Annotated in this window: 222 protein-coding genes, 4 tRNA genes, 1 other RNA gene, 1 pseudogene and 1 riboswitch (2 of these 229 only partly in view); of the genes and pseudogenes, 106 read left to right on the forward strand and 122 right to left on the reverse strand. The window is 63.6% G+C overall.

Annotated features, from left to right (window positions below; genetic code table 11):
- Positions 1-303: the start of an adenosylcobalamin-dependent ribonucleoside-diphosphate reductase gene (locus tag BMI88_RS08145; protein WP_078547695.1), read on the reverse strand. It extends 1,962 nt beyond the left edge of the window; the window shows 303 of its 2,265 coding nt (coding positions 1-303); its start codon is at positions 301-303; the stop codon falls past the left edge of the window.
- A 159-nt stretch (positions 304-462) separates the two neighbouring features.
- Between BMI88_RS08145 and BMI88_RS08150 the strand changes: the two genes are divergently transcribed.
- Positions 463-888 (forward strand): DUF1489 domain-containing protein, encoded by a 426-nt coding sequence (locus BMI88_RS08150; RefSeq protein WP_078547697.1) that lies wholly within the window; start codon positions 463-465, stop codon positions 886-888.
- On the opposite strand, the gene BMI88_RS08155 is transcribed toward BMI88_RS08150, so the two are convergent.
- From BMI88_RS08155 to BMI88_RS08185, 7 genes are all read right to left on the reverse strand, one after another.
- Positions 885-1,205, reverse strand: a complete 321-nt coding sequence (locus BMI88_RS08155; RefSeq protein WP_078547699.1) for a hypothetical protein — start codon at positions 1,203-1,205, stop codon at positions 885-887. The genes BMI88_RS08150 and BMI88_RS08155 overlap by 4 nt on opposite strands.
- Positions 1,206-1,334: 129 nt before the next feature.
- The gene (gene pgi, locus BMI88_RS08160) at positions 1,335-2,942 is read right to left on the reverse strand and encodes a glucose-6-phosphate isomerase (RefSeq protein ID WP_078547701.1); all 1,608 of its coding nucleotides are present in this window, start codon (positions 2,940-2,942) and stop codon (positions 1,335-1,337) included.
- A gap of 16 nt (positions 2,943-2,958) precedes the next feature.
- Positions 2,959-3,630 carry a 6-phosphogluconolactonase gene (gene pgl, locus BMI88_RS08165; protein ID WP_078547703.1) on the reverse strand — a complete coding sequence of 224 codons (672 nt, stop codon included), beginning with the start codon at positions 3,628-3,630 and terminating at the stop codon, positions 2,959-2,961.
- Positions 3,627-5,081, reverse strand: coding sequence for a glucose-6-phosphate dehydrogenase (zwf, locus tag BMI88_RS08170; RefSeq protein WP_078547705.1), 1,455 nt, complete (start codon positions 5,079-5,081; stop codon positions 3,627-3,629). Before zwf ends, pgl begins: the two co-directional genes overlap by 4 nt.
- 106 nt (positions 5,082-5,187) lie before the next feature.
- Positions 5,188-5,688, reverse strand: a complete 501-nt coding sequence (locus BMI88_RS08175) for a DUF2478 domain-containing protein (RefSeq protein ID WP_078547707.1) — start codon at positions 5,686-5,688, stop codon at positions 5,188-5,190.
- Positions 5,689-5,752: 64 nt separating this feature from the next.
- The gene (locus BMI88_RS08180) at positions 5,753-6,295 is read right to left on the reverse strand and encodes a PIN domain-containing protein (RefSeq protein ID WP_078547709.1); all 543 of its coding nucleotides are present in this window, start codon (positions 6,293-6,295) and stop codon (positions 5,753-5,755) included.
- A complete protein-coding gene (locus BMI88_RS08185; RefSeq protein WP_078547712.1) occupies positions 6,295-7,503 on the reverse strand; it encodes a class I SAM-dependent rRNA methyltransferase in 1,209 nt (402 codons plus the stop codon). Before BMI88_RS08185 ends, BMI88_RS08180 begins: the two co-directional genes overlap by 1 nt.
- A 240-nt stretch (positions 7,504-7,743) precedes the next feature.
- On the opposite strand from BMI88_RS08185, the gene edd reads away from it, so the two are divergent.
- Both edd and eda read left to right on the forward strand, forming a co-directional pair.
- A complete protein-coding gene (edd, locus tag BMI88_RS08190; protein ID WP_078547714.1) occupies positions 7,744-9,549 on the forward strand; it encodes a phosphogluconate dehydratase in 1,806 nt (601 codons plus the stop codon).
- A 133-nt stretch (positions 9,550-9,682) separates the two neighbouring features.
- Positions 9,683-10,324 carry a bifunctional 4-hydroxy-2-oxoglutarate aldolase/2-dehydro-3-deoxy-phosphogluconate aldolase gene (gene eda, locus BMI88_RS08195; RefSeq protein WP_075775624.1) on the forward strand — a complete coding sequence of 214 codons (642 nt, stop codon included), beginning with the start codon at positions 9,683-9,685 and terminating at the stop codon, positions 10,322-10,324.
- A gap of 8 nt (positions 10,325-10,332) precedes the next feature.
- Here eda and BMI88_RS08200 read toward each other — a convergent pair whose 3' ends face one another.
- Together BMI88_RS08200 and BMI88_RS08205 are read right to left on the reverse strand one after the other, a co-directional pair.
- The gene (locus BMI88_RS08200; RefSeq protein ID WP_078549710.1) at positions 10,333-10,599 is read right to left on the reverse strand and encodes a hypothetical protein; all 267 of its coding nucleotides are present in this window, start codon (positions 10,597-10,599) and stop codon (positions 10,333-10,335) included.
- 15 nt (positions 10,600-10,614) lie between these two features.
- The gene (locus BMI88_RS08205) at positions 10,615-13,389 is read right to left on the reverse strand and encodes a glutamine-synthetase adenylyltransferase (protein ID WP_078547716.1); all 2,775 of its coding nucleotides are present in this window, start codon (positions 13,387-13,389) and stop codon (positions 10,615-10,617) included.
- Between the two features lie 122 nt (positions 13,390-13,511).
- Here BMI88_RS08205 and BMI88_RS08210 point away from each other — a divergent pair, with 122 nt between their 5' ends.
- The 5 genes from BMI88_RS08210 (at position 13,512) to BMI88_RS08230 (ending at position 18,269) form a co-directional block, all read left to right on the forward strand.
- Positions 13,512-13,979 carry a YbaK/EbsC family protein gene (locus tag BMI88_RS08210; RefSeq protein ID WP_078547718.1) on the forward strand — a complete coding sequence of 156 codons (468 nt, stop codon included), beginning with the start codon at positions 13,512-13,514 and terminating at the stop codon, positions 13,977-13,979.
- Between the two features lie 127 nt (positions 13,980-14,106).
- Positions 14,107-14,562, forward strand: coding sequence for a DUF2852 domain-containing protein (locus BMI88_RS08215; RefSeq protein ID WP_078520098.1), 456 nt, complete (start codon positions 14,107-14,109; stop codon positions 14,560-14,562).
- A 139-nt stretch (positions 14,563-14,701) separates the two neighbouring features.
- Positions 14,702-15,532 (forward strand): arginyltransferase, encoded by an 831-nt coding sequence (locus tag BMI88_RS08220; protein WP_078520099.1) that lies wholly within the window; start codon positions 14,702-14,704, stop codon positions 15,530-15,532.
- A gap of 234 nt (positions 15,533-15,766) precedes the next feature.
- Positions 15,767-16,864, forward strand: a complete 1,098-nt coding sequence (locus BMI88_RS08225) for a TRAP transporter substrate-binding protein (RefSeq protein ID WP_078520100.1) — start codon at positions 15,767-15,769, stop codon at positions 16,862-16,864.
- Between the two features lie 292 nt (positions 16,865-17,156).
- A complete protein-coding gene (locus BMI88_RS08230; RefSeq protein WP_078547720.1) occupies positions 17,157-18,269 on the forward strand; it encodes a TRAP transporter substrate-binding protein in 1,113 nt (370 codons plus the stop codon).
- 75 nt (positions 18,270-18,344) lie between these two features.
- Here the strand turns inward: BMI88_RS08230 and BMI88_RS19730 are convergent, their stop codons facing one another.
- The 5 genes from BMI88_RS19730 to BMI88_RS19520 all read right to left on the reverse strand — a co-directional run bounded on the left by BMI88_RS19730 (position 18,345) and on the right by BMI88_RS19520 (position 21,631).
- Complete coding sequence (locus BMI88_RS19730) at positions 18,345-18,512, reverse strand: hypothetical protein (protein ID WP_158522199.1); 168 nt, start codon at positions 18,510-18,512, stop codon at positions 18,345-18,347.
- 99 nt (positions 18,513-18,611) lie between these two features.
- Entirely contained in the window at positions 18,612-18,782 is a 171-nt protein-coding gene (locus tag BMI88_RS19735; protein WP_098411498.1) for a hypothetical protein, read from the reverse strand.
- A gap of 76 nt (positions 18,783-18,858) precedes the next feature.
- Positions 18,859-20,610: a TRAP transporter large permease subunit gene (locus tag BMI88_RS08235; RefSeq protein WP_078542859.1), complete on the reverse strand. Its 1,752-nt coding sequence runs from the start codon at positions 20,608-20,610 to the stop codon at positions 18,859-18,861.
- Positions 20,610-21,182 carry a TRAP transporter small permease subunit gene (locus tag BMI88_RS08240; RefSeq protein ID WP_078547722.1) on the reverse strand — a complete coding sequence of 191 codons (573 nt, stop codon included), beginning with the start codon at positions 21,180-21,182 and terminating at the stop codon, positions 20,610-20,612. The genes BMI88_RS08235 and BMI88_RS08240 overlap by 1 nt, the downstream gene beginning before the upstream one ends.
- Positions 21,183-21,412: 230 nt before the next feature.
- Entirely contained in the window at positions 21,413-21,631 is a 219-nt protein-coding gene (locus BMI88_RS19520) for a hypothetical protein (protein ID WP_146673525.1), read from the reverse strand.
- A 99-nt stretch (positions 21,632-21,730) separates the two neighbouring features.
- On the opposite strand from BMI88_RS19520, the gene BMI88_RS08245 reads away from it, so the two are divergent.
- From BMI88_RS08245 to BMI88_RS08255, 3 genes are all read left to right on the forward strand, one after another.
- Entirely contained in the window at positions 21,731-23,476 is a 1,746-nt protein-coding gene (locus tag BMI88_RS08245; protein ID WP_078547724.1) for an acetolactate synthase 3 large subunit, read from the forward strand.
- A gap of 86 nt (positions 23,477-23,562) precedes the next feature.
- Positions 23,563-24,123 carry an acetolactate synthase small subunit gene (ilvN, locus tag BMI88_RS08250; RefSeq protein WP_075775634.1) on the forward strand — a complete coding sequence of 187 codons (561 nt, stop codon included), beginning with the start codon at positions 23,563-23,565 and terminating at the stop codon, positions 24,121-24,123.
- An 11-nt stretch (positions 24,124-24,134) separates the two neighbouring features.
- The gene (locus tag BMI88_RS08255) at positions 24,135-25,118 is read left to right on the forward strand and encodes a glycosyltransferase family 2 protein (protein WP_078547726.1); all 984 of its coding nucleotides are present in this window, start codon (positions 24,135-24,137) and stop codon (positions 25,116-25,118) included.
- On the opposite strand, the gene BMI88_RS08260 is transcribed toward BMI88_RS08255, so the two are convergent.
- From BMI88_RS08260 to BMI88_RS08280, 5 genes are all read right to left on the reverse strand, one after another.
- Positions 25,115-26,518, reverse strand: coding sequence for an O-antigen ligase family protein (locus tag BMI88_RS08260; RefSeq protein ID WP_078547728.1), 1,404 nt, complete (start codon positions 26,516-26,518; stop codon positions 25,115-25,117). The genes BMI88_RS08255 and BMI88_RS08260 overlap by 4 nt on opposite strands.
- Complete coding sequence (locus BMI88_RS08265) at positions 26,518-28,659, reverse strand: right-handed parallel beta-helix repeat-containing protein (RefSeq protein WP_078547730.1); 2,142 nt, start codon at positions 28,657-28,659, stop codon at positions 26,518-26,520. The genes BMI88_RS08260 and BMI88_RS08265 overlap by 1 nt, the downstream gene beginning before the upstream one ends.
- Before the next feature lie 133 nt (positions 28,660-28,792).
- Entirely contained in the window at positions 28,793-29,653 is an 861-nt protein-coding gene (locus BMI88_RS08270; protein WP_078547732.1) for a glycosyltransferase family 2 protein, read from the reverse strand.
- On the reverse strand, positions 29,653-30,816 hold the full coding sequence (locus BMI88_RS08275; RefSeq protein WP_078547740.1) for a polysaccharide pyruvyl transferase family protein: 1,164 nt from the start codon (positions 30,814-30,816) through the stop codon (positions 29,653-29,655). The genes BMI88_RS08270 and BMI88_RS08275 overlap by 1 nt, the downstream gene beginning before the upstream one ends.
- On the reverse strand, positions 30,813-32,051 hold the full coding sequence (locus tag BMI88_RS08280) for a Coenzyme F420 hydrogenase/dehydrogenase, beta subunit C-terminal domain (RefSeq protein WP_078547742.1): 1,239 nt from the start codon (positions 32,049-32,051) through the stop codon (positions 30,813-30,815). The genes BMI88_RS08275 and BMI88_RS08280 overlap by 4 nt, the downstream gene beginning before the upstream one ends.
- Before the next feature lie 198 nt (positions 32,052-32,249).
- Between BMI88_RS08280 and BMI88_RS08285 the strand changes: the two genes are divergently transcribed.
- The 3 genes from BMI88_RS08285 to BMI88_RS08295 all read left to right on the forward strand — a co-directional run bounded on the left by BMI88_RS08285 (position 32,250) and on the right by BMI88_RS08295 (position 35,194).
- Positions 32,250-33,641: an oligosaccharide flippase family protein gene (locus tag BMI88_RS08285; RefSeq protein ID WP_078547744.1), complete on the forward strand. Its 1,392-nt coding sequence runs from the start codon at positions 32,250-32,252 to the stop codon at positions 33,639-33,641.
- 74 nt (positions 33,642-33,715) lie between these two features.
- A complete protein-coding gene (locus BMI88_RS08290; RefSeq protein WP_168173964.1) occupies positions 33,716-34,741 on the forward strand; it encodes an SH3 domain-containing protein in 1,026 nt (341 codons plus the stop codon).
- A gap of 33 nt (positions 34,742-34,774) precedes the next feature.
- Positions 34,775-35,194: a hypothetical protein gene (locus tag BMI88_RS08295; RefSeq protein ID WP_078547748.1), complete on the forward strand. Its 420-nt coding sequence runs from the start codon at positions 34,775-34,777 to the stop codon at positions 35,192-35,194.
- A gap of 6 nt (positions 35,195-35,200) precedes the next feature.
- Here the strand turns inward: BMI88_RS08295 and BMI88_RS08300 are convergent, their stop codons facing one another.
- The 8 genes from BMI88_RS08300 to pdxH all read right to left on the reverse strand — a co-directional run bounded on the left by BMI88_RS08300 (position 35,201) and on the right by pdxH (position 42,971).
- On the reverse strand, positions 35,201-35,542 hold the full coding sequence (locus BMI88_RS08300; RefSeq protein WP_075775641.1) for a zinc ribbon domain-containing protein YjdM: 342 nt from the start codon (positions 35,540-35,542) through the stop codon (positions 35,201-35,203).
- A 94-nt stretch (positions 35,543-35,636) separates the two neighbouring features.
- The gene (locus tag BMI88_RS08305) at positions 35,637-36,251 is read right to left on the reverse strand and encodes an HD domain-containing protein (RefSeq protein WP_246831849.1); all 615 of its coding nucleotides are present in this window, start codon (positions 36,249-36,251) and stop codon (positions 35,637-35,639) included.
- A gap of 265 nt (positions 36,252-36,516) precedes the next feature.
- Positions 36,517-36,762 (reverse strand): hypothetical protein, encoded by a 246-nt coding sequence (locus tag BMI88_RS08310; protein ID WP_078520114.1) that lies wholly within the window; start codon positions 36,760-36,762, stop codon positions 36,517-36,519.
- Between the two features lie 148 nt (positions 36,763-36,910).
- Positions 36,911-40,570, reverse strand: a complete 3,660-nt coding sequence (locus tag BMI88_RS08315) for a vitamin B12-dependent ribonucleotide reductase (protein ID WP_078547751.1) — start codon at positions 40,568-40,570, stop codon at positions 36,911-36,913.
- A gap of 525 nt (positions 40,571-41,095) precedes the next feature.
- A tRNA-Pro gene (locus BMI88_RS08320) sits at positions 41,096-41,172 on the reverse strand.
- A 40-nt stretch (positions 41,173-41,212) separates the two neighbouring features.
- A complete protein-coding gene (locus BMI88_RS08325) occupies positions 41,213-41,704 on the reverse strand; it encodes a DUF192 domain-containing protein (RefSeq protein ID WP_078547753.1) in 492 nt (163 codons plus the stop codon).
- On the reverse strand, positions 41,674-42,210 hold the full coding sequence (locus BMI88_RS08330; RefSeq protein ID WP_078520559.1) for a cold shock domain-containing protein: 537 nt from the start codon (positions 42,208-42,210) through the stop codon (positions 41,674-41,676). Before BMI88_RS08330 ends, BMI88_RS08325 begins: the two co-directional genes overlap by 31 nt.
- 137 nt (positions 42,211-42,347) lie before the next feature.
- On the reverse strand, positions 42,348-42,971 hold the full coding sequence (gene pdxH, locus BMI88_RS08335) for a pyridoxamine 5'-phosphate oxidase (protein ID WP_078542894.1): 624 nt from the start codon (positions 42,969-42,971) through the stop codon (positions 42,348-42,350).
- 164 nt (positions 42,972-43,135) lie between these two features.
- Between pdxH and fabI the strand changes: the two genes are divergently transcribed.
- The 7 genes from fabI to trpE all read left to right on the forward strand — a co-directional run bounded on the left by fabI (position 43,136) and on the right by trpE (position 50,371).
- Positions 43,136-43,957 (forward strand): enoyl-ACP reductase FabI, encoded by an 822-nt coding sequence (gene fabI / locus BMI88_RS08340; RefSeq protein ID WP_078520117.1) that lies wholly within the window; start codon positions 43,136-43,138, stop codon positions 43,955-43,957.
- 1 nt (position 43,958) lies between these two features.
- On the forward strand, positions 43,959-44,576 hold the full coding sequence (locus tag BMI88_RS08345; protein WP_078547756.1) for a LysE family translocator: 618 nt from the start codon (positions 43,959-43,961) through the stop codon (positions 44,574-44,576).
- Between the two features lie 11 nt (positions 44,577-44,587).
- The gene (gene gpt / locus BMI88_RS08350; protein ID WP_075775650.1) at positions 44,588-45,094 is read left to right on the forward strand and encodes a xanthine phosphoribosyltransferase; all 507 of its coding nucleotides are present in this window, start codon (positions 44,588-44,590) and stop codon (positions 45,092-45,094) included.
- A 3-nt stretch (positions 45,095-45,097) separates the two neighbouring features.
- The gene (locus BMI88_RS08355) at positions 45,098-45,616 is read left to right on the forward strand and encodes a DUF2127 domain-containing protein (RefSeq protein WP_078547759.1); all 519 of its coding nucleotides are present in this window, start codon (positions 45,098-45,100) and stop codon (positions 45,614-45,616) included.
- A gap of 143 nt (positions 45,617-45,759) precedes the next feature.
- The gene (locus BMI88_RS08360) at positions 45,760-46,941 is read left to right on the forward strand and encodes an aminotransferase (RefSeq protein ID WP_078547761.1); all 1,182 of its coding nucleotides are present in this window, start codon (positions 45,760-45,762) and stop codon (positions 46,939-46,941) included.
- A gap of 65 nt (positions 46,942-47,006) precedes the next feature.
- The gene (locus tag BMI88_RS08365; RefSeq protein WP_078547763.1) at positions 47,007-48,848 is read left to right on the forward strand and encodes a SurA N-terminal domain-containing protein; all 1,842 of its coding nucleotides are present in this window, start codon (positions 47,007-47,009) and stop codon (positions 48,846-48,848) included.
- Between the two features lie 11 nt (positions 48,849-48,859).
- The gene (gene trpE / locus BMI88_RS08370; protein WP_078547765.1) at positions 48,860-50,371 is read left to right on the forward strand and encodes an anthranilate synthase component I; all 1,512 of its coding nucleotides are present in this window, start codon (positions 48,860-48,862) and stop codon (positions 50,369-50,371) included.
- Positions 50,372-50,407: 36 nt separating this feature from the next.
- Here the strand turns inward: trpE and BMI88_RS08375 are convergent, their stop codons facing one another.
- The gene (locus BMI88_RS08375) at positions 50,408-52,195 is read right to left on the reverse strand and encodes a divergent polysaccharide deacetylase family protein (RefSeq protein ID WP_078547767.1); all 1,788 of its coding nucleotides are present in this window, start codon (positions 52,193-52,195) and stop codon (positions 50,408-50,410) included.
- 181 nt (positions 52,196-52,376) lie between these two features.
- Between BMI88_RS08375 and BMI88_RS08380 the strand changes: the two genes are divergently transcribed.
- The 6 genes from BMI88_RS08380 to lexA all read left to right on the forward strand — a co-directional run bounded on the left by BMI88_RS08380 (position 52,377) and on the right by lexA (position 57,272).
- Positions 52,377-52,970 carry an aminodeoxychorismate/anthranilate synthase component II gene (locus BMI88_RS08380; protein ID WP_078520124.1) on the forward strand — a complete coding sequence of 198 codons (594 nt, stop codon included), beginning with the start codon at positions 52,377-52,379 and terminating at the stop codon, positions 52,968-52,970.
- A gap of 8 nt (positions 52,971-52,978) precedes the next feature.
- Positions 52,979-54,001 carry an anthranilate phosphoribosyltransferase gene (gene trpD / locus BMI88_RS08385; protein ID WP_078549714.1) on the forward strand — a complete coding sequence of 341 codons (1,023 nt, stop codon included), beginning with the start codon at positions 52,979-52,981 and terminating at the stop codon, positions 53,999-54,001.
- Positions 53,998-54,795 (forward strand): indole-3-glycerol phosphate synthase TrpC, encoded by a 798-nt coding sequence (gene trpC, locus BMI88_RS08390; RefSeq protein ID WP_078547770.1) that lies wholly within the window; start codon positions 53,998-54,000, stop codon positions 54,793-54,795. The genes trpD and trpC overlap by 4 nt, the downstream gene beginning before the upstream one ends.
- On the forward strand, positions 54,792-55,277 hold the full coding sequence (moaC, locus tag BMI88_RS08395; protein ID WP_078547772.1) for a cyclic pyranopterin monophosphate synthase MoaC: 486 nt from the start codon (positions 54,792-54,794) through the stop codon (positions 55,275-55,277). Before trpC ends, moaC begins: the two co-directional genes overlap by 4 nt.
- A 2-nt stretch (positions 55,278-55,279) precedes the next feature.
- The gene (gene glp / locus BMI88_RS08400) at positions 55,280-56,464 is read left to right on the forward strand and encodes a gephyrin-like molybdotransferase Glp (protein WP_078549716.1); all 1,185 of its coding nucleotides are present in this window, start codon (positions 55,280-55,282) and stop codon (positions 56,462-56,464) included.
- 91 nt (positions 56,465-56,555) lie between these two features.
- On the forward strand, positions 56,556-57,272 hold the full coding sequence (gene lexA, locus BMI88_RS08405) for a transcriptional repressor LexA (protein WP_078547774.1): 717 nt from the start codon (positions 56,556-56,558) through the stop codon (positions 57,270-57,272).
- 109 nt (positions 57,273-57,381) lie between these two features.
- On the opposite strand, the gene BMI88_RS08410 is transcribed toward lexA, so the two are convergent.
- On the reverse strand, positions 57,382-59,505 hold the full coding sequence (locus BMI88_RS08410) for a ComEC/Rec2 family competence protein (RefSeq protein WP_078547776.1): 2,124 nt from the start codon (positions 59,503-59,505) through the stop codon (positions 57,382-57,384).
- Between the two features lie 113 nt (positions 59,506-59,618).
- On the opposite strand from BMI88_RS08410, the gene gltX reads away from it, so the two are divergent.
- From gltX to BMI88_RS08445, 7 genes are all read left to right on the forward strand, one after another.
- Positions 59,619-61,013 (forward strand): glutamate--tRNA ligase, encoded by a 1,395-nt coding sequence (gltX, locus tag BMI88_RS08415; RefSeq protein ID WP_078547779.1) that lies wholly within the window; start codon positions 59,619-59,621, stop codon positions 61,011-61,013.
- Between the two features lie 79 nt (positions 61,014-61,092).
- Positions 61,093-62,388 (forward strand): citrate synthase, encoded by a 1,296-nt coding sequence (gene gltA / locus BMI88_RS08420; protein WP_078520131.1) that lies wholly within the window; start codon positions 61,093-61,095, stop codon positions 62,386-62,388.
- Between the two features lie 134 nt (positions 62,389-62,522).
- Positions 62,523-62,939, forward strand: coding sequence for a DUF1284 domain-containing protein (locus tag BMI88_RS08425; RefSeq protein ID WP_078547781.1), 417 nt, complete (start codon positions 62,523-62,525; stop codon positions 62,937-62,939).
- A gap of 137 nt (positions 62,940-63,076) precedes the next feature.
- Positions 63,077-63,751, forward strand: coding sequence for an SDR family oxidoreductase (locus tag BMI88_RS08430; protein WP_078547783.1), 675 nt, complete (start codon positions 63,077-63,079; stop codon positions 63,749-63,751).
- A gap of 137 nt (positions 63,752-63,888) precedes the next feature.
- Positions 63,889-64,674, forward strand: coding sequence for a 5'/3'-nucleotidase SurE (surE, locus tag BMI88_RS08435; protein WP_078542835.1), 786 nt, complete (start codon positions 63,889-63,891; stop codon positions 64,672-64,674).
- Positions 64,671-65,327 (forward strand): protein-L-isoaspartate(D-aspartate) O-methyltransferase, encoded by a 657-nt coding sequence (locus BMI88_RS08440; RefSeq protein ID WP_078520134.1) that lies wholly within the window; start codon positions 64,671-64,673, stop codon positions 65,325-65,327. The genes surE and BMI88_RS08440 overlap by 4 nt, the downstream gene beginning before the upstream one ends.
- Before the next feature lie 54 nt (positions 65,328-65,381).
- Positions 65,382-66,575: a LysM peptidoglycan-binding domain-containing protein gene (locus BMI88_RS08445; RefSeq protein WP_078547785.1), complete on the forward strand. Its 1,194-nt coding sequence runs from the start codon at positions 65,382-65,384 to the stop codon at positions 66,573-66,575.
- Positions 66,576-66,626: 51 nt separating this feature from the next.
- Here BMI88_RS08445 and BMI88_RS08450 read toward each other — a convergent pair whose 3' ends face one another.
- On the reverse strand, positions 66,627-67,052 hold the full coding sequence (locus tag BMI88_RS08450; protein WP_078520136.1) for an Lrp/AsnC family transcriptional regulator: 426 nt from the start codon (positions 67,050-67,052) through the stop codon (positions 66,627-66,629).
- A gap of 121 nt (positions 67,053-67,173) precedes the next feature.
- On the opposite strand from BMI88_RS08450, the gene rocF reads away from it, so the two are divergent.
- The 3 genes from rocF (at position 67,174) to BMI88_RS08465 (ending at position 70,535) form a co-directional block, all read left to right on the forward strand.
- Positions 67,174-68,100 (forward strand): arginase, encoded by a 927-nt coding sequence (gene rocF, locus BMI88_RS08455; RefSeq protein ID WP_078547787.1) that lies wholly within the window; start codon positions 67,174-67,176, stop codon positions 68,098-68,100.
- A 5-nt stretch (positions 68,101-68,105) separates the two neighbouring features.
- Entirely contained in the window at positions 68,106-69,155 is a 1,050-nt protein-coding gene (locus BMI88_RS08460) for an ornithine cyclodeaminase (RefSeq protein WP_078549719.1), read from the forward strand.
- Between the two features lie 69 nt (positions 69,156-69,224).
- On the forward strand, positions 69,225-70,535 hold the full coding sequence (locus BMI88_RS08465) for an FAD-binding oxidoreductase (protein WP_078547789.1): 1,311 nt from the start codon (positions 69,225-69,227) through the stop codon (positions 70,533-70,535).
- 39 nt (positions 70,536-70,574) lie between these two features.
- On the opposite strand, the gene BMI88_RS08470 is transcribed toward BMI88_RS08465, so the two are convergent.
- The 4 genes from BMI88_RS08470 to BMI88_RS08485 all read right to left on the reverse strand — a co-directional run bounded on the left by BMI88_RS08470 (position 70,575) and on the right by BMI88_RS08485 (position 73,208).
- Positions 70,575-71,417 carry an ATP-binding protein gene (locus BMI88_RS08470; protein ID WP_078547791.1) on the reverse strand — a complete coding sequence of 281 codons (843 nt, stop codon included), beginning with the start codon at positions 71,415-71,417 and terminating at the stop codon, positions 70,575-70,577.
- Positions 71,414-72,286 carry a twin-arginine translocase subunit TatC gene (gene tatC / locus BMI88_RS08475; RefSeq protein WP_078542830.1) on the reverse strand — a complete coding sequence of 291 codons (873 nt, stop codon included), beginning with the start codon at positions 72,284-72,286 and terminating at the stop codon, positions 71,414-71,416. Before tatC ends, BMI88_RS08470 begins: the two co-directional genes overlap by 4 nt.
- Entirely contained in the window at positions 72,283-72,903 is a 621-nt protein-coding gene (gene tatB / locus BMI88_RS08480; RefSeq protein WP_078547793.1) for a Sec-independent protein translocase protein TatB, read from the reverse strand. Before tatB ends, tatC begins: the two co-directional genes overlap by 4 nt.
- A 77-nt stretch (positions 72,904-72,980) precedes the next feature.
- Positions 72,981-73,208: a twin-arginine translocase TatA/TatE family subunit gene (locus BMI88_RS08485; RefSeq protein WP_078520142.1), complete on the reverse strand. Its 228-nt coding sequence runs from the start codon at positions 73,206-73,208 to the stop codon at positions 72,981-72,983.
- A 187-nt stretch (positions 73,209-73,395) separates the two neighbouring features.
- On the opposite strand from BMI88_RS08485, the gene BMI88_RS08490 reads away from it, so the two are divergent.
- From BMI88_RS08490 to BMI88_RS08500, 3 genes are all read left to right on the forward strand, one after another.
- Complete coding sequence (locus BMI88_RS08490) at positions 73,396-73,788, forward strand: HTH domain-containing protein (protein ID WP_078547795.1); 393 nt, start codon at positions 73,396-73,398, stop codon at positions 73,786-73,788.
- 40 nt (positions 73,789-73,828) lie between these two features.
- Complete coding sequence (locus BMI88_RS08495; RefSeq protein ID WP_078547797.1) at positions 73,829-74,473, forward strand: MarC family protein; 645 nt, start codon at positions 73,829-73,831, stop codon at positions 74,471-74,473.
- A 74-nt stretch (positions 74,474-74,547) separates the two neighbouring features.
- Positions 74,548-75,138, forward strand: a complete 591-nt coding sequence (locus BMI88_RS08500) for a TIGR02281 family clan AA aspartic protease (RefSeq protein ID WP_348638892.1) — start codon at positions 74,548-74,550, stop codon at positions 75,136-75,138.
- Positions 75,139-75,370: 232 nt separating this feature from the next.
- On the opposite strand, the gene BMI88_RS08505 is transcribed toward BMI88_RS08500, so the two are convergent.
- The 10 genes from BMI88_RS08505 to BMI88_RS08550 all read right to left on the reverse strand — a co-directional run bounded on the left by BMI88_RS08505 (position 75,371) and on the right by BMI88_RS08550 (position 84,935).
- A complete protein-coding gene (locus tag BMI88_RS08505) occupies positions 75,371-76,606 on the reverse strand; it encodes a DUF4147 domain-containing protein (RefSeq protein ID WP_078547802.1) in 1,236 nt (411 codons plus the stop codon).
- 193 nt (positions 76,607-76,799) lie between these two features.
- Positions 76,800-77,921, reverse strand: a complete 1,122-nt coding sequence (locus BMI88_RS08510) for a c-type cytochrome (protein ID WP_078547804.1) — start codon at positions 77,919-77,921, stop codon at positions 76,800-76,802.
- Positions 77,902-79,212, reverse strand: a complete 1,311-nt coding sequence (gene soxC / locus BMI88_RS08515) for a sulfite dehydrogenase (RefSeq protein WP_078520148.1) — start codon at positions 79,210-79,212, stop codon at positions 77,902-77,904. Before soxC ends, BMI88_RS08510 begins: the two co-directional genes overlap by 20 nt.
- Before the next feature lie 59 nt (positions 79,213-79,271).
- Positions 79,272-80,963, reverse strand: a complete 1,692-nt coding sequence (gene soxB, locus BMI88_RS08520; protein ID WP_078547806.1) for a thiosulfohydrolase SoxB — start codon at positions 80,961-80,963, stop codon at positions 79,272-79,274.
- A gap of 156 nt (positions 80,964-81,119) precedes the next feature.
- A complete protein-coding gene (gene soxA, locus BMI88_RS08525) occupies positions 81,120-81,980 on the reverse strand; it encodes a sulfur oxidation c-type cytochrome SoxA (protein WP_078520150.1) in 861 nt (286 codons plus the stop codon).
- A gap of 114 nt (positions 81,981-82,094) precedes the next feature.
- Positions 82,095-82,421, reverse strand: coding sequence for a thiosulfate oxidation carrier complex protein SoxZ (soxZ, locus tag BMI88_RS08530; protein WP_078520151.1), 327 nt, complete (start codon positions 82,419-82,421; stop codon positions 82,095-82,097).
- Positions 82,422-82,446: 25 nt separating this feature from the next.
- Complete coding sequence (gene soxY / locus BMI88_RS08535; RefSeq protein ID WP_078520152.1) at positions 82,447-82,869, reverse strand: thiosulfate oxidation carrier protein SoxY; 423 nt, start codon at positions 82,867-82,869, stop codon at positions 82,447-82,449.
- Between the two features lie 37 nt (positions 82,870-82,906).
- Positions 82,907-83,383 (reverse strand): sulfur oxidation c-type cytochrome SoxX, encoded by a 477-nt coding sequence (gene soxX / locus BMI88_RS08540; RefSeq protein ID WP_078520153.1) that lies wholly within the window; start codon positions 83,381-83,383, stop codon positions 82,907-82,909.
- Between the two features lie 234 nt (positions 83,384-83,617).
- Positions 83,618-84,172 (reverse strand): thioredoxin family protein, encoded by a 555-nt coding sequence (locus BMI88_RS08545; RefSeq protein WP_078547808.1) that lies wholly within the window; start codon positions 84,170-84,172, stop codon positions 83,618-83,620.
- 25 nt (positions 84,173-84,197) lie between these two features.
- Positions 84,198-84,935: a cytochrome c biogenesis protein CcdA gene (locus BMI88_RS08550; RefSeq protein ID WP_232621622.1), complete on the reverse strand. Its 738-nt coding sequence runs from the start codon at positions 84,933-84,935 to the stop codon at positions 84,198-84,200.
- A 111-nt stretch (positions 84,936-85,046) separates the two neighbouring features.
- Between BMI88_RS08550 and BMI88_RS19865 the strand changes: the two genes are divergently transcribed.
- The 14 genes from BMI88_RS19865 to BMI88_RS08620 all read left to right on the forward strand — a co-directional run bounded on the left by BMI88_RS19865 (position 85,047) and on the right by BMI88_RS08620 (position 96,664).
- Positions 85,047-85,523 carry a hypothetical protein gene (locus BMI88_RS19865; RefSeq protein WP_246831850.1) on the forward strand — a complete coding sequence of 159 codons (477 nt, stop codon included), beginning with the start codon at positions 85,047-85,049 and terminating at the stop codon, positions 85,521-85,523.
- A 213-nt stretch (positions 85,524-85,736) separates the two neighbouring features.
- Positions 85,737-86,036, forward strand: a complete 300-nt coding sequence (locus BMI88_RS08560) for a metalloregulator ArsR/SmtB family transcription factor (RefSeq protein WP_078520155.1) — start codon at positions 85,737-85,739, stop codon at positions 86,034-86,036.
- Positions 86,037-86,088: 52 nt separating this feature from the next.
- Positions 86,089-87,135: a YeeE/YedE family protein gene (locus tag BMI88_RS08565; protein ID WP_078520156.1), complete on the forward strand. Its 1,047-nt coding sequence runs from the start codon at positions 86,089-86,091 to the stop codon at positions 87,133-87,135.
- A gap of 151 nt (positions 87,136-87,286) precedes the next feature.
- Positions 87,287-87,383, forward strand: an RNA gene (ffs, locus tag BMI88_RS08570) — signal recognition particle sRNA small type.
- 102 nt (positions 87,384-87,485) lie between these two features.
- The gene (locus BMI88_RS08575) at positions 87,486-88,397 is read left to right on the forward strand and encodes an MBL fold metallo-hydrolase (protein ID WP_078547810.1); all 912 of its coding nucleotides are present in this window, start codon (positions 87,486-87,488) and stop codon (positions 88,395-88,397) included.
- Positions 88,398-88,430: 33 nt separating this feature from the next.
- A complete protein-coding gene (locus tag BMI88_RS08580; protein ID WP_348638896.1) occupies positions 88,431-90,191 on the forward strand; it encodes a DNA polymerase III subunit gamma/tau in 1,761 nt (586 codons plus the stop codon).
- Positions 90,192-90,319: 128 nt separating this feature from the next.
- Complete coding sequence (locus tag BMI88_RS08585; RefSeq protein ID WP_078520159.1) at positions 90,320-90,664, forward strand: YbaB/EbfC family nucleoid-associated protein; 345 nt, start codon at positions 90,320-90,322, stop codon at positions 90,662-90,664.
- A 4-nt stretch (positions 90,665-90,668) separates the two neighbouring features.
- Positions 90,669-91,268, forward strand: a complete 600-nt coding sequence (recR, locus tag BMI88_RS08590) for a recombination mediator RecR (RefSeq protein WP_078547815.1) — start codon at positions 90,669-90,671, stop codon at positions 91,266-91,268.
- Positions 91,268-91,612, forward strand: a complete 345-nt coding sequence (locus tag BMI88_RS08595; protein ID WP_078547817.1) for a TfoX/Sxy family protein — start codon at positions 91,268-91,270, stop codon at positions 91,610-91,612. The genes recR and BMI88_RS08595 overlap by 1 nt, the downstream gene beginning before the upstream one ends.
- A 176-nt stretch (positions 91,613-91,788) precedes the next feature.
- Positions 91,789-92,454: a glutathione S-transferase family protein gene (locus BMI88_RS08600; protein WP_078542813.1), complete on the forward strand. Its 666-nt coding sequence runs from the start codon at positions 91,789-91,791 to the stop codon at positions 92,452-92,454.
- 214 nt (positions 92,455-92,668) lie between these two features.
- The gene (locus tag BMI88_RS08605) at positions 92,669-94,195 is read left to right on the forward strand and encodes an FAD-dependent oxidoreductase (RefSeq protein WP_078547819.1); all 1,527 of its coding nucleotides are present in this window, start codon (positions 92,669-92,671) and stop codon (positions 94,193-94,195) included.
- Positions 94,196-94,345: 150 nt separating this feature from the next.
- A complete protein-coding gene (queG, locus tag BMI88_RS08610) occupies positions 94,346-95,389 on the forward strand; it encodes a tRNA epoxyqueuosine(34) reductase QueG (RefSeq protein WP_078547821.1) in 1,044 nt (347 codons plus the stop codon).
- A gap of 43 nt (positions 95,390-95,432) precedes the next feature.
- On the forward strand, positions 95,433-96,374 hold the full coding sequence (locus BMI88_RS08615) for a DMT family transporter (protein ID WP_078549724.1): 942 nt from the start codon (positions 95,433-95,435) through the stop codon (positions 96,372-96,374).
- 104 nt (positions 96,375-96,478) lie between these two features.
- The gene (locus BMI88_RS08620) at positions 96,479-96,664 is read left to right on the forward strand and encodes a hypothetical protein (protein ID WP_078520166.1); all 186 of its coding nucleotides are present in this window, start codon (positions 96,479-96,481) and stop codon (positions 96,662-96,664) included.
- Between the two features lie 85 nt (positions 96,665-96,749).
- Here the strand turns inward: BMI88_RS08620 and BMI88_RS08625 are convergent, their stop codons facing one another.
- A complete protein-coding gene (locus tag BMI88_RS08625) occupies positions 96,750-97,619 on the reverse strand; it encodes a branched-chain amino acid aminotransferase (protein WP_078547823.1) in 870 nt (289 codons plus the stop codon).
- Positions 97,620-97,771: 152 nt separating this feature from the next.
- Between BMI88_RS08625 and BMI88_RS08630 the strand changes: the two genes are divergently transcribed.
- The 7 genes from BMI88_RS08630 (at position 97,772) to BMI88_RS08660 (ending at position 103,378) form a co-directional block, all read left to right on the forward strand.
- On the forward strand, positions 97,772-98,269 hold the full coding sequence (locus BMI88_RS08630) for a MarR family transcriptional regulator (RefSeq protein ID WP_075775697.1): 498 nt from the start codon (positions 97,772-97,774) through the stop codon (positions 98,267-98,269).
- The gene (locus BMI88_RS08635) at positions 98,269-98,982 is read left to right on the forward strand and encodes a response regulator transcription factor (protein WP_078542808.1); all 714 of its coding nucleotides are present in this window, start codon (positions 98,269-98,271) and stop codon (positions 98,980-98,982) included. Before BMI88_RS08630 ends, BMI88_RS08635 begins: the two co-directional genes overlap by 1 nt.
- A gap of 377 nt (positions 98,983-99,359) precedes the next feature.
- Complete coding sequence (gene petA, locus BMI88_RS08640) at positions 99,360-99,920, forward strand: ubiquinol-cytochrome c reductase iron-sulfur subunit (protein WP_078520169.1); 561 nt, start codon at positions 99,360-99,362, stop codon at positions 99,918-99,920.
- A gap of 12 nt (positions 99,921-99,932) precedes the next feature.
- Positions 99,933-101,249 carry a cytochrome b gene (gene petB / locus BMI88_RS08645; RefSeq protein ID WP_078542807.1) on the forward strand — a complete coding sequence of 439 codons (1,317 nt, stop codon included), beginning with the start codon at positions 99,933-99,935 and terminating at the stop codon, positions 101,247-101,249.
- Positions 101,250-101,338: 89 nt separating this feature from the next.
- On the forward strand, positions 101,339-102,076 hold the full coding sequence (locus BMI88_RS08650) for a cytochrome c1 (protein ID WP_269780201.1): 738 nt from the start codon (positions 101,339-101,341) through the stop codon (positions 102,074-102,076).
- Positions 102,077-102,153: 77 nt separating this feature from the next.
- Positions 102,154-102,501, forward strand: coding sequence for an antibiotic biosynthesis monooxygenase (locus BMI88_RS08655; protein WP_078547825.1), 348 nt, complete (start codon positions 102,154-102,156; stop codon positions 102,499-102,501).
- A gap of 91 nt (positions 102,502-102,592) precedes the next feature.
- Positions 102,593-103,378, forward strand: coding sequence for an NYN domain-containing protein (locus tag BMI88_RS08660; RefSeq protein WP_078547827.1), 786 nt, complete (start codon positions 102,593-102,595; stop codon positions 103,376-103,378).
- Here BMI88_RS08660 and BMI88_RS08665 read toward each other — a convergent pair whose 3' ends face one another.
- From BMI88_RS08665 to BMI88_RS08685, 5 genes are all read right to left on the reverse strand, one after another.
- Positions 103,379-103,999: a TetR/AcrR family transcriptional regulator gene (locus BMI88_RS08665; protein WP_078547829.1), complete on the reverse strand. Its 621-nt coding sequence runs from the start codon at positions 103,997-103,999 to the stop codon at positions 103,379-103,381.
- 225 nt (positions 104,000-104,224) lie between these two features.
- On the reverse strand, positions 104,225-105,325 hold the full coding sequence (aroC, locus tag BMI88_RS08670; protein WP_078547831.1) for a chorismate synthase: 1,101 nt from the start codon (positions 105,323-105,325) through the stop codon (positions 104,225-104,227).
- Positions 105,326-105,444: 119 nt separating this feature from the next.
- Complete coding sequence (locus BMI88_RS08675) at positions 105,445-105,792, reverse strand: DUF2794 domain-containing protein (RefSeq protein WP_078547833.1); 348 nt, start codon at positions 105,790-105,792, stop codon at positions 105,445-105,447.
- A gap of 286 nt (positions 105,793-106,078) precedes the next feature.
- Positions 106,079-106,297 (reverse strand): I78 family peptidase inhibitor, encoded by a 219-nt coding sequence (locus BMI88_RS08680; RefSeq protein WP_078549726.1) that lies wholly within the window; start codon positions 106,295-106,297, stop codon positions 106,079-106,081.
- An 89-nt stretch (positions 106,298-106,386) separates the two neighbouring features.
- The gene (locus BMI88_RS08685; protein ID WP_078547835.1) at positions 106,387-106,755 is read right to left on the reverse strand and encodes an I78 family peptidase inhibitor; all 369 of its coding nucleotides are present in this window, start codon (positions 106,753-106,755) and stop codon (positions 106,387-106,389) included.
- A 73-nt stretch (positions 106,756-106,828) separates the two neighbouring features.
- On the opposite strand from BMI88_RS08685, the gene BMI88_RS08690 reads away from it, so the two are divergent.
- Positions 106,829-107,959: an S-(hydroxymethyl)glutathione dehydrogenase/class III alcohol dehydrogenase gene (locus tag BMI88_RS08690; protein WP_078547837.1), complete on the forward strand. Its 1,131-nt coding sequence runs from the start codon at positions 106,829-106,831 to the stop codon at positions 107,957-107,959.
- 133 nt (positions 107,960-108,092) lie between these two features.
- Here BMI88_RS08690 and BMI88_RS08695 read toward each other — a convergent pair whose 3' ends face one another.
- The 3 genes from BMI88_RS08695 to thiB are packed head-to-tail and all read right to left on the reverse strand — an operon-like array spanning position 108,093 to position 111,302.
- Entirely contained in the window at positions 108,093-108,788 is a 696-nt protein-coding gene (locus tag BMI88_RS08695) for an ATP-binding cassette domain-containing protein (RefSeq protein ID WP_078547839.1), read from the reverse strand.
- Entirely contained in the window at positions 108,772-110,334 is a 1,563-nt protein-coding gene (locus BMI88_RS08700; RefSeq protein WP_078547841.1) for a thiamine/thiamine pyrophosphate ABC transporter permease ThiP, read from the reverse strand. Before BMI88_RS08700 ends, BMI88_RS08695 begins: the two co-directional genes overlap by 17 nt.
- Positions 110,310-111,302: a thiamine ABC transporter substrate binding subunit gene (thiB, locus tag BMI88_RS08705; protein ID WP_078547843.1), complete on the reverse strand. Its 993-nt coding sequence runs from the start codon at positions 111,300-111,302 to the stop codon at positions 110,310-110,312. The genes BMI88_RS08700 and thiB overlap by 25 nt, the downstream gene beginning before the upstream one ends.
- A 36-nt stretch (positions 111,303-111,338) precedes the next feature.
- Positions 111,339-111,443, reverse strand: a riboswitch (TPP riboswitch).
- A 174-nt stretch (positions 111,444-111,617) separates the two neighbouring features.
- Between thiB and BMI88_RS08710 the strand changes: the two genes are divergently transcribed.
- A complete protein-coding gene (locus BMI88_RS08710) occupies positions 111,618-113,222 on the forward strand; it encodes a DUF4139 domain-containing protein (RefSeq protein ID WP_078547845.1) in 1,605 nt (534 codons plus the stop codon).
- Between the two features lie 29 nt (positions 113,223-113,251).
- Here the strand turns inward: BMI88_RS08710 and BMI88_RS08715 are convergent, their stop codons facing one another.
- Positions 113,252-113,944: a hypothetical protein gene (locus BMI88_RS08715; RefSeq protein WP_078547847.1), complete on the reverse strand. Its 693-nt coding sequence runs from the start codon at positions 113,942-113,944 to the stop codon at positions 113,252-113,254.
- 138 nt (positions 113,945-114,082) lie between these two features.
- Positions 114,083-114,733, reverse strand: coding sequence for a carbonic anhydrase (locus BMI88_RS08720; protein ID WP_078547849.1), 651 nt, complete (start codon positions 114,731-114,733; stop codon positions 114,083-114,085).
- 191 nt (positions 114,734-114,924) lie between these two features.
- Here BMI88_RS08720 and BMI88_RS08725 point away from each other — a divergent pair, with 191 nt between their 5' ends.
- The 3 genes from BMI88_RS08725 to BMI88_RS08735 all read left to right on the forward strand — a co-directional run bounded on the left by BMI88_RS08725 (position 114,925) and on the right by BMI88_RS08735 (position 117,620).
- A complete protein-coding gene (locus tag BMI88_RS08725; RefSeq protein ID WP_078547851.1) occupies positions 114,925-115,269 on the forward strand; it encodes a hypothetical protein in 345 nt (114 codons plus the stop codon).
- 87 nt (positions 115,270-115,356) lie between these two features.
- A complete protein-coding gene (locus tag BMI88_RS08730; RefSeq protein WP_246831851.1) occupies positions 115,357-116,793 on the forward strand; it encodes a leucyl aminopeptidase family protein in 1,437 nt (478 codons plus the stop codon).
- A complete protein-coding gene (locus BMI88_RS08735) occupies positions 116,790-117,620 on the forward strand; it encodes an NlpC/P60 family protein (protein WP_078547852.1) in 831 nt (276 codons plus the stop codon). The genes BMI88_RS08730 and BMI88_RS08735 overlap by 4 nt, the downstream gene beginning before the upstream one ends.
- Before the next feature lie 237 nt (positions 117,621-117,857).
- Here BMI88_RS08735 and BMI88_RS08740 read toward each other — a convergent pair whose 3' ends face one another.
- From BMI88_RS08740 to BMI88_RS08750, 3 genes are all read right to left on the reverse strand, one after another.
- Positions 117,858-118,880: an aspartate-semialdehyde dehydrogenase gene (locus tag BMI88_RS08740; protein ID WP_078547854.1), complete on the reverse strand. Its 1,023-nt coding sequence runs from the start codon at positions 118,878-118,880 to the stop codon at positions 117,858-117,860.
- Between the two features lie 75 nt (positions 118,881-118,955).
- Entirely contained in the window at positions 118,956-119,570 is a 615-nt protein-coding gene (locus BMI88_RS08745) for a glycosyltransferase family 29 protein (RefSeq protein ID WP_078547856.1), read from the reverse strand.
- A 9-nt stretch (positions 119,571-119,579) separates the two neighbouring features.
- Positions 119,580-120,770, reverse strand: coding sequence for an MFS transporter (locus tag BMI88_RS08750; RefSeq protein WP_078547858.1), 1,191 nt, complete (start codon positions 120,768-120,770; stop codon positions 119,580-119,582).
- Positions 120,771-120,922: 152 nt separating this feature from the next.
- Between BMI88_RS08750 and BMI88_RS08755 the strand changes: the two genes are divergently transcribed.
- Positions 120,923-121,264, forward strand: a complete 342-nt coding sequence (locus BMI88_RS08755) for a LysR family transcriptional regulator (protein ID WP_246831852.1) — start codon at positions 120,923-120,925, stop codon at positions 121,262-121,264.
- Positions 121,265-121,351: 87 nt separating this feature from the next.
- A complete protein-coding gene (locus tag BMI88_RS08760) occupies positions 121,352-121,816 on the forward strand; it encodes a hypothetical protein (RefSeq protein ID WP_078547859.1) in 465 nt (154 codons plus the stop codon).
- 67 nt (positions 121,817-121,883) lie between these two features.
- Here BMI88_RS08760 and BMI88_RS08765 read toward each other — a convergent pair whose 3' ends face one another.
- From BMI88_RS08765 to BMI88_RS08790, 6 genes are all read right to left on the reverse strand, one after another.
- Positions 121,884-122,348 (reverse strand): Hsp20 family protein, encoded by a 465-nt coding sequence (locus BMI88_RS08765; protein ID WP_078547861.1) that lies wholly within the window; start codon positions 122,346-122,348, stop codon positions 121,884-121,886.
- A gap of 153 nt (positions 122,349-122,501) precedes the next feature.
- The gene (locus tag BMI88_RS08770; protein ID WP_078547862.1) at positions 122,502-123,383 is read right to left on the reverse strand and encodes a serine protease; all 882 of its coding nucleotides are present in this window, start codon (positions 123,381-123,383) and stop codon (positions 122,502-122,504) included.
- A gap of 5 nt (positions 123,384-123,388) precedes the next feature.
- The gene (locus tag BMI88_RS08775) at positions 123,389-124,186 is read right to left on the reverse strand and encodes a S1 family peptidase (protein ID WP_078547864.1); all 798 of its coding nucleotides are present in this window, start codon (positions 124,184-124,186) and stop codon (positions 123,389-123,391) included.
- A 69-nt stretch (positions 124,187-124,255) separates the two neighbouring features.
- The gene (gene glcF, locus BMI88_RS08780; RefSeq protein ID WP_078547866.1) at positions 124,256-125,533 is read right to left on the reverse strand and encodes a glycolate oxidase subunit GlcF; all 1,278 of its coding nucleotides are present in this window, start codon (positions 125,531-125,533) and stop codon (positions 124,256-124,258) included.
- Entirely contained in the window at positions 125,533-126,612 is a 1,080-nt protein-coding gene (locus BMI88_RS08785) for an FAD-binding protein (protein WP_078547867.1), read from the reverse strand. The genes glcF and BMI88_RS08785 overlap by 1 nt, the downstream gene beginning before the upstream one ends.
- An 87-nt stretch (positions 126,613-126,699) precedes the next feature.
- Positions 126,700-128,133 carry an FAD-linked oxidase C-terminal domain-containing protein gene (locus tag BMI88_RS08790; RefSeq protein ID WP_078520196.1) on the reverse strand — a complete coding sequence of 478 codons (1,434 nt, stop codon included), beginning with the start codon at positions 128,131-128,133 and terminating at the stop codon, positions 126,700-126,702.
- An 81-nt stretch (positions 128,134-128,214) separates the two neighbouring features.
- Here BMI88_RS08790 and BMI88_RS08795 point away from each other — a divergent pair, with 81 nt between their 5' ends.
- The 4 genes from BMI88_RS08795 (at position 128,215) to BMI88_RS08810 (ending at position 131,085) form a co-directional block, all read left to right on the forward strand.
- A complete protein-coding gene (locus BMI88_RS08795) occupies positions 128,215-128,916 on the forward strand; it encodes a DUF599 domain-containing protein (RefSeq protein ID WP_078547869.1) in 702 nt (233 codons plus the stop codon).
- A gap of 78 nt (positions 128,917-128,994) precedes the next feature.
- Positions 128,995-130,737, forward strand: coding sequence for a single-stranded-DNA-specific exonuclease RecJ (gene recJ, locus BMI88_RS08800; RefSeq protein ID WP_078547871.1), 1,743 nt, complete (start codon positions 128,995-128,997; stop codon positions 130,735-130,737).
- Positions 130,738-130,908: 171 nt separating this feature from the next.
- Positions 130,909-130,983 (forward strand) — tRNA-Glu (locus tag BMI88_RS08805).
- Positions 130,984-131,010: 27 nt separating this feature from the next.
- Positions 131,011-131,085, forward strand: a tRNA-Glu gene (locus tag BMI88_RS08810).
- A gap of 269 nt (positions 131,086-131,354) precedes the next feature.
- On the opposite strand, the gene BMI88_RS08815 is transcribed toward BMI88_RS08810, so the two are convergent.
- The 11 genes from BMI88_RS08815 to BMI88_RS08865 all read right to left on the reverse strand — a co-directional run bounded on the left by BMI88_RS08815 (position 131,355) and on the right by BMI88_RS08865 (position 144,885).
- Positions 131,355-131,885: a GNAT family N-acetyltransferase gene (locus tag BMI88_RS08815; protein ID WP_168173965.1), complete on the reverse strand. Its 531-nt coding sequence runs from the start codon at positions 131,883-131,885 to the stop codon at positions 131,355-131,357.
- A 204-nt stretch (positions 131,886-132,089) separates the two neighbouring features.
- Positions 132,090-134,450: an aldehyde dehydrogenase family protein gene (locus BMI88_RS08820; protein ID WP_210402021.1), complete on the reverse strand. Its 2,361-nt coding sequence runs from the start codon at positions 134,448-134,450 to the stop codon at positions 132,090-132,092.
- 12 nt (positions 134,451-134,462) lie between these two features.
- Positions 134,463-135,392 (reverse strand): deoxyribose-phosphate aldolase, encoded by a 930-nt coding sequence (deoC, locus tag BMI88_RS08825; protein ID WP_093477036.1) that lies wholly within the window; start codon positions 135,390-135,392, stop codon positions 134,463-134,465.
- Positions 135,393-135,574: 182 nt separating this feature from the next.
- Positions 135,575-136,507, reverse strand: a complete 933-nt coding sequence (gene rbsK / locus BMI88_RS08830; protein WP_078547875.1) for a ribokinase — start codon at positions 136,505-136,507, stop codon at positions 135,575-135,577.
- Positions 136,500-137,594, reverse strand: coding sequence for a DUF4432 family protein (locus BMI88_RS08835; protein ID WP_078547878.1), 1,095 nt, complete (start codon positions 137,592-137,594; stop codon positions 136,500-136,502). The genes rbsK and BMI88_RS08835 overlap by 8 nt, the downstream gene beginning before the upstream one ends.
- A 1-nt stretch (position 137,595) precedes the next feature.
- Positions 137,596-138,618: an ABC transporter permease gene (locus tag BMI88_RS08840; protein ID WP_078549734.1), complete on the reverse strand. Its 1,023-nt coding sequence runs from the start codon at positions 138,616-138,618 to the stop codon at positions 137,596-137,598.
- A 16-nt stretch (positions 138,619-138,634) separates the two neighbouring features.
- On the reverse strand, positions 138,635-139,612 hold the full coding sequence (locus tag BMI88_RS08845; RefSeq protein ID WP_078520201.1) for an ABC transporter permease: 978 nt from the start codon (positions 139,610-139,612) through the stop codon (positions 138,635-138,637).
- Complete coding sequence (locus BMI88_RS08850) at positions 139,609-141,123, reverse strand: sugar ABC transporter ATP-binding protein (RefSeq protein WP_078547880.1); 1,515 nt, start codon at positions 141,121-141,123, stop codon at positions 139,609-139,611. The genes BMI88_RS08845 and BMI88_RS08850 overlap by 4 nt, the downstream gene beginning before the upstream one ends.
- A 76-nt stretch (positions 141,124-141,199) precedes the next feature.
- Complete coding sequence (locus BMI88_RS08855) at positions 141,200-142,255, reverse strand: autoinducer 2 ABC transporter substrate-binding protein (protein ID WP_078547883.1); 1,056 nt, start codon at positions 142,253-142,255, stop codon at positions 141,200-141,202.
- 132 nt (positions 142,256-142,387) lie between these two features.
- Positions 142,388-143,122 carry a DeoR/GlpR family DNA-binding transcription regulator gene (locus BMI88_RS08860; protein WP_078547886.1) on the reverse strand — a complete coding sequence of 245 codons (735 nt, stop codon included), beginning with the start codon at positions 143,120-143,122 and terminating at the stop codon, positions 142,388-142,390.
- Between the two features lie 134 nt (positions 143,123-143,256).
- The gene (locus BMI88_RS08865; RefSeq protein WP_078547888.1) at positions 143,257-144,885 is read right to left on the reverse strand and encodes an FGGY-family carbohydrate kinase; all 1,629 of its coding nucleotides are present in this window, start codon (positions 144,883-144,885) and stop codon (positions 143,257-143,259) included.
- Between the two features lie 350 nt (positions 144,886-145,235).
- On the opposite strand from BMI88_RS08865, the gene BMI88_RS08870 reads away from it, so the two are divergent.
- The 4 genes from BMI88_RS08870 to BMI88_RS08880 all read left to right on the forward strand — a co-directional run bounded on the left by BMI88_RS08870 (position 145,236) and on the right by BMI88_RS08880 (position 148,517).
- Entirely contained in the window at positions 145,236-146,177 is a 942-nt protein-coding gene (locus BMI88_RS08870; protein ID WP_078547891.1) for a rhodanese-like domain-containing protein, read from the forward strand.
- Between the two features lie 2 nt (positions 146,178-146,179).
- Positions 146,180-147,310 carry a YeeE/YedE family protein gene (locus BMI88_RS08875; RefSeq protein ID WP_246831853.1) on the forward strand — a complete coding sequence of 377 codons (1,131 nt, stop codon included), beginning with the start codon at positions 146,180-146,182 and terminating at the stop codon, positions 147,308-147,310.
- The gene (locus BMI88_RS19740) at positions 147,307-147,471 is read left to right on the forward strand and encodes a hypothetical protein (protein WP_168173966.1); all 165 of its coding nucleotides are present in this window, start codon (positions 147,307-147,309) and stop codon (positions 147,469-147,471) included. The genes BMI88_RS08875 and BMI88_RS19740 overlap by 4 nt, the downstream gene beginning before the upstream one ends.
- A gap of 134 nt (positions 147,472-147,605) precedes the next feature.
- On the forward strand, positions 147,606-148,517 hold the full coding sequence (locus BMI88_RS08880) for a DMT family transporter (RefSeq protein WP_078547894.1): 912 nt from the start codon (positions 147,606-147,608) through the stop codon (positions 148,515-148,517).
- Positions 148,518-148,523: 6 nt separating this feature from the next.
- Here BMI88_RS08880 and minE read toward each other — a convergent pair whose 3' ends face one another.
- The 7 genes from minE to BMI88_RS08915 all read right to left on the reverse strand — a co-directional run bounded on the left by minE (position 148,524) and on the right by BMI88_RS08915 (position 154,480).
- Entirely contained in the window at positions 148,524-148,844 is a 321-nt protein-coding gene (gene minE, locus BMI88_RS08885) for a cell division topological specificity factor MinE (protein ID WP_210402022.1), read from the reverse strand.
- Complete coding sequence (minD, locus tag BMI88_RS08890) at positions 148,841-149,683, reverse strand: septum site-determining protein MinD (RefSeq protein ID WP_078520208.1); 843 nt, start codon at positions 149,681-149,683, stop codon at positions 148,841-148,843. Before minD ends, minE begins: the two co-directional genes overlap by 4 nt.
- A complete protein-coding gene (gene minC, locus BMI88_RS08895) occupies positions 149,680-150,444 on the reverse strand; it encodes a septum site-determining protein MinC (protein WP_078547897.1) in 765 nt (254 codons plus the stop codon). The genes minD and minC overlap by 4 nt, the downstream gene beginning before the upstream one ends.
- A 229-nt stretch (positions 150,445-150,673) precedes the next feature.
- Positions 150,674-151,483, reverse strand: coding sequence for a hypothetical protein (locus BMI88_RS08900; RefSeq protein ID WP_078547899.1), 810 nt, complete (start codon positions 151,481-151,483; stop codon positions 150,674-150,676).
- Positions 151,484-151,486: 3 nt separating this feature from the next.
- The gene (locus BMI88_RS08905; RefSeq protein ID WP_078547901.1) at positions 151,487-152,803 is read right to left on the reverse strand and encodes a hypothetical protein; all 1,317 of its coding nucleotides are present in this window, start codon (positions 152,801-152,803) and stop codon (positions 151,487-151,489) included.
- 220 nt (positions 152,804-153,023) lie between these two features.
- Positions 153,024-153,803, reverse strand: a complete 780-nt coding sequence (locus tag BMI88_RS08910; RefSeq protein ID WP_143595086.1) for a DUF4394 domain-containing protein — start codon at positions 153,801-153,803, stop codon at positions 153,024-153,026.
- Between the two features lie 179 nt (positions 153,804-153,982).
- Complete coding sequence (locus BMI88_RS08915) at positions 153,983-154,480, reverse strand: lactoylglutathione lyase family protein (RefSeq protein ID WP_078547905.1); 498 nt, start codon at positions 154,478-154,480, stop codon at positions 153,983-153,985.
- Between the two features lie 102 nt (positions 154,481-154,582).
- On the opposite strand from BMI88_RS08915, the gene BMI88_RS08920 reads away from it, so the two are divergent.
- From BMI88_RS08920 to BMI88_RS08940, 5 genes are all read left to right on the forward strand, one after another.
- Entirely contained in the window at positions 154,583-155,470 is an 888-nt protein-coding gene (locus tag BMI88_RS08920; protein WP_078547907.1) for a LysR family transcriptional regulator, read from the forward strand.
- A gap of 143 nt (positions 155,471-155,613) precedes the next feature.
- Complete coding sequence (locus BMI88_RS08925; protein ID WP_078547910.1) at positions 155,614-156,168, forward strand: sigma-70 family RNA polymerase sigma factor; 555 nt, start codon at positions 155,614-155,616, stop codon at positions 156,166-156,168.
- Complete coding sequence (locus tag BMI88_RS08930; RefSeq protein WP_078547912.1) at positions 156,165-156,896, forward strand: anti-sigma factor; 732 nt, start codon at positions 156,165-156,167, stop codon at positions 156,894-156,896. The genes BMI88_RS08925 and BMI88_RS08930 overlap by 4 nt, the downstream gene beginning before the upstream one ends.
- Positions 156,897-157,026: 130 nt before the next feature.
- Positions 157,027-159,321 carry an arginine/lysine/ornithine decarboxylase gene (locus tag BMI88_RS08935; RefSeq protein ID WP_078541789.1) on the forward strand — a complete coding sequence of 765 codons (2,295 nt, stop codon included), beginning with the start codon at positions 157,027-157,029 and terminating at the stop codon, positions 159,319-159,321.
- A 107-nt stretch (positions 159,322-159,428) separates the two neighbouring features.
- Positions 159,429-160,505, forward strand: a complete 1,077-nt coding sequence (locus tag BMI88_RS08940; RefSeq protein WP_246831854.1) for an alcohol dehydrogenase family protein — start codon at positions 159,429-159,431, stop codon at positions 160,503-160,505.
- A gap of 75 nt (positions 160,506-160,580) precedes the next feature.
- Here BMI88_RS08940 and BMI88_RS08945 read toward each other — a convergent pair whose 3' ends face one another.
- From BMI88_RS08945 to BMI88_RS09020, 17 genes are all read right to left on the reverse strand, one after another.
- The gene (locus tag BMI88_RS08945; RefSeq protein ID WP_078547915.1) at positions 160,581-160,886 is read right to left on the reverse strand and encodes a DUF4342 domain-containing protein; all 306 of its coding nucleotides are present in this window, start codon (positions 160,884-160,886) and stop codon (positions 160,581-160,583) included.
- A gap of 229 nt (positions 160,887-161,115) precedes the next feature.
- Positions 161,116-162,654: an amidase gene (locus BMI88_RS08950; protein WP_078547917.1), complete on the reverse strand. Its 1,539-nt coding sequence runs from the start codon at positions 162,652-162,654 to the stop codon at positions 161,116-161,118.
- Between the two features lie 228 nt (positions 162,655-162,882).
- Complete coding sequence (locus tag BMI88_RS08955; RefSeq protein ID WP_078541792.1) at positions 162,883-163,881, reverse strand: acetamidase/formamidase family protein; 999 nt, start codon at positions 163,879-163,881, stop codon at positions 162,883-162,885.
- Positions 163,882-163,926: 45 nt separating this feature from the next.
- On the reverse strand, positions 163,927-164,640 hold the full coding sequence (locus BMI88_RS08960) for an ABC transporter ATP-binding protein (protein ID WP_078520223.1): 714 nt from the start codon (positions 164,638-164,640) through the stop codon (positions 163,927-163,929).
- Complete coding sequence (locus tag BMI88_RS08965; RefSeq protein WP_078520224.1) at positions 164,633-165,349, reverse strand: ABC transporter ATP-binding protein; 717 nt, start codon at positions 165,347-165,349, stop codon at positions 164,633-164,635. Before BMI88_RS08965 ends, BMI88_RS08960 begins: the two co-directional genes overlap by 8 nt.
- Positions 165,349-166,419, reverse strand: a complete 1,071-nt coding sequence (locus BMI88_RS08970; protein ID WP_078520225.1) for an ABC transporter permease — start codon at positions 166,417-166,419, stop codon at positions 165,349-165,351. The genes BMI88_RS08965 and BMI88_RS08970 overlap by 1 nt, the downstream gene beginning before the upstream one ends.
- A gap of 1 nt (position 166,420) precedes the next feature.
- Positions 166,421-167,293: a branched-chain amino acid ABC transporter permease gene (locus tag BMI88_RS08975; RefSeq protein WP_078520226.1), complete on the reverse strand. Its 873-nt coding sequence runs from the start codon at positions 167,291-167,293 to the stop codon at positions 166,421-166,423.
- Between the two features lie 105 nt (positions 167,294-167,398).
- Positions 167,399-168,634 carry an urea ABC transporter substrate-binding protein gene (locus BMI88_RS08980; RefSeq protein ID WP_078520575.1) on the reverse strand — a complete coding sequence of 412 codons (1,236 nt, stop codon included), beginning with the start codon at positions 168,632-168,634 and terminating at the stop codon, positions 167,399-167,401.
- Positions 168,635-168,675: 41 nt separating this feature from the next.
- Complete coding sequence (locus BMI88_RS08985; RefSeq protein WP_078547920.1) at positions 168,676-169,332, reverse strand: ANTAR domain-containing protein; 657 nt, start codon at positions 169,330-169,332, stop codon at positions 168,676-168,678.
- Complete coding sequence (locus BMI88_RS08990) at positions 169,329-170,489, reverse strand: transporter substrate-binding domain-containing protein (RefSeq protein ID WP_078547922.1); 1,161 nt, start codon at positions 170,487-170,489, stop codon at positions 169,329-169,331. Before BMI88_RS08990 ends, BMI88_RS08985 begins: the two co-directional genes overlap by 4 nt.
- Positions 170,490-171,025: 536 nt before the next feature.
- Positions 171,026-173,989 carry a DEAD/DEAH box helicase family protein gene (locus tag BMI88_RS08995; protein ID WP_078547924.1) on the reverse strand — a complete coding sequence of 988 codons (2,964 nt, stop codon included), beginning with the start codon at positions 173,987-173,989 and terminating at the stop codon, positions 171,026-171,028.
- Between the two features lie 7 nt (positions 173,990-173,996).
- Positions 173,997-174,605 carry a hypothetical protein gene (locus tag BMI88_RS19525; RefSeq protein ID WP_146673528.1) on the reverse strand — a complete coding sequence of 203 codons (609 nt, stop codon included), beginning with the start codon at positions 174,603-174,605 and terminating at the stop codon, positions 173,997-173,999.
- Positions 174,606-174,607: 2 nt separating this feature from the next.
- Positions 174,608-175,663, reverse strand: a complete 1,056-nt coding sequence (locus BMI88_RS09000) for a restriction endonuclease (protein ID WP_078547926.1) — start codon at positions 175,661-175,663, stop codon at positions 174,608-174,610.
- Positions 175,660-176,043, reverse strand: coding sequence for a DUF4160 domain-containing protein (locus BMI88_RS09005; protein ID WP_078547928.1), 384 nt, complete (start codon positions 176,041-176,043; stop codon positions 175,660-175,662). Before BMI88_RS09005 ends, BMI88_RS09000 begins: the two co-directional genes overlap by 4 nt.
- Positions 176,040-177,395, reverse strand: coding sequence for a restriction endonuclease subunit S (locus BMI88_RS09010; RefSeq protein ID WP_078547930.1), 1,356 nt, complete (start codon positions 177,393-177,395; stop codon positions 176,040-176,042). Before BMI88_RS09010 ends, BMI88_RS09005 begins: the two co-directional genes overlap by 4 nt.
- On the reverse strand, positions 177,392-179,413 hold the full coding sequence (locus BMI88_RS09015) for a class I SAM-dependent DNA methyltransferase (protein WP_078547932.1): 2,022 nt from the start codon (positions 179,411-179,413) through the stop codon (positions 177,392-177,394). The genes BMI88_RS09010 and BMI88_RS09015 overlap by 4 nt, the downstream gene beginning before the upstream one ends.
- Before the next feature lie 101 nt (positions 179,414-179,514).
- A complete protein-coding gene (locus BMI88_RS09020) occupies positions 179,515-180,795 on the reverse strand; it encodes a serine protease (RefSeq protein ID WP_246831889.1) in 1,281 nt (426 codons plus the stop codon).
- Positions 180,796-181,164: 369 nt separating this feature from the next.
- Here BMI88_RS09020 and BMI88_RS19530 point away from each other — a divergent pair, with 369 nt between their 5' ends.
- Positions 181,165-181,614 carry a hypothetical protein gene (locus tag BMI88_RS19530; RefSeq protein ID WP_146673529.1) on the forward strand — a complete coding sequence of 150 codons (450 nt, stop codon included), beginning with the start codon at positions 181,165-181,167 and terminating at the stop codon, positions 181,612-181,614.
- 77 nt (positions 181,615-181,691) lie between these two features.
- On the opposite strand, the gene BMI88_RS09025 is transcribed toward BMI88_RS19530, so the two are convergent.
- From BMI88_RS09025 to BMI88_RS09040, 4 genes are all read right to left on the reverse strand, one after another.
- On the reverse strand, positions 181,692-183,677 hold the full coding sequence (locus tag BMI88_RS09025) for a DUF927 domain-containing protein (protein WP_078547936.1): 1,986 nt from the start codon (positions 183,675-183,677) through the stop codon (positions 181,692-181,694).
- Between the two features lie 111 nt (positions 183,678-183,788).
- A complete protein-coding gene (locus BMI88_RS09030) occupies positions 183,789-184,403 on the reverse strand; it encodes a hypothetical protein (protein ID WP_078547938.1) in 615 nt (204 codons plus the stop codon).
- Positions 184,404-184,789: 386 nt separating this feature from the next.
- On the reverse strand, positions 184,790-185,326 hold the full coding sequence (locus BMI88_RS09035; protein ID WP_078547940.1) for a hypothetical protein: 537 nt from the start codon (positions 185,324-185,326) through the stop codon (positions 184,790-184,792).
- A gap of 76 nt (positions 185,327-185,402) precedes the next feature.
- Entirely contained in the window at positions 185,403-185,678 is a 276-nt protein-coding gene (locus tag BMI88_RS09040; RefSeq protein WP_078547942.1) for a hypothetical protein, read from the reverse strand.
- A 998-nt stretch (positions 185,679-186,676) separates the two neighbouring features.
- On the opposite strand from BMI88_RS09040, the gene BMI88_RS09045 reads away from it, so the two are divergent.
- From BMI88_RS09045 to BMI88_RS09060, 4 genes are all read left to right on the forward strand, one after another.
- Complete coding sequence (locus BMI88_RS09045; protein WP_078547944.1) at positions 186,677-187,381, forward strand: hypothetical protein; 705 nt, start codon at positions 186,677-186,679, stop codon at positions 187,379-187,381.
- Positions 187,381-188,403, forward strand: a complete 1,023-nt coding sequence (locus tag BMI88_RS09050) for a hypothetical protein (protein ID WP_078547946.1) — start codon at positions 187,381-187,383, stop codon at positions 188,401-188,403. The genes BMI88_RS09045 and BMI88_RS09050 overlap by 1 nt, the downstream gene beginning before the upstream one ends.
- A gap of 665 nt (positions 188,404-189,068) precedes the next feature.
- Positions 189,069-189,413, forward strand: a complete 345-nt coding sequence (locus tag BMI88_RS09055; RefSeq protein ID WP_078547948.1) for a hypothetical protein — start codon at positions 189,069-189,071, stop codon at positions 189,411-189,413.
- A gap of 421 nt (positions 189,414-189,834) precedes the next feature.
- Positions 189,835-191,250, forward strand: coding sequence for a site-specific integrase (locus BMI88_RS09060; RefSeq protein ID WP_078547950.1), 1,416 nt, complete (start codon positions 189,835-189,837; stop codon positions 191,248-191,250).
- Positions 191,251-191,271: 21 nt separating this feature from the next.
- Here BMI88_RS09060 and BMI88_RS09065 read toward each other — a convergent pair whose 3' ends face one another.
- Complete coding sequence (locus BMI88_RS09065) at positions 191,272-191,745, reverse strand: thermonuclease family protein (protein WP_078547952.1); 474 nt, start codon at positions 191,743-191,745, stop codon at positions 191,272-191,274.
- A 276-nt stretch (positions 191,746-192,021) separates the two neighbouring features.
- Here BMI88_RS09065 and BMI88_RS19540 point away from each other — a divergent pair, with 276 nt between their 5' ends.
- A complete protein-coding gene (locus tag BMI88_RS19540) occupies positions 192,022-194,046 on the forward strand; it encodes a GIY-YIG nuclease family protein (RefSeq protein WP_146673531.1) in 2,025 nt (674 codons plus the stop codon).
- 344 nt (positions 194,047-194,390) lie between these two features.
- Here the strand turns inward: BMI88_RS19540 and BMI88_RS09080 are convergent, their stop codons facing one another.
- The 6 genes and pseudogenes from BMI88_RS09080 to BMI88_RS19550 all read right to left on the reverse strand — a co-directional run bounded on the left by BMI88_RS09080 (position 194,391) and on the right by BMI88_RS19550 (position 201,847).
- Positions 194,391-196,166 (reverse strand): hypothetical protein, encoded by a 1,776-nt coding sequence (locus BMI88_RS09080; protein WP_078547958.1) that lies wholly within the window; start codon positions 196,164-196,166, stop codon positions 194,391-194,393.
- Positions 196,163-197,812, reverse strand: coding sequence for a hypothetical protein (locus BMI88_RS09085; RefSeq protein ID WP_146673532.1), 1,650 nt, complete (start codon positions 197,810-197,812; stop codon positions 196,163-196,165). The genes BMI88_RS09080 and BMI88_RS09085 overlap by 4 nt, the downstream gene beginning before the upstream one ends.
- Before the next feature lie 209 nt (positions 197,813-198,021).
- A complete protein-coding gene (locus tag BMI88_RS19545; RefSeq protein ID WP_146673533.1) occupies positions 198,022-198,267 on the reverse strand; it encodes a hypothetical protein in 246 nt (81 codons plus the stop codon).
- Between the two features lie 174 nt (positions 198,268-198,441).
- Positions 198,442-198,791 (reverse strand): annotated as a pseudogene (locus BMI88_RS09090) (transposase); the annotation flags it as partial.
- 789 nt (positions 198,792-199,580) lie between these two features.
- Positions 199,581-200,504: a hypothetical protein gene (locus tag BMI88_RS09095; protein ID WP_078547962.1), complete on the reverse strand. Its 924-nt coding sequence runs from the start codon at positions 200,502-200,504 to the stop codon at positions 199,581-199,583.
- 638 nt (positions 200,505-201,142) lie between these two features.
- On the reverse strand, positions 201,143-201,847 hold the full coding sequence (locus BMI88_RS19550; protein ID WP_146673534.1) for a hypothetical protein: 705 nt from the start codon (positions 201,845-201,847) through the stop codon (positions 201,143-201,145).
- 239 nt (positions 201,848-202,086) lie between these two features.
- Here BMI88_RS19550 and BMI88_RS09100 point away from each other — a divergent pair, with 239 nt between their 5' ends.
- Complete coding sequence (locus BMI88_RS09100) at positions 202,087-202,485, forward strand: transcriptional regulator (protein WP_078547964.1); 399 nt, start codon at positions 202,087-202,089, stop codon at positions 202,483-202,485.
- A gap of 281 nt (positions 202,486-202,766) precedes the next feature.
- Positions 202,767-203,288 carry a hypothetical protein gene (locus BMI88_RS09105; RefSeq protein ID WP_078547966.1) on the forward strand — a complete coding sequence of 174 codons (522 nt, stop codon included), beginning with the start codon at positions 202,767-202,769 and terminating at the stop codon, positions 203,286-203,288.
- A gap of 203 nt (positions 203,289-203,491) precedes the next feature.
- Here the strand turns inward: BMI88_RS09105 and BMI88_RS09115 are convergent, their stop codons facing one another.
- Both BMI88_RS09115 and BMI88_RS09120 read right to left on the reverse strand, forming a co-directional pair.
- Entirely contained in the window at positions 203,492-204,766 is a 1,275-nt protein-coding gene (locus BMI88_RS09115; protein ID WP_078547970.1) for a tyrosine-type recombinase/integrase, read from the reverse strand.
- A 162-nt stretch (positions 204,767-204,928) separates the two neighbouring features.
- A tRNA-Ser gene (locus tag BMI88_RS09120) sits at positions 204,929-205,018 on the reverse strand.
- 182 nt (positions 205,019-205,200) lie between these two features.
- Between BMI88_RS09120 and BMI88_RS09125 the strand changes: the two genes are divergently transcribed.
- From BMI88_RS09125 to BMI88_RS09155, 7 genes are all read left to right on the forward strand, one after another.
- Complete coding sequence (locus BMI88_RS09125; RefSeq protein WP_078547972.1) at positions 205,201-206,166, forward strand: SPOR domain-containing protein; 966 nt, start codon at positions 205,201-205,203, stop codon at positions 206,164-206,166.
- Positions 206,167-206,181: 15 nt separating this feature from the next.
- A complete protein-coding gene (locus BMI88_RS09130; protein ID WP_078520229.1) occupies positions 206,182-207,357 on the forward strand; it encodes a D-alanyl-D-alanine carboxypeptidase family protein in 1,176 nt (391 codons plus the stop codon).
- 6 nt (positions 207,358-207,363) lie between these two features.
- Complete coding sequence (gene tmk / locus BMI88_RS09135) at positions 207,364-207,978, forward strand: dTMP kinase (RefSeq protein ID WP_078547974.1); 615 nt, start codon at positions 207,364-207,366, stop codon at positions 207,976-207,978.
- A gap of 112 nt (positions 207,979-208,090) precedes the next feature.
- Positions 208,091-209,215 (forward strand): DNA polymerase III subunit delta', encoded by a 1,125-nt coding sequence (locus BMI88_RS09140; RefSeq protein ID WP_078547976.1) that lies wholly within the window; start codon positions 208,091-208,093, stop codon positions 209,213-209,215.
- 22 nt (positions 209,216-209,237) lie between these two features.
- Positions 209,238-210,056: a TatD family hydrolase gene (locus BMI88_RS09145; protein WP_078547978.1), complete on the forward strand. Its 819-nt coding sequence runs from the start codon at positions 209,238-209,240 to the stop codon at positions 210,054-210,056.
- Positions 210,053-210,856: an MBL fold metallo-hydrolase gene (locus tag BMI88_RS09150; RefSeq protein ID WP_078547980.1), complete on the forward strand. Its 804-nt coding sequence runs from the start codon at positions 210,053-210,055 to the stop codon at positions 210,854-210,856. The genes BMI88_RS09145 and BMI88_RS09150 overlap by 4 nt, the downstream gene beginning before the upstream one ends.
- Positions 210,856-211,803 carry an AEC family transporter gene (locus BMI88_RS09155; RefSeq protein WP_078547982.1) on the forward strand — a complete coding sequence of 316 codons (948 nt, stop codon included), beginning with the start codon at positions 210,856-210,858 and terminating at the stop codon, positions 211,801-211,803. Before BMI88_RS09150 ends, BMI88_RS09155 begins: the two co-directional genes overlap by 1 nt.
- Positions 211,804-211,874: 71 nt before the next feature.
- Here BMI88_RS09155 and irrA read toward each other — a convergent pair whose 3' ends face one another.
- The gene (irrA, locus tag BMI88_RS09160; RefSeq protein WP_078520235.1) at positions 211,875-212,300 is read right to left on the reverse strand and encodes an iron response transcriptional regulator IrrA; all 426 of its coding nucleotides are present in this window, start codon (positions 212,298-212,300) and stop codon (positions 211,875-211,877) included.
- Between the two features lie 151 nt (positions 212,301-212,451).
- Between irrA and fabA the strand changes: the two genes are divergently transcribed.
- The 5 genes from fabA (at position 212,452) to BMI88_RS09185 (ending at position 216,821) form a co-directional block, all read left to right on the forward strand.
- Positions 212,452-212,961, forward strand: a complete 510-nt coding sequence (gene fabA / locus BMI88_RS09165; RefSeq protein ID WP_078520236.1) for a bifunctional 3-hydroxydecanoyl-ACP dehydratase/trans-2-decenoyl-ACP isomerase — start codon at positions 212,452-212,454, stop codon at positions 212,959-212,961.
- 31 nt (positions 212,962-212,992) lie between these two features.
- Complete coding sequence (fabB, locus tag BMI88_RS09170) at positions 212,993-214,222, forward strand: beta-ketoacyl-ACP synthase I (RefSeq protein ID WP_078547984.1); 1,230 nt, start codon at positions 212,993-212,995, stop codon at positions 214,220-214,222.
- A 42-nt stretch (positions 214,223-214,264) separates the two neighbouring features.
- Complete coding sequence (locus tag BMI88_RS09175; protein ID WP_078547986.1) at positions 214,265-215,053, forward strand: SDR family oxidoreductase; 789 nt, start codon at positions 214,265-214,267, stop codon at positions 215,051-215,053.
- A 265-nt stretch (positions 215,054-215,318) separates the two neighbouring features.
- Complete coding sequence (locus BMI88_RS09180; RefSeq protein WP_078547988.1) at positions 215,319-216,098, forward strand: pyrroline-5-carboxylate reductase dimerization domain-containing protein; 780 nt, start codon at positions 215,319-215,321, stop codon at positions 216,096-216,098.
- Positions 216,099-216,149: 51 nt separating this feature from the next.
- Positions 216,150-216,821, forward strand: a complete 672-nt coding sequence (locus BMI88_RS09185; protein ID WP_078547989.1) for a haloacid dehalogenase type II — start codon at positions 216,150-216,152, stop codon at positions 216,819-216,821.
- 7 nt (positions 216,822-216,828) lie between these two features.
- Here BMI88_RS09185 and BMI88_RS09190 read toward each other — a convergent pair whose 3' ends face one another.
- Positions 216,829-217,419: a hypothetical protein gene (locus tag BMI88_RS09190; protein WP_078547991.1), complete on the reverse strand. Its 591-nt coding sequence runs from the start codon at positions 217,417-217,419 to the stop codon at positions 216,829-216,831.
- Positions 217,420-217,482: 63 nt separating this feature from the next.
- Here BMI88_RS09190 and BMI88_RS09195 point away from each other — a divergent pair, with 63 nt between their 5' ends.
- A complete protein-coding gene (locus tag BMI88_RS09195) occupies positions 217,483-218,307 on the forward strand; it encodes an alpha/beta hydrolase (RefSeq protein WP_078547992.1) in 825 nt (274 codons plus the stop codon).
- Positions 218,304-219,194 carry a DMT family transporter gene (locus BMI88_RS09200; RefSeq protein WP_078547994.1) on the forward strand — a complete coding sequence of 297 codons (891 nt, stop codon included), beginning with the start codon at positions 218,304-218,306 and terminating at the stop codon, positions 219,192-219,194. The genes BMI88_RS09195 and BMI88_RS09200 overlap by 4 nt, the downstream gene beginning before the upstream one ends.
- A gap of 67 nt (positions 219,195-219,261) precedes the next feature.
- On the opposite strand, the gene efp is transcribed toward BMI88_RS09200, so the two are convergent.
- A complete protein-coding gene (gene efp / locus BMI88_RS09205; protein ID WP_078520244.1) occupies positions 219,262-219,831 on the reverse strand; it encodes an elongation factor P in 570 nt (189 codons plus the stop codon).
- Between the two features lie 99 nt (positions 219,832-219,930).
- On the opposite strand from efp, the gene epmA reads away from it, so the two are divergent.
- On the forward strand, positions 219,931-220,971 hold the full coding sequence (epmA, locus tag BMI88_RS09210; RefSeq protein WP_078547996.1) for an EF-P lysine aminoacylase EpmA: 1,041 nt from the start codon (positions 219,931-219,933) through the stop codon (positions 220,969-220,971).
- A 3-nt stretch (positions 220,972-220,974) separates the two neighbouring features.
- Here epmA and BMI88_RS09215 read toward each other — a convergent pair whose 3' ends face one another.
- The 5 genes from BMI88_RS09215 to BMI88_RS09235 form a co-directional block, all read right to left on the reverse strand.
- Positions 220,975-221,364: a DUF2237 domain-containing protein gene (locus BMI88_RS09215; RefSeq protein WP_078547997.1), complete on the reverse strand. Its 390-nt coding sequence runs from the start codon at positions 221,362-221,364 to the stop codon at positions 220,975-220,977.
- A gap of 16 nt (positions 221,365-221,380) precedes the next feature.
- Positions 221,381-222,553: a serine hydrolase gene (locus BMI88_RS09220; RefSeq protein WP_146673535.1), complete on the reverse strand. Its 1,173-nt coding sequence runs from the start codon at positions 222,551-222,553 to the stop codon at positions 221,381-221,383.
- 102 nt (positions 222,554-222,655) lie between these two features.
- Positions 222,656-223,138: a winged helix DNA-binding protein gene (locus tag BMI88_RS09225; protein WP_146673580.1), complete on the reverse strand. Its 483-nt coding sequence runs from the start codon at positions 223,136-223,138 to the stop codon at positions 222,656-222,658.
- Between the two features lie 158 nt (positions 223,139-223,296).
- Positions 223,297-223,572 carry a succinate dehydrogenase assembly factor 2 gene (locus BMI88_RS09230; protein WP_078541835.1) on the reverse strand — a complete coding sequence of 92 codons (276 nt, stop codon included), beginning with the start codon at positions 223,570-223,572 and terminating at the stop codon, positions 223,297-223,299.
- Positions 223,572-223,949 carry a helix-turn-helix transcriptional regulator gene (locus tag BMI88_RS09235; RefSeq protein WP_078541836.1) on the reverse strand — a complete coding sequence of 126 codons (378 nt, stop codon included), beginning with the start codon at positions 223,947-223,949 and terminating at the stop codon, positions 223,572-223,574. Before BMI88_RS09235 ends, BMI88_RS09230 begins: the two co-directional genes overlap by 1 nt.
- 82 nt (positions 223,950-224,031) lie before the next feature.
- On the opposite strand from BMI88_RS09235, the gene BMI88_RS09240 reads away from it, so the two are divergent.
- Together BMI88_RS09240 and BMI88_RS09245 are read left to right on the forward strand one after the other, a co-directional pair.
- The gene (locus BMI88_RS09240) at positions 224,032-225,234 is read left to right on the forward strand and encodes a pyridoxal phosphate-dependent aminotransferase (RefSeq protein WP_078548002.1); all 1,203 of its coding nucleotides are present in this window, start codon (positions 224,032-224,034) and stop codon (positions 225,232-225,234) included.
- Positions 225,235-225,261: 27 nt separating this feature from the next.
- Entirely contained in the window at positions 225,262-225,663 is a 402-nt protein-coding gene (locus BMI88_RS09245; RefSeq protein WP_078520251.1) for a hypothetical protein, read from the forward strand.
- A 20-nt stretch (positions 225,664-225,683) separates the two neighbouring features.
- Here BMI88_RS09245 and BMI88_RS09250 read toward each other — a convergent pair whose 3' ends face one another.
- Positions 225,684-225,936 carry the end of a CHAP domain-containing protein gene (locus BMI88_RS09250; RefSeq protein ID WP_078541839.1) on the reverse strand. 311 nt of this gene lie beyond the right edge of the window, so only the last 253 of its 564 coding nucleotides appear in the window; the start codon falls outside the window, past its right edge; it ends in the stop codon at positions 225,684-225,686.

Genomic DNA, 225,936 nt, shown 5'->3' on the forward strand with positions numbered 1-225,936 from the left:
GTCGAAGATGCCGCCCATGTTGTCGGGGATCGTGCCCATGACGAAGCAGTTGAACAGCGTCACCGCGCGGCCGGTGCCGGCGCCTGCGGCGATCCGGCCTGCGGGGAGATATTTGAAATCTTCCAGCGCGCCGTAGAATTTCTCTTCCCATTTCGCGGGCTTATCCTCGACCTCGGCCAAGGCGCGCGCGATCCGGCGCCAGCTATCCTCAACGGTCGCGTCGATCGGGGTCCCGTCCTGTTCCTTCAGACGGTATTTCATGTCCCAGATCTGTTCGGCAATCGGGGCGGCAAAACGGCTCATGAGGTCCTCGCTGGCAGCAGTTCGAGTGAGGTAAAAATCGAAAGCCCCCTCCGCATATCGTGCGTCGGGGGCGGGCTGACACTATACCTAAGGCCTCTTCGCATGACCAGACGCAAATCGGACATTGCCGTCGCGGGAGCGAAAACCTAATTAAGGGGCATGGGTGACAAAGTGGTGAATCTGATCAAACTGTGCGTCGGCGCCGAGAAGGTCGAAGACCTGATCGCGTGGCAGGCCAGCCGTTACGGCAAGGGCCCGGCCATGCATGTCACGCGCATGTGGCCGAAGCGCGCGGACGAGATCCTGAATGGCGGGTCGCTATACTGGGTCTTCAAGGGCGCGGTGCTGGCACGTCAACGCATTCTGGAACTGTCAGAAGTGATGGGCGCGGACGGGATCGCGCGCTGTGCGATCGTGCTCGACCGCGAGGTTGTCCGCACCGAGGCCCTGTCGCGTCGCCCGTTTCAGGGCTGGCGCTATCTGAGCCCCGACGACGCGCCCCGCGATCTGCCGAAAGGTCGCGACCGCGAAGAAGCGCTGCCCCGCGAGCTCGCCGTGGCACTGTCCGAGATCGGCCTGCGTTAAGAGGCGAGCCAGCTTTCCGCCACTCCTTGCGCGGTGAAGATGCGAAATGCGCCGCCCTCGCCCTGCATGCTCGCCTCGGAGCGCATATCCTCCGGCACGACCAGCGCACAGCGCCCGGCCTGACCGTCTTCGCAGCTTTGACGCAGCCCGCCGATCAGTTCCGCCATGTAGCCATCGAAGCGCGGCGCGACGACGACCATCATCCGATCCGCAGACCCGACGAGGCGCATCGCCTCGGTCACATCATGTTTAAGAACAGTGCCGGAGGCGATCAGACCGACCACACCTTCGGGGCTTCTCTCCATCGACTCGATCATCGTGGAATTCCTTTGTTCGAACACCAGACGGCGAGGCGCTACGCCCCGCCTATAAGCTGAACGGAAGGATGATCGGCGCGGTTCCGTCCACAGGCGGCACCGTTACCACACCGTTACCACGTGGCAGGCTCAGCTGCGCAGCGATTGCACCCGCGCGACAAGCTGCCGGGTGGAGCCGTCCTTGCCCTCGCCCGCATCCTCGCCCTTCAGCACCGGAGCCAGCGCAAGCGCCAGTTCCTTGCCCAGCTCCACGCCCCATTGGTCGAAGCTGTTGATGCCGAGGATCACGCCCTCGACGAACACGCGGTGCTCATAAAGCGCGACGATCCCGCCGAAGACCTCGGGGGTCAGTTTCGGATAAAGCAGCGTGGTCGACGGTCGCGAACCCGGGAAGACGCGGTGGCGCGCCTGACGGTCCAGCTCGTCTCCCTCGAAGCCTTTCTTGCGCATGATCTCGGTCGCCTCGGCCAGCGAGCGCCCGCGCATCAGCGCCTCGGATTGCGCCAGACAGTTGGCCACGAGCAGCAGATGCTGATGCGCCAGATCGGGCTCGTGCCCCTCGGCGGCGACCATGAATTCGCACGGAATGACCCGCGTGCCCTGGTGGATCAGCTGATAGAACGCGTGCTGGCCATTGGTGCCCGGCTCGCCCCAGACGACGGGGCCGGAATTGTAGGGCAGATCCTTGCCATCCATGCTGACGCGCTTGCCGTTGCTCTCCATCTCCAGCTGCTGGAGATAGGCCGGAAGCCGCGCAAGCCGTTGATCGTAGGGCAGAACCGCTCGGGTCGCGTAGTCGCAGAACTGGTTGTGCCAGATACCGACCAGCGCCAGCAGCACCGGCAGGTTGTCCTTGAATTCGGCCTTGCGGAAATGCGCGTCCATCGTGGCGGCGCCCTTGAGGAAACCCGCGAAACCCTCCGGCCCGATCGCGATCATCAGCGACAGCCCGATCGGCCCCCACATCGAATAGCGCCCGCCGACCCAATCGGCGAAGCCGAAGACGCGAGCCTGATCGATCCCGAAGGCGGCGGTCTTCTCAGCCGAGGTCGAGAGCGCCGCGAATTGCTGCGCCGGATCCGCGACCTTCGCGGCCATCCAGCGCTTCGCGGTCTCCGCATTGGTCATCGTCTCGATCGTGGTGAAGGTCTTGGAGGCGACGATCACCAGCGTCGTTTCCGGGTTCAGACCGGCCAGCGTGTCATGGATATGCGCCCCGTCCACGTTGGAGACGAAATGGCAGCGCGGCCCGTCGTGATAGGGCGCAAGCGCCAGCGTCGCCATCGCCGGGCCCAGATCCGAGCCGCCGATGCCGATATTCACCACATCGGTAATCGCACCGCCCTGCCCCGTGAACTTGCCCTCACGGACATCGCGCGCGAACGCTTCCATCCGGGCAAAGGTCGCGCGGACCTCGGGCATGACGTTCTCGCCATCGACGAACACGTCCGTGTCGAGATTGCGCAGCGCGGTATGCAGCACCGCGCGACCCTCGGTGTCGTTGATCTTCTCACCGGTGAACATCGCCTCGGCACGCGCCGCGACATCCTTCTCCTCGGCCAGCTTCACCAGCAGATCGAGCGTCTCCGCATCGATATTGGTCTTGGAGAAATCGAACAGAAACGGCCCGGTTTCGCGGCTGAATCCGCCTGCGCGATTGTCCTTTTCGAACAATTCTCCGATTCCGCGGGATTGTACGGATTGCGCCTTGTCGAGGAGGTCTTGCCAGATGGTCATCGCTTGCTCTGCCCAGTTATTCAGCCCAGTGAACGGTCGCGTCCTTGAGAACGGCGCGCACCGGCGCCTGTTCCACGGGGAGCTTCTCGGCCGCTTCGATCGCCGCGCGCTTCTCCGCGCCGGTGATCAGGATATGCGTATACATCGCGTCGCGCAGCACGGGTGCGGACAGTGTGATACGCGGCTCGCCCGCAGCTTCGGCCCGCATCGGCAGCAAGATCGGCGCATCGTTCGACAGCGCCTCTTTCAGCCGGTCGGCACCCGGGAACAGGCTCGCCGTGTGCATATCCGCACCCATGCCCAGAAGCAGGACGGAGATCGGCAGATGCGGCGCGATGCCCTCGGCCAGTTCTTCCATCTTGTCCTCGGGGCGCTCCGCCTCGGCATAAAGGGGCACCAATGTCGCCGCCGCCGCGCGGCCCTTCAGGAGCCGCGCACGGATCAGGCGCGTGTTCGACCGCTCCGAGGTCTCGGGCACCCAACGCTCGTCATTGAGGAGCACCGCGACCTTGGACCAGTCCAGATCAATGTCGGAAAGAATGTCGAAGATCGGACCGGGTGTGGAGCCGCCGGGCACCGACAAGGTCGCGCGGCCCTCGTTGTTGATCGACGCGCGCAACTGGCTCGCGATGCGGTCCGCAAGCCCCATCATCAGGATCTCGCGATCGGGATAACTCTCAAAATTCATTCACGAATCTCCCGCCAGCGGCGTCCGTCGCGATGCATCAGCATCAGCGCGTCATCCGGCCCCGACGCGCCGCTGTCATAGGTTTGAGGTTTGTCGCCACGCGCCTCCCAACCCTCGATGATCGGGTCGGTCCAGGCCCAGGCCGCCTCGACCTCGTCGCCGCGCATGAACAGCGTCTGGTTGCCCCGGATCACGTCCATGATCAGGCGTTCATAGGCGTCGGTGATGTCGGCCTCGTCGCCCAGAGCTTCCGCGAAGGACATGTCGAGCGGCACCTGCACGAGGCGCATCCCGCCCGGCCCCGGCTCCTTGATCATCATCTTCAGGTTCATGCCCTCATTGGGCTGCAGCCGGATCACCAGCACGTTCTCGCGCCACTCGCCTTCGGCTTCGTCGAAGATCTGGTGCGGCGGCTCTTTGAAGGTGATCGCGATCTCGGAGGTGCGGGCACGCAGCCGCTTGCCGGTGCGCAGATAGAAGGGCGTATTCACCCAGCGCCAGTTCGCGACATGGCATTTCATCGCGATATAGCTCTCGGTCGTCGACTCCGGATCCTCGGCATCTTCGAGATAGCCGGGCGCATCCTTGCTGGCCGCGTACTGACCGCGCACGATATCGGCAGGCTGGACGGGCTGGAGTGCGCGGATCACCTTGAGCTTTTCGTCGCGCACCGCATCGGGATCGAAGTGGTAGGGCGGCTCCATCGCGATCAGGCACAGAAGCTGCATCATGTGGTTCTGCACCATGTCGCGCATCGCGCCCGACTTGTCATAATACGACCCACGACCGCCCACACCGACCGTTTCAGCCACGGTAATTTGCACATGATCAACAAATTGGCTGTTCCAGAGCGGCTCGAACAGGATGTTGGCGAAGCGCACCGCCATCAGGTTCTGCACGGTCTCTTTGCCGAGGTAATGGTCGATCCGGTAGATCTGCGTTTCGTCGAAATACTCCGCCAGCGCCGCGTTGAGCGCCTTGGCCGAGGCGAGGTCGCGCCCGAACGGTTTCTCGACCACGATCCGCGCCTCCGGCCCCGCGATGCCGCGCGTGTGAAGGCGCTCGGCCAGATCGCCGAACAGCGCCGGTGCCACCGAGAAGTAGAACGCATTGACGGTGTCGTCGCGCACTTTCGACTTCAGATCGTCCCAGCCGCCATCGCCTTTCGCGTCGATCGCGACATAGTCGAGCATCGGCAGGAAGCCGTCCAGCGCGCCTTCGTCGTCGCATTTACTGCCGCCGAATTCGGCGATCGCGGCGCGGGTCTGGTCGCGGAACTCCTCGGGGGTCATCTCCGAGCGCGCGGCCCCGATAATGGTGGATCCTTCGGGAATTTGACCGGCGCAATAGCGACGAAACAGGCCGGGGAGAATTTTGCGATTGGCGAGGTCGCCAGTGGCGCCGAAAATCACCAAGTCGAAACGATCGACGGGAATGACGCGCGAAACCATGGGCTGCTCCGTGTTTGGGGTCCGTTAGCGCTAACGACCCCCTTTTACTCACCTTACCTGAACAAGTCTAGCATGGGAGCGACATGAGACAACGCGAGGGCGCGGATTAAGCGCTCTCACGCGAAAGAAACGCCTCAAGCGCCTGAATTTCCGGCACGATTTCTTCGGCCATACCATCTGCGAAAGTCGCAAAATCGGCGCGCGTTTCGGGCGGAACGGACAGAAGGACCGGAAAATCGGAGGCCATCGCCTGCGCGATCAGGTCGCGACACCCGCGCCCTGCGGCCTCCTGTTTGCCGAATTTGTTGAGGATCACGATGGCGCCCGGCTGCGCCTTCTCAAGCGCATGACCAACCTGCGCGACGACCTCTTCGAGCGCGCGCGCATCGAGCGAACAGGCCCCCGCGCCCTGCCCCAGATCCTGCGAGATCGTGCGGGTTTCGCCCTCGGGCAAAAGGCGCAGATGCATCTCGCATTCGAAGCGCTGCGGCACCTCGGCGCGCACCATGCCGATCACGTCGCGCCCTTGCGACAGCAGCCTTTCGGCGAGCTGGGCAAGGAGCTTGTCGGCCGCGCCGCGCTCTTGGCATGTGATGAACCCGATCATTGCGCCTGTTTGGCGAGGCTTTCGCGGGCGGTCAAGGGGCGACACCCGGACACGCAGCGCGAGATTACGTCGCCAGCGCCTTGCCGAAGCGCGGCAGACGCGCGCGTTTCATCAGCGCCCGGATCGGCTGCGGCTCGCCCGACAGGCGCTCGGCTTCGGAACGGACGGCCTCGGTGATGGCGCGCATCTGCTCGGGATGCTCGGACAGAAGCTGCCAGAGGAAGCCGTCCGGATCGCGCCGCTCCAGCCCCTCGCCCGCCAAGGTCCCGCGCGGAAAATCCTGCGCGTTGAATGTGAGGATCGCATCGGCACTGCCCGCAATCGCCACCGCCAGCACATGAAGGTCATTCTCGTCGGGCAGCACCAGCCGCGCCTCGATCCCCGGCTGGGCGGAAATCTCGGCTTTCGGGAACCCCGCCCGCAGCAGCGCGATCTCGCCGCGCGCGATGGCCTCGTCGGCAGGCGCGCGGCGGGCCGCCGCACGCGCCCATTCCTCGAGGATGCGCGCCGACCAGAGCGGACGGTAGAGCCCCGCCTTCGCCGCCCCGATCAAGATCTCGCGCAGCACCGTCGGGTAGAGCACGCAGGCATCGAGCACGACCCGCATCAGTCGAGCCGGAAGAACAGGGATTTCAGATAGCCCGATTCCGCTAGCTGCGGCAGCATCGGGTGATCGGGCCCGGCATAGCCGGTATGGATGAGCTGCGCCGACCGCCCCGCCTTGCCGATTCCGCGGGTGCAGGCTGCGCGGAATTGCGACAGATCGGCAGCATGCGAGCAAGAGCACAGCACCAGATAGCCGCCCGGCTCGACCAGCGGCGCGGCCATGCGCGCGATCCGCTCATAGGCGCGCAGCCCCGCCTGCAGCGCGGGCTTGGCGGGCGCGAAGGCGGGCGGATCGCAGACCACCAGATCAAAGCGCTCCCCTTCCCGGCCCAAAGCGTCGAGCGTGTCGAACGCATCGCCCTGGCGCGTGGCAAACCGGTCCGCCATACCCATCGCGGCCGCGCCCTTGGTCGCAAGTTCCAACGCCGGGGCCGAGGCATCGACCGATAGCGCCGAAGTCGCACCACCTGCCAGCGCGGCCAGCGCAAAGCCACCCACATGGGAGAACACATCGAGGACCCGAGCATCCTTTGCCAGCCGCGCGGCGAAAGCATGGTTCGGGCGCTGATCATAGAACAGCCCCGTCTTCTGCCCGCCCAGCAGATCGGCGAGGTAGATCGCGCCATTCATCGGCACCTCGACCGGCGCCTCGATCCCGCCGCGCAGGGTGAGCATTTCCTCGTCCAGCCCTTCCAGGGTACGGGCGCGCCCTGCTGCGTTCTTGATAATCGTGGTGACGCCCGTGACCTCGGCCAGCGCGGCCTCGAGATCGGAGATCATGACCTCCGACCATGCCGCATTCGGCTGGATAACCGCCGCGTCGCCGAAGCGGTCGATGATGACGCCGGGCAGCCCGTCCGCCTCGGCATGCACGAGCCGGTAGAACGGCGCATCGAACAACCGCGCACGCATCTCCAGCGCGCGGGTCAGCTTCGCGGCGATCCAGTCGCGGTCGATCACTGCCTCGGCGTCGCGGCTCATCACCCGACCGATGATCTTCGAGTTCGGATTGACCGTCACCGTCGCGAGCGGACGGCGCTCGCCATCCTCCAGCGTCGCGATCGTGCCGGGCGCCAGCGCCTTGGTGCGCCGGTCGGTCACCAGCTCATCGGCATAGACCCAAGGAAAGCCGTGGCGGATCGCGCGGGCCTCGGCCTTCGGGCGCAGCCGAACGGTCGGGCGGGTGGCGGTGTCTTCGGACTGGCTCATCGGATGCTCCTTGCGCGCACTGTCTCAAGCGCCGCCTTCCTAGCGCCAAGCGACGGGGCGCGAAAGCCCTCGCGCTTGCCGCATCCCCGCTCTGCCCCAGATAATCGACAAAGGGAACGGGTTGCGGCGTTAGCGCTAACATGATAGCGAAGAGGCGACCGCGATCCGCGCCCGCTGCGCGAGCGGCCCGCTAGGGCTGCATGTTCCGCATCAGATGCATAGCAAGGAAAGGCCCCGCCGATGACCCTCGATGCCACAATCGCCCGTGTGACCGACCGAATCCGCGCCCGCTCCGAAGGCCCGCGCGGCGACTATCTTGCCCGGATGCAGGCGGCTGCCGATGCAGGCCCCGCCCGCGCGCATCTCAGCTGCGGCAATCAGGCCCACGCCTATGCCGCGATGGGCGAGGACAAGGACACGTTAGCAGGCGATCGCGCCCCCAACGTGGGCATCGTGACGGCCTATAACGACATGCTCTCGGCGCACCAACCTTTCGAGACCTTCCCGCAGACGATCAAGGCCGCGCTGCGCGAAGTCGGCGCCACCGCACAGGTCGCGGGCGGCGTTCCTGCGATGTGCGACGGGGTCACGCAGGGCCAGCCGGGGATGGACCTGTCGCTCTTCTCGCGTGACGTGATCGCGATGGCGGCGGCGGTTTCTCTGAGCCACAACACCTTCGACGCGGCCCTCTACATGGGCGTCTGCGACAAGATCGTGCCCGGCCTGATCATGGCGGCGGCGACCTTCGGGCATATCCCGGCGATCTTCATTCCCGCGGGGCCGATGACCACCGGGCTGCCCAACGACGAGAAAGCCAAGGTCCGCCAGCAATTCGCCGCGGGCGAAGTTGGCCGCGATGCGCTCATGGCAGCCGAGATGGCCTCCTATCACGGCCCGGGCACCTGCACCTTCTACGGCACCGCAAATACCAACCAGATGCTGATGGAGTTTATGGGTCTGCACCTTCCGGGCGCGTCCTTCGTGAACCCGAACACGCCGCTGCGCGAGGCGCTGACGGTCGCAGGCGCGAAACGCGCCGCCGAGATCACCGCGCTTGGCAACGACTACCGCCCGGCCTCGGAAGTGCTCGACGAGAAAGCCTTCGTGAACGGCATGGTCGGTCTGATGGCGACGGGTGGGTCGACCAACCACGTCCTGCACCTGCCCGCAATGGCGCGCGCCGCCGGTATCGTGCTCGATCTCGAAGATTTCGACGAGATTTCCTCGGCCGTGCCGCTGATGGCGAAGGTCTATCCGAACGGTCTTGCCGACGTGAACCACTTCCACGCGGCGGGCGGGCTGCAATTCATGATCCGTCACCTACTGGAAGCAGGCCTGCTGCATGAGGACGCCAAGACCGTCGCGGGCGACGGGCTCACCCGCTACACGCAGGAGCCGAAGATCACCGAGGGCGGTCTGATCTGGGAAGAGTCCGATCCGGAGAGCCAGAACGAGAAAATCCTGCGCAAGCCCGCCGATCCGTTCCAGAAAACGGGCGGCCTGAAACAGCTCGAGGGCAATCTCGGGCGCGGCGTGATCAAGGTCTCCGCCGTCAAGCCCGAGCGCCATGTGATCGAAGCGCCGGTCCGCGTCTTCAAGGAACAGCACGAGGTGAAGGACGCCTTCAAGAACGGTGAGTTCATCTCCGACACGATCGTCGTCGTGCGCTTCCAGGGGCCGAAAGCGAACGGGATGCCGGAGCTGCACTCGCTGACCCCGACCCTCGCCGTTCTGCAGGATCGCGGGCTGAAAGTGGCGCTGGTCACCGATGGCCGGATGTCGGGCGCCTCGGGCAAGGTCCCGGCGGCGATCCATGTCTCGCCGGAGGCCGCCGATGGCGGACCGCTTGCGAAGCTGCAGGACGGCGATATGGTGCGGCTCGACGCGACGACGGGCGAGCTGACCTGCCTGACCGAAGGTTTCGAGAGCCGCACGCCGGTCGTGCCCGACCTCAGCGGCAACCAGTTCGGCCTCGGCCGCGAGCTGTTCGGCGCCTTCCGCACCCATGTCGGCCCGTCCACCAAAGGCGCCTCCGTGGTGCTGTGAGTTTTCTTGCCTCCGGCGGGGATATTTGTACCAAGGCGAAGACAGGGTTCTGCTTTCGGCTTGGCGATAAATATCCCCCGCGGAGCGTCCTGCCCTCTCCGCCCGCGCGGGCGGCCCAGACTGGAGTGATCCGATGACCCCTAGCGAACAATCCGCATCCGCCCGCAAGATCTGCGAACTGGCCCCGATCGTGCCGGTGATCGTGGTGAAGGATGTGGCCCATGCCGCCCCTCTGGCCAAGGCGCTCGTCGCGGGCGGCCTGCCTGCGCTGGAAGTGACGCTGCGCACGCCCTGCGCGCTCGACGCGATCCGCGCGATGGCCGATGTCGAAGGCGGCGTGGTCGGCGCGGGCACGCTGCTGACCCCGGCCGACGTGAAAGCCGCGAAAGCCGCGGGCGCGAAATTCGGCGTCTCGCCCGGCGCGACCGAGACGCTGGTAAAAGCCTGCGAAGATGAAGGCCTGCCGCTTCTGCCCGGGGCTGCCACCGCGTCGGAAGTGATGAAGCTCCTGGAGATGGGTTACGACGTGCTGAAGTTCTTCCCGGCGGAGGCCTCGGGCGGCGCGCCCGCGCTGAAGGCGATCGGCGCGCCGATCCCGCAGGTCAGCTTCTGCCCGACGGGCGGCGTGAGCATGAAAAACGCCAATGATTACCTGAGCCTGCCGAACGTTCTTTGCGCGGGCGGCTCCTGGGTCGCACCAGATGCGATGGTGCAATCGGGCGACTGGGCCGGGATCGAGGCGCTTGCGCGCGAGGCGGCGGCGCTGCCGCGCTAATCTCCCTGCTAGGGACGACGCGCCCGCCAGCCGCCGCGCCGCATCGGCGGGCCGCTTTCGCGGGTCAGACCTTCTTCGAGCACCCGGGTCATCGGGTGCTCGGGCGGCGCTTGATAGGCCGCAAGCACGGTGCGCATCGCTTCGTTCGCGTCCATCCCCGGCCCGAGGCTCAGCGCCCAATCTATGAAGATCGAGCGGCACTCTTCCGTGCTGATCCCGTCGATCTTGAAGCTCTCGCGGATCAATCCTTTCGGGTCCGCCTCGCTCAATTCCATCAGTTTGCGCGCCATTCAGCCCTCCAGAGCCCTGTCCACGATGGCGGCCGTCTCGGTCGTGACCTCGTTCAGACGCGCCGCCAGAGCATCGAGATCATCCAGCCCCGTCTCGCGCAACAGGAAAGCGCGGCCGCCCTCTCCGATCGCCGCCATATCCAGACGTTTTTCGCTCAGCAAGCGCCCGCCTGCCTGTAGCCGCCAGAGGAAGCGATAGGCGGTGGCGAGCTGCTCGCCCTCCTCGCGCGTCACGAAGCCGCCACGCGGCCCCGCGCGCAGCTGTGCCTCGACCTTGCGCGCCGGGACGCCCGCACGAAGCGCGAAACTTTGCGCAAGAAGCTCGATATCCTGCAGCCGTCCGGGGCCGACCTTCGCCTCCCAATCGCCATCGGGGGCCTTGGCCGCGAAGATCCGGGCGCGCATCTGCGCCAGCTCGTGGAGCACCGCGTCTCCGCCGCCTTTCGCCTCCAGAACCTTCAGGCGGATCGCCTCGACCCGGTCGGCCAGATCGGCGCATCCCGCGACGGGCCGCGCCCGGGTCAGCGCCAGATGTTCCCAGGTCCAGGCCTCTTCCATCTGATAGCTCTCGAAGCTTTGCGCGGAGGTCGCGACGGGGCCTTGCCGCCCCGACGGCCGCAGCCGCATATCGACCTCGTAGAGCATCCCCTCCGGCATCGGCGCGCTGAGCGCGGTGATCAGGGCCTGCGTGAGCTTCGCGTAATAAGCCCTTGAGGCAATGGGCTTCTTCCCTTCGGAAAACTCTTGCCCGTCCGCGTCGTAGATCACGATCAGATCGAGATCGGATTGCGCGTTCAGGCGTTGCGCGCCAAGACTGCCCATCCCCAGAACCACCGCGCCCTTGCCGGGGCACGGCCCGTAGCGACGCGCGAATTCGCCCTGCACAATCGGCCAGAGCGCGCCCAGAACCGCGCCCGCCACATCGGCATATTGGCCCGCGGCCTCGGACGCATCGACGAGGCCGCGCAGGTGGTGCACGCCCACGCGGAATTTCCATTCCTTCGCCCAGCGTCGCGCCGCGATCAAGGCGGCCTCGTAGTCGCCCGCCCGCTCCAGCAGCCGCGCAAGATCGGCCTCCAGCGCGGACTTGCCCGGCCATGGCGCGAAGAACGAGCCGCCCAGAACCGCGTCCAACACCCCGGCATTGCGCGACAGGTAGCTCGCCAGCCCCGGCGCCGTGGCGCAGATATCGACGATCAGATCGACGAGCTGGGGATTGGCCTCGAAGAGAGAGAACAACTGCACCCCGGCGGGCAACCCCTTGAGGAAGCCGTCGAACTGGGTCAGCGCCTCCTCCATATTCGCCGCCCGGCGCATCCGGTCGAGCAGTTCCGGCTCCAGCCGCTTGAAGATCGCGCGCGCCCGTTCGGATCGCAGCGCCGGATAGCCCGTCCAGCCCTCGACGATCTCGCGCGCGGCTTCGCTCAGCTCGGGACGCTCGGCGGCGGCATCGGGGGCGAAGAACTCATTCGTCAGCCCTTCCACCCGCTCCAGCCGGTCGCGCAGCCGGTCACGCCAGCGCGCCACATCCCCCTCGCCCATCATCGCCGCGATCCGCGCGAGCCCCTCTTCGTTGCCGGGCAGGATCTGGGTCTGGGCGTCATTCACCATCTGCAAACGGTGCTCGATCTCGCGATGCTCGCGGTAATGATCGATCAACTCCTCTGCCACGTCCTCGGGCACCCAAGTCTTCGCCGCGAGCGCGCGCAGCCCGCCCACGGTGGTCCGGTCGCGCAGGCTCTCGTCGCGCCCGCCTGCGATCAGTTGCCGGGTCTGGGTGAAGAACTCGATCTCGCGGATGCCGCCTTGGCCGAGCTTGATATTGTGGCCCGCCACCTCGATCGGGCCGTGCAGCCCCTTATGCTCGCGGATGCGCAGGCGCATGTCGTGGGCGTCCTGAATGGCCGCGAAATCAAGGTGCTTGCGCCAGACGAAGGGCCGCAGCCGTTCGAGGAATTGCTCTCCCGCGGCGATGTCGCCCGCGCAGGGACGCGCCTTGATATAGGCCGCGCGCTCCCATGTCCGGCCCTCGGCCTCGTAATAGAGCTCCGCCGCACCCATCGAGATACAGACCGGCGTGACGGCGGCATCGGGGCGCAGACGCAGATCGGTGCGAAAGACATAGCCCTCGGCGGTGCGGTCGTTGAGCATCGCCGCCATCTTGCGCGTCGCCCGGATCAGCGCGCTGCGCGCCTCCATCGCATCGTCGGGATCATAGCGGCTTTCATCGAAAAGGCAGATCAGGTCGATATCGGAGGAGTAGTTCAGCTCCCCCGCCCCCATCTTGCCCATCGCGAGCGCGACCATCCCGGCGGCACTCTCTATATCCTCATTGGTCGCACCGGGGATTTTGCCGCGGCGGATTTCCTCGGCCACCAGCCGCTTCATCGCCAGATCGACCGCAATATCGGCAAGCCGGGTCAAGGCGCCGGTCACTTCTTCGAGACACCAGACACCGCCCAGATCGGCAAGCCCGGCCAGCAACGCGACGCGACGCTTCGCCCGACGCAGCTCTGACGGCAGATCGGCGAGGCTGACGGGCGTGATCCGCGCGAATTCCTCGGCCAGCGCGGCTTCGGGATTGCCCGAAATCGCGGGGCGCAGCCACTCGGCCTCTTTCTCCATCAGGCCTTTAAGATAAGGACTGCACCCTGCCGTCCCCCCGAGCAATTCGCGCAACTCCGGCGCGAGATCGGAGAACAGCTCTTCGGCTTCGGCGGCGCGGTCGCGCTCGAAAGGCAGGGGCGAACGGGTGAGACGCGAGGCAAACGGCATGGCGCCATGCTTACGCCGCCACGCGAGCCGGTCAATGGGGATTGCTGTCGCGCGACATCTGGCCATAACTACACCCGCCCCGGCGCACCCGCGCCCGACCTCAGATCCTCCGGAGCCTCGCCATGAGCAAATCCCTCAAACGCGTCCGTGCCGCCCTCGAAGCCGCAGATGCGAAATTCGAGATCACCGAGCCGGGAGAGGCCCGCACCGCCGAGATGGCCGCACAGGCGGTAGGCTGCGAGGTCGACCAGATCGCCAAATCCATCATCTTTCGCGGCGAAGACAGCGGCCATGTCGTGCTGTTCATCACCGCAGGCGGCAACCGGGTGAGCGCGGAGAAGGCAAACGCGGTCGCGGGCCAGCCCTTGGGCAAGGCCGATGCGGCGCTGATCCGGGCGGAGACGGGCTTCGCGATCGGCGGCGTCGCGCCCCTTGGCCATGTCGGCCCGGTGACGGCTTTCCTCGACCCCCGGCTGTTCGATTTCGACACCGTTTGGGCTGCAGCAGGCACACCACGGCATGTTTTCGCCATCTCTCCGGCCGATCTGGAGCGGATCAGCGGCGCGAAACAAGCCGATTTCACCGAATAAAATCAAGCGAATCCGGTGATTTGCGAGAAAAATGTAAAAATCATTTACATACCCTCTTGCAAGAACCGCCCTGACTTCCGATCTTGGGTATGTGAAAGGAATTCACATGCTCAACCCGGAGGTTCAAATGTCCGCCTATTCCACCAACTCCATGCCCGTCGCGGTTGGTAACTGGTTTACCCGCGCCGTTAACTGGATGGATGGGAACGGCCCCGGCGCCTGGATCGCGCTGATGGTGGCCGGTTTCATTTTCGCAGGCCCCCTCGGCCTCGTCATTCTCGCTTTCATCCTGTTCACCGGCCGCTTCGGGCGTCGCTGGCGCACGGGACAGGCGGTTCAAAAACGCAGCTTCGGTTGCTCCGGCGTCGGTGGCGTCCATGTCTCGCGTTCGACCGGAAACGCGGCGTTCGACGCCTACAAGGCCGACACGCTCGACCGACTGCAGCGCGAACAGCAGGAATTCGAAGAGTTCCTCGGCCGTCTGCGCGAAGCCCGCGACAAGGCAGAGTTCGACCAGTACATGGAAGAGCGCGCTAAGGAAGCGGCTCAGTCGGAGGACACCTCCGAGGACGCGAAAGCCTAACCATATAGACAGTTCGCAATGCGATTTCGGCGCCCCGGTTGACGTAACCGGGGCGCTTTCTATGTCATCAACATGAAACACTTGGCGGGTGCGCGCTCCTTTGCTAGCCTGCCGCGACCCCTCCCCGACGAGGCTACTAATGCGCCATTCGCTTCCGCTTGCACCGCAGTTCTACGTAACCGCGCCGCAGCCCTGCCCCTATCTGGACGGCAGGTCGGAGCGGAAATTGTTTACCGCGCTGCAGGGGGAGTCGGCCGAAAAACTCAACAATGCGCTGTCGCGGCAAGGCTTTCGGCGCTCGCAGAATGTGCTCTATCGGCCCTCCTGCGCAGATTGCACCGCCTGCCTGTCGGCCCGCATCCGGGTCGCAGATTTCAAACTGTCGAAATCGCAGCGCCGGGTGCTGAAGAAAAACGGCGACCTAAAGCGTACCGCGACCTCGCCCTGGGCGACGGAAGAGCAATTCGCACTGTTCCGCCGCTATCTCGATGCGCGCCACGCCGATGGCGGCATGGCTGACATGGACATCTTCGAATTCGCCGCGATGATCGAGGAGACGCCCGTGAAGTCGCGCGTGATCGAATATCGCGAGACCGCCGCCACGCCAGACAGCATGCGCGCCCTGATCGCGACCTGCCTGACCGATGTGCTCGATGACGGGCTGTCGATGGTCTATTCCTTCTACGAGCCCGAGCGGATCCGCGACTCCCTCGGCACCTACCTGATCCTCGACCATGTCGAGATCGCGCAACGCGTGGGCCTGCCCTACGTCTATCTCGGCTATTGGGTGCCCGGCTCGCCGAAGATGAACTACAAGGCGAACTTCTCCGCGCTCGAAATCTACAAGGGCGGTCAATGGACCGATCTTGGCGATCCGGCCACGCACGAGACGGAGACTCATCCGCTTTCCGTGCCGCCCATCGCGGAACAGGTCGCCCGGATTCAACTCCCCGATACACGCAATAGTTGAGCAACACCCAGCAACGGACGTCACTCTCGCAGGCAATTGCTCAACCGTTCGGCAGACACCATCTGTCAACTCATTTTTTCAAAACTATTCCGTGACTTCCGACGATTACGGGCCCGTGATCTCTGGACACTCCCGGCCCGTGGTGAAACGGTCCCGACAGACCCGCCGCGGAGGATACGAGGCGGGCGGCGAGGCCACGCCTCGCGAACCGGAGTAAACATGGGAGGATCCTTAATGGACCGTCGTTCCTTTCTGACGAAAGCCGCGCTGGGTAGCGCGGCCGCGAGCACGCTGGCAGCCCCCGCGATCGCGCAGAGCAACCCGCAAATCACCTGGCGTCTCGCCTCGTCCTTCCCGAAATCGCTCGACACGATCTATGGCGGCGCGGAAGTGATGTCGAAGATGGTCGAGGAGGCCTCGGACGGCAACTTCAAGATTCAGGTCTTCGCCGCTGGCGAGATCGTTCCCGGCCTTCAGGTCGCCGACGCCGTGATGAACGGCACGGTCGAAGCCTGTCACACCGTCGGCTACTACTTCTGGGGCAAGGATCCGACCTGGGCGCTTGGCGCGGCCGTCCCCTTCTCGCTCAACGCACGCGGCATGAACGCGTGGCACTACCACGGCGGCGGCATCGAGCTCTATAACGAGTTCCTCGGCAAGCAGGGCCTCTACGGTCTGCCGGGCGGCAACACCGGCGCACAGATGGGCGGCTGGTTCCGTAAGGAGATCTCGACGGTCGAAGACCTCAAGGGCCTCAAGATGCGCGTCGGCGGCTTCGCGGGCAAGGTGATGGAAAAGCTCGGCCTCGTGCCGCAGCAGATCGCAGGCGGCGACATCTACCCGGCGCTCGAAAAAGGCACGATCGACGCGACCGAATGGGTCGGCCCCTATGACGACGAGAAGCTCGGCTTCTACAAAGTCGCGCCCTACTACTACTACCCCGGCTGGTGGGAAGGTGGCCCGACGGTCCACTTCATGTTCTCGAAAGAGAAGATGGAAAGCCTGCCGAAACAGTACCAGCAGCTCCTGCACACCGCATCGCAAGCGGCCGATGCGGACATGCTGCAGAAATACGACATGAAGAACCCGAAGGCGCTCAAGACGCTGGTCGCCAACGGCACCCAGCTGCGCGCTTTCTCCCCCGAGATCATGCAGGCCTGCTTCAAGGCAGCCAACGAGGTCTATTCGGAGATGGAGGCGAACAACGCCGAATTCGCGAAGATCTGGGGTTCGATCAAGGACTTCCGCAAGGACTGGTTCACCTGGGAACAGCTGGCCGAGTTCAACTACGACTACTTCATGATGAGCGAAGCCAACAAAGGCGAGCTGTAAGCCGCCCAAACTGGTCAAGCCAGATAACCGAAGCCCCGGCGCAACCTGCGCCGGGGCTTTTTCTATGCCCTGACGACCGAAGATACCCAACGGATATTCTGCGCCTGCATTGCCACACTGCAGCAAGCTTTCGAAACTGTGACCATATGCGACATAAAATTACTTGCAGGTCGGTTTACACGCGGAACCGGTCAAGTATTGTGACCGCAATGCCCACACCGGAGGGAACGCTAATAATGGAGCGGTGTGGTCAGAAAAATTGACAGACATCCACGACTTGGGAGGAAACCATATGGATCGTCGTTCTTTCCTGCGCAAAGGTGCGCTTGGCGGGGCAGCCGCAGCTGCAGGTAGCGCGCTCGCCGCACCGGCTATTGCGCAAGAAACCCCTACTGTGACGTGGCGCATGACCTCGTCTTTCCCGAAATCGCTCGACACGATCTACGGCGCCGCCGAGACGATGGCGAATTACGTCAAGGGCATGACCGACGGGAAATTCAACATTCAGGTCTTCGCGGCGGGCGAAATCGTCCCCGGCCTGCAGGCAATGGACTCGGTGTCGAACGGCACCGTCGAGGCCTGCCACACCGCCTCCTACTACTACTGGGGTAAAGATCCGACCTTCGCTTTCGCGACCGCAGTGCCGTTCGGCCTGAACATGCGCATGCAGAACGCCTGGTTCTACTATGGCGGCGGCAACGACCTGATGAACGAGTTCTATTCGAACTACAACATCACGGCTTTCCCGTGCGGCAACACCGGCGCCCAGATGGGCGGTTGGTTCCGCAAGGAAATCAACACCGTCGAAGACATGAAGGGCGTAAAAATGCGCATCGGTGGCTTCGGCGGCAAGGTCGTCGAGAAGCTCGGTGTGGTGCCGCAGCAGATCGCGGGTGGCGACATCTACCCGTCGCTCGAGAAAGGCACGATCGACGCCACCGAATGGGTCGGCCCGTACGATGACGAGAAGCTCGGCTTCTACAAAGTCGCGCCCTACTACTACTACCCCGGCTGGTGGGAAGGCGGCGCCTGTCTGCACGCCATGTTCAACAAGAACGCCTATGAGCAACTGCCCGAGGCCTACAAGATCGCGCTGACGGCGGCGACGCAGGCGGCGAACTCGGACATGATGGCGTCCTATGACTACAAAAACCCGAGCGCGCTGAAGAAGCTGCTGGGCCAAGGCGCGCAGCTGCGTCCGTTCAGCCAGGAAATCCTGGAAGCCTGCTTCAACGCGGCGAACGAGGTCTATGCCGAGATCAACAGCTCGAACGCAGCGTTCAAGAAGATCTACGACAGCCAGTTCGGCTTCCGCAACGACGCCTATGGCTGGTGGCAGCTGTCGGAGTTCAACTCTGACTACTTCATGATGCGCCAGCAGGCTGCGGGCAATCTGAAGGTCTGAGCCGCGTCTAGCGTGAATTGAGAAGGCCCCGAGGTTCGCGCCCCGGGGCCTTTTCTATTGGTCTGGATACAAATCTTACTTCGTCGTGGCGGCGCCAACCGTGGCACCCGCCACGGCGCCAACCGGCCCTGCAACCACAAGGCCGCCGACACCGCCGGTGGCTGCACGTTCGGTCGCGTTGTCACCACATGCCGCGAGCGAAACCAGCAGGCCGCCCGCCATCAAGATCGTCGCAATTCGCATCTTCTCGTCCTTTCGATAGCAGCCACAATGCGCGGCTTCCTCAAGGACAAGACGCCGAAACGCCCGCCGCGGTTCCCAAGTACCGCGATTAGCTGGCCGTCAATTCTTGCGCGTCACGACGCCCAGCCCGGCTCCGACGACAGCTCCGACAGGTCCCGCCACCACGAGACCGGCCACGCCGCCCGTCGCCGCGCGCTGTTCCTTGGTCTCGCCGCAGCCCGCCAGCGCAAGCAACGAAACCCCGACAATAACGAAAAGAGGATACCGCATCCCTCGCCCTCCACTCTCTCTCTATAAAAAAGGGGCGGCCCCTGAAGGCCGCCCCGATCTTTCATTTTCCGGTCGATCAGTTGCTGCCCGGTGTGGGAAGCGGGGGCAGCCCGCCCGGAGCCGCGCTTCCCGAGCCCGACCCGCCAGAGGTCGAGCCCCCCAGAGGCGCCAGCGACGGCAGGCCACCGAGGCCGCCCCCATCGCCCATGCCCGGCATCTGCGGCAGCTTGATCTCGACATCCTTCAGATCCACCTGCGGCCCCTTGTAGTGCATCACCATGGCCGGGAAGGCGATCACGATGGCAATCATCGCAACCTGAATGAACACGAAGGGAATGGCGCCCCAGTAGATCTGCGAGGTCTTCACCGGCTCCATCTTCTTGCCGGTGACCTTGTCGATATAGGGCACCTTGGCCGCGACCGAGCGCAGGTAGAACAGCGCGAAGCCGAATGGCGGGTGCATGAACGAGGTCTGCATGTTCACGCCCAGGATCACCCCGAACCAGATCAGGTCGATCCCCAGAGCCTGCGCGGCAGGCGCCAGAAGCGGCACGATGATGAAGGCCAGTTCGAAGAAATCGAGGAAGAAGGCGAGGAAGAACACCAAGAACGACACCACGATCAGGAAGCCCAATTGGCCACCCGGAAGCGAGGTCAGCAGATGCTCGACCCAGACCTGCCCGTTCACCCCGTAGAAGGTGAGCGAGAAGACCCGCGCGCCCAGCAGGATGAACAGCACGAAGGCCGACAGGCGCGTCGTCGCCGCCAGCGCGTCACGCACGACGGGGAAGGTCAGACGCTTCTTCACCGCCGACAGCACCAGCGCACCGACCGCACCCATTGCGCCGCCTTCGGTGGGCGTCGCGACGCCGAGGAAGATCGTGCCCAGCACGAGGAAGATCAGCGCCAGCGGCGGGATCAGCACGATCACCACCTGCTGGGCCAGACGGCTCATCAGGTTGGTTTTCAGCGCCTTGTCCAGCAACGCCACGATATAGATCGCGATCACGGCCACACCGGCTGCGAGGATCTCGGAGTTGTTGACGCTCGACCCGCTCGCCTCGAAATACTTCTCGGCGAAGATGAAGATCGCGACGGCACCGGCCAGCGCCACCAAAAGCGACATCACGCCAGAGCCCAGCGTGCGCGCCTCTTTCGGCAGAGCGGGCATCGACTTCGGCTTGATGATCGACATCACGAGCACATAGCCGAGGTAGATGCCGGTCAGCACCATACCGGGGATCAGCGCGCCCTTGTACATGTCGCCCACCGAAACGCCCAGCTGGTCAGCCAGAACGATCAGCACGAGCGACGGCGGGATGATCTGCGCCAGTGTCCCTGACGCCGCAATGACACCTGTGGCCACCTTCCGATCATAGCCATAGCGCAACATGATCGGCAGCGAGATCAGGCCCATCGCGATCACCGAGGCCGCAACGACGCCTGTGGTCGCCGCCAGAAGCGCGCCCACGATGATCACCGCATAGGCGAGACCGCCGCGCACCGGGCCGAACAGCTGACCGATCGTGTCGAGGAGATCTTCGGCCATGCCCGATTTTTCGAGCACGATGCCCATGAATGTGAAGAATGGAATCGCAAGTAAGGTCTCGTTCGACAAGACCCCGTAGAACCGTTGCGGCATCGCATTCAACAACGGCCAGTCAAGATTGATCGTCCCGCCGGAGTAACCCGACAGTTCAACGCCGATGACGAAGAACAAAAGACCGTTGGCCGCAAGCGCGAAGGCCGCAGGATAGCCGATCAGCAGGAAGACGATCAGCGAGATGAACATGATCGGGGCCATGTTCTGAGCGATAAGCTCGAGCATTACAGACCCTCCTCTTCGGCGATGGGATCATGGCCGTGATGGCCCGCGCTGTCGGCATGGGGATCCTCGATCAACCCACGCATCACGCCGATCTTCTTGATGATCTCGGACACGCCTTGGAAGAACAGCTGCCAGAAGCCGATCAGCAGCAGGAGCTTGGCCGGCCACAGGATCAGACCGCCAGAATTCGTCGACATCTCGCCCGAATGGATGGAGATCATCACGAAGGGCGTCAGCTTGAACAGCATCAGCACGACGAATGGCATCAGGAAGAAGATATGCCCGAGCAGATCGATCCAGTGCTGCACTTTCCGCGAGAACGCGCCATAGACGATGTCGATGCGGATATGCTCGTTTTGCTTGAGCGTGTAAGCGGCAGCGCCCAGAAACGCCGCGCCGAAAAGATACCATTGCAGTTCCAGCCAAGCGTTCGACGACATGTCGAAGGCTTTGCGTACAATGGCGTTGGTCGCACTCACGAGGACCGACACCAGAATAAGCCACGACACCGCCTTGCCGATGGTCTCGTTTATCCGGTCGATCGCGCGTGAAAGGGCCAGCAAAGCGCCCATCTCACTTCCTCCCTAAATTTGTCCCGAAAGCCTGCGCGAGGCTTTGCCCGTGATTGGCCGAGTGGGGGAGAAAGGTCAAGCAATTAAGGCTCCATCTGGTCTGTTCACTTGACCAGATCGCCCTTAAAGCCCCGCCTCTGAGCCCGATATCGCGACTGACCAAGCGTCAACGAGATCAATTCACCGCGACTGCCCCCGCGGCACCCGGCTCGGGAGCCCCTTCCGGTTTCTCAAAGTTGCGACTCGCAGGTCGCGGCGCGCAATAATCGGGAAGGAAATTCCGCCGCCCGCGACATTTTATTCAGCGTTTGGGCATTGACGCCCCCAACGCTCGATCCTAATGTCCGCGCAAAGCAGTCCGAAAGGGATCCGCAATGGATGCGATTCTTCTTGTCGTCGTAGGAGCCAAGCGCATGGGCCGGTAACGGTACAACCATGAAGGTTCCCATGCGCCCCCGCCTCAAAGCCGGGGGCTTTTTCTTGGACAGGTGGATGCTTGAGAGTTAGCGGTGGGCGGCGTGGCCCTCGCGCAAGGATGGAGTGAGCATATGGCACGGCAGATGACCGGCGCGAAGATGGTGGTTCAGGCGCTGAAGGATCACGGGGTCGAGGTAATTTTCGGCTATCCGGGCGGCGCGGTCCTTCCGATCTATGACGAGATTTTCCAGCAAAACGACATCCGTCACATCCTCGTACGCCACGAGCAGGCCGCGATCCACATGGCCGAAGGCTATGCGCGCTCGACCGGCAAGCCGGGCGTGGCGCTGGTGACCTCGGGTCCGGGCGCGACCAATGCGGTGACCGGGCTGACCGACGCGTTGATGGACTCGATCCCGCTGATCGTGCTGTCGGGTCAGGTGCCGACCTTCCTGGTGGGCACCGACGGTTTCCAGGAGGCCGACACGGTGGGCATCACCCGCCCCTGCACCAAGCATAACTGGCTGGTGAAGGACCCCGCGAAACTCTCCGAGACGATCCATCAGGCTTTCCACGTGGCGACCTCGGGCCGCCCCGGCCCGGTGCTGATCGACATGCCCAAGGATGTGCAATTCGCGGTGGCCACCTATACCGAGCCGAAAGCCGCGAAGGTCGACCATTACCAGCCGCAAGTGAAGGGCGATCTCGACGCGATCACCAAGCTGGTCGAGCTGATCGAAACCGCCGAGAAGCCGGTCTTCTATACCGGCGGCGGCGTGATCAATTCGGGCCCCGCCGCAAGCCAGCTGATGCGCGAACTGGTCGATGCGACCGGATTCCCGATCACCTCGACCCTGATGGGGCTGGGCGCCTACCCTGCCTCGGGCAAGAATTGGCTCGGCATGCTCGGGATGCACGGGCTTTATGAAGCCAACCTCGCGATGCATGGCTGCGACCTGATGATCAACCTCGGCGCGCGCTTCGACGACCGGATCACCGGCCGCGTGGCGGACTTCTCGCCGAAATCGACCAAGGTGCATGTCGATATCGACGCCTCCTCGATCAACAAGATCATCGCCGTCGACCTGCCGATCCTTGGCGATATCGGCCATGTACTCGAAGACGTACTCAAGGTCTGGAAGTCGCGCGGGCGCAAGGTGAACAAGCCCGCGCTCGAGAAGTGGTGGAAGAAGATCGACGAGTGGAAGAAGGTGAACTGCCTCGCCTACACCAACTCGGAAAAGACGATCAAACCGCAATATGCGCTGCAGCGTCTCGAAGAGCTGACCAAGGGCATGGATCGCTACATCACCACCGAGGTGGGCCAGCACCAGATGTGGGCCGCGCAGTTCCTCGGGTTTGAGGATCCGAACCGCTGGATGACCTCCGGGGGTCTGGGCACGATGGGCTATGGCTTCCCGGCTTCGATCGGCGTGCAGATCGCCCATCCCGAGAGCCTCGTGATCAACGTGGCGGGCGAGGCGAGCTGGCTGATGAACATGCAGGAGATGGGCACCGCGACCCAGTTCCGCGTGCCGGTCAAGCAGTTCATCCTCAACAACGAGCGTCTGGGCATGGTCCGCCAGTGGCAGGAACTGCTGCATGGCGAGCGCTACTCGCATAGCTGGTCCGAAAGCCTGCCCGATTTCGTGAAGCTCGCCGAGAGCTTCGGCTGGAAGGGGATGCAGGTCTCCGACCCCGCCGATCTCGACGATGCGATCATGGAGATGATCAAGCATGACGGCCCGGTGCTGTTCGACTGCCTCGTGGAGAAGCACGAGAATTGCTTCCCGATGATCCCGTCCGGCAAGCCGCATAACGAGATGCTGCTGGCGGCCGATGCCGATGTCTTCAAGGAAGGCGCGGCGCTGGTGTGAGCGACGCCGGGGGCGCTGCCCCCGGACCCCCGGGATATTTGGACCAAGCCGAAGATCGGGTCCAAACTAGGAAAAGGAGAGAGGCAATGGCCGCTCTGAAAATCAAGAAAGGCTCCTCGAGCCATTCCGCTTACGACCTGCGCGACAGCCACGACCAGATTGAGCGCAGCCACACGCTCGCCGTGATCGTCGACAACGAGGCGGGCGTTCTGGCCCGCGTGATCGGGCTGTTCTCGGGCCGCGGCTACAACATCGACAGCCTGACCGTGGCCGAGGTGGATCATAAGGGCCATCGCAGCCGGATCACCGTCGTCACCCGCGGCACCGAGAACGTGATCGATCAGATCAAGGCGCAGCTGGGCCGCATCGTGCCGGTCCACGAAGTGAAGGACCTCACCGTCGAGGGCTACCCGGTCGAGCGCGAACTGGCGCTGATCAAGGTTGCGGGCACGGGAGACAAGCGCATCGAGGCGCTGCGTCTGGCCGAGATTTTCCGCGCCAATGTGGTCGACTCGACGCTGGAGAGTTTTGTCTTCGAGATCACCGGCACGCCCGAGAAGATCGACGCTTTCGCCGATCTGATGCGCCCGCTGGGTCTGGCCGAGGTGGCCCGCACCGGGGTCGCAGCCCTCTCGCGCGGGGCCTGAGCCCGAGCGACATGGCAGAGCCGCACCCCGCCACCGGTCCTGCTCTGGGTGTCGTTATCGTCACCTATCGGTCCTCGGACGTGATCGCGGCCTGCCTCGCCTCGCTGCGGGCGGCGACCGGCGTGGCGCTGCATGTGGTGTTGGTCGACAATGCCTCGCCCGACGACACGGTCGAGGTGATCCGCGCAGCCGTTCCCGATCTGATGGGGGCAGCGGAGGCGGGTCAGGAAGGCATCGCGTTGATCGAGGCGGGGAGCAATGGCGGGTTTGCTGCGGGCGTCAATCTGGGGCTCGCGCGGCTGGCGGCCAATCCCGCGCTCGACCGGTTCTGGCTACTCAACCCCGATTGCGTGGTGCCGCCCGAGACGCCTGCCCTTCTCGCCTCGCATGATACTAGACCGCGAGGTGCCGCGATGATCGCGCATCGGGTGGTCTATGGCGACGCGCCCGACAAGATCCAGATCGACGGTGGGGTGATCGACCGGCGCACCGGGATCACCCATAACCTCAACCAGTTCGCTCCCGCCGACAGCCCTGCCCCGGACCCGGAGCACATCGACTTCGTCACCGGCGCGAGCCTTGTCGCCACCCGCGCCCATCTCGAGCGCGCGGGGCCGATGACGGAAGACTATTTCCTTTATTACGAAGAGGTCGACTGGGCGCTACGCCGGGGCGATCTGCCGATCTCCTATTGCGCAGGCGCGGTCGTCCATCACGTCGCGGGCACGGCGATCGGCTCGCAGCGGATGGGCTCGGTCGCCTCGCCGTTCTCGCAATATTTCAAGCATCGCGCACGAGCGATGTTCCTGCGCCGCCATTTCCCCGCCGGGCTGATCGGCGGTGCGGCTTGGTCGCTGGCGAAAGCGGCGCAATTGCGGGCGCAGGGGCATGGGGCGGAAGCCGCAGCGCTCTTGCGGGGCTTCTTCGGGATGGCACCGCCCGGAGCGGTGCTGGCCGCGCTCAGCCCCGATGCGCGAGCGAAGATCGGGCGTTAATCCCCTCGCCGATGCGTCTGCGCAAACCGTGTGTAGCTGGTGCCACGCGCCTCAGGCCGTGCCGCATCCTCGGGTTCATCGGCCCGTTCCGTCACCGCCTCGGTCAGCATCCACATGCCCGCCCCGAACAGGAAGAAGGTGAAGGCGTAAATCGACTCCCAGACATAGACGGTGCAGAGCGTGAAGGTCATCCCCGCGAAGGTGAAGACCCAGGAGCGGCGGAAATTCTGCATCCGCGTATCGCCGCTGAAATCGCGGAACATCACCTTGAACAGCCCCCAGACATAGCCGCTCGTGACCAGCAGGAAGCCCGGGATGCCATAGCGCACCGCCATCACCAGCCAGAAATTATCCATCGAGCCGGAATACATGTACCACGGCCGCACCCAGTCATTCAGGCCGATGCCGAAGATCGGGTTGGCCGAGACATTCTTCAGCCCCCAGTCGAAGATGATCGTGCGCCAATAGGCGGTATGGGCCGAGAAGGTCGCGTAGCTGAGAAACACCATGATCGGTGAGCGGTTCGACAGCAGGTCGACCGTGACATAGGCGAAGGCGAAGAGCCCTGTCAGCAGCCACCAGCGCCATTCGATCCGCACGAAACTGATGTACCAGCCGATCAGCCCCAGCTGCAGCAGCAGCGACAGAAGCGCCCCCGAGGAGAGCGCAAGAAAGCCGTTGAGCAGGATCAGTCCGCTCGCCACCACCCGCCAGCCCAGCGACTTGATCCCGTCGAAGGCCACGAAGGCGAAGGCGAAGACGACCGAGCAATAGAGCCCGAAATGGATCGGATGCGCGAAGGGGCCTTGCACCCGCTCCAGCCCCAGGCGCGGCTCCTGAAAGTTGTAGGTGATCGTGCCCATCCCCGGCAGCTTGTCGATCAGCGTCGGGATCAGGGTCGTACCGGTCTTCGTCTCGTAAAGCGAAAACGGCGTCAGGATCAGCACCGACCAGATCAGCACCTTGCCCAGCGCCGCGAAATCCTCGCGCGAGCGGATATAGGCGCGCCCGATCAGGTAGCCGCCCAGAACCTCCAGTCCGACAGAGCCCGCTTGCTGGATCACCCGGTCCGGGTTGTTGACCGCCAGCGCGACCGACAGCCACAGCGCATGGAACAGGAACAGCCAATCGACCGGCAGCATCCGCCCTGCCCGCCCGCTGAAGACCCGCGCGAAGGCGGGCAGGATGAAGGCCATCAGCACAAGGCGGCTCCCGGTGATCGCAAGCGGGCCGAGGTTGAACTTGAAGGGCAGCAGGATCGACAGCACGAACAGCAGCACCGGCCACGGCAGTTTCGCGGTCGCGAGCGCGGCGGTCTCGGCGATACGGGATCGCCCGCCCGCGCGGCTTGTCGGGCGCGCACGTTGCGGAGTGGCACGGCCAATCGCTCCGGCGCGCATCAGCGCATCGCCCCGCTCACCGCCGGGCGGCTCGCGGTCAGATCAAGCGCCTCGATCTCGCCGTGGAAGCTGCCCTTGCCGAAGGGATTGCCGAACGCGAGGCCCCAATATTCCATCGGCTTGAGCCGCCCCGACACGGAGCCCTTGCCGATCACCTCCTCGCCCGAAAGCACCTCGAACAGGCTATCCTCGGAGGAATAGCGGAAGGTGATGTCGTGCCACTTGCCGTCATAGATCGGCACGCGCTTGGTGCGCAGGAACAGCCGCTGCCCGCTCTCGGGCCAGAACTCAACCTCGAACGTGCCGCGCCCGGTCACCCGCACGATCAGCGACTGATGCAGCCGCAACAGCTCTCCGGCGGATTTGTAATCGCCTACCGCGCGCAGCTTCATATGCAGCGCGAAGCGGTCCGCCCCGTAGAGCGGCGCGACCATCTCGCGCGGGATCACCACGGCCCCGCCGCCCAACCCGAATTCCAGCGCGCCGGGGCTGAGCGGGATCGCGTCGAGCGCCTCCGGCTGCGCCCCGGCATGCGAGATCACACGGCCCAGCTCGGGGTCATAACTGAGGATGCGGTCGTCGCGGACCATGACATAACCGCTGCTCTGCGCGCTCCGCCCGTCGGGCAGCGTCAGCGACAGCGTCACCTTGTGCCGCCCCGGCATGCGAAAGCCCACCGGCACCTGCGCGCCGTCGAGGCTGGTCTGCCCGTCGATCTGCCAGCGATAGGCGACCTCGGCTGGGGCCACCCCTTCGGGCAGCACACTCTCGCTCGCGTCGAATTGCAGCGTGGTGCCGCCGCCCTCGCTGCGCGCGAACCGCATGACCGGCTGGAGCGCCTCCGGACCGCCGAGAATATCGAGCATCGGCGCACCGATCCCGCTCCCGGCCAAGGCCCCACCCGGAAGATAGGCGTAATTCATGATCTCTCGCGGGGCACCGGTGCGCGCGGCGACGAAGAGCTGGTCGTAATAGCTCGCCCGCTGCGGCGTGATGTCCTGAATCAGCAGGTTGTCGCGGAGCTTCCAGTCGGGCTGCCCCGCCGGGCCTGCGATCTCGCTCACCGCATTGCGGGCGATCTCCACGGCGCGGGCGTCGCGCGCCACGCGGATCTGCGGGATCCAAAGAACCGGATCGCGTTTCTCGCCCTCGGAATAGATGTCATGGATGAGCGTGTTGTTGGCGATCTTAACGCCTTCCGCCTCACCCACCGTGATCCCGTGCAGATGAGCGTTGATGATGACGTTCCCGCTGATCTCGATATTGCGGTAGAACATCTCGGCGCCCGCCTTGCCGCGATCGACCAGCTCGTTGCGCATCAGGATCGACTGAGTGAACCCGCCCTCGCCGGAATTGAGCAGGTTGTTCGTGATCGCGATGTCGCGGCTGGGCCGTTCGGTGCCGGCGGTCCAGAACTGGATCATGTCGGCATGATCGCCCGAGGCGACGGCACGGCGAAAATCGTGAATGTGGTTGTTTGCGATCTCTGCGCGTTCGATCTGGGCGAAGTTCAGCCCGTCCATCCGCATGTCATGGATGTCGTTGGCGACCACCACCAGATCGGTGCAGTCAGTGAAGATCGCGCCGCGATAAAAGCGACGAAACTCGGAGCGTTCGACCGTTATCCCGGTCGAGGCGCGCACGGCCAACCCGAAAGCGGTGGGCAACGGCCCCTGCTCGATCAGATCCGGATCGGCGGGAGCGAGGTCTCCATCGAACAGCGCGTTGCGGATCGTCAGATCGCGGGTGGTGAAGACCTGAAAGGGGCGGATATTGGACCGGTCGCCCTCGGTGTAACGGTAATCGAAGGTCACGGCCTCGATCACGACATGGCTGACTTCCCGCAGGTTCATCTGCGCGATCACCGCCCGGTTGTCCGGATCGGCAGAGCGGAAGGTGATCGGCGCATCCTCGCGCCCCGTCAGCCCCCGCAGATCGAGCGCGTCATAGTCGCCCGGCGCGATCAGAACCGTGTCGCCCGGCGCCAGCTTCGTCCCGATCCGCGCCAGCCCGGCCGTATCCGAGACCTGCCAGTCGCGCGCCAGTGCGGGCCACGCCCCGAGCACGAGAAGACCAACGGCCAGAATCCCACGCCGTCCGACGCGGGCTGCATGCCTCGTGGTGAATGCGATCTGCTCCATCGCTGCCTGCCTGTTCCGGGCCGCTTTTTGCGGCTCTGATATCTTGCCGTCACGCTAGCGTGAGGAAGATCGACGCAGCAAGCGCTTTAACCCAGATTAAACTTTGCACATTGCCATTGTGGCCTTCGCGCCGCTAAAGCCGGCCGAAAATCGCCTGCCGCAGCATCCAGCCCATCCGCGCGAGCCGCAGCCTCGCAAGCGTCGCCACGGCGCGCCACCGCTCGGTCGCGTCGCGCAGCTCTGGATGGCGCAGCACCTTCGGCAGATGAGCGAGGATCGAGACGGGCATCAAGAGCGCCTTTGCCCCCCAACGCAACCGCGCGGGCAGGCTTGATCCATTCACGCCAAAACCTTCCTCGGTCAGCCGCCGCCATTTGCGCGACAGCGCCGCCCAGTCCTGCCGCGACGGATGGCCCACGCGCAGCCCGTCGGCATAGATCAGCGAATAGCCCTTCGCGGTCGCCCGACGGCACCAGTCGAGATCCTCCGACAGCCCCGCGATGAAGGGGCCGGTGGCCTCGTAGACATCGCGCCGGGTCAGCAGGTTGCCGGTGCCGGAGAACCCTTTTTCCTCAATATAGCGGCGGAAATCGAATGCGAAGACGGTCTCGAAGGCCTCCGCGCCGGAACGCGGCGGCGGAGTCTCGTCGAACACGAAGACATGCCCGCCAACCAGATCGCCCTGCCCGGCCACGGCGAACGCGGTCGCGATCCAATCGGGATCGGCCACGCAGTCGCTGTCGATGAAAAACAGCCGCGCCCCCGTCGTCTCCGCCACGCCGCGATTGCGGGCCTCTGCCGCGCCCTTCTTGGTCTCGGTCACGATCCGCAGGTCGGGATAGGCGGCGCGGACGGGGCCCAGATCATCGGTCGAGCCATTGTCGACCACCAGTAGCTCGCAACGCGTATCCAGCTGCGGCGCAAGCGTCTCGAGGCAGCGCAAGAGCCGCGTGACGTCGTTGTAATGCGGAATGATGATCGCGGCCTCGGCCATCACAGCGCCTCCATCAACTCGAGCAGCGCCGCGTCATAAGCCCCAAGCCGGTCGATCCCGCGCACCAGCGCCGCCTTCGCCTCTGCCGCAAGCCTGCCGCGATTGGTGAAGCCCTGCTCCAGCGCCGCCATCACCGCATCCGCATCCGCCGAGGTCGCATCGACCGTGTGGTCATATCCCAGCGCGCCGAACAGCCCCGCGAATTTGCGGCTATAGGCGAGCGGCACCACAGCGACACCGGACGAGAACGCCGCGATACAGGCATGCATCCGTGCGCCGGTGAAGAAATCGAGCCCCGCGATATAGCTCTTCGCCTCGGACGGGCTTGCGAAGGCGGGCGCGCAGATCACCTCATGCGCGGCCGCCAGCGTCTTACAGGCGCGCAGGTCATCCTCGATCACCATCGGGCCTTCGGGCACGATCACATGCGGGACCAGATGGACCTCGGCCCCCTGCCCCTTGAACCAGTCGATCGCGCGCGCGATCAGCGCGGGATAATCCAGCGCCATCCCGAAATCATTGCCCCCGTGATAACCCCCCGCCATCAGCAGCCCCGAGACGTTGATACCCACGCGCACCGGACCACCGTCACGCGGCGCGGGCGGGTCATAGGGCAGCCGCAGCGCCAGATCGGAGGCCAGAACCGGCGCGCCGCGATAGCCCAGATCGTCCAGCGCCGCGCGCGAGCGTTCGTCGCGCACCGCCACCAAGCCCGAGCGGTTGAGGCTCAACCGCGCCAGCCGCTTCGACCAGCCCTTGGTAAACGGCCCCACGGTCTGCGGCGCGACCACCAAAGGCGTGCCCGCGAGATGGGTGGCGAATTTCATCCAGAACATCTTCACCAGTCGCGAGGCCCCGTAGATGTCCGCGAAACTGTCGCCGCCGCCAATGTCGATCACCAGATCGGCCGCCTTAACTTCGGCCCACAACCCTTTGGAAGATTTCAGGAAAGCGCCATCCACCTCGATCAGCCGCAAGTCGTCGCCCGCCACATAAGGCGCGCGCCGGTCCTTCCAGTCGAGCACGGTGATCGCGATCTCGCGCCCTGCCTTGGCAGCAAGATCGCGCAGCAGGGCGATCTCCGACACGGTCAGCGCGCCGACGCCAAGATTGTCCGAACGCGTCGAGTGGAAGATCAGGCAGACGCGCAGCGTGCGGCTCATTTTCGGCCCCGCAACACACGTCGGACCGTGCCTGCGAAATTGCGCAGGTTCCGCGTGACCGGGTTTTGCAGCGCGCAGGCGCGCAGGTTCATCCCCTCGTAGCGCGGGATCGGGCGGGCCATCAGTTTGAGCGCGGCGAGACGCGCAAAAAGGGCGCGGCGGCGTTCGCGCTGGCCGGGCTGGATCGCGGCCAGCTCCGCCACATCGAACAGCGTGGTTTCCACGGCTCCTGCCGTTTCGGCTTCGGCCAATATCTCGGCCCCCAAGCGCGTGCGCGCCACGATCAGGCTGCGTCCCGGCGCCTCCTCGAACAGCGGATAGCCCGCATCGTCGGCCTCCCACGCATCGGCGCAGACCAGATCGGCGGCCACGCCGGTACCATCGGCGCAAATCTTGCAGCGGTGCTGGACGTGGCGCGAGAGCACCCCGCCCCAGGCCGCGTGATAGCTCGTCTCACGGGTGGAGCCATCATGCAGCTCGGCCACCGTCTTGCCCGGCCAGCCATTGCCGCGATAGCGCAGGCCCGCGAGCTGATCCTCGGGCGCGCCCATCTCCGCCAGCAACTCCCGCGCGCCCTCTGCACTGGGAACGCCAGCGCAGAAGAAGGACAGGATCACCGGGAAACTCCGCGCAAGTTTCGGATCGCGCGCGACCAGCGCCCGCAAAGCCACCGCATCGCAAGGCTTTCCGATCACCGCGAAGCGCCGCCCATCCGCGATCAGCGTCGACAGGTCCGCCAGCGGCGCCGAGGGCGCATAGCGCGAGCCCGCCGCCCCCAGAACCTCGTCGCGCGTGGTGCTGAGCCGCATCCGGTTGCCGATCGGGTTGTCTGGATCGGGCTCGATCTGGGCGATGGCATCGACGCGGCCCGATTGCAGCAGATGCAGCGCCAGCGCCGAGAGCGCCCCGCCTGAGGCTCCCGCATGGCGCAGGTCCGCGTCGGTGGCATGGCCCGCTTTCATCTCCATGAACCGCCCCCAGAGCGGTTCCTCTCCGGGCGCCACGCGCTGCGCGCTCTGGCCCAGGCCCGGGCAGCACGCGGCGATGGCAGTCTCTGCCCGTGCGCTGATCTCGGCGCTTTGCACCGGGCGCAGGAAGCCGCGCGCATCGGGCGCCATCGCGATCTCATCCGGCGCCACCCCGGCGCACAGCCCGCAGCCCGCGCAGAGATCGCCCGCCGCGACATGGGCGAGCGCCTCGCTCGAAGGCGTCGAAATGGGGCTGTGATGGGTCATGCTCGGCCGATCTGGTTTTTCAAGGAGTTGAACAGCAAAGCCGTGAATCTGGCAAGGCTTGGCTGGGTCGGTCGGCGCGCGTGACGTGGCCGTCAAGCCACAGCCGCCACAGCGCGCTTGACCCGACGGCCCCTCGGGCGGGATTATGGGCGCAAAACATGCGCGGGCGGCCAAACCCCGCGCCATATCGGACAGTACATGCTTCGCACCGCGATCCTCATTCTCAGCGGGAACGCCGCCACCTCGGCGCTGATGCTCGCGCGCAACCTCGCGATCGCGCGGCTGATCCCGGTGGCCGATTACGGCGTGGCCGCGACTTTCGCGATGGTGATGGCGGTGATCGAGATGGGCTCGACGCTGGGGCTGCAGCAGCAGATCGTGCAGTCGAAGCGCGGCGACGACCCGGCGTTTCAGGCGGCACTGCAAGGTTTCCAACTGCTGCGCGGCGTCATCGCGGCGGCGGCGCTGTTCGTACTGGCCGGGCCGATCGCAGGCTTCCTCGCGATCCCAGAGGCCGCATCTGCCTATCGCTGGCTCGCGCTTGTGCCGCTCCTGACGGCGGCGCAGCATTTCGACATCCACCGCGCCCAGCGCAGGGGCCACTACCGCCCGATGCTACTGACAGGCGCCCTGCCCGCACTGGCCGCGCTGATCGCGATCTGGCCGCTCTCGCGCCTCTTCGACGACTGGCAGGTAGCGCTTTGGGCGATCCTGCTGCACGCGGCCCTCGGCGTTCTGGTCTCGCACCTGATGGCCGAGCGCCGCTACCGCCCGCGCCTCGACCGTGCCGAGATGCGCGCGAACCTGCGTTTCGGCGCACCGCTTCTGGCCAATGCTGCCCTGATGTATCTGGTCTTTCAGGGCGACAAGATCATCGTCGGGCGGCTGGCGGGGATGGAAGCGCTGGCGATCTTCGCGATGGGCATGACGCTGACGCTGACGCCCACGCTGATTGGCGCGAAATCGGTGCAGAACCTCTTTCTGCCGAAACTCTCGGCCGCGCATGGCCGTGCGGACGCCCTCGCGCATCGCCGGCTTGCCGGGGCGACCTTCGAGGGGATGTTCCTCACCGGATCGATCCTGCTGCTGGGCACGGTCCTGATCGGACCGCTCGTCGTCACGGCCCTTCTGGGGGCGAAATATGCAAACCTCCTGCCGCTCCTGATCCCCTTCGCGCTGATGAACGCGATCCGCGCGATCAAGAACGGGCCGAGCACGGTCGCGCTCTCGGCGGGGCAGACCGATAACGGCTTTTGGGGGAACCTGCCCCGGATCGCGGTTCTCCCGCTGAGCTATTGGGCGCTGATTGAGACCGCCTCGGTCGTGCCGGTGATCTGGCTCGGGGTCGCGGGCGAGGCGATCGGTCTTGGCGTGGCGCTCTGGCGGCTGTCGCGGATCATGGCGCTGCCTCAGGTCGGCCGCGCCGCGCTGACGACCGCACTCGTGCTGGTCGCGATCCCGCTGATCACACTCGCCGCGCCCGGCACGCTGGTGATCTGGCCGGTCGCGCTGATCCTGATCGCGGTGCAACTTGCCGCCCTGCCCCATCTGCGGGCCTATTTCGGACGCCCGCAGATCGGCACTGCCTGACCCCGCGCCTCTGTACGATTTTCGTGCTACACTCCCCGATGACGCGCGCCATAAACCAAAGAGGGAGGATCGGTATGAACCGGTTTCTGGGTTATGTCTTCGTCGCGGCTTTGTCATTCACCACACCTGTCCTTGCCGAGGAGATGCGTGAGGTTCCGGTCTATTTCTCAGCCGGAGCGGATAACGCGGTTCTGAGCGACCGCATCAAGGGCTATGACAGCGTGATCTACACGATCGGCGCCGAGGCCGGACAGACGATCGATATCAAGCTGTCCACAAAGCACACCGCCACGTATTTCAACCTCTACGGTCCCGGGAGCGGCCCGGGCGATCAGGCGATCATGACCAGCCAGTTAACGCCCGAGCTGAACCACTACACAGGCACGCTGCCCAGCTCGGGAACCTACAAGATATCGGTCTACATGATGCGCTCGGCGGCGCGGCGCGACGAGGTTGCGAATTTCGACATCCGGATCGGGATCACCGGGAAGACCGGCGCGATCGTGCAGGGCGATTATGCCGACGGGCTGCAGGGCGGGCCCGATTTCTGGGAGGTCCAGACCGGCGATATCAACGATCCGCTGAACCTGCGCGCGGGGCCCTCGACCGGGGCGGCGATCCTCGGGCGGTTCCCCGAGGGGGCGATCCTGCGCAACATGGGTTGTCGGATGGCCGAGGGACAGCGCTGGTGTCAGGTCGCGGCGACCGAAGGGTCTCTGACCGGCTGGGTTGCCGGGCGCTACCTTCGTGAAGGCTCCGCTCCGCCGCCACGCGTGGCCGAACCCGAGACCCGCGATCAGCAGGTCCAGTTCACACCCGGCACGAGCGGCGCGGTGCTGAGATCGACCCTCGCCCCCGGAGCTGCGGTCAATTACCGGCTCGGCGCGCGGGAAAAACAGTTCCTGACGGCGCAGCTCCAGACCGACTCGCCTGCGGTGCATTTCAACATCTTCACCCCGGACGGCGAACTTCTTTACGAGAGCCGCGGCGGCAGGCGCGACTATCGCGGCCAGCTCTGGCTGAACGGCGAGAACCGGATCACGGTCTACAATATCGGCGACGCCCCGGCCCCCTTCACGATGATCGTCGGGATCGAGTGAGCGCAGGCTGCGCCAATCGGGGAGGACAGCTAGATGACGAGGATGACGACACTCACACGCAGGGCCGCCACCGCGATCCTCGCGGGCGTGACCCTGATCGCGCTCGCAGCCTGCGTTCCAGAGCCACCCGACGGTCGGCCAAGCCCGCTCGATGGGCACTGGGTCGGAAGGTACCCCCCCCAGACCATGCATGTGATGGATCGCCCCTGCACGCCGGGCTATGGCGGGATACTCATCCAGGACGGCCGGCTTTCGGGCCAGGCCACCAACACCTACGGAGCCTCCTACAGGATTTCCGGGCATGTCGTCGGAGCCGACCGGATCGTCGGGAATTTCTACTTCCGAACGCGCTCTGTCGGCTCGCTCAAGGGGCACCTCGTCAAAGGGCGCCTCGTGGGGAATTATGAAAACGTCGACGGGTGCAGGGGCAGCTGGGTCGCCACGCGTCAGTGAGCAGGCTTACTCGGAAACCTTTTTCACGAATTGCGACTTCAGCCCCATCTGGCCGATGCCGGGCACCTTGCAGTCGATGTCGTGATCGCCATCCACGAGACGAATGCCGCGCACCTTGGTGCCGACCTTCACGACCGAGGAGGAGCCCTTCACCTTGAGGTCCTTAATCACGGTCACCGTGTCGCCGTCGTTCAGCACGTTGCCGACCGCATCGCGCACCTCGGCGGGCGCGTCCGCGTCACCCGAGGCCGACCATTCATGGCCGCATTCGGGACAGATCAGGAGGGCGTCCATCTCGTAGGTGAAGGACGAATTGCATTCGGGGCACGGGGGCAAGGTATCGCTCATGGGTCATGCCCTTAGTCTCACGCGCCTGTTATCGCCAGAAAAATCGTTCACCTGCGACAAAAAGCGGGAGAGGACCGGTGCGGTCCCAGCCCGCTCAGGCGGGATCGGGCAGACCGTGAACCTCGCCCGCACGCAGCACCTCGGGCGCATAGGCCTTGCGGGAAAACACCTCGCGGACATCCTCGACGAAGCTCTCCAGCGGGTCCATCGGATAGGCCGGATCGAAGCTCGACTGATCCCAGCGCTCGCAGAATTGCTCGCAGCTGTTGTAGCAGGGATGATCCTTGAACTTCTGCCGTTCTTCCGGGTCCCAGCCGTAGTGATGGCCGTAATAGGCCATCTGGAAGATGCCGTGATGCTCCACCACCCACGAGACCTCTTCGCGGACATAGGGGCGCAGGATTTCGGCGGCCATCCGGTCGTGGTTCTGCGGGGCGAGCCGGTCGCCGATATCGTGCAGCAGCGCCGCTACGACCCAGTCGAGATCCGCCCCGTCGCGCCGCGCCCGCGTCGCCGCCTGCAACCCGTGTTCGAGCCGAGTGATCTGGTAGCCCGACAGCGTCTCCTCCGCCTGCGCGGCCAATTCGCGCAACAACCGGTCCGCCGTGCCTGCAAGGAAGGGCTTTTCCAGCTCTTCAAGCAGCTCGTAATCCTCGCGGGTGCCGTCTTTCATCTGGGTGAAGGAGACTGTCGGTCCGGATGCGGTCATCTGCGGTCCTTCCGGTTGCGGGTTTCAATCCTCGGCCCCCTCGGGCCACTGCGCATATCGTGACGCGCGGGGGCGCAAATGACCAGAACCCGCCCCTGCGCTCTTCCCCAAGAAATAATGCGGCCCTCTCCGGGGGGTTGGAGAGGGCCAGTTTCGCCGATCAGGCTCATTAGTTTACCGCCCGAGCTTATCGTCGTTTTGCCTGGGCCTTCTCAGCGTCTGGGGCGAGCGCACCCGCCCCGGATCTCGTTTTCGCGCGCGGCGCTCAGTGCAGCGCCATCTCCCGCGCGGTCATCAGGGTGACGGTGGTCGCACCGCCGCCCATGCGGATATCGGTCACGTCGAGCGCGTGGTGATCGAGGTCGCCGCCGAGGCAGGCGATCTCGATGCCCGTGAAGGTTGCGTCGATCAGCGAGGTCAGTTCCTCGCCCACCAGCTCGGCCTCGATGCCACCGGGAATCCGGCGCGTGGCTTTCGGGGTCACCTTCTTATTGCCGACGATCAGATCCAATTTCCGCTCCTTTTGCCGCCTTTGGCGGTCGTTCTGTCCCTCGGCCCGCCATGCGAATGGGCCCCAGTCGTCACGTCCCAGTCCCCGCCACGCGGATCGCGTGTGGTCGTCGTCGGGGCCCCGGCCGCCAGACCGAGACCCCTGTCCCTCAAGAGCAACCGCTGGTCGCCCCGCAGGTGTTGCACTTCATGCAGGTGCCGTTGCGCACGAGCGTGTAGTTGCCGCAATCGCCGCAGGCCTCGCCCTCGTAGCCCTGCATCTTCGCCTTGGCGCGCGCATCCATCTGGACACCCCCAGAGGAGACCGCCGTGGAGCTGGACGCACGGGCCTGCGCGCTTTGCGCGGGCATCTGCGAGGTCACGACGTCCACACCGCCCTGCAGCACCATCAGCTCTTGCGGCAGGCGCTTGCGCAGGTAACCGGTCGAGGAAATCTGACGCAGCACTTCGAGCGATTTCGACGCGTTCTCGGACATCGGCTCGACATTGCCATCGGCGCGCTTGCCCTCGTTTTCGCCGCCGCCCAGATCGTCGAAGCTGGTGCCCTGCGGCTTGATATGCGCAAGGTCGGTGCGGTCGAGATAGGACACGGCCAGTTCGCGGAACACGTAATCGAGGATCGAGGTCGCGTTCTTGATCGAGTCGTTCCCCTGAACCATGCCGGCGGGTTCGAACTTGGTAAAGGTGAAGGCGTCCACGAACTCCTCCAGCGGCACGCCATATTGCAGGCCGACCGACACGGCGATCGCGAAGTTGTTCATCATCGCCCGGAAGCCAGCGCCTTCCTTGTGCATGTCGATGAAGATCTCGCCCAGCGTGCCGTCGTGGTATTCGCCGGTGCGCAGATAGACCTTGTGGCCGCCCACGACCGCCTTCTGCGTATAGCCCTTACGACGCTCGGGGAGCTTCTCGCGGTGGCTGCGCACGATCTCCTTGACCAGCACCTTCTCGACGATCTTCTCGGCGAGCACGGCGGCTTTTTCCTGGGTCGAACCGGTGGCGAGGATTTCCTCGGCCTCCTCGTCATCCTCGACCAGGGCTGCGGCCAGCGGCTGCGACAGTTTCGATCCGTCACGATAGAGCGCGTTGGCCTTGATGCCGAGCGACCAGCTCAGCTCGTAAGCCGCTTTCACGTCTTCGATCGAGGCGTGGTTCGCCATGTTGATCGTCTTCGAGATCGCGCCCGAGATGAAGCTCTGCGCGGCGGCCATCATGTAGATGTGGCTGTCGACGCTGAGGTAGCGCTTGCCCTTCTTGCCGCAGGGGTTGGCGCAGTCGAACACGCTCAGATGCTCGTCCTTCAGGTGCGGCGCACCTTCCAGCGTCATCGTCCCGCAGACATGGTCGTTTGCGGCGTCGATCTGCTTCTTGGTGAAGCCGAGGTGACGCAGCATGTCGAAGGTCGGATCGTTCAGCTTCTCGGCCGGGATGCCCAGCGTCTGGGTGCAGAACTCCTCGCCCAGTGTCCACTGGTTGAAGACGAAACGGATATCGAAGGCGGTCGGCAGCGCGGCCTCGACCTTCTCGATCTCGCGCGGGCCGAAGCCGTGGCCGATCAGCGCCGTGGTGTTGATGTCGGGGCAGTTGCCGAGGCTCGCGTGACCCACGGCATAGGCGATGATCTCTTCGATCTGCGCCGAGCCATAGCCCAGCGTCTCGAGCGCGCCCGGCACCGAGCGGTTGATGATCTTGAAGTAGCCGCCGCCTGCGAGCTTCTTGAACTTCACCAGCGCGAAGTCCGGCTCGATCCCGGTGGTGTCGCAATCCATCACGAGACCGATCGTCCCGGTCGGCGCGATCACCGACACTTGGGCGTTGCGGTAGCCGTGCTTCTCGCCCAGCGCCAGCGCCTCGTCCCAGGCTTGGGTGGCGAGCGCGATCAGGTCCTGATCGGGGCAGCCCTTGTGGTCGAGCGCGACCGGCTTGGTCTCGAGGTTCTCGTAGCCGTCGGTCTTGCCGTAAGCCGCGTTGCGGTGGTTACGGATGACGCGCAGCATGTGCTTGGAGTTCTTCTCGTAGCCCGGGAAGGCGCCCAGCTCGCCCGCCATCTCTGCCGAAGTGGCGTAGGACACACCGGTCATCACGGCAGTCAGCGCGCCACAGAGCGCCCGGCCCTCTTTGCTGTCGTAGCCCAGACCCATGTTCATCAGCAGGCCGCCGATATTGGCATAGCCGAGGCCCAGCGTGCGGAAGTCGTAGCTGCGCTGCGCGATTTCCTTCGAGGGGAACTGCGCCATCAGCACCGAGATTTCCAGCGTCACGGTCCACAGGCGGGTGGCGTGCATGTAGCTTTCCGCGTCGAACTTGCCGTCCTTGTAGAAGGTCAGCAGGTTCATCGAAGCGAGGTTGCAGGCCGTGTCGTCGAGGAACATGTATTCTGAGCACGGGTTCGAGCCGCGGATCGCACCGTCTTCGGGGCAGGTATGCCATTCGTTGACCGTGTCGTGGAACTGGATGCCCGGATCGGCGCAGGCCCAGGCGGCATGGCCGACCTGCTCCCACAGATCGCGCGCCTTCACGGTCTTCGCGACCTTGCCGTCGGTGCGGCGCACCAGCTCCCAATCGGCATCGTCCTTCACCGCTTTCAGGAAAGCGTTGGTGACGCGCACCGAGTTGTTCGAGTTCTGGCCCGAGACCGAGACATAGGCTTCCGAGTCCCAGTCGGTGTCGTAGGTCGGGAATTCGATGCTGGCATAACCCTGCCGCGCATATTGCAGCACGCGGTTGATGTAGGTCTCCGGGATCATCACGCGCTTGGCGGATTTGATCGCGTCTTTCAACGCCTCGTTCTGGGTCGGATCGACCGAGGTTTCCGTCGAGCCGTCGAATTCGCGAATGGCGGTGAAGATGCCGTTCAGCTCACGCTCATGCAGCTTGGAGCCCGCGACCAGCGAGGCCACTTTCTGCTCTTCGATGACCTTCCAGTTGACGAATTCCTCGATATCGGGGTGATCCATGTCGCAGATCACCATCTTCGCCGCGCGGCGCGTGGTGCCGCCCGACTTGATCGCACCCGCTGCGCGGTCGCCGATCTTCAGAAAGCCCATCAGGCCCGAGGATTTGCCGCCGCCCGAGAGGCTCTCGCCCTCGGCGCGCAGACTCGAGAAATTGGTGCCGGTGCCCGAGCCGTATTTGAACAGGCGCGCCTCACGGACCCAGAGGTCCATGATCCCGCCCTCTTTCACCAGATCGTCCGAGACCGACTGGATGAAGCAGGCATGGGGCTGCGGATGCTCGTAGGCCGAGGTCGAGGAGGTCAGCTTGCCCGACTTGTGATCGACATAGAAGTGACCCTGACCGGGGCCGTCGATGCCATAGGCCCAATGCAGGCCTGTGTTGAACCATTGCGGCGAGTTCGGCGCGGCCATCTGTTCGGCCAGCATGAAGCGCATCTCGTCATAGTAAGCCTGCGCATCAGCTTCCGTGGAGAAGTAGCCGCCCTTCCAGCCCCAATAGCACCAGGCACCGGCGAGACGGTCGAACACTTGCTTGGCTGAGTTTTCACCGGTGTAGCGCGCCTCTTCGGGGAGCTGAGCAAGCGCCTCTTCATCGGGGACCGAGCGCCACAGGAATTCCGGCACGCCCTTCTCTTTGACCTTCTTCAGCGCCGCCGGAACGCCGGCCTTGCGGAAGTATTTCTGCGCGAGCACGTCGGACGCCACCTGGCTCCAGCGGCCGGGCACTTCGACCGACTCATTTCGGAACACCACTTTCCCGTCGGGGTTGCGAATCTCAGACGTGGTCGTCGTGAATTCCAGCGCGCCGTAAGCGCCGGTTTCGTCGGTGGTGAACTTCCGTTCGATCTTCATTGCCCTGTCCCCGTTTGCAGTCAGTCCAATCCGGTGCCGGCGGGAGCCGCAGAAGACAAAGAAGCCCGGGCCTCGCAGTCGACACCGCGAGGGCTGCGCGCCCCGGATTCGGGGGTGCAATGTCCGAAATCTGTCCCTTGGCCCTAGGCTCCACTACATCTGGTGGGTTAGCCTCCGACACCACACAACCTGCCGTAGGCGCACCGAGCCGTCAACGAAACTTTCACCTTGAGTCAGTCCATTTTTCAGTTGACCGACCCCAAGGGAAGCGCGCTGCACGATTCCTCCACATTTGGTTAACGCATGGGCGCTGCACTGCGGCACCAATAAGGGCCAAATTTCATTGAAGATTCGGGGGCTTTAGCCGCTCATCTGGCAATTTCAATCCACAGAACGCAATATCTTGTGGATAGCCTCGCCGGGGTTGCGCAAAAATTGGGCAAAGCCGAAGAGCGTGTCGCTAGTGTCACAATCAAGAGCCTACCACTAGATATAGCGGGCCCGATTCCGGCGATTTCGAGGGGATGGTCGGGGCGGCGAGATTCGAACTCACGACCTTCTGTACCCAAAACAGACGCGCTACCAGGCTGCGCTACGCCCCGACGCCCTCTCCTTACAAAGAGGCTCGTCCCAAGGAAAGGGTCATTCGCAGGGAAATGCGGCCTGCGCGGGATCGACGCTGGGATGCGCCAGTTGCGTGCCCGGCGCGATGCCGTGGCGCGCCGCCATCCCGGCATTGATCTCGAGCACGTAGCGCACCGGTGCGCCGGAGGGAATCGGGGTGTCGTCATTGGGCGTCATATTGGCCGCGACCTTCACGACCTCGCCCGTCGGATCGATGAACACCATGTCGAGCGACAGCGGCGTGTCATGCATCCAGAAGGCGACCTCCCGCGCATGCTCGTAGATGAAGAGCATCCCTGCCCCTTCGTCCATCTCGCGCCGCCCCATCAGGCCCTGCGCGCGCTCGGCGCTGCTATCGGCAATCTCGACGGTGAAGCTGACCGGCTGGTCCCCGGCGCGCAGAATGGCGAGGTCATCGCGGCACTGCGCCCCCTCCGCCGCGGCGAGGCCCGGCGTTACGGCAAGGAAAAGCGCGGCGCTCAGCGCCCGGATTTCAAGCCTGCATCCCATGCGAGAACCTGAGCCGCCATCCGGCCGCGCTTGCCTTCGATCACGCGCAGGCACACCGCTTCGCCGGGGGTAAGATCGGCAAAACCCGACCGGCGCAGAACTTCCATATGGATGAAGATGTCCTCGTCATTCTCGAAGACATTGGCAAAGCCGAAGCCCTTGGATTTTTCGAACCACTTCACCCGAGCAGGCTCAAGCGGCAGCGCCGCGATATCGTCGAACGTGTTGTCACCCAAATCCTCGATCGGAGCGACGGGCTCGCCTTCCGGAGGAAGAATCTCCAAAACCTCGACCGCCTGCGCGCCGCGCGGGGTCAGCTGCATCTGGACCCGAATCCGTGCGTGGTCGGCAATCGAGCCCTGACCGAAATTGCGCAGAACATTCGCATGAAGAAGGATGTCCGGCCCCCCTTCACCATCGACGATGAAGCCGAACCCTTTGACAGGGTCGAACCATTTGACGGTGCCGGTCACCTCACGAAGCTCTGCCTCGGACTCCCCCAGCATATTCCATCCCGTTTGCATTCGCGGGCTTTCCTGTTCGCATTTCCTCCGCACGTCCTTCTGGAAATGCGGTGTTTAGGGGACACTTCAAGAGATTGCCCAAAGTTTCAAGACCCTATGCAATTCACGAAGCGCGAGTTTCAGGGGTTCAGGCGGGTTACAACCCACTGATCGGCAAGGGTTTGCCGGCTCCAGCGGAAGCGATCATGAAGGCGAAAAGAACCGTCCGCCCAGAATTCCAACTCCAACGGTTTGATTCTGAACCCTCCCCAAAACGGCGGCCGATCGGGATTCGCACCGTGGCTCGCGGTCACCTTCGCGACCTCCGCCATCAAGGCGCTGCGTGAACTCAGTGGCTCACTTTGTCGCGAGGCCCAGGCGCCGAGACGCGATTTCAGCGAGCGCGACTTGTAGTAGGCGTCGGCCTGCGGCCCCTCCTCGCGCTCAACCATACCGCGAACCCGAATCTGCCGGCGCAGCGATTTCCAATGCATCACGAAGGCGGCTTTCCCGGCGCTTTCGATCTCCTGCGCCTTCACCGATCCGTAGTTGGTGTAGAAGACGAAAGCCCCGCCGGAGGGCATGTCGCGCCCTTCGATTTCCTTGAGAAGAACCATACGCGCATTGGGCAACCCGTCCGGATCGACCGTCGCCAGGGCAATCGCATTGGGATCGTTGATCTCGGTGTCCGCGGCCTCATCCAGCCATGTCTGCGCGATGGCAAAAGGATCGTCGCCTGCGAAAATTCCGGTTCTGTCACTCATACTCGCCTCCAGTCTCGCCGCCGCTTCGCACATCAGGCGCAACGCCCCGATCTGCAACACGATCCACACGATCATGCTTGACCGGAGGTCAGTAGCCTTGATGCGTCTCCACCTTTCGCCTAAAGCATTCGGACTTACCAGAGCGAAGCGGGGGAAAACCTGACATGTCAAACAACCTGATGGCAGGCAAACGCGGGCTGATTATGGGCCTTGCGAATGACAAATCCATCGCCTGGGGCATCGCCAAAGCCCTCGCGGATGCCGGTGCGGAGCTGGCCTTCTCGTTCCAGGGCGAGGCGCTCAAGAAGCGCGTGGGGCCGCTGGCAGAACAGCTCGGCTCCGATATCCTCGTGGAATGCGACGTCGCCAGCGGCGACTCGATCCAGACGCTCTTCGAGACGCTGCGCACCCATTGGGACAGCATCGATTTCGTCGTCCATGCGATCGGCTTCTCCGACAAGTCGGAGCTGCGCGGACGCTACGTCGACACGTCGCGCGACAATTTCAAAACCACGATGGACATCTCGGTCTATTCCTTCACCGCCGTGTGCAAAGAAGCCGCCGCGATGATGAACGAGGGCGGCTCGCTGCTCACGCTCACCTATTACGGTGCCGAGCAGGTCATGCCCCATTACAACGTGATGGGCGTGGCGAAAGCGGCGCTGGAAGCCAGCGTGATGTATATCGCCGAGGATCTCGGCAAGGACGGCATCCGCTGCAACGCGATCTCCGCCGGCCCGATCAAGACCCTCGCGGCTTCGGGCATCGGTGATTTCCGCTACATCATGAAGTGGAACGAGCTGAACTCGCCGCTGCGCCGCAACGTGACTCAGGAAGAAGTCGGCAAGGCCGCGCTCTACCTGCTCTCCGATCTCGGTTCCGGCACCACCGGCGAGACGCTGCATGTCGACGCTGGCTATCACGTGGTGGGCATGAAAGCGGTCGACGCGCCCGATATCGACGTGGTCACCAAGCGGAAGGAATGAGATGACCCTCGCGGCCCTCACCGCGATCTATTTCGTGCATCTGGCCGCGGCGATGTCGCCGGGGCCAGCGGTGCTTCTGGCTGCGCGCACGGGTCTGCGTGAAGGCTTCGGACGCGGCATCTGGCTCGCGCTCGGCATCGGCCTGGGCGCGGTGATCTGGGCGGCGGCGGCACTTTTCGGCCTCGCCCTCGTCTTCAAGGTCGCCCCTGCCCTGCTGACCACGCTCAAGATCGCGGGCGCCGCCTATCTGCTCTGGCTCGCCTATAAGATGTGGCGCCATGCGGGCGATCCGATGGATGAAGAAATCCCCGACCTGCCGCGCACCCGCTCGATCCCCCGGCTGATCTGGCTCGGTGTCTCGACCCAGCTCGCCAACCCCAAACCCGCCGTGTTCTTCGGCACCGTCTTCCTGACCTTCATCCCGCCGTCGGCACCTGCCTGGGCCTATGTCGCGATCCTCGGCATCGTGATGTTCAACGATGCGGGATGGAACGTCATCGTCGCGCGGATCTTCTCGCTCGAGAAAACGCGCGCGGCCTATCTGAACCTGAAAACCGTGATCGAGCGCTGCTTTGGCGGCCTGCTGGCGCTGCTCGGTCTGAAACTCGCTCTGAGCTGAGGAGACCCCCGATGTCCGATCGTCTGCCGCATGAAAAAGGCTTCCATGTCAGCTGGGACCAGATCCACCGCGATGCGCGCGCGCTCGCATGGCGCCTCGACGGCAAGGGCCCGGGCGACGGCAGCTGGCGCGCAGTGGTGGGCATCACCCGTGGCGGGCTCGTTCCGGCGGCGATCGTCGCGCGCGAGCTCGACATCCGCACGGTCGATACGATCTCAGTCAAAAGCTACAACCATCAGGAACAGCGCGAAGCGCAGGTCATCAAGCCGACGCAAGAGAGCCTGATGGAAAACGGCGGCGAAGGCGTGCTGATCGTCGACGACCTCGTCGACACCGGCAACACGCTGAAGCTGGTGCGCGACCTCTTCCCGAAAGCGCAATTCGCCACCGTCTACGCCAAGCCGATGGGGGCGCCGCTTGTCGACACCTTCATCACCGAGGTCAGCCAGGACACCTGGATCTTCTTCCCCTGGGACATGGCGCTGCAATATGTGCAGCCGTATCGCGGCACGGACTGATCGGTGAAATTCGGCGCCCCCGGAACCCCTCTGGGTCGGTTCCTGCACTGGCTCTTCGAGGTCAGCTTGATCATCAAGGCGATCTTCGAGATCGCGGAAACGCTGTCTGGCCTCGCGCTGCTCGGCCTGCCGAAGAATGCGCTGTTCGATGCGGCGCATTGGCTGACCGCGCGCGAGCTGCGCGAGGATCCCAATGACCGGATCGCCAACGCATTCCTGAACGCGGCCCATCACTTCTCGATCCAGACGCAGGATTTCTACGGCTTCTATTTTACCAGCCACGGCTTGCTGAAACTTGTCGTCGTGCTGCTACTGATCCGCGGGCTGATCTGGGCCTATCCGATGGCTATCGTGATGATGACGGGCTTCGTGGCCTACCAGATGTATCTCTATAGCCTGAACCACGGCGCAGGCATGCTGGCGCTGACGGTGCTGGATCTCGTGGTGATCGCACTGACCCTGCGCGAATGGTACGTGCGGCACAACTTCGCGTGGCGCAACCACCGTGAGAGACGCAGCTAGGGCCGCTGCCCCCTGAGATATTTCCGACAAGCGGAAGCGCAAACCCCTTCTTCTCGATCCAAATATCCCCGCCGGAGGCTCCCGCCTCTTGCCAAGCGCGCGAGGCTCTGCTGATCTCGCGCCGATCATCCAGAAGGACCCCCATGCCGCATCCGCTCAATCCCGCCCTCGCCGCAACCTTCCCGCCCCCGGTCATGGAGGCGCGGCGCTGGCTCGACGGGGTCGAATTCACCGCCGATCGTCCGCTGATCAACGTCTCTCAGGCAGCCCCTGTCGATCCGCCGCCCGAGGCGCTGCGCCAAGCGATCGCCGCGGCCGCGCTGAACGATCCGCAGGCGCATCTTTACGGCCCCGTTCTGGGCCTGCCCGACCTGCGTGCCGAACTGGCGCATCAATGGTCGCTGGCCTATGGCGGCGAGATCGCCGCGCGTCAGGTCGCGATCACCCAAGGCTGCAATCAGGCGTTCTGCGCGACGCTGGCCACGCTCGCAAGTCCCGGCGACGAGGTGATTCTGCCGACGCCGTGGTATTTCAATCACAAGATGTGGCTCGACATGGCGGGCGTGCAGACGGTGCCGCTGGCACCCGGCGCGGGGCTTCTGCCCGACCCCGATGAGGCCGCCGCGAAGATCACCGACAAGACCCGCGCGATCGTGCTGGTCTCGCCCAACAATCCGGGCGGGGCGGAATATCCGGCCGAACTGCTGCGCGCCTTCGCCGATCTGGCCAAGCGGCACAAGCTCGCGCTGATCGTGGACGAGACCTATCGCGATTTCGACTCGCGTAGCGGCGCGCCGCATGACCTGTTCTCGGATCCCGACTGGCCGCGCTATTTCATCCATCTCTACTCGTTCTCGAAGGCCTATCGCCTGACCGGCCATCGCGTCGGCGCCATCGTCGCGGGCGAGGCGCGCCTCGCCGAGGTCGAGAAATTCCTCGACACGGTCGCGATCTGCCCCTCGCAACTCGGTCAGATGGCCGCGCTTTGGGGCATGCTGCACCTGTCGCAATGGGTCGCGGGCGAGCGCGCGGAAATCCTGCGCCGGCGCGCAGCCATGGAGGCCGCTTTCGCCGATCTGGAGGGCTGGAAGATGCTCGGCTGCGGGGCCTATTTCGCCTATGTGACGCATCCCGATCCCCGCCCCTCTCCTGATTTCGCGCAGGCACTGGTGCGCGAGGCGGGCGTGCTGATGCTGCCCGGTACGATGTTCATGCCGCAGGGCGCAAACGGAGCCGCGCAGCAGATGCGGATCGCCTTCGCCAATGTCGATACAGACGGGATCGCGGCCCTTCGCGACCGGCTGGCGGGCCTCGCGCGCGGCTAGCCTTGCAGGCCAGTAATCAAAGCCCTAAACAGCGCCCAACAAACAATGCCCGAGGAGGAACCCCGATGAAGATGCGCAGCCACGGCAAGAGTGTCGTCGTCTGGATCTTGCTGGCCATGCTGATCCTTGGTCTCGGCGGTTTCGGGCTACGCAATTTCTCCGGTTCGGCCAAAGCGGTCGGCGCGGTTGGCGACACCAAGATCACCGTCGACGATTACGCCCGCGCCCTGCGTCAGGAGATGCAGCAGCGCAGCCAGCAGCTTGGCCAGCCGGTCACGATGGCGCAGATGCGCTCCTCCGGCGTCGACCAGCAGGTGCTGGGCAAGCTGATCGGTCAGGCCGCGATCGGCGAAGGCGCGCGGCGTCTTGGCGTGTCGGTGGGCGACCAGCAGTTGCAAAAGCAGCTCTACGACGTTCAGGCGTTCCAGAACGCCTCGGGCAAGTTCGACCGCGAAACCTATAAATTCGCGCTGCGCCAACAGGGCTATACCGAGCCGCAATTCGAGGCGCAGCTGCGCGACGATCTCTCGCGCTCGATCATTCAGGGCGCGGTCGCAGGGGGCGTGGACGCGCCCAAGCCGGTGGTCGACGCCTATACCAAATATGTCAGCGAGAAGCGCGGCTTCACCTGGGCCGAAGTGACCGAGAGCGATCTGACCAAGGCGATCCCGGACCCGACCGACGATCAACTTCAGACCTATTACAACGACCACATCGATCAGTTCACCGCGCCCCAGACGCGCGACATCACCTATGCGTGGCTGACCCCGGACATGCTGGCCGACAAGGTCAAGATCGACGACGCCACGCTGAAGGCCGAATACGAGCGCCGCGCCGACGAGTTCAAACAGCCCGAGAAACGCCTCGTGGAGCGTCTCGTCTATTCCGACATGGACGCAGCCAAGGCCGCGAAAGCCAAGCTGGATGGCGGCGCAACCTTCGCCGATCTCGCCAAGGATCGCGGCCTGTCGCTCGACGACGCCGATCTGGGGGATGTGACCCGCGACGATCTGGGCAAGGCTGCCGATCCGGTCTTCTCGGCCGAGAACAACACCGTGGTCGGCCCCGTCGAGACCGATCTGGGTCCGGCCCTGTTCAAGGTGAACGGCATCATCGATGCGCAGGAAACCTCCTTTGCCGAAGCGCGCGACGAACTCGCGGGCGATGCCGAAGCCGAGAAGGCGCGCAACGAAATCGGCAAGATGAGCGAAGACCTTCAGGACCGTCTGGCAGGCGGCGCGACGCTCGAAGAGATGGCCAAGGAAACCGATATGGAGCTTGGCCAGATCGCCTACACCGCCGACAGCACCGATGGCATCGCGGGCTATGACGAGTTCCGCAAAGCGGCTGACGAAGCCACGACCGACGCCTATCCCGACCTGCAGACGCTCTCGGATGGCGGCGTCTTCGCGCTGCGCCTCAACAAGATCGTGCCGCCCCAGCCCAAGCCCTTCGCCGATGTGAAGGACGAGGTCGCAGCGGCCTGGCGCGCCGATCAGGTGGTGCAGGCCGAAGAGGACCGCGCCAAGGAGATCGTCTCGACGGTCGAGGGCGGCAAGTCGCTGGGCGAGACCGGCGTGCTGACCACCAAGGTCGCGAGCATCGGCCGTGGCGGCTATTCCGACGAACTGCCGCCGCCGGTGATCTCGAAGGTCTTCAAGACCGAACCGGGCAAGCCCGCGCAGATCACCGCCAACGGCAAGGTCTATGTCTTCGTCACCGACAAGGTCATTCCGGCGGATATGGAAGATGCCGACACCAAGCTGATCTCGGGTCAGATCGGTACCCAGCTGTCGAACTCGCTGGCCAATGACCTGCTCAATTTCTACGCGACCGCCGTGGAGTCGGAAGCCGGGCTCGATCTCGACAACCAGACCGTGACCGCCGTGCAGTCGCAGATGCAGTAAGGAGGCCCACCGTGGTCGCTCTCTCCCCCTCTTTCGAGGCGTTCGAGGAACGCTGGGCCAAGGGTGAAAACCAGCTGGTCTACGCGCGGCTCGCGGCCGATCTGGACACGCCCGTCTCGCTGATGCTCAAGCTCGCCGAGGCGCAGCCCAATTCCTTCATGCTGGAATCGGTGACTAGCGGCGAGGTGCGCGGGCGCTACTCGATCGTCGGCATGAAGCCTGACGTGATCTGGGAATGCCGGGGCGAGCAGGCGCGGATCAACCGCTCGGCGCGCTTCGACGAGGCGTGGGAAGACCTTCCGGGCCACCCGTTCGACAGCCTGCGCGCCTTGATCGCGGAAAGCCGCATCGAGATGCCCGACGATCTGCCCGCCGCGGCGGCGGGTCTCTTCGGCTATCTCGGCTATGACACCATCCGTCTGGTCGAGAAGCTGCCGAACGTGAACCCCGATCCGCTGGGCGTGCCCGACGCGATGCTGCTGCGCCCGTCGGTCGTGGCCGTACTCGACGGGGTGAAGGGCGACGTGATCATCTGTGCGCCTGCCTTCCAAGCCGAGGGCAAGTCCGCGCGCGCGGCCTATGCGCAGGCCGCCGAACGCGTCTCGGATGCGCTGCGCGATCTCGACCGCACCCCGGTGGAGAGCCGCGATCTGGGCGAGAGCCTGCAGGTCGGCGAGATGCATTCGAACTTCACCAAAGAGGGCTACATGTCCGCCGTGGAGAAGGCGAAGGATTACATCCGCGCGGGCGACATCTTCCAGGTGGTCCCGGCGCAGCGCTGGTCGGCGCATTTCCCGCTGCCGCCCTTCGCGCTTTACCGCAGCTTGCGGCGCACCAACCCCTCCCCCTTCATGTTCTTCCTGAACTTCGGGGGCTTCCAGATCGTCGGCGCTTCGCCCGAGATTCTCGTGCGCGTGCGCGAGGGCGAGGTGACGATCCGCCCGATCGCGGGCACCCGTCCGCGCGGGGCGACCCCTGCCGAGGACAAGGCGCTGGAAGAGGACCTGCTGGCCGACAAGAAAGAGCTGGCCGAGCACCTGATGCTGCTCGATCTGGGTCGCAACGATGTGGGGCGCGTCGCGAAGATCGGCTCGGTCCACCCGACCGAGAAATTCATCATCGAGCGCTACAGCCACGTCATGCATATCGTCTCGAACGTCGTGGGCGAGCTGGCCGACGATCAGGACGCACTCTCGGCGCTGCTGGCCGGTCTGCCCGCAGGCACGGTCTCCGGCGCACCCAAGGTGCGCGCGATGGAGATCATCGACGAGCTGGAACCGGAGAAACGCGGCATCTATGGCGGCGCCGTGGGGTATTTCGCGGCCAATGGCGAGATGGACATGTGCATCGCGCTGCGCACGGCGGTGGTGAAGGACAAGACGCTCTACATTCAGGCGGGCGGCGGCGTGGTCTATGACAGCGACCCCGAGGCCGAATGGATGGAGACGGTAAACAAGTCCAAGGCGCTGCGCAAAGCGGCCGAGGATGCGGGGCTGTTCGTCGCCACTCGCGGCAACGGCTGAGGCAGTCGCCTTTTCCCAAGCTTTGAGAACGCGGGCTTACTGGCCCGCGTTTTCCATTTTCGGCTCGGTGTCCGGAGTGCCAGCCGCCACGCTATCCAGCGCCAACGCCGAAACCGGGGTCAGCGTCACCTTGCTCTGCGCATCGACATACCAGTCCTCGATCCCATGAACCGATTCCGGCCAGGCCGAGAGCATCACCACGACCGAGCCGTTGCGCTCTGCCTCGAAATCGGCGCGCGCCAGCATCCGCGAAATCACCGCGGCCTTCTCGCGCCCGTCATCGATCACGCGCCAGACCTGAGCGCGCGGCAGATCGGCGGAGGTCGCGATCTGGTTGGCGCTGTCGAAGCCCTTCTTCTGGGTAACAACACCCAGCCCGCCGCGGCTGAGCGCCGAGATCATCTGGCGCGCAAGCGGGCGGTTGTTCTGGAATTGCGGCTGCGGCGGCTCCACGACGGCGACCGCCTCGGGGATCACGTGACGCCAGGCCTCCAGCGCCACTTCGACATCCTCGGGCGCGGCGTTCGCGGGGAGCCCGGCTGCGAGGATCGCGACCTCGAACCCCGCCGCGCGGAAGGCTTTCGCATCGTCAGCCGCGCCGTCGCGGGTCGGATCGATCGCGATTGTCATCGGCAGATCGCTCGCCGTGATCGTCGCCGGGTCGAGCCCGCCAGCCGCCACGCCCGGATCGATCAGCACCAGCGAGATTTGCGGCTTGTCACTGATCGGTGCGGGGGCTGCGAATTTCTGGATCGGGTTCAGATCGGCCGAATCGACCGCAGCGACCTCGGGCATGTCCTGTGTGGACTGCGCGTCGGGGCCTTCCTCCGGCGCAGGCGCTGTCGAAGGCGTCACTTGCGGCAGGCGATCCACCACCACGCCGGGCGCGGATTTGAACCCACCCAGCGGCTTGCCCGGCATCGACGGCGCCTCCTCCAACGAGAAGATGCGCGGCTTGATCGGGGCCGCATCCCCGCCTTGCGGCAGGGCACGCCCGGCGGGCAGGTCCGGGCTTGTGGCCGGGTCGTTCGAGATCTCGGGCTTGTCGGCCTGCGCGGTGTCGATCCCCTCGCCATCGGGCGGCAACTGATCCGCCGCGGGCATCTCACCGAGCGACGGGGCCGCTTGGGGCTCCGCCTCGGGGGGGGCGTTCTCGGCCTCGGGCAATGCGGGCATCTCGCTCGCCGCGACAATCGTGTCGCCCTCCTCCGCAGGCGGCGTCGCTTGCTCGGACGCTTTCGGCGGCTGCAGGGTCACGTCGGGCAGCGCGGGCATCTCGGCTGCGGGCGCAGTTTCGGCGATCTGCTGCGGTTGCGCTTCGGGCGCAGGTTTGCTCACAGCGGTAACCTCGGGAGTGGCATCGGGCGCGGGCGCGCCTTGCAAAGCGGCAGGCGGCGCGCTTTCGGGTTGGGCCCCTGCCTCCGGCGCGACCGGCTCGGCGAGTGCGACGGTTTCCCCATCCGCCTCGGGGCGCGGTTCGGCCATGTCGGTCGCCATCGCAGGGCGCGCGGCGCTTTGGATTTCGTCGGCACTGGGCGGCGCGAGGCTCGGCTGCGGCTCGGACACGCGCGGCGTCTTGGTCGGCGCTGAAATCGGCGCCCCGTCCGGCGTCGGCATCGCGGGCGTGCGATCGGTCGCAGGGCGCGAGAAATCGGAGCCCGCAGGCAGGTCCACATTCGCGGGTTCTTCGGGCGTCGGGCTTCCGGCGAGCTTGATCTCTGCGCCGGGCTCTTTCGGCGCCGGGAAGATCAACGACATCACGCCCGCACCAAGTACCGCGACCAGCAGACCGGCCAGTCCGCCCTTCATCACAGATCGCATCATTGCCTGCCTCCATCTTCACCGCTCTTGATGCGCGGCTTTTCCCGGGGACTGCCCTTGACCCCGACCCTTCGCTGATAGCATCTATAGCCCGACCCGTTCCCCGGTTCACCCCCCTTGATAAGCGCATCGGCGCTTGAGTGCATGGGGGACGCCGGGGGCCAACAAACGAAAGGGCCCGGCCATGCTGCTGCTCATCGATAATTATGACAGCTTCACCTATAATTTGGTGCACTATTTTGGCGAGCTGGGCGCCGATGTGAAGGTCTGGCGTAACGACGCGCTGAACGTGCAGGAGGCGATGGGCATGGGCGCCGAGGCGATCGTGCTGTCGCCCGGGCCTTGCGACCCCGATCAGGCGGGCATCTGCCTGCCGCTGGTGATGGCCGCGGCCGAGGCGAAACTGCCTCTGTTCGGCGTCTGTCTGGGGCATCAGACCATCGGTCAGGCCTTCGGCGGGAAAGTCGTGCGCGCTTCCGAGATCGTGCATGGCAAGATGGGCGAGATCCGCCACGAGGGCAAAGGCTGCTTCAAGGGCCTGCCTTCTCCGCTGAAAGCGACGCGCTATCACTCGCTGATCGTGGAGCGCGAGAGCCTGCCCGACTGCCTCGAGATCACCGCCGAGCTGGACGACGGCACGATCATGGGCCTGCGTCATCGCGAGCTGCCGATCGAGGGCGTGCAATTCCACCCGGAATCCATCGCCTCCGAGCATGGCCACGCGATGCTGAAGAATTTCCTGACAGAGGCAGGCGTCAGCCTGAAGGTGCCCGCATGAGCCAACCGATGAGCGAAGCGATGAAGCCGCTGATCTTTGCGGCGTCCGAAGGTCCGCTGAGCCGCGCGCAGGCCGAAATGGCGTTCCAGTTGCTGTTCGAGGGCGAAGCCTCGCCCGCACAGGTCGGCGGTTTGCTGATGGCGCTGCGGGCGCGCGGGGAATCCGTGTCGGAATATGCCGCCGCTGCCGCCGCGATGCGTGCGAAATGTGTGCCGGTGAAAGCCCCCGAGGGCGCGATGGATATCGTGGGCACCGGTGGCGACGGGATGCACACGCTCAACATCTCGACGGCTGCGGCCTTCGTCGTGGCAGGCGCGGGCGTGCCGGTGGCGAAACACGGCAACCGCGCGGCTTCGTCGAAATCGGGCACGGCGGATGTGCAATCCGAACTGGGCATCGACGTGATGGCCGGTCCCGAGGCGACCGAGCGCGGTCTGGCCGAGGCCGGGATCGGTTTCATGATGGCACAGATCCACCACCCCGCGATGCGCCACGTCATGCCCGTGCGTCAGGAATTGGGCTGCAAGACCATCTTCAACATCCTCGGTCCGCTCACCAACCCCGCGGGCGTGAAGCGGCAGCTGACCGGGGCTTTCGCGCCCGACCTGATCTTCCCGATGGCCGAGACGCTGCAGATGCTCGGCTCCGAGAAGGCGTGGCTGGTGCATGGCTCGGACGGCACCGACGAGATCACCATTTGCGGCACGACCGAAGTCGCCGCGCTGGAAAATGGCCGCATCGAGTCGATCCAGATCCACCCCGAGGATGCGGGCCTGCCCGTGCACAAGTTCAAGGATCTGGTCGGCGGCACGGCGGCCGAGAACGCCACCGCCCTGCGCGCGCTGATGGATGGCGAGGCTTCGGCCTATCGCGACGCGGTGATCTTCAACGCCGCCGCCGCGCTTGTCGTGGCCGACAAGGTCGCGGATCTGAAATCCGGGGCGGAAATGGCCGCCGAAAGCATCGACAGCGGGCGCGCGAGGACCGCGCTGGAAACGCTGGCCCGCATCACGCAGGAGGTCGCCGGATGAGCACGATCCTCGACAAGATCAAAGCCTATAAGCTGGAAGAGATCAAAGCGGCCAAAGCCGCGCGCCCGCTGAGCGAAGTTGAGGCTCAGGCCAAGGCGCAGGCGCCCACGCGCGGTTTTGCCAACGCCCTGACTGCGAAGGCGGAAACGGGCTACGGGCTGATCGCCGAGATCAAGAAGGCATCGCCCTCGAAAGGGCTGATCCGCCCCGATTTCGACCCGCCCGCGCTGGCCAAGGCCTATGAGCAAGGCGGCGCGGCCTGTCTGTCGGTGCTGACCGACACGCCCTCGTTCCAGGGCGCGCCGGAATTCCTGTCGGCGGCGCGCGCGGCCTGCTCGCTGCCCGCTTTGCGCAAGGATTTCCTCTATGACACCTATCAGGTCGCGGAAGCCCGTGCCTGGGGTGCCGATTGCATCCTGATCATCATGGCCTCGGTCGAGGATGATCTGGCCGCCGAGCTGGAAGACGCAGCATTCGGTTGGGGCATGGATGTGCTCGTCGAAGTGCATGACATGGAAGAGACCGAACGCGCGCTCAAGCATCTGAAATCGCCGCTTCTGGGCGTGAACAACCGCAACCTGAAGACCTTCGAGGTCACGCTCGACGTGACCCGCGAACTTGCGCCGAGCATCCTCGCCGAGGGCCGCGATCTGGTCTGCGAGAGCGGCATCTTCACCCGCGACGACATGGCCGCGATGGCCGAAGTCGGCGCGCGCCGCTTCCTGATCGGCGAGAGCCTGATGCGGCAGGACGATGTCGCGGGCGCCACCCGGACGCTTCTGGAGGTTGCATGAGCCTGTCGCATTTCGACAAGGACGGTCAGGCCCATATGGTCGACGTCTCCGATAAGGAGGTGACCGACCGCATCGCCGTGGCCGAGGGGCACGTGGTGATGCTGCCCGAAACGCTGGATTATGTCCTGAAGGGCACCGCGAAGAAGGGGGACGTTCTGGGCATCGCACGGATCGCGGGGATCATGGCGGCGAAGAAGACCTCCGATCTGATCCCGCTCTGTCATCCCCTACCGATCACCAAGGTCACGCTGGACTTGGAGCCCGACGAGGCCCTGCCCGGCGTGCGCATCCGCGCCACCGTGAAGACCTCCGGCCAGACCGGCGTCGAGATGGAGGCGCTGACGGCGGTCTCGGCGGCGGCGCTGACGGTCTATGACATGCTCAAGGCGGTCGAGAAATCCATGCAGATCGAAGGTATCCGCGTCGTGCTGAAAGACGGCGGGAAATCCGGCAAATACGAGGCCGAAGGGAGCGCATCATGAGCCTGTTGCCCGTCGAAGAGGCGCTGGAAAAGGTTCTGGCACTGGTCGAACCGCTGGGCACCGAGCGCGTGAGCCTGCGTCACGCCCTTGGCCGCGTGATGGCGGAGCCTGCAACGGCGCAACTGACCCAGCCGCCCTTCTCGGGCTCGGCGATGGATGGCTATTGGATCGACGTGGCCGACCATCTGCCCGGCGCGACGCTCACCGTCGAAGGCGAAGCCGCCGCAGGTCGCGCCTATGACGGCACGCCGACTCCGGGCCAAGCCGTGCGCATCTTCACCGGTGCACCGGTGCCGGGCCCGAATGGGGTAGTCGTTCTGCAGGAGAACGTGACGCGTGAAGGCGACACGATCACCCTGCCGCAAGAGCTTGATAGCAATGCCAATATCCGCCCCAAGGGTCAGGATTTCGCGCAGGGCGAGAGCTTCTGCCCCGACCGCCCGCTGACCGCGCGCGACCTCGGGCTGCTGGCCGCGATGAACGTGGCCGCGGTCACCGTGCGCCGCCGCCCCATCGTCGCGATCATCGCCACCGGCGACGAGCTGGTGATGCCGGGCGAAAAGCCGGGTCCGGACCAGATCATCTGCTCCAACAGCTTCATCGTCGCGGCACTGGCCGAGCGCATGGGCGCCGAGGCCCGCATGCTTCCGATCGCGCGCGACGACCGCGAGAGCTTGCGCACCGTGTTCGAGCTCGCGAAAGGCGCCGATCTGGTGGTGACCTCGGGCGGCGCCTCGGTCGGTGCGCATGATCTGGTCGGCGAAGTGGCCGCGGAACTGGGCCTCGACCGCAGCTTCTGGAAGATCGCGATGCGCCCCGGCAAGCCCTTGATGGCGGGCCGGATCGGCGAGGCTGCCATGCTGGGCCTTCCGGGCAACCCGGTCTCGGCCACGGTCTGCGCCGAGCTGTTCCTGCGCCCGATGCTGCGCAAGCTTTCGGGTCTACCGCCGGAAAGCCGCGTGCAACAGGCGATCCTCGCGACCGATACCGGCCCGACCGGCCCGCGCACCCATTACATGCGCGCCACCCTCGAACCCGGCGATCCCCTGCCCCGCGTCACGCCCTTCGACAATCAGGACTCCGCGATGCTGAGCCTCCTGTCGCAGGCCGATTGCCTGCTGATCCGGCCCGTCGGCGACGCGCCGCGCAAGGCGGGCGAGACGGTCGAGATCCTGCCGCTGGACTGAGCCGAGCCGGCCTCGGGCGTTGACAGCCTCCGTGAACAAGGGTAGAACAATCCTTGAACATGTGCCTTGACCGGGGAACGGAGGGTCGCGGATGCTGACGCGCAAGCAGCTGGAATTGCTGGAATTCATTCAAAAACGGATGATGAAGGACGGTGTTCCACCCTCTTTCGACGAGATGAAGGACGCGCTGGACCTGCGCTCGAAATCCGGCATCCACCGTTTGATTACCGCTCTGGAAGAACGTGGCTTCATCCGCCGCCTCGCTCATCGGGCCCGCGCGATCGAGATCGTGAAACTGCCCGAGGCGCTGGAGAAGAAATTCGGCGCCCCCGCGGGCGACAGCGCTGGCAGCTTCGCGCCGCAGGTGATCGAAGGTGACAAGACCGACCCGCCGCGCGGCGCGATGCCGGTCGACGTGATCCACGCGCTGGAACTGCCGGTGATGGGCCGGATCGCCGCAGGTGTCCCGATCGAGGCGATCTCGGAGGTCTCGCATCACGTCGCCGTCCCCGGCTCGATGCTGAGCGGTCGTGGGGAGCATTACGCGCTCGAGGTCAAAGGCGACTCGATGATCGAAGCTGGCATCAACGACGGCGATGTCGTGGTGATCCGCGAACAGGGCACCGCCGACAATGGTGATATCGTGGTCGCGCTGGTCGAAGGCCATGAGGCGACGCTGAAACGCTTCTACCGTCGCAGCGGGATGATCGCGCTGGAAGCTGCGAACCCGGCCTATGAGACGCGGCTGCTGCGCGACGATCAGGTGAAAGTGCAGGGGCGGCTCGTCGGGCTGATCCGGAGCTACTGAGATTTGGTGAATTCCTGGGAAAGAGCGTCTTGCGGGGCGCTCTTTCTCATATGTCGCGCCGGTTGCGTGGGCTGGAGCCTCCGGCGGGGATATTTGGAAAGAGCGAAGGTCAGGGGCGTGTCCAAAGGCGGCGACCCTTAATTTGCGCAGTCGTCGTGACCTCGCCCGTGGCGCTGAAGCCGACAGCGCCAGCCTCCCGCAGGCGCGCGGCGTCCCACAGATCGCAGGGGCCCGTGGGCGCTTCGATCTTGCTGGAGATCACGACGATGCCGCCCTTCGCGCAAATTGCAGGCAGGGCCTCTTTTGCCGATTTTCCAGTGAGATGGGCGAGCGGAGCGCGTCGAAACTGCGCAATCCGCGCACCGCGCGGCCCAGAGAATGCGGAGCGTGCGGCGGCCTCTTCCAGCGACGCCGGATCGCCATCCGCCGCTAGCCAGCGTTCGGAGATGAACCCCGCGCCCGGCTTCGACAGCGCCCGGCCTTGCGAGGTCATCAGACCGACCTGCTGCGCCTCGGGCGCGATGAGCAGCGCTGGACGCTCGGCCCCGGCGCGAAGCCAAAGGGCGCCGCACAGAAGGATCAGACCGATGCTCGCACTGCGCCCAGCCCCGCGCGTCAGGATCGCCCCCAGCGCGCCAAGCGCAATCAAAGGGATCACCCACGGCCCCGGCTGGACGATCGCGAGAACCGAGCCGTCGAGGCCGCTCACCCCCTCCGCCACGCGCAGGATCCACGCCGTGCCTTGCCCCATCGCCCAAAGCGCGGGACCACTCAGACCGAGGGGGACGAGCAGCGCCGCGAGCACGCCCATCGGCATGATCACGAGCCCCATTGCGGGCACCGCGAAGAGATTGGCCAGCACCCCGTATTCCGAGAGCCTGTGAAACTGCGCCGCCACGATCGGTGCGGTGGCCGCGCCTGCGATCAGAGAGGTCGCGACCAGCATCAGCACCGGGCGTAGCAGGCGCGGCAGATGGCGCGCCGCGCGGGTCCACGGACCCAGCGCCACGATCAGCGCGGTGGTCGCGGCGAAGGACATCTGGAAGCCGGGTTCGGTCAGGCTCTCGGGCTGCCAGATCATGAGGAGCGTGGCGGCGAGCGCGACGGTACGCAGGCTCAGCGCGCGCCGGTCGAAGAGCACGGCGAGGAGCATGATCGACACCATGATCCACGCGCGCTGGGTCGAGACCGCAGGCCCCGCGAGCCAGAGATAGGCGCTGGCCGCTATCAGCGCCGCAATGGCGGCCAGTTTCTTCGTGGGCCAGATCAGGGCCGGGCGCCCCGCCAGCGCCAACCCGTAACGCACCAGACCGAAGACGAAGCCCGCCAGCATCCCCATATGCAGCCCGGAAATCGCGATCAGATGGGCGAGGCTTGAGCGGCGCATCACCTCGCGCGTGGCCTCGCTCAATCCCGAGCGGTCGCCGGTCATAAGCGCCGCCGCGACCGCGCCGGGCTGTCCCGCGATCCGCGATTGGATCGCCGCAGAAAGCCGCATCCGCGCCCGATGCGCCGCCATCGCCCAATCGCCGGGATCGGGCGGCGCGACCCGCATCACCGGCGCGCGGGTATAACCGATCGCGCCGAGCCGGTCGAACCAAGCGGTGCGGCGAAAATCGTAATCCTGGGGCGCGGCGGGCGGCGGCGGGGGCGAGAGATTCGCCGTGAGCATGACCTGCGTGCCGGGCTCGGGGCTGAACTGACTTTGATCGCCATGCAGCGTCACGCGCACCCGCGCAGGGGTCTTGGCGGGAGGAATCCGGTCGATCCGCACCCGGTCCAGCGTCAGCCGGATCAGGTCCGACCGCGCGCGATCGATCTTCACGATCCGCCCGCTGACGGGGCCGTAGTAGCGATATTGCAGCACCGGGGCGGCGACGAGATGGGCGCGCAGCCCCGCGAGCATCAGCCCCAGAGCCGAGAGGGCGATCAGCGCCGCGGGCAGCCGAAACCACGCCGCGCCGCGCAGCCAAAGCGTCAGCGAGACCGCGCAGATTGTGAGTGCGGTCAGGTAGATAGACCATCCCGGCTCGACCCCGAGGGAGAAATACGCCCCGACCCCGACGCCGAGCGCCACCGGCATCCACAGGAAAAGCTGCGCGCGCGCCCGCGCCAGCGCGCCCAGCGGATCGGAGAGCCCCCCGAAGAGCGCCGCGATCAGACGCGGAGCGCGGCCCGCGCCCGTCGCGCCCTCCGCCTGCGCCCAGTCGCCGGGTTCGGCATTGATCGCCATGCTTGTCCTCGGCCCCGTCCCTGCTTATGCATCGAGCCGAGAAAGCCTATGCGCTTGATGGTTTCCGATAGGTTAACGCGGGCCGGTAAGAGCCCGCGAAGAAAGGTCCCGACATGTCCGACCAGATTGTCACCCGTTTCGCCCCCTCTCCCACCGGCTATCTGCATATCGGCGGTGCGCGCACGGCCCTGTTCAACTGGCTCTATGCCCGTGGGCGCGGTGGCAAATTCCTGCTCCGTATCGAGGATACCGATCGCGAACGCTCCACCCCCGAGGCGACGGCGGCGATCCTGCAGGGGCTCGAATGGCTGGGGCTCGATTATGACGGCGACGTGGTGAGCCAGGCTGCGGGCGCGGCGCGCCATGCCGAGGTCGCCCATCAGATGCTGGAGAAGGGCCACGCCTACAAGTGCTTCTCCACGCAGGAAGAGATCGCGGCCTTCCGCGAGGACCCGGCGAACAAGGGGCAGATGTTCCCCTCGCCGTGGCGCGATGCCGACCCCGCGACGCATCCGGATGCGCCCTATGTAATCCGTCTGAAAGCGCCCCGCGAGGGCACGACGGTGATCACCGACGCCGTGCAGGGCGAGGTGACGATCCGCAACGATCAGCTCGATGACATGATTTGTTTACGTTCTGATGGCACACCCACCTACATGCTGGCCGTTGTCGTCGATGACCATGATATGGGCGTGACCCATGTGATCCGCGGGGACGACCATCTCGTCAATGCCGCGCGGCAGATGCTGGTCTATCGCGCGATGGGCTGGGACGTGCCGACCTTCGCACATATCCCGCTGATCCACGGCCCCGACGGCAAGAAGCTGTCGAAGCGTCACGGCGCGGTGGGCCTCGAGCAGTATCAGGCGATGGGCTATCCCGCGACGGGGATGCGCAACTACCTCGCGCGGCTCGGCTGGAGCCATGGCGACGACGAATTCTTCACCGATGAGCAGGCGAAGGAATGGTTCGACATCACCGGCATCAACAAGGCGCCGGCGCGGCTCGACTTCAAGAAGCTCGAAAATATCTGCGGCCAGCATATCGCGATCACCGATGAGGCCGAATTGCTGCGCGAAATCGAAGGTTATCTCGCAGCTGCAGAAAAACCGCCGCTGGGTGACGCACAGAAATCTGCGCTTATGCGCACGCTTCCCATCGTGAAGGGCTCGGCGAAGATGCTCCCGCAACTCCTTGAAAAGGCGCATTTCTCGCTGACGCACCGCCCGATCGAGATCGAGGAGAAAGCAGCCAAGGCGCTCGATGATGTATCCCGTGGTATACTGAGTGAATTGACCTTTGCGCTGCAACGCGCTAATTGGTCGCGGGAAGACCTGGAAGCCGCCGTCGGACAGGTTGCCGAAGCGCACGGACTGGGCCTTGGGAAGGTCGCTGCTCCGATGCGGGCGGCCTTGGCGGGGCGAGCGGCTACCCCCAGCGTATTCGATATGATGCTCGTTTTGGGCCAAGAGGAAACTCTGGCACGACTCGACGATCAGGCGGCCTGAGGCCTGGCCGCCCTCTCCGGACGCCTGTCCGGACGCGATAGACCGGCGCGGCCCAGCCGGAGGATGAAAGGGAATTTACATGGCAGACAACTCGAAGACCGCCACGCTCTCGCTTGACGGACAAACCTATGAGCTTCCCGTGCTCTCGCCCTCGGCTGGTCCCGACGTGCTCGATATCCGCAAGCTCTACGGTCAAGCCGACGTCTTCACCTACGATCCGGGCTTCACGTCGACCGCAGCCTGCGAGTCCAAGATCACCTTCATCGATGGTGGCAAGGGCGAGCTGCTGTATCGTGGCTACCCGATCGACCAGCTCGCCTCGGAATCGCACTATCTCGAAGTGTGCTACCTGCTTCTCTACGGGGAACTGCCGAGCAAGCAGCAGATGGAAGATTTCGAATATCGCGTGACCCGTCACACGATGATCCACGAGCAGATGAAGCAGTTCTTCCAGGGCTTCCGCCGTGACAGCCACCCGATGGCGACCATGGTCGGCGTCGTGGGCGCGCTCTCGGCCTTCTATCACGACAGCCTCGACATCTCGGACCCGTGGCAGCGCGAAGTCGCCTCGATCCGTCTGATCGCGAAACTGCCGACGATCGCCGCGATGGCCTACAAGTATTCGATCGGTCAGCCCTTCGTCTATCCGAAGAACGAGCTGAGCTACGCCGAGAACTTCCTGCATATGTGCTTCTCGGTCCCGGCCGAAGACTACAAGATCGAGCCAGCGCTCGCGAAGGCGATGGACCGTATCTTCACGCTCCACGCCGATCACGAGCAGAACGCCTCGACCTCGACCGTGCGTCTGGCAGGCTCCTCGGGCGCGAACCCGTTCGCCTGTATCGCAGCCGGCATCGCCTGCCTCTGGGGCCCCGCCCACGGCGGCGCAAACCAGGCCTGCCTCGAGATGCTGCGCGAAATCGGCACCGTCGATCAGATCCCGGAATACATCAAGCGCGCCAAGGACAAGGACGATCCCTTCCGCCTGATGGGCTTCGGTCACCGCGTCTACAAGAACTTCGACCCGCGCGCGAAGGTCATGAAGGAATCGGCGGACGAGGTGCTCGACCTGCTCGGCATCCACGACAACGAGACCCTTCAGGTCGCCAAGGAACTCGAGAAGATCGCTCTGGAGGACGACTATTTCGTCTCCAAGAAGCTCTATCCGAATGTCGACTTCTACTCGGGCATCATCCTCGAGGCGATGGGCTTCCCGACCTCGATGTTCACCCCGATCTTCGCGCTCTCGCGCACCGTCGGCTGGATCTCGCAGTGGAAAGAGATGATCGAGGATCCGACCGGCAAGATCGGTCGTCCGCGTCAGCTTTATACCGGCGCGACCTATCGCGATTACGTCGATATCGCCAAGCGCTGAGCGTAAGCCAAGTCGTTGCGGGCCGGAGGGGAGACCTTCCGGCCCGTTTTCTATTCTGATACCGGGGAAAGGGGGCGCTGCCCCCTTCTGGCTGCGCCATTCATTCCCCGGGATATTTAGCCAAGAGCGAAGACATGGCTGACCGTCTGACATATCGCCCGCATCATTTCCTCTGCTCGCTCGGCTTCGAGGGGAAGGGATATTCGGATCGCTTCACCGCGAATATGACCGAGATCGTCGAAGGACGTTTGCGGCAGCCGGAGGGCCCGGCGGTGGAGATCGAAGTGGTGGGCGCGGCGGACGATATCTGTGGCCCCTGCCCGTCGCGGCGCGGATCGGGCTGCACCGCGCAGGCGAAGATCGACCGGCTGGACGCGGCCCATGCCGAGGCGCTGAACATTGCGCCGGGCGATGTGCTGACATGGGGCGAGGCGCTGGAGCGGATGGCCGCCCTGCCCGCCGATGTGCATCAGACGATCTGCGCCGAATGCCAATGGCTGAGCGCGGGCATGTGCGCCGCCGCCCTCGCCCGACTTCAGGACGAGGCTTAACGCCACCCCGGGTCAGGAGGGCAGCACTGTAAAGCCGCCCAATGCGCTTGCCCGCCAGTTTGCAAAACAGCGGGAAACGCGCGGGACGTGCATCTGCACGCTTGCGCGACGGCGGGTGTGGTGGCAAGAAACGCGCCATGAGCACGGATCAGACCCAAGACCCTTCGCAGGGCAAAAAACTGGCGCTTGTCACAGGCGCTTCGCGTGGCCTTGGCGGGGCGATCGCCGAAGCTTTGGCCGCAGACGGCTGGCACGTCATGGCCGTCGCACGGACCACCGGCGCGCTGGAAGAGCTCGACGACCGCATTCAGGCGAAGGGCGGCACCGCCTCGCTCGGTCCGCTCGACGTGACCGAGCCCGATCAGATGGCGCATCTCGCGCAGTCGATCGGTGCGCGCTGGGGTGGGCTCGATCTTTGGGTGCACACGGCGATCCATGCCGCGCCGCTGTCGCCGACGGGTCATATCGACGCGAAGGAACTGGCCAATTCGGTCAAGGTGAACGTGACCGCGACCGCGCAGCTGATCGGGCTGATGGAGCCGCTGCTGCTCGCGCGCGAAGGCACCGCGCTGGCCTTCGACGATCCGCGTGCGGGCCAGAAATTCTTCGGCATCTATGGGGCTACGAAAGCCGCGCAGATGGCGATGATGCGCTCGTGGCAGGCCGAGACCGTGAAGATCGGGCCGCGCGTGGTCATTGCGGAGCCTGCGCCGATGGCGACCGCGCTGCGCGGACGGTTCTTCCCCGGCGAAGATCGCGAGGCGCTGGCCGATCGCCACGCCGAGGCACGGCGCATCCTCGACACGCTCTGAGAACGACCAAAGCGCCGCCGAAATGCCCTCCGGCTGCGGCGCTTTGGCGACACATCCGCGCTGTCGCCCGCCCCCGCTTTACCCTTCATCCGCCGCACGGTAAGCATCGGGTGACGCGACGGCGAACTGGGGGCAACATGCGTATTCTCATCACCAATGACGACGGGATCGACGCACCGGGACTGGCCGTTCTGGGCGAGATCGCCGAAGAGCTTGCGGGCCCCGATGGCGAGGTCTGGACGGTCGCGCCGGCTTTCGAGCAATCGGGCGTCGGCCATTGCATCTCTTACACCCGGCCGATGATGATCTCGAAACTGGCAGAGCGCCGTTTCGCAGCCGAAGGCAGCCCCGCCGATTGCGTGATGGCAGGGCTGTATGACGTGCTGGAGGAGCAGCGGCCCGATCTGGTGCTCTCGGGCGTGAACCGGGGCAACAACTCCGCCGACAACGCGCTATATTCCGGCACGCTGGGCGGCGCGATGGAGGCGGCGCTGCAGGGCGTGCCCGCGATCGCCCTGTCGCAATTCATCGGCCCCGAGGTCTTCAACGCCCCCGACATGTTCGAGGCGGCCCGGGTCCATGGCGCGGCGCTCGTGCGCAAGCTGATCGATCAGGGCATCTGGGACGATGGCGATTACCGGGTCTTCTACAACGTCAACTTCCCGCCGGTGCTGGCCAAGGACGTAAAAGGCCACAAGGTCGCAGCCCAAGGCTTCCGCAAGGATTGCTTCTTCTCGACCGAGGCGCATCACGCGCCCTCGGGGCGGCGCTTCTTGTGGATCAAGGGCGGTCCGCAGCACACGCCGACGCAGCCGGGCACCGATGCGGCGGTGAACCTCGACGGCTATATCTCGGTCACGCCGATGCGCGCCGATCTGACCGCGCATGACGTGATCGCCGATCTGGAGGCCCGTTTGGGATGAGCGAGGACGCAGAAGAGGATCTGGCCGAGCGCAAGATGCGGTTCCTCTTCGCACTGCGCTCCAAGGGCGTGACCGACGCGCGCACGCTGCACGCGATGGAGGGGATCGACCGCGGCCAGTTCGTGCGCGGCATCTTCGCCGACCGCGCTTATGAGGACATGCCTCTGCCCATCGCCTGCGGGCAGACGATCTCGCAGCCCTCGGTCGTGGGGCTGATGACGCAAGCCGCGGATGTGGGTTCGCGCGACACCGTGCTCGAGATTGGCACCGGCTCGGGCTATCAGGCCGCGATCCTGAGCCAGCTCGCCCGCCGCGTCTATACCGTGGACCGGCATCGCAGGCTGGTGCGCGAGGCCGAAGGCGTCTTCAACGCGCTGCGGCTCACCAATATCGTCGCGATTTCCGGGGATGGCTCGCACGGGCTGCCCGATCAGGCGCCCTTTGATCGAATCATCGTGACTGCCGCCGCGGAAGACCCGCCCGGGCCGCTCTTGGCCCAGCTGAAGATCGGGGGTATCATGGTTTTGCCCGTGGGCCAGTCGGACACGGTGCAAAGCCTGATCCGGGTGCGCCGGCTCGAGACGGGTTTCGATTACGAAGAATTACGTCCGGTGCGCTTTGTTCCCCTCGTAGAGGGCGTGGCAAACGACTAAGTGGCAGGTAAGAACGGACCCCGAAGAGGTCTGAGAGACAGTGAGGACGAGCGGATGGCAACGAAGATTTCCCGGCTGCGGCTGATCCTGGCAGGTGGCGTCGCGCTGACGGCGTTGGCCGCCTGTAACCCGAACGGGTTCGATCTGGACATGCGCGGCTATGGCAATGGCGGGCTCGACACGAGCGCCGCCGCCCGGCAGGCGGTGCAGGACCGACCGCGCCCGAATGATCAGGGCATCATCACCTACCCGAATTATCAGGTCGTGGTGGCGCGCCGCGGCGATACGGTCAATTCGGTCGCGCAGCGTATCGGCACCGATCCCGGCGCGCTGGCCCGCTACAACGCGGTCTCGCCCGATGCGGTGCTGAACGCGGGCGAAGTGCTGGCCCTGCCCAACAAGGTCGCGACCACGGGCGGCTCCGCGACGCCGGGCAACTCCAGCGCGCTGACCTCGGAGACGATCGACATCACCTCGCTCGCCTCGAACGCGATCGATAGATCGCAGGCGAACCAACCCGCCAAACCGACCCCGGCCTCGGCCCCAGTCTCCACAAACAGCGCCGAGCCGATCCGCCACAAGGTCGCACGCGGCGAGACCGCCTATTCCATCGCGCGCTACTACTCGGTGCCGGTGAAGGCGCTGGCCGAATGGAACGGGCTGCCGAACGATCTGCGGGTGCGCGAAGGTCAGGTGCTGATCATCCCGGTCGCGTCGAGCCGCCAGCCCGCGAAGGTCGAGACCGCAACGGCCACGACTGCGCCGGGCACCGGTTCGCCGACCCCGGTGCCGCCGTCCGCAGCAGAGCCCCTGCCCCAGAAGACGCCGCCGAAAGCATCCGAGCCGGTCAAGACGAAGACCCCGGACATGAGCACCGATCGCACCAAGGCGTCGGACACGTCGAAGATGGCGATGCCGGTGCCGGGTTCGATCATCCGACCCTACAAGAAGGGCTCGAACGACGGCGTGGATATCTCGGCTTCGGCCGGGACGGCGGTGAAAGCCGCCGAGAGCGGCACCGTGCTGCTGATCAGCCAGGACACCGACGATGTCGCCTTCCTCGCGATCAAGCATCCCGACAATCTGGTGACGGTCTATTACAACGTGACCGGCATCACGGTGAAGAAGGGCGCGAGCGTCAAGCGCGGCCAGACCATCGCGAAGGTCGCGTCCGGCGATCAGGGCTATCTGCATTTCGAGGTCCGCAAGGGGATCGATTCCGTCGATCCGATGCCCTACCTCAACTGATCTTTTGCGGCGGGCCGGAGATGTTCCGGCCCGCCCGCACGCCCTGCCCGCTCACCCCGCGACAGGCGCAAGCAGCAGACAGCTCTCGCTGTTGAGCACCCCCGGAATTTCCCGAATATCGCGCAAGGCCCGGTCGAATTCGCCCAGGGTCTCGGCCCGGATTTCCGCCACCAGATCCCAGTTGCCATTGGTCGCGAAGACCGTTGTCACCTCCGGAATGCGATGCAGCGCCCGGATCACCGCGCGCGACATCTTGCCCTGCAACTCGACCAGCGTGATCGCGCGCACCTGCCCCTCGACATCCGTCTCTGTCTCGATGGTGAAGCGCCGGATCTGCCCCGAGGCGACCAGCGCTTCCAGCCGGGCGCGCGCGGTGGTCCGCGACACCCCCACCTGCAGCGCGAGATCGGTCATCGAGAGCCGCGCATCCGCGCGCAGCGCGGCCATGATCGCGCGGTCCGTATCGTCGAGCTGCATTTACCCTCCGTTTTGATCAATCGTCTAGTCGAATTGATCAAATTTAGTTCCGTTTTGCGCAAATTGACAAGCGAAACCTCTGCGCCATTTCGTCAGACTAAGACCAACAAGGGAGATTTCGATGACACGCACAGTTTCGATTCTGGGCGCGCCTATTCAAACTGGCGCTTCGCAACCCGGTTGCATCATGGGACCGGCCAGTCTGCGCATCGCGGGGCTGGGCGACATCCTGACCGAGCTGGGCTGGGAGGTGGATGATCTGGGCGACCTGTCGATTCCCCCGCAAGAGCCGGTGCCGCATAAGAACCCCGCGATCCACGATCTGGCCGAAACCCGTGCCTGGATCGAGGCGCTCTCGCAGGCCGCCTTTGACGCCGCGCAGACCCATGACCGCCCGATCTTCATCGGCGGCGATCACGCGCTGGCCGCAGGCACGCTGAGCGGTCTCGCACGGCATGCAAAGACGCAAGATCGCCCCTTGTTCGTCCTGTGGCTCGATGCGCACCCGGACCTGCACACGCTGGAAACCACGACCAGCGGCAACCTGCATGGCACCCCCGTGGCCTATGTCACCGGCCAACCCGACTTCGAGGCCTTCCCGCCGCTAGAAGCCAGTATCGATCCGAAGAATTTCTGCATGATGGGCATCCGCTCGGTCGATCCGGCGGAACGCGCGCGCATCAAGCAGATCGGCCTGGAAGTCCATGACATGCGCGCCATCGACGAGACCGGCGTGCTTGCCCCTCTGCGCGCCTTCCTCGATCGCGTGCGCGAAGCCAACGGCCTGCTGCATGTCAGTTTCGACGTGGACTTCCTCGACCCCGGCATCGCGCCCGCCGTGGGCACCACCGTGCCGGGCGGCGCCACGTTCCGCGAGGCGCATCTGATCATGGAAGAGGTCGGCGACAGCGACCTCGTGACCTCGCTCGACATTGTCGAGCTCAACCCTTTCCTCGACGAACGCGGCCGCACCGCGAAACTGCTGTGCGACCTCGCAGCCAGCCTCTTTGGCCGCCGCGTTCTCGACCGCATGACACGGAGCTTTTGATGGATATGTCCCCTCTCGCCCCCTCCAAACTGGCCTTCGTGCCCTTCGTTTCCGTCGCCAACATGATGAAGCTGGTGAACGAGATCGGCCCCGAACAGGTGATGCGCGACCTTGCCGCCTATATCGAAGAAGATTTCCGCCGCTGGCCGGATTTCGACAAGACCCCGCGCGTGGCGAGCCATTCGGCGGAGGGCGTGATCGAGCTGATGCCGACCGCGGACGCCGAGAATTACGGCTTCAAATACGTCAACGGCCACCCCAAGAACGGTCGCACGGGGCACCAGACGGTCACCGCGTTCGGCGTGCTGTCTTCGGTCGCGACGGGCTACCCGCTGCTGATGACCGAGATGACGATGCTGACCGCACTGCGCACCGCCGCCACCTCGGCGCTGGTGGGCAAATACCTCGCCCCGAAAGGCGCGACGGTCATGGGCATGATCGGCAACGGCGCGCAATGCGAGTTTCAGGCGCTGGCCTTCCGCGCGATCTGCGGCATCGACACGCTGCGGCTCTATGACATCGACCCGACGGCGACCGAGAAGGCCGCGAAGAACCTGACCGCGCAAGGGTTCAACGTCACGAAATGCCGCTCGGCCGAGGAAGCGGTAGAGGGCGCGCAGGTCATCACCACCTGCACCGCCGACAAGCAATATGCGACGATCCTGACCGACAACATGGTCGGCTCCGGCATCCACATCAACGCGATCGGCGGCGACTGCCCCGGCAAGACCGAGTTGCATCGCGACATCCTCACCCGCTCGGAGATCTTCGTCGAATACCCGCCGCAGACCCGCATCGAGGGCGAGATTCAGGCGCTCGACGAAGACCACCCCGTGACCGAGCTGTGGAAAGTCATGCGCGGCGAGGCCGAAGGCCGTCGCGATGCGAAACAGATCACGCTGTTCGATAGCGTCGGCTTCGCGATCGAGGATTTCAGCGCGCTGCGCTACATCCATGACCGTGTGAAGGGTGGCGACTACGCGCAGATGCTCGATCTTATGGCAGACCCCGACGATCCGCGCGATTTGTTCGGAATGCTGACGCGGGCGGGCTGAGCCCCGCTTGCGCTCGGGCGCGGCGCGTGGCACCGAAAGCCAAACGCCCCTTTCAGACGAGTGCGCGACATGACCCATCAGACCCACCCCTATGCGGGCGACGGCAGCCATACCGGCAGCTACTACGCGGCTTCGGCCAACCCGGCACCCTTGCGCGCGGAACTGGTGGGCGAGCAGGAGGCGGATATCTGCGTCGTCGGCGCGGGCTTCTCGGGCCTCTCGACCGCGCTGCATCTGGCGGAGAATGGCTATCGCGTCACCGTCGTCGAAGGCGCGCGCATCGGCTGGGGCGCCTCGGGCCGCAATGGCGGTCAAGTGGTCAACGGCCTGAACGCGAGCCTCGACGTGATCGAGAGCCGCTACGGGCAGGACACCGCGAATTTCGTGGCCGGTCTCGTGATGGAAGGCGGCGACATCATCCGCGAGCGCGTCGCGACCTATGACATCCAGTGCGACCTGAAGCCCGGCAATGTCTTTGCGGGGCTGACGGCCAAGCACATGCAGGAACTGGAAGCGCGCTGGAAGCTCTGGCGCAGCTACGGCATCGACAGTCAGGATATGCTGAGCCGCGAGCAGATGCGTGAGCACGCGAATTCCGACCTCTATGCAGGTGGCATGATCGACCATAAGGGCGGACATTTGCATCCCCTCAACCTCGCGCTTGGCGAGGCGGCGGCGGTCCAGAAGCTCGGCGGCACGATCTACGAGATGTCGCCCGTCACGTCCGTCGACACCGAAGCCGCGCGCCCGGTTATCAAGACCGCGAAAGGCCAGATCACCGCGAAGACGCTTGTGCTGTGCGGCAATGCCTATCTCGGCCATGTGGTGCCCACGCTGGAGCGCCGCGTGATGCCTGTCTCGACGCAGGTGATGGCGACCGAGCCTCTGGGCGAGGCAAAGGCCCACGAGTTGATGCCGTCTGACGCCTGCATCGAGGACGTGCGCTATATCCTCGATTACTACCGCATGTCCGCCGACAACCGCCTGCTGTTTGGCGGCGGCACGGTCTATGGCGGGGCCGACCCCAAGGACATCAAGGCGAAGCTCTGGAAGAACCTCGAGAAGGTCTTCCCGCAATTGAAGGGCACCAAGATCGACTACGCCTGGTCGGGCAATTTCGCGCTCTCCTTCAGCCGCGTGCCGCAGATGGGCCGGATCGGGCAGAACACCTATTTCGCGCATGGCTACTCGGGCCACGGCGTCACCGGCTCGCATACTTTCGGACGCATCCTGTCGGAGGCGATCAACGGCGATCTGACCCGGTTCGACACGTTCGCGAAACTGCCGTGGATCCCGTTCCCCGGCGGGCGCACCTTCCGCGTGCCTTACTCGGTCGCGGGGTCGTGGTGGTATGCGCTGCGCGACCGGCTGGGGGTGTAAGCCCCCTGCCCGCGACGCCAGTGATGCGGAGAGACGCGCTTACAGCGCGACGCCGCGCCGCCCGGCCAGATCGGTGAAATACTGCCATGCCACGCGGCCCGAACGCGCCCCGCGCGTGGCCTGCCATTCGATGGCCTCGGCGCGCAGGTCTTCGTCGGAAATCTCCACGCCGTAGCTGTCGCAATAGCCGCGGATCATCGTGAGGTATTCGTCCTGCGAACAGGGATGGAAGCCCAGCCACAGCCCGAACCGATCGGACAGCGAGACCTTCTCTTCCACCGCCTCGGACGGGCTGATGGCGGTCGAGCGTTCGTTCTCGATCATGTCGCGCGGCATCAGGTGGCGCCGGTTCGACGTGGCATAGAGGATCACGTTCGCGGGCCGGCCCTCGATCCCGCCATCCAGCACCGCCTTGAGCGATTTGTAATGCTGGTCGTCATGGCTGAACGAGAGATCGTCGCAGAACAGGATGAAGCGCATCTCGGGCGCGTCGCGCAGATGCGCGAGCAGACGGCCGACCGAGGGCAGATCCTCGCGCGCAAGTTCCACCAGCTTGAGCGGCAGCCCCTTGGCTACCGCTGCCGCGTGGGCCGCTTTCACGAGCGAGGATTTCCCCATCCCGCGTGCGCCCCAGAGAAGCGCGTTGTTCGCAGCCGCCCCACGCGCGAATTGCAGCGTATTGGCCAGCAGCGTGTCGCGCGAGCGGTCGATGCCGTGCAGCAGGCTCAGGTCGACCCGGTTCACCTGCGGCACGGGTTCGAGCCGATCCGGCGAGGTGTGCCAGATGAAAGCGCTGGCCGAGGCAAAGTCGGGCGCGGGCTGCGGAGCGGGCGAGAGCCGCTCCAGCGCCGTGGCGATCCGGTTCAGCGCCGCGTCACTCATGCCTTGCCGTCCTTCTCGTCCTCTTCGTCCTCGTCATCGTCCCACTCGTCGGGGTCGATCCAGGTGCCTTCAGCGCGCATCCGGGCTTCGCGGGTCTTCTCGATCCGTTTCACGAGCTGGATGGAAATCTCGTAGAGACCGTACACCACCGTGAACAGGATGACTTGGCTGATCACATCCGGGGGCGTGGCAATCGCCGCCACCACGAGGATCGCGACCACCGCGTATTTGCGCATGTTGCCGAGACCTTCGGAGGACACGAGCCCCGCCTTGCCCATCAGCGACAGCAGCACGGGCAGCTGGAAACAGATCCCGAAGGCCATGACGAACTTGATCGTCAGGTTGAGATATTCCTGCACCGAGCCCTGGAAGCCGATGGCGGCCATCTCGTTCGCGCCCGAAGTCGCGCCGATTTCACCCTGCTGGAAGCCGAGGAAGAAGTTAAAGGCCAGCGGCAGGATGATGTAGTAAGCAAACGCCGCGCCAAGGAAGAACATCACCGGCGAGGCGACCAGGAAAGGCAGGAACGCGTTCTTCTCGTTGCGATAGAGACCCGGCGCCACGAACCGCCACATCTGATAGGCGATGATCGGGAAAGCCAGGGCGAAACCGCCGAGGAAGGAGATGTTGATCGCGACGAAGAAGCCTTCCTGCAGTTTGATCAGGTAGAGGCCGCATTGCTCGCCGCGCGATTCCAGCGCCGAACAGACCGGGCGGGTCAGGAAGTTGAAGATCGGGTTCCAGACCGTGTAGCAGACCACCATCGCGACGATGAAGGCCCCCAGCGAATAGAGGATTCGCGTGCGCAGTTCGGCAAGGTGCTCGATCAGCGGGGCCGAGCTTTCCTCGATCTCGTTATTGTCGCTCATGCGTCACCCTTCTTCGCGGCGGGTTTCTTCGCCGCCGTCTTCTTGGCCGCCGGTTTGGCACCGGTTTTCGCGGCGGGTTTACTGCTCGACTTGGTTGCCGGCTTGGCGCTGGATTTCGCGGCGGTCGAAGTGCCCGTCTTGGTGCCAGTCGTCTTGGCGTCAGTCTTGGCTGCGGTCTTCGGCGCGGCTTTCTTCGCAGCGGGCTTGGCCGCCGGCTTGCTTGCCGTCTTGGATGTCTCGGGTTTGGCCGTCTCGGCCGGGGCTGCCTCAGGCTTGGGCGGCTCGGCCTCGGGATCGGGCTTGAGCGAGGTCTTCCCGCTCTCGGACCGGCCCGGCTCCCATTTCTCGAAAGCGTCGGTCGCTTTTTCCAGCGCGTCGAGCCCGAGCGATTTCTTGGACGCCAGCGATTTCAGATCGCGCACGGAGCCCGCGGCTTCATCGAGCCCGGTATCCTTCGCCGCATCTTCCATCGCCCGCGAAAACTCGCGCCCCATCGCCTTGGCCTTCGCAGTGATGCGGCCAAGCTGGTGGAACATCTTGGGCAGGTCTTTCGGTCCTACCACGATCAGCGCCACGACGCCGATCAGCAGAAGCTCGCTCCAACCGATGTCTAACATGAGTGCTCAGGCCTCCGGCCGATTGAGGACGCAAAGGCAAACGGGCAATCGCCCGCAACCCCCGAATGCGATCAGGCTCAGGCCTTGTCTTTTTCTTTCTGGACTTCGTCAGCCGGGGTCACGTCACGTGCCTCGTCGACGGTGCCGTCCTCGATTTCTTTCGAGCCGTCGCTCACGCCTTTCTTGAAGGCGGTGATGCCTTTGCCGACTTCACCCATGAGCGAGGAAATCTTGCCGCGGCCAAAAAGAACCAGAACCACGACGGCGATCAGAAGAAGGCCGGGAAGGCCGATATTGTTGAGCATTGTTGTCTCTCCTCTGGTCACGGGCCCGCCGCCCGCGCCTTATGTCGGTCCCGAGTTTTAGGATCATGCGGGCCTCAATCCTAGAGCGATTCCGCCCAAACGGGGCTTCGAGGGGCAGATTACTGACAGTTCATTGTCAGTTGCCCTCCCTCGCGTTACCCTTCTCGCGATCCTATCGGAGAGCCCCATGACCCGCGACGAGCGGCTGCAACAGATCATCGCCATCCTGCGCGACGGCAAGATGCATCGTGCCAGCGATCTGGCCGAGCGGCTGGGCGTTTCCGCCCGCACGATCTGGCGCGACATGGCTGAAATCTCGGCCTATGGGGTGCCGGTCGAGGGCGAGCGCGGCGTGGGCTACATCCTGCGCCGGGCCGTGGGCCTGCCGCCTCTGGTGCTGACCCGAGAGGAGCTGGCCGCACTCGATCACCTGCTCGATCTGGCCGAGGCGGTGGACGATCCGCGCCTTGCCGGAGGGGCCGCAAGCCTGGCTGCAAAGATCCGCGCCGCCCTGCCCTCTGCGCCCGTCGAAGCCTCTCCCGAAGACGCCGGGGAAGGACTGGCGGGGGATCGGGGATGACGCTAGGCTCGCCCGCGAAACTTGGAAGGGATGCCCCCACGTGATCGGTGCCGAATACATCACTGCTTTCGTGACGCTTTTCGTCATCATCGATCCAATCGGTCTGGCCCCGGTCTTCATCGCGCTGACGCTGGGCGAAAGCCACCGCGCGCGTCTGCGCATCGCCTTCCGCGCGCTCATCATCGCCGCCGTGCTGCTGACGCTGTTCGGCATCTTCGGCGACAAGATTCTCGCCGGGATCGGCATCTCCATGCCCGCCTTCCGCATCGCGGGCGGGGTGCTTTTGTTCCTCACCGCGCTCGACATGCTTTTCGAACGCCGCACCAAGCGCCGCGAGGCGCAGGGCGAAGAACACGAGGCCGACCCTGAGACCGACCCCTCCGTCTTCCCGCTGGCCACGCCACTGCTGGCCGGGCCCGGCGCGATGGCCACGATGATCCTGCTGGCAGGGCGCGAGGGCGGCGACTGGCTGCATGTCGTGGCGATCATCGCCATGATGCTTCTGGTGCTGGGCTGCGTCCTCGTGATGTTCCTGCTCGCCACCCCGATCGAGCGCGCGCTGGGGCGCACCGGCACGATGGTCGTCACGCGGCTTCTGGGGATGCTGCTCGCCGCGCTGGCGATCCAGTTCATCCTCGACGGGCTGCACGGTGCGGGGTTGATGGGCGGCGTCCCGACAAGCTGAGGCAATCCGCCCTCTGGGAAAGTCACCTGCGCGGACCTATCTGAAAAAGATCGGTAGGGGTAACGAGGATCATGGTGGAGACGATCATCAGCGAAAACTGGGGACGGCTGGTCTATCTGAGCCTCTTGCTCGTCGCCGTGGGCGGGTATTTCGTGCTCGAAATCCGCCGCCGTCCCGGTCGCACCATGCAACAGGCCGCGATCTGGGGGCTGATCTTTCTCGGCACGCTCGCCGCGGTCGGGCTTTGGACCGATATCCAGCGGCAAGTCGCGATCCCGGATCAGGCCGTGATGCGCGATGGCCGGATCGAGGTGCCGCAAGCGCCCGACGGGCATTACTACCTCACCGCCGAGGTCAACGGCACGCCGATCCGCTTCGTCGTCGATACCGGCGCGAGCCAGATCGTGCTGACCCAGCGCGCCGCCGAGCGCGCGGGCATCAACACTTCCGATCTCGCCTATATCGGGCAGGCGCGCACCGCCAATGGCATCGTCGCGACCGCGCCGGTACGGCTGGAGCGCTTTGATCTGGGGCCGATCCACGACAGCAACCTGCGCGCCGTGGTCAATCGCGGATCGATGGATACCTCGCTTCTGGGCATGACCTATCTCACCCGCTTCGCGAAGGTGGAATTCGCGCGGGGCACACTAATCCTCGAGCGCTGAGCGGGCCCGGCCCGCAATCGTCGTGATGCTGCCTTTTTTGCGCCTCAATCTTTGCCGAGGGTCCGAGGGCGCCCGCCGATCAGGCCGCGCCACTCAGGCTTCGTTACGAGGAAAACACGCATGGTTGCTTTCGACACCCTCGCTCTCGCGATCATCACCGTCGCCGCCATTCGCGAAGCCTATCTCCGCCTGCGCCCGATGATGCGCTCCGCCGAAGCAGAGCGCGGCTAAGCTAGCCTTTCACCAGAACCGCGAGATCGGCCACATTCGTGCCGGTCGCCCCCGTCATCAGCAGCGCATCGGCCGCCTGCAGAACGTGATAGCTGTCATTGCGCGCAAGCGCCGCATCGCAATCGACGCCCGCCGACCGCGCCGCCGCGCAGGTCTGCGGCCCCACCAGACCACCCGCCGCATCCGTCGGCCCGTCACGGCCATCGGTGCCGCCCGAGAGGAAGCGCCACGCGCCCTCGATCCCGGCCGCCTCCGCCGCGCAAGCCACCCGCAGCGCCAGCTCCTGATTGCGCCCGCCGCGGCCGTCACCCTTGATAGTAACGGTGGTCTCACCGCCCATGACGAAAGCGCCTGCGGGCATGTCGCGCAGCAGAGCCACGATCTGCGGCGCGAGATCGGCCACGTCCCCGTCGAGCGCGAAGGGCGCCGCCTCGGCTCCAGCCGAGACCATCGCCGCGACCGACAGCCCGTTCGCCCCGATCAGACGGTTACGGGCAGCGGGCAAAGCGGGCTCGGCGCCCGAGGCCTCAAGATGCGCCTGCACAGGGGCGGGCAGCGCCTCCCAGATCCCGAGGTCACGACAGAGCTGCGCCGCATCGACCCGCGTGCCGATAGGCTCGACCGTAGGCCCCGAGGCAATCACGCGCAGATCGTCGCCCGGCACATCGGACAGGATCAGGCCCGTCACGGGGGCCGCGCTGGCAAGCAGCCAGCCGCCGCCCTTGAGCTGTGAAAGTTGCTGGCGGATCAGGTTCATCTGCGTGATATCCGCCCCGCAGCCGAGCAGAAGGCGGCTGACCTCGGCCTTGTCCGACAGGCTCAGCCCCTCGGCGGGCGCGACGGCAAGCGCGGAGCCGCCGCCGGAGATCAGCGCCAGAACGCGATCCTCCGGGCCACAGCCCTGCAGGCATTCCAGGATCGCGCGCCCTGCCCGCTCGCTGCCGTCTCCCGGCACGGGGTGGTCGCCCGCGATCAACGAAACGCCCGCGCGCGGGATCGCCGCTTCGGCATTTTCGGGATTGGTCACGACCAGCGCCTGCGCCTCCTCGGGCAACGCGTCCAGCGCCGCGGCAGTCATCGCCAGCGCCGCCTTGCCGAGCGCGACGACCTGCCAGCGCCCGCCCGGCCCCGGCGGGTTCTCCATCGCCCAGCCCATCGCGCGGGTCACCCCCGCCGCCGGGTCGGCCGTCTTCACCCCGATGTCGAACAATTCGCGCGCGCGTGCTTCCAGATCCATTCCTGCCCCCCTTTGGTTTGGCTCAAGTATCCCCGGGGAGCGGCGGGCTGCAACCCCGCCGGGGGAAGACAAGCCAGACGCGGCACGAAATGAAAAGACGCCCGCGGGGAGCGCGGGCGTCGAAACACGATCAGGCGGAAGGCCCCTGTCGGTTTAAGTGAGCGGGGACCGAAGCCCCCGCCCGGGGAGGGTATTAGCCACCTTGGCTCTCGATGTAGGCGAGCACCGCCTTGACGTCTTCGGGGTCTTTCAGACCGGCGAAGGACATCCGGTTTTTCGGAATGTAGCCCTTCGGGTCGGCGAGATACTCCTCGACGGTTTGCTCGGTCCAGACCAGACCGTCCTCGCCGTGCTGGGTCATCGCGCTCGAGTATTTGAAGCCGTCGACCGTCCCGGCCTGGCGCCCGATCAGCCCGTTGAGCACGGGACCGACACGGTTCTTCGCGCCGTCGCCGACCTGGTGGCAGGCCTTACACTTCTTGAAGACCTTCTCGCCAGCTGCGACCAGCTCCGGGTCAGCCGAGAGGCTTTCCGCCGGTGCGGCCTCTGCCTTGGCTTCCTCCGCAGCCGCCGGAGCGTCCTGCGCCGGAGCTTCGGCAGTGTCGGTTTGGGCCGTATCGCTTTGGGCCGTGTCGGTTTCCGCCGCAGTATCGGCAGCCGCCGTGTCCTCGCCGTTGCCCTCATCGGGGGTCACGTCGAGAATGGTCGCCTTCTTGGTGATCTGCACGTCGGTCTTACAGTCGCTCATGCAAGCGGCTTCCGAGAACTTCGGCACTTCGACCTCATCGCGGTTATCCACGATGAACCCATCGGCGTTCGGCATCTCCACGTCGAGGAAGTTATCCTTCGTGAGGACGAAATCGTCGTCCACGAGATAGTTCGAGTAGAGGATGTAGGCGACGATGGCGTAGGTCTCGTCGACCGTCAGCGTCTGCGCGTTGCCGAACGGCATCGAGCGGTGCGCATAGTCCCAGACAGTGGACAGGTACGGCCAGTAGGAACCGACGGTTTTCACCGGGTCCTTGTCGGCCAGCGTTCCATCGCCCCCGGCCAGTTTCGGCCAGTTGTCGACGCCCTCGGCGAAGTCGCCGTGACACGCCGCGCAATTGTCGCCGAAGATTTTCTCGCCATCGGCAACCGAACCCGACCCTTCGGGAAGGTTCTTGCCATCGGGGAAGACCTCGACGGTCCAGGCGTTGATTTCCTCGGGCAGCGCTTCGCGCCCCAGACCGTATTTCTCGGCCAGAGCGGGCGTCGCGACGAGCGGAGCGGCCAGAAGCGTGGCCAGCAGCAGATTACGACGACACTTCGACATTCTCGGACTCCCCGTTTTCCTTGACCCACCAGGTCTGGATACCGTTGTTGTGATAGACCGAATTCTCGCCACGGATCGCGCGGAGCGCGTCCTTGGTCGGCTGAACGTAGCCGGTGGAATCGGTAGCGCGGGACTGAAGGAGCATCTCCGAACCGTCCCAGTCGATCTCGAGGTAGAAGCGCGAGACCGCCTTGTCGGTGCCCGGCTCGGCCAGACGGGCTTCCTGCCAGTTCGCGCCGCCATCGATCGACACGTCGACCTTGGTGATGTGACCGCGACCCGACCAGGCCATGCCGGTGATGACCAGCGGGCCCTTGCCGTGCTTGATCGGCATCTGCGGGCTGGGCGAGGTGACGACCGATTTGGCGTCCATGACCCAGGTCCACTTGCGCGACGTGCCATCGGCGAGCGTGTCGGTGTATTTCGAGGTTTCTTCGCGCGACTGCACGGCCTCGTCGGTGACTTCGAGGCGACGCAGCCACTTCACCCACATGTTGCCTTCCCAGCCCGGAACCACGAGGCGCACCGGATAGCCGTGCTCCTTGCGCAGTGCCTCGCCGTTGGCCTTGATGGCCACGAGACAGTCGTCGAGCGCTTTCTCCAACGGGATCGAGCGGCCATTCGACGACGCGTCGGCGCCTTCGGCATAGACCCACTTGTCCTTGATCTGGTCGCCAAGATTGGTGATCCCCGCTTCTTCGAGCAGCGTCCGCAGCGGGATGCCCGAATATTGCATGTTGTGGATCATGCCCTGGGTGAACTGCGCACCGTTGAGCTGTGCACCAGCCCACTCCATGCCCGAGTTCGCGGCGCATTCGAGGAAGTAGGTGCGGTTCTCACGCGGGAAACGCTCCAGATCCTCGTAGGTGAAAACCAGCGGCTTATCGACGAGGCCGTTGATCATCAGACGATAGTCTTCCTTCTTCAGCTCGATCGCGCCCGAGTGGTGACGCTCGAAAGCGCAGCCGGTGGGGGTGATCGTGCCGTCGAGGGCGTGGATCGGCGTGAAGTTGATCGACGAAATCGTATCCGCCGTCAGCCAGCCGACATTGCGGCGGATGACGTCATCTTCGAATTCGATCGGCAGGCCATAGGGGGTTGCATCGACCCCGTCGCCCCAGCCCGAAGCCCAAGGCTGAACTTCGGTGATCAACGGATCGGGTTGCGTTTGCGCGCGCGCGGCACCAGCACCTGCGGCCATCGCACCGACCGCAGCCCCTGCGCGGAGGAACCCGCGGCGGCTGAGGGCGGCATTGGTGGCCGGGTTGCCCTGGCGTTCCTTGTCGTCCATGTGTTTTCCTCCAGTCTCTAACCCCCTGCGGGGCGCAATCATCGACAGGCGGGACCGGCTTAAACGCCGGTCACGACCACCGAGTCATTCGGTTTCAAGTCAACGGTTTTGATCTTGCGCAGGTGATCGGCGATCACGTCCCAGATCTGCGGCCCTTCGGTGCCTTCGTTGACCGAGGCCCAACCCGTCACGACGTAGTTGCGTGCCGGGTCGATATCGGAGCCGTCCTTCAGGAGCGTCATGTTGGAAATCCGCTCGCCGATCGGCTTCGAAACGTCGATGTGGTAGCCCATGCCACCCACACGAACCATGTCCCCGCCCTGCTGGTAGTAGGGGTCGGTGTTGAAGATGTTGTCGGCCACGTCTTCGAGAATGGTCTTGATCAGCTCGCCCGTCATCTCGGTGCGATAGTTCTCGCCATAGGTCATCGAAGTGGCGTTGAGCACGTCTTCCATGGTGATCTTCTGCCCCGGGATCAGCGACGGCCCCCAGCGCACGCCCGGGCTCATCGCGATCTCGGCGTCCTGCTCGGACAGCATCGCCTCGCAGATCAGGTCGTCCCAGGTGCCGTTGAAGTTGCCGCGGCGATAGAGCAGCGAGTTGGTTTCGCCCACGACTTCCTCGAGCTCGGCCTTGTAGGGCTCGCGATGGCCCATGATGACGTCGGTCATCTCTTTGTCGGGCTCGATCACGTCGGAGAAGATCGGGATCAGCTTGTGGCGGAAGCCCATCATCTTGCCGTCGCGCACGTCGAGATCGACGCGGGAGACGAATTTGCCGTTCGAGCCCGAGGCGATCAGGATCGTCTCGCCCACGAGGACCGGCTCGGGAATGGCGTCATGGGTGTGACCGGTGAGGATCACGTCGATGCCCTTCACGCGGCTCGCCATCTTGTGGTCCACGTCGAAGCCGTTATGCGACAGGCAGACGACCAGATCGACGCCCTTTTCGCGGACCTCGTCGACCACCGCCTGCATACGCTCTTCGCGGATGCCGAAGGAGTAGTCGGGGAACATCCAGCCGGGGTTCGCGATCGGCATGTAGGGGAAAGCCTGACCGATGACCGCGATCTGCGTGCCGTTGCGCTCGAAGATCTTGTAGGGCTCGTAGGCGGGCTCGTCCCACTCCGCGTCGAAGATGTTCGCGCCGAGGAAGGGGAAGGGAAGGCCGTCGACGATCTCGTTCACGCGGTCCTGACCATAGGTCCATTCCCAGTGCGAGGTCATCGCCTCAACGCCGAGCGTGTTCATGACGTCGACCATGTTCTGGCCCTTGGTCTTCAGCGCGACCATCGAGCCATGCCAGGTGTCGCCGCCATCGAGCAGCAGCGCTTCGGGACGCTCGGCCTTGATCGCTTTCACGATCGTCGCCACGCGGTCCATGCCGCCCATTTTGCCGTAGGACTTCGCGAGATCGGTGAAGTTCTCGTAGGTCAGCGCGTAGGCGTCAGGCGTGTTCGGCTCGATGTTGAACATCTTGAGGAAGTCCGCGCCGGTGACATGCGGCGGACGGCCCTTGGCCTCACCCACGCCGAGGTTGATTTCCGGCTCGCGGAAATAGATCGGCATCGCTTGCGCGTGGATGTCGGTGATGTGGATCAGCGTGACGTTGCCCAGCGGCTCGAACTGCAGGAGCTGGTCCTGAGTCAGCGACTGCTGTGCCATGGCGCGCGACCAGCGCGACAGGCCCGAAGCACCGAGGATAGTCGAGGCGGCCAAGCTCGCCTGAAGAAATTCCCGCCGGGAAATCATGCGATGTGTCTCCTTCTTCTCACCGGGCCAGTGCGCCCGGCGGTCGTTTCATTCGGGTAAATAGACAAACGAATTCAGACAGATATGAAATTTTGAATATGTTGAAACGAAATGCGCGGGACAGGGAGGCCCCTGCCCCGCGCATGAAATCAGTCGTTAGGGACGGACGCCGCCGCCCTCGATGTCGAGACCCAGACCGCGCGAGGCGACGTAGAGCTCAAGATTGCGGAACTCGTCCGAACCGGGGCTGTAGGTTTCCGCGCGCGTGTCGCGGATGCAGCCCTTGAAGCGGTTGTGGATCGAAACCACGCCCGCGTTCTTCAGACGGTAGACCGGGAAGCCCTGAATCTGGCCCTGGCTGAGGTGGTCAGCGCGGATGTAGTTGCCGTAGTTCTCTTCGTGGCACGACGCGCAGGACAGCTCGAGCTGACCGTAGCGGGTGTAGTACATCTCCTTGCCCTTCTCCCAGAAAGGCTGAGCGTCGCCGTCGATCTTGACGCTGACGGGCATGCCACGCGACTCGACCGCGATTGCGGTGGTCATGTTATGCATCGGAGTGCTGTCCCAGCCCCAGGCTTCGGCGCCCATGCGGTTGGTGCGGCAATCGTTGATGTAATCTTCCATCGACCACAGCTTGCCGGCTTCGTTCACCTTCGGCATCGAGGCGCGGACGCCTTTCATGCCTTCGCTGATGTCGCCGTGGCAATCCGCGCAGGACTTGCCCTCGGAGCCGTCAGCGGTCGACCAGGTTTCCTGGCCTTGCTCGGCAAAGATCATGATCGGGTTATCGAAGTCGTCCTGTTCCATCGCGCGGGTCTCGTCCGTGCGGAAGAGCCAGCCGGAATAGACCTCGTCGAGGTGCCCTTCGAGGTGATCGGCGGCGGGCGCCTTCACCGTGATCGGGGTGTCGCCGTTGATGACGAGTTCGTCGTCAGCCATTTCGGCGTGCAGCGCCGCGGTGCTGAGCGCGAAGGCTGCAGTGGCGGCTAGGATGGTGCGGCTGGTGCGCAACGTCATATTCTGTGTCCTCCCTGGGTGTGCCCCGCGCCCATCGATCTCCCCAAACAGGCGCGGTTCTCTGTTCTTGGTGAGGCGGCGCGCTCCCTCACGCGCCGCTAGCCATTCGGCCGATCAGCTCACTTCGATCTTCTGGCTGTCTTCGTAGGTCGAGCCGTCATCATCGTACCAGGTGAACTTGAACTCACCCGATTCCGGGACTTTCGCCTCGAATTCGATGTAGGGGTTCGTCGAGATCGCCGGCTCGAGGGTCACGTCGACGACGTTCTCACCGTTGAAGTCGCAGGTGAAGCGATTGATGATCTCGCGCGGGATGACGTTGCCGTCTTTATCCTTGCGCTGACCCGATTCCATCGGGTGCGAGATCAGGGTTTTGATGGTGATCGTGTCACCGGCCGAAGCTTTTTTCGGCACTTTTACGCGGGGTCTCACGCCTTTCATGGTCTTGTCTCCTCAGATACCGAATTTAGCCGCCGCAGCCGCCGATGGTGACCTTCACGGTCGATTTCGCCTGGACGAAGCTACCGTCAGCCATCTTGGCGACAGCGATCACGTCCTGGGTCTTCGAGAGGCGAATGCGGGTCGAAGCCATCTGCGAGCCAGCCAACGGACCGAACTTGAAGGTCACGACGTCGGGCGTCGGGTTGCCGGTCGCGAAGACCGCGATCTCGGTTGCGCCGGGCGCATCCACGGAGATCGGAACGGTGTTCCCGTTCTCGGCGATTTCCGGCGCGGTCAGGGTGACGCCGTCACCCATTGCGGCATCGGCGCCGCCGGTGAACTTGGCGATGGCGTCGGCACCGGCATCGGCCAGCGCGGGCAGCGGCAGCATGGAAGCGGCAACGCCGCCCATCGCCAGCGCCAGCGCGTCACGTCTGGTCATGGTCATGTTGTATCTTCTCCTCTCGGGTTTGTCGTTCAGAGGGTCACTCTTCCTTGAGGGTCATCAAGAAAGCGACCACATCCTCAACCTGTTGTGCATTCAAAATCGGCGGCAGATCGGCAGGCGCAGCCTTGCCGGTGTACCCGTCGCCGGGGCGAATGAAGGGACCGGTTTTATACATTGCCGGCATTACCGTGCCTTCGAACGTGTGCTTGGCATCGACGACGATGCCGCGCAGCTGCGACTCGTCCCAGCGGTCGGCGGCGCCGTTCAGCTCCGGGCCGACATTGCCTTGGAACGACGCGTCGAGCGCCGAGACCTTATGGCAGGCCACGCAGTTGCCCAGCGACTTGGTCGCCGCGACTTCTGCGCCTTTAGCTGCATCGCCCGGCTGGCCGGTCAGCGACTCGGCCACCGCGCCCACATCGGTGAATTTGACATCCATCGGCGCGGTTTCTGCGATCGCGGCGCTGGCTGCGAAGGTGACGGCCATTGCGGCCCACGCAACGTGGCGTTTCATAGAAGTCCTCCCAAATTCTCTCCCTGACTCACTTTTAAGCGAGCGCGCTACAGTGGTGCAATGGATAAATTCAAAAAACCGCATATTTTCCAATATGTTCACTCGGATATATCGAAGCATACAGCCGTATACCCAATATTTTTTTAGCAAAATCAGAAGCATTCGCGGGTGCAGCACGAATGCTGCACTGGCAAGCAAGCGATCACGACTCTGTCAGAATCGCCAAGAGAGCGCTCACTTCGCCATAACTTTCTCGGCAACGTACTTCTGAAAGTTCTGCCCGCTCTCATAGCCGTGAGTCTTTACCCACTCGAGCAACGCCATCGTCGTGCCCTTGCCGAAAGCCCCCGGCATCTGCGCCACAGCCTGCTTGTTGGCGGGCTGATCGGAGGCCTCTTCGGGGAAGAACATCATGGTCGGCGTGAACATCACGCCCCACTTCATCGCCATCTCTTTTTCGGGCAAAGCCTCGCCGTCGAAATCGGTCACTTCGACATCGCCGAAGAGGTTCATCTGCACGACGTAGTAATTGTCGGTGATGTATTTCGCGATATCGGGGTCGGAGAAGACCTCTTCGTGCATCTTCTTGCAGTAGATGCAGCCGCGCTGCTCCCAGATGACCATGAAGCGCTTGCCCTCGTCATTGGCAGTCGCAAGATCGTCCGACATGTCCTTGAACGTGTCGTGGAACCACGGCTCCTTGTGCAGCCCGTCATCGCCCAGCTCGGCCGCATGGACCGGCAGGGCCAGCATCGCGGCGGTGAAAGCGGCAGTCAGAAAATGACGCATGATCGTCCTCCCTAGAAACAGACGGTCAGCCGAGACTCCCACTCGGCATGACGTCGATCAGAAACTCACCAATGTAGCGCAGCCCCCCGGTCACGATGAGAACCGCGAACAGGATCAGCATAACCCCCATCGCCTTTTCGACATAGCCGAGCTTCGCGCGGTGCTTCGCCATGAAGGCGAGGAAGGGCCGCGTGAAGAAGGCCGCGATGATGAAAGGCAAGGTCATCCCGATTCCATAGGCAAAGAGTAGCAACCCGCCCTTGGAGATATCGCCCATGCCCGACGCCACCATCAGGATAGCGGCAAGCGCGGGGCCGACACAGGGCGTCCAGCCGAAGCCGAAGGCAAGCCCCATCACATAGGCACCGAGGAAGGTCGTAGGATCGGTCTTCGCCTCCATCCGCGCCTCGCGATAGAGGAACGGAATGCGGATCACGCCGAGGAAATGCAGACCGAAGACCAGCAGGATCGCCGCGGCCACCCAGCTCAGCGGCCCCATCCATTCGCGGAACGCAGCCCCCAGCGCGGTCGCCCCCATCCCCATCAGCACGAAGATCGTGGTAACGCCCAGTGCGAAGGCCACCGAAGAGGCCACCATGCGCGCCTGCGCGCCCGGCGCGATCTTGCCGTCGCCACGCAGCTCGGACATCGACAGCCCGGCCATATAGGACAGGTAGAACGGCACCATAGGCAGGATGCACGGCGTCAGAAAAGACAGCAGGCCAGCAAAAAACGCCCCGCCATAGGTAATATCGATCGGCACTGTTTCCTCCCTCGTGACGCGCCCTAGCCTATATGGCCTCGGTCTCCCAACCGTCCTTGAAGGGGCCCGTCAAACACATTACGATCTTTATATGTAAAAAGGGGTCCGTCAATGTTCCGCATTGTGTGGCATACGATTTCCATAACCGCGGCGCTGGCGGTCACGCTGAGCGCGACGGGCGATGTCGCGCGCGCCGAGACCGCAGCGCAAACCGTCGACACGACGGTCGCCGCCACATCGGAGGCCGAGACCGGCGAGGCGATAGCCGACAGCGAATTCCGGCTGTTGATGGTGGAGCAGGTTGGCTGCATCTATTGCCGGATGTGGAACAACGACCTCGCGCCGATCTATCCGAAGACTCCCGAGGGCAAGACGGCCCCTCTGCAGCGAGTCGATCTGCACAAACCCTTCCCCGATGACATCACGATCACCGGGGGCAAACCGCTTTTCACACCGACCTTCATTCTGCTGCAGGACGGGGTCGAAGTCGCCCGCATCGAAGGCTATGCGAGCGAAGATTTCTTCTGGGGCCTGCTCGATCAGGCCCTGAAAAAGAATGGCGCGACGTATCAGACCCCATCGAACTGAGGTTTGACCTGCGCGCTTTTGTCCCGCTTTTGGCGGGTTTTTGCGCTCTCGGGCTTTGTTCCAGCGAATCGACATGCTAAAGCCTGAGTCATTCGATCAATACGGTCGCACTCTGTGCGGCTTCCAAGGAAGGACGATGCGGTGCGGCATCTGGTGCCTGACGGTCATGCCGAAAAGCTTGCCTCTGCCACGGCCGAGTCGAGATGTTCCCGCATGGATGCAGAAGAGCTACTCGATCGCGCGCAAGACGCCTCCAACCTCATGAAGGCGCTCGCCCATGAGGGGCGGCTGATGATTCTGTGCCATCTGAGTTCGGGCGAGAAATCGGTGACCGAGCTGGAAAACCTGCTGGAATCGCGCCAGGCCGCAGTGAGCCAGCAATTGGCACGGCTGCGTCTCGAGGGGCTCGTCAGCGCACGCCGCGAAGGCAAGGCGATCTACTACACGCTCTCGGATCCGCGTGCGCGTCGCCTCGTCGAGACGATTTACGACATGTTCTGCGCCACCGACTGACGCCGGTGAGCCATGAGACCGGACACTGGGTGTTCCGGGAGGGAGAAGGGCAATGGAACAGATTCCGATGGGTGCCTTGGCAGCCATGGTCGGGGCGATCGGCGGCATCATTCTCGGCCTCGCTGCGCGCCTGGGCGATTTCTGCACCCTCGGCGCGCTGGAAAGCGCGGCCTATGGCGACGACCAGAGGCGCCTGCGCCTCTGGGGGATCGTGCTGGGCGTGGCGATCACCGGCGCCTTCGTGGCCGAGGCCCTGGGCTATGCCGACATCACCCGCAGCTTCTATCACACGATCAAATGGTCGCCGCTCGCCTCGATCGTGGGCGGGCTCGTCTTCGGCTACGGCATGGCACTCGCCGGCAATTGCGGCTTCGGTGCGCTGGTGCGTTTCGGCGGCGGCGATCTGCGCGCGATGGTCGTGGTCGTGGTGATGGGCATCTTCGCCTTCGTGACGCTGTCCGGCCCCCTCGCCCATCTGCGCCTTCTGATCTTTGACCAGCAGGCCGCCGACACCCCGCAAGGCATCGCGCATTGGCTCTCGGCGCGGACCGGGCTTCCGCCCTTGGTCTTCGCCCTGCCCGTCGCCGCCGGCTTCCTTGCCTGGGCGCTGAGCTATCAGCCGCTGCGCGCCGACAAACGCCGCCTCGCCTGGGGCGTGGCCGCGGGTCTCGCAGTGGTCTGGTGTTACGTCGGCACCTCCTATCTCTTCAACCAGAGCATGGGCGCGACCGGCGTCGAGGCGCCGTCCTTCACCGCCCCGCTCGGGCGCACGATCCTCTATTTCATGACCTCCACGGCGGGCGGGCTCACCTTCTCCGTGGGTCTCGTCGCAGGCGTGCTGGGCGGGGCCTTCCTTGGCTCGGCCATTCGCGGCCTCTTCAAATGGGAAGCCTGCGAAGATCCGCGCGAACTGGGCCGTCAGGTCAGCGGCGCGGCCCTGATGGGGATCGGCGGCACGATCGCGGTCGGCTGCTCGATCGGCCAGGGGGTGAGCGCGATGGCCGTGCTCTCCTTCTCCGCACCGGTCACGCTCGCCTCGATCGTGATCGGCGGGCTGATCGGCCTGCGCCAGCTGATCCACGGCTTCCAGCCTGAGTAAGTCCCAGCCGCGCAAATCGGCCCATTTTCGGCTTGGCTGAAATATCCCGGGGGTGAGGCGCGGACGCGCCGAGGGGGCAGCGCCCCCTCTCCCCCGAACTCTTCCCGCACAACGCTTGCGAATCTGATCCGGGTTTCCTATATCGCCCCTCGAGAGGTTGGCGCGGGCGAGCGCCTCGCCAACCCGGTCAGGTCCGGAAGGAAGCAGCCGCAACGAGCCCCGCTTGGGTCGCTGTCCAGCCTCTCACCCTACCCCCCTACAAGCTCCCTTTGCTGTGCCGCCGCGTCACCATGCCCGATTGTGCAATGACGTCGCAAAGCTAAACTTCCCGTCAAAGGGGAGGTTTCACCATGTTTCGTTTCGCTCTGGCCGCTCTGGCCATTCTGCCTGTGCCGCTCTTCGCGGGCACGCTCAAAACCGTCGAAGTCGCACCGAACACCTACGCGATCGAAGGCCCCTTCGGGCAGCGCGATGCCGAGAACCTCGGCAATAACGCGACCTTCGGGCTGATCGTCACGGATGAAGGCGCGGTGCTGGTCGATGCGGGCGGCACCTATAAGGGGGCGGCGGCGCTCGACGAAGTGATCGGCACGCTGACCGATCAGCCGGTGAAATACGTGATCGACACCGGCGGGCAGGATCACCGCTGGCTCGGCAATGGCTACTGGAAAGAGCATGGCGCCGAGATCATCACCTCGGAAGACGCGCTCGCCGACCAGAAGGCCCGCGCCTCGCTGGAACTGACGATGCTCGACGCGCTGGTGGGCAATGAGGCGCTCGCGGGCACCGAACCCGTCTATGCCGATACGACCTTCGACGAGAGCTACACGCTCACCCTCGGCGGGCGCGAGATCGAGATCACCCATCCCGGCCCCGCCCATACGCCCGGCGACAGCTTCGTCTGGCTGCCCGCGGAGAAGGTGATGTTCACCGGCGATATCGTTTTCGTGGGCCGCATCCTCGGCGTGCTCGACATGTCCTCGTCGATCGGCTGGGTCGAGGCCTTCGAGGCGATGGCCGCCTATGAGCCCGCTCATGTCGTTCCGGGCCACGGCCCCGCCACCGATCTCGCGACTGCGACGAAGGACACCTATGATTACCTGACCAATCTGCGCTCCCAGATGGCCGATTATATCGACGAGGGCGGCGACATCATCGGCTCGGTCAATGTCGATCAGTCGCAGTTCGAATATCTCGAAGATTTCGACACGCTCGCCAAACGCAACGCGCAGGCGGTGTTCAGCCAGATGGAATGGGAATGAGCCGGGTGGACGCCGACGCCCCGGGGGCCTAGTCTGACGGCTGCCTATGACACCGGAGCTTCGATGACCGACACCCAATATCAGGTTCTCGCCCGCAAGTACCGTCCCGAGACCTTTGCCGACCTGATCGGACAGGCGCCAATGGTGCGCACGCTGAAGAACGCCTTCGCGGCCGACCGGATCGCGCAGGCTTTCATCATGACGGGGATTCGCGGCACCGGGAAAACCACCACGGCGCGGATCATCGCCAAGGGGCTCAACTGCATCGGCCCCGACGGCAACGGCACGCCCACAACCGACCCGTGTGGCGAGTGCGAGCATTGCCGCGCGATCATGGAAGGCCGCCATGTCGACGTGATGGAGATGGACGCCGCCTCGCGCACCGGTGTGGGCGATATCCGCGAGATCATCGAGAGCGTGCATTACCGGGCCGCCTCGGCGCGCTACAAAGTCTACATCATCGATGAGGTTCACATGCTGTCCACGAGCGCGTTCAACGCGCTCCTAAAGACGCTCGAGGAACCGCCCGCCCATGTGAAGTTCATCTTCGCCACCACCGAGATCCGCAAGGTGCCCGTCACCGTGCTCTCGCGCTGCCAGCGCTTCGATCTGCGCCGGATCGAGCCCGAGGAGATGATCGCGCTGCTGCGCCGGATCGCCGATGCGGAAGGCGCAGAGATCGCCGATGACGCGCTCGCACTGATCACCCGCGCCGCCGAAGGGTCCGCCCGCGATGCGACTTCGCTGCTCGATCAGGCAATCGCGCATGGCGCAGGCGAGACCACCGCCGAACAGGTCCGCGCGATGCTGGGTCTGGCCGACCGCGCCCGCGTCCTCGATCTCTTCGACATGATCCTGCACGGTCAGGCGGCAGAGGCATTGACCGAACTTGCCGCACAATATGCCGATGGCGCCGATCCGATGGCGATCATGCGTGATCTGGCCGAGATCACGCATTGGGTCTCCGTCATCAAGGTCACGCCCGAGGCCGCCGAAGACCCGACCGTTCCGCCCGAGGAACGCAATCGCGGTCAGGAAATGGCAGCCGCTTTGCCGATGCGGGTGCTCTCGCGGCTCTGGCAGATGCTGCTCAAAGCGCTCGAAGAAGTCGCGAGCGCGCCCAACGCGATGATGGCGACCGAGATGGCCGTGATCCGCATGACCCATGTGGCCGACCTGCCCGACCCGGAGACGCTGATCAAGAAGATCCAGCAGGGCAACACGAACACGCAAGCCGCAGGCCGGGGCCCCGCACCCTCGACCGGGCCGGTCCATGGCGCGACGCTGCGCGCCCGACGTGCCGGTGGCGGGGCTGTCGCCGCGGCGGCCCCTGCGCAACAGCACGATCCGATGGCCGACGCGCTCGCCCGTTTCGCGAGCTTCGACGACGTGGTCGACCTGATCGCCCGGATGCGCGACATGACCCTGCTGCTGGAGGTCGAGAGCAACCTGCGCCTGGTGAATTACCGCCCCGGCCGGATCGAGTTCGAACCGACCCCGCAGGCCTCGCGCGATCTTGCGGCGACGCTTTCGGCCCGGCTGCAAGGCTGGACCGGCGCGCGCTGGGGCGTCTCGGTCGTCTCCGAAGGCGGCGCGCCCACGATTGCCGAGGTGAAGGCCGAGGAAATGGCGAAGGCCGAAGCCGAGGCGATGAAGAACCCGCTGGTGGCGGAGATCTTCGCCCGCTTCCCCGGCGCGAAGATCGAAATCCTGCCCGAGGAAGACACCGCCGCGATCGAGGCCGAGGCCCTGGCCGAGGTCGAAGACGAATGGGACCCCTTCGAGGAAGGCTGAGCCACGCCAAGGGCGGCCCCGCGCAATCCGCACGCGCCGCCCTGCCGCGCCGTTTTCCCGCCTTGTCCCTTGTCCCTTAGCGCAGCGATGCGTATCTCTCACTCAAGCCAAACGTGACGGAGAAAGCGATGTTCAAGGGATTGGGCGCCATGGGCGACATGGCCAAGATGATGAAGGCCGCCAAGGAAATGCAGGAGAAGATGGGCGAGCTCCAGGAAGAGCTCAAATCCATCGTGGTCACCGGCGAGGCCGGGGCCGGTCTCGTGCAGGCCCGCGCCACCGCGAAAGGCGAATTGACCGGGCTCTCCATCGATCCCTCGATCCTGCAGGCCTCCGAGAAGGAAGTCGTCGAAGACCTGATCCTCGCCGCGATCAAGGACACGCAGGAAAAGGCCAAGTTCCGCGAACAGGAAGAACAGAAACGCCTTCTGCGCGAACTCGGTCTGCCCGAGAACATGGACCTGCCGGTCTGATCCGATGAGCGGCGCGCGCGACGAGATAGAGGCGCTGATCGCCCTGATGGCGCGGCTGCCGGGGCTTGGCCCCCGCTCCGCCCGGCGCGCGGTGCTGCATCTGATCTCGAAACGCGCACAGCTGATGGGCCCCTTGGCCGAGGCGATGGCGCAAGTGGCCCGCACCGCGCGCGAATGCCAACGCTGCGGCAATATCTCCACCGCGCCGATCTGCGACATCTGCGAAGACCCCAAACGCGCCACCGGCGAGATCTGCGTGATCGAGGATGTCGCCGACCTCTGGGCGATGGAGCGCGGCCACGCCTTCAAGGGCCGCTACCACGTCCTTGGCGGCACGCTGTCTGCGCTCGATGCGATCGGCCCCGAAGACCTGCGCATCCCCGACCTGCTCGAACGCGCCACCGAGGAAGGCATCACCGAGGTGATCCTCGCCCTCAACGCCACCGTCGAGGGCCAGACCACCGCGCATTACATCGCCGAGGCACTCGAAGGGCGCGGCATCGCGGTCACCAGCCTCGCGCAGGGCGTGCCGATCGGCGGCGAACTGGATTATCTCGACGACGGCACGATTCAGGCGGCGCTGCGCGCGCGCAAAAGTTTCTGATGGGCACCCGGCCCGAGACGGAGGCGCTGCTGCGCGACTGTCTCGGAGACCGGATCGCGACCCGGCCGATGTTCGGCGAATACGCGGTCTATATGGGTGGCAAGACGGTGGCTCTTCTGTGCGATGACACGCTGTTCGTGCGCCAATTGCCCGAGGCCACGCGCTACCTTGAAGACAGCGGCCACGCGCCCGTCGCAGGCAAACCCTATCCGCGCGCCAAGGATCACTGGCAGATCGACCCGGACCTCTGGGAAGACACGGAGTGGCTCGCGGGCCTTCTGAGCGTGATCGAGGCCGCCCTGCCCGCCCCCAAACCAAAGCGCAAACCCAAACCGAAAGCCTAATCCCGGCGCCCCTTCGGCTTGGCAAAAATATCCCCGCCGGAGGCATCCAACCTGTGCCGTCCCGATCACCTTCCGGCAAGGGAGCGCCATCGGCGGGATTGTCGCCATTGAACCCGCCCGCGCCCGCCGTTATCAGTTCTCCAAATCCCCCAACGAGAATTGCGAGCGTCGCCCCGATGATCCGCCTCTACCATGTCGCCCTCTCCCCTTTCTGCCGCAAGGTCCGCCTCACGCTGGCCGAGAAGAAACTCGAGGTCGAACTCGTCGAGGAACGCTACTGGGAACAGCAGCCCGATTTCCTGCGCCGCAACCCCGCGGGCAAGGTTCCGGTTCTCAAGATGGACGGCATGATGATGGCCGAGAGTCAGGCGATCTGCGAATATATCGATGAGACCCATACCGACGCGCCGCTGATGCCGCGCGATCCGGCCGCGCGCTACGAGGTGCGCCGCCTGTGTGCGTGGTTCGACGACAAGTTCAACGCCGAGGTCACCGCGCGGATCATGGGCGAGCGGGTCTGGAAGAAGGTCCGCAAGGAAGGCTATCCGGACAGCAAGACGGTGAAGGCGGGCCTTACGGCGATCAAGTATCACCTCGATTACATGGGCTGGCTGCTGGAGCAGCGCCGCTGGCTTGCGGGCGACGTGATGACGCTCGCGGATTTCTCGGCCGCCGCGCATCTGAGCTGCCTCGATTACATCTCCGACGTCGACTGGAACCGGCAGGAGGCCGTGAAGGACTGGTATGCGAAGATCAAGTCGCGCCCTGCCTTCCGCTCGCTTCTGGCCGATCAGCTGCCCGGCATGCCGCCCGCGTCGCAATATGCGGAGCTGGATTTCTAAGCGCCGCGCGCGTCCTACCCAACATCGCCATACTTTCACTGCGCCGTCCGACCATCTCGGGCGGCGCAGTCATTTTGCGCGGCACGGTGCTGGCTCACGCAAAGGTGCGCGCCTCACGAAATTCAAACAATTGATTTAATCACTCGCTTCGCTACCTCAGGGACAGGCCCAAGCCGATCCAGAGCTTGGCCCGGACGGCAAAGCGAGGACTGCCATGCCCCACCCTGTGCTGATCGTGGGGGCCGGCCCGACCGGTCTCACCGCCGCTTACGAACTGGCCCGCCAGGGCGTGCCCGTCCGTCTGATCGAGAAATCCGCAAGCCCCGCCACCACCTCGCGCGCGATCGCGGTTCAGGCCCGCACGCTGGAGATGCTGGCGCAGCGCGGTCTGGCGGACACCCTTGTGGCGCGCGGCGTGCAGACCCGGATCGCACAGTTCTATGGTGAGGGCGCCCCGCTCTTCCGGCTCGACTTCGCCCATCTCGAGAGCCGCTTCCCCTATATCCTCTTCGTCTCACAGGTCGAAACCGAGACCGTGCTGCGCGAGGCCTGCGCGGCCCTTGGCGTCGAGACGGAGTGGAACACCGAACTCGTCGCGATCGCCCGCGAGGGCCATGATGCGCAGGCGGGCCCCATAGCGGTGCTGCGCGGCCCCGGCGGCACGCTCGAAGAGCTGCGCCCCGATTGGGTGATCGCCAGCGGCGGGGCGCATAGCCTGATCCGCCGCACGCTCAATCTGCCCTTCGAGGGAAAATCCGTGGGTCAGGGTTTCGTACTCGGCGACCAGATGGTCAGCGGCGCGATGGCCCCCGAGGAACTGCATATCTTTTCCTCCGGCGAGGGCTTTCTGGGCATGTTCCCCTTAGGTGGCAGACGTTTCCGTCTGATCGCCTCGGATGTTGCGGACAGCGAACAGCCCGACCTTGAAACGCTGCAGCAGGTCTTCGACGCCCGCGCCCATCTGCCTGCGACGCTGCATGACCTGACGTGGTCTTCGCGCTTCGCGATCAACAGCCGGATGGTCGGGACGCTGCGCGTGGGGCGCTTCCTGCTGGGCGGCGATGCGGCGCATATCCACTCGCCCGCGGGCGGTCAGGGGATGAATACGGGCATGCAGGACATGATGAACCTTGGCTGGAAGCTCGCGCGGGTGATCGAAGGCACGGCGCCCGAAAACCTGCTCGACAGCTACGAGGCCGAGCGCCTGCCGGTGATCCGTGACCTGCTGCACGGGACCGAGGCGCTGACCGCCAATATGGCTTCGACCTCGTCGGTGCGCCGGATGCTGATCGACCATATCAGCCCCTATCTCGGCAGCCGCGACCTCGTGCAGGAGAAAGTCGCGGCCCGGATGGGCCAGATCGCGATCGGTTATGGGGGCGGACCGCTTACCAACGGCCCGCATGCGCGCGGCACCATCGCACCGGGCGCACGCCTTCCCGACCCGCCGTTGGAGGTGGCCCGCGATAGGGCATGGCATTCGGCCCACGCGCAGGAATTGGTCGACCCGTCGGAATTCGTCCTGCTCTGCACAGGGGATGGCCCCGCCCCGGAAAGCCCTTTTGCCAAAAGCCTGAAACTGCGCCCTGCGCCCGATCACGCGGAGGAATTCACGCAAGTCTTCGGCCGCGACGGCGCGGCGGTGCTGGTGCGGCCCGACGGATATGTCGCGCTGAGCGCGCCGCTTGCCGACGCAGCCCGCGCGGTGGCGGCTTACGCGGAGGCGCATTTCGCCACCTGACGCGCGCGGCCCCGCCCCTTGTCTTGCCCGCCCGGCTTCGAAAGGATACGGCGACGGTGCGATCGGGCCGCATTCGTCACGCGCCGAGGGGGCTCTGCCCCCGCCGGCCTGCGGCGCGGCCCCCCGGGATATTTGGACCAAGGCGAAGCCATGAGTGCGGAGTTGAAAGCGCGGTTGATCGAGACGGCCCTTGCCGAGGGTTTCTCGAAGGCGCGCATCACCACGCCTGACGCGATCCCGCAGGCCGCCGAGCGGCTGGCCGCCTTCGTGGGCGCGGGCATGCATGGCCAGATGGGCTGGATGGAGGAGCGCATGGGCTGGCGCGGCGATCCCACAGCGCTGTGGTCCGAGGCGCGCTCGGTCGTGATGCTGGCCGAGACCTACACGCCCGAATACGACCCGCTGGACCTGCTGAAAGCGCGCGATCACGGGGTGATCTCGGCCTATGCGCAGGGCAAGGACTACCATGATCTGGTGAAGAAGCGGCTCAAACGCGTCGGACGCTGGTTGCTCGATCAGGCGCCCGAAGGTGAGGAGATCAAGGTCTTCGTCGACACCGCCCCGGTGATGGAAAAGCCCTTGGGCGAGGCCTCGGGTCTGGGCTGGCAGGGCAAGCACACGAACCTTCTGGCGCGCGATCTGGGCAGCTGGTTCTTCCTCGGCGCGATCTTCACCACGGTGGAGCTGCCGCCCGACGCGCCGGAGATCAGCCATTGCGGGTCGTGCACGGCCTGCCTCGACATCTGCCCGACCGAGGCCTTTCCCGCGCCCTATCGCCTCGATGCGCGGCGCTGCATTTCTTATCTCACGATCGAGCATAAGGGGCCGATCGACGAGGAGCTGCGCGCCAAGATGGGCAACCGAATCTATGGCTGCGACGATTGTCTGGCCGTCTGCCCGTGGAACAAGTTCGCCGCAGAGGCGCAGGAGGCGCGCTATCACGGCGGCGTCGGCGCGCCGCCTCTGGCGGAATTGGCCGCACTCGACGATGCCGGATTCCGGGCGCGGTTCTCGGGCTCGCCGATCAAGCGGATCGGCCGCGACCGCTTCCTGCGCAATGTGCTTTATGCGATTGGAAACTCTGGCGATCCGGGTTTGGCCGAGGCCGCGCGCCCGCATCTGAACGATCCCGATCCAGTGGTGGCCGAGGCTGCGCGATGGGCGCTCGACCGGCTTGCGCAGGTATCGCGATGAAAGCGATTGCCGCGCCCCGCTCACGGCCTATCTGATCGCGGTCATGACACCGGTTACCACCCAGACCCCTCGCCCGCTCCTTGGAATCGCGCTGAAGCTCGGCACCGTCACCGGTTTCGTCATCATGCAGGCGCTGATCAAATCGGTCTCCGACCGGGTGCCGCCGGGCGAGGCGGTGTTCTTCCGGTCTTTCTTCGGCATCGTGCCGATCCTGCTCTGGTTGCTGTGGCGCGGTGAATTGCAGGGCGGGTTGCGGGTGGAAAAACCGATCAACCACGTCATGCGCGGCGTCGTGGGAACCACCGCGATGGCGCTGAGTTTCGCAGCGCTCGCCTTCCTGCCGCTGCCCGAGGCGACCGCTCTGGGCTATGCGGCGCCCCTTCTGACGGTCGTCTTCGCGGCGCTCCTGCTGGGCGAGACGGTGCGGGTGTTCCGGTTCTCCGCCGTGGGGCTCGGGATGGTCGGCGTTCTGATCGTGCTCTGGCCGAAGCTTGGCGGTAGCGGGCCGGAAGGCGGCGCGGAGGCACTTGGCGCGGGGTTGGCACTCGCGGGGGCTACCTGCGCCGCGCTCGCGCAAATTCAGATCCGCCGCATGGTCGGATCGGAGCGCACCTCCGCCATCGTCTTCTGGTTCTCTTGCACCGCCACTGTGCTTTCACTCCTGTCTCTGCCCTTCGGCTGGGTCGTGCCGACAGTGTGGGAGGCGACGCTGTTGATCCTCGCCGGGCTCATCGGCGGCACTGGCCAGATCATGATCACCTCAGCCTATCGCTTCGCCGACGCCTCGCTGATAGCACCTTTCGACTATGCCTCGATGCTCATGGCGCTCCTGATCGGTTATTTCGTCTTTGCCGAAGTTCCGACCCATGCGACGCTCGCGGGTGCGGCGCTGATCATCGTCGCGGGCATCGCGATCATTTTGCGCGAACACCAGCTGGGACTGGAGCGCAAACGCGCACGCAAGGCCGGTCCCCCCCAAGGCTGAGCGCCGATCCGCCTGCGACAATAAACCTGCCTGCCCCTGCGTCACGACTCGGTCGAATCGTGCTATAGTCCCGCTATCAGAGGCGATGACGAGAGGAGGAAGATATGTCCCGTCACATCATCGACCGCGCCGAACTCAAGGCAGAGGGGCCGCGCGTGAAGCGGTTTCTCGAATTGCAACGGCGCGAAGGCATCCACCCGGTGATCAAGGAGCTCAGCAAACGCGGGCGGCCCGACCACGGCGCGCGGATGAAACAGTTCCTGCGGATCGAGCGGGCTGAAGCCACCTGACGACCTGATCGGCTCTCAATAGCTGTGAAAACGCGAAAGGGCGTGCCGGGGGCACGCCCTTCTGTTTTCTCGACCGATGCGCGGATCAGGCGCGCACGAGTTTCTCGTAGGTCTCGGCGATGTCGCGGGTCAGCGCGCCGACCTCGAAGTTGAAGTCGCGGATCTGGCTGACCGGCGTCACCTCGGCTGCGGTGCCGGTGAGCCAGCACTGTTCGAACTCGGCCAGTTCGGTCGGCTCGATCAGGCGCTCGTGGACGGTGATGCCCTTTTCTTTCAGCAGGCCGATCACGGTCTGACGGGTGATCCCGTTGAGGAACACGTCGGCCTTGGGCGTGTGAACCTCACCATCCTTCACGAAGAAGATGTTCGCACCGGTCGCCTCGGCCACGTAGCCGCGCCAATCCATGAACAGCGCGTCCGAATAGCCGCGATCTTCGGCGGCGTGCTTGGACATGGTGCAGATCATGTAGAGACCGGCGGCCTTCGCCTCGGCGGGAATGGTGCGCGGATCGGGACGACGCCATTTCGCGATGTCGAGCTTGGCGCCCTGCATCTTCGCATCGCCGTAGTAGTTGCCCCATTCCCAGCCAGCGACGGCCAGACGCACGGGGTTCTTGCGCGCCGAGACGCCCATATCCTCGCCCGCGCCGCGCCATGCCACCGCACGCACATAGGCATCGGTCCAGCCATTGGCCTTGAGCATGTCGTATTTGGCCTTTTCGATCTCCTCGACCGAATAGGGGATTTCCATGTCGAGCAGTTGCGCCGATTTGCGCAGGCGGGCGGAATGCTCTTCGCCTTTGAAAATCTTGCCGTTGTAACAACGCTCGCCTTCGAAGACGGAGGACGCGTAATGCAGCGCGTGAGTCAGGATGTGGACATTGGCGTCGCGCCACTCCACAAGCTGTCCATCCATCCAGATCTTGCCGTCACGATCGTCATACGAGCCCGACATCTTACTCTCCTTGCAGTCACGCCATTTTACGAATATTGCGCAACTTGCGTCCGAAGTGGACACTTTGTTGCGTCAAAACTGCTCTGCGGTAGCAGTTGAGTCTTGGATAGTCAACAAGGCTGACATAAAGTCACGCAAAAGAGAGGGACGATATGGCAGATAGCGGAAGCCCCGGGGGCGAGACACTTCTTTTTCTGACGGACGAACAATTGCGCAAAGGCATCGAGGCGATGTTCTTCGCCTATCGCGCCTTTACCGCCGATCCTGACCGTCTGCTCGAAGAATACGGCTACGGGCGCGCGCATCACCGCGCGCTGCATTTCATCAACCGCCAGCCGGGGCTGACCGTGACGACGCTGCTCGCCGTTCTGGGCGTGACCAAGCAATCGCTCAACCGGGTGCTGCGCACGCTGATCGAAGACGGGCTGGTGGAAAGCCGCGTCGGCACCCGCGACAAGCGCGAGCGGCGGTTGCATCTGACGGCCGAGGGCGAGACGCTGGAACGCGCGCTGTCCGAGGCGCAGCGGGGCCGGATGCGCTCTGCCTATCGCGCGGCGGGACCGCAAGCGGTGGCAGGCTTCCGGCAGGTGCTGGAGGCGATGATGGGCCCCGACTTACACAAGCTCTATCAAATGATGAAAGACGACTGATGCCCTACTCGGCCGACCCTCATCTCCTCATCGTCGACGATGACGAGCGCATCCGGACGCTGCTGAAGAGCTTTCTGCAGCGCAACGGTTTTCTCGTCACTGCCGCGCGCGACGCGGCCCATGCGCGGTCGCTGCTGTCGGGGCTGGAATTCAGCCTGATCGTGATGGATGTGATGATGCCGGGCGAGGACGGGCTGTCGCTGACCCGCGATCTGCGCGCCAGATCGATCGCCACGCCGATCCTGCTGCTGACGGCGCGCGGCGAAACACGCGAGCGGATCGAGGGGCTGGAAGCGGGCGCCGACGACTATCTCGCGAAACCGTTCGAGCCGAAGGAACTGCTGCTGCGGATCAACGCGATCCTGCGCCGGGTGCCGCAGGAGACCGAGAGCGGTCCGAAATACCTCTCGCTGGGGCCCCTGAAATACGATCAGGAGCGGGGCGAGCTGTGGGATGGCGATGCGCTGGTGAAGCTGACCGCTACCGAGGTGCAGCTGATGCGCATCTTCGCGACTCATGCGGGCGACGTGGTCAGCCGCACGGAACTGATCGAGGAGCTGGGCCGCGAGCGCGGCAGTGGCGAGGAAGGCGGCGGCGATCGGGCGGTCGACGTTCAGATCACGCGCCTGCGCCGAAAGATCGAGCGCGACCCCCGCGAGCCGCGCTATCTGCAGACGGTGCGCGGTCTGGGTTACCTGCTCGCGCCCGACTGAATGGAAGGACGGCGGATACTACATGTTGAGGGGCCAGCATACGGGGTGCGATAGGCGCCGCGTGGGGCCCGATCATCTTCAAAAATGCGAATTTGTTATATGTTTTTAAGGCCACGAATCGCTTTTCCCCAATAGGGAGCAGTATTTGTGCGTCGAGCTTCTCGCGCGGCCCCCTTCGCCGATGCGCATGGCCATTGACCTTGGGTGATCTGTTGCAAGAGCGACATTTAACTGCCCCTCAACACAAATTCAGGCGAATGTGTTCTGGACTGACAAATTCGTGATTGGTATGAGAGCGGCCATGTTTGGCGGCACCTCGCGACGTGCCCCGGCACGTCACTATCGGCCCCCTCGCGGGCCCGGGAAGGAGAGACAACGTGTCCCACGCAGATAATAACGCAGGCACCCGGAGGGATTTCCTCTACTACGCCACCGCCGGCACCGGCGCGGTGGTGACCGGCGCAGCCGTCTGGCCGCTGGTGAACCAGATGAATGCCTCGGCCGACGTCAAGGCGCTCTCGTCGATCTATGTCGACATCTCGGGCGTCGAGACCGGCACGCAGCTCACGGTGAAATGGCGCGGCAAGCCGGTCTTCATCCGCCGCCGCACCGAGGAAGAGATCGAACTGGGGCGTGAAGTGCCGCTCTCCGATCTGGTCGACACCTCCGCCGAGAACGCGAACAAGCCGGGCGCCGAAGCGACCGACGAGAACCGCACCCTCGACGAGGCGGGCGAATGGCTGGTGATGATCGGCGTGTGCACCCACTTGGGCTGCGTGCCGATCGGCAACGGCTCCGGGGACTACCACGGCTGGTTCTGCCCCTGCCACGGGTCGCATTACGACACCGCCGGCCGGATCCGCAAAGGCCCCGCACCGCGCAATCTCGATATTCCGGTGGCCCAGTTCACCGATGAAACCACCATCAAGCTGGGCTGAGGAGGCATTTAAATGTCGGGCATTCCCCACGACCATTACGAGCCCAAGACGGGCTTCGAGAAATGGACGCATAAGCGTCTTCCGATCATCGGGCTGATCTATGACACGATCATGATCCCCACCCCCAAGAACCTGAACTGGTGGTGGATCTGGGGCATCGTGCTGGCCTTCTGCCTCGTGCTGCAGATCGTCACCGGCATCGTTCTGGTGATGCATTACACCCCGCATGTCGATCTGGCCTTCGCCTCGGTCGAGCACATCATGCGCGACGTGAATGGCGGCTACATGCTGCGCTACATTCACGCGAACGGCGCCTCGCTGTTCTTCCTCGCCGTCTATATCCACATCTTCCGCGGCCTCTATTACGGCTCCTACAAGGCGCCCCGCGAGATCACCTGGATCATCGGCATGATCATCTACCTGTGCATGATGGGCACGGCGTTCATGGGCTACGTTCTGCCCTGGGGTCAGATGTCCTTCTGGGGTGCGACCGTGATCACCGGCCTGTTCGGCGCGATCCCGGGCATCGGCGAGTCGATCCAGGCCTGGCTGCTGGGCGGCCCGGCGGTGGACAACGCGACGCTGAACCGCTTCTTCTCGCTGCACTACCTGCTGCCCTTCGTGATCGCTGCGCTCGTCGTCGTCCACATCTGGGCCTTCCACACCACGGGCAACAACAACCCGACGGGCGTTCCGGTCCGCACCGGCTCGAAAGCGGAAGCCGAGAAGGACACCCTGCCCTTCTGGCCCTATTTCGTGATCAAGGACCTCTTCGCGCTCGCCGTGATCCTGCTGGTCTTCGCTGCGGTCGTGGGCTTCATGCCGAACTATCTCGGCCACCCCGACAACTACATCGAGGCGAACCCGCTGGCGACGCCTGCACACATCGTGCCCGAATGGTACTTCTTGCCGTTCTACGCGATCCTGCGTGCCTTCACCTCGGACGTCTGGGCCGTGATGTTCGTCAACTGGATCACCTTCGGCATCGTCGACGCGAAGTTCTTCGGCGTGCTCGCGATGTTCGGCGCGATCCTCGTGATGGCGCTGGCCCCGTGGCTCGACACCTCGAAAGTGCGCTCGGGCGCCTACCGCCCGATGTTCAAATGGTGGTTCTGGCTGCTGGCGATCGACTTCATGGTGCTGATGTGGGTGGGCGCGATGCCGACCGACGGGATCTATCCTTACATCTCGCTGATCGGCGCGACCTACTGGTTCGTCTATTTCCTCGTGATCCTGCCGCTGCTGGGTCTGATCGAGAAGCCGCAGCCGCTGCCGGCGACGATCGAGGAAGACTTCAACCACCACTACGACATCAAATCGGCTGAATGAGTAAGGAAGAGGGACACCAAATGAAACATCTTCTGATCTCTGCCCTGTCGGCGCTGGTGATCGGGGCAAGCGCCCTGGCCTCCCCGGCGATGGCGGCCGAAAGCGGCGAAAGCCATGTCGAGGATATCGACTTCTCCTTCGAGGGCCCCTTCGGGACCTTCGACCAACAGCAGCTGCGTCGCGGCTTCCAGGTCTACCGGGAGGTCTGCTCGGCCTGCCACGGCCTGCGCTATGTCGCCTTCCGCACGCTCGCTGATCAGGGCGGCCCGATGATGGACCCGGCCTGGGTGCGCGCCTATGCTGCCGAGTTCACCGTGATGGACAAGGAAACCGGCGAAGAGCGCCCCGGCAAGGAGACCGACCACTTCCCGTTCATCTCCGGCATGGGCATGGGTCCGGATCTGTCGCTGATGGCGAAAGCGCGTGCAGGCTTCCACGGCCCCTACGGCCTCGGCATCAACCAGTTCTTCCGCGGCATCGGTGGCCCCGAGTATATCTACTCGGTCCTGACCGGTTACACCGGCGAAGAGAAGGAAGAGGCAGGCTCGTATTTCTACGGCAACCACACCTTCCCGGGTGGTTGGATCGCCATGCCTCCGCCGCTCTCGGAAGACCTCATCGAATATGAGGACGGCACGCCCGCCACCGTCGAACAGATGGCTCAGGACGTTGCTGCCTACCTGATGTGGACGGCCGAGCCGAAGCTGGAATCGCGCAAGCGCTGGGGCTTCGTCGCGGTGCTGATGCTGGCGGTGCTGAGCACGCTCCTGTACCTGACCAACAAGAAGCTCTGGGCGCCGCATAAGGGCAAGAAGTTCGACCTGTAAGCCCGGGCTCGACCTGCTAGACTGATGAACGCCCCCTCGCCCGCGAGGGGGCGTTTTCCGTTCTCTGGAGATGCCCGATGTCCACCCCGCCCCCCGGATTCGCGCCCCTGCCCGACCCGCCCTATTACGCGGTGATCTTCGCCTCTCTGCCCGGGGCGAGCGATCAGGGCTATGGCGCGATGGCCGAACAGATGGCCGCGCTCGCCGCAGAGCAGCCCGGATATATCGGGATGGAGAGCGCACGCGATGGAACAGGCTTCGGCCTGACCGTCAGCTACTGGGCCGACGAGGCCGCGCTGATCGCGTGGAAGGCGGTGGCGAAGCACCAACTCGCGCGGCAACTCGGCAAGGATCGCTGGTATCGCCATTACGCGCTGCGCGTCGCCAAGGTCGAACGCCAGTATGACGGGCCGGAGGGCCGCTGAAATTCTCCCTCCGCTGACGCCGCGCAATGCGCCCGCGCTCTTGGATGTCGCGGGCAAGCGGGCTATCTGGGAAGGGACAACAGGAGTAACAATGCCCGACATTTCCGAGCTGCCCCATATCAGCCCCGCCTCCCGCGCCCCGCGCCTGTGCGTGCTGATTGACGCCGATAACGTCCCCGCCGGATATGCCGAAGCGATCTTCGAAGAGATCGCCTCGCTGGGCGAAGCCTCGGTGCGCCGCATCTACGGCGACTGGTCGGCGCAGCGCCTCGCGGGCTGGGCCAAACGCGTGGCCGAACTGGGCCTCGTCGCGGATCAGCAATTCGCCAACACCAAAGGCAAGAACGCCTCCGATATCGGCCTCGTCATCGCGGCGATGGACTTCCTGCATTCGGACCTGTTCGACGGCTTCGTACTGGTCTCCTCGGACAGCGATTTCACCCGCCTCGCCGCCCGCATCCGCGAGCAAGGGCTGGACGTCTATGGCATCGGCGAACAGAAGACGCCCGAGGCCTTCCGCAAGGCCTGCAAACGCTTCATCTATGTCGAGAACCTCGGCAATGGCGATAGCACCGCCGACACCACCGCCAAGCCGACTTCGGACAAGACCAGCAGCACCAGCGCCCCGAAATCCTCGGGCGGCAAGCAGGAACCCAAAGCCGCGATCCCGATCATCGTCAACGCGATGAAAGCGATCGGTCTGGAAGAGGAATGGTATTCGCTGGGCCAGCTCGGCCAGTTCATCACGCAGGCCAACCCGGATTTCGACACCCGCACCTATGGCAGCGCGAAGCTCTCGGACCTGCTGATCAAGACGGGACGCTTCCAGTTGCAGCGCGGCGAGGGCAATCAGTGGATGGTGCGCGATCTGGCCTGATCAGGCCTTCGCCCCGTAGCGTGCGAGGAACATCGCGACCGCGCCCCGGATCACGCGCTCTTTCTGCTCGCCGGTGAAGCTGTCGCAAATCCCGAACAGGAGCTTCGGGTGCAGTTCCGACTTGCACAGCTCGATGAAGAGGTAGGCGGCAAGGTCGATATCGTCGATCACCAGCTCGCCCCGATCGGCAGCACAGCGCAGATAGTCCATCAGCAGCTCATGCACCAGCTCCGGCCCGGCCGCGTAAAAGGCGCGGCCCAGTTCGGGAAATCGTTCGGATTCGGCGACGCAGAGCCGGTAGAGCCCCTGGTTCAGCTTGCAGCTCATCGAGTCGACGATCTGCGCGGCTGCAAGCGACAGCACCACCTCGGGGGCTGCGCCGAAATCGATCGTGGCGACCGCGCTGTCGGTCTGCTCTTTCAGTTGCGAGCGCACGACCTCGACGAACATCAGCCGCTTGTCGGGGAAATAGCTGTAAAGCGTGGCTTTCGACACGCCCGCTTCCTTGGCGATGTCGTCGACCGAGGCCCCGTCGAACCCGTCACGCAGAAAGATCGTCCGCGCCCCTTCGAGCACCTGATCGAACTTGCGCCCGCGATTGATCTGATCTGCCTGTGACATCTGCCCTCCGGTCCCGGGAAACCGACCCGGGCCCGCAGAATAAACCGGGCGGTTCACATCCCGCAAGGTCGCACACGTGACGTCATGGCGCTCTGCACCGGCGCCCGGCAGACCGCTGCCTGTCGTCGGCTTGGCGAAAATGTCCCGGGGGGCTCCGAAGGAGCGGGGGCAGCGCCCCCTCTCTCCTCGCAAATGCCGCCCTCCAGCGACGGGGACAGCGCCCCCTCAGCCGATCGTGCCGCGGACACCGCCGGTCTGCGCCCGATCCATCAGGAACTGATCAAGGATCACACAGGCCATCATCGCCTCGGCCACCGGCACCGCGCGGATGCCGACACAGGGGTCATGACGGCCCTTGGTGATCACCTCAACCTCTTCGCCCGCGACATTGACCGAGCGGCGCGGCGTCAGGATCGACGAGGTCGGCTTCACCGCAAACCGCACCGTGATCGGCTGGCCCGTGGTGATCCCGCCAAGGATGCCGCCTGCGTGGTTCGACAGATATTCGACGCCGTCGGGCCCCATCACCATCTCGTCGGCATTGTCGACGCCGGTCAGGGCTGCCGAGGCCATACCTTCGCCGATCTCGACGCCTTTCACAGCGTTGATCGACATCATCGCGGCGGCCAGCTCGGCATCCATCTTGGCGTAGATCGGCGCGCCCAGACCTGCCGGGCAGCCCTCGGCCACCACCTCAATCGCGGCGCCCACCGAGTTCTGGCCCTTGCGGATCGCGGCGAGGTAATCGGCCCATTCATCCGCTGCCTCGGCATCGGGCAGGAAGAACGGGTTTTGCAGGATCGCGTCCCGGTCGAACTTCGCGCGGTCCAGATGTTTCGCGCCCATCTGCACCATGTAGCCATAGATCTGCAGATCGGGGATCAATTGGCGCAGCGCGGCCTGCGCGACACCCCCTGCGGCCACACGCGCCGCCGTCTCGCGCGCGCTGGAACGCCCGCCGCCGCGATAATCGCGGACACCGTATTTCTGGTGATAGGTGATATCGGCATGACCGGGGCGGAACTGCCGCGCGATCTCGCCGTAATCCTTCGAGCGCTGATCGGTATTCTCGATCATCAGCTGGATCGTCGTGCCGGTCGTCTTGCCCTCGAACACACCCGACAGGATGCGCACCCCATCGGGCTCCTTGCGCTGGGTCGTCTCTTTCGACTGGCCCGGACGGCGACGGTCGAGGAATTGCTGGATGAACGCCTCGTCGATCTCAATGCCGGGCGGGCAGCCATCCACCGTCGCGCCAAGCGCGGGCCCGTGGCTTTCGCCCCAGGTGGTGACGCGGAACTGATGACCGAAAGTGTTGAACGACATGGGACGCGCGCCTCGCAGGTTTCCTTCGGCGCTGGCTTAGCAAGTCAGGGGCTGCGAGGCAACGCGCATGGCATTGGGCGCGGCAGCTTAGAAAGACCTTGGTTGCGCGCGGGACGCGCTCACTCCACCGCGCGGATCAGCTTGCGCTCGAGCACGCGCAGCACCTGACGCAGATCGTGGCCGCGCCGCAGCACCTGCCCCTGCTGCCCGATCACCGCATATTGCCCCTGTTTCGAGCGCAGCGCGGGCCGTTTCTCGATCCGGTAGATCGGCACTTCGGCGGCGCGGCGAAAGATCGAGAAAACCGCGACATCGCGCAGGAAACTCATCCCGTAATCGCGCCACTCCCCAGCCGCGACCGCGCGCCCGTAAAGCGACAGGATCACGCCAAGCTCGGAGCGATCGAACGCGATCTGCTCCGGCACGCCGGAAGGGTTCGGATGGGGGGAAGGCGTTTGAACCGTCATTTACAAAGGGTACATCGCGCGTGGCGCAAATCAAGCCCACCCGCGCTAAGGTTGCATGCGCCTTTGCCGCGCCGGAATAAGACCGCGAAAATGCCTGATTTCCTGCGCCTTCCTGCCGGGTTTCCACGCCACCTTCAAATCAGCGGAAAACGCTAAAAGCCCGACGGTGCGGTAAACAGCCCCCACCCAGTTCGCATCGTCGGGCGCTTTTCCCTCCTGCAGAAAAGCCTCGTGTCCTGGTCAGACACGGGGCTTTTCCTTTTCCCGATCCGCAGCACTCTCTGCCCTAGTAGCAGCGCACCGCCGCGATCGTGCCGCTCTCGTCGATCTCGAAATTCACCCGATCCGGGGCGTAATCCATCGTCACCGCATCGCCCGGATGAATGATGCGGTGGGGCCGCGCGAGGGTAAGCCCCGCCAGCACCGATTCAGGCCGCCCTTCCAGCGCCGCAAGTCCGGGCGGCGGACAGGCGCCCGCCGCGGGCGGACCCGAACGGGGTGGCATGCGGTGCGGCTGGCAGGCCGCGATCCCGAAGACTGCGACCCCAAATGTGACAATCAGACCGATCCGCGCCCTGCTCCGTTCCATCAGGCTCACCCGCAATCGATGTTGTAGACATTCCCGCGCGAGTCGAGCCGGAACACGACGCGCTGCGGATTGTAGACCTGATCCTCGACGCCGCGCCATTCCACGATGCGATAGGGTTTGGTGATCCCCAGCGTCTGGATCTGCGCCGCCGGTTGACCCAGGACCGAGGTGTAGTTCACCGCGCCGCAAGTGTCGGGCTCACGCTCCTGCAAGCCGCCCTTGGTGAGGGTGACAGGCGGAGTGACATAGGGCGCGGGCGCTTCGGCCTGAGGCGCGGGAGAGGCGCTATCCGTGGGGGTCTCGCTCATCGGACCCGCGGGATCGCAGGCCGCAAGCGCCAGCATCGAACCCATGACGAAAAATCGTTTCAACATGTCGCACCCTTCATTGCATTGGCCGCGCCGATAACGCAGGCTATTGCGGAATTTATACAAGGAGTATGCGCCCATGAGAACCCGTGCCGCAGTCGCGCTCGAGGCGGGAAAACCGCTCGAAATCATGGAAGTGGAGCTGGACGGCCCGAAAGCGGGCGAAGTGCTCGTCGAGATCAAGGCCACCGGCATCTGCCACACCGACGAATTCACCCGCTCGGGCGCTGACCCCGAGGGCATCTTCCCGACCATCCTCGGCCATGAAGGCGCGGGTGTCGTGCTGGAAGTCGGCGAAGGCGTCACCACGCTGAAGCCGGGCGATCACGTGATCCCGCTCTACACCCCGGAATGCCGCGAATGCCCGTCCTGCCTCTCGGGCAAGACGAACCTCTGCACCGCGATCCGCAACACCCAAGGTCAGGGCCTGATGCCCGACGGCACCACGCGCTTCAAGATGCTCGATGGCACGCCGATCTATCACTACATGGGCTGCTCGACCTTCGCGAACCACACGGTGATGCCCGAGATCGCGCTCGCCAAGGTCCGCGACGACGCGCCGTTCGAGAAGATCTGCTATATCGGCTGCGGCGTCACCACCGGCATCGGCGCGGTGATCAACACCGCGGGCGTCGAGATCGGCTCCACTGCAGCGGTCTTCGGCCTCGGCGGCATCGGTCTGAACGTGATTCAGGGCCTGCGCATGGCGGGTGCCGACATGATCATCGGCGTGGACCTGAATGACGGCAAAGAGGAAATGGCGCGCAAGTTCGGCATGACCCATTTCGTGAACCCCTCGAAATCGGACGTTCCGGTGGTGCAGCAGATCGTCAACCTGACCAAGACCGAGCGCGACCAGATCGGCGGCGTGGACTATTCCTTCGACGCCACGGGCAATGTGCAGGTGATGCGCGACGCGCTGGAATGCTCGCATCGTGGCTGGGGCGTGTCGGTCATCATCGGCGTCGCACCCGCGGGAGCCGAGATCGGCACCCGCCCGTTCCAGCTCGTCACGGGCCGGACGTGGAAAGGCACCGCATTCGGCGGCGCCAAGGGTCGGACCGATGTGCCGAAATTCGTCGAGTGGTACATGAACGACAAGATCGAGATCGACTCGATGATCACCCACACGATGCCGCTCGAAGACATCAACAAGGCCTTCGACCTGATGCATGCGGGCGAGTCGATCCGCTCGGTCGTGATCTACTAAACCCAAGGCCGGGGGCGCTGCCCCCGGACCCCCGGGATATTTGGACCAAGGCGAAGATAAGAGAGCGATCTCCCCTTCGCTATTGGTCAAATATCCCCGGGTGAATTCGCGCCAGCGAAGAGGGGCAGCGCCCCTAACTCCCCAGATAGTCCCGCAGCGCAGGCGGCGGATCGTCGAGAAGCGGTCCGGTCTCTTGCGGCGCATGGGCGCGACCCTCGGCCACCAGAACCGTCTGCGGACAAAGCGCACGCGCATCCTCGGGATCGTGACTGACCATCAGCACCGTCGTGCCCTGTTCGCGGGCTATCTCGGCCACCAAAGCCAGCATCTCGGATTTCAGCGCGGGCCCCAGCGCCGCGAAAGGCTCGTCCAGCAGCAGGATCGGGCGGCCGCGAAGCAGCGTCCGCGCGAGCCCCGCCCGGCTGTGCTGCCCGCCCGACAGCGCACCGGGCTTGCGTTTCTCCATCCCTTCGAGCCCGACGCGGGCCAGCGCCGTCTCGATCCGGGCGCGGTCGGTGGCGTCGATCTTGCCTTTCGGGTTCAGGCCGAGCGCGAGATTGGTCTCGAGCCGCAGATGCGGGAAGAGGTTCTGATCCTGAAACAGGATCGAGAGCGGGCGTTCCCCCGGCGGCGTCGCGGTGATGTCCTCGCCCTGCCAGAGGATGCGGCCACTCGCGGGCGACAAGAACCCGGCGATGGCCGCGAGCAGCGTCGACTTGCCCGCCCCGGACGGGCCGATCAGTGCGACGCGCGCACCGACCGGGATCGAAAGATCAGCATCGAGGCGGAAATCGCCCTGTGTGAGGGTCAGTCTATCGAGGGTCAGCATAATGCCCCGCGCGGTCGAGCGCCCAGAAAAGCGCGAAGGTGAGGATCAGGAGCAGGCTCGCAGCGCCCGCTGCCTGATCCATGCGATAAGAGCCCATGAGCTGGAAAAGCGCCAGCGGCAGGGTGCGGGTCTGTCCGTCCGAGAACAGCGTGATGACGCCCAGATCGCCCATCGAGAAGGCCGCGGCCAGCCCCGCCGAGAAGCCCAGCGGCCGGGCAAGACGCGGAACCGTCAGCAGGCGCAGCCGGGCGAAGCCGCGCAGCCCGAGCGAGGCGGCGAGCCGGTCGTAATCAGCCTGAAGCGTGCGGATCTCGGGCATCAGGATGCGGGTCGCAAAAGGCACCGACAGCGCGGCATTGGTCAGCAGCACCATCGGCAGGGCGAGGTCCGTGGGGTTCACGAAAGGCCGCGCGATCAGGAAAGCGCCGGTCCCCATCACGAGGCTCGACGCGGTCATCGGCAACATCGCCGCGATCTCCGCCCAGCGTTGCCGCGTGGCCACCAGCGCGAGCGGCAGGGCGATGGCAAGAGTGATCACGGTCGAGGCCAGCGCGATCACCAGCGAGGTCAGCGTGGCGGGCCAGACCATCTCGGGCAACTCAACCAGTGCAGGCAGCCCACGGGCAAAGACCGCCCCGATGGGGAGCAGCAGGAAGACGGCTGCCAGAAGGATCGCGAGCGTATCGAAGGCCACGCGATCCGCCCCGCCGGACAACTGCGGAATCGGTGTGGCGCGGCGGTCATGCCCCGCGCCGAAGCTCGACGGCAGGGTCGCGCGCGCGGCGATCAGCAGAGCTGCGACCGAGATCGCGACCTGCACCAGCGCAAGGCTCGCCGCGCGTCCCATGTCAAAATCGAAGCGGAAGGCTTGATAGATCGCCAGCTCCACCGTGGTCGCGCGCGGCCCGCCGCCCAAGGTAAGCGCCACTGCAAAGGAGGTCAGGCAAACGAGGAAGATCGCGAGGAACGCGCCGGGCAGAACGCTGCGCAGCATCGGGCGTTCGAGGTGGCGGGTGACCTCGGCCGGGCCGAAGCCCAGCGTGGCCGCAAGGCGGAACCGCTCGGCCGGGATCGCCTCCCAGCCGTGCAGGATCATCCGCGTGGCCAGCGGCAGGTTGAAGAAGACATGGGCGATGATCACGCCCTGCGCCCCATAGATCGAGATCGGATCGATGCCGAAGGGCGCCAGTGCCGCATTGACCAGCCCGCGCCGTCCGAAGACCGCGATCAGCCCGAAGACCGCGACGATCACCGGCAGGATGAAGGGCGCCCCGAGGAGCGAGATCAGCAGCCCCCGCCCCGCAAAGCGGCGCCGGTGCAGCGCGCGGGCCACCGGGATCGCCAGCGCGCAGGAGATCAGCGCCGAGGCCGCAGCCTGCCAGAGCGTGAAGCGGATCGCGGCGAGGTCGGTCTCGCGCAACCCCGTCAGCCCGCCCGCGCGGAGCGTCACCGCAGCCAATGTCCCAAGGACGAGCGCGGCCAAAGCCGCACCCGCCAGCATCGCCCAGAGGGGCGCGCGTTTTATCTGGAGAAGGCGCGTTGCCATTCGTCCAGCGCCGGACCGCGCAGTTTCTCGGCCTCGGTCTCACCCAGATAAAGCGTCTTGTCGGGCATCGGCAGGTTCTGGAACACCTCCGGCAGTTGATCCTTCGGCAGTTTCGCCGGGAAAGACCAGTTCGCCGTCGCGATCATGCCCTGAAAATCGGGGCTGAGCACGTAATCGAGGAATTTCTGCGCCAGCTCTGGATGTTTCGAGGTCTTGAGCTGCGCGACCAGTTCGGGAGTGAAGTAATGCCCCTCGGGGAAGATCGCGGCGACCTTGCTGTCATCCTCCTCGGCCATGATGTGATAGGCGGGCGAGGTGACGTAGCTGAGCACCATATCCGCCTCACCATCGGTGAACATCCCGTAGGCCTCCGACCAGCCCGGCGTCACGGTCAGCACCTTGGGCGCGATCTTCGTCCAGGCCTCTTCGGCCTTGTCGCCGTAGATGTCCTTCACCCACAAGAGCAGCGACAGACCCGCAACCGAACTGCGCGGATCTTCGATGACGATCTTGTAGGCATCGTCGGGCGCATTCAGCAGGTCCTGGAAGCTCGCGGGTGGGTTTTTCAGCTTGGTCTTGTCATAGACGAAGGCCAGCTCCGACCAGTCGAAGGGCAGGAAGACCGGATCGTCCCATTTGACCGGCATGGTCAGATCGGAGGTGTCTTCGTTATGCGGCGCGAACAGGCCGGTGGCGCGCGCCTTCGCGGTCACGTCGGTGTTCAGGCCGATCGCGATATCGGCAGAGGTCTTGTCGCCTTCGAGCAGGATCCGCGGCAGCACATCGCCCGCCACGAATTTCAGATCGCAATCGCAAGTCGCCTCGAACCCCTTCTCGATCGCAGGGCCGGGGCCCCATTCGCTCGTGAAATAATCGGGCGCATAGACGGTGAGTACGGGCTTGTCCTCGGCCGCCGCCATCGTGGCGATCAGGCTCAGGGCTCCCGCAAGCATCAGGTGGGTTTTCATGCCTCACTCCTTGGGCTTGCCGGGCGGAGTGGGGCCGGGAGATCCGGCTACCTTCCCTCCGCCGGTCTTAACCGGTTCAGGTTCAACGGGTTCGCGTGGATCGCATCTCAGCCGGATCGTCCGGCACCCCGAGGTAGGGCGCAACCTAAGCGCGCGCGGCTGCGGACGCAAGGGCAAGCAGGCACAGCGTCCCTGCCCCGCGCCCCGGACGCTCTGGCGAGTTCCCGCCAGTAGCGACCCGCGCCGGATTTCAATGGCTTGCAACTGCGCGCGGCGCGACGCAGGCTCGATCTGGAACGGATTTGGGAGGAACCGATGCGCATTACCCTCACGGCGGCCCTGCTGGCCGCGACCGCCCTGCCCGCCTTGGCCGACACGATCGAGGCACCGGGCAAGATCACGGCCGTGACGCTCTTTCCGCAAGGCGCGCAGGTGGTGCGGCAGGTCAAGCTGGACACCCCCGAGGGCAGCCATGACCTACTGGTGCCGGGCTTTCCCGAGGGCACCGACATCTCGACGCTGCGCGTGTCGGGCGACGGTGTGCAGATCGGCGCGGTGAGCCTGCTCTCCGGGCGCGCGCCTGCGATCAGCGGGCAGGACAGCGCCGCAGTGAAATCTGCGCGCGATCGGTTGGCCTCGGCGCAAGAGGCGCTTGCGGAACAGGAAGACGCGGTGGCCGTGATCCGCGCGAAGGCGCAGGCCGCGCGCGACCAGATCACCTATCTCAAGAACACCGACTCGCAGGTAACCGCGCCTGAACAGCTGCGCGCGCTGGCGCAGATGGTAGAGGATCAGATCCTCTCCGCCACCGAACGCGCGATTGCCGCCGAGGCGGAAGCCCGCCGCGCCGAAGCCGCGCTCGACCCCGCGAAGGAGGCGGTGAAGCAGGCACAGGCTGCGCTCGATGCGCTGCTGAACCCGGCAGAGGATCACGACGTGCTGAGCGCCAAAGTGCAGGGCTCGGGCACGCTGACGATCACTTCTTACGTCCAGAACGCGGGCTGGCAGCCCTCCTACGATCTGCGGCTCGACCGCGACAAGAGCGCGGTGGACATGGAGCGGTTCGTCTCGGTCCATCAGGCCACCGGCGAGGATTGGCGTGGCGTAGATCTGACGCTCTCGACGGCACGTCCCGGCGGGCGGGCGGAGCCCGGCGAGGTCTATCCGCGCCTCGCCCGGATCGGTGATCCCGATGCGCCGCCCACGCCGGTCCCGATGAAGCGTTCCCTCGCCGCGTCCGATGGCGCTGCCTCCGCCCCGATGATGGAGGCCGCGATCAGCGACCGCGCCGATCTGCAGATGCAAGGCGAGACGGTGACCTATCATTACCCGAGCGCGGTGGACCTGCGCGACGGGGTGGACGATCTGCGCCTAAGCCTCGATTCCAAGACCCTGCCGATGGATGTCTTCGCCGAGGCCGCGCCGCTGACCGACCCGCAGGCCTATCGCGTGGCCGAGGGCAAGAACGCGACCGGCGAGATCCTGTTGCCCGGTCCCGCGAACCTCTATGCCGATGGCGCGCTGGTCGGCCAGTCGCATCTGCCGATGGTCGCGGCGGGCGACGATCTGATGCTTGGCTTCGGGCCGATCGAAGGCATCCGCGTGGACCGCCGGATGCCCGACACGATGGAGGGCGACAGCGGCTTCATCTCGAAATCCAATGAGCGCCGCGAGGTGGTCGAGATCGAGGTGAAGAACCTCACCGACAAGGGCTGGCCGATGCGGGTGATCGACCGGGTGCCCTATTCCGAACAGGAAGACCTGAAGATCACGACCAAGGCGACCCCGCCTGCAAGCGAGACCGACTACGACCACCGCCGTGGCGTGCTCGCATGGCGCTTCGATCTGGGCGCGGGCGAGACCAAGACGATCCGCACCGAGACCACGCTCAGCTGGCCCACCGATCAGGTGCTCCGCTAAGGCAAGGCTGCGCGAACAGCCCCGCGCGTTCAGGCTGCGCTTCGCGGGGAGGCTGCAGCCCGCAGTTTCGCGAGCAGCGCTGGCGACAGGCGCAGGAACCCGCGTGCGGGAGGTTCGGCCTTCGCCGCCTCGGGGGGCTGCGCCTCTGCGCCGCCAGTCTTCTCGGTCGCCTCGGGCGTCTTCTCGTCCGGCGCGGCTTGCGGTCCCACTGCCTGCGCGGCCTGCGCTGCCGCATATTCGGCGGCGACCGCCCGTGCCGACGCGCCCTGCCCTGCCGTCGCACCGACGATCTTGGTGCGCCCGCCATCATCGCCCGGAAACGGCGCGCCGAAGCGTAGCACCAACTCCGTCAGGCTCGGCCCGATCTCGTCGAGAAGCATCAGGAAGCGGTTGGTGGGCCATGCATGCAGCCCCAAGGCCCCGCCGCCTGCAAGCCGCAGAACGAAGCCTTCCCCCCGCAGTCGATGTTGCAGATCGAACCAGTCGCGCGCCTGATCCAGCGCCTCCTGCACCGCGTGCATCTCCGGCAGCGGCGCTTTCGCACCGGATGCTTCGAGCACTGCCTCCTCCGCCAATCCGTCCTGCAGCACGCGCCGGATCAGCTCTGCCGGGGGCAGACCGAACGCACGCGCTTCCGCCGCGATGCGGTCGATCAAATCGAGCGGCAGGCGCAGAGAGACAAGGCGATGCCGAGAATGGGAGCGGGATGCAGATTGTGACATGGCGGGTCGAAGCTCGTTCGCATTGGCGGGGTCCCCCCAGCCTCGCGCATCAAGCTTAACAGCCCGTGAACACCAGTCGGATTTCCGCCGCAGCGGAGCCGTCGGCCCCGCGCGGGGGCCAACGGAAAATGCAGAGCCTCAGAACGTCTCGAACCGATCCGTGTCGGCGTCATACTGTTCGAGAACGCCTTCGCCGATGTCGTGGCGCAGCCCGTGCAGCGTCATCCGGTCGGCATCGAGCGCCTCGCGCACGAAGGGGAAGGTCATCAGGTTCTCGAGGCTGACTTTCACAGCCTCACGCTCGAGCGCCAGCACCTGCTGATCCTCGGGCAGCTCGGTCACACGCTCGTAGCCGGGGCGCAGCAGGTTCAGCCAGGTGCCGACGAAGGAGCTTTTCTCCTCCAGCTCCGGCGCATGGCCCGAACACATCGCATGGCAGCCCGCGACACCGCCGCAATTGGAGTGGCCCAGCACGATCAGATGCGCGACCTTCAGGCTGGTCACCGCATATTCGACCGCAGCCGAGGTGCCGTGGTGATCGCCATCGGGCGTGAATTCCGGCACGAGGTTCGCGATGTTGCGGTGGATGAAGAACTCACCCTGATCCGCGCCGAACATTGAGGTCACATGCACGCGGCTATCGCAGCAGGCGATGATCATCGAACGCGGGCGCTGCCCTTCGGAGGCGAGGCGGCGATACCAGGCGCGGTTCTCGTCATAGGCGGTGGCGTGCCATCCTTGATAACGGCTCACAAGGTAGCTGGGCAGCGGTTTCACATGCTCTCTCATCGATCCCTCGTCTGGTGTCTGGCGTCTTATCGCTGCGTCAAATAGCGCGTTGCGCGCCGGGTTTCGAGAAGATTTTCCGTATCGCTCAACGAAATCTTGAGACCTCTCGATCACGTTACCGCCCGGGCGATGGTGAAATCAAAGGGGGTGTCGGGGTGACACAGGTGTCTCGCTTGCGCTGCAAGGAAAAGATGTCGTTGGATACGGCGCGGCTGGTGGTGCTCTATGCGGAGTTGGGACAGGACGGGGCGGAGCGGGTGATCTGCGCCACGGTCGAAGATCTCGCCTTCCATCTCAGCGCGTTGGAAGAGGCCACGAAATCGGGCCAATGCGGCAAGCTACGCCGCGCGATCGTCGAAGTGATGGAGCTTGCCGAACAGGTCGGGCTGGTGTCGATGGTCAGCACGGCGCGCGACCTTCTGGACTGCATCTCGGGCGGCGATGCGGTGGCGCAGGCGGCGGTGATGGCGCGGCTGGGCCGGATCGCGGAACGCTCGCTCACCGAGGTCTGGGATATCGGCAACCTGTCTTCCTGAGGCGTGAGCGATCAGCCCTTGCGGGCAGGCACGGCGGCGCTAGGCTCTGGGACGAAAGCAACCACCAGAGCCAAGGAGCCGCCCCCCATGAGCGCAGACAAGACCCCCGATGTCCCCGCCGAGTTTTCCTTTCTCGCCCCGCGCCCCGCGATGCGCTTCGCCGAGGCCGACGCGCCCGCGCGCGCGCTGATCGCCGTCGCACCCGAGGGGTTGGAGCAGGCTCTGGCCGATCTGCCCCCCGCGCAGCGCGCCTTCGTCGAAGCGACGGGCTTCAAGGCGAGCGCAGGTCAGGTCGCCCTGCTGCCCGGGCCGGATGGCGCGGAGGCGGCGCTGCTGGGCCTCGGGACTGATGCGGCACGGGCGCGCGAGCGGTTCTCTCTGACGCGGGCGGCGTCAAACCTGCCCGAAGGCGCATGGCGGATCGAGGGCGACCTGTCTGAAGAGTTGAAGGCGGAAACGGCGCTTGGCTGGTTGCTCGCGGGCTATCGGTTCGGCCGCTATGCCGAGGCCGCGCCGCCGAAAGCGCGGCTGGTCTGCCCGGAGGGCTTGGATGCGGCGCAGATCGAAGCCGTGGCCGAGGGCGAGGCCTTCACGCGTGACCTGATCAACACCCCCGCTTCCGATATGGGGCCGGACGAGCTGGAGGGTGCTGCGCGCCTTTTGGCCGAGCGTCACGGCGCAGAGGCCAAGGTGATCAAGGGCGACGACCTTCTGACGCAGAACTTCCCGATGATCCACGCGGTGGGCCGCGCCTCCCCGCGCACGCCGCGGCTGATCGAGGTGAGCTGGGGCAACGAGGGGCCGACGCTGACGCTGGTCGGCAAGGGCGTCTGTTTCGACACGGGCGGGCTGAACCTCAAGCCCGGAGCCTCGATGGGGCTGATGAAGAAGGATATGGGCGGCTCGGCCACCGTTCTGGGGCTGGCCCATATGATCATGGCGACCGGCGCGAAGCTGCGCCTGCGTGTGCTGGTCCCGGCGGTGGAGAACTCGGTCGGCGGCGACAGTTTCCGCCCCGGCGACATCCTGACCAGCCGCAAGGGGCTGAGCGTCGAGATCAACAATACCGATGCCGAGGGGCGGCTGGTGCTGGCCGATGCGCTGGCCTATGCCGATGAAACCCCGCCCGATCTGATGATCTGCATGGCGACGCTGACGGGGGCGGCACGGGTCGCTTTGGGGCCGGACATTCACCCGTTCTACACCGATGACGAGGGCGTCGCGCAGGCCTTGGCGACGGCCTCGGGCGAGGTGGCCGATCCGCTCTGGCGGATGCCGTTCTGGGCGCCCTACGAGGCGAAGATCGAGCCCGGCATCGCCGATCTCGACAATGCGCCTTCGGGCGGCATGGCAGGCTCGATCACCGCGGCGCTGTTCCTGCGCCGCTTCGTGACCGAGACCGAGCGTTTCGCCCATTTCGATATCTACGGCTGGCAGCCCGCCGCCGCCCCCGCCCGCCCGAAAGGCGGGGTCGGCCAAGGCGCGCGGGCGATCCTCGCAGCCCTGCCCAAGGTGCTGAAATGACCGACCGTCGCCGTCTGCCCTATTCAGGCGAGATCGCGCTGGAGACCCTGCGCGGTCAAATCGAGGCGGAAGGCTTCACCCACGGCATGCCCGCGCGGATCGTCGTGCCCGTGACCGATCTTTGCCCCGAGCCCGGAAGCTTGCGTGACCGGCAGCTTCTTTTTGGCGCCGCGGTGACTGTGATTGACCAGCGCGACGGCTTCGCCTTCGTGCAGGCCGCATTGGATGGCTATTGTGGCTGGATCGCCGCCGATGCCTTCGGCACGCCCGAACCGGCCACCCATGTCGTCACCGCACCCGCAACGCATGTCTATCGCGAGGCGGCAATCAAACGTGGCGAAGTTATGCAGCTCTCGATGGGCGCGCGTCTGGCAGTGACCGGGGACGACGGCATGTTCGCCGTGACCGCCGAGGGCTTCGTGCCGCGCCAGCATCTGCGCGCGCTCGATCAGCCCGAGGACGATCCGGTCGCGGTGGCCGAGCGGCTGCTGGGCACGCCCTATCTGTGGGGTGGCAACAGCCGCGGAGGGATCGACTGCTCGGGTCTGGTGCAGATCGGTTTCGCGCTCTGCGGGCAGTCCGTACCGGGCGACAGCGATCTACAATGGGCGGAGATGGGAGATGTCGTGCCGGAGGGCGCGCCGCTGAAGCGTGGCGACTTACTGTTCTGGAAAGGCCATGTCGCGCTCGCTTGCGATGGCGAGACGATGATCCATGCCAACGGTCATACGATGAGCGTGGCCTATGAGGGGATCGAGGCCGCCAAGGCGCGGATCGCGGCGGCGGGCGAAGGGCCGTATCTGGGGGTGAAGCGGGTCACGCGGTAAGGGACGCGCCCGAGCCTTGGGTGGGCGCTTCGATTCGCCTGTGGCCAGGCGCTTTATCTCGCAAGCCCGAGTGACGGTGATGCGCGCGATGACATCGCCAATGCGCCCTCCCGGGGGGAGGGTCGGGCGCGGCCCGGGCTGGACGCCCGGGCAAACCCTCGTCTCAGAAAACACCGCCAAAAGAAAAACGCCCGATCTTCCGACCGGGCGCCTCCCAATTCCAAAAAGGCCGAACGCTCAGCCCTTCTTGAGCACGCGCTTGCCCAGCGTCTCGGCGATCTGCACCGCGTTCAGCGCTGCGCCCTTGCGCAGGTTGTCCGAAACGCACCAGATGTTCAGGCCGTTCTCGATGGTCGAGTCCTGACGGATGCGCGAGATGAAGGTGGCGAAATCGCCGACGCATTCGACCGGGGTGACGTAGCCGCCATCTTCGCGCTTATCGACGACCATGATGCCGGGCGCCTCGCGCAGGATGTCGCGCGCTTCGTCCTCGTCGAGGAACTCCTCGAACTCGATGTTGATCGCTTCCGAGTGGCCCACGAAGACCGGCACGCGCACGCAGGTAGCGGTCAGCTTGATCGCCGGGTCGACGATCTTCTTGGTCTCGGCGACCATCTTCCACTCTTCCTTGGTGGACCCGTCATCGAGGAACACGTCGATATGCGGGATCACGTTGAAAGCGATCTGCTTCGGATAGACCTTCGGCTCCACTTCCTGACCGGGGACATACATGCCCTTGGTTTGGTTCCAAAGCTCATCGATCGCCTCTTTGCCCGAGCCCGACACCGACTGGTAGGTCGAAACCACGACGCGCTTGATCTTGGCGCGGTCATGCAGCGGCTTGAGCGCCACGACCATCTGCGCGGTCGAGCAGTTCGGGTTGGCGATGATGTTTTTCTTCGCGTAACCGTCGACGGCTTCCGGGTTCACCTCCGGCACGACCAGCGGCACGTCCGGGTCGTAGCGGTAGAGTGACGAGTTATCGATCACCACGCAGCCCTGCTTGGCGGCAATGGGCGCGTATTTCTTCGTGGCGTCCGAGCCGATCGCAAACAGCGCGATGTCATAGCCGGTGAAATCGAAACCCTCGATATCTTTAGTCTTCAGGGTCTGATCGCCAAAGCTGACCTCTGTGCCGAGGCTCCGGCGCGACGCGAGCGGCACCAGTTCATCGACCGGGAACTGGCGCTCGGCCAGGATGTTCAGCATTTCGCGGCCCACGTTCCCCGTGGCGCCCGCAACGACGACTTTATAGCCCATGAGGACCTCCTTGCTCGAATAGAACGCGGCTTCCTACCGCTTTACGTCAGGAAATGAAAGGGGTTCGACGCCCCGTTAGTTCCGAATGATACGCGGATCGGAGGCAAGAAACCCACCAACCATCTCCGCTTCCGCGGCGAAATCATGCGGCACCTTGTCCGCCGAGCGTCGTCCCGACAGCGAAAGCGAGGCGAAGAAATCGAAGCCGTAGAGGTCGAGCCGCGCCAGATCCGAGCGCAGGAGCATCTCGATCAGCATCGCGCCGGTCGTGGGTTGCGCGCCGAGCTTGAGCTTCAGCCCTTCGTAGTCGTCCAGCGGATGCAGGTAGAAACCGGGGCTCGTGGCGGTCTGCCAATCGAGCCGCTTGCGCTTGTGGCTCATCCACAGGATGCGCGACGGCGCGATGCGGGCGCGCTCGGCTTCGGGCAGTGAGGTCGCAAGCGCCAGCCAGTCGGTGCGCGTGCCGTGGCTTTTGGCCGAGGGCATCGGCGCGCGGTTGATCCGGATCACCACGTCATGCGCGTCGATCGCTGCCCCCGCGTGCCCCTCGGCCAGCGCACGCGCATTGCCCACGAGCGCGACAGACCTGCCCGTCAGATCGCCCAGCAATGCCTTTTGCGAGACGGAGAGCGCGGCCAGCGGGGCCTCGCGCCGCAGCGTACGATTGATCAGAAATCCGAGCCGGGTCATGCGATGGGTTTAGCTCATGCCATCGCCGCTGTCGCGGGCGAAAACGTAGAAAACCAACCCGATCATCAGCGGCGCGAGGAAGAACGCAAAGAGCAGCCCATAGGCCACCGCAGGCGTATGCCCCACCGAGACCGCATCGAAAACCGGCCGCGAGGCGAATTGCATCGCAGCCACGCCCATGATCGAGAACATGTTGTGCAGCGTCACGCCCCGGCCCGTCAAATGCGGCGGGTAGAAGGTGCGGCCATGCGCCATGATCACCGGGAAGGACGCGCCGAAGAAGCCGATCGCCGCCAGAAGAACCGTCGCCAGCCACAGCGACTGCCCCGGCAGCACGAAGAGCACCGCCAAGGCCACGGCCAGCACCGCGTTGCCGTAAAGCGCGACCCGCTTGTGGCTGCCGAAGATCTTGTCCGCCGGGCCATAGGCGAAATTGCCCGCGATCATCGCGAGGCCCATCACTAGCGTCACCCGACCGATCAGCTGCGCATCCGCGCCGAAGACATCGGCCAGATAGGAGCCTGCCCAGACGCCGCGGATCCCCGCAGCGGCGGTGTAATTCGCGACCGTCAGCGGTAGCAGCACCCAGAAGCCCGGCAGGCGCAGCACATCGAGCGCGGTGCCGCGGCGGCCTGAAGGCTGCTCTACCCGCTCGGGATCGCGCGCGAGCCACAGGATCAGCGCCGCCACCAGCAGCGTCAGCGCCGAGAGCGCCCAGAGCGTCGGACGCCAGCCGAAAGCCTCGATGGAGGCCGCAAGCGGGGCCGCGCCCGCGAGGTTGCCAAGGCTCCCCGCCCCGATCATCGAGGCCGCGAGCGTGCCGAACAGCGCTGGCTTGAAGCTGCGCGCGAAGATGAAATAGCTGCCCACCAGAACCGGCGCGCAGCCCGCTCCGATCAGGATCATCGCGATGTGGATGCCCATCGGCCCCTGCGCCATCGCGAAGACGGCAGCGCCCCCGCCCCCGCCAAGCGCCATCAACACGCCCACGGTGCGGCGCGGCCCGATCCGGTCCAGCGCCTCGCCGATCGGGATCTGGATCAGCGCGAACGCCCCGTACCAAAGCCCCAGAGACACGGCGAGATCGCCCGGAGTCACGCCGATTTCCTTGCCCAGAACGGGCGTCAGAACGGCCAGACAGGTGCGGTAGAACTGGCTCAGAAGATAGGCGCCCACAAGCGAGGCGATCGAGATATACATGCGGGGGCTCCTTCGCGCGCACGCTCGCCCAAGGCGCGGGCAATGGCAAGAGCACATGACCCTGTGCATTCGCGCGCCCGCCCCCTTGTCTTGGCCCCGGCACAGGATCAGGATAAGGGGCGCAGGACTTGACGAGTGCGAGGGATGCCCGAATGGAACTGACCCGCCTGATGATGCGCCTCTATTTCGACAAGGCGATGCTGGGCCCCGGCAAGGTGCGGCTGCTCGAGGAAATCGCCGAGCACGGCTCGATTTCCGCGGCGGGGCGCGCGATGAAGATGAGCTACAAACGTGCGTGGTCGCTGGTCGAAGAGATGAATGCCGGCTTCAAGTCGCCGCTGGTGGATCGCTCGCGCGGTGGCGCGAAAGGGGGCGGCGCGTCGCTGACGCCCGAGGGCGAAGCAGTCCTCGCAGCCTATCGGCGGCTGGAGGAGAAAGCCCGCGAGGCAGGCACCGAAGAGATCGCCCTGATCGGCGCGATGGTCGCTGACTGAGGTCCCCAAGGTCCTTGCGCTGGATCAATGCGCATCGAGCTAAGGTTCGCGCATCCTGCTGGCAGTCGCCAGTAACGGACCAAGACCATGACCGATCTTTCGAGAAAGATGGCCGCGCGCGTCGCGACCCTCGGAGTCGCAGCCGCGCTCGCGGCCTGTATGCCGAGCGGTACCTCCGACGCCCAGACGCTCGCCTCGAAGGTGGAGACCCTGCGCGCCTATGACCTCGCCACGGTGGACGGCAAGGCGCCCGCGCGGGCGATCCGCTTCTATATCGGAGATAATTCGCGCTTCGCCGTTTGCGGGCATTGCCTCTGCGTGACCGGAGTGATGTTTGCCCCCTACCCCGCGCTTGGCATCCGGCCGACATCGGCCTCGCCCACGTTCGCCTGCGAGCAGGAGACGCCGGAGTTCAAGGCCGATGCGGGCCTCGCGCAGCTATTCTTCGACATGAAGCAGGCGCAGGTCGAAGGCGCGGCTGTCACCTTCACCGGCAGCGGCGATCATGTGATGGTGTTCCAGCGCGGCGGCACCGATCTCACCCCGCCGTAAGCTCTCGCATAGCAAAAAGCGCGGGAGTTACCCCCCGCGCCCGTCATTTTTACCGATCGTAGATGCCTCAGGCGTCGACCGTCTCGACCTGCTTGGCCTCAGACTTCGTCGGGCCTGCAATCTCGATCCGGCGCGGCTTCAGCGCCTCGGGCACTTCGCGGACGAGATCGAGATGGAGCATCCCGTCTTCATGGGTGGCCCCGGTGACCTTCACATGATCGGCCAGCGCGAAGCGGCGCTCAAAGGCGCGGGTCGCGATACCACGATGCAGGTAGGTGCGGCCGGAATCGTCCTCGGCCTTGCGACCGGTCACGATCAGCGCGCCGTCTTTTAGCTCGACAGTCAGCTCGTCCGACCCGAAGCCCGCAACGGCGATCGAGATGCGATAGGCATTCTCGTCGGTCTTCTCGATATTGTAAGGCGGATAGGTCGGCTGGGCGAGATCGCTGGTCAGCGCACGGTCCATCATGTCAGCCACGCGGTCGAAGCCCACGGTGGCGCGGTAAAGGGGCGAAAGGTCAAAGTTTCGCATATCATCATCCTCTCTTGAGCGATGGTTATGAAACCCGCCCCTTTCCGGGGCCGGGCAGTTGGGCGCCAGAACCCTCATCAGGCATTCCGGCACTCATAAATTTGGGAAATCTCTCGCGACGTTTCAAGAGGGGCGCCGCTTCGGGCCAACCCCTTAGGGACGCAGGAATTTCGCCCCGGTTGCGCCCCCGCCAGACAGGATACGCGGCTGGCCCTGCCCGGGCTCCGTGTCCCGGATTTGCGGTGCGGCGGAAGCGCTGGGGGATACGGCGCGGATCACGCCCCGCCCGCTGCGCAGTGCGGATTTCAGCTGCGCGACGATCGCGGGCAATTCCATCCCGTAGGCGCGCGAGACGCCATTCCTGCGCGAACCCGAGGAGACCAGCGACACGATCTGCGCCCGCCCGCCTGCCGCCAGCCCCGAGCGGTCGAAAACCGGCGCACCCGAAGAGCCGTGATCGACATCGCAATCAAACCCGATCAACCCTTTCGCGCGACCGAACACGCTGCAGGCCTTTTGCCAGGACAGCGCATCGGCCCGGCCCTGCGCGTAAGACACCACCGACACTTCGGCCCCTGCGGCGGGCACATCGCCGACGCGAAAAGGCGCGGCGATCGAAGTCGGGATCGGCGCGGAGAGCTGCAGAAGGGCGACGTCGTGGCGCACGGTGTCCACCGAGAGCGGCACGAACGGGTTATATTCCGGATCGGCGACCATCGCGTCGACCGGGCGCGCGGCGATCTCCGCCCCGTCGGTTTGGGCTGCGGCAAAACCAAGCGTCGCCGGGTCTCGCGGCCCTTTGGCGCGCCGGTCGAAGATGCAATGGCCCGCCGTAAGTACCAGATCGGGTGCGATCAGAACGCCGGTGCAGTAGCCGTCAGCGCCGATGGTGACCTTGCCCACCGCCTCCCAGCCGAAGAGATCTGCACGCTGCGACAGCCGGTCGAGCGCGGAATTGCGCGCCTCCTGCGCCTCGCCCATGCCGCCCAGCAGAGCCAGAGCCACCACGCCGAAGATGATCCGCTTAACACCCATCGCGCTTACTTCGCCTTGATGAATTTTGCCCCGCCCGCGCGAATTTCGCGGGTGGTGGCGACGTTGTCGCGGCTCTCGATGGCCTGCCGCAGATCGGCGACGCCACTGGCCAGCGCCCCGATCGAGACCGGGCGCGCGCCCATCTCGGCCTTGGCGGAGACCACCGAGACGATCTCGGGGCGACCATTGGCGAAGCTGAAGACCGGCGAGCCGGAGGCCCCGAAATCGGCCGAGCAACTCATCACCACCGTCGCGCCTGCACGTTCCAGCACCGAGCAATCGCGTTGCAGCGACGGCGCCTCCGAGCGGCCCTGCGCATAGGACAGAACGCCCACTTCCTCGCCGCGATAGGGCGCGCTGCGCGACACCTCAAAGGGCTGAAGCTGCGGCAGGCGGATCGGCTGGGCGAGCTTGATCAGCGCAAGATCGAATTCCGAACGCTTCACGCCCACCGGCCCGCCATAGTGATAGGAGGGGTGCAGCACCGCGCGCGACACCTTGCGATAAGCCTCGGCGCGACCGTTGCGCCAGCCCGCACGAAACTCGATCTCGCGCGCATCGATCAACGCGCCGCTGCGCTTGTCATAGAGGCAATGCCCCGCCGTCAGAACCAGATCGGGCGCAATCAGCGTGCCGGTGCAAAAGCTGCCATGGCCCAGATCGAGCCGCCCCACCGCCTGCCAGCCGCGCGTATCGTCGCCGGTTTCCAGCGCCCGCAAGGGCGTCGCATGGGTGATTGTCTCGGCCCGCGCCAGCACAGGCAGAGCGGTCAAACAGGCAAGAGCGAGAGCAAGAAGGCGCATCGGGGCTCCGAAGATTGCGGGGCGTTTTGCCTTTCGTAGCGCCCCGATGCGGCCAGATTGTGGCGTGGATCAGGCCTGCGCAAGCGCCGGCGGCTTCGGCCCGCCCGTAGCCCAGTCCAAAAGTTCGACAGTGTGGACAACGGGCACCTCGGTGCCGCCACCGATCTGCACCATGCAGCCGATATTACCTGCCGCGATCACCTCGGGCTGCTTCGCCTCGAGCGTCGCCACCTTGCGTTTCTTCAGTTCGTCGGAAATCTCCGGCTGCAGCAGATTGTAGGTGCCCGCCGAGCCGCAGCACAGATGGCTGTCGGCAGGCTCGACCACTTCGAAGCCTGCCTGTTTCAACAGGTCCTTCGGCGCGGATTTGATCTGCTGGCCGTGCTGGAGCGAACAGGCCGCGTGATAGGCCACACGCATCCCGCCCTGCCCCTCAGGCAGGCCGATCTTCGCGAGGAATTCCGACACGTCGCAGGCCAGACCCGCGACCTTCGCGGCCTCCTCGGCCATCGGATCGTTGCGGAAGATATGCCCGTAATCCTTCACCGTGGTGCCGCAGCCCGAGGTGTTGATGATCACCGCATCCAGATCGCCTTCGCTCAGATAGGCGCGGATGTTGCGCGCCGCCTGCGAATGGCTCTCGTCCTCGCGGCCCATGTGATGCGACAGCGCCCCGCAGCAGCCCAGGTTCTTCGGGATCACCACCTCGCAGCCCAGCCGCCGCAGCAGCCGGATCGTCGCGTCGTTGATATCGGTGTTGAGCGCCCGCTGCGCGCAGCCGATCTGCAGCGCCACGCGGTATTTCTTCTCGCCGATCGGCGCGAAGACCTGCGCGTCATCGTTGCGGCTGACCGGCGGGATGGTCTTGGGCGCCATGCCCACCATCGCGCGTAAACGCTTGTCCGGCAGCAGCCCCGCGAAGGGTTTCGCCAGTTTCGCCCCGCCCATCGCCAGACGGAAGCGACCCGGATAGGGCACGATCTTCGCCAGCGTCCAGCGCAGCAGCCGGTCCATCATCGGGCGCTTGTAGGTCTTCTCGACATGGGCGCGGGCATGGTCGATCAGATGCATGTAATGCACGCCCGAGGGGCAGGTCGTCATGCAAGCCAGACAGCTCAGACAACGGTCGAGATGCTTGACCGTCTTCTCATCCGCGGGCCGGTCGTTCTCCAGCATGTCCTTGATCAGGTAGATGCGCCCGCGCGGGCTGTCCAACTCGTCGCCCAGCACCTGATAGGAAGGGCAGGTCGCGGTGCAGAACCCGCAATGGACGCAGGCGCGCAGGATCTCGTTGGAGCGCGCGACGCCGGGATCCTTCAGCTGTTCGGGCGAAAAATTCGTCTGCATCAGCCCATCCTTCCGGGGTTCAGAATACCTTTGGGGTCGAATTGCGCCCGCAGCGCGGTGGTCAGCGTGGCGATCGGCGCGGGTTCGGGCTCGAAGGTCACGCCCGCCGCGCCGCGCATGCAGGTCGCGTGGCCGGTATAGGGGGAAGCCAGCGCACGGGCGTCGCTGCCTTCGGGCAGAAGCGCCCAGATCAGCCCGCCACCCCAGTCGAGCAGCACCTCGCCACCCAGACGCGCGACGATCTCGGAGGCCTCCGACGGCTTCACCGAAAGCCGCCACAGATCGCCGTCCTTGCCGATAAACGGCTCCAGATCGCGCAGGCTGGCCCAAATCGCGGCCGAGCCGTCTTCCTCGATCCGAACCGGGCCGAATAGCTCCATCAGTTTGCGCAGCTCCTCCGCCCGGTAGGCGACGGATTCGGCGAGACCCTCGACCCGCACCACCGCACCGTGACCAGGCAGCCAGCCCGCGCCGGACACATCGAAGGGCGAGCCCAAACCCGCCGCCAGAGCCACCTGCGCGGCTCCGGCCGGAAGGTCGATCACCACCGTCGCCTGAGACGGCGCGGCAGGCAGCAGCTTGAAGGCCACCTCGCTCATCACCCCGAGCGTGCCCCAACTTCCGGCCATCAGCTTCACCAGATCGTAGCCGGTGACGTTCTTCATCACCCGGCCACCGTTCTTCACGATCTGCCCGCGCCCATCGACGAAACGCGTCCCGATCAGGCTGTCGCGACAGGCCCCGGCCTGCACCCGACGCGGCCCCGAGACATTGGCGGCCACGACACCGCCCACGGTGCTCGTGCCCGGGGCACCCAGAACCGGCCCCCAATTCGCAGGCTCGAAAGGCAGGCGCTGGCCTTCGGCGGCAATCGCCGCCTCGACTTCGGCCAGAGGCGTCCCCGCGCCCACGACCAGCGTCAGCGCGCCCGGCTCGTAGAGCGTGATGCCCGAAATCCCGACTTCCAGCGGCTCTCCCAGACACCGGCCCACAGGCCGCGTACCGCCTCCGCGCACCGCCAGCGCGCCACCCGCATCCCGGACGGCCTCGGCCAGCTGCGCCTCGCTCTCAACTCTCATAAAATCTGCCTTCCTCTTGGCAAAAATATCCCGGGGGCTCGCGTCAGCGAGCGGGGCAGCGCCCCTCCCGGCCCTCAGCTCGCGCCGTCAGCTCGCACGGCGGCTCGCGCTCGCGCCCAACGGAAACACCTTCGCCGGGTTCAGCAGCCATTTCGGATCGAACACGTCCTTCACCCGCATCTGCGCCTCCAGATCGGCGGGCTCGAACTGCACATCCATCAGATCGCGCTTCTCGATGCCCACGCCATGCTCACCGGTCAGGCAGCCGCCCGCCTCGACGCAAAGCTTCAGGATCTCCGCGCCCAGCTTTTCGCATTGCTCCTGCTGACCCGGCTCGTTGGCATTATAGAGGATCAGCGGGTGCATATTGCCGTCGCCCGCATGGAAGACATTCGCGACGTCCAGCCCGTAATCCTTCGACAGCTCGCCGATCCGGCGCAGCACGAAGGGCAGTTCCGAGACCGGGATCGTCCCGTCGAGGCACATGTAATCGTTGATCTGCCCCATCGCGCCGAAAGCGGATTTCCGGCCCAGCCAGATCCGCGCGGCCTCATCGGCCGATTGCGCCTCGCGGAACTCGACCGGCTCGTGACGGGTCGCGATCTGGCGGATCATGCCGATCTGCTCGTCGATCTCGGCCGGGCTGCCCTCGCATTCGACGATCAGCAGCGCCTCGCAATCGGGATAACCCGCATGACAGAAGGCCTCGGTCGCGACGATGCAGGGCCGGTCCATGAACTCGATCGCGACCGGCAGGATGCCCGCCTTGATGATATCGGCTACGCAGGCCCCCGCGACTTCGTTGGAGTTGAACCCGATCAGCACGGGGCGCGCGCCTTCGGGTTTCGGCAGGATCTTCAGCGTAGCCTCGGTCACGACGCCCAACTGCCCCTCCGAGCCGCAGATCAGCCCCAGAAGATCGAGCCCGCCAGCGTCAAGATACGGCCCGCCGATCTCGACCACCTCGCCTTCCATCGTGACCAGCGTCACGCCGAGCAGGTTATTCGTGGTCACCCCGTATTTCAGACAATGCGCGCCGCCGGAATTCATCGCGATATTGCCCGAGATCGCACAGGCGAGCTGCGAGGACGGATCGGGCGCGTAGAACCAGCCGTCGCTTTCCACCGCCCCGGTCACCGAGAGGTTCGTGCGCCCCGCCTCGACCCGGATGAAGCGGTTGGTGTAATCGGTCTCGAGCACGGCATTCATCCGCGCGAGGCCCAGCACCACCGAATCCGCCTGCGGCATCGAACCGCCCGCAAGCGAGGTGCCCGCGCCGCGCGGCACCACCGGCACGCCCAGCTCGTGACAGGCCTTCAGCGCCGCCGCGACCTCCGCCGTCGAGCGCGGCAGCACCACGCCCAGCGGCTGGCAGCGATAGGCCGAAAGCGCATCACATTCATAGGCGCGCGTCTCGCTGGGATCGTCGATCACCGCATCCGCGGGCAGAACCTCGCGCAGGCGGGCGATGATCTGCGGCTTGCGCGCCAGCAGATCCTCCTTCGGCTTGGGCATTTCCATGGCAAACTCCTCCCGGTTGGTCAGAAAATATAACCAATAAGCCCCGGTGACAAGAGAAGCTGCATCGCGCTAACTGTCGATATGATGACGACGTTTCATATCGGCCCGCTGGGGCCGCTCGACCTCGCGGCGCTCGCCCTTCTGGTCGCCTGCTGGATGGGGATCGGCTGGACGACCGAACATCCGAGTGCCGCCCGCCCGTCGATGGGCAAGCTGATGGAGAGTTACCGTCGCGAATGGATGCGCCAGCTTGTGACGCGCCAGCCGCGGATCTTCGATTCGGCGATGGTGGACGGGCTGCGGCAGTCTACGACCTTCTTCGCCTCCTCCTCGCTGATCGCCATCGGTGCCGGGCTGGCGCTGATCGCGAATCCGCAGCCGCTCGCGAATCTCGCCGATGATTTCGACATCGCGCGCGGCCCCGATCTGCTCTGGGAGGCGCGCATCCTCACCGCCGTTCTGTTCGGGGCGAATGCGTTTTTGAAATTCGTCTGGTCGCACAGGCTGTTTTCCTATGCCGCGATCGCAATGGCGGCGGTGCCCAATGAGCCCGAGGACCCGCTGGCCTATCCGCGCGCCGAGCAGGCGGCGCAGGTGAACATCAACGCCGCGAAAAGCTTCAATCGCGGGCTGCGCTCGGTCTATTTCGCTTTGGCGACGCTGGCGTGGCTGCTTGGGCCCTATGCGCTCATTGCGGCGACGCTGTTCACGACGGGGATGCTGTGGCGGCGCGAATTCGCCTCGGACTCGCGCCAGGCTCTGCTGCAAGACATCCCTGAGTGAGGGCCCGAATGACGGCCCGAGCAAGCTCCGCGTCATAGTGGCTGGCAGGGCTCGCATGATTTGGCTACACCCGAAGGCATGAGCAGTTTCCTTTCCGTCGAGCAATCCCTGACAGGCCGCCGCTGGATCGGCCCCACCCCCGAGGCCGACCGGCTGGCCGAGGCGATGGCGCAACAGACGCGCCTGCCTCTGCCGCTCGCTCGTATCCTCGTCGCGCGTGGCGTCACGCCGGAGGAGAGCGAGGGCTTCCTCGAACCCACTATCCGCGAGCTGCTCCCCGACCCGCGCAGCTTACGCGACATGGAGCAGGCAGCCGCGCGCTTTCTCAAGGCAGTGAAGTCCGGCGAGAAGATCGCGGTCTTTGCGGATTACGACGTCGATGGCGGCTCCTCGGCGGCGCTGCTGATCAATTGGCTGCGCGCGATGGGGCGCGAGGCGACGCTTTATATTCCCGACCGGATCGACGAGGGCTACGGGCCGAACGTGCCCGCGATGGAAAGTCTCGGCGCCGAGCATCCGCTGATCGTCTGCGTCGATTGCGGCACGCTGAGCCACGAACCTGTGGCCGCCGCGAAACCCGCCGATGTCGTCATTCTCGACCACCACCTGGGCGGCGAGACCCTGCCGCCCGCGCTGGCCGTGGTGAACCCCAACCGTCAGGACGAGACCGGCGAGCTGGGCCATCTCTGCGCGGCCTCGGTCGTCTTCCTGATGCTGGTGGAGGCGAACCGGCAACTGCGCGACGAAGGCGTGCAGGGGCCGCCGCTGATGACGCTTCTCGATCTGGTGGCGCTGGCGACGGTGGCAGATGTCGCGCCGCTCACGGGCTGCAACCGGGCGCTGGTGCGTCAGGGTCTCAAGATCATGGCTCGGCGCGAACGGCCCGGCCTCGTGGCGCTGTCGGATGTGGCGCGGCTCGACCGCGCGCCCGCCGCCTATCATCTGGGCTTCGTGCTTGGCCCGCGGATCAATGCGGGCGGACGGATCGGCGCGGCCGATCTGGGCGCGCGGCTGCTGTCGACAACCGACCCGCACGAGGCGCAATCCATCGCCGAGCGGCTCGACCAGCTCAACACCGAGCGCCGAGAGGTCGAGAACGCCGTGCGGGAAGCCGCACTGACACAAGCCGAGGAGCGTGGCCTGAACGCGCCACTGGTCTGGGCGGCGGGTGCTGGCTGGCACCCGGGCGTCGTGGGCATCGTGGCCGCGCGGCTGAAAGAGGCGACGAACCGCCCGTCGGTCGTGATTGGCGTGGATGACGGGATCGGCAAAGGCTCGGCCCGTTCGGTCGCGGGCGTCGATATCGGGGCCGCGATCCAACGCGTCGCTGCCGAGGGACTGCTGCTGAAAGGCGGCGGGCACAAGATGGCCGCGGGCCTCACGGTCGAGGAAGACAAGCTGGAGCCCGCGATGGCGCGCCTGTCGGAGCTTCTGGCCAAACAGGGCGCGGGCGAAATCGGACCGCGCGACCTGCGCCTCGACGGGATGCTGATGCCGGGCGCCGCGACGCCGCAGCTAATCGAAGATCTGGACCGCGCAGGCCCCTTCGGCCAGGGTGCCCCTGCCCCGCGTTTCGCCTTCGCCGATATGGAAGTCGTGGGCGCGCGCCGGATCGGGGAAAGCCACCTGCGCTTCAATTTCGGCGACGGTATGGGCGGTCGGATCGAGGCGATCTGCTTCGGCGCGTTCGACGGCCCGCTCGGCCCCGCGCTGAGCCAGCCGGGCGCGCAGCGCTTCCACCTCGCCGGGCGGCTGGAGATCAACACATGGGGCGGGCGCAACAAGGTGCAGCTGCGGCTCGAAGACGCCGCCGAAGCGTAACCGCTACCCCGCCACCGCACGCGGAAAAGGACTGTAATTCCAAGGCTTCCAACCTGCCGTAACGGAGGGGCAAAAACTTTCCAAAAATCCGCAATTACCCTCTTGCGAGTCACGGTTCTCTGGCCTAAACACCGCTCCACCTTAGGCAGGTATGCCCGGAAGGTTCAGAGTGGTCCGTTCGTCTATCGGTTAGGACGCCAGGTTTTCAACCTGGAAAGAGGGGTTCGATTCCCCTACGGACTGCCACTTCCGAGCCCTGACTGAGCGTTGTGCGGTCCGTTCGTCTATCGGTTAGGACGCCAGGTTTTCAACCTGGAAAGAGGGGTTCGATTCCCCTACGGACTGCCAATACTCCCCTGGTTTCAAAACGATTTCGTCACGCGCTGTTTGGTCGCGCGTGTTTGCGTCTGCCGCTTGGCGCGACTTTGCGCGCGTCGATCCCGCATGAAAAGCGGCCCGTTTCGGGGCCAACCCTTTGCAGCAAATGGTGCAGCGTGGAGCCGTACGCCTTGTAGGCGCGACGCCATGTCGATCAGCAGCTCCCGACAAGAACTTCGGGAGCTGTCTGCGGCGGATGCCGACTAGGCGTGACGGCGCGCACCCTCGCCGCTCGGTCCTCACGGTCTGCTTTCGTCAGAACGCGCAGCAATGCCAGTGCGCCGGGCTGGATAATGGAGACGTTTTTCCATCAGGAAGTTCGTCAATGTAACGCCAGCCCTTTCGATCTTCTGCTCGCGAACCACGTCCCACCCCTGCTGCTCAAAAAGGCCTCGGACAAGATAGCTCGCGTGGGAGTAAAGGCGTGCTATCTTGCCGTCTCGAGCGATTGCCTCGATCCGGGCATAGAGAGCTCCACCGACGCCCTGTCGTTGGTGGCCGGGTGTGACGAACGCAAGATCTATGTAGCCATCATCGTCCAAGGTCATGAAGCCAACGGGCTGGCCTGCCAAACGCGCGACCATAGTTCTCCGAGCGGTCAGGCGTGATGCCCAGTCCGGTCCAGAAGGCGGCCCCGACGCCCAAGCCCGCCGCTGCTCAAAATTATAGAATTCCCTAGCTCCTTCGCGCACGGCCTCAAAGAATATGACTCCGAGCTGATCTGCTTCTGAGATGCGGAAATCACCAATTTCTATGGAAGAGTTCAGCATTGCGGCGGTCCTGCGGTGGCATCTGAAATGAGCGCGATCGAAGCCCAACAGCGCCAAAGCTGACCTTCCCGCGTAACGTCGTATCATGCAAGTTCGGGCTCGAAGCGACCATTGCGCTTCGAGCCCTTCACGTTTCTCACGCGCACCATTTACTGAGAAGGCCTGACCTCTCGGGGTCGCTTTCTCGATGCTCTGTCAGCGGCCTCACGCGCCGTAGGGCACCCAGATATTCTTCACCTGCGTCGCGCGGTCGAGGAACAGACGCCCCTGCCCCGCACGGGCACCCCAGTCGCGTGCGTCATCGGCTTCGACCCAGGTCTGCTTGAGGTTCCCGGCGCTTTGCGCCTCGACCATCTGGCAGCCTTCGGCATTGCCGAAATACCACATCGCATCGACGCCATCATGGGCGGCCAGCGTCTTCGCCAGCTCGTCGCGCGGGCCGGTGACGATGTTGACCACGCCGCCCGGCACGTCGGAGGTATCGAGCACCTGATAGAGGTCGGTCGCGGCCAGCGGATGCGTCTGGCTCGGGACCAGCACCACGCGGTTGCCCATCGCAATCGCGGGCAGCACGAGCGAGATCGCCCCCAGAAGCGGCTGCGCGGTGGGGGCCACCAGCCCCATCACCCCGATCGGCTCGTTCATCGCGAGCGTCACGAATTCCGACTTGGTCGCATGGACCGCACCGTCGAACTTGTCGGCTTGGGCTGCATACCAGAAGCAGCGTTCGACCGCCGTCTCGACCTCGGCCTCGGCGGCTTTGCGCGAGGCGCCGAAGCTTTCCAGACGGGCCGCGAATTCCGCGCCACGCGCCGAGAGGTTCTCGCCGATATAATAGAGCACCTGCGCCCGGTTATGGCCCGTGGCCTTGCCCCAGCCCTTCGCCTGATGCGCCGCCTCGACCGCGTTGCGGATGTCCTTGCGGTTGCCGAGCCCTGCGAGCCCCACGACCGCCTTGCCGCCCTTCACCTGATAGCTGTAGCCGCTATCGGGCCGCGCTTGCTTGCCGCCGACATAGAGCTTCGCGGTTCGGTCGATCTCGCCGCCCTTGATCGTGTCGGCGGGGCCGGTTTCCAGCTCGGCGGGCGTCGTACCCTTACCTTTGCCGGTCGCCGCCGCGGGGTTGCGCAGATAGACACGCATGCCTTCGCGCCCGCCCTCGCGGCCGAAGCCGCTCTCGCGATAGCCGCCGAAACCCGCGCCCGCGTCGAAGATGTTCGTGGAGTTGATCCAGACGATCCCGGCCTTCACCTGCCCAGCGATGTCGAGGCACAGGTTCACGTTCTCCGACCAGATGCTGGCCGCCAGCCCGTAGCGCGTATTGTTGGCCAGCGCCACGGCGTCCGAGGGCGTGCGGAAGGTGGTGAGCGTGACGACCGGGCCGAAGATTTCCTCGGTCGCGAGAACGCTTGCGGGTTCGACATCCGTCACCAGCGTCGGCGGGAAGAAGCACCCCTGAGGTGCGGAGCCTTGGGTCAGCGTCGCGCCCTCGCTTGCGCCCTTCTCGACCAGATCGCGGATGCGCGCGAGCTGCGAGGGGTGCACGATCGCGCCGATATCGGTGCTCTTGTCCATCGGATCGCCGGTGCGCAGCGTCTTCATCCGGGCGCGCAGCAGCGTCTCGAACCGCTCGGCCACCGCCTCGGCGACGAGGATGCGCGAGCCAGCACAGCAGACCTGCCCCTGATTGAACCAGATCGCATCCACCACGCCCTCGACGGCGGCATCCAGATCGGCGTCCTCGAAGACGACGAAGGGGGATTTGCCGCCCAGTTCCAGCGTCAGCGCCTTGCCCGAGCCAGCTGTGCGCTCGCGCAGAATGCGGCCCACATCGGTCGAGCCGGTGAAGGCCAGCTTGTCGATCCCCTCATGGCCGACGATGGCAGCGCCGGTCTCGCCGTCGCCGGTGACGATGTTGATCACGCCTTTCGGGATGCCGCATTCCTGTGCGATCTCGGCGAAGGCCAGCGCGGTCAGCGGCGTGTATTCGGCGGGTTTCAGCACGACCGTGTTGCCGGCGGCAAGCGCGGGCGCGACCTTCCACGCCAGCATCAGCAGCGGGAAGTTCCACGGGATGATCTGGCCGCAAACGCCCTGAGCGGAATGGCCCGGCAGTTCGTCCTCGAGGATCTCGGCCCAGCCCGCATGGTGATAGAAGTGGCGCGCGACCAGCGGAATGTCGATGTCGCGGCTCTCGCGGATCGGCTTGCCGCTGTCGAGGGTCTCCAGCACCGCCAGAAGGCGCGAGTGCTGCTGGATGTGGCGAGCCAAAGCGTAAAGATGCTTCGCACGCTGATGGCCCGACAGCTTCGCCCAACCGCTTTGCGCCTTGCGCGCGGCGGAGACGGCGGCATCCACGTCCGACGCCGTGCCTTGCGTGACGCGCGCCAGCACCGTGTCGCTTGCCGGATCGCGGACCTCGAACAGATCGCCCGGCTTGGTCATCGCGCCGTCGATGAAATGGCCGAAGCCGCCCTCATGCTTGGCGAGCCATTTGCGCGCCTGGCTGTCGTCTTCGGGGGCCACGCCGTACTCCATGGTTTCGAGGATGTTCTGAATGCTCATTTTTCTCTCTCCTCAGGCCAGCGCGTGACGGCTGCTATCGGCGTAACGGCCGGTGACGTAATGCTCCAGCTGGCGCTCGATATCGCCCAGCATCGAGCTTGCGCCGAAGCGGAACAGGTCGGGGTTGAGCCAGTCGCGGCCCAGCTCTTCTTTCATCAGGATCTGCCAGGCCAGCGCCTCTTTCGCCTGCTTCATCCCGCCTGCGGGTTTGAAGCCGATGCGGTGGCCGGTCGCCATCCCGTAATCGCGCAGCGCGCGCAGCATGGTCAGGCTGACAGGCAGCGTCGCGTTGACGCTTTCCTTGCCGGTCGAGGTCTTGATGAAATCGGCCCCCGCCTGCATCGCCACCATCGAGGCGGAATAGACGTTGTTCAGCGTCTCCAGCTCGCCGGTGGCCAGGATCGCCTTCATATGGGCGTCGCCGCAGGCCTCGCGCATCGCCGCGATCTCGTCATGCAGGCCCTGCCAGTTCCGGGTCAGCGCCAGTTCGCGGTTGATCACGATGTCGATCTCGGCCGCGCCCTGCGCCACCGCCCAGCGGATTTCCTCGAGCCGCAGATGCAGCGGCATCAGACCTGCCGGAAAGCCTGTCGCGACCGAGGCCACGGGGATATTCGACCCTTCCAACGCCTTGACGGCATGGGGCACCATCGTCGGATAGACGCAGACCGCGCCCACGGTCAGCTCGCCCGCGCTCAGGCCCAGCCCCGCCTCGATATGCGAGGCCAAGGGCTTGCGCGCCTTCGCGCAAAGCCGTTTCACCCGGCCCTCGGTATCGTCGCCCGCAAGCGTCGTCAGATCGACGCAGCGCACCGCGTTGACCAGCCACGCCGCCTGATGCGCCTTCTTCACGCTGCGCCGGGTGGTGAGCGTCGCGCAGCGGCGCTCGGCGGCGGCGCGGTTGACGCGGTGGCCTTCGAACATGCCCACATCGAGCGCCATGCCGGGGTTGCGCGCATGCTCCCCTGCGACCGCAGCAGTGGGCACCAAGGCCCCTTCCGCGCGCGTCTCGGTCTTCATTTCGGTCTTCATTGCGTGTCTCCTAAATCGGGACTCGTCACAGCCTCGCCGCCACGTCCGGAATAATTCCCGGGCGTGCGCGATCGGGACAAGATCAGCATAAGTCAGCCGAGCCCATGCTCGGAAAGAAAGTCGTCGAATTCGGCGGGCGTCGCGTAGCTTGTTTGCGTGCCGCGACGGGTGATCGACAATGCGGCATAGCGCGCGGCGCGGGTCAGCGCCGCGGTGGGCTCCATTCCTTGGCCGAGGAAATGCGCGAAGCTGCCGATGAAAGCGTCGCCCGCGCCGGTGGTATCGACCGGGCTGACGGACACAGGTGCGATCTCTTCGACGGTGTCCGCGGTGATCCGGCGTGCGCCGCGCCCGCCAAGCGTCACCACCACGTTGTGGATGCCGCGTTCGATCAGGCTGCGCGCGGCGGCGATCACCTCGTCATCGGTGCCGGTGGGCAGACCCGAGAGCATCGCCAGCTCGCTCTCGTTCGGGCAGAACCAGTCGAGCCCGTCGAGCCGCGCGATATCCAGATCGGGATGAGCAGGCGCGGGGTTCAGGATCGTCGTCACCCCTTCGCGCGCCCCGAAGGCCACGGTGTGATAGACGGTTTCCAGATCGACCTCGAGCTGCATCAGGATCGCGGAGGCTGCGCGCAACGTCTCCGCCGCCGCATCGACATCCGAAGGCGCAAGCGCCGAATTGGCCCCTTTCACGATCAGGATCGCATTCTCGCCATCGCGCTCGACGAAAATCGGTGCCACGCCAGAGGCGGAGCCTTCGACGGTGCGCACATGGGTCGTGTCGATCCCGTTGGTTTCCAGATTGGCGCGGACCTGCGGGCCGAACCCGTCATCGCCCACGCAGGTGACCATCGCCACATCCGAGCCCAGACGCGCGGCGGCCACCGCCTGGTTCGCGCCCTTGCCGCCGAAGCCCATCGCGAAATCGGGGGCTTCCAAGGTTTCGCCGCGTCCCGGCATCCGGTCGATATAAGTCACCAAATCCATCATGTTCGAGCCGACGACGGCAATCTTCTCAGGCATTCTCTTTCTCCGTCAGTTCGGAAATTTTCGCGCCAAGCGCGGTGGTCTCGGCCTTGTCAGTATAGCCGAAGCGGGTCGCGAAATGCGCGATCTCTCCGGCTGGGAGGCTGCGGACATTCCCCTTCGCCTTCTCCGCCGTGTAGCCCTCGGGCTCGCAGGTGGACGGCAGCGCGAAAGCCGCGACCGAGGCATCCTCGCCGTTCAGGATCCAGCGCGCGAGGTGGTCGAATTGATCGGGCCGCCAGCTCATTGCGAAACCGTCGCCCTCGGGCCGTTCCAGAAGCGCATGGCTTTCGCCCGACGCATCGGCTGCGGGGCGCTCGATATAGAGAACCTGTTCGGGGTTCCACTTCTCGGGCGCGTCCAGCGTGGCGCTGTCTTCGGGCGCTTCAGCCAGCCGTTCGATGAAATCGGTATAGGCTCTCGTCGGCGACACATGGGCGGGCACGTCGCGGCGGACGCGCGTGCGGTCCGGCGTGAAAGGGGCCGCCTGATGGATGCGCCCGTCTTTGACGAAGGCGAAGTTCACATGGCACATATACATCAGGTCCATCGGCAAGGCGGAGCGGTTATCGACCGCCATCGCCATCTCGATCAGCGTGTTCTCCCGCACCGTGATCGAGGGCATCGCGCGGTAATGCGGGCCGAAGCCGCGGATATAATCGACGTGACCGCCAAGGCGCACGAACGCCCCCTGCCCGTCTTCGCCGATCTCCAGATGGGCCGCGTCCATCGTGGCGCAGGCCATCTCGCCATGCAGCGGATGGTCATCCTGCGGACCGGGGCAACCATTGCGCAGCAAACCGCTGTGATAGGCAAGACAGCCATAGGTCTCGACGATCACCTGCGCGGGGCGCGGCTCGGCAAAGGCGCTGTCCATCGTCAGGCGCACGCCGTCGAACACCGCATCCCAGAGCATCTGGCCCATGTAAGGCAGCATCTCGACCCGGCCGCGCGGGGTGTCCACGCCAATCATCTCGATGCCAAGCGCGGTGCGCCAGCCGGTGACGGTGAAGCTGTCGGTTTTGGCGAGCACGCTCGGAGCCGGCCCGAACCGTTCTCGCGGGAGAGGAATGATCACGCTCATCTTACGCTCCTTTCCGGCGACGCCAGGAATTGAGGGCGATCACCCCGATCAGGAAGGCTCCCCAGACGAAATCGATCAGGTGGTTCGAGACCCGCATCATCTGGAAGCCCGAGGACAACAGCGTCAGCGAGATCAGCGCAAGAGCGACGCCCAGCACATTGCCGCGACCGCCTGCCGGGTTTGTCCCGCCCAGCACCGCGATCAGCACCGCCTGCAGCAGGTAAGACGCGCCGTAATCGGATTTCGCCGCATTGGTCCGCGCCGACAGCAGGATCCCCGCCATCGCGGCCAGCATCCCCGTCAGCATATAGGAATAGAGGATCATCTGGCCGCGCTTCACCCCCGCATAGACCGCCGCTTTCGGGTTGGTCCCGATCAGCTTGAGCCGCAGCCCGAAGGAGGTCCGCGCGAGCAGCAGCGACAGTGCGATGCAGACCAGCACGAAGATCACCAGCGGCACCGGGATGCCCACCAGTTTGCCGTTGCCGATCGCGTTCCACCCCGGCGGGAAGCCGACGATCGCAGGCCCTCCCGTCAGCACGAGGCACATCCCGATGAAGACCTGGCCGGTACCCAGCGTCGCAAGGATCGGCGTAATCTTCAGCACCGAAATCAGGAAGCCGTTCAGCAGCCCCGCCAGCAGCCCCACGATCAGGGCCGCGCTCACGCCCAGCGTCACCGGGCCGAGGCCCAATGCTCCCGAGCCGCCATCGCCCGCCATCGCGCCGAACAGCGTGCCCGCAGTGATGCCCGCAAGGTTCGCGACGCCCACGATCGAGAGGTCGATCCCCCCGGTCAGCATCGCGATCATCATCGCGATCGACAGGATACCGAGCTCCGGCATGAAGAAGGCCATCGACTCGAAGTTGTAAGACGACAGGAACATCGAAGGCCGCAGCGCCGTCATCGCGATCAGCACCAGCACACAGGATACGGCCAGCATGACATTGGTCTGTGCCGCCTCGCCCTTGAGCCAGCCGCGCAGGCCGGGCCGGGAGGTGGCGTTGGTCTTGGTCTCGCTCATCATCATCTCCCCTGCCTCACACCAAAGCCCGACGGTCGCGCAGCGCCGTCACGGTCACAGCCGCAACCAGCATCGCGCCCACGACGACCCGCTGCCATGTCGTGTCGATCCCCATCAGGATCAGCGAATTCTGGATCATCACGAGGATGAACACGCCCAGCACCGTGCCCAGCACCGTGCCGCGCCCGCCGAAGATCGACGCGCCGCCCAGCACCACCGCCGCGATCACGTCGAGCTCCAGCCCCACGAAGTCGCGCGGATTGGCGAGCCAGATCATCGAGCTGTGCAACAGCCCCGCAAAGCCCGCCAGCGCACCTGCCGTGACGTAGACGAAGATCATCGTGCGCCCCGTCGAGAAGCCCACGCGCTTCGCCGCTTCCGGGTCCGCGCCATAGGCATAAACCGAGCGCCCGATCATCGTGTGCTTCAGCACCAGATGCAGCGCGACGGCGAGGCCCAGATAGATCACGATCATCGCGGTCAGCCCGTAGGTCGAGCCATTCGCGCGTTCAAGCACGAACAGATCGGTCTTGCCGAAATTCACCAATGCCTCGGGCATCTTGTTGATGTTCACGTTCGAGGTGCCGACGAGGCCAAGGACCAGCCCGCGCACCACGGACGCGGTGCCGAGTGTCACGATCAGAGGGATCATCTTGAACTTATGGATGATGCCCGCATTCATCAGGCCCAGAAGCCCGCCGATTATGATCGCCGAGGCGAAGGGCAGCACCAGCCCGTTATAGTCGAGCGCCACCATCGAGCGGACCACGAGATACATCCCCGCGACCGCGAAGGCGGTGAAAGACACGTCGATCCCGCCCGAGATCATCACCAGCAGCACGCCCAAGGCCATGATGCCGATGACGACGTTTTCCTTGAGCAGGCTGAACAGGTTGGACATTTGCCAGAAGGCCGGGTTCACCAACCCGATGAAGATCATCGCGACCGCAAGGATCGCCAGAATGATCGCGTCGGAGCTGCGCAGGAATCTCATGCGGGCTCTCCTTGTTTTTCATTGGACAGCGCCGCGTCGAGCGCCTCTTCGGTCAGCGCGTCGCCCGCCAGTTCGCCGGTGATGCGGCCCTCGGTCATGCACAGCACACGATTGCAGTTCGCAGCCAGCTCCGGCAGGTCGTCCGAGATCATCAGAACCGCCAGATCGTTATTGCGGGTCAGGTCCTGAATGATGCCGTGGATCTGCTCTTTGGAGCCGACATCGACGCCTACGGTCGGGCCGTTCAGGATCAGCACGCGCGCATCGGTCATAAGCCAGCGACCGATCATGACGCGCTGCGCGTTCCCGCCCGAAAGCGTGCCCACCGGCACGTCGATCCCCGGCGCGGAAATCGCCATCTCGCCGAACATCTTGTGGGTCTCCTCCCCCGCCTTCTCGGCATCGAGCCACAGATGCGGCGCGAAGCGGCTCAGCGAGGATACGATCGCGTTGTCGCGGATCGAGCGGGTCAAGAAAAGCCCTTCGGACAGGCGATCCTCGGGCACATAGGCGATGCCCGCCGCGATCGCCTCGGGGACGTTCTTCGGCATCACGGGCTTGCCATCGACCCGCATCTCGCCGGTCATGTCGTTGCGCAGACCGAAGATCGCCTGCGCGATGGCCTTGCGGCCTGCGCCGATCAGGCCGGACATGCCGACGATCTCGCCCGGCATCAGCGTCAGGTTGATGCCCTGCGCCTTGTCGCCGACGGTCACGTTGCGCAACTCCAGCCGCGGTTCGCGCCCGCTGACATCGGGGGCTTGGAAATGCCCCTGATGCAGGTCGCGCCCGGTCATCGCCCGGGTGATCGAGCGTTCGTCATAGTCCGAGATCGGGCCTTCGGTGACCTTCTTGCCATTGCGGAAGACGGTGAGACGCTCGGAGATTTCCAGCATCTCGCGCATCTTGTGACTGACGAAGAGCGTGGCGATGCCGTCGGCCTGCAAATCCCGCACGATGCGGAAGAGGCGTTCGACTTCGCGACCCGTCAGCGTCGTGGTGGGTTCGTCCATGATGATCAGCCGCGCATCGGCGAGCATCGCGCGCGCAATCGCCACGATCTGGCGGCCCGCGGCGGGCAGCGTCTCGACGGTCGCATCGAGATCGAGCGTCACATCGAGCCGCGCCAGCACGTCACGCGCCATCTTGCGCGCCCGGGTCCAGTCGATCCGGGTCTTGCCTTCGCGCAGGAAGGTGTTGAGCGCGAGGTTCTCGACGACCGTCAGCGTCGGGAACAGCGAGAAATCCTGGTAGATGACCTGCACGCCATGGGCGATCGAGGTCGCGGGGTCGAGCTTGCCGACCGGTTTGCCGTCGATCAGGATCTCGCCCTCGTCGGGCTGATAGACGCCTGAGACGATCTTGATGAGGGTGGATTTGCCCGAGCCGTTCTCGCCGGCGAGGCAGTGGATGCGGGCAGCGTCGAGCGTCAGCGACACGTCATCGAGCGCGCGCACGCCGCCGAAGCGCTTCGAGATGTTGCGCAGCTCGATCAGGGGAGCGGTGGCCATGGGGGTCTCCTCGCAGGCAGGTCGGCAACGGGTGGCGCGAGCTAGCGCGCCACCCGAGCTTGAGAACCGTCAGGGATCAGAAGTTGTATTGATCCATGTTGTCCTTGGTCACGCCGACCCAACCGGCCCCGTAGAGCACTTTCGCGTCCGCGCTATCGGCTTCCTTGAGGTTGGTATAGCCTTCGAGACCGAGGTTGGTGCCCGCCTTGATATCGGCATGGTCCTTGCCCGCATCACGCGCTTTCAGCTCGGCCAGTGCGATCATGTTCATCGCGTAGCCAGCAACCGCCGGATCCCAGAACTGGATGTAGCTGATATCGCCCTGCGAGATGTACTGACCCGCGACCGACGGAAGACCGGTGCCCGCGAAATGCAGTTTGCCCTGCAGACCGCCTTCGGCGATCAGACGACCGGCACCTGCCGAAGTCGGCATCGGACCACCCACGACACCGGCGATGTCGGGATGCGCGGTCAGCGCCTCTTTCAGCTTGTTGTAGTCGGTGTTGGCGTCGTCGTAGGTCTCGAGACGATCCGTCGCGAGCGACATGTCCGGATAGGCTTCCTTCTGACGCTCGATCGCGCCGTCGATCCACTCGTTTTGCGACTTCGAGGTCAGCGAGCCGACGGTGGCGACATATTTGCCCTTCTCGCCCATCTGCTTGGCGAGGTGATCCATCAGCTCCGCGCCATAGGCTTTGTTGTCGAAGGCTTCGATGTCGTAATCGACATTCTTGATGTTCGAGGCTTCGTGGCTGACCACGACGATGCCGCGATCACGCGCCTTCTTGAGCACCGGCTCGACCGCTTCCACCGAGAACGGCACCACGGCGATGGCGTCCACGCCCTGCGCGATCAGGTTCTCGATCAGCTGCACCTGCGCTGCCGCATCCGCCTGCGAGGGGCCGACCATCCAGGTGTCGCTGCCGGTATCGTCGCCGAACTGCTTCACGCCGTCACGCATCCGGTCGAACCACGCGATGCCGTCCACCTTCACAACGGTCGCGATGTGATAGGTCTTGTCGGAGCTGAGCATTTCCTTGTCGACATTGCTCGTGTCGACGACCTGCTGCGCCAGTGCCGGGGTGGCCATGGCGACCGCGAATGCAGCGGCCGGAATGAATCCGAGCTTCATGATAATTCTCCCTTCAAGCGGACCTCCTCGTCCGCGTTTCCCGGTTCAGGCGCATGCCGAAACCGGCCCTCCAAGTAATGTTACGATCGCAACATAACTCGGGACCATCTAGGGGATGAAGGGAAGTGTCAACTACATCTTAAGCTGCGCTGCAGCGAGAAGTCCGGCCTCGGTGACGACGCCCGAAACCTCGTCGAGAGACGCGAAAACGACCGGCTTGCGCTGGCCGATCTTGCTGGCATCCATGACGACAAAACACTGTTTTGAAAGCTCTATCGCCGCACGTTTCAAGGGGACTTCGTACTCGTGCGAACAGCTCAGCGCCCCATCGGAATCGAGCCCGCCCGCGGACAGGAACGCTACATCGATGTTCAAAGGCGCCAATCGGTCGTGCGGATTTCCCGCATGGCAGGAGCGCGTACTCGACTTGATTTCGCCGCCCAGAAACTCGACCGGGACGCTGCTGCGCCCCTGAAGGATCTCCGCCGTGGTCAAGCAATGGGTGATGATTCGTCGCGCTTTGCCCTGTGCGAGGAGCCGCGCGAGATGGGGCAGCGTGGTGCCGGTATCGAGGAACACGACCGCGCCCTCGGGCACCAGATCCAGCGCATGACCCGCCGCCGCGCGCTTGGCGTCAATGGCGCGGTTCATCTGCGCATCGAAGTCGTAATGCTCGGTCGTGCGGGTGGTGACGATATAGCCGCCCCGGCAGGCAAACCCCGCTTCGGGCTGCGCCGCGTCGCGCCGCAGGGTCATCTCGGTCACGCCCATCTGCTCGGACAGGTCGCGCAAGCGCAGGGCGGGCGAGACATCGAGCAAGGCAGTTATCTGGTCGATCCGCTCTTGTTGGCGGCTGGGTCTGGTCACGATTTGGCTTTCAAGATTTGGGTTTCGAAACGCATTCTATAATCCGCAGAGTGTCCGAAACCGGACCTGCGAAAGCAAGCACTGCGTTCCGATCGGCACTGCGCCGCAGCGTCACACCTTGTCAGCGAGCCCCGTCACTCGGCCGCCTTGGCCATGCTCTCGCGCACCGAACGCGCCGTCGATTGCAGCGTCAGGAACGCCTCGAACCGGGCCGCATGCAAACGCTCCACCGCGCCGCCTGCGGGCGCAAAACGGGATGCGACCTGCGACATCGCGCCCATCGCGGCCTGCAGGTTGTCGAACCCCTCCGCCGCAACCGCGCCAAGCATCGCCGCCCCCAGCAGGACCGGTTCCTCGCAGCGGGTGACCACGACGTCGCGCCCGGTCGCATCCGCGATGATCTGGCGGGTGACGGGATGCGCCCCCGCCCCGCCCGAAATCGAAATCTCCGAGATCGGCGCACCATGTTCGGCCTGCACCTCGATGATCTGGCGCAGCCCATAGGCCAGCCCGCACACCCCCGCGACATAGAGCGCCACGAGCGAGTCCAGCCCGGTCTCCATCCCCTGCCCCACGATCACCGCCCGCGCATCGGGATCGGCAAAGGGCGCGCGGTTGCCCAAGAATTCCGGCACGACGTGAAGCCCACCGGCAAGCGTCGCGACCTCTGAAGGCGAACCCGCCGTCTCGAGCGCGAGATCGGCGAGGAATTCCGGCACGGATTTGCCCGCGGCCTCTGCGCGGTCGCGCGCCTCCTGCGCCGCGGGATGCAATTGCACGAGCTGCGCAATCGCCGCCCCTGCGCCCGATTGCCCGCCCTCATTGAGCCACATCCCCGGGATCATCGCCGAGAAATAAGGCCCCCAGACGCCGGGCACGAAGGCAGGCGCGCGCGTCGAGGTCATCGTGCAAGACGAGGTCCCGAAGACATAGCCCAGACAATGCGCCGGATCGCCCGACCCGCCCTGCGCCGCGACGGTGCCGATCCCACCGGCATGCGCGTCGATCAGACCGGCTGCGACCGGCGTTCCGGGTGTCAGGCCCATCTGCGCGGCGGCTGCCTCGGTCAGCCCTGCCCCAAGCGGCGTGCCCGGATCGACAATGCGCGCGCCGATCCGTTCGAAGCCGCCCTCGGCCAGATCGCCAAGGCCGATCGCGTGGAAATAGTCGGGATCCCAGCGGCCCTCATGGGCGAGATAGGTCCATTTGCAGGTGACCGTGCAGGCGGAGCGCTCCAGCGCGCCGCTCGCCTTCCATGTCAGGAAATCGGCGAGATCGAAGAATTGCACCGCCTGCGCGTAGATCTCGGGGCGCTCCTCGCGCAGCCACATCAGTTTCGGCGTCTGCATCTCCGGCGAGATCCGGCCGCCCACATAGCGCAGCACCTCGTGGTCGCCCGCATTGATCCGCGCCGCCTGATCGCGGGCGCGGTGATCCATCCAGACGATGACATCGCGCTCGGGCGCATCAGGATCGCCCACGGGCAGCCCGCCCTCCGGGCCGATCACGGCGAGCGAACAGGTCGCGTCGAACCCGATCCCCGCGACATCGCGCGGGTCGGCCCCCGAGGCCGCCAAGGCCCCTTTCACCGCATCGCAAACCGCCTGCCAGATCTGGGCGCTCGATTGCTCGACATGGCCATGATCGTCCTGCCACATCTCCAACGGGTGCTTGCCGACGCCGAGAAGCGTGCCCTCCCGATCGAAAATCCCGGCGCGCGCCGAACCGGTTCCGACATCGACACCGACGAATAACTTGCTCACGTTGATCCTCCCCAGACGCGCATCTTGCCCAATCCTTAACGGTATCGGGCGGGGACTGCCAACCCGCGGCCGGGGCAGACGATTCTCCGAACACGGGACTGTCTCGCCGCCGAAACCCCGATATCGCGGCCGAAAGGCGTTCTGCTGCGAATAAAAACGCGGTCGTGCGGTTCAGCGCCGCGATGGACCGCGCGTCCACCCCACCACACGGAAAGGGACGCATATCTCACGATCCATCACGAATTTGGAATATTTTCCCCACGCGCAATAGAAGCAGTGAACCGCTTAAGCTTGCCATCACGAAAATCCTGAACAATTTGGGACAAAATCCCTAACCAGCGAGGTTACCCATGACCCGTCTCGCACGTATTTCCGCAGCCGTCGCGACCGGCGCTGCTCTCTTCGCCGCCAGCTCTGCGATGGCCAGCGATCTCGGCCCGCTCGTCACCCCGAGCGAGCTGAACGCCGAGATCGACACAGTCGATCCGGTGCTGCTCGACATTCGCACCGGCAGCTACGAAAAAGGCCATATCGACGGAGCCGTCTATGCGCCCTATTCGCTGTTCCGCGGCCCGGATGACAATCCCGGTCAGGTGCCGCCGATCGCGAAGCTGCAGGCGTCCTTCGAGCAGATCGGGCTCGAGCCCGACCGCCCCATCGTGATCATCGCGCAGGGCGATACCGATACTGACTTCGGCGCAGCCGCACGCGTCTACTGGACGCTGAAAAGCACTGGCTTCACCGAGCTGTCGATCCTGAACGGTGGCACGACCGCCTGGGCCAACGCTGGCCTGCCGATGTCGGACGTGACCGAAAACCTGATGCCGACCGATCTCGATTTGACGTGGAACGACCGCTGGACGGCGGAGACGCCCGCCGTGAGCGATCTCGTCAACGGCAAGGGCAAGGCTGTGCTCGTCGATGCGCGTCCGCCCGCCTTCTTCGAGGGCAAGAAAGCGCACTCCGCCGCTTCGCGTCCCGGCACCCTGCCCGGCGCCGAGAACCTGCCCTACACCAAGTTCTTCCGCTCGGGCGCGACGGTCATCGACGCGAAAACCGATGCGGCCGCTCTGAAAGAGCAGCTGGGCATCAAGGACGGCGAAGAGGTCGTGTCCTTCTGCAATACCGGGCATTGGGCGGCGACCGACTGGTTCGCCATGTCCGAACTTGCAGGCATCGACAACGTGAAGCTCTATCCAGGGTCGATGGTGGAATACTCCCAGACCGACGGTGAGATGGCGAACACGCCCGGTCTGTTGCAGAACCTTCTGAACCAGCTCACCGGAGGCTGATGATGAACACTGCCATTCTTGAACGGCAGGCAGCGTCGGGTGGTATCGCCCGGCGTAGTGCTTTGATAGTCGCCGCTCTCGTGGCGGTCGCGGCCCTCGCGCTGTTCGGCGGCGCGCGCTACGGCTTCATGCTGGCGATCGGGTTGGGCTTCGGTATCGCGCTGGAAGGGCTGCGCTTCGGCTTTGCAGGTCCTTGGCGCGCGATGATCGTGCGGCGCGAACCGGCGGGCATCCTCGCGCAGCTTCTGGCGATCGCGCTGGTTTCCATCGTCGCAATCCCGGCGATCTCGAGCCATCCGGGCGAGCTGAACGGCGCGCAGGCCCCGATCGGCTTCGCGATGGTCGGCGGCGCGTTCGTCTTCGGCGCGGCGATGCAGGTCGTGATGGGCTGCGGCTCGGGCACGCTTGTGAACGCAGGCTCGGGCAACCCGATCGGGCTGCTCGCGCTTCCGTTCTTCGCCATCGGCAGCTTCTTCGGCGCCTATGGGCTGATCTGGTGGACCAATCTCGGCGCGCTGCCGATCCTGACCCTGCGCGGCACGAGCGGACTTGCTGTGACGCTGGTTCTTCTCGGGCTGGTCGCGGCCACCGTGTTCTTCCTCGGCAAGCGCGGCTCGCGGAGCCTGCCGCGGCGCTATGTGATCGCGGCCCTCGTCCTCGCAGCGCTCGCCATCGCGAACCTTCTGGTCGCGGGGCAACCTTGGGGTGTGGTCTACGGGCTCGGTCTCTGGGTCGCCAAGGGCGTGAACGGAATGGGCTTCGACCTGACGCAATCAGCCTTCTACGCAGCCCCAGGCTCGATCACCCGCGTGCAGGAAAGCCTGCTGACCGACTACACCTCGCTCACTGATATCGGCCTGATCGCGGGCGCGTTCGGCGTGGCTGCGTGGCGTCAGGGCGGGCTGTCGCAGAAATTGCCGAGCTATCCGGCCCGCGCCTGGGCCGCGACGATCATCGCAGGCTTCCTGCTGGGCTATTCCTCGCGACTGGCCTTCGGCTGCAACGTGGGCGCGTTCTTCTCGGGGATCTCGACCGGCAGCCTTCATGGCTGGGTATGGTTCGCTGCAGCCTTCGCGGGCGCCTATCTGGGCATCTGGCTACGGCCCCGCCTTGGACTGGAGGCACGCGCATGACCCGGAAAGCGACTGCCTTCACCGCCCTCGCGGGGCTGCTTCTTCTGATCGGCGCCGATTTGATCGGAGCGCCGCTCAATCCCTACCAAGCCCCACCGGCCTTTGCCTTCGGATCCGGTCAGGTCGCAAGCGGCGGGTTCTGCGGAGCCTTGCCGAACTGATCTCCCAAAATCCTTGCGATCTGGGACACCGGCCCGCTTCCCTCGGGCCGGTGTTCTCTTGCCCGGCCTTGGAACCGCGCGCGCGGACCGCTAGAGATCGCCAGACGCGCGGTCCGCGCGAAGGGAGCCCCATCATGACCAGACATCCGATGTTCGGGATATTCCTCGCGCTGTTCGGCGCGCTGGCAATCTCGCCCGACACGCTGCTGATGCGCTGGTCGGAGATGAGCGGCGCGCAGATGGTGATGTGGCGCGGCTTGCTGATGGGCGGCGCGATGTGGCTGACCTCTATCATCCTGCGCAGACGTCACCTGAAGCGGGACCTGCGCGCGCTCGCCAGCGGCGCGGGGCTGGTGCTGGTCGCCTGCCATTTCTCGAACATGACGCTGTTTGCCGTGGGCATCGCCGCAGCCCCTGTCTCGGTCGTGCTGTTCAGCGTCTCGACCGTGCCGGTCTTCGCGGCGCTGCTGTCCCGCCTGGTCCTGCGTGAAAACACCCACTGGTCCACATGGCTCGCCATCGCCGCCGTTCTCAGCGGGATCGGTCTGGCGGTCTTCGGCCCTGCCCCGGCGAGCGTGGGCGGCAATCCGATCTACGGCGCGCTTGCGGGGCTTGGGGTCGCGTTGAGCCTGTCGACGACCTTCGTCACGATCCGGCGCAATCCGCATCTGCCGATCCTGCTCGCCGTCGGCTCCGGGGCCGGGCTGGCCGGACTTTCAGCACTGCTCTGGACGGGAGGCGCAGCCGTGACGGGCGGTCAGATCTGGGCGATCGCGCTGGCGGGCGGTGTTGTGCTGCCGATCTCCTTCATGTCCCTGTCCTTCGCCTCGCGCTACACCTCGGCCTCGAATGTCAGCCTGCTGATGCTGCTCGAGACGATCCTCGGGCCGATCTGGGTCTGGTGGGGAACGGGTGAGGCTCCGAGCCGCGCGATGCTGGTCGGCGGGGCGATCGTGATCGGGAGCCTTGCGCTCTATCTCTGGCACGCGGGCCATCGGCAAAGCGTTCTCCGGCGCAGCCAATCCGCCGCGCCGGAGCATCTCTAGAAACGCTTACTTCCGGGCAGCCGACTTCGCAGCCGGTTTCGCGGGCTTAGCGGATTTGGCGATTTTCTCCGAATCCGAGGGCATCTCGATATTGATCTCGAGGCTCGAGATATCGTCGTTGCGCTCCATCCGGATATCGACGCCATCCTCTTCGATCTGCATGTATTTGCGGATCACCGCGAGGATGTCGCGTTGCAGATCGGGAAGGTAGTCGGCCTGCGCCGACCCGCTTCCGCGTTCATGCGCGAGAAGGATCTGCAGACGGTCCTTGGCCGTCTGCGCCGATTTCGCGCGGCGGGGTTTGAGCGAGAAACCGAACAGGCTCATGCGGACCGCCCGAAGAGACGACCGATGAAGCCGGGACGCTTCTCGCCCGGAATGCGCATCGGAATGTCCTCGCCCAGCAGGCGCGAGACCGCGTCGTCATAGGCAGCCGACGCGCTCGACGGCTCGTCGAGCACGACCGGCATGCCGGTGTTCGACGCACGCAGAACGGCGGTGCTTTCGGGCACGATGCCGATCAGCGGGACCGCCAGAAGCTCCAGCACGTCCTCGACCGTCATCATCTCGCCCTTGTCGATGCGCGACTGGTCGTGACGGGTCAGAAGCACCTGCGCCTTGACCGGCTCGCCATCGCTTTCGGCGCGGCGGGTCTTCGAGGACAGAAGGCCCAGCACCCGGTCGCTGTCTCGCACCGAGGACACTTCGGGGTTGGTCACGACGACCGCCTCGTCGGCGAAGAACATCGCCAGCTGTGCGCCGCGCTCGATCCCGGCGGGGCTGTCGCAGATGATGTAATCGAATTCCTGACGCAGTTCGTCGAGCACCTTCTCGACGCCCTCTTGCGTCAGCGCATCCTTGTCGCGCGTCTGCGAGGTCGGCAGGATCGAGAGCGTCTCGACCCGCTTGTCCTTGATCAGCGCCTGTTTGAGGCGTGCATCGCCCTGAATGACGTTGATGAAGTCGAACACCACGCGGCGCTCGCAACCCATGATCATGTCGAGGTTGCGCAGGCCCACGTCGAAATCGATCACGACGGTCTTATGGCCGCGCTTGGCGAGACCGGCAGAGATTGCGGCGGCGGAAGTGGTTTTTCCCACGCCCCCCTTGCCCGAGGTGATCACGATCACCTTGCCGAGCGGCGAATCGTCCTTGAGTTGCGTCATTCGAACGCCTCCACACAGAGTTTGTCATCGTCGAGGAAAACCTGCACGGGCTTGCGACGAAGCTCCGCGGGGATGGTTTCGCTCGTTTTGTAAAGGCCCGCGATCGCGAGCAATTCGGCGTCGAGCTGGCGGCAGAAGATGCGCGCGCTCTCATCGCCATGTGCGCCTGCCATCGCCCGTCCACGCAGCGTGCCGTAGACGTGGATGTTGCCCGCCGCGACCAGTTCCGCGCCCGACGCGACCGATCCGACCACCGTGAGATCGCCATGTTCGGCCACGATCATCTGGCCCGAACGCACCGGCGTTTGCACGACCTTGTTGCGCGGGACCGGGGGGGCCGCCCGCTTCGCCGCAGGCTGCGGCTTTTGCGGTTTTTGCGGCTTCGGCTCGGGCATCGCGGTTTCGCGGCCCACCTTGATCGGGATAATTCCGTAGCCTTTTACGGCGTTTAGCTGCGCCTCGGTGGCGTTTTGCGCCCCGAAGATCTGCAGATCGCGTGCGAAAAGGTTGTCGATCATGTCGCGCACATCGGCCGGTTTCGAGAACTCCGGCACCTGCGCGAAATCGAGCACCATCGGCGCTCCGGCCAACAGATGCGGCGTCTTCGCGAGCTGCGCATCGAGCGCGGCATAGAACACGTCATCAGGCGCGTCTGTCTCGAGCCGTAGCGCGATGGCGGTCAGGAACAGACCGCGGAACTGGAAAGGTTGAACCGAGACCGGCGCAGGCTTCTGCCCGGTCGGAGATAGGGTATCTGACACGAGGGTAGCTCGCTTCTGCTCAGGAGTCGGGGCGCATCGTGCACCCACGTTGTTTTTCTTTGTTGTGTCGGATCACGCACTGCAAACGCCAGCACAAAATCGCGATGGCCTCTCTACTCGGCTAAATCCTGCCGTCAACCGGAAGTAGACGAAGTTTTCGTGTTCAGGCGCAGAGGCGGGCCCGGATCGCAGATTGACCCAGCGTCGTCAGCGGTATCGCCGCGCCGGATCACTCGAGCATCGCCGTCGCGAGCTGGCTGTCGAGAAGCTCTTCGGGCAGCAGGATGTAGATGTCCTCCGGCGGGGTCGTAAGCGAATAGATTATCACGCCGGGATCGACGCCCATATCGATCAAATATTCCATCGTCCGCCCCTGCCCGCGCTGGATTTCCTCGACCGCGAAATAGGCGGGCATGTAGAGATTCTCGTCGTAGTAATGCTGGTGCATCCCGACATACCCGTCGGGCGAGACACGACGTTCCTGACCTGCCGCGAGGACATAGGGACAGGCCGACATGCAGGCCATACCGGGCAGGATCACGGTGTTCTTCTCGGCTTCACGTAGCACGCGGCCGATCGCCAGCGCCTCGGACACTTCACCGCCGGGGCTGCTGAGCGCGATCGTCGCCGGGGCCTCCTCGGGCGCGTCGCCTTCGGTGAAGCCTGCGAGATAGGTTTCCAGCCGGTCCGCATCGCCCGGCGCGATGGCCCCGTTCAGCAGCAGCACCGAGCCGATCCCCTCGACCTCTTCGCGCTCGAAGGTCAGCCGGTCGGGATAGTTCGACGGCAGTTCGATCCCCGGCGGCAGCGCAGGCGCATCCCGGCGTGGCGTCGGGCGCGCGGGATCGAAGCGGCGGCGCTGATCGCCCGGCGCGACCGGGGTGGTCATCTCGGGCACGGCGGAGGGCGGCTGCGGGCGGTAGCGCCCCAGCCAGTCGCCGCCGATCATCACCACGGCGATGCCAACCTGCACCAGCAACACGACGCGCAGCCAACGGCGCACGTCGAACCGGTCGAAGCTTGGAAGCGACAAGCGCATCGCTCAGCTCTCCGCTGGGCGCGGCGGCGGATCTACGGGCGCAGGCGGATCCACCTTCTCGGACACCCGCTTGAGCATCTCGGCATCCGCGCCACTCATCGTCTGCTCGACATCGCGCATCGCGTTCAGCGCGGCTTTCAGATCGGCCAGCGTCAGCGTCTCCTCGATCGGCAGCCCGTCGCGGCCCGAACGGATCGCGGCCTGCGTCACCGCCAGCACGAAGACCAGCACGGCAGGCAGCAGGTCGATCGCAATCGCCCCGGCCCAGGAGGGCACGAAACTGCCCGCGTAGCGGATCACGGCTTCGGCGCTGGTGATCGGGTTATAGGCGGTCTGGATCGGCGGATCGCGGGCCAGAACCTCGTCGGCGGCGCGCTCGAGCGTGCGCCCCCGTTGATCGAGCGCTTCCAGCACGGAGTCGATGGTCGACGACTGCGCATCGCGGACATTCGTCGTGCGCCCGTCCAGTTCCGGCAGCACCACGGACGCCGGCAGATCCTGCGCCGCCCGCGCCACCAGCGGTGCCACGGAAAGCTGATCGAGCCGCGCGATCACGCCCGCCAGTCGCACGCTCTGCTCGGCGAATTCGACCGACCGTTTCTCGACCGGACCGGGTGCCACGATCAGCGCGCGCATCCGCCCGAGGATCTGGTTGCCGGTCTCGAAGGAGTCGTCGATCAGCGGCTGCTGCGCGCGGATCTGCTCTTCGAGATTGGCCAGTTCCTCGGTCTTCTGGGTCAACACACGGAATACCGCGCCCCGCCCTGCCGTGCCCGACAGCTGGCCCGATTGTTCCTGATCCGCCAGCGCCTCGAAGGCGGCGCGCGCGCGTTCGACCTCGCGGCCCAGCGCCTGCGCCGAGAGCGCGATGTCATGGGCCTGCTCCAGCGCGGATTGGTAGTCGCGCACGGTGGTGTCCAGATGCTGCTCCACCGCCGCCGAGCCCGCCAGTGCCGCCGCATTGAGCCAGCTCGACATGGCGACGATGGCGAGCGAGCCGACGATGGTCGACACCGTCAGCCCGACAAAGCCGCTCGCCGTGCGCATCGCGGGCAAAAGCCGCAGCATGTAGCTCCAGAAGACGAAAATCCCGACCGAGACGGCGATGGAATAGGCCAGTGCCGCGAAGAAGCTCATCGCGCCGTTATCTTCGAGGATCGAGGACACGCCGAGATAGGTGTAGATCCCCGAGGCGATCGCCAGCACGCCCAGCGCCGCAGGTGTGATCGTGTCGAGCCAGGCCAGATGGCCCTCCAATTCCTTGGCGGTGCGCAGGCCTTTGGTCTCGGCCGCGCTCAGTCGTTTGGTGGGTTCGGTCATCTGGGGCTCGCCCTTCTCGAAATTGGGATCGGGAATTGATCACAATTGGGGCACGGCACGGTGAATTTTAAGGGTTTGGAAAGAATAGTTTACTTCAGCCTGCGCCTGCGCGCGCCCGCTTGCGGCGGTTTCGCGCGTGATCTGCACCCGAATTGGTGAGGCCACCCGGGGGACTCCGGGTGGCCTCGTCTTGACGAACCGGCCACAACCGGCGCCCCACTTACATCGCCGGCAGGATCGTCAAGTCACGGATGTCGCCGCCAGCCCCTTCGACCATGCCCTTGCCCATCGCCTCACCACTCTCGAGGTCGACGGTGTAGAGCATGTTCCCGGTGGCGAGCCACGCCGTGTTTTTCATGTCTTCGGTAGTCTGGATGTCGAACGCATAGCCTTCGCCCGGCATGTCGATGCCGAACTTGCCGATGGCGGCGAGCGTGCCGTCATTGGGCGAGGTCTGCTGGATCAGCGCGACGATGGTGGAATCCACGTCATACATCGCGGTGCTGTCGGGCATCCCGTAGCTGTTGGCGTAGGCGGCCGCCGCGATAGCCGGGGCCTCGCCCGCATGCATGTCCTTTTCCTCATAAGCGAGGCTGCCATCGACGGTCACTTCGCCGGTTTCCACGTTCACGCGGTGATTGGTGGTGCCCGACATGAAGCGCAGCTTGTCGGCCTTCGGGTTGAAATCGACGATCACCGGCCCGTCCACGGGCAGCATCTTGTCCATCTGCGAGACTTTCGTCGCGGCGCCGCTTTCCATGTCGATCGTGTAGAGCGCCTGATCGGCATCCACCGCGACCAGCGTCTTGTTCGACGGGCGCAGGTCGATCCCGTGCAGCTTCGCGGTGCCGGTGACATCCATCGTGCCGGTGACTTCGAGCGTCTCGGTATCGAACATCACGAGCGTCTTGTCGCCCACGAGGCCGATGGCCGAGGCCGCCAAGGCACCGCTTGCGCCCATTGCGGTGACGAGAGCGGTCGAGAGGGTCAGTTTCAGCATGGTTATTCCTTTCGTTTCCCTGTTCGCGGCAAGCGCCTTTCGCGCCGTCCATGCCCCCTAGACCCGGCCAGATGCGGATTGGATGCAGGAAATCGAAATTTTTTCTGCGAGGTCGTGCGCGCCCCCCTGCGAGGCAAAGAAAACACCGGCCCCATGAGTGACGGGACCGGTGAGAAAGATCAGACGTAGGCGCCCGCCGAATAGGTCAGATCATAGCTGTGACTGTAGATCTCGAAGACGATGCCGAACGGGTCTTCAACATAAACCATGCGGTAGGGCTTGGAGCCGGGGAAGTATTCCCGGATCGGCATCCGCTGCCGCCCGCCGGCGTCGACGATGCGCTGGGTCAACCCTTCCACATCAGGGTCCTGCACGGCGAAATGAAAGGTGCCGTGGCGCTTGTGTTCCAGCTTGTCCTCTGGCGCGTAATTGCCAGGGAACTCGAAGATCTCGATACCGATGCCATCGGCGGTCGACAGATGCGCGATCCGCAGCGAGCCCCAACCGGGCCCGAACACATCGGTGCACATCACGCCAATGGCGCTGTCATCCTCGACGGCCTCGGAAGGCTCCATCACGACATAGAACCCGAGAACCTCGGAATAGAACGTCACGGCGGCCTCGAGGTCGGGAACCGACAGGCCGATATGGGAGAAGGTGCGCGGGGTGGTTGCCATCTCAAGGCTCCTTTCAGGTTGCGATGACAGCGATATGGATTGCCACACCTTCCATGTGAAATTATCATATTTCATCTGAACAATAACGATCTGTTATCTCTCATGCTGAACGCAACCTGGCTCGAAACCTTCACCGCGCTTTGCGAGGCCGGGCATTTCACCCGCGCCGCGGAGCGGTTGCACATGACCCAGCCGGGCGTGAGCCAGCACCTCAAGAAGCTGGAAGCTCAGGTCGGACAAAAGCTGATCACGTGGCAGGGCAAGAGTTTCACGCTGACCCCGGCGGGCGAGGCGGTTTTCGCGCTCGGCCTGTCGCGGCGGGCCGAAGAGAAACGCCTGCGCGACGCGATCGAGACCGATGACCGGGATGCGGGGCCGGTGCATATCGCCTGTTCGGGAAGTTTCGCGATGCTGCTCTACCCGATCCTCCTGGAATGGATGCAAAGCGCGCCCGAGCTGAGCGTCCATCTGCAGGCCGCGCCACAGGCGGATATTCTGGCGGGACTGCTGGAGGGGCGGTTCGACCTTGGTGTGCTCGGCACGGACCCGGATCACGCGCGGCTCGAGGCGCAGCATATCGGGCGCGAGGAGCTGTGCCTCCTGCTGCCTGCCGGTGCCGCGCCGCCCGACGCCTTCGCCGATCTCGACGCGCACGGCTTCATCGCCCATCCCGACGGCTACGCCTATGCCGACGACCTGCTGAAACTGAACTTCCCCGAGGACTATCCCGGCGCTGACCGGCTGCGCCTGCGCGGCTCGGTCAACCAGATCGGCCAGATCCCCGCCCCGGTTGCGCGGGGGATCGGCTACACCCTCCTGCCGCGCAGTGGGGTCGAGGCCTTTGCGGACAAGGCGCAGCTCTCTGTCGTCCCTCTACCGAAGCGTCGCTGGCACGAGCTGTGGCTGGCCTCCCGGCGCGGGCGCAGCGCCCCGGCGCGCGTGCTTCATACGCAAGAGATGATCGTCGAAGCCGCGCGGCAACTGCGTTGAGCGCCACGCTTTTCGACCGAAATCCGAGATTATTTTCATCCAATCGACTGTTTCGCGGGTCTAGAGCTTGGAAACGGGAGAAAATCGTGAAGAACTTGGTCCGGGAGAGACCGCCGCGCGGCAGGCGGAACATGGGAGCGTTTATGACGAAAGCGGAAAGCTGCCCCGTGGCGCAGGCGCTGCACGATTGTGCCGAGGGCGATGCGAGCGCGCTTGAGCGGCTGGTGGCGCTGGAAGGCGGGCGCATGCTGGGCGTGGCCAAGCGCATCCTGGGCCGCACCGATCTGGCCGAGGAGGCCTTGCAGGAGGCGCTGGTGCGCATCTGGCGCAAAGCCGGGCAATTCAGCGGCAATCCCGGCTCGGCCAAGGGCTGGGTCTATACCGTCCTGCGCAGCCGCTGCCTGAACATTCTGCGCGACGGCAAACGGCTGAGTCTGCTCTCGCCCGAGGAATTGGGGGCGTTGCAGGATGCACGCGAGCAAAGCGTGCCCGAAGAGGGCTGGCAGATGCTCGCAGGCTCAAGCCGCCTTCGCGACTGCCTCGAGGCGCTCGACCCGGCCAGCCGCCATTCGATCCTGCTCGCCCATGTCGGCGGGTTCAGCCATGGCGAGATCGCCGCGCGTCAGTCTGTGCCGCTGGGCACGGCGAAAAGCTGGATCCGGCGCGGATTGGCCAGCCTGAGGGAGTGCCTGTCATGAGCCTGAACCGGACCGACCTCAACGCCATCGCAGATGATTACGTCCTTGGCCTGCTCGGGGAAACCGAGGCCGAGTTGTTCGAGGAATTGTTGGCGCGCGACCCTGCGCTGGAGGCCCGCGTGGCGGCGCTGCGCGACGGGTTGCTCCCGCTCGACCTCTCGGCGCCCAAGGCCGACCTGCCGGATGATTTCATGGAGCGCCTGCGCGAACGCATCGCGGCGGAACCTGCGCGCGACGATGCGACCCCGCGGGGGGTGACGATCACGCCGGTCCCGCCGCAAGCCGACAACCTGCCGCAAGCCCCGCGCACGAAGCGGCGCTGGTTGATCGCGGCGGGGATCATCGGTCTCGCGGTGGGTCTGGGCACCGGCACGCTGCGCCCGACGCCAGAGCCGCGCGTGGTCGCCGTTCTGATGAACGCATCGGGCGAGCCGCAGGCCGTGATCGAGGATTACGGCAATCGCGACGCCAAGATCCGCTTCGTGGCCGATGTGACGCTGCCCTCGAACAAGACCATTCAGGCCTGGACCCTTCCCTCGCCTGAGACGGGCCCGGTGTCGCTCGGCACGCTCGACCGGGTGGCGCCTGCAGTGTTGACCGGGCCCGACCTGCCCGCTCCCGCACCGCAGCAGCTCTACGAGATCACGCTGGAACCCGCGGGCGGCTCGCCCACAGGGCGCCCGACCGGCCCGATCCTCGGCAAGGGCTTCGCCCATATCCAGAGCTGATCGGGCCCTGCCCGTGCGGGAGGGTCTCCCGCACGGGCTTGACCTTGCCTATATTCGGCTGAAATGAACAGGGCGCGGCGCACGCGCCCCATTCGCCCGACCCCGATAGGCCCGAGAGAGGACCCCCCTGATGAAATTTCGCTTCCCGATTGTCATCATCGACGAGGATTTTCGCTCCGAGAATACCTCCGGTCTCGGCATCCGGGCACTCGCGCAAGCCATCGAGGCCGACGGGTTCGAAGTGCTCGGCGTCACCAGCTACGGCGACCTGTCGCAATTCGCCCAGCAGCAAAGCCGCGCCTCGGCCTTCGTGCTAGCGATCGACGACGAGGAATTCTCCTCCGGTCCCGAACTGGACCCGGCGGTCGAGAAGCTGCGCGCCTTCATAGAGGAAGTGCGCTGGAAAAACGCCGATGTGCCGATCTTCCTGCATGGCGAGACCAAGACCTCGCGCCACCTGCCCAACGACATCCTGCGCGAGCTGCACGGCTTCATCCACATGTTCGAGGATACGCCGGAATTCGTCGCCAAGCACATCATCCGCGAGGCGAAGAGCTATCTCGAGAGCATCCAGCCGCCCTTCTTCAAGCAATTGCTCGACTATGCCGAAGACGGCTCCTATTCGTGGCACTGCCCGGGCCATTCCGGCGGCGTCGCCTTCCTGAAATCGCCGATCGGCCAGATGTATCACCAGTTCTACGGTGAAAACATGCTGCGCGCCGATGTCTGCAACGCGGTGGAGGAGCTGGGCCAGCTGCTCGATCATAACGGCGCGATCGGCGCCTCCGAACGCAATGCCGCGCGGATCTTCAACTCCGATCACTGCTTCTTCGTGACCAACGGCACCTCGACCTCGAACAAGATGGTCTGGCACCACACGGTCGCGCCGGGCGACGTGGTCGTGGTGGACCGCAACTGCCACAAGTCGATCCTACATGCGATCATCATGACCGGTGCGATCCCGGTCTTCCTCAAGCCCACGCGCAACCACTGGGGCATCATCGGCCCGATCCAGCGCTCGGAATTCGAACCCGAGGCGATCCGCGCCAAGATGAAGGCGAACCCGCTACTGGCCGATTACGACACCGACAATGTCCAGCCCCGGATCATGACGCTGACGCAGTCGACCTATGACGGCGTGCTCTACAATACCGAAGTGATCAAGTCGCTTCTCGACGGCTGGGTCGACAACCTGCATTTCGACGAGGCGTGGATCCCCCATGCCGCCTTCCACCCGTTCTACGGCCAGTATCACGCGATGGGCCGCAAGCGCGAGCGCACGACCAAGTCGATCACCTATGCGACGCAATCGGTGCACAAGCTGCTCGCCGGGATTTCGCAGGCAAGCCATGTGCTGGTGCAGGACAGCAAGGAAGAGAAGCTCGACCGGCATCTCTTCAACGAGAGCTACCTGATGCACACCTCCACGAGCCCGCAATATTCGATCATCGCAAGCTGCGATGTGGCGGCGGCGATGATGGAGCCTCCGGGCGGCACGGCACTTGTGGAGGAAAGCATCGTCGAGGCGCTCGATTTCCGCCGCGCGATGGTGAAGGTCGAAGAGGAATACGGCCCCGAGGACTGGTGGTTCCAGGTCTGGGGCCCGACCGATTTCCGCGCCGATGGCGACGGGATGGCCGCGACCCGCGACTGGGTTCTCAAGAAGACCGATGCCGAGGGCGTCGAGACCACCGGCTCGGATAGCTGGCACGGCTTTGGCGACATGGCGCCGGGCTTCAACATGCTCGACCCGATCAAGGCCACGATCATCACCCCCGGCCTCGATATCGAGGGACGTTTCGACGACAGCGGCATCCCCGCCTCGATCGTGTCGAAATACCTCGCCGAGCATGGCGTCGTGGTCGAGAAAACCGGGCTTTACAGCTTCTTCATCCTGTTCACGATCGGCATCACCAAGGGCCGCTGGAACACGCTGCTGGCCGCGCTCCAGCAGTTCAAGGACCATTACGACAAGAACCAGCCGCTATGGCGCGTGATGCCGGAATTCTCGGCGAAGTTCCCGCGCTACGAGCGCATGGGGCTGAAGGATCTCAGCCAGCACGTCCATTCGCTTTACGCGAAATACGACGTCGCGCGGCTCTCGACCGAGATCTACCTGACCGACCATCACCCCGAAATGACCCCGTCGGAGGCCTTCTCGCATATCGCGCGGCGCAAGACCGAGCGCGTCTCGATCGACGAGCTGGAGGGCCGGATCACGACGAGCCTCGTGACCCCCTACCCGCCGGGCATTCCGCTGCTGATCCCGGGTGAGGTCTTCAACGCGAAGATCGTGGATTACCTGCGCTTCAACCGCGAATTCGCCCGCGAATGCCCCGGCTTCGAGACCGATATCCACGGGCTCGTGACGGAGACGGGCGAGGACGGCCAGACGTATTACTTCGCGGATTGCGTGGCGCGCTGAGGCGGGCCCGATCAAGCTCCGAGGCTCAATATCAGGGCGCGGCTCGGTTTATCCCGACCGCGCCCTAACTCATTTCTCAGACGGATCTGTTTCGAGAGGAAAGCAGCATGAGCGACACGCCAAAGGGTACGATGATGGCCGTGGTCACGACCGGAACGGGCGGCTACGAGCGGCTCGACTACCGCGAGGTCGCGATGCCCGAACCGGAGCCCGGCGAGGTGCTGCTGCAGGTGCTCGCGGCAGGCATCAACAACACCGACATCAACACCCGGTTGGGCTGGTATTCTTCTGACGTCAAATCCGGCACGCAGGACTCGCGCGAAGACGCCGAGCATGCCGATGGCGGCTGGAGCGGGGCCACGCCCTTCCCACTCATCCAAGGCACCGATTGCTGCGGCCGGGTCGTCGCGGTGGGCGACGGCGGCGACGAGACCCTGATCGGCACCCGCGTTCTGGTGCGCTCCTGCATGCGCGAGAAAGATTTCTCCTCGATGGACACGGTCTGGCTCGGCTCCAATTTCGACGGGGCCTTCGCGCAATATGTGAAAGTGCCCGCAGGCGAGGTCTTCGCTATCGACAGCGATTGGAGCGACGCCGAACTCGCCACCCTGCCCTGCGCCTATGGCACCGCCGAGAACATGATCCACCGCGCAGGCGTCACCGACGGCGAGCGCGTGCTGGTGCCCGGCGCCTCGGGCGGCGTGGGCTCGGCGTTGATCCAGCTCCTCAAACGGCGCGGCGCGGAAGTCGTTGCCATTACCAGCGCCGCCAAGCGCGAGAGGGTGCTGGAGATCGGCGCGGACCAAGTGCTCTGTCGCGAGGACGATCCCGTAGCGGCGATCGGCGAGAACAGCGTGGATGTGGTGATCGACAACGTCGCCGGGCCGGGTTTCGGCACGATGCTGAAACTGCTCCGACGCGGCGGGCGCTATGCCTCATCGGGCGCGATTGCCGGACCGGTCGTGGAGCTCGACATGCGCGACCTGTATCTCAAGGACATCACCCTGATCGGCTGCACCGCATGGGACGAGCCCATCTTCGGCAACCTGATCTCCTATGTCGAGAAGGGCGAAATCCGGCCCCTGCTGGCCGCCACCTACCCGCTCGATCAGATCGTCGAGGCGCAAAAAGTGTTTCAGGAAAAACACCACGCCGGGAAGATCGTGCTGATCCCGGCGTCCTGAGGCGTTGGATCCGGATATCCGGGTGGGAGCGCAAGCCCCACGCTGATGGCGCTCCCGCTCCGCCCGGCCCGGGGCCTACTCGTCCTTCTTATCGTCGTCGCCGGGTTCCTCGACCCGCTCGATTTCGACCTTCACGCGGGTGGCCAATCCGGCGATCACGCCGAGGACGGCCAGCCCAGGCGCGGCGAGCACCACGACCCCGCTGACGACGAGGCTGAGATTGAGGGGCGCCTCGACGAAGGGGTCCCCGCCGGCGGAGCTGATACGCAGCTGGCGCACGCTCCCCTCCTGCGCCAATTCCTTGACGCGATCGACGAGTTGGTTGCCAGCGACCTCGATTTCTTCCCAAACGGTGCGCTCGGGCTTCTTGTCGTCTTCCATCGAACTCTTCCTCTCGAATTGTGGGTAAACACGGAGGTGTTGTCGCAGCGCGCGTGCCGCACACCGCTAGCGCGCCATTCGCTGCGCAGATGGAAAGAAACACGATTCCACAGCCCGCGCCTTGATCTTCGTCAGGCGCGGGAAAAAGGGCCGCTGCGGCGCGCGCTCGGGCAAAAGCCGAGTTCACACCGCAACGGCCAGAAGGTGCTGTGACGCCGATTAGCCCCGATCAGACCGCAGGTTTGCGGTGCAGCGTGCCCTGCTCATAGGCATAGGCACATTGGATCAAGGCGTGTTCGCTCCACTGCTGGCCGAGGAAGATCAGCTCGAACGGCGCGCCGGAGGCGTAGTAGCCCGCGGGCACGGTGACGCCCGGAATGCCCGCGATGTTCAGCTCCCCGACGGTGGTCTCGAGGATCGCGTCGCCCGAATGCAGACCCGGCAGTTCGCAGAGCATCTGCGGGTAGACGAGCGCATCCAGTTCGTGACGTGCGAAAACTTCCTCCATCAGCAGCAGATAGGTCCGCTTCAAGGCCGTGAACGCGGGCAGCGCGGGCGGCGTGGTCGGAGATTTCACCGCCTCGACGAAATCAGGCAGCTCGTTGAGGAAGCCGAGGATCGCCCCCTTCGCGAGCACGTTTTCCTCCTTCGTGGCCTCGACGAACTCCTCCCAGGTCTTGATCGCCGCATTCGGACCCAGCCGCTCGAGATATTTCGTCATGTCATAGGGGATGGATTCCAGCCCGCGCCCGTCGAAGAAGGGCGTGCCCGGCGTGATCTCGCGATAGCTTGCGAAATCGGTGCCCGCGAAGGGGTCGTCGACCAGAACCGCGCCGAGGTCTTCAAGCTCGCTCTTCGCGCGATCGTAGAGATCCGCCGCCTCGTGGGAGAGTTCATTCTTCCGCCAGCCCGGCCCGTAAAGCCCGAGCCTTTTGCCCTTCAGGCCGTCCTTCGACAGGCCCGAGGCGTAGCCGCCTTCGGGGATCTTGTCGACGCAAGCCAGCGTCTTGGGGTCTTCGGTGGTGAACCCCGCCAGCACATCGAGGCCGAGGGCGGCATCCTTGACAGTGCGGGCAATCGGCCCGACCACGTCGCGATTGCCCGAGAGCGGCACGACCCCGGCATTCGGCACCAGCCCGATCGTCGGCTTGATGCCCACCAGCCCCTGCGCCGAGGCCGGGTTCTGGATCGAGCCGCCGGTTTCCTCGGCCAGCCCCATGACGCACATATGGGTGGCGACCGCCGCCGCCGTGCCTGCGCTCGATCCGCCCGGCGCACGATCCTCGATCGCGGGGTTGATCGTGGGACCGGCCCAGCTGTCATTGGCATGCGTTCCGGTCCAGCTGAGGATCGGGACGTTGGTCTTGCCGAGGATCACCGCATCGGCGGCGCGCATCCGGGCCACCACCGGGCTGTCGCGTTCGGGCATCAGATCGACGCCGCCCGTCCCGGAATAGAGAAGCCGCCAACCGGCCGTGGTGGGGATGCCCGCCATGTCCATCGGATCCTTCACGACGATCGGCACCCCGGCCAGCGGCCCGAGCGCCTCGCCCGCAGCGCGCCGCCGGTCGATGTCGCGGGCGGTCTCGAGGGCGGCGTCATTCTCGAAGATGATCGCGTTGTATTTGCCGTTCAGCGCCTTGACCTGAGCGATGCAGGCTTCGGTCAGCGCCTCTGCGGTGAACGCCCCCGAGGCCAGCCCCTCCTGAACGGCGGCGACGGTGAGCGTTCCGAGATCGGGCAGATCGGGTTTCGTTTGAGCGGACATGAGAGACTCCTTTTCCGTTTGGCGGGCATGGTGCCGCCATCGCCCGAGCCGGAGCCGGGCGGGGTGGATCGAAAGTGACGAAGCTCGACCCGTGACGCGAACCGATGAGGCTGCAGAGACGGTCGAAGCCGGGAAGAAAAAGGTCGCCCCCACCCAAGAAGCTGCCCTCCAAGGCAGAGGCGACAGGTTAAAGACCGCGCAACAAGGGATAGGGGCGCGGCCCTAAGCTCATTCGGCGATGCCGACGATCGACTTCAGGACCGAGGCCCCGACCGTGTATTTCGGGTCGACCATGTTGCCGAGACGCACGCGCCCGCATTGGGTCAGCAGCATGTAGGCGTCGATCTCGTCGAAGCCGAAATCGGCGGCCATCCAGCGGATCAGCTCGCGGTAAGCGCCGCGCGCGGCGTCTTCCATCGGACGTGCCGAGCCGACCGTCATGTAGAACTCTTCGTTCTCCAGACGCGGCGTGCTGATCGTCCAGTTCTTGATCAGGTCGATGCGCACGGTGGTGACGGTCGGGTGCTCGACCGCGACGCCGCAAAGCTCGCCGTCGCCCTGGGCTGCGTGGCAATCCCCGAGGAACAGATAGCCGCCCTCGGTCTGCACCGGCAGATAGACGACCGCGCCCGGCGCGACATCGGGAAGGTCCATGTTGCCGCCGTAATAATCCGGCACCAGCGAGGAGATCGCCTCGGCAATCGGAGCCGTGCCGATCGTGCCGATGAAGGGCTCGTAAGGCAGGCTGATCTTGTCGTTCCACTTCGTGCCTTCCTCGACGGTGATGTCGAGCTTGCGCACCACCTCGGGCAGCGGCGCGGTCAAGAGCGCAGTCTCGAAGGTGGGAACCAGACCGCCGAATTCGGGCATGATCACCGTGGTGCCCCGCGGCTGCGGCCCGCGCGGCACGATGCTCTCGATATAGACCGCGATCGTGTCGCCCTTCTCGGCGCCGTTCACGTAGATCGGGCCGTTTTGCGGGTTCAGGAAGGGAAAGTTCAGGATCTCGGTCGGCTTGTCGGTCTCCGACTTGATCGCGCCTTCGAACGCGTCATGGGTCTCGGCGCTGACGACGGTGCCCGGATCGACGGTCAGGACCGGCTCGATCCCGGCGGTGTAGATGTAGGGATAGCTTCCCTGCTCTTCCTCGGTGATCGTGCGTTTCTCGAGGGCCTGACCTTTCGCCACGCCCTTGCGCGCCATGATGGATTCTTCAAACCAGCTCATAAGTTGCTCCTTTTACTTGCAAATTCCATGATTGTTCCGGGGAGATCAGACCGACAGGTATCGTCGGATCGTGTCGCGGTCCTGCAGCATCTCGCGGTCGAGTTCGGCGACGATCCGGCCCTTGTCCATGACGTAGCAGCGCTGCGCCATCGCCCGGATCATGTCGACATTCTGCTCCACGAAGACGACGGTCACGCCGGTCTCGCGGTTCAACTCGACCATGATGCGCGCGATGTCCTGCACGATGTTCGGCTGGATCCCCTCGGACGGCTCGTCGAGCAGGATCATCGACGGATCGCCCATCAGCACGCGCCCGATGGCGAGCTGCTGCTGCTGACCGCCCGACATCGTGCCCGCGCGCTGATCGGCGCGCTCCTTGAGGATCGGGAAATAGCGAAAGATCTCTTCGACCTTGCCGGGGGTGGATTTGCCCGCGATGCTTTCGCCGACGAGCAGGTTCTCCAGCACGGTCATGCGCGGGAAGACATCGCGGCCCTGCGGCACATAGCCGATGCCCTTGCGCGCCCGTTTATGTGCCGAGAGCAGGTCGATCGACGCGCCGTCGAGGTTGATCGACCCCTTGTCGGTCGACAGCAGCCCGATCAGCGTCTTCATCAGAGTCGATTTGCCGACCCCGTTGCGCCCGATGACCGCGACGATCTCGCCCTCGCGGACCTGAAAATCGACGCCCTGCAGCACCGGCTTGCCGCCGTAGCCCGCATTGAGTTCGATCACGTCGAGAAGGACATCCTTACGCATCGACTTCTCCCAGATAAATGGCGGCGACACGTTCATCGGCGGTGATCTCGTCGATGGTGCCCTGCGCGAAAATCTTGCCGAAATGGAGCACGGTGACCTGGTGGGCGATCTGGCGCACGAAGGCCATGTCATGCTCCACCGCCAGCAGGGTCATGCCCTCGCGGTTGAGTTCCTGAAGCATCTCGCCGGTGGCGAAAGTCTCGTCGGGCGTCATCCCGGCGGTCGGCTCGTCCAGCAGCAGCAGACGCGGCTTGAGCGCCACCGCCATGCCGATCTCCAGCCACTGTTTTTGACCATGGCTGAGATTGCCCGCGAGCTGCTTGCGGTCCTGCGAGAGTTTCAGGAACTCCAGCAGCCGGTCGATCTCTTCTTGCAGGATCTCGGGCGCGACATGGTGCTGAAGCGCGATCGTCAGGTTCTGCTGGACGCTCAGTTCCTTGAAGATGCCGGGCACCTGAAACTTAACGCTGATCCCCTTGCGGATGCGCTCGAACGGCTTCGCGCGGGTGATCTCCTCGCCGTCATAGAGGATCGCGCCGCTATCGGGCAGATGCTCGCCGAGGATCAGCTTGAAGAAGGTGCTCTTGCCCGCCCCGTTGGGACCGATCAGGCAGTGCATCTCTCCGGGCTGAAGCGCGAAATCGACATTGCCCGTGACGTGGAGCCCGCCGAAATGCTTGTTGAGCTGGCGTGTTTCGAGAATGGCCATCACCGCTCTCCTTCCAGTTTGGATTTCCGGCGCATGAAGGGCGAGAGCAGCGCGATGACGATGCCACGCGGGGCGATCAGAACGGTGATCACCAAGAGCGTCCCCATCACGATCAGCGCATATTGGCTGCCGTAGATCGTGAGCGACTGGAACACCATCAGCACCGCGAGCGTGCCGATGATCGTGGTCGTGAGGTCCGTGCGTCCGCCGACCGCGACCCAGACGATGGGCAGCGAGGCCGCCGTCATCCCCATCGAGGCAGGCGTGATGTAGTTGCCCCAGGAGGTGTAGAGCACACCCGACAGCCCGGCGAGCGCGGAGCCGATCACGAAGGTCGCCAGCTGATACTTGCGCACGTCATAACCCAGCATCTCGGCGCGCATCGGGTTCTCGCGGATCGCCACGATGACATTGCCGAAGCGCGAATTCACGAGGATGCGCAGACCGAGATAGCAGACCAGCAGCAGCGCCAGCGTGACGTAGTAGAGGGTCACGTCCGGGTAGAGCACGATATTGCCGCCCGGCCACGGGATCGTCAGCGAGGGCATCGCGCCCATGCCGTTGAAGCCGTTCAGACGCGCCTTGCCGATCGCCCATTCGGGCCCCGCCGTCTGCGCCATGAAGCGCTCGAGCACCAGCGTCACTGAGAGCGTCACGATGCCGAGGAACACCCCGCTGATGCGCCCGAAGAACAGAAAGTAGCCAAGGATCGCCGCGAAGAGCGCGCTCAGGCCAACCGCCAGCACCAGCGAGAGCAGCGTCAGGCCGTAGGCGTCGCCGAGGTTGATCGTCAGGACCCCGTAGGCGTAGCCCGCGACCCCGAAGAAGGCGGTCTGGCCGAAGCTGAGCGCCCCGCCATAGCCCCAGATCAGGCTCAGCCCCATCGCCATGAAGAGCCAGTTGAAGAAGTAGACGTTATTGCCGACGTCGTAGCTGTCCGCAAAGGCCGGATAGGCGCAGGCGGCGAGCAGGACGACAGTGAAGCCCGACCAGAATTTCGGTCCCTTGCCGAGGGTTTGCGGCCCCTCGATGAGCTTCAGAATGGAAGTGAAACGGGATGCGCTGCTCACGTCAGGCCCTTTCTTTCAGGATCTTGCCGCTGATGCCGCGCGGCAGGATGCGGATCACGATGATGACGGCGATGAGCATGCCGATCTGACCGGCAAGCTGGCCCTGCCAGGAGGTCAGCGACGCTTTGATGAAGCCAAGCACGACCGCGGCAGGCGCCGTCCCGAGGAAGATGTCTGCACCGCCCACGACGACGGTCACGAAAGCCTCGACCATGAAGGCGGCCCCCATCGTCGGCACGAGCGTCATCGTCGGCGCATAAAGCCCACCGGCAAGCCCCGCGAGCGCCGCGCCCAGACCGAAGGTCAGGCTGTAGATCAGGTTGGTATTGACCCCGAGCGCCTCGGCCACATGCGGCACCTGGATCGTGGCGCGGGCAAGGATGCCGAAGCGCGTCTTGGTGAACATCAGCCACAAGGCGGCCAGCGTCGCGAGCGCCATCACCACGAGCACGATGCGATAGATCGAATAGGAATAGTCGCCGACGGTGAAGCTGCCGAAGGGCGTGCCGCTGCCGGCCATCGTCGTGCCCAGCACGATCAGCGTGCCTTGGGTGACGATCATCGAGATCCCCCAGGTGGCCACGATCGTATCGAGGGGACGTTTGTAGAGCGGTCGGATCACCACGACCTCGACGATCATCCCGGCGATACCGGCGGCCAGAGAGCCCAGCGCGATCGCGATCGGAAGGGGCACGCCCATATGGGTGGCGCTCGTCGAGACATAGGCGCCGCAGAGGATGAACTCGCCATGCGCGAGGTTGATCACGCCCATCATGCCGAAGATCACCGCGAGGCCGCAGGCGCTGAGCACGAGGAAGGCGAACGCGTCTCCGAACTGATAGAAGAAGCTGAAAAGAGAGTAGAGGAACTCCATAGACCGTCCCTTTCTTGGTGGCCGTCGTTCAGGGAAATCCGGGCAGGAAAATCCGGGAGGGGACGGATGCGGAGCCAAGGGGCCCCGCATCCGCGATGCGTCGGATTACTCCGTCGGCAGGTGCGACGGGGTGTACTGGTCGCTCGGATCGTTCTGGGTCAGATCGCAGCCGACATCGCCCAGCCAGTAAGGCTTGATGTCATCCCATTTCTTCGGGAACTCGATCGAGTGATCTTCGAGCACATGGGCCAGATAGATCGTGTGCGAGGTGTGCTGGCTCTTCGGATCGATGCACATCTCGCCCTCGGGCGCGTCGTAGCACAGGTTGCCATCGGCGAGCGTGGCGCGAACATCTTCCAGAGCGGTCGAACCGCCCGCTTTCTCGACCATCTCCTTGTAGAGATAGACCGCCGCGTAGGAGTTCTCGGCTTCCTGGTTGATGTAGGGCTCGTCGGGGAACATCGCGTGGAACTTCTCGACGAAGGCCTTGCTTTCCGGCGTGTCGATTTCCTCGACATAGTTCACCGTCGCATACATGTCCTTCAGGCTCGGGGGCGTGAAGCGCTTATGCTCGTAGCCCTGACCCACGTTCACGGACGACGCCATCGGCAGATCGACATTCGCCGAACCGGCCTGCTCGTAATAGGACGACTGCGCCGTGCCCACGAGCAGCGTCACCACGAAGTCGGGCTTGGCGGCCTGAATGTTCTGGATGGTCTGCGAGAACTGCGACACGCCGAGCGGGATGAACTCTTCGCCCACCATTTCGCCGCCATTGTCCTTGACGATGTTGCGCACCCATTCGGCCGAGATCTGACCGAAGTTGTAGTCGGCGGCGATGGTGTAGACGTTCTTGCCGTACTTCTCCATCATGTAGGGGATCAGCGTCGAGAACTGCTGCTCCGGCACCGCGCCGGTGACGATCATGTTCGCGTCGCAGACGCCGCCTTCATACTGGTTGTTGTAGAAGGCCAGCCCGTCGAACTGGTTGACGATCGGGCGATAGGCTTCACGCGAGGCCGAGGAGAAGCCCGCGAAGACCACGTCCACCTTGTCGCGCTGCAGCACGCGGCGCATGAATTCCTGATAGCGCGTGTTGTCCGACTGGGTGTCGTAGGTCACCAGTTCGATCGGACGACCGGCGATACCGCCCGCGTCGTTGATTTCCTTGGTGGCCAGCTGGATGCCATGCACCTTGCCGATGGTCGCGAGGGCGAAGTCCCCCGACTGGTCTTCGAGCACACCGATCTTGATCGGCTCGGCGTCCTGAGCCATCACGGGCCCTGCAAAAGACAATAGGGTAGCGAGCACCGAAGCGGTGCTGATCAGTTTCCTGGTCATTTTCAACTCCTTGTTGAGGTTTTTCCGGGTGCCTTGCTGGGCTAGCGCGCCTGACACCTCTTTTTCGTTTCACCGCGATCGAGATCGCTGTCCGGGTTTGCCAGCATCAGGGACTCGCAGTGGTCCTCGACGCTGACGCGCGCGCGCATGCTCTCCTTTCTCAGAAGGTCATATGCGGCATCTTCGTTAAGCCCGCGCTGGCGCATGAGCGCCGCGACAGCCTTGATGACGTAAATCCGTTTGCGGCGGCGTTCGCCCATATCGTCGAGGCTCGCCTTGAGGCCGTCGATTTGCTCGAACGCGTTCACGCCCAGATAGAGAGCGGAATAGACGGCGCCGCTATGGATCGGTTTTTGCAGGAAGGACGCGGCCCCGAGTTGGAGCATCGCCTTGAGACGGCTCGGCGCTTCCGTTCCGACCAGCCCGACCGTCGGACACGGCGCATGCTGGGGCGACAGGTTGAAACTCTCGGGCCAGGCCTGTGGCAGGTTCAGGTCGCCGTCGATGATGACGAGGTCGGCCTCCGGGCTCAGGTCTTCGGGCAGTTCGAAAACCTGGCGCGGCGAGACGGGACAGGTATCCGGCTCCAGCCCCAGCCGACGCAAAGTCGTTTCGAGAATACCCAGCGAGCGGCCCTCGGTGGTGAAGATGACGGCCCTGCGGCCGCGGAAGTTTTGCGCGATCCGGGGTGTCTTCATTGAACCACCCTCACGTTCCTGCGCCGCTCCGCCGGCTCAAAGGTCGTCGTCGAGGACACAAGGTAAGGGTCGGCCGCGATGGGTTCGGGCGCTTCGAGCAGGATGTCGAACTCGAAATCCGCGCGCGACAGCCCGATGCGGGGCGTGAGCGAGGCGTGGTAGGTTTCGGGATCGATCGTGACCCGGCCTTGCGGCGCGTCGAAAACCTGACCCGCGGCCGCTTCGAGCACCGGACCTACTTCGGCGGTGCCCGCATCGGCGATGGATTTCGCGAGCATATGAATGGCGACATAAGCGGCTTCGGCTTCGGCGGAAACGACAGGTCCCTCGGGGAAGGCTTTGCCATAGGCCTCGACGAAGCGCTTGTTGCGCTCGCCTGCAAGGGAAGAGAAATAGACGCTGGAACTGATCTGCCCATCCGCCCCGACCGGGCCAATCGCGCGAAGCTCGGGCTCCGAGAGGTTACAGCTCGCGATGGGGAAGCGCGTGGTCTGCTCGATCCCGCGCGCCTCACAGGTCTCCCGGAAGGCGCGGAAGAACGCGTAAGAGGACTCGCCGATCAGCGCGTTGAACACGAAGTCAGGCTTGGTCTCGAGGATCTCCTCAATGATGGCGGCCATATCGGTCTCGCCGACCGGCAGATACCGCTCCGCCACCACTTCGCCGCGGCGCCGCTGAAGTTCCTCGCGCATCACCCGGTTGCTTTCCCAGCCCCAGATATAGTTCGAGCCGATGCAATAGGCGCGGCGGCCGAAGCGGGCGCAGAGAAAATCGATGAGCGGCGACATGTGATGGTTCGGCGCCGCACCGGTGTAGATGACGTTTGTCGAGCTCTCGAAGCCTTCGTAATGGGTCGGATACCACAGCAGCGCGTCATGCTTCTCGAAGAGCGGGATCACTTCCTTGCGGCTCGACGAGGTGTAGCAGCCGCAGATATGGCGGATGCCGCGATCGAACATGCTCTGAACCGCCGGCGCGTATTTGTGCAGGTCACTCTCGGGATCGATATGGATGGGATGGAACGTGACCGCCGCGGTCGGGTCCGCATTGATCTCGTCGCAGGCAAGCTGCGCGCCGTTGAGCTGAGTATGCGCCACTCTGCCATATGCGCCGGTGGTCGAGAAAAGCAGGCCGATCTGTAGGTCGAGACGTGTCATTTTCGATCTTCCAACGACAAAAACCCCCAGAAGCAGAAACTGCTTTGGAGGCGGAATTGCCGACATATCTGAGGGTTCAACGCGCCATGATGAGCACATTTGCTCGGCGCTTACCTCAAGCTAGGGAATCGATCACGAAGGTGTCAATAGACATGTTACTTCGCCGTGGCCGCCCCCTTCTTGAGCTCACACATGCACGTTATTGAAGCTGTTCCCAAAGCAGACTGCCCGCAAATTGAGCGCAACCCGGATGCTCAGGCAAGTCTCGCCTTCCCTGAAGCTGTGATGTCCGGAGAGTGAGCGGTCATTGCGTGCGGGCGGAGGCTTCGCCGACGTGCGACGGGGTCGTTCTTGGGCATGGACACGATGCGCTGGCGGAGGAGGTGTCCGGTCAACCGAGAAATTGGGTCACGTATGCGGAAATAAAAACAACCACTTAGGAAAGCCTCGCAGCATTGCGTGCAGCAAAATGTGCAGCAAATTGTGCAGCAGATTTCTCCCCAGATCGGAGCATTGGAGAAAATGCTTGGACGAGGTCAACCATTTCGCGCTTGCCTCTGCGCACGCTTGAAGAAGTGGCGTGTTGCTTGCTCGCGCGCGTCCTTGTCGGTCATGACGATATTCCTCATCTCGTTATCCTGCTGGAACATCTTCACCATCTGCTGGAAGAACGCCTGAGAAAACGCGTTGTAGACCACGTCCGCCGGATTGTTGCGCATCATCTCGGTCATGTCGTCATCCATGACGTCACGGGTGACACGTTCGAAGCGCAGAAAGTCTTCGCGCGAGAACTTGGTCCCGTGTCGATCATTGAACGCGTCGATGATCTCCGAGAGAGAGCGCTCTTCTTCTTCCGTGTAAGGATTGGCGCCGAACTCGGAGATCGGCTGCAGGGTCGTGGTGTCGCCTGCAGTCAGGGACGCGTTTCCCTCCTCGCCTTTCTGAAGCTTGAAGGCTGCCAGGTTGAGCATATCGTCCGATACTGTGATATCGGCCGGGACGTCACGCGATGGAAGCAAGCGAGAGAGCCAGGAACTGTAAGCATAGAGCTTTTCTAGCCAGGCATCGTTGAGGTTTACGACCTGAGCGACGAAGGCGTAGAAGCGCTGGAAGCTCCTCAAGAGCTGCCGGAATTCCTCTTTCTGCGCCTCATCCTCGTCGAGCAAGAAGCGCTCGACAGCGAGCCGCACGGTCCCCTCCAGAACAAGACGATCCTGTTCGGTCAGGTCACCCTTGAAGAACTGATCGGCAAAACGCTCGATCTCTTCCTTGTCGATGTAGGTCGAATTGGAGATCCGCTGTTCGAGATCGTAGACCTGATTGAGATCCGTTCGTTCTTCGAGGGCCGTCGCCTCGAAGAACGGAGCGAAGGCTTCCTTGATGTCCTCCATCGTGTTCTGGAAATCGAGCACGAAGGTGCGGTCCTTGCCGGGATAGGTTCGATTCAAACGCGCGAGCGTTTGCACGGCCTGAAGGCCCGCCAGCTTCTTGTCGACATACATCGCGACCAGCTTCGGCTGGTCGAAGCCAGTCTGATATTTCTCGGCGACCACGAGGACCTGATAGGCATCTGTGGCGAACTTCTTCGGCAACTCGGTTTCGGCGAAGCCGTTCGCAGTCGCTTCGGTCCACTCATTCCCATCGACCTTCAGATCGCCGGAGAACGCGACGAGCGCCTTGAGATCGGAATAGCCCTTGCTTGCGATATAGTCGTTCAGACGCTGCCAATAGCGCAGCGCGTGCTCGCGGCTCTGCGTGACGATCATCGCCTTCGCCTTGCCCTCAAGCTCCCGCGCGACGTGGCGGCGGAAATGCTCGACGATGACCTCGACCTTCTGGTCAATCGCGGTCGGGTGCAACGAGGCATAGCGGGCGACGCGCGCTTGCGCCTTGCGGCCCTTGAAGGCCGGATCGTCCTCGATCGTCTTCTCGAGCTGATAGTAGGCCTTGTAGGTCATATAGTTCTGGAGCACGTCCAGAATGAACCCTTCCTCGATCGCCTGCCGCATCGAATAGAGGTGGAACGGATGCGGTTTGCCATCGGATCCGACGCGACCGAAGCGCTCCAGGGTGACGTTGCGCGGGGTCGCGGTGAAGGCAAGGAACGAGATGTTCTTCTGCGGGCCGCGCGCTTTCTGGAACGCCAGCACGAGGTCCTCGATATCCTCGGGGCTGGTGTCATCGCGGGTGAGCGCGTCAGTCATCGCCTGAGCCGCCTTCCCGGACTGCGAGGAATGCGCCTCGTCGATGATCACCGCGAAGTTCTTTCCGGCCTGTCCCGAAATCGTCGCCAGATGCTCAGTGCCGAACTTCTGGATGGTCGTGATGATGATCCGCGCACCCTTGATGATCGCGTCTTTTAGATCGCGGGACGTGCCGTCGATCTTCTTCACCACGCCTTCAGTCTGCGCGAACCCACCAATGGTATTCTGAAGCTGCCGGTCCAGAACCAGGCGATCCGTTACGATGATCGCTGTGTCGAAGAGCGGCTGGTCGTTCCCGTCATGCAGGTTGATGACCTGATGCGCGGTCCAAGCGATCGTGTTCGACTTGCCCGACCCTGCACTGTGCTGGATCAGGTAGTTCTGCCCTGGGCCTTGGGCCTTTGCGTCGGCTAGCACCTTGCGCACCGCATCGAGCTGCTGGAAGCGCGGGAAGATTAGCACCTCTTTGCCGTCACCCCGTTCGAGGTGGATGAAACGGCCGATCAGATCGAGAAGCACCTCGCGCGAGAAGACGGCCTTTCCGTCGGGCAGATCTTTGTAGAGATAGGCGACGCGGTTCTCGCCTGGCACATCCGGGTTTCCAGCACCGCCATCGCGTCCGCGGTTGAAGGGCAGAAACCGCGTCTTGCCGTTCATCAGCCGCGTGGTCATCGACACATTGTCCTGATCCAACGCGAAATGAACGATGGCGCCGCGCTTGAAGGTCAGCAGCGGCTCACCCGCAGGCGACCGATCCTTCCGGTATTGCTTCTCGGCATGTTTGACGTTCTGGCTGGTCAGGAGGTTCTTCACTTCGAGCGTCGTGACCGGAATGCCATTGACGAAGGTCACCAGATCGAGGGCGTTCTTGTTCTTTGCCGAATAAGTCACCTGGCGCATCACCGAGAGGATATTCGCCTCATAGAGCCGCGTCAGATCCGGGTTCAGGTTCGATGCGGGTTTGAAAAAGCACAGCGCGAAGCGGATGTTCGGCACCAGCTTGATGCCCGCGCGCAGCACGACGTGGGTCGGGTTCTCCTTCAGCGCCTTGTCGAGACGCTTGAGAACCTCCGCCTCGGCCTGCGCGCTGTAGTGATCCTCCAGCACCTTCCAGGCGTCGGGTTGCGTCGTCCTGAGGAAGCGGAACAGCAACTCGGTGTCGAGCGCATGGGCGACGTCATAATGGGTCGCGCAGGTGCGTTCGAGATACCCCTGATTAGTGTTGAGGCAGGAGACGATATGCGCCTCGAAGACCTTCTCTTGGTGGATGTCGGCGGTGGTGTGGGTGGTAGTCATAATTGTTTCACTCGCTTTCACCGATGGTTGCGAGATCACTTTCGCTAGCAGTGTGTTGTTCGCGGAACCTCTCGCAAAACACGTCGACCATTTTGCCCGCGATCTGCACTTGAGCGCTGCGGTTCAATTGCGTCACGCTGGACCATGCCGGAAAACCGCGCGGATTTGATAACGGGAACTCGAATCCAACTAACTGCTTGGGGCGATTTACTGGTTTGACACTTCTTCCATCGCCATGAGCGACTGCATTTCTAAGAGATACCAAGAATGCCAAGGCAGAAATCGGATTACCCTCGTCATCTTCCAACGTTAGCGTGTTTAGATTGCCTGTCGCCTTAGGTAACTTTCCAAAGAATCCCTCAATACATTCATTATGAAGCGCAATCTGTATCGCATCAAAGACTTCGAAGTTCGGGTCATCTTCGGGGGGAACGCGCGCATAGATATCTTTATCTGGGCGGATTGGACACGTTCGTATTCTTTGCGTGGTCCAGCAAAGGATTGCCGTGAATGTAGAGTAGGTATGGGTCGTTTTGAACGTAGGGTGAGGAGAGTTGAGCATCTTCCCAAATCTATGAATCGCTGCCCATTCGTAGTGTTCGTCCCTGATTTCCACGATTACCCGTCCTCTCCTTCATCAGGCACGAGGGTCCATGTTCGGCGAAGGGGCAGTTCTGCGCGGATCGCTTCGGGTAGCTCCTCATAGACCGAGAAGAGATTATCGACGATCTCCTGCCGCCCCCAGAACCTAACGCGGAAATAGAGTTCGTTCAGGCGTTTGCGGACAGGCGGCGTGAACCCGTTCCAACTGACTAATAGACCATAGTCTGCCTGTGTGTCCTGAACTGATCCGATCAGACCTTGCAGGTCAGGATGTTGCACCGTGATCGTCCCGGATTTCACTTGCGCAACGATACGGGGACTTTCGAGACCTAGGGGACCACTGCCTGCAACGAGATCGATGCCACCATCGGCACCGGGTGGCGAAACACGAACCTTCATGCCCTGTGCTTGCAGGATAGCTGCAACGAGTGTTGTCAGGTCATGCCCGGTGAACACCGACGCGATGCGTTTCTCGATCTGATCGCGGGCGATCTGGTCGAGATCGACCATCGCCTCAGAGGCGGCGTCGGACACGGTGTCCGCGTCAGGGACAGGCGCGAGAGGTTTTGTTGAGGGTGTGGTCCCGTCTCCGGGGTCTTTGCCCGCGGCGATCACCTGTTCCACGCGGGCAAGGGCATTGTTCCGACTGATCTCGCAGACTGTCATGAACGCACCGAAACTGTAGAGCAGGTCTTGCTTGAACGTGTCGCGTGGCAAATCGGTCTTCAACCATTGGACGGCGCGGGTTGGACTGCCCGTCTCAGGGTCGGGTTTGTAGTCACCCGTGACGCGAGCGATGGAGATCGTGCTAGAGGTCTTGACCGGGCAGATGATGAGATCGTCGATCTGGATGACGTTGATGAACTGGTTCATCTGCGCGGCAAAGTTCAGGTGCGTTTTGTGCTTCGCGTCAGGGAACGCGGTCTCCATGACAGCGATCAAACCGTCGCGATCCTTGGCATGGGAAATGTCGGAATGGATGTTGAAGTCGACCGTCAGGACGCTCTTTGCAAAGGCGCCTGCTTCGTATTCACCGTTCTTACCGAGAGCGACTTTCCAGAGACGTTTCATGTTGTTGCCTCCCGATATTCACCGACGGGACAGTCTGAGGGTCGGCGCTCGTTCCAAATGTCGATGAGTTTCCGCTTGTTTGACTTCCACCACTTGTAGATGTTGTTTTCGAAGCGAACCACTTCGCCGCTTCCGTTGATCCGCTGGCAGTCGCTAATGCTATAGTTCGCCGTGGAACCCTGAAACTTGACGCGGAAATGCGGTGGTGGATGTTCGTTAGAGAATATTTCGATCTTCAATCCGCCTAGACGGTCGACTTGAACTTTCTTCAGTTCGACGTATTCACCTTGCTCGGTGAACTCGATGATCCGCCCAGATGCGAAACTCTTGGACAATTCATCTTCAATTTCTTCCGGCACGCTGACCGCATATTCCGTCATGCACCCATCTCCTCTTGAATGGTGTCGAGGTGGCTGTCGGGGGTGCCAGATCTGGCATAAGTCGCAACGTCAATCTGACCCGTGACAGCGGCGGTGATCAGGGCGGAGCGGTATTCTTTGAGGCGGTCGATGGAGACGCTCGTTTTCTCGGTGATACGATCAAGTTTGCCGGCGCGCAGCCGAAGAGCGTTCAGCGTCGTCCGCATTTCATCAAAAGGGGGCACGGCGACAGGGAAACGCGCAAGGTTTGTTTTCGAAATGGACGCGAGATTGGTGCTCTGATTGGAGTGCAGAAAGAAGAAGTCGCGCGCATAGCGGGCGTTCGTCGCCAACGAGATCCAGTCTGAATATCGAATGTCATGAGGACGAACCGCGAAGACGTGGTTCTGATGAACGCAAGTTTCGATCTCGGACTTCCAGACTGCGCCACGACCAAGCTTGTCGTTGTCGCCGCCTTCATTCATTAGAACATCACCTCCCTGCAGCCGGTATCTTTGTTTCTCAAGTTTGGTCACAGGTATCTCGGCAACATCGCCCAGGTCCAACCAACCTGCCTGAACGTTTGCAACGCGCATGTATGGTGTCAGAGTTGTTTCGACGTCGTCTGGGATCGTTCTGCCAAGCGTCAGGCCACCGCGTATCTCAGCAAGATGTTTAAGCCGCCAGACGCGCCAGGTCGCAGGCACATGAGGAAGATACTGCGAATTTGTGGGGACCAAATCGGCGCCGTCGGCCAAACCCACAGTGACGGCAGAAGAAATCGCGGCAGAACGTTGTTCTCCCACCAACGCCACCAACCGCTGCTTTTTCTCGATCAGCAGGTCTATTCTTGCGGTCTCACGGTCCAGAAAGTCGGCGATCTGGCGTTGGGTTGAGAGATCGGGATACAGAAGCGGGATGTTCTCGAACTGCATTCGGTTGAACGAATATCGCATCCCGAAGGATAGTTTCTCGAAGAACTCGAAACCATGCTTCAAACCCCAGAAGTAATATTCGAGGAACCTCGCATCGATCTGAGCTGAAACATCGAACACGATGTAAAGGTTGCTGATGCATCCGGGAGTATCAGCAACACCGCAAAGTATTGGCGTCGCGTCGAAGTCTCGTGGCGTGAAGACAAACTGACCTCGCTCGACAATCTGGTGCCCTATATAGTTCTCGGTGGATTTTCCAAACGCGAGATCGGTCTTTACCTTCAGTCCTGTCTTGGTGAGCGAAAGCACCGTCGGATTTTCATCCTTGTTCTTCTTGGTTTGGTAGCGCTTCACAGCGAACCGCATCTTACGTTGGCGCCAACCCGGTGCGACAGGCACGAACCGCGAGCGGTGGTTGTCAATGACATCCAGCCTCACTCGACCACCTCCTGCAGCAGGCCTGCGATCTCGGCTTCCAGCACCTTCAACTCGGCGTCGATTTCCTCGAGCGGTCTCGGGGGCACGTATTTGTAGAAGTAGCGGTTGAAGTTGATCTCATATCCGACACGCCCGACGCCGCCATCCTGGGCGTCGGTGTAGCTCTCGTCCACCCAGGCATCCGGCACAAAGGGCAGAACCTCGCGCTTCACATAGGCGCGCCAGTCCTCGTTCAGCGGCACCAGCTCGTGATCGCGCAGATCGGTGTCAGCTTCAGGATTACCGTTCTTGTCGGTGCAGACCTCGGCGTCTTCGTCGCGCTCCGAGAGCGCAGACAGGATCGCCTTCTTCACCGGCGCCCCCAGCTTCACGCCAGCGGCCCGCAGAGCGTCGCTGAGCGACTTCTCGAACTTATAGCGAGATACCCAGCGCTCACCTCTCGGAAGCCTCTCTAGCGCCTCTAGAACGCCCGCCTGCTCATCCTCGTCGAGCTTAGCGAAGGGCTTGGCCTCGCGCAGCGCCTCCAGCCCCTCGGGTGTGACCGAGAAGGCCAGCTTGAGCGGTCGTTCGACCCGGATTTCGCGGTAGCCGAAATCAGTGGTTTCAAAAATCTTCGACACGTCAGCCCAGTCCGAATTGCCGTTGAGCATGTCGTGGTAGATCCGCGCGATCTCTTCGGTGGCCTCCTGTGGGATCTCACGCCGTTTCGAGCCGAGCGACTTGCGCATCGATTTCCAGAACCGCTCGCCGCTCGCATCGATCAGCTGGACCTTGCCGCGTCGGTCCTTGTCCTTGCGGTTGGTGAGCAGCCAGACATAGGTCTGGATCCCGGTGTTGTAGAAGAGGTCGGTCGGCAGCGCGATGATCGCCTCGACCCAGTCGTTTTCCAGCATCCAGCGGCGGATCTCGCTCTCGCCTGAACCAGCGCCGCCGGTGAAGAGGGGGGAGCCGTTCATGACGATCCCGATGCGCGAGCCTTGCTCGTCATTGCGCATCTTGGAAATCATGTGCTGCAGGAACAGGAGCTGCCCGTCCGAGATCCGGGGCAAGCCCGCACCGAAGCGGCCTTCCATGCCAAGATCGGCGGCCTCGTCCTTGATCGGGTCTGCGTATTTCTTCCAGTCAACTCCATAGGGCGGATTGGAGAGCATGTAGTGGAAGCGTTTGCCTTGGTGCGCGTCCTGGGTCAGCGTATTGCCGAAAGCGATGTTCTCGGGATTATGCCCGGTCACCAGCATGTCGGATTTACAGATCGCGAAGGACTCCGGGTTCAGCTCCTGACCGAATAGCTCGACCCGGATGCGGTCGTTGAGATCCTTCATCTCCATCTCGGCAATCGAGAGCATCCCGCCCGTGCCTGCCGCTGGATCATAGACCTGCCGGATGACGCCGCTGCCGGTCAGGGCTTCCTTGTCGTTGACCAGGAGAAGCGAGACGATGAGGCGGATCACCTCGCGCGGGGTGTAGTGTTCCCCGGCGGTTTCGTTCGAGATCTCCGAGAAACGACGGATCAGGTCTTCGAAGAGATAGCCCATCTCGATGTTCGAGATGGCGTCCGGGTGCAGGTCGATCTGGGTGAAGCGGTCGAAGACCTGGTAGAGCAGCCCGGCGTCGTTGAGGCGCTTGAGCTGATCGGTGAACAGGAACTTGTCGAGGAAGATGTCCCGGACGTTGCCCGAGAATTTCGTGATGTAGTCGATCAGGTTCTTGTGGATGTCCTTCGCGTCCTGCCCTTTGAGCGAGGCGAAGGTGAAGCGGGACAGGTTGTAGAGCCGGATGTTCTGCCCCACGACACCGGAGAGAAGCGTGTCGCGCGCGTCATCGTCCATGTCCGCGGGCAGGCTCTCGGCCATGGCAAGCACATCAGGCTTGCTCGCCTCAAGGATGCAGTCCAGACGGCGCAGGACCACGAAAGGCAGCACCACCTTGCCATATTCGGATTGCTTGAAGTCGCCGCGAAGAAGTTCGGCAATTGACCAGACGAAACTGCTTAAGCTCTTGATGTCGTTGTTGCTCATAGATCCCTCGAAATTCACGCGCAGGATGGGAGTAGGCATCCTTGGGTGCAAGAACAATTCGGACGATCAGCCGCTACAGCCCCTTCCAAGCGTTGCCCCCCCTATTCGCAGGTGATGAAATGGGTAACGGACGTCAGCATCTTGCCCATCTGCTCTGGAGCTATCTGCTCGCCTGCGTCGCTCGTCCGAGGCGTCACGCCGTTCTGGTAAAGAAACAGTTTCGCAATCTCTCCCCGGATGGCGAAGTTCACATTCTGCGGGATATCCCCGATCGCGTCCTGCACAAGTTTCGCGTCTAGCTTCGACACGACGACCCCGACGACATGGCCGTGTGCATCGACGACCGGACCACCCGAGTTCCCGGGCTGCACCGGCGCGGAGATCTGCATACGGCTTCCGTCACCGCCAAGCCCTTTGATGCTCGTAACTGAGCCGCGCGTGACATTCAGACCGCTCAGCAAGCCAGCGAGGGGATATCCTGCGATCGTGACATCTGCGTTCAAGCTCGCAGGCTTGGCCGCGAAGGTAACACTCTTCAGGCCGGTGACGTTCTCGATCTGCACCAATGCGAGATCGAAATCCTCATCCTTTCCAATCAGTTTTGCAGGCGAGCCGTCCACGGTGATCTTGCGACAATCCCCTGCGACGTGATTGTTGGTCAGAATCTTTCCGTCGGGAGCGACTGCAAAGCCCGTGCCGGTCCCGCCCTCGTCTTCTCCAGGGGGAGCGGGAGGTTTTTCACCAACAGTGCCCTCGCCAACTCGCGGCTTAAGGCTGAGATCCTTGGCCTCATCGAGAAACGCCATAACCCCAGTGTAAAGCTCGCCATACTCCGGAAGATCCAGTTCAGTGCCTCGATGGGGGAGAATTGACGCCGTAACCAACGCCAAACGACCAGCATCGCGATCTCGAGCGGACACAAGGATTGTCGACCATTCTCCAACGCGTATGCGATCAGAGCGCACGTAGAGTGTCTTCCCTCCAGATACGCGAGCTGACGTAATCAGCAGATGATCCTTGCGCACCGTGTAGAGGTTAGAAACTGAGGTATCGAGCGCGTAGCGGTGCATAGCAACTGCTCGGCCGATATCCCCTGAAGTCAAAGATATCGACAAGGTCGAAGCGCTGTCGTCAAAATCGAGATTGAGACCGTTCGCGCTGACATGCGAAGACATAGTCTTCTGTGGCGACAGGAAGGATAAATCGGCAAAATCGAAGTAGTAGCGTGACCAGCCACCATCCGAGATCGTCTTTATCTCGTCGACCACCAAAGCCACCGGCGCGAGGTTGGGCAGCTCACCTGCGTTAAAGTCGATGCCGCTCTTACGAGCGTAGGCCTGTAGAGCGCTCGCACTTCCGGCCCCCCATTTGCCATCGATCATGCCCAAGTAAGAACCGTCTAGCGCGAGAGCTGCTTGAAGAAACCGGACTTCCTGGGAGGTCAGATCACTAGCGCGAAAGGGCTCGACGAGTTCGCTTCTCGTCCAAGCACTCGCCGAACAGACTCCTAAGAATATCAGAAGACCAGCACTTAAAAGTGCACGCATCGAATAACTCCACCAATCCTAGATAAGAATGGCTCAGCGGCTGTGTTCGGTCAAGAAAACCGATCATTCAGGCCTCCGGGGCAAAATCCTCAAACGCGGATGCGCACAGCCAATCCGTAGAAATTGCGGCTGATATGCCGTCGCCGGGTTGTTTAATTCGCGATCTTGGCGCTAATTCGTCGAGCAGCCAAGTTTGGAGGGGTAATGTTCAAGCGAATTTCAAAAGTATTCTTGATTGCCACAACGGTCGCATTGTCTGGTTGCGCCTCACAGAGCATGTTGCCCTCAAGCAGTTTAGACGCGGATTTCTCAGCACCGGAGGGAAAAGTAGGCTGGTCTTCCTATCGAGAAACCGCGCTCTTCCGCAATGCGAGCGAAGAACAGGTCTATGACGCTGCGAAGTTGGCTCTAGGTGAAACTGGCTTTGCCCTCAGATCGGCAGACAGATCGGCTCGACGCGTCACCGGTGAACATGGCATCACCCTCCACGACTGGAATGTGATCGCTGGCATCTACTACAAACCGACACCGGCTGGCATCCGTGTCCTCGTGCAGGTCGAAGGTTCGAAAGACACTGGCTTCAGCGGTGATGTGACCGGAGATGGTTGGACAGGGAAAATCATGAGTAGGATGCGTCAGCATATTGGACGCTGAACACCCGCCACGGGCAATCGTCGCTTCGAATGGGGAGGGCCAAAGAGCCCTCCCACGTCTTCACGAAGATCGCGTCCTCAGACTTCCTTAAAAGACATCACGCGGCTCACGTCGACCGTGTAGAGGCGCGGCCGACCGGGGATAGCGCGCGGCGCCTTACGCTGGAGGCGCCCCTCTTCACCGGGCACCAAGAGATTAAGCGCGACCATGCGCTTAGCCGCAAGCGCCCCTGCTTCGGCCGGGAAGAGCTGTGTCCAGGTTTGCGAGGTCAGATAGGCTTTTGTCATGTCGCGCCATCCCTGAGGAACGACGTTTGACTGCGGTCCATCGACAAGCGGAAGGGTTGTGAGACTCGCCGTCAAATATTTTTGCAAAGCCTTCACGTAGCCAGCGCCATCTTCCAGGACGACGACAAAGCGCCGATCATACCAGTCGAGGAATGCGCGCTTGGACGCACTAGTCGCGTCACCTTGCGCCCAACCCGTGAGTTGAAGGCGCGTCGCAAGCTCACCCGCGACAGCAATTGCTGCGAACCTCTTAGCGACGCGAGACACTTGTCCATCGATCGTTAAGGGAAGCGACGATACCATGCGCTCAGCACTTGAATTGACCATCCTGCACAGCCTGTCGCAGTCCCGACCAACACCGCAAGAAATGATCTGGTGAACAAACTCCCGACCGGCGCAACCGAATTGCTCGCGAACCGCTTTCTGAACGACCCCAGAAAACGCCGCGCCATCACCTGCGCCGTGGAGGACATCAAATGCTCCATATGCACAGCAATCAGCTTCGATATCGACCAAACGCACCTCGTGACCTGCCATGGCTGTGAGGCGCGCCTCTGCGAGCTTCTCCTCGACGCTGATTTCTCCCGACGAGATTAACGCCAAGCGCCAACGAGCCTGCTGAGCCAGCTCAACATCTTTGGACATCCGGGTTTTGCCCACACCGTTTGCGAGCATGTAAATCGCGTCGTAGAGGCTGCGGGCCGGGATCTCAGCAAGCTCATCGAGCGCCAGCAGCATATCGTTACGACGCGCAGCAATCGCCTCAAGACCGTTGCTGGTTGCGCGCCACTGGCCAATGAGGGTTTCGCCGCCCCAGACCGACGCTGCCAGCTTGAGCATAGTCGTCTTCCCTGAAGAGGACTGCCCCCTAAAATGCAGACCGCCACCGCCGAGCCCAAGCAGCGCAAGAAGCGGACCAGCGAAGCTGAGCGAAACCGCCAGGATCATCAAATGGTTGCCAGCGCAGAGTGAAGCAACGTCACGCTTCCAGCCTTCCGCCGACCCCGCGGTAGTCGTAGCAGAACCCTCCAAACCCACCGGGAGGATTTTGGTTTTGCCTATCGCAGAGTCGCCGATAACGAATGCCGAATAGTTTTCATCCACCCAACCCGCCTGTGTCACCGTCCGAAGCCGCTCTTCGGGCTTCCAGGTCTTAAGCAGCTCAATGACCTTCTCCTTGGCCTTCTTTTCGCGCCCCAACTCGAGACCACTATCGACCAGGGTAGCGATCACAATCTGAGGCTTCGATTGCAGGTCGGAATTAAGAACCGAAATCTTATGCCAGTCGCCATCAGCATTTTTCACGGCAACGACCTTGCCCCACCCCCTGCCTTCTCCATTCGAAAAACTAGCCTCGACACGGATCGGCGAGCAAACGAAGATCGGGTCCGCATCGCTCTCGGCCATGTAGAAAAGGCCATCCTCTTCAAGGTTGAAGCCCGGCGGAATTGAAGCGCTCGACGAAGTGACCGGTGCAGTCACATCTCCACCTGCGACATCGAAAGGTGCTTGGGCCGCCTGCTTAGCTGCTCCCGCTTTTACTGCGTGAAGCTCGATGGCCGTTTGAGGCTCCTCCTTGGCACCTTCCTCTACTCCAACCGGACGAGGTTGGAGTTCGATGGGAGGCCGAGCATCTGCTTCCGCTGCGCGCTCATCCAAATTCGCGCGGTCAGCAGTTTCGGAGAACACAGCCCCCTGCCCTTCGCACTCAATGCCCAAAGGCAACGCTGAGATAGAGGCACCGGGAATAGCGTTTTCTGAGATGTGGTCTTTCATATTTTTCCTTACTGCTCGCTTCAGAGCATGACGGGGTCGTTCACAGCCTGAAGGCCATGCCGGACGGTTCAAAAATGAGGAAACTCTGGTCGGACGCCGTGGCCCGTTGGATCAGCTAGCGGCGTTGACCGGAGCAGTAGAAAGGTTCGCAGGATGCTGTCCGAGACGCCTGGACTCGTAATCTGCGCGGACCAGTTGCGTCATCGCTCTACTCGTCCACCAAAGTTGGTTTTCGCTCATCAGGGCGAGCAAACGGGAGGTGAAGGAGATATCTTTCGAGAGATATCCTTTCCAACCGTTGCCTTCATAAACGAGCTTTGACTTGAACTGGCGAGCACCGCGACGACCGCCGACATAGCCGACTGCCCGACGCATGGCTTCAGCGACCGATTTCCTTGGAATGCCGCCATCAATGTATATTCCATGGAGGTGAAGCCGATCGGTATCCCTCGTAGCCTCCAGGACGAACGTTGCCGGAAGCTGACGAAGATCCTTTGAATTGAGCTGTGCGTTAAGCCTCTTGCTGACTTCACGCATCGGCTGCTGCTTTCGCTTCAAGAGAGCTTCGAAATCCGGCGCGAGGTTCAGCGTGATTGCTAAGCCCCTGTTGAACTGAGCGAAACGGAAAATCTCCCTCCGACGATCTTCCGAACTCAGCTTCTTCCAAGGGCGTAGGACTGGGGAACGAACAGAACTGATAACTGCTGTGCGACGCTTCGGTGGCATGTGTCTTCTCTATGGTCTGGGGTGTGGGTTGTTGGAGCCGAGAGTTTCGGTCGCTTGCTTGATAGGGATTGAGAACGATGAGCACGCCATACGCTGTCGCTACTGTCGCTACTAGACAACGATTGGGCACCCTCAACGAAGCCCCATAAATGCAAGGGACTTCAGGCGGTTTCGCGCATTAAGCGTATGGACATTATTCCCCGCCCTGTCGCGCATGCGATCAGGTCGGAAGCTGGCTTTGTCCTAGGGTTTGGCGGGCCGAGCTTTCGGTCAGCGGCTCCTTCGTCCCCAGTGCCATCTTAGACCGTGGGACCGTGGGACCGTGGGACCGTGGGACCGTGGGACCGTGGGACCGTGGGACCGCATCACTCGGACCATTCGCAACCTCAAGCTTTCCAAGTCGGAAAACTCAGCCTCAGTTGCTTGTCGAACTCATCGAGCAGCTTTCTCAACCGGGCCGCTTCTTCAAACGCGCGCTTGCGGGCATCAGGATCGCTAAGGTCAGAAGCCTCAATCTCACCAATCCGCGCTTCGATCTCCGACTTCTTGTAGTCCCGGATTTGGATTGCCAAATCTCTGGCCGCCTCGATCAAGCAACCGACCGTAACTTCAGCACGGCCGAGAGATGTCCCCTTCGATGAACGGAAGGGATTGCTGTGGCCACCCTCCTCTGAAGGACTTTCAAGCGTATCGAGCGTCACAGCTTCCGGACCGGAGTCATCTTCAATCAGTGGAGGGGAAATTCCACAGAGCTCGAGCGATTGCGCAAAAGATGAACCAACCTGCTCATCCACGGGAAAGAACTCGTAGAATGGCTTCTGAAACAAGTCGCTTTGCGATGACGGCTTCTTCAGATCCTCCTGTTTCCTCGCCTTTTGGCGTTCGCGGTGAAGCCGCACCTTCTCAGCATTCGTTAAGGCCATGACGATTCTCCTATCTAGCAAGGTTACGGTTACACAAAAACCGACACTGCGCGCAATAGGGAAAATGCACGATCCGTCAATCGGCCGAAGAATTCCGTGTCCGGACAATCGCTCTGAGCCTCTCGCACTCGTCTTTGGCCTTAGCGAGGTCACTGCGGAGCCGAACATTTTCGTCGAGCAAATCGCTTTTTGTGGGATGAAGAAGCCATTGGACGAAGTTGTTACTGATCGCCCTCTCGTCACCGTGGTCTCGATCAAACTGCCACGAGACGTATTTGGCGTGCAGCATCAAGATGCCGCAAAACGCGAGTGCGAGCACTGGGGCAACAAACTGGTAGATTTCCATCGACATCCGGCCTTGCTCCTAGATCAGGATCAGTGTGCTTAGGAGTTCAGCATGGAAGTCGAGACCTGGCAACATAGGACTGCGCCGCCGCTAGCCGGCTTCAAAAAGGTTAGCCCTCCGGCCGAGCATGCCCCTTCGCGAGGTAGCTAACTAGCTCGTAAGCTAGATGGCTATCAGCTCACGACCCAGTCAACATATCAAGGCGGATGACCGGGGCGTTTAGTTGCTTCGGAACAGGCACGCCCGGCGCAGCAGATACTCCGGGTATACGATACCGCCTCTACTTGCGTCGCATGTCAGCCGTCTGCTGCTCAGAACTCGCTTCGTCTAAGTAACGCCTTGGAAGATCACCCAGGACATCCCGAACTTGTAGCCACCCGTGACACTTCCCGAGCATCAACACGCATGTGCCAGAGAGAACGCCGTGGATCGAGCTGCACTTTCCCATGAAATTCGGCCGCGTCGGTTGCTCCATCCAAGTCGTTCGAGCTCGAAATATGCGAATGTCACGCGCAGCGAGCAGCGCTCCGTTCGATTGCCGACCAGACTATTTCGATCCACTTCACCATGGTGGGTGAGGAAAAATCGATTTCGAAGCCCGTTTTTGTCAACTTAACGTAAACCCAATCAGGAATAGTCTAGGTATTATTGGGCGAATTCGGCAACTAAGAGTTTACACCGAGGCATCATTGAAGCGCCAACTCTCCCAAAACGTAAAGCGAATTGAGCGTTTTTGCCTTCTTTTCGTCAGCTAAACTTTACGTTTTTCGACTCTAGCTTTACGTTTTCTTTCCGATTGAAACTGTCAGGTTAAGTGCACTTTACGCATCCGAGCCGATCGAGTTGCACTTTACAGAGCAATCTCGGTCCGCCACCCCATACGTCTGACGAGACACAAGGACTCTGATTGGCCGCAAATTAGTCCCTGTCGAAGTAAATATGACTGGCGCAACAGCGCATCTTTGGCAAAGTATCTTCGAAGTCTTTTGCAAGATCGTCGAGCGATGCACTTTCGTTCGCCACCGGAGTTTGAGACCATCGCCTTTGACCTGAACGAACTTGAAGCACGAATCCAGTTGTTGGACTGGCGCGATACCGAACTGATAGCGATCACCAATCAGATCGAAGATGCGTTTCCAACTCTCGCGTCCTCAATCGAAAGCCGGATCGCCAAGATGTCCGCTATTCGAGTAACCCGGGCCCAACTTCGAGCGAAGACGCTTGCCAAAGAGCTTATCGAACCTTGGGCAGAAGAACAGTGCCGGGAAGCGCTCGCTCGCGCTGAGGAGAGCATATCGACGCTGGTTGGCGAGCTAGATTTGAAATCTGATCTCGGCGATCACCTTCATGCCGCGCTCCCAGCAATACTTGGCGTGGGAACTTTGACCGCCTCGGTCGCCAGCCTGCCAGCGGTCGTGTCTTTCGCAACTGTCACTACGTCGACCTTGGTATTTTTTTCGACGTCGGCCGTCAGTGTGCCCCTTCTCTTGGCGGGCGGCGTCGCTCTCACAGGCCTATCTCTCGCCGGCATGAAGGGCGTTGACTATGCTCTCGACAAATCTCGCGCTCGGCTCGCGCAGCGTATCATCAACTTGGCAAACGCCGCCGTTTTCGGGGTTGGCCTGCCGGCCGACTCTCCGTCCCTCATCACGAAGCTTCAGGCTTTTGTTTTGAAAGCTGGCGCCAACAAACTCGAGGAGACCACCTGATGCCATTGCTATATGACGTTCCCGCTCATCTCGTAAGCTTGGTCAATTCTCAACAAGCTTCTCTCGTTGGGGCCATCATCAAGGACACGGCAACCGGGAAAGTTCTCGGCCATGTTCAGCAGACTTCCGCATTGCAGCAGCTCATGCAAAGCGCGATCGGCTCAGCCGGTTCTGGCGGCTTCTCACCTCTCAGCGTGGTTTCGGTCGTCCAGAACGAACAGTTGAAGCGAGGCATTGCCGATCTCCAGAACAGCATGGTGCTCATGCAGAACCTCCAATACGGCACGCTGGCACTCTCTGGGCTTGGCCTAGGTGTCTCTATCGCCGGATTTGCGGCCACCATTGCCAAGCTGAATGCGATTGAGAAGCGCTTGGACGCCCTGTCCGAAGAGGTTGCTCTTGTTACATCCGAGCGTCGCGAGGATGACCTGAAGGCGACCTTTGCTGACGTAGGCGCGGATCTTCAGAATGTCGACACGCTGATTGATCGGCGCGATCCCAAGCGCGTTGCAGAACAACTCCAGCTCTCCCTCGCCCGCTCAGCGAGACGGATCGAAGTCCACTTCATGCGCGACGCCGAAATCGGAAAACTCGAGTCCATGCCGATGGCGCAACTTGATCGCATGTGGACGCTCGCTGCCGCAATCCGGCTTTGCCAAGAGGCGGCTATTCAAGCTCTCTTTGCCGCTGACGAACTAGAAGTTGCGAAAAAGCTCGGGCGCTCAGAGCTAGAGCGACAGATGGCGCTGTTGGAGCAGCTCAACCCAGACGCTTATAGCCGTCTGATTGGCCGGAGCGCTGGCGAGAATGAGGATGCGGGAGCACTTCGCCGCGAGGCTCTGTCGCAGGCACGCCTGCTTACAGATGGGGTCAAGGGAGGCGTGCTCGGCCTTGCCAGCCAGATTAGCATAGCGGAGACCCTTCAGCACGATGGCATCAGCGGGATCGAATATCTGCAGGCAGCGAGTGAGGCCGACAAAGCGCCACTGCTTTGTCTAACCGCTGACGCGCCCGTAGCTTGAATGACTTCGCAATCGGGAGGCCTCCAAATGCACTCGCGGCGGCGGCTCTTTTCTATGAGACAACCGAATTGCCGAATTTTCGCCGCGGTTAAGTGTTAGCCCCAAGACTTGAACCTTAGGAATTTTGCTCGAGGAACCGACCACTTTTCGAAATTAAGTAGGTCGGACTCTATCGGCTGCCGTTTCACGGAGACCGAAAACTGGAATGCATTGACGAGAAAGGGCTCATCCATGTCGAATGAGAACACAAAGAAATGGACTGAGGAACAGCAGGAGCGCGAGCGCGCACGCCGTGACGCACACCGGGACAGTTGCCTGCATTGCGGAGCGCCCGTCACCTTGGACTCGCCTCTCTGCGCCGCCTGTGACGCACGGGACTAACGTTAGTTTCAAGCCAACAATCCCACAGATCCTATTACGAAAGCTCTGGGCTTTCCAAAGCGCAGGCATGGTGGACGTGTGCCGCATTGCCGTCCAAGCGAGAGAAAGGGAAAGTAAGGAGACGTGCGCGGTGCAGCTCTATGGTTACCCTTGCACCAAAGCGCCGTGAAAGGAAAACGGGCGAAAATGCCACAAACTCGCCCACAATTTCAACGAGTTGTGACAAGATCCGAGGTCACACGGTAGACATCGACTACGTATTATCACGAATAGGGGACAAAAACGTGAAGTCTATTTTCAATCTTGGGATTCTCGCTGTGGCGGCGGTTGCGATTAGCGCGTGTGCAAAGCAACCTGATGAGATTGCAGCTATTCCCATGGAGTCCAGCATGTATGCTGGCCAAAGCTGCAGCTCACTTAGCCAAACGAAGCTGAAGCTCTCGCAGGACCTCGCGAGCCTTTCAGCACAACAGAAGAGTGCTGCGAGTGGTGACGCGTTCGGCGTCTTTATGCTCGGCCTGCCGTTGTCCAGTATGTCTGGTGGAGACAAAGAGGCTGCGATTTCTGTCACCAAAGGGAAGATCGACGCCATCAATCAAGAGATGGCGCGTAAGCGCTGCCAAATGTAAATTACCTCTCCGCTACACACAGACAAAGCCCCGCATATTGCGGGGCTTTTTTGTTGAAACTTTATTTTTTGGCTGGCCAGCTGACTGACACCCGTCCCAATGCGCTCATGCGATACTGACCGTGGATAGATGCGCAGCTTCTGAAAAGCAGATTCTCGAAATCAAACGTCACTCAATCCGGAGCCAATGGCAGCAGATGTTTTGCGATGCTCGATTGTTCGTCGCGACTGATCTCCTTAACCATTTGATTACTGACGACGCCGTAGCCTAGTCTCAAATAGCAAAGAGAAGCAGGAGAACATGAAAGAAGTCACCGAAGCGGACACGGCAGAAGCCGTTCTACTCGACTACGTCGAACGATATGGCTTAACGGACAGGGCACGAAGATACTTCCTCAACCTTGACCAAGAGGAAGTAACCCATGGATCACGCCCCGAAGCTCGACACCCTCGAGACGATCAAAGCTCTTCCTGAAAGACGGGAGCCCTATTGGAACATTCTCGAATATTGCCGCCACATTGGCCTCGAGAAAAAACCAGAGAAGCCCCTTCATTGGCTCGCTCGGATCCGCAAGAAGGATGGCCGCTATAAGCAGCAGCGGCTCGGACCCGCAGTTTCGGAAAACTCAACGGGCCTTTCCTACGAAGCGGCAATCACGCTCGCGCGCGCTTGGTTCGCCGAGCAAGAATGGCAGGGCATCGCCTCTGCGAGCTTCCCGGTGGGAACCACACAGCATCTGCGATATTCGAAGAGTGACGCTGGCTTCACTGTGGGCGACGCCCTGATCGACTATGTGGAATGGAAGCGCATCGCTGCCACGAAGACGACCTTTGAGACGCTTGTCGCGCTAATCAACTTTCATATCCTGCCGCTCCTCGGATCAGTTCAGCTCGATGACCTCACCGGAAACACCATCACCAATTTCTGTCGTGCGATCCTTGAGACGCCACCCAAGCGCGGGAAACAGGCGCTCAAGGCAAGGGTAAAGATTGAGAGCCTCGACCCCGATGCGTTGCGCCGCAGGAAAGCAACACTGAATACACTGCTAGGGATAGTGCGAATAGCGGCTCAGATGGCCTGGGAGAACGGGCATACTGACACGGAACGGTCTTGGCGCTGCATCCACCGCGTCCCGAATTTGGAAGTGCCTCGCCAGATCTTCCTTACCCGCGCACAGTGTCGCGAGCTGATCGCCGCATGCCGCCCGGATCTCGCGGACTTGGTGCGCGCAGCGCTTTACACGGGCTGTCGCGTGTCTGAGCTTTCGGCGCTACGCGTGTGTGACGTCGGAAAAGACATCTTTGGCATCTACGTCTCCTCCCCCAAAGGCTGGCGACCACGCTATGTGTATCTACCGGAGGAAGGGATGCGATTTTTCTTGGCCAAATGCGCCGGGAAAGCAGATGACGAATTCGTCTTTCGCACCGGCGCGGGCCAGATCTGGAAAACCCGTCACAAGCATCTCTTCAAAGCAGCTGTCGAGAAGGCCGGGCTGCCGCATGAATTCGTGTTCCACGGATTGCGGCATACCTATGCCAGTCAGCTTGTGCAGGCTGGCGCACCGCTTGCCATAGTCGCGCGTCAGCTCGGCCACGCGAACACTGACACGGTGAGCCGGACCTACGGCCATCTGTCTTGCGAAAGCATTGAGCGTGAGCTCGCTCTAAGATTTGCGGTCTTGGAAGATCAGCCTCGCGAGCATGATGAGCGCATGCGCTCGTTACGGAAATCGCTGCAAGCTCCGCCTCCCTCGATCCCTGCCTCGTCGTGGCCGCGGAGCAACTTCGCCTTTTGCCGAGGCGACGAGCTCCAGTTCGTCAGCAGGCGCGGCGGATAATTTCAATATGTCTTCTGCGCGCTAATTTTTTCGCCGCCAATCCCACGGCATCAAAAACTCGCTCGCCCAGATCCCTGCGCGCAGTTTTCGCGCGACGTCTTCATCTTGCACGTAGTCACGCCCGTAGCGGCGATACGCGACCGCCCACCCGTTGCGGACGAGCCAACTGTTCAGGTCTTCGCCGTGCTGGCTGCATACCGCGACGTAGCGTCCGTATCGGTCAATCCCGCTAACTTTGCACGCCACCGGGGCACGTCCAATCTTATCAGCAAGTGCGAAGGCTGCACCCTTGCCGCAGTTCCACAGCTTCCCGCTCGGCAGCCTACAACGCTGTCGGCTTTCGATGGCGTCAATGGCCTGAAGTCGGATCCGCTCGCCATGAATATCGATTGTATCGCCATCAATGACCGAAGCCGTGCCACTTATGGTCTGCGCTTGCAGCGGCCCACAGAGAGCCGCCGCAATTATCAGGTTGAGAGCAAATCTCAGTGGCAATGGACTCTGCCCACGCTGTTGTCCATGTGACAACACTGGCCCGGGGGCGAGCTTTTTCGGCAACCTCCGCCATGGGCAGTTTCCGCTTGGCTTAGCCCCGCCGCAGTTGGCATGGCATGCAACGGCATCGATAGCGTGAACACAGCCGTCAGAAAGCTAAAAACAACCTTCACTTGAATTCCTTCCTTACAAGTCAATGTGGGAATCCTATTGGGCCTGTAACTAAGAGCAAGAAAATAATCGCGATTTCGTGAGCTTTCAAAAGGGGTCATCTACATGAGTTCGCCCGCCCACAACGCCAAGCTGCCATTTCCCATCGAATATCGCGGCAAGACTTTTGCGAGCTTCAGAACCCTTTGGCTCGCTGTCGCAAGACGCTCGCTCTCAAATGAGATCACAGTAGCGGGCCGCTTACATCGCCGTTTACGCGATGAGCCAGTGACCGATGATTTGCTCGATGATTGCCTGATGCTCGCCGCCGACGCGTATCGCGCAAAATACGGCGCTCGAAAAACCTACGTAGCAACCTCGAGGGGAATATGCGATGTGCGTATGCTCTATGACGCGCAACTCGCGCCGATCGACTATCCAGCTTTCCGTCAGCGCATGAAGAGTCTGGAGCAGCGAAAAAAACGCATCGGACCTGCGGAGATTAAGGATGCTGCCACGCTCGGCTCAACAGACTGGATCAGCCGTTATGGTGGGGGGCGCAGAGAGCCATTTTATTACGACGGCTTCGAATACCCTGACGCTGTTGGCTCCCATCCGGGTTTCACAGCATTCCTGAAAGAAATTGATCGCTACAACGATCGCCATACGCTCAACAATCGGAGAAAAGCACGATGGGACATCGATGACTTGCTGCGTGAGCCGATCTCCCGGGATGGTGGTCCAGGATATATCTACCTTATCCGAGACTTGGATACGGGAAGGGGTTATGTCGGCCTATCAGCAAACAGCCCCTCCATCCGTTATAATCAGCATTTGGCGACTGCGCAGCAAGGGCTTGGAAGTCTGCTTCATGCAGCCATCAGAGCGCGCGGCGGTCACCGATTTGAGGTCAAATTGCTGGAACAGGTGGACGGGAACGATACCGCGCTTGCAGATCGAGAAGTCTACTGGATTGCCAAGCTCGGCACTCTCAAACCCGAGGGATACAACGTCCTACCGGGGGGACAGCTGGGGCGTTATCGCGGGATCCCTGCTAGAATTGATGGAAGAGATTTTTCGTCGATTTCGGCAATGTGCAGGACATTAAGTGAAGAGACCGGGCTGCCGCCTTATGTGGTGCTCCGTTACTGGCGTGCGGATCGCAATCTTCCAGAAAAGGCACGCAAACACAGCAAACACCCAGAGGCCGGTAGCGGGCCATTTCGACAGTGGCTTGGGATGTGGAAGCGCGCAGAGATGAATGGCTCTGGCGTGGTCGAGGCTTGGGAAAACTATGATACTTGGAAAGCCGACACGACATCACTCGGTGGCAAGGGGCGCCTCACCCGCATCGACGCGACGCAGCCTTGGGGGCCACAAAACATAACCTTGATGGCAGCGTCCGACATAGTTCGCCGCACCCATGGCAAAAAGATTAGGGCGTTCGGTCGAGTATGGGAGGTGAAGCAGGACGCTCTTGACGAATTCAGTATCCCGCGCAACACGTTCGATCATCGTATTAAGGCAGGCTGGAGCACCGAGGAAGCGCTCGCAACCCCGCTCGGACCGACATCTAAGAAGCCATTTTCCTTCGAGGGAGAAGATTTTCAGAGCCGGAACAATGCTGGAGCTGTTCTTTCCGAGCGGTATGGGATGACGCAGGAGCAGGTTCTCGACTACCTTAAGCGCAATAAGCCCAGCAGTGAGTGGCCCAAGCATGGCGATCATGTTCGTAGCGGAACAGGGATCCGCCGATCCTGCGTGGTGGACGGTGACTTCTACAAATCATTGGCCGCAGCATGCCGCGCCTACAATATTCCCAAAGCCACAGTGGAAAAGCGCATGCGCGGCGGAATGGCCCTCGAACAAGCCCTGACCACGCCGGTCCGAAGCGGAGTGATTTCGATCTTTGGATACGACTGGGATAGTGCAAAAGCTGCTTGTGAAGTTTTCGCACTACACCATTCGACCTACCGCGCCAGAACTAAGAAACACGGCATCACACCCGAAGAAGCTATCCTAAAACCTACGACACGAGGATATGCAGGGTATACTTGGGAAACCGCCCTAAAAGTCTGCCGGACGCATGCCATTGGCAGAAGTCGAGAGAGTGAAATAGCTGAGGACGACACGGAGATCGGCGTCAGCTAGCGCTCACATTTTTTCCGACACTGAAGTTGCGCTCGTCATGCCGCGGTAGAGTATTCTTACCTAAAGATATGTAGGATTTTGAAACGACCTATGATTCGTGGACGCCCTCTTTGCTAAGCCTGAGGCAAGATGGCGGGGACCAGCAGCGGCGAGGTCAAGTTCTACCACAAAAATCGTCGAGTTCGGTCCAAGCCCGCCGCTCAAACACTTCTAAGTCAACGTCCGCACTGCGCTCGCAAATCGGATATTAGCTGTCAGGATGCGAAAAGGCCGCAAACGGTCTTTCGCAACGATACCATCAATATGGCGCCGCGCTTAAAGCTGCGTATGAAGATTGGGCAGCGTCAATCTAAGCCCACCGATTTGCCATCTGCCGTATCGCTGTCGTTGGCCTTCGAGGGCTCGTCTCGGGCCTGATCGCCGGCATTCAACTCCTTGCCCTCAGAGCCGAACCAAAGATGAGGCGGCAGAGGTAAGCGATGATGTCTACACGCCGTTAGAAACAACGGGAGCATGCCGCGCTGCATGACGTCTGACTTCAGGAGCGCTTCGTGTTCTGCGGCGATTTCCTGAACCTCAACTGACAGCGAAACGCTCTCATCTTCCATGCTTAGAGCGGGAACAGGCACTGCGGTGCCGATGCTTTGCCCGCTCCGCCAGATCGCGTCGTCAGTGCCTTCGTGAGGCACCCAGACCTGCTGAGTCATATGGGAGAGTTCCTCATCGACGACCCGCTTGAGTTCCGCCAGATTCTCTTCCGCACCAAGCCGCTCGAGTCCAACAAGCACGAACGGCACGAGGATGCTGCCAACTGTCGAGCTTTCAAAATATTCATCGCTTTGATTGGGCGGATGCTTGGCAAGGCGCCGATAGTCCTGATGACAAGTGACCCAATGCGACCGCCGAACGTATCGATAGACCATACGTGTCGCGACTTCGCGAAGGTAGCCCGCGACGTTGTCCGTCCGGCCACTTGCTTGAGCAAGGAGCATGAGCATCCCAATCTCGATCTGATGATCGTCCCGAATCGGCGCTAAAAGGGAAGGGTTGTTGTTGATCATGACAATTGCCAAATCTAGGGCTTCGTCCCGCTTTGCGAGATGAGCGGCCTGCTCCTCCCCCTCAAAAAGAAGGGCGATAGAGTGATGCCAGTGGCCGAGCAAAACCAAACGCCCAAGCGTTTCAAAAAGGGCGAGGTTTATATCCAATGCTGATTGAGAACGGACGGAGAGCGAGAGAGCATGCAATCCTGACGCATACGGGCCGATCTTCTCCATGAGAAGTTTGTGGCTGATATCTAGGAACAGCGAGAGAATTTGGTCGAGAATGTCACCTCGCTCGCGGCGCCGCGCCTTCTTCGTCTCCGGGCATCTCTGGTAGGCGTCCCAAGCGTGAAGCAAAGCTAACTCGCAGGCTCGATATGGGGCGTCGAGGTTCTGGGCATCCATGCCGTTGCCCACGAGAATCCACAGGCAGATCAACATCTGCCGAAGCCGTGTTGTTCCGGCCTTGTCAGGGTCAAGCTCGTGCGTGAGCGCGTCCAGCAGGGCCCGGAAGTTGAGATATGCTTCGTCAGGCTCGGCCACTAGGGCGATGGCCTTTTGGAAATGCGCTCGATGGTCCGGGTCCAGCAATTCCTGTTTCAGGATACCGGAAAGAATTAGGTTGGCAAGCCTGTCGCCGTTCCACTCGCGAAAGTGAAGCGTGTCTGTGGCTCTGGTTTCTTGAAAACCCCGCCAAGCAGAGCGGATGCCCTCTTGGATTTCCCCACCCATGCAGACACAGACGGCGACGGGCAGGTCACGGTGCTGCTGCGAGACCCTATTGGGGATGTAGTCGTAGACGACCTCGTCTAGTGAAGGGAGCACGGCTTGGAGCGACCCGTTCCAGTCTTCGCGGCCGATGTCTCCAGCTTTAATCACGAACAAAAGAAGGGACTCCATGCCTCCTGCATCTGGATCTGGACCGACGGCAGCAACGTCCACGCCGGCTTGGCGCCCGCCGACACGAGGATGGTGGATAACTTCGTAGCCCAATTCGCATAACATCTGTGGCAGCAAGGCGTCGAGACCGCCGCGTTCCTTCATTCCTTGCAAATGTTGCCGAACAAGGAGCTTCATGCTTTTGCCTTTTGCTCGTAGCGAAAGACCTCCATGATCCATTCGGTCCCGACTGGGTCAATGGACAAACCCATAGGTATCTCGCTGCTGACTGAAAAACTTGCCATGTTCACTGTCTGAGGGCGGCGTCTCCCCTCCCCATCCAAGATGCTGAAGCTAGACCGGTCGCCGTAAAGTAGTGTCTGTCTTGTCACCAAATTCAAAAAGACCGATTTCTTTTGCGCTTCCTTATTGATGCTCTCCGCCTCCTCCTCCTGCTGGAAGCGGACAAGAGCACGTCTGGCGGTCGATGGCTCGAGCTCCACTACCTCGCGCACAGCACCCAATCCGCCCCAGACTTCTTGGGCGCGCCTTAAAACTTCGCGGATTACGTCGTTTCCCGGGGCTTCTTCCTCGAGCAATTTTTCCAACCAGTCCTTCAACGCCCCGCCGTAGTTCAAGAGGAGCGGATTAAAGAGCAACTCGGCGGCGTCCGCGGATGCAGATCCCCCTCCACGAAACACGGCAACAATCCAAGATGCTGCGGTCATTGGCGCGAGGAACAAGAATCCTATGGCCTTACGGCAGACGAAAAGCTGGTCCGATGCCTCAACCGGGAGGACTTCCGCTGGGACATCCAGACATGGTGTGGTCCTATCGATCTCGGACAGATGCGAGGCGAGAGACGAGCAGACGTGGTAGTTGCCGCCCAGGAACCAATTAGTCGCCAGTTGCGCGAAGGCACGTCCTTGGTCTGGGCTCAGACTCGAAAGGATCCCCTCGAGAGCTTTGTTTCCGACCCGTCCCTTGGTTGTCGAGATGAGGTCGGCGACCGCCTTTCCGACCTCGCATGGACGGGTCGGCCACAACTTCTGCAGCGCGTCGTCGATCTGCCGAACGGTCCCCGCATTCTCTGAAACGACATTCTGGATACCCCGCAGGCAACTCGCCACCTCGGTATCGCTCATCTCATCGCCATGCCAGTAGAGTGCGGTCGCCATAAGGTGGACCGCGACGGGATCAGACGAGCCTGAGAGGCCGTCGAGCGCCCCAATGAGATCATGTCGGTCGAGTGCAGAGTGCTTTCCTGCGATGTCGAGCGCCGCCTTGATCATGCCTGCGGCCTCCGTAGGAGGTAGCGGCTTGGCCGCTGACAGGATGATATCTATTGCGCGCCCGGCTTCGCCCGCGTTCAAAGTCATACGGGAGAGGGCTAATACCCCAGCGGTCCGTTCTTCTCCGTCCGTCCCAGCCGAACGAAACGCCTCCTCAACGTCGCCTTTGGCCTGCAGCGCGAAGACAAGATGTCGGAGAGCAAGTGCATCGCCTCTACGCGCAGAAATGATCACTTGATCGGCGCGATGATCTTCGATGGCACACCATACGCGGAAAGCGGCGTTTGGTTGTGTTGCCGCCAGATCGTCACCGCCTTTTTCCACCAGTGTCGAGACCAAAGTCATTACGTCTGGAGGAGATGCCACCAACTGCGGGATAACTTCGCAAAGGACCATCTGAACTTCGAAAAACCTTGGACCGGAAAGATCATCGAGTGCCCTGATATCCGCAGCCGAGATCAAAGTGTTTCGAGAAGATGCCCCCCGCGCCAACGCGGCGATCGCCTCGCCATTCGTGCAGCATGAACCTTTCAGAAGCAAAGCGCCAGCCACGAGGCCCTCCGACCGTGCAGTCAGCTCAATTTCTGTAGTCGCTACCATTCAACTGGCACTCCACGTGTGCGCGCCAGTAGCCCGGCACAGTAGCATGGAAACACCCGCTTCCCCGCCGAGTGGCTCTCTGTATGGAATCTGTGGCGCCGGAAGCGGTTGGGCAGGTATCGTAGTCGTAGGGAACAAAATTGCTGCCCCGCACTGCTTAATCAACCGCCAGCATCCTCGTGCGGTTTCTGAACATTCCATGCGTTCACATCGACATACACCACATCAGCTGCGTAGTCGTAGTGCGGTGGAAAGTCCTCACTTATCGTAAATGTCAAAACGGTGCCCGCTTCCATACCTTTTTTGTAGGTTTCCATGCGTATGGTGACTTCAGAACCAACTGGGGGAATGACGCCTCTGTCGCTCTTTGCAACAACACTTCCGCTTATGCAAAACCAGACTTCCATACATACGCTCTCTATAAATAATTTTCCAACTGTTTCCGGTCCTTCAGATAAAGATTATTTTCTTAGCCCGAAACGTTTTTTTCACGGGACGCCAAAAAAAAGCGGCTTCGAACCAGTCATGCCGGCTCTGTTGCCCCAATCGGCGATTGGCCGCCCCCCCTTCTCCGGGCGGACCTATACCGCGGCCTCTGTAACAGGTATGCCGAGCACAGTGTAGCCGCTCAGGACGGCGATACGGATCTGGATTTCTGCGACCTGATGGTCGGAGTCACGTGCCATGAGGCGTTGCCACAGCAGTTTTGCACAATGCATCTTCGTCTCGATGCGACTCCGGCGGTGATAGCCGCTCCACCGTCGCTACAGAGCGCGCCCAGGTATTTGGATGCATGCGGGGCCTCGTTGCGCGCCACGGCTCCGGCGGTGATCACCCTCCATGGCTTTGAAGTTTTGCGCGGCGGGAAGACGGCCTTGGCACCGCGATCAGCCATGGCGTCGTGACATTTGCGCATGTCTTAGGCGCAATCGCATCGAGGAGGTGCTTCGAAGTCGCCACTTTCAATCCGGCGAAGAGCTGGAGGCCACGCTGCACCGCTAAGTCTGGCTCCACAACCAGCAATTCCAGCAATCAGCCCTGGGCAGCAGGTCGGCCTTGCAGGCGGCGAAGGACTGACACGAACTCAAGCCGGATCTGTTCACGAAACAGCAATACTACCTGACGGGATGTGGCACCTACTCTGAGACTTTAAGTCGTCAGTGTCTCATGGCATAAGAGACACTATAGATTCACGGGAAAAATTTTGCATCAAAAAGGAAACTTTTTTGAAAACAAGAGAAATGTTCGGAACAGAACTGCGAACTTCGATTGAAGATTTGAATGGCGAACCCGAGCTCCAAAGAATCGGACTAAATTTCTCCTATGATGGTGTTTCCATCTGGATCGAGGAGGGACCATTTCCGGGTGCCAATCTCGCCAATCGGATGGGAGTAGGAGAAGCGATCTCAAAGCACCTATCTGCAGGCGGAATACATCTCGAATGGCCTGTGGCGCGCAACGACACTCAATGGCTCAGGATCACACATAAAGGGGTTGAGGAGGTCGATGAGCCCTACTAGCTCATCTCAGAGTGGTCATTCATGCGAAGATTAGCGAACGACCGCTCCCCGCCCTTTGCACCTCGTCGCACCGACGCCAACGGTCCATTGCTTTCATCTGCCGTCAACTTTGACGCAAGGTGCCAGCGGCATCAAAGCGGACGTATGAGAAGTAAGCTGTTTTCCGTAAAGTGGTCCGTTTAATCTCGTTGTATTGGAAACTATTGATCCCACCCGCATGTGTGACAACGCTCAGGATATGGATCACCAATTGAGATGACATTACCCTTGCAACCTTCTTCATTGCAATCTTTGCGCATGACATCACTGCTTTTGGTGCACAACTGGCACTGTAGCGTAGTATCGCTGACTAGAAATGCGGTGTCCAGAGTGGCAGCCAAATCATGCCTATCCAATCCGCCCTCAAAGACACACTTATGACAAATGTAGCGGCGTTGGCTCTTTGGAAATCCCACGATCTTTTTGAATTCACCTTTGCTCAACAGTGAAAAGAAGGTCTTTTGAATTTCGGCAAACTCCAATTCTGCCGAAACCCACTTCCCATCGTGAAAGAAGGAATATCTCCTTGAGCCAATGTAATTTATCCAGTTATTGAGAAAACGAGCGTCGGGCCACAACTCAGCATACTGCGCGACAAGCAAGCTCATTACGTCACGGGGGGCTGAATCCTTACCCGCACCACCGAAGTGAGCGATCTTGTTTCGCAGCTTTCGAATTTCCGAGAACCTTTGCTTGAAACGATCCGACACTTTTGAAGTGCATATGGCGTTGACAGCATTGGGTAGATCGACCGCATCAATCGTTCTAAGATCAGAGAAATCGATGTCCAAGTCTGTTTCACCAAACGATGCGCCATGTCCCAACAATAGAAGATAAGGGCTCACCTCACAGATCCGGGCTTTCAACGCTAGCTCGCTTGCTTGGGCAGCCAAAGAATAAATGGTTTCGAGCTCCGCTTGGCAATGCTCATAATATTCCTCAAGCTCCTCAGAAAAATTGGGATCTTCGAGGCCGAAAGATTGATTGAAGTCGTCAAAGAGTTGGATCAGCTGATGCCACGCGGCAAAGAACGCTGTGAGCGCCGAATTATTCAGGTCTTGCGAAGATGGCACGTTAGAAATCATGGATAGGCCGTTTCAAGGCTGCATTCTACTTTCTCTACCAACTTCCTCATTTGCAAGAGATAGGCAACACTGTTGCAGTGCACCCGAATAGGGACCGACCCAAGGCAAACACATAAAACTCTTAGAAAAATCATAACCTTTCCATTTTATCAGTTTTGCGACCAGGACCTTCAATACCGAGAGCCCTCAACACCTTCGGCGACCACTCATAGCAAAAACAGCTTTCTTGCATAACTTGGATTTCTTCGGCATTCATGTCGCCAAATTTTCTTCCATTGTATCGCCCCTCGTCGGAGGGGCGGCCAGACTGCTTATTGAGCACGAGGAAAGTAAGGGGCGGAAGACGGTTCTCTGTCAGCCACTCTTGGCACTTGTAGAGATCGCTGCCAAGGCCCCGGCCCGGCATAGAGCCCGTTCGTCCTAGTTTCGCTCCAAGCTCAGAGTAGGTAATCGTTTCTCGCTTCATAGCTGCGCGCGCAAGTATTCGGGCGATATGATTTGGGTGGTATGCCAACTCTATTCTCCATCTGCATTCTCGGGCAATACTCAGGCGTTTTTTGGACGACCGATCTCGCGGTTTCCATTATACTGCGAGGTTGATGCGTCCTACGAAAGAATTTCGTAATTCTCGCCTGCAATCAGTGAGACTTGACGCGCTTACGCCAGGGATCAGGCTTCCTTCCCCCTTTCGAGAACAAACACAGTTCAGTCTCTTCTGGAGACCGTTCGAGCCGCAAGGCGAGATCCTCGACGACCCGGCAATAGGCCTCGTATATCGCTGAACCATTCTTGGGCGAAACGTAGCTACGTGACTGCATCCGAATAATGGGAGGACCGTTAATAAGGAAATTGCAAGAGCGTGCAGTCCATTGATCCATGATGTAGCCTTCGTGCTTGGGATCCGCAAAGAAGATCAATTTGGTGAAGTAGGCGGGACCAACCCCTGGTCTTGTGATACTGTTCATCACCGCGTGACAAAGCGCGTAGCCTTCGGAACGGCTCAAATCGCCGCGGCGCAACCGATTGACCACTGCTAGCCACTTGTCCTCATTTCGCGCGAGGGTCCGGGCGTGGTCTCTACGCATTTTACCCCATCCAAGTATCGCCCAAAGCACGTCGCGATCTGGACAGTCCGGATTCTCAGCCATCTCTTTCAGTTCCCGGCGCCCGATGCTTGTCGTTGCAGCCACAGAAGCAAGCGCTGGCAAACCGACGCTTTTCAGCCATGTCGAAATGGAAGTCTCGGGCCAAGCACCCGGGCGCGCCACACTTCGGAAATAGTCGTAACGATCGGCGTGATAACGAGGCTCGCTCGATATGCTTTCCTTTAAGATCAATGACATCAATGGCATCCTATCTAATACCGAGTGAGCGTAGCTTTATCGAATCCAAAACGCAAAACTATCCTGTCCGACCCGGAGGGTTCGCTTGCCCTCGGTTGCTGGGCACCCGACGCTTCCCCATCAGACTGGTCGCTTATCTCTAAGACTTCGACATCCCATCTTGAACGATACACTCCCCACCCGCTCGTCAAACACTCAAGCGCTACGGTCTCTTCAGCACGATCGAAAGAGACCAAGAAATGAAATACCCCTTCCAAAATAGCGAAGCTGCGAAATTCATGCGTGATCGGATACTGGCGCTTGGGCACCGCAAGACCCAAGCGGAGATTGCGATCGAAGCTGGCTTCGTCAACGCGAACATGATGTCTTTGCTCAAGGCTGGCAAAACCAAAATCCCGCTCGATCGCATACCTTCATTAGCCCGCGCACTTGAATGCGACCCCGCGTTCCTCATGCGCCTTTCTCTTGAACAGGCCGTAGGAAAAACGGCAGCCTTGGCGATCGACGAGATTTTTGGGACGGCCGTGACCGAGAATGAGCGCGGTTGGCTCAACGAACTCCGCGAAGCCTCCGAGAACAGCGACCCTCGGCTCACGGCGAAGTCTCGCCATGCTCTGCGGGCAATTTTCGGGAAATGAAGGCGTGCAAGCTCGCTTGCTCAAGGTTGCAGACCAACGGCTGATCCCATTCTAGCAAGCAGAAGTTGGATCGCGTCGACTTACTCCCCTCGAGCAGTTTTTCTGGAAACCTCGCCCCGTTCCCCGCGGGCGGGGCTAACCCACGCCCATTACTTGGCAAGCAGACCGACGTCGAAAACTGAACCGCATACCTAATTTTTCCTTGCCGGCGCCCTTGCAAATACCACCCTCGCATCCATTTGTGATTTCTATCGTCACAATCACATTACGAGGTAGTTCGGATGGCCATGAGCGCTGCGGAGCGTAAACGCCTGCAAGTCGAACGTCAGCGTGCACGCGCGCGCCAATCTTTTGATCTTGTTCAACCGATATCTAAGCCGCCTCTCGGAGAGTGGTTAGAGAGCAATGCCCAAGAGGAGCTCTGGCAGCACCTTGTGATGTGCTACGATGGCATGAACAGACAGACACCGGACTTTACGCAAGACACTGATCCAGTCTCTGCATCCGGTGCCTTTGAGTTCCCGACAACACCTGAAGGCGCACCAAGCTATACCGGAGCCTTGGGGAGGGCGGAACTCGAAGTGGAATTGTTGCTTGAAGCCGCAAAGACCCTCGCGAAACTGATCAACCGCTACAAGCGTGAAGCAATTTCCACCAGGCTTTCGAAAATAGAGAAGCAAGACCTTGCAGATCCTGACAAGCGCTCAGACGGCTTGCAGGAAGCCGTCGTCCTGTCAAAGGCGATGGACAAGCTCGATCGGTCAGTTCGGACCGACGTCCCGCAATGGCAGCTCCGAGGTTAACTCCATGGAGCCATTGCGAATATGCAACCGTCAGAGAAACTTGAGTGTGAGCGCGACCGTTTGGAAAAAGCGCGCGATACGCTCGCTACGCTTGTCACAGAAGACACCATCTTCCTGCCCTTCTTCATCCGGATTGAGAACGAGCTCATGCGCTTGAACTCTGACTGCTCTGCGCTCGAACGCGCGAGACAGCTTGCGCAAGCTCAGAAGGCCACGCGCTGAATGATCGTGTGCGCCATCTCGAGGGACGCACCGGCACCATAGCGCTCCCGATCTAGAGCGTGTCCCATGAGATCTCTGCGGACACGCTCATCCACCCCAGCCGCCAAGAGGCGATCCTCAAAGGAGTGTCGAAGGCTGTAGAGAACATGGTCTTCGGTTTCTCGTAATCCGTTTTCCCGCAAGAACTTGTTGATCGTCGCAGAGAGGCCTGGCTTGTCTCGATATCGAGGAAATCCGTTTCGACACTCGCGCAACGCATCCAAGCTCACTCCAGCGAGTGGAATATCTCGCTTGGCGTTTCGCGTCTTGAGCTGACGCCCCTCGGGACGGATCATCACATATGGCACGGCACCTTCCAAACGAATGTGCTGGGGTAGAAGCGCCGCTCCTTCGCTCGGGCGATAGCCTGTGTTGATCATCCCGATAAGGACGCAACGAGCTTCGACATTGAGCCCTGCGAGGGCGCCATTCGCGAGAAGCTTGTTACGTATCCAATCGCTTGAAAATGGAGGCCTGAGCTCTGCCTCATCTTCTTTGAAACTCAATCCACCGAGCGGCAGATCAAGCTTCAAGCGTTTGAGTTCATTCACACGCTTGAGAACCTTTCCAAGGTAGGTCAGATCCTTGTTCGCGGAGTTCGCGGTTAACCCTTCCCGCTCGAGCCTGTCCGCCCACCATTGACGGAAATCAAGCATATCGTCGCGAGTAATCTCATGGATCGGCTTATCGCCTATAACCTCAACGAAGTTCTTCACCGCCTTTATGACCGGATTGCGAGCGCGACGGACTTGATCCTCGCTCTTTCCCCTCATCTCATCAGACGTGAGCTCCCAGAAAAGCTCCAGAGCGCGGCTAACCTTTAGGCCTGGGTCAGGCAACGTGCCCAGTAGAGCGCGACCTTCCTGCGCTCTCGTCTTTCGCCCTTTCATCGAAATCGCTTCAACACGCGCGATGATATCAGACACGGGTCCGGCGAGCAGATCTTTCGAGGACAAATAGTCGAACCCCTTAGATCCCACTAACGTTCGAGCCGAGTCTAGCTTCAGTTCCGAATTGGCACCTCCGCAGGCAAGCAATGCTTCCCACTCCGAGACCTGCTGTCTCCACGCGGCCCCACCCCTCTCCCCGGCAACAGACTTCGAGTCCGTATCAAGAGAAATCCAAACCGTCTTACGGCTTTCGACCGACGCATATTTCGTTGGCACACGCTTCACGAGGTAGAACTTTTCCCCTTTGCCCCTAGCCATTATCGACATCACGGATCTCCCCCGTCACAACCCTCAACAACCGCAAATGTGCAGCAGTTTGTGCAGCAAAATGTGCAGCAAATCGGCATAGAAGACCTGCGCCGCTCGCGCCAATTTCATTATTTTTCCTAGGAAAACAACTGTCTACGCACATTCAACGCTTGCAGCATATGGCGGAGGAGGTGGGATTCGAACCCACGGTAGGCTTTCACCTACGTCGGTTTTCAAGACCGGTGCATTAAACCACTCTGCCACTCCTCCGACGGGTTTCGCTTAGACCGCTTCACGCGATTCTGAAAGTCTTGCGCGCCGATTTCCGCGCGTAGGCGTTGGGGCAGCTTTTCACGGGCTCTGCAAATCGCTAGGATCGCGCGTAACGCATGGCGCAAGCGGTGCAGACGCGCAGGCAAGAGGCGGGCAAACCGCGCGAAAAGGGGCACAGGATGACTGAGCAGAAGAAGATGACGCGCAAGCGGGTGACGGGCTTTGCCCTGATGCTGGGCGCGGGGATCGCGCTGGCAGGCTGTCAAGAAAGCGGCGGCTCCCCGTTCGGGATGTTCAAGAAGAAGCCTGCGGACGAGACCGCGAGCCCCGGCGACGCCGAAACCGTCACCGAAAACGGCCAGAAGATGATCGAGCGCGACGTCGAAGCGCCGCAGGTCTTCTCGGTCGACGAAAAGGGCCTCTGGGACGGACGTCCCTCGCTTGGCGGCGTCTGGGTCGCGCATCCGAACGTGAAAGACCCCGAGCGGGTGATCATCCGCAACCCGTCGAACGGCAAATTCGTGATCGGGGCGCTGTTCAAGCGCGAGACCGACAATCCCGGCCCGAAACTGCAGGTCAGCTCGGATGCGGCCGATGCGCTGGGGCTGTTGGCGGGCGCGCCGACCGAGCTCTCCGTTGTGGCGCTGCGCCGCGAGACGGTTCCGGTCAAGGAAGACAAGCCCGCGCCGCTCGTCGATAAGCCGGTGATCGCGGCACCCGGAGAGGTGGAGCAGAAATCGCTCGACGAGGTAACCGCGACCGCGGCGGCCGCGATAGCGAAGGCCCAAGGCACGCCGAAGCCCGCAGCGAAACCCGCCAAGCCCGCAATCGGTGCGGCCCCTGCCCCGGCGCCCGCCCCCGCAGCCCCGGTAGCTGCGGCGGCTCCGCAGCCGAGCACGCCGAAAATGAGCACCGGCGCGGGCTATATCCAGATCGGCATCTTCTCCGTCGAGGCGAATGCGAAACGCGCCCAGAGCCAGATGGCCAAGGCGGGCGTGATCGCCGAGATCAGGAAGGAACAGAGCCATTCCAAGACCTTCTGGCGCGTGATCGCGGGCCCTGCGCCCACGAAATCCGACCTCGACGCGCTCAAGACCAAAATTCACGGGCTGGGCTATCCCGACGCCTACCCCGTCTCGAAATAGGACTACGCAGAAGATATGACCTTCATTCGCCTGATTGCCGCCACGCTTGCAGCCTGCCTGTTCGCCCTGCCCGCCGCCGCCTTCGACACCAAGGCCCATGCGGCTTGGGTCTATGATCTGTCGACCAAGACCGTTTTGATGGCGAAGAACGCGGACATCCCGCTGCCCCCGGCGTCCATGTCGAAGCTGATGACGCTCGATCTGCTGTTCGAGGCGCTCGAAGATGGCCGGGTGACGATGGATACGACTTTCCCGGTCTCGGAACATGCGCAGTCGATGGGCGGCTCGACGATGTTCCTCAATACGACCGACCGCCCCACCGTGCGCGATCTGATCCAGGGCATCATCATCAACTCGGGCAACGACGCCTGCGTGGTGGTGGCCGAGGGGCTGGCGGGCTCGGAGTCCTCCTTCGCCGATCTGATGACCGAGCGCGCGCATGAGCTGGGCATGAAGAACTCGATGTTCGCCAACTCGAACGGCTGGCCCGACCCCGGCCAGCGCATGTCGGTCCATGATCTCGGCATCGTCGCAAGCCGGATCATCACCCATTTCCCGCAATATTATCACTTCTTCAGCGAGACCCACTTCAACTACAAGGACCGCGCCCCGGCCAATGCCGAGAACCGCAATCCGCTCCTGGACATCCGCGCCGCCGACTGGAAGGCCGATGGCATGAAGACCGGCCACACGCAGGAAGCGGGCTACGGCCTCGTGGGCTCCGCCGTGATGGGCGAGCGCCGCATCGTCTTCGTGCTGGCGGGCATGCCCTCCGAGCAGTCGCGCCGGTCGGAAGGCGAAGCGGTCGCGAACTGGGCCTTCCGTCAGTTCGTGATGAAGGACGTGGCGAAGGCGGGCACCCAGCTCGCCGAGGCGCCGGTCTGGCTGGGCGGCAAGTCGACCGTCGGCCTTGCGCCGAAAACCGATCTGTCGCTGCTGGTTCCCGCGGGTTCGAAGGACAAGGTGACCGCCGAGGCCGTGTTCAAAGGCCCGCTGCAGGCCCCGATCAAGCAAGGTCAGGAAGTCGGCAAGCTGGTGATCACCGTGCCGGGTCTCGACAATGCCAACGAAGTGCCGCTCGTCGCCACCGAGGACGTCAAGAAAGGCGGCTTTGTCGTGCGTGTGAAAGCGGCGCTGGCACGGCTGTCGGGCAAGGCGTTCGAGGCGGCGATGGAACGGGTGAACAGCTAAGCGCGCATGTTCATCAGCTTCGAGGGGATCGACGGATCGGGTAAATCCACACAGGCGCGGATGCTGGCCGAAACCCTGCGGGACGCGGGGCGCGAGGTCGTTCTGACGCGCGAACCCGGCGGCTCTCCGGGGGCCGAGGAAATCCGTCGTCTGGTTCTCGAGGGCGATCCCGACCGCTGGTCCGCAGAGACCGAGATCCTGCTGTTCACCGCCGCGCGCCGCGACCATCTGGAGCGCGTGATCGAACCGGCGCTCGCCGCAGGCAAGGTCGTGATCTGCGATCGCTTCGCGGATTCGACCCGGATGTATCAAGGCCTCTCGCGCGGCGATCTGCGCGCGGTGGTCGATCAGCTGCACACCCTGATGATCGGACGCGAACCGGACCTGACTGTGCTGATCGACATCGACCCCGCTGTGGGGCTGTCGCGCGCCAAGGGGCGGCAAGGCACCGAGGAGCGGTTCGAGGATTTCGGCGTAGGCCTGCAGGAAAAGATGCGCGCGGGTTTCCTGTCGCTGGCAAAAGAATTCGCGCCCCGCTTCCGCGTGATCGACGGCGCGCGCGAGGCCGATGCGATTGCCGCCGATGTGCTGCGTGCCGTGCAAGCGGAACTGCAAAACTGAGCGCCGGACGGGCGCGGCCCGGGGCTGGTCGCCCCGCACCAATCGCCAAGCCCCCGAGCCTTCCGCAAAAACCCCGCTGGAAACCGCCCGCGCGCGCAACTAGAGTGCCGCCATGAGCCTCGCCGACCTTCCCGATCCGACCCTTGCGCCCGGTGCGCGACACCCGCGCGACACGCTGCGTCTGGTCGGTCAGACGCGGGCCGAGGAGGACTTCCTCGACGCCTTCAACATGGGGCGGCTGCATCACGGCTGGCTGCTGACCGGGCCGCGCGGCGTGGGCAAAGCGACGCTCGCATGGCGGATCACCCGCTTCTTGATGACCCAGCCCGAGGACAATGGGCCGGGCCTGTTCGGCGAGCCGGAACAGCCCACCAGCCTCGATCCCGATCCGAACCACCCGGCGCTCAGCCGTATCCATGCCGGATCGGAGCCGGGCATCTTCGTGCTCAAACGCGGCGCGAATGCCACCGAATCCGCGCTGTCGCAGGACATTCGCGTCGATGAGGTGCGCAAGCTGCGCTCCTTCCTGCATCTGTCTGCCGCCGAGGGCGGACGGCGCGTGGTGATCATTGACGCCGCCGACGAGATGAACACCCAAGCCGCCAACGCGGTGCTGAAACTGCTCGAAGAGCCGCCGCCGCGCGTGACCTTCCTGCTGATCGCGCATCAGCCCGCGCGGCTCTTGCCGACGATCCGCTCGCGCTGTCGCGAATTGCGGCTGGGCACGCTCACGCCCGATCAGATGGAAGCTGCCATCGCCGCCGCCGAAGAGGAGGGCGAGCCGCCGGATCTCGACCACCACGCGCTGGCCGCGCTGTCGGGTGGCTCCGTCGGTGCCGCGATCCGGCTGATCAATCAGGACGGCATGACGACCTATGCCAAGCTCGTCGATCTGATGGGCACCCTGCCCCGGCTCGACCGTCTGGGCGCGCTGGCGCTGGCCGAAAGCTGCGTGGGCAAGGCGAACGAGAACCGCTTCATCCTCGTGCTGAACCTGATCGACCTGTTTCTCTCGCGCGCCGCGCGCGCGGGCGTGATGGGCCCGGCGCATCCCGAAGCCGCGCCCGGCGAGGCGCAGCTTCTCGCACGATTGTCGCCTGACGATCAGGCAGCGATGAAATGGGCTGCCCTCCATCAGAGCATGGGCGCGCGCGCCGCCCACGGCCGGGCGGTCAACCTTGACCCTGCCGCGCTCGTGATGGATATCGTCTTGGAGATCACAGCCGCCGCCTCCTGATGCGGCGCGAAAGGAGCCGATTTTGACCCTCCCGCCCGAGATCACAGACAGCCATTGCCATCTCGATTTCCCCGATTTCGACGGTGAGCGCGATGATATCATCGCCCGCGCCAATGCCGCCGGGGTGACGCGGATGGTGACGATCTGCACCAAGCTGAAGAACGAGCCCTCCGTGCGGGCCATCGCCGAGGCGCATCGCGGCGTCTTCTACGCCGCAGGCACCCATCCGATGAGCGTCGCCGAAGAGCCGATGGCCACGGTGGACGAACTGGTGGCACTGGCCAAACACCCGAAATTCGTGGGCATCGGAGAGACCGGGCTCGATTATCACTACACCGCCGAGAGCGCCGAGGTTCAGAAGCAATCCCTGCGCCTGCATATCGAGGCCGCGCAGGAAACCGGTCTGCCGCTGATCATCCATTCGCGCGATGCCGACGAGGACATGGAAGCGATCCTGACCGAGGGGATGAAGGCCAAGCCCTATTCCTGCGTCATGCATTGCTATTCGTCGGGTCCCCGCCTCGCGCAGGTCTCGGTCGATCTGGGCTTCTATCTCTCGATGTCCGGCATCGCGACCTTCCCGAAAAGCCAGGAGGTGCGCGACATCTTCGCGAGCGCACCGCTCGAGCGGATCCTCGTCGAGACCGACAGCCCCTATCTCGCGCCGCCGCCCTATCGCGGCAAGCGCAACGAGCCCGCCTACACGGCGCACACCGCCAAGGTCGGTGCCGATGTCTTCGACCTGCCGCTGGAGGAATTCGCCGCCGCGACGCAGGCCAATTTCGACCGCCTGTTCTGGAAAGCCGCCGAGCATGGCGAGCGGGGGAGCATCGCTGCATGAGTCGGATGCGCTTCACGATCCTCGGCTGCGGCTCCTCGGGGGGCGTGCCGCGCCTTGGCAACAATTGGGGCGAGTGCGACCCGGCGAACCCGAAGAACCATCGGCTGCGCTGTTCGATGCTGGTCGAGCGGGTCTCGCAATCGGGCACCACGCGGGTGCTGATCGACACCACGCCCGACATGCGCCAGCAGCTGCTGACCGCGGGCGTGGGCGAGCTGGATGCGGTGGTCTACACCCACAGCCATGCCGATCACGTCCACGGGCTCGACGATCTGCGCCAGATCGTCTTCAACATGCGCACCCGCCTGCCCGTCTGGGCCGATGCCGATACCGAGGCCGCGCTTCTGGACCGCTTCGCCTATGCCTTCGTCCAGCCCTCGGACAGCAATTACAAACCGATCTGCGAGCTGAAATCGATCCATCGCGAGCGGCCCTTCCAGATCACCGGCGCGGGCGGCTCGATCGAGTTTCAGCCCTTCCGCGTCGAGCACGGCAATATCGACGCGCTCGGCTTCCGGATCGGCGGGCTGGCCTATCTGCCGGACGTCTCGGACATCCCCGAAGAGGCATGGGCCTATCTCGAAGGCCTCGATTGCTGGGTGCTCGACGCGCTGCGCCGCACGCCGCATCCGACCCACGCGCATCTGGCCCGCGCGCTGGAATGGATCGAACGCGCGCAGCCCGCAAGCGCGGTGCTCACCAATATGCATATCGACCTCGACCACGACACAGTCGCCGAGGAAACGCCGGATCACATTCGCCCTGCCCATGACGGGATGGTTCTGGATTTCGGTCTCTGATGAGCGTTCTGATCGACGTCATCCTGCCGGTCTTCCTCGTCATCGGCTTCGGCTATGTCGTGGCCTGGCGCGGGCTGTTCTCCGAAGGCGCGGTCGACGGGCTGATGCGCTTTGCGCAGAACTTCGCGGTGCCGGTGCTGCTGGCACGCTCGATCGCCAATCTCGACCTGACGCAGAGCTATAACTGGGCGATGATGGCCGCGTTCTATTCAGGCGCACTGATCTCTTTCGCCATCGGCATCACCGGTGCGCGCATGATAGGCCGCAACGGTCCGGAGAGCGTCGCCATCGGCTTCGCCTGCCTGTTCTCGAATTCGCTGCTGCTGGGCGTGCCGATCACCGAGCGCGCTTACGGCACCGATGCGCTGTCGGGCAATTTCGCGATCATCTCGGTCCATTCGCCCTTCCTCTACACGATCGGCATCCTCGCGATGGAGATGGTGCGCTCGTCGGGCACCGGCACGTCGCTCGGGCGCGTGGGGCTCAACGCGCTGATCGGCGTGCTGCGGACCCCGCTGGTGATCGGCATCCTGACGGGCTTCGCGATCAAGATCCTCACCACGCTGACGGGCCAGCCCCTGCCCCATCCGATCCGCGAGGGGATGGATATGATGGCGCGCGCAGCACTGCCTGCGGCGCTGTTCGGGTTAGGGGGCGTGCTCTATCGCTATCGTCCCGAGGGCGATGCGAAGGCCATCGCGATGGTCACGGGCCTGTCGCTGATGCTGCATCCGGCGATCACCTATGGCCTCGCGCATTTCGCCTTCAAGGTGGACACGACCGCTCTGCGTTCGGCCACGCTGACGGCGGCGATGGCGCCGGGGGTCAACGCCTATCTCTTTGCGAATATCTACGGGGTGGCGCGCAGGGTCGCGGCCTCGGCCGTGCTGATCGCGACGGCGCTGTCGATTCTGACGATCTGGGGGTGGCTCGCGATCCTGCCGTGAGGTTTAGGGGCTCTGCCCCTCTGGCCTGCGGCCATTCACCCCGGGATATTTTCGCCAAGAGGAAGCCGCAATCAGGCCTTGCGGACGCGGATCACCACGTCGACGCGGGTGATCTCGGCGCCCTCAGGAGCCTGCGGGATCGAGGCGAGTTTCAACTCCTCGGCCGGGGCATCCGACAAACGGTTGTCGTCTTCCCAGAAGAAATGCGGATGATCGTCCATACGCGTGTCGAAATAGCTCCGCGCGCCATCCACCGTTATCTCATGCATCAGCCCGGCGTCGCAAAACGCCTTGAGCGTGTTGTAGACGGTGGCGAGCGAGACCTTCTCGCCCGCATCGCAGGCGGCCGCGTAGAGGCTTTCCGCCGTGACATGACGATTTTCCCCATCGCCCACGAGCAATGTGGCCAGCGCCAGTCGCTGACGGGTGGGGCGCAGCCCGCCACGGCTCAGCCAGTCCTGCCCGCGGCGCTGTTCGGTCGAATTCGTCACAGCCATGTCATGTCTCCTCGGTACCTATATGAGACTTTTCCACTCAGGTTTCAATGCGACCGCGCAGGGGCGCGGCCTGTCACCGTCGCCCTTGCGCCACGCGGCCACGCGGTGATAGAGGGATGCAAAAGCACGCCAAAACCGGGAAGGAGCGCCGATGGCTGGGTTTCCGACGAGCTTCGGGAAAGAAGATCTTCTGAAATGCGCACGTGGGGAGCTGTTTGGCCCCGGCAATGCGCAGCTTCCGGCGCCGCCGATGCTGATGATGGATCGCATCACCGACATCTCGGGCGATGGCGGCAAGCACGGCAAGGGCCATGTGGTCGCCGAGTTCGACATCACCCCGGACCTGTGGTTCTTCGAATGCCATTTCCCCGGCAATCCGATCATGCCGGGCTGCCTCGGCCTCGACGGGTTGTGGCAGCTGACCGGCTTCAACCTGGGCTGGCGTGGCTGGCAGGGTCGCGGCTATGCGCTTGGCGTGGGCGAGGTTAAGCTCACCGGCATGGTCCGCCCGGATCGCAAAATGCTGACCTACAAGGTCGATTTCACCAAGGCCATTCAGACCCGTCGCCTGACCATGGGTGTCGCCGATGGGATCGTCGAGGCCGACGGTGACGTGATCTACGAGGTCAAGGACATGAAGGTCGCGCTCTCCGAGAGCTGACCCCCATAGACAGACAAGACAGGAGGCCCGCATGCGCCGCGTCGTCATCACCGGTTTGGGCATCGTCTCGCCCATCGGCAACAATGCCGAAGAAGTCACCGCCAGCCTGAAGGCCGGCAAATCCGGCATCGTCTTTGCCGAGGATTATGCCGAGCGCGGCTTCCGCAGCCAGGTCAAAGGCCAGCCGAAGATCACGCTCGAGGACCATATCGACAAGCGCAACCTGCGCTTCATGGGTCCGGGTGCCGCCTATAACTTCATCGCGATGGAGCAGGCGCTGGCCGATAGCGGTCTCGAAGAGAGCGACATCTCGAACCCGCGCAGCGGCCTGATCATGGGCTCGGGCGGTCCGTCCACCTCGAACTTCTTCGAGGCACATCGCATCGTCATGGAGAAGGGCTCGCCCAAGCGGATGGGGCCGTTCATGGTCACCCGCTGCATGAGCTCGACGAACTCGGCCTGTCTCGCGACGCCGTTCAAGATCAAGGGCGTGAACTACTCGATCACCTCGGCCTGCTCGACCTCGGCGCATTGCATCGGCAACGGCACCGAGCTGATCCAGATGGGCAAGCAGGACATCGTCTTCGCCGGTGGCGGCGAGGAACTGGACTGGACGCTGAGCTGTCTGTTCGACGCGATGGGCGCGATGTCGTCGAAATATAACGACACGCCCGAGCTGGCCTCGCGCGCCTTCGACGCGACCCGCGACGGGTTCGTCATCGCAGGCGGCGGCGGTGTCGTCGTGCTGGAGGAACTCGAGCATGCCAAGGCGCGCGGCGCGAAGATCTACGCGGAAGTCACCGGCTACGGCGCGACCTCGGACGGCCACGACATGGTGGCGCCGTCGGGCGAAGGTGGCGAGCGGTCGATGAAGCTCGCGGTCGGCACCCTGCCCGAAGGCCGCAAAATCTCCTACATCAACGCGCATGGCACCTCGACGCCCGCAGGCGACGTGACCGAAGTGCAGGCAGTGCGCCGCGTCTTCGGCGAGGAAAACGTGCCGAAGATCTCGTCGACCAAATCGCTCACCGGGCACTCGCTCGGCGCGACCGGCGTGCATGAGGCGATCTATTCGCTGCTGATGATGCAGAACAATTTCATCACGGCCTCGGCCAACATCACCGAGCTCGACCCGGCGATCAAACCCGAAGAGATCGCGATGGAGCGGATCGACAATGTCGAGTTCGACTCGGTCCTGTCGAACAGCTTCGGCTTCGGCGGCACCAACGCGTCGCTCGTGATGAGCAAGTATCGAGACTAACGGCAAGAACAAACGGCGACAGAAACGGCGGCAGGGACGGGAATGGCGGAACTGATGAAGGGTAAGCGCGGCCTCGTGATGGGGGTCGCCAACGAGCGCTCAATCGCTTGGGGGATCGCAAAGGCACTGGCCGAGCAAGGCGCGGAACTGGCGTTCTCCTATCAGGGCGAAGCCTTCGGCAAGCGGGTCGAACCGCTGGCCGAAAGCGTCGGTTCCAGCTTCCTGCTGGATGTGGACGTGAATGACGACGCCTCGATGGACGCCGCCTTCGCCAAGCTGAAAGAGGAATGGGGCTCGATCGATTTCGTCGTTCACGCCATCGCCTATTCCGACAAATCCGAACTCGCGGGCCGGTTCATCAACACCACCCGCGAGAACTTCAAGAACTCGCTGACGATCTCCTGCTACAGCTTCATCGACGTGGCCAAGCGCGCCTCGGAACTGATGAACGAAGGCGGCTCGATGATCACGCTGACCTATATGGGCTCGCAGCGCGTGACGCCCTATTACAACGTGATGGGCGTGGCGAAAGCGGCGCTGGAATCGGCCGTGCGCTATCTGGCAGCCGATCTGGGCCCCGACGGAATCCGCGTGAACGCGATCTCGCCCGGCCCGATGAAGACGCTGGCCGGTGCCGCGATCGGCGGCGCGCGCAAGACCTTCCGCCACACCGAGCACAATTCGCCCCTGCGCCACAACGCGACGCTGGAAGCGATCGGCGGCACGGCCGTCTATCTGCTGTCGGATTACGGTGCGTGCACCTCCGGCGAGATCATCTCGGTCGATAGCGGCTATCACGTCATGGGCATGCCCGCTGCGGAGAACCTGTAAGCTCAGCCAATCGCAAGCAGGGCGCGCCGGCCCGTGGGGTGGCGCGGCTCACGCTCTGTGCGGCAGCGCTTTACCCAAGCCACATACCTTGAACATGGCTGCGTTTCGCGCGGTTGGCCAAGGCGCCAGCCCGCGGGGACGGGCCGCCGCGCGCCCTGCGGCTTCGCCGCGTTCCGGGCGCAGTCTCTTGTTTGAAGCGGGCGGCCATCCCTTCCCCCATCCCCTGCCCCGCGTTAGTCTTTCGCTAACACGCAGGGAGGCGCGCATGGCACTCGATTTCTCTATCGGCATCATCGGCTCAGGGATGCTCGGCGCAGCGATCGCCGAGGCGCTCTGGCGCGCGGAGCCGAAATCGCTGCTGATGGCCAACCGCTCCGGCGCGCGGCCTGACATTGAGGGCTTCCCGCCGGAGAACGTGCTGACCGATCCGCAGGTGCTGGTAGAGGCTTGCGACGTGGTGATCCTCTGCGTGCCGCCCGCCGCTGCCCGAGACCTCAGGATCGACGCGAAGGACAAGCTGGTGATCTCCGTCATGGCGGGCGTGCCGCTCTCCGAGCTCACCCGCATCAGCGCCAGCCCCCGCGTGATCCGCGCCATGTCGAGCCCGGCGGCAGCAAAGGGCCTCGCCTATAGCCCATGGTTCGCGAGCGATGCCGTGACCGAAGACGACCGCGCCCGCACCCCGGCCCTGTTTGAGGCCTGCGGGCAGACGGACGAACTCACCGACGAGGCCCAGATCGACCTCTTCACCGCGATGACGGGCCCGGTGCCGGGCTTCGTCGCCGCCTGCGCCGCCGCGATGGCGCGTCATGCCGAGGATCAGGGCGTCCCGCCCGAGATCGCCGATCGCGCCGTGCGCCAGCTATTCCTCTCCGCCGGGCAGATGATGGCCGAGGGCCCGACGCCTCAGGCCCATGTGCAGGAGATGATCGACTACGCGGGCACGACAGCCAAGGGCCTCACCACGCTGCGCGACAATGGCTTTGCCGAGCGTCTGGCCGAAGGGCTCGCCGCCGCGACGCAAGCCTCGCGCGACATCTACTGACCCTTGCACCCGGCCCCGCCGACGCTAGGGTGAGGCTCGGGAGGAAATATCATGTCCATTCAGCTTTGCGTCTTCGACGCCTACGGCACGCTCTTCGACGTCGACGCCGCCGCGCGCAATCTGGCCGCCGAGGAGCCGCGTCTGACCGAGATCTGGCCGCGCCTTGCCGCCGATTGGCGCCGCAAGCAGCTCGAATATAGCTGGCTGCGCGAGGTGATGGGCGATTACGTCGACTTCTGGCAGCTGACCCGCGACGGGCTCGATTGGGCAATGGCGGCGCAGGATCTCGACGATCCCGATCTGGCCGAGCGGCTGATGGCGCTTTACCGCGAATTACCCGCCTTCCCCGAAGTGCCCGAGATGCTCGATGCGCTGCACCATCGCGGTGTGGGGCGCGCGATCCTGTCGAACGGCGCGCCGGACATGCTGGGGGCTGCGGTCCATGCGGCCGGGGTCGGGCATCTGCTCGACGAAGTGCTCTCGATCCACGAGATCGGCCATTACAAACCCCGCGCCGCCGTCTACGACATGATCGCGCAGAAGATGGGCGTCGATCCGGAGAAGACCTGTTTCGTCTCGTCGAATGGCTGGGATGCGGCGGGGGCAGCGAAGGCGGGCTTCCACGTCCTTTGGGTCAACCGCGCGGGCGCCCCGGTCGAGCGCCTGCCCTACAAACCGGCGGCGATCCTGACGGACCTGCGCGCGGTGCCTGACCACCTCTGAGAGGCGCTCACTCGTCCATCTCGCGCAGCGCGCGCCGCAGCCGCATCGTCTGCGCCTGAAACCCTTCCGCATCCGTGTATTCCACGAAATCGCGGTAGCGCAGATGCGGGCCCTTCACCCGATGCGCGTGCTTGATCGGGCACCAATATTGCTCGGTCCGTGCGGCGATCTCGTAGGCATAGCTCAGAAGCCCGTTGCAATAGCCGCAATAGACGCAGTTCAGCTTCTGCAGCGCATTGAGATAGGCCAGATGCTGACGGTCGACCACGATATGATCGGCGCGCTTCACCTTGGCGATGCGGTAGATCGGAAAACAGATCGCCTGATAGAGGCTTACGAAGAGGTCGAGCAGCACGAAGGGCACGATCAGCGAATAGATCACCGGGGCGGTCAGAATGACCATCGGGCGCGCATAGGACAGGAAACGCAAAAGCCCCACCCGCGCCTGCCGGTGCGCATCGCGAACGCCCGCCTCGAACACCACCCGGTTGTGATCGAGCCGGAACGCCATCGCCTCGCGCCTGCGCTCCCATTCCGCTTCGATTTCGTCTTCGAGCGCACTCAGTCTTTCGTGTAATCTTTCCAGCGTGTCAGCCATGGCGATCTCCCTCTAACGCACTATGATCGCTGACAGGTCAGCAATCCAGAGAGGAGCGGCGTAATGGAATTCTTTACCGCGGATGATGGCGCGAAGATCGCCTATCGCGACAGTGGCAGCGGCGTGCCGGTCTTGGCCCTGTCCGGGCTGACGCGAAACACCCGCGACTTCGACTACGTCGCGCCGCATCTCAAGGACGTGCGGCTGATCTGCATGGACTATCGCGGCCGTGGCGAGAGCGACTGGACCGGCGAGAAAACCTATACCGTGCCGCGCGAAGCGGCGGATGCGCTGCAACTGCTCGGTCATCTGGGGATCGAGAAGGCCGCGATCCTCGGCACGTCGCGCGGGGGGCTCGTGGGGATGTATCTCGCGCTGACCGCGAAAGAGCGCATGACCGGGCTCGCGCTGAACGATGTCGGACCTGTCCTCGACGAGAAGGGGCTGAACAAGATCTTCGACTATATCGGGCGCAACCCGGCGGCGAAGAGCTATGCGGAAATGGCTGAAAAGCTGCCCGAGGCGATGATCGGTTTCGACAAGGTGCCGCCCAATCGCTGGGCGATGGAGGTGCGCCACCACTACGTCGAGACCGATGACGGGCTGAAGATCAATTACGACCCGGCCCTGCGCGATGCCTTCCTCAGCGCCTTCAAGGGCGGCGTGGAGCCCGCCTGGCCGCTCTTCGAGGCCACCGAAGGGCTGCCGATCGTCCTGACCCACGGCGCGAATTCCGATCTGCTGACCGACGCCACTGTGGACGAGATGCAGCGCCGCCGCCCGGACATGATCTATGCGCGCGTCGCCGACCGCGCCCATATCCCCTTCCTCGACGAACCCGAGTCGCTTGCGGCCCTCGAAGCGTGGGTCGAACGGATCAAAGGGTGAGCGAGGCCCGTGTCACCCTCATCGCCAGCGCGATCACGCTGATCACGGGCGCGCTCTGGGGGCTTTACTGGCTCCCGGTGCGCGCGTTGGACGGACATGGTTTGGCGGGCGCCTGGGGCACGGTTGCGATCACCCTGGTCGCCTGCTTGGCCCTTGCGCCCATCGCCTGGACCAAGCGCTACGAACTCGCTGCCGCCACGCCAGCCGCGCTGATCTCGGTCGCGCTCGGCGGGGCGGCCTTCGCGCTCTATTCAATCGGCTTTCTCTATGGCCGCGTCGCGCTGGTGATCCTGCTGTGGTTCCTCACCCCGGTCTGGTCGGTGCTGATCGGGCGGTTCGTGCTCGGCTGGCCGGTCTCGCGCCTGCGACTGGCCGCGATCTTCATCGGACTCGCGGGGCTCGGCCTGATGCTGGGCGCAAGCGGTGGCCTGCCGCTACCCAGCAGCTTGGGCGAATGGATGACGCTTGTAGGCGGCGTGATCTGGTCGGTCGCGACCACGGGGATGCGCACCAGATCGACGCTCTCGTCCGGCCCCGCCACCTTCGTCTTCGCGGCAGGCGCGGCCCTTACCGCGCTCTGCCTCGCACCCTTCCTTGCGCCCCTTCCCTCGAGCGGCGTCGATTGGGCCGCGTCGGTTGGACTGATCGGTGCCGCCGGTGTGTTCTGGTGGGGCGCAGCGACGGCCGGGCTCATGTGGGCGACCGTACGGCTCGAACCGGCGCGGATCGGGATATTGCTGATGAGCGAGGTGCTGGTGGGCGCGGTCTCCGCCGCGCTGATCGCGGGCGAACAGCTCGCCGCGCTGGAAATCGCAGGCGGCGCGCTCGTGCTGGGCGCAGGGCTTCTGGAGGTCTGGCCCGCGCGCCCTACACAACGCCCCGCCTGACCTGCCCAATCCGCAAACAAAAAAAGGCGCCCCGCAGGGCGCCTTTTTCATAAAATCGCGGCGAGAATCAGTCCTTCGCGCGCTCCACGTAGGTGGTGTCTTCGGTGTTGATCACGATGCGGGTGCCCACGCCGATATGCGGCGGCACCATCACGCGGATCCCGCCGGTGCAGATCGAGGGCTTGTAGCTCGACGAGGCGGTCTGACCCTTCACGACCGGCTCGGTCTCTTCGACCTCGACGGTGACCTTCTGCGGCAGGTCGATCGCGATCGCGTTCTCCTGGAAGGTCTTGAGATGGACGCGGATACCGTCGCGCAGGAACACCTTCGCGTCGCCGATCACGTCATCCTGCACCGCGAGCTGCTCATAGGTCTCGGGGTCCATGAAGTGATAGCCTTCGCCATCCTCGTACAGGAAATCGTACTCGCGCTCTTCGACATGCGCACGCTCGACCTGCTCGGTCGTGCGCCAACGCTCCGACACCTTCGTGCCGTCCGAGATGCGGCGCATATCGACCTGCGTGACAGGCGTGCCCTTGCCGGGATGGATGTTCTGCGCGGTGATCACGACGTAGAGCTTGTCGTCGATTTCAAGCACGTTGCCCTTGCGGACAGAGGAAGCGATGACTTTCGCCATGAAAGGACCCCTTTGAATTCGGATAAAACAGGCTCTGGCGCCCGGATTGCAGAGCGCCTAAACCATTTACGCCCCGATTTCCAGCCTGAAAGGCCTGTCATGCCCCCGTTCTGGACGCCCGAGCGCCACGCCGACCGCCGCCCCGCCCTTCTCGCGCGCAACCGCATTCAGGCGGCGATCCGCGGCTGGCTGGCGGCAGAGGATTTCGTCGAGGTCGATCCCTGCGCGCTGCAGGTCTCACCCGGCAACGAGGCGCATCTGCATGCGTTTGCCACCGAGATGATCGGCAACGATGGCGAGGCGCGGCGGATGTATCTGCACACCTCGCCCGAATTCGCGATGAAGAAGCTGTTGGCCGCGGGCGAGCCACGCATCGCCGCCTTCGCCCATGTCTGGCGCAACCGCGAGGCGGGCAAGCGCCATTCGCCCGAATTCACCATGCTGGAATGGTATCGCGCGGGCAAAGACTACACGGCGCTGATGGCCGATTGCGCGGCGATGCTGCGGCTGGCAGCCGAAGCCGCGGGATCGTCGGTGCTGCGCTATGGCACCGCCGAATGCGACCCCTTCGCCGAACCCGAGCGGCTGTCGGTCGCGGACGCCTTCCAGCGCCATGCCGGGATCGACCTGCTCGCCACCTGCGACGGGGCCAAGACCGACGCGGAAGCCCTGCGCGCGCAATGCGAGGTGATCGGCTTTGCAGTGGCCGACGCGGATAGCTGGTCGGACATCGTCTCGAAACTGCTGGTCGCGAAGGTCGAGCCGCATCTGGGCCACGGCCGCGCGACGATTCTGGACCGCTATCCGCTGGCCGAGGCCGCGCTGGCCCGCCCTGCCCCGGATGACGGTCGCGTCGCCGAACGGTTCGAGCTTTACGCCTGCGGGGTCGAACTCGCGAATGGTTTCGGCGAGCTGACCGATCCGGCCGAACAGCGTCGCCGCTTCGAGGGCGATATGGATCTGAAGGAAGAACTCTACGGCGAGCGTTACCCGATCGACGAAGATTTCCTCGCCGCCCTCGAGATCATGCCCGAGGCGTCCGGCATCGCGCTTGGCTTCGACCGGCTGGTGATTCTCGCGACCGGCGCGCCGAAAATCGAGGATGTGCTCTGGGTGCCGGTGGGCGGCGCGACGGACTGAGGCTCAGCCCTTCCCGCCCTTCTTCTCGGCGGCATGATCGGCCAGCATCTTGAACGGCACCACCCGCAGCGCATCGCGATGCGTCGAAGCCAGCATCACCTCGGGCGCGCAGCCCTCCTGCACCGCCTGCAAGAAACGCGAGGCGCACAGGCACCATTGGTCGCCCGGTTTCAGCCCCGGAAAATCATATTCCGGACGCGGCGTGCTCAGATCATTGCCGAGATATTTCGAGAAGGCGAGAAACTCCGCCGTCATCACCGCGCAGACCGTATGCGAGCCGCTATCCTCCCAGCAGGTGTTGCAGCTGCCATCGCGGAAAAAACCGGTTCGGGGCTTGAGCGAACAGGGCTGCAATGTACCCCCCAGCACGTTGATCGCCTCATACATCTGCATCGCGCGGCCCTCCCTTTCAGGAAACCTCTGCGATGCGGCGCAACATGGCAAGATTTTCCTCCTCGACGCCCTCCTCCTTGAAACGCCAGTCGGCGGCGTTGAGCGCGATCACCGTGTCGGTCGCGGGGCTGACATAGATATGCTGGCCATAGATGCCGCGCGCGAAATAATCGCCGCCGTGATCTGCCGTGTCGACGGGCACCCACCATTGATAGCCGTAGCCCTCGCCCTTCGGCGCCTGCAGCGCGGTGGATTGCGCAACCCAGTCCTCGGGCACGATCTGGCGCCCGTTCCAGAAGCCCTTTTGCAGGAACATCTGACCGAAGCGCGCATAGTCGCGCGTCCGCAGGTTCAGCCCGCCAAGGACGAAGCTGACGCCCAGGCCGTCGGTCAGCATCACGGGCGCGGCCTCCAGACCCATCGGCGCGATCAGCAACTCGCGCATCACCTCCGCCGGATCCGCCCCGGTCGCACCCGCGATCACCATGCCCAGCACATGCGTGTCGATCGAGACATAGAGCATTCGCGCACCCGGCTCCGCCTCGCGGATCTTGAGCGAGGCCGCGAAGGCGTCCATCGACCGCCCCATCGCGAGAACACGGCCCATCTTGTTGATATCCGAATGGAAATCCAGATAGTCCTCGTTGAAGGCCACGCCCGAGGACATCACCAGCGCATCGCGGATCGTCACGCCCTCATAGCCCGAGCCCTTCAGCTGCGGCGCAAAGCGGGTCAGCGGCGCGTCGAGATCGGGGATCACGCCCTGATGGTGCAGGATGCCCAGCGTGGCCGAGAGGAAGCTCTTCGCCATCGACCAGGAGATGCGCAGGTCTTCCGGCGCGGTGCCGCGGAAATAGCGTTCATGGGTGATCTGGCCGTGGCGCAGCTTCACCAGCGCGGTGATCCAGCGCCGCTCGATCCAATCCTCGACGCCCTCGGGCAGGGGATCCTCTGCACCGCGCGGCAAGTCCGATACCGGCCCGTCGCCACGTGCGATCTCACGCGAATGAAACAGCGCGGGCATGTTGGAGAAATTGCCGACGATCCGATCGGGCTCGAACAGGCGGTTCACCGCGCGCAGCCGCGCGATCTCGTCGCGCTTCCACCATGCGAGACCCGCGATTGGCAGCGCCGCCGCCATGCCGACCCGGATCGCCCCCCGCATCGCCTTTTGTCCAAGCTGTTTCATCCCGTGCCCCTCGCCGCATATCCTTACGGCAAGGAAGCACGCCCCACGCAGTTGCGGCAAGGAGAACCGGGCGTCATCGCGCAAACGCGACCTGCGCAAGGGTCAGTAGATATAGCGGATCTGGTCGGTCCAGTAGCGCTCCATCCGGCGCAGCGTGTGGTTCATCTCCTCCATCGCGTCGAAGGTGATGACGCCGCGCGTCTCCATCCCGCAGGCGTGTCGCTCGAACAAATCGGCCACGTTCTCGCGCAGCTCGCGCCCCTTCGCGGTCAGGCGCACCCGCACCGAGCGGCGATCGATCTCGCAGCGCTGATGGTGCATGTAGCCTGCCTCCACCAGCTTCTTGAGATTGTAGGAGACGTTCGAGCCCTGATAATAGCCGCGGGTCTTCAGCTCCCCCGCGGTCACCTCGTTCTCGCCCACGTTGAACAGCAAAAGCGCCTGCACCGGGTTGATCTCGAGGATGCCCAGCCGCTCGAACTCGTCCTTGATGACGTCGAGCAGCAAGCGATGCAGCCGTTCCAGCAGCGAGAGGCTGTCCAAGTATCCCGCCATCAGCCCCGGCGTCGCCGGGACGGGCGTCATGTCGCTTGCAGATTTCTGCACGGTCATAGCATTCTCCGCCAGTTTCGCTGCCCCTGACGCAAGACAGTGGCGGGAAATGGCAAAGATACCGTTAAGCGGCCCGAATTCTCCGAAAATTCGCGCAAAACCCTATGAAATCCGGGGCTTCCGCGCCGTTTTCAGGTTTTCGTAATGTGCCGCTCGCGCGCGAACTGGCCGATTACGGAGAGCAATTCGAGGTATTTCGGCGGGCATGGCTGCGCGCCCGAGACCCACGGATACAGGTCCTGATCGTTCTCTTCGAGAAGCTGGTCATAGAGATCGAGAGTGGCGGCATCCAGTTCGGGCAGGCACGCATCGGCGTAAGGCCCGAGGATCAGGTCCATTTCCTTGATCCCGCGCCGCCAGCTGCGCATCTTCATCCGTTTCAGCCGCGCCTCTCGCGTCTCTGTCATCAACTCTCTCCTGCCACCAAGCGCTTCTCCAGCCGTGCCAGCCGCACATCGAGATCTTCGAGCCCGGACCGCACTTCCCGGATTTCGCGCACCAGGGCGCGTTCCGCCTTTGCGTCTTCTCCCTGTTCGGGCGGGCCGTCAAGCCCCTCGCCCGATCCGGTCAGCAGCCACATCAGCGTCACGTTGAGCATTCCCGACAGCATCTGCAGCCGGTTCGCGCGCGGCTCCAGTACGTCCTCTTCCCAGGCCTGCAGCGTCTCGAGCCGGACGCCCAGCTGCGTTGCCAGATCCTCCTGGCTCAACCCTGCCGCTTCGCGCGCGCCCGCAAGCCGGTCGCCGAACGTTGCGCTCGCCTCGCCATACCAATCGTCGACCATGTCTCTCTCCCGCTTTCGCTTGAACGCTTCTGGTGCCGAGCCTAGAAGTTTGCCGAACGAGTTACAAATCAAGGGCGACGCGATGGCATTCCTTTCCGACACGCTTGCACGGGTGAAACCTTCGCCGACGGTCGCGATGACCGGGAAGGTGGCCGAATTGCGCGCCGAAGGTCGCGATGTGATCGGCCTTTCGGCGGGCGAGCCCGATTTCGACACGCCCGAGTCGATCAAGGACGCCGCGAAAGCCGCGATCGACGCAGGCAAGACCAAATACACCGCCGTCGACGGCATCGCCGAGCTGAAACAGGCGATCTGTGCCAAGTTCGCCCGCGAGAACGGCCTGTCCTACACGCCCGAGCAGGTCTCCGTCTCCTCGGGCGGCAAGCAGGTGCTGTTCAACGCGCTGATGGCGACGCTCAATCCCGGCGACGAGGTGGTGATCCCGACGCCTTACTGGGTAAGCTACCCGGATATGGTGCTGATCGGCGGCGGCACGCCCGTCTTCGTTCAGGGCGATCCCGCGATGGGCTACAAGATCAGCCCCGAGGCGCTGGAAGCCGCGATCACACCGAACACCAAATGGTTCCTCTTCAACTCGCCCTCGAACCCCTCGGGTGCTGCCTATTCGCGCGAGGAGCTCAAGGCGCTGACTGATGTGCTGATGCGCCACCCGCATGTTTGGGTGATGACCGATGACATGTATGAACATCTCACCTTCGACGGGTTCGAATTCACCACGCCCGCGCAGGTCGAACCCGCGCTCTATGATCGCACGCTGACGGTCAACGGCGTCTCCAAGGCCTATGCGATGACCGGCTGGCGGATCGGCTATGCGGCGGGCCCGAAAGAGCTGATTGCGGCGATGCGCAAAGTGCAGAGCCAGTCCACCTCGAACCCCTGCTCGATCTCGCAATGGGCTGCCGTCGAGGCGCTGAGCGGCCCGCAGGATTTCATCGACACCTTCCGCACCGCCTTCAAGCGGCGGCGCGATCTGGTGGTGGCCGGGCTCAACGCCTGCCCCGGCATCTCCTGCCCGACGCCCGAGGGCGCGTTCTACGTCTACCCCTTGATCAAGGACTGCATCGGCAAGACCTCCGCTGGCGGGCGCAAGATCGAGAGCGACGAGGATTTCGCCAATGCGCTCTTGGAGGAAAACAACGTCGCCGTGGTCTTCGGCGCGGCCTTCGGGCTTTCACCGAATTTCCGCATCAGCTACGCTACATCGGACGCGGCCCTGACCGAGGCCTGCGCCCGGATCAAGGCCTTCTGCGAAGGGCTGTCATAAGGCGGAACGGCCGAGGGAGACTGGCGAATGACTGACTTGCCCGAGTATTACTTCCGGGTGAAGGAAAACGGCGCGACGGTGTTTCGCGTCGATACCGAGAACCGTCAGCGCCGGATCGAGATGGACCCGATCGCCAATATCAACATCCGCAATGGCGAGATCAAACCGCAAGGCGACCGGGTTCTGACCGAGGAAGACCGCGCCGAGATCGAGGCGTGGATGGCGCATCGCCGCGAGGTGCTCGCCCAGCGCGATGTCGACGACATCCTGCGCGCGGTCGATCACCTCAATCTCGTCACGCAATGGGCGCAGTCGAAGGCGACCGATGCCCAGCTCGAAGAGATCACGGATACGCTGTTGCTGACAATGCACGACCTGCGCAGCGTGCTGGTGCGCAAGAAGGCCGAGCGGCTGACCAGCGAGGGCTGAGCGCCCCCGCCCCTTCGGCCTCAGCCTTTCGAGATGAACCCGGTGATCGGATAGACGCGGCCCAGCGCGCCGGGATTGCTCATGACTCGCACGCGGCTCCAGTCATTCTTCTCGGAGACATCCACCACGACCATGTCGAGCGACACCTTGTTACGCTCCCAATTCGCGTGATCGACCCGAATCTGACGCGGCGAGTCGACGCCCGACACCACCGCGATATGACCCAGCGGATTACGACCGGTCGCCGAGAACGCCATCACCGCACCGACCTTC

Source organism: Thioclava sp. F36-6 (assembly GCF_002020305.1).
Lineage (GTDB): Bacteria > Pseudomonadota > Alphaproteobacteria > Rhodobacterales > Rhodobacteraceae > Thioclava > Thioclava sediminum.

Coding starts and splice junctions, on each gene's coding strand:
- BMI88_RS08260 (WP_078547728.1), bottom strand. CDS start 26,518: ATGCGCGCCGGAGCGATTGGCCGTGCCACTCCGCAACGTGCGCGCCCG.
- BMI88_RS08740 (WP_078547854.1), bottom strand. CDS start 118,880: ATGGGCTATAAAGTCGTCGTTGCGGGCGCCACGGGGAACGTGGGCCGC.
- soxB (WP_078547806.1), bottom strand. CDS start 80,963: ATGATTTCCCGGCGGGAATTTCTTCAGGCGAGCTTGGCCGCCTCGACT.
- ilvN (WP_075775634.1), top strand. CDS start 23,563: ATGGCCGCTCTGAAAATCAAGAAAGGCTCCTCGAGCCATTCCGCTTAC.
- BMI88_RS08325 (WP_078547753.1), bottom strand. CDS start 41,704: ATGGGATGCAGGCTTGAAATCCGGGCGCTGAGCGCCGCGCTTTTCCTT.
- BMI88_RS08770 (WP_078547862.1), bottom strand. CDS start 123,383: ATGGGTGTTAAGCGGATCATCTTCGGCGTGGTGGCTCTGGCTCTGCTG.
- BMI88_RS08745 (WP_078547856.1), bottom strand. CDS start 119,570: ATGACCCGGCTCGGATTTCTGATCAATCGTACGCTGCGGCGCGAGGCC.
- BMI88_RS08965 (WP_078520224.1), bottom strand. CDS start 165,349: ATGGCCATTCTCGAAACACGCCAGCTCAACAAGCATTTCGGCGGGCTC.
- BMI88_RS08925 (WP_078547910.1), top strand. CDS start 155,614: ATGACGAAAGCGGAAAGCTGCCCCGTGGCGCAGGCGCTGCACGATTGT.
- BMI88_RS08240 (WP_078547722.1), bottom strand. CDS start 21,182: ATGGGCGCTTTGCTGGCCCTTTCACGCGCGATCGACCGGATAAACGAG.
- petB (WP_078542807.1), top strand. CDS start 99,933: ATGTCGGGCATTCCCCACGACCATTACGAGCCCAAGACGGGCTTCGAG.
- BMI88_RS08345 (WP_078547756.1), top strand. CDS start 43,959: ATGACCCTCGCGGCCCTCACCGCGATCTATTTCGTGCATCTGGCCGCG.
- BMI88_RS08615 (WP_078549724.1), top strand. CDS start 95,433: ATGACACCGGTTACCACCCAGACCCCTCGCCCGCTCCTTGGAATCGCG.
- BMI88_RS09190 (WP_078547991.1), bottom strand. CDS start 217,419: ATGGCTGACACGCTGGAAAGATTACACGAAAGACTGAGTGCGCTCGAA.
- BMI88_RS08715 (WP_078547847.1), bottom strand. CDS start 113,944: ATGTCACAATCTGCATCCCGCTCCCATTCTCGGCATCGCCTTGTCTCT.
- BMI88_RS08620 (WP_078520166.1), top strand. CDS start 96,479: ATGTCCCGTCACATCATCGACCGCGCCGAACTCAAGGCAGAGGGGCCG.
- BMI88_RS08470 (WP_078547791.1), bottom strand. CDS start 71,417: ATGAGTGACGCGGCGCTGAACCGGATCGCCACGGCGCTGGAGCGGCTC.
- BMI88_RS09030 (WP_078547938.1), bottom strand. CDS start 184,403: ATGCCACCGAAGCGTCGCACAGCAGTTATCAGTTCTGTTCGTTCCCCA.
- pgi (WP_078547701.1), bottom strand. CDS start 2,942: ATGACCATCTGGCAAGACCTCCTCGACAAGGCGCAATCCGTACAATCC.
- BMI88_RS08175 (WP_078547707.1), bottom strand. CDS start 5,688: ATGATCGGGTTCATCACATGCCAAGAGCGCGGCGCGGCCGACAAGCTC.
- BMI88_RS08375 (WP_078547767.1), bottom strand. CDS start 52,195: ATGATGCGATCTGTGATGAAGGGCGGACTGGCCGGTCTGCTGGTCGCG.
- BMI88_RS19545 (WP_146673533.1), bottom strand. CDS start 198,267: ATGGAAGTCTGGTTTTGCATAAGCGGAAGTGTTGTTGCAAAGAGCGAC.
- deoC (WP_093477036.1), bottom strand. CDS start 135,392: ATGGCGCTCGATGTGGGCATGTTCGAAGGCCACCGCGTCAACCGCGCC.
- aroC (WP_078547831.1), bottom strand. CDS start 105,325: ATGTCGTTCAACACTTTCGGTCATCAGTTCCGCGTCACCACCTGGGGC.
- BMI88_RS08960 (WP_078520223.1), bottom strand. CDS start 164,640: ATGCGTAAGGATGTCCTTCTCGACGTGATCGAACTCAATGCGGGCTAC.
- BMI88_RS19735 (WP_098411498.1), bottom strand. CDS start 18,782: ATGCGGTATCCTCTTTTCGTTATTGTCGGGGTTTCGTTGCTTGCGCTG.
- BMI88_RS09025 (WP_078547936.1), bottom strand. CDS start 183,677: ATGAAAGACCACATCTCAGAAAACGCTATTCCCGGTGCCTCTATCTCA.
- BMI88_RS08875 (WP_246831853.1), top strand. CDS start 146,180: ATGAACACTGCCATTCTTGAACGGCAGGCAGCGTCGGGTGGTATCGCC.
- BMI88_RS08905 (WP_078547901.1), bottom strand. CDS start 152,803: ATGACCGAACCCACCAAACGACTGAGCGCGGCCGAGACCAAAGGCCTG.
- BMI88_RS09000 (WP_078547926.1), bottom strand. CDS start 175,663: ATGAAACGTCTCTGGAAAGTCGCTCTCGGTAAGAACGGTGAATACGAA.
- BMI88_RS08380 (WP_078520124.1), top strand. CDS start 52,377: ATGCTGCTGCTCATCGATAATTATGACAGCTTCACCTATAATTTGGTG.
- BMI88_RS08585 (WP_078520159.1), top strand. CDS start 90,320: ATGTTCAAGGGATTGGGCGCCATGGGCGACATGGCCAAGATGATGAAG.
- BMI88_RS08820 (WP_210402021.1), bottom strand. CDS start 134,450: ATGAGCATTCAGAACATCCTCGAAACCATGGAGTACGGCGTGGCCCCC.
- BMI88_RS09150 (WP_078547980.1), top strand. CDS start 210,053: ATGAGTCGGATGCGCTTCACGATCCTCGGCTGCGGCTCCTCGGGGGGC.
- BMI88_RS09220 (WP_146673535.1), bottom strand. CDS start 222,553: ATGAAACAGCTTGGACAAAAGGCGATGCGGGGGGCGATCCGGGTCGGC.
- BMI88_RS09215 (WP_078547997.1), bottom strand. CDS start 221,364: ATGCAGATGTATGAGGCGATCAACGTGCTGGGGGGTACATTGCAGCCC.
- BMI88_RS08300 (WP_075775641.1), bottom strand. CDS start 35,542: ATGAGCGATACCTTGCCCCCGTGCCCCGAATGCAATTCGTCCTTCACC.
- BMI88_RS08565 (WP_078520156.1), top strand. CDS start 86,089: ATGGAACAGATTCCGATGGGTGCCTTGGCAGCCATGGTCGGGGCGATC.
- surE (WP_078542835.1), top strand. CDS start 63,889: ATGCGTATTCTCATCACCAATGACGACGGGATCGACGCACCGGGACTG.
- gpt (WP_075775650.1), top strand. CDS start 44,588: ATGTCCGATCGTCTGCCGCATGAAAAAGGCTTCCATGTCAGCTGGGAC.
- BMI88_RS09195 (WP_078547992.1), top strand. CDS start 217,483: ATGGAATTCTTTACCGCGGATGATGGCGCGAAGATCGCCTATCGCGAC.
- minE (WP_210402022.1), bottom strand. CDS start 148,844: ATGAGCCTGTTCGGTTTCTCGCTCAAACCCCGCCGCGCGAAATCGGCG.
- gltA (WP_078520131.1), top strand. CDS start 61,093: ATGGCAGACAACTCGAAGACCGCCACGCTCTCGCTTGACGGACAAACC.
- BMI88_RS08870 (WP_078547891.1), top strand. CDS start 145,236: ATGACCCGTCTCGCACGTATTTCCGCAGCCGTCGCGACCGGCGCTGCT.
- BMI88_RS08505 (WP_078547802.1), bottom strand. CDS start 76,606: ATGGATCTGGAAGCACGCGCGCGCGAATTGTTCGACATCGGGGTGAAG.
- BMI88_RS09045 (WP_078547944.1), top strand. CDS start 186,677: ATGCACTTTCGTTCGCCACCGGAGTTTGAGACCATCGCCTTTGACCTG.
- BMI88_RS08850 (WP_078547880.1), bottom strand. CDS start 141,123: ATGGCCACCGCTCCCCTGATCGAGCTGCGCAACATCTCGAAGCGCTTC.
- BMI88_RS09105 (WP_078547966.1), top strand. CDS start 202,767: ATGGCCATGAGCGCTGCGGAGCGTAAACGCCTGCAAGTCGAACGTCAG.
- BMI88_RS08635 (WP_078542808.1), top strand. CDS start 98,269: ATGCCCTACTCGGCCGACCCTCATCTCCTCATCGTCGACGATGACGAG.
- BMI88_RS08440 (WP_078520134.1), top strand. CDS start 64,671: ATGAGCGAGGACGCAGAAGAGGATCTGGCCGAGCGCAAGATGCGGTTC.
- soxC (WP_078520148.1), bottom strand. CDS start 79,212: ATGGACGACAAGGAACGCCAGGGCAACCCGGCCACCAATGCCGCCCTC.
- BMI88_RS08650 (WP_269780201.1), top strand. CDS start 101,339: ATGGCGGCCGAAAGCGGCGAAAGCCATGTCGAGGATATCGACTTCTCC.
- BMI88_RS08880 (WP_078547894.1), top strand. CDS start 147,606: ATGACCAGACATCCGATGTTCGGGATATTCCTCGCGCTGTTCGGCGCG.
- BMI88_RS08910 (WP_143595086.1), bottom strand. CDS start 153,803: ATGCTGAAACTGACCCTCTCGACCGCTCTCGTCACCGCAATGGGCGCA.
- BMI88_RS08760 (WP_078547859.1), top strand. CDS start 121,352: ATGACCGATCTTTCGAGAAAGATGGCCGCGCGCGTCGCGACCCTCGGA.
- BMI88_RS08655 (WP_078547825.1), top strand. CDS start 102,154: ATGTCCACCCCGCCCCCCGGATTCGCGCCCCTGCCCGACCCGCCCTAT.
- eda (WP_075775624.1), top strand. CDS start 9,683: ATGACCCCTAGCGAACAATCCGCATCCGCCCGCAAGATCTGCGAACTG.
- BMI88_RS08660 (WP_078547827.1), top strand. CDS start 102,593: ATGCCCGACATTTCCGAGCTGCCCCATATCAGCCCCGCCTCCCGCGCC.
- BMI88_RS19550 (WP_146673534.1), bottom strand. CDS start 201,847: ATGTCATTGATCTTAAAGGAAAGCATATCGAGCGAGCCTCGTTATCAC.
- BMI88_RS08755 (WP_246831852.1), top strand. CDS start 120,923: ATGGAACTGACCCGCCTGATGATGCGCCTCTATTTCGACAAGGCGATG.
- BMI88_RS08915 (WP_078547905.1), bottom strand. CDS start 154,480: ATGGCAACCACCCCGCGCACCTTCTCCCATATCGGCCTGTCGGTTCCC.
- tatC (WP_078542830.1), bottom strand. CDS start 72,286: ATGAGCGACAATAACGAGATCGAGGAAAGCTCGGCCCCGCTGATCGAG.
- BMI88_RS09060 (WP_078547950.1), top strand. CDS start 189,835: ATGGATCACGCCCCGAAGCTCGACACCCTCGAGACGATCAAAGCTCTT.
- soxX (WP_078520153.1), bottom strand. CDS start 83,383: ATGAAACGCCACGTTGCGTGGGCCGCAATGGCCGTCACCTTCGCAGCC.
- BMI88_RS08445 (WP_078547785.1), top strand. CDS start 65,382: ATGGCAACGAAGATTTCCCGGCTGCGGCTGATCCTGGCAGGTGGCGTC.
- BMI88_RS08765 (WP_078547861.1), bottom strand. CDS start 122,348: ATGCGAAACTTTGACCTTTCGCCCCTTTACCGCGCCACCGTGGGCTTC.
- BMI88_RS08730 (WP_246831851.1), top strand. CDS start 115,357: ATGAGCGCAGACAAGACCCCCGATGTCCCCGCCGAGTTTTCCTTTCTC.
- BMI88_RS08275 (WP_078547740.1), bottom strand. CDS start 30,816: ATGAGCCGCACGCTGCGCGTCTGCCTGATCTTCCACTCGACGCGTTCG.
- BMI88_RS08285 (WP_078547744.1), top strand. CDS start 32,250: ATGCTTCGCACCGCGATCCTCATTCTCAGCGGGAACGCCGCCACCTCG.
- BMI88_RS19520 (WP_146673525.1), bottom strand. CDS start 21,631: ATGGGAACCTTCATGGTTGTACCGTTACCGGCCCATGCGCTTGGCTCC.
- BMI88_RS19740 (WP_168173966.1), top strand. CDS start 147,307: ATGACCCGGAAAGCGACTGCCTTCACCGCCCTCGCGGGGCTGCTTCTT.
- tatB (WP_078547793.1), bottom strand. CDS start 72,903: ATGTTAGACATCGGTTGGAGCGAGCTTCTGCTGATCGGCGTCGTGGCG.
- BMI88_RS08990 (WP_078547922.1), bottom strand. CDS start 170,489: ATGACACGTCTCGACCTACAGATCGGCCTGCTTTTCTCGACCACCGGC.
- irrA (WP_078520235.1), bottom strand. CDS start 212,300: ATGGCTGTGACGAATTCGACCGAACAGCGCCGCGGGCAGGACTGGCTG.
- BMI88_RS08410 (WP_078547776.1), bottom strand. CDS start 59,505: ATGGCGATCAATGCCGAACCCGGCGACTGGGCGCAGGCGGAGGGCGCG.
- BMI88_RS08330 (WP_078520559.1), bottom strand. CDS start 42,210: ATGCTGGGGGAGTCCGAGGCAGAGCTTCGTGAGGTGACCGGCACCGTC.
- BMI88_RS08295 (WP_078547748.1), top strand. CDS start 34,775: ATGACGAGGATGACGACACTCACACGCAGGGCCGCCACCGCGATCCTC.
- BMI88_RS08270 (WP_078547732.1), bottom strand. CDS start 29,653: ATGGCCGAGGCCGCGATCATCATTCCGCATTACAACGACGTCACGCGG.
- BMI88_RS08360 (WP_078547761.1), top strand. CDS start 45,760: ATGCCGCATCCGCTCAATCCCGCCCTCGCCGCAACCTTCCCGCCCCCG.
- BMI88_RS08920 (WP_078547907.1), top strand. CDS start 154,583: ATGCTGAACGCAACCTGGCTCGAAACCTTCACCGCGCTTTGCGAGGCC.
- thiB (WP_078547843.1), bottom strand. CDS start 111,302: ATGAAAACCCACCTGATGCTTGCGGGAGCCCTGAGCCTGATCGCCACG.
- BMI88_RS08675 (WP_078547833.1), bottom strand. CDS start 105,792: ATGACGGTTCAAACGCCTTCCCCCCATCCGAACCCTTCCGGCGTGCCG.
- BMI88_RS08210 (WP_078547718.1), top strand. CDS start 13,512: ATGAGCAAATCCCTCAAACGCGTCCGTGCCGCCCTCGAAGCCGCAGAT.
- soxY (WP_078520152.1), bottom strand. CDS start 82,869: ATGACCATGACCAGACGTGACGCGCTGGCGCTGGCGATGGGCGGCGTT.
- BMI88_RS08975 (WP_078520226.1), bottom strand. CDS start 167,293: ATGGAGTTCCTCTACTCTCTTTTCAGCTTCTTCTATCAGTTCGGAGAC.
- BMI88_RS08465 (WP_078547789.1), top strand. CDS start 69,225: ATGACCCATCAGACCCACCCCTATGCGGGCGACGGCAGCCATACCGGC.
- edd (WP_078547714.1), top strand. CDS start 7,744: ATGACCCTCGATGCCACAATCGCCCGTGTGACCGACCGAATCCGCGCC.
- BMI88_RS08685 (WP_078547835.1), bottom strand. CDS start 106,755: ATGTTGAAACGATTTTTCGTCATGGGTTCGATGCTGGCGCTTGCGGCC.
- BMI88_RS08630 (WP_075775697.1), top strand. CDS start 97,772: ATGGCAGATAGCGGAAGCCCCGGGGGCGAGACACTTCTTTTTCTGACG.
- BMI88_RS08220 (WP_078520099.1), top strand. CDS start 14,702: ATGCGCCATTCGCTTCCGCTTGCACCGCAGTTCTACGTAACCGCGCCG.
- BMI88_RS08245 (WP_078547724.1), top strand. CDS start 21,731: ATGGCACGGCAGATGACCGGCGCGAAGATGGTGGTTCAGGCGCTGAAG.
- BMI88_RS08460 (WP_078549719.1), top strand. CDS start 68,106: ATGTCCCCTCTCGCCCCCTCCAAACTGGCCTTCGTGCCCTTCGTTTCC.
- BMI88_RS09230 (WP_078541835.1), bottom strand. CDS start 223,572: ATGACAGAGACGCGAGAGGCGCGGCTGAAACGGATGAAGATGCGCAGC.
- BMI88_RS08980 (WP_078520575.1), bottom strand. CDS start 168,634: ATGACCAGGAAACTGATCAGCACCGCTTCGGTGCTCGCTACCCTATTG.
- queG (WP_078547821.1), top strand. CDS start 94,346: ATGAGTGCGGAGTTGAAAGCGCGGTTGATCGAGACGGCCCTTGCCGAG.
- BMI88_RS08425 (WP_078547781.1), top strand. CDS start 62,523: ATGGCTGACCGTCTGACATATCGCCCGCATCATTTCCTCTGCTCGCTC.
- BMI88_RS09235 (WP_078541836.1), bottom strand. CDS start 223,949: ATGGTCGACGATTGGTATGGCGAGGCGAGCGCAACGTTCGGCGACCGG.
- BMI88_RS08900 (WP_078547899.1), bottom strand. CDS start 151,483: ATGCGCTTGTCGCTTCCAAGCTTCGACCGGTTCGACGTGCGCCGTTGG.
- BMI88_RS09125 (WP_078547972.1), top strand. CDS start 205,201: ATGACTGAGCAGAAGAAGATGACGCGCAAGCGGGTGACGGGCTTTGCC.
- BMI88_RS08680 (WP_078549726.1), bottom strand. CDS start 106,297: ATGCCACCCCGTTCGGGTCCGCCCGCGGCGGGCGCCTGTCCGCCGCCC.
- BMI88_RS08835 (WP_078547878.1), bottom strand. CDS start 137,594: ATGAGCGTGATCATTCCTCTCCCGCGAGAACGGTTCGGGCCGGCTCCG.
- BMI88_RS19865 (WP_246831850.1), top strand. CDS start 85,047: ATGTTCCGCATTGTGTGGCATACGATTTCCATAACCGCGGCGCTGGCG.
- BMI88_RS19730 (WP_158522199.1), bottom strand. CDS start 18,512: ATGCGAATTGCGACGATCTTGATGGCGGGCGGCCTGCTGGTTTCGCTC.
- pdxH (WP_078542894.1), bottom strand. CDS start 42,971: ATGAGTGACAGAACCGGAATTTTCGCAGGCGACGATCCTTTTGCCATC.
- BMI88_RS08215 (WP_078520098.1), top strand. CDS start 14,107: ATGTCCGCCTATTCCACCAACTCCATGCCCGTCGCGGTTGGTAACTGG.
- BMI88_RS08930 (WP_078547912.1), top strand. CDS start 156,165: ATGAGCCTGAACCGGACCGACCTCAACGCCATCGCAGATGATTACGTC.
- BMI88_RS09175 (WP_078547986.1), top strand. CDS start 214,265: ATGGCGGAACTGATGAAGGGTAAGCGCGGCCTCGTGATGGGGGTCGCC.
- BMI88_RS08235 (WP_078542859.1), bottom strand. CDS start 20,610: ATGCTCGAGCTTATCGCTCAGAACATGGCCCCGATCATGTTCATCTCG.
- BMI88_RS08935 (WP_078541789.1), top strand. CDS start 157,027: ATGAAATTTCGCTTCCCGATTGTCATCATCGACGAGGATTTTCGCTCC.
- BMI88_RS09155 (WP_078547982.1), top strand. CDS start 210,856: ATGAGCGTTCTGATCGACGTCATCCTGCCGGTCTTCCTCGTCATCGGC.
- BMI88_RS08545 (WP_078547808.1), bottom strand. CDS start 84,172: ATGCGTCATTTTCTGACTGCCGCTTTCACCGCCGCGATGCTGGCCCTG.
- BMI88_RS09180 (WP_078547988.1), top strand. CDS start 215,319: ATGGCACTCGATTTCTCTATCGGCATCATCGGCTCAGGGATGCTCGGC.
- BMI88_RS09245 (WP_078520251.1), top strand. CDS start 225,262: ATGACTGACTTGCCCGAGTATTACTTCCGGGTGAAGGAAAACGGCGCG.
- soxA (WP_078520150.1), bottom strand. CDS start 81,980: ATGACGTTGCGCACCAGCCGCACCATCCTAGCCGCCACTGCAGCCTTC.
- BMI88_RS08995 (WP_078547924.1), bottom strand. CDS start 173,989: ATGACTACCACCCACACCACCGCCGACATCCACCAAGAGAAGGTCTTC.
- rocF (WP_078547787.1), top strand. CDS start 67,174: ATGACACGCACAGTTTCGATTCTGGGCGCGCCTATTCAAACTGGCGCT.
- BMI88_RS08840 (WP_078549734.1), bottom strand. CDS start 138,618: ATGAGCGAGACCAAGACCAACGCCACCTCCCGGCCCGGCCTGCGCGGC.
- tmk (WP_078547974.1), top strand. CDS start 207,364: ATGTTCATCAGCTTCGAGGGGATCGACGGATCGGGTAAATCCACACAG.
- BMI88_RS08255 (WP_078547726.1), top strand. CDS start 24,135: ATGGCAGAGCCGCACCCCGCCACCGGTCCTGCTCTGGGTGTCGTTATC.
- BMI88_RS08485 (WP_078520142.1), bottom strand. CDS start 73,208: ATGCTCAACAATATCGGCCTTCCCGGCCTTCTTCTGATCGCCGTCGTG.
- lexA (WP_078547774.1), top strand. CDS start 56,556: ATGCTGACGCGCAAGCAGCTGGAATTGCTGGAATTCATTCAAAAACGG.
- BMI88_RS08950 (WP_078547917.1), bottom strand. CDS start 162,654: ATGTCCGCTCAAACGAAACCCGATCTGCCCGATCTCGGAACGCTCACC.
- BMI88_RS08790 (WP_078520196.1), bottom strand. CDS start 128,133: ATGGAAATGCCCAAGCCGAAGGAGGATCTGCTGGCGCGCAAGCCGCAG.
- fabI (WP_078520117.1), top strand. CDS start 43,136: ATGTCAAACAACCTGATGGCAGGCAAACGCGGGCTGATTATGGGCCTT.
- BMI88_RS08200 (WP_078549710.1), bottom strand. CDS start 10,599: ATGGAATTGAGCGAGGCGGACCCGAAAGGATTGATCCGCGAGAGCTTC.
- BMI88_RS08710 (WP_078547845.1), top strand. CDS start 111,618: ATGCGCATTACCCTCACGGCGGCCCTGCTGGCCGCGACCGCCCTGCCC.
- BMI88_RS08595 (WP_078547817.1), top strand. CDS start 91,268: ATGGGCACCCGGCCCGAGACGGAGGCGCTGCTGCGCGACTGTCTCGGA.
- BMI88_RS08155 (WP_078547699.1), bottom strand. CDS start 1,205: ATGATCGAGTCGATGGAGAGAAGCCCCGAAGGTGTGGTCGGTCTGATC.
- minD (WP_078520208.1), bottom strand. CDS start 149,683: ATGACGCAACTCAAGGACGATTCGCCGCTCGGCAAGGTGATCGTGATC.
- BMI88_RS19540 (WP_146673531.1), top strand. CDS start 192,022: ATGAGTTCGCCCGCCCACAACGCCAAGCTGCCATTTCCCATCGAATAT.
- BMI88_RS09015 (WP_078547932.1), bottom strand. CDS start 179,413: ATGAGCAACAACGACATCAAGAGCTTAAGCAGTTTCGTCTGGTCAATT.
- BMI88_RS08855 (WP_078547883.1), bottom strand. CDS start 142,255: ATGAAGCTCGGATTCATTCCGGCCGCTGCATTCGCGGTCGCCATGGCC.
- fabB (WP_078547984.1), top strand. CDS start 212,993: ATGCGCCGCGTCGTCATCACCGGTTTGGGCATCGTCTCGCCCATCGGC.
- BMI88_RS08490 (WP_078547795.1), top strand. CDS start 73,396: ATGACCCGCGACGAGCGGCTGCAACAGATCATCGCCATCCTGCGCGAC.
- rbsK (WP_078547875.1), bottom strand. CDS start 136,507: ATGCCTGAGAAGATTGCCGTCGTCGGCTCGAACATGATGGATTTGGTG.
- BMI88_RS08265 (WP_078547730.1), bottom strand. CDS start 28,659: ATGGAGCAGATCGCATTCACCACGAGGCATGCAGCCCGCGTCGGACGG.
- pgl (WP_078547703.1), bottom strand. CDS start 3,630: ATGAATTTTGAGAGTTATCCCGATCGCGAGATCCTGATGATGGGGCTT.
- zwf (WP_078547705.1), bottom strand. CDS start 5,081: ATGGTTTCGCGCGTCATTCCCGTCGATCGTTTCGACTTGGTGATTTTC.
- BMI88_RS09185 (WP_078547989.1), top strand. CDS start 216,150: ATGTCCATTCAGCTTTGCGTCTTCGACGCCTACGGCACGCTCTTCGAC.
- BMI88_RS08280 (WP_078547742.1), bottom strand. CDS start 32,051: ATGACCCATCACAGCCCCATTTCGACGCCTTCGAGCGAGGCGCTCGCC.
- BMI88_RS08690 (WP_078547837.1), top strand. CDS start 106,829: ATGAGAACCCGTGCCGCAGTCGCGCTCGAGGCGGGAAAACCGCTCGAA.
- BMI88_RS08575 (WP_078547810.1), top strand. CDS start 87,486: ATGTTTCGTTTCGCTCTGGCCGCTCTGGCCATTCTGCCTGTGCCGCTC.
- BMI88_RS09040 (WP_078547942.1), bottom strand. CDS start 185,678: ATGTCGATGGAAATCTACCAGTTTGTTGCCCCAGTGCTCGCACTCGCG.
- BMI88_RS08430 (WP_078547783.1), top strand. CDS start 63,077: ATGAGCACGGATCAGACCCAAGACCCTTCGCAGGGCAAAAAACTGGCG.
- trpC (WP_078547770.1), top strand. CDS start 53,998: ATGAGCACGATCCTCGACAAGATCAAAGCCTATAAGCTGGAAGAGATC.
- BMI88_RS08185 (WP_078547712.1), bottom strand. CDS start 7,503: ATGAGCCAGTCCGAAGACACCGCCACCCGCCCGACCGTTCGGCTGCGC.
- recR (WP_078547815.1), top strand. CDS start 90,669: ATGAGCGGCGCGCGCGACGAGATAGAGGCGCTGATCGCCCTGATGGCG.
- soxZ (WP_078520151.1), bottom strand. CDS start 82,421: ATGAAAGGCGTGAGACCCCGCGTAAAAGTGCCGAAAAAAGCTTCGGCC.
- moaC (WP_078547772.1), top strand. CDS start 54,792: ATGAGCCTGTCGCATTTCGACAAGGACGGTCAGGCCCATATGGTCGAC.
- BMI88_RS08450 (WP_078520136.1), bottom strand. CDS start 67,052: ATGCAGCTCGACGATACGGACCGCGCGATCATGGCCGCGCTGCGCGCG.
- BMI88_RS08775 (WP_078547864.1), bottom strand. CDS start 124,186: ATGCGCCTTCTTGCTCTCGCTCTTGCCTGTTTGACCGCTCTGCCTGTG.
- BMI88_RS09225 (WP_146673580.1), bottom strand. CDS start 223,138: ATGACGCCCGTCCCGGCGACGCCGGGGCTGATGGCGGGATACTTGGAC.
- BMI88_RS08315 (WP_078547751.1), bottom strand. CDS start 40,570: ATGAAGATCGAACGGAAGTTCACCACCGACGAAACCGGCGCTTACGGC.
- BMI88_RS08750 (WP_078547858.1), bottom strand. CDS start 120,770: ATGTATATCTCGATCGCCTCGCTTGTGGGCGCCTATCTTCTGAGCCAG.
- BMI88_RS08305 (WP_246831849.1), bottom strand. CDS start 36,251: ATGACCGCATCCGGACCGACAGTCTCCTTCACCCAGATGAAAGACGGC.
- BMI88_RS08955 (WP_078541792.1), bottom strand. CDS start 163,881: ATGAGCTGGTTTGAAGAATCCATCATGGCGCGCAAGGGCGTGGCGAAA.
- BMI88_RS09035 (WP_078547940.1), bottom strand. CDS start 185,326: ATGGCCTTAACGAATGCTGAGAAGGTGCGGCTTCACCGCGAACGCCAA.
- BMI88_RS09240 (WP_078548002.1), top strand. CDS start 224,032: ATGGCATTCCTTTCCGACACGCTTGCACGGGTGAAACCTTCGCCGACG.
- BMI88_RS08945 (WP_078547915.1), bottom strand. CDS start 160,886: ATGGAAGACGACAAGAAGCCCGAGCGCACCGTTTGGGAAGAAATCGAG.
- BMI88_RS09020 (WP_246831889.1), bottom strand. CDS start 180,795: ATGATCGATGGCAAATGGGGGGCCGGAAGTGCGAGCGCTCTACAGGCC.
- BMI88_RS08815 (WP_168173965.1), bottom strand. CDS start 131,885: ATGCTGAACTCTTCCATAGAAATTGGTGATTTCCGCATCTCAGAAGCA.
- BMI88_RS19530 (WP_146673529.1), top strand. CDS start 181,165: ATGTTCAAGCGAATTTCAAAAGTATTCTTGATTGCCACAACGGTCGCA.
- BMI88_RS08365 (WP_078547763.1), top strand. CDS start 47,007: ATGAAGATGCGCAGCCACGGCAAGAGTGTCGTCGTCTGGATCTTGCTG.
- BMI88_RS09115 (WP_078547970.1), bottom strand. CDS start 204,766: ATGTCGATAATGGCTAGGGGCAAAGGGGAAAAGTTCTACCTCGTGAAG.
- BMI88_RS08940 (WP_246831854.1), top strand. CDS start 159,429: ATGAGCGACACGCCAAAGGGTACGATGATGGCCGTGGTCACGACCGGA.
- BMI88_RS08150 (WP_078547697.1), top strand. CDS start 463: ATGGGTGACAAAGTGGTGAATCTGATCAAACTGTGCGTCGGCGCCGAG.
- BMI88_RS08785 (WP_078547867.1), bottom strand. CDS start 126,612: ATGAGAGTTGAGAGCGAGGCGCAGCTGGCCGAGGCCGTCCGGGATGCG.
- BMI88_RS08230 (WP_078547720.1), top strand. CDS start 17,157: ATGGATCGTCGTTCTTTCCTGCGCAAAGGTGCGCTTGGCGGGGCAGCC.
- BMI88_RS08845 (WP_078520201.1), bottom strand. CDS start 139,612: ATGAGATTCCTGCGCAGCTCCGACGCGATCATTCTGGCGATCCTTGCG.
- BMI88_RS09095 (WP_078547962.1), bottom strand. CDS start 200,504: ATGATTTCTAACGTGCCATCTTCGCAAGACCTGAATAATTCGGCGCTC.
- BMI88_RS08985 (WP_078547920.1), bottom strand. CDS start 169,332: ATGAAGACACCCCGGATCGCGCAAAACTTCCGCGGCCGCAGGGCCGTC.
- BMI88_RS08700 (WP_078547841.1), bottom strand. CDS start 110,334: ATGGCAACGCGCCTTCTCCAGATAAAACGCGCGCCCCTCTGGGCGATG.
- BMI88_RS08510 (WP_078547804.1), bottom strand. CDS start 77,921: ATGTCGAAGTGTCGTCGTAATCTGCTGCTGGCCACGCTTCTGGCCGCT.
- trpD (WP_078549714.1), top strand. CDS start 52,979: ATGAGCGAAGCGATGAAGCCGCTGATCTTTGCGGCGTCCGAAGGTCCG.
- BMI88_RS08665 (WP_078547829.1), bottom strand. CDS start 103,999: ATGTCACAGGCAGATCAGATCAATCGCGGGCGCAAGTTCGATCAGGTG.
- BMI88_RS08795 (WP_078547869.1), top strand. CDS start 128,215: ATGATGACGACGTTTCATATCGGCCCGCTGGGGCCGCTCGACCTCGCG.
- glcF (WP_078547866.1), bottom strand. CDS start 125,533: ATGCAGACGAATTTTTCGCCCGAACAGCTGAAGGATCCCGGCGTCGCG.
- BMI88_RS09140 (WP_078547976.1), top strand. CDS start 208,091: ATGAGCCTCGCCGACCTTCCCGATCCGACCCTTGCGCCCGGTGCGCGA.
- gltX (WP_078547779.1), top strand. CDS start 59,619: ATGTCCGACCAGATTGTCACCCGTTTCGCCCCCTCTCCCACCGGCTAT.
- BMI88_RS08735 (WP_078547852.1), top strand. CDS start 116,790: ATGACCGACCGTCGCCGTCTGCCCTATTCAGGCGAGATCGCGCTGGAG.
- BMI88_RS09080 (WP_078547958.1), bottom strand. CDS start 196,166: ATGAAGCTCCTTGTTCGGCAACATTTGCAAGGAATGAAGGAACGCGGC.
- BMI88_RS09005 (WP_078547928.1), bottom strand. CDS start 176,043: ATGACGGAATATGCGGTCAGCGTGCCGGAAGAAATTGAAGATGAATTG.
- BMI88_RS08605 (WP_078547819.1), top strand. CDS start 92,669: ATGCCCCACCCTGTGCTGATCGTGGGGGCCGGCCCGACCGGTCTCACC.
- efp (WP_078520244.1), bottom strand. CDS start 219,831: ATGGCGAAAGTCATCGCTTCCTCTGTCCGCAAGGGCAACGTGCTTGAA.
- BMI88_RS09050 (WP_078547946.1), top strand. CDS start 187,381: ATGCCATTGCTATATGACGTTCCCGCTCATCTCGTAAGCTTGGTCAAT.
- BMI88_RS08725 (WP_078547851.1), top strand. CDS start 114,925: ATGTCGTTGGATACGGCGCGGCTGGTGGTGCTCTATGCGGAGTTGGGA.
- BMI88_RS08205 (WP_078547716.1), bottom strand. CDS start 13,389: ATGCCGTTTGCCTCGCGTCTCACCCGTTCGCCCCTGCCTTTCGAGCGC.
- BMI88_RS08225 (WP_078520100.1), top strand. CDS start 15,767: ATGGACCGTCGTTCCTTTCTGACGAAAGCCGCGCTGGGTAGCGCGGCC.
- recJ (WP_078547871.1), top strand. CDS start 128,995: ATGAGCAGTTTCCTTTCCGTCGAGCAATCCCTGACAGGCCGCCGCTGG.
- BMI88_RS09100 (WP_078547964.1), top strand. CDS start 202,087: ATGAAATACCCCTTCCAAAATAGCGAAGCTGCGAAATTCATGCGTGAT.
- BMI88_RS08695 (WP_078547839.1), bottom strand. CDS start 108,788: ATGCTGACCCTCGATAGACTGACCCTCACACAGGGCGATTTCCGCCTC.
- epmA (WP_078547996.1), top strand. CDS start 219,931: ATGCCCCCGTTCTGGACGCCCGAGCGCCACGCCGACCGCCGCCCCGCC.
- BMI88_RS08720 (WP_078547849.1), bottom strand. CDS start 114,733: ATGAGAGAGCATGTGAAACCGCTGCCCAGCTACCTTGTGAGCCGTTAT.
- fabA (WP_078520236.1), top strand. CDS start 212,452: ATGGCTGGGTTTCCGACGAGCTTCGGGAAAGAAGATCTTCTGAAATGC.
- BMI88_RS08290 (WP_168173964.1), top strand. CDS start 33,716: ATGAACCGGTTTCTGGGTTATGTCTTCGTCGCGGCTTTGTCATTCACC.
- BMI88_RS09130 (WP_078520229.1), top strand. CDS start 206,182: ATGACCTTCATTCGCCTGATTGCCGCCACGCTTGCAGCCTGCCTGTTC.
- BMI88_RS08625 (WP_078547823.1), bottom strand. CDS start 97,619: ATGTCGGGCTCGTATGACGATCGTGACGGCAAGATCTGGATGGATGGA.
- BMI88_RS08560 (WP_078520155.1), top strand. CDS start 85,737: ATGGATGCAGAAGAGCTACTCGATCGCGCGCAAGACGCCTCCAACCTC.
- BMI88_RS08180 (WP_078547709.1), bottom strand. CDS start 6,295: ATGCGGGTCGTGCTCGATGCCTGCGTGCTCTACCCGACGGTGCTGCGC.
- BMI88_RS08600 (WP_078542813.1), top strand. CDS start 91,789: ATGATCCGCCTCTACCATGTCGCCCTCTCCCCTTTCTGCCGCAAGGTC.